The organism is Rothia nasimurium (assembly GCF_035916755.1).
GTDB lineage: Bacteria > Actinomycetota > Actinomycetes > Actinomycetales > Micrococcaceae > Rothia.
This window is the reverse complement of the sequence record NZ_JAYWIX010000001.1, coordinates 115,343-346,028: the sequence shown is the minus strand read 5'-3', so window position 1 is coordinate 346,028 and position 230,686 is coordinate 115,343. Positions and strand designations below refer to the sequence as shown.

Genomic DNA, 230,686 nt, shown 5'->3' with positions numbered 1-230,686 from the left:
CAGCGTACTGGGCTGAGGCGTGAATTGCGTCGTCCTCCCACTGCTGAACGGTGATGACGGTCAGAGAGGACGAGTCCCCCACCTTGAATTCAACGTTCTGGGAGAGCACGGCTGAGCCAGTGTGGCGCAGCACAACAACGGCCTTGGAGAAGGGCTTGGTCTCGATGAAGAGGTGCTGGGCTGCGGCGTCCTTATGGGTGCCGTTGATAGCAACCTCAATTTGGCCTTCCAGTTCAGCTTCGGCGGGAACGGTAATGGCGGTTGCCTCGGAGAAGGTGCTCCAGGCGTTGGCCGCTACGCGGTCCTCGGGAATACCGGCGGAGCCAATGCGGGCGTCGTCGCGGGCGATAGTCTCGACCTGGACGCCAGCAGGCGCGTTGACCTCTACGGCGGGGGCAGCACCGGTGAGTTCATCGGTGTGCAGACCGCCCAGACGCTTGAGCGGGGTGAAACGCCAGTCTTCTTCACGGCCGGTGAGAGCTGCGAAGTCTTCAACCTTGTAGGAGGTCTTACGCTCGGCGCGGGAGACGTCAATCTCGACCTTGTCGGTGTTGTGCTTTGAGACGCGGATGGTGTCGTCGGTGGCCAGCTCGGTTGCAAGCTTCTCACCTTCCTGGTCCATACCGGGAATCGCGGGGTTGTTGTGACCCTGGTTTTCTGCGTTAGCCATAATTTAGCCTACGGATCCTTCCATCTGGAGTTCGATCAGGCGGTTAAGTTCAAGCGCGTATTCCATGGGCAGCTCGCGGGCGATGGGCTCCACGAAGCCGCGCACAATCATGGCCATAGCTTCGTCTTCGGGCAGGCCGCGCTGCTGCAGGTAGAAGAGCTGTTCTTCTGAGACGCGGGAGACGGTTGCCTCGTGGCCCATGGTGACGTCGTCCTCGCGGATATCTACGTAGGGGTAGGTATCTGAGCGGGAGATGGTGTCGACCAGCAGGGCGTCACAGACCACCGAGCTCTTAGCGTGGGAAGCACCTTCGCGCACCTGGACCAGGCCACGGTAGGCGGCACGGCCACCGTTACGAGCCACAGACTTGGACACGATGGTGGATGAGGTGTTGGGGGCGATGTGGACCATCTTGGAACCGGTGTCCTGGTGCTGGCCCTCGCCTGCGAAAGCGATGGAGAGGGTTTCACCCTTGGCGTGCTCACCGACCATGTAAACAGCGGGGTACTTCTGGGTGACCTTGGAGCCGATGTTGCCGTCGATCCATTCCATGGTGGCACCCTCGTGGGCGATGGCGCGCTTGGTCACCAGGTTGTAGACGTTGTTCGACCAGTTCTGAATGGTGGTGTAGCGAACGCGGGCGTTCTTCTTGACCACGATTTCAACGACTGCTGAGTGCAATGAGTCGGTCTTGTAGATGGGGGCGGTGCAGCCTTCGATGTAGTGAACGTAGGATCCCTCGTCAGCGATGATGAGGGTACGCTCGAACTGGCCCATGTTCTCGGTGTTAATACGGAAGTAGGCCTGCAGGGGGATCTCTACGTGAACACCCGGGGGCACGTAGACGAAGGAGCCACCTGACCATACGGCGGTGTTCAGGGCTGCGAACTTGTTGTCACCGGCGGGGATGACGGAGCCGAAGTATTCCTCGAAGAATTCGGGGTGTTCCTTGAGGGCGGTGTCGGTGTCCAGGAAGATAACGCCCTGGGCTTCGAGGTCCTCGCGGATCTGGTGGTAGACGACCTCTGACTCGTACTGGGCGGCAACGCCGGCGACCAGGCGGTTACGTTCAGCTTCGGGAATGCCCAGCTTCTCGTAGGTGTTGCGGATGTCTTCGGGCAGTTCTTCCCAGGTTTCTGCCTGGCGCTCGGTGGAGCGGACGAAGTACTTGATGTTGTCGAAGTCGATGTCCGAGAGGTCTGCACCCCAGGCGGGCATGGGCTTGCGGTCGAAGAACTTGAGGGCCTTCAGACGAAGGTCCAGCATCCATTCGGGTTCGTTCTTCTTGGCTGAAATGTCGCGTACGACATCTTCGTCAAGACCACGCTTTGCAGCCTGGCCTGCTTCATCGGAGTCAGCCCAGCCGTACTCGTAGGTACCGATACCTTCGAGTTCGGGGTTTGCCTCCAGAATTTCTGAAATGACGGTGTTGTTGGCAGTGCGCTCAACCTGTTCAGTCATTACGGCCTTTCTTGGTGGGTTGGTTTTCACCGAGGTAAGTCGGTGAATTCTTCTTCTCAGTGGCAGGATCTGCTGGGCATGCCCTGCCGGTGGAAAGTTTTAGGGGGCTGTGTCGCCTGCGGTTTCTTCGGAGTTTAGCGGGGCGGACGCCGGTGGGCGGCCCAACGGGATGTGGGTGGTGCAGACGTGGGCGCCACCTGCCATGGTGGAGAGTCTGCGCACATCGACCCCGAGAAGTTCGGAGATGATTTCGGTTTCCTGGTCGCAAAAGACGGAGAAGTCTTCGGCGAGGTCTCGCACGGGGCAGTGGCCCTGGCAGAGCTGAATAGAGGCAAGCAGGTTATCTGGCAGCTTAGACCTCATACCAACAGCCGGGGCCATCTCGTTGGCGGTGGCGACGAAGCCGTCGCGAGTCATTGCTTCTGCCAGCGCTTCGGCGCGGGCTGAGACGTCATCGCCCGCTGCTTCGACGATGGGGCGGTAGCGCTCTGCCATATCGTGGGCGCGGGCTGAGGCGAACTGGCGCAGGGCGTCTTCACCGACGGCGTCCTTCAGCATGGTGAGGGCGTCGCGGGCGATGTCGAGGTAGTCGTTGCCCAGTTCGCTGTGGCCCTGCGGGGCGATGACATAGCGGCGGGCGGGACGGCCGGCTCCGGCACCGTGCTGGCGGTGGGAGGCAACCTCGATGAGGTTGTTCTTTTCAAGCGCGTCGAGGTGGCGGCGGACGGCTGCCGGGGTGAGGCTGAGCAGTTCACCCAGTTTGGCCGCAGAAACAGGGCCGTGAGTGAGAACTCCCTGGAGCACGCGGTCGCGCGTGCGTTCCTCTGTTTCTGCAGGGCGGGCAGTTTTAGTGGACACAGTTCTGCCTTTCTCTGCGGAATACACAAATAAAGTATGTCGTAATTGTGGAACCTTAAGCTAGTAAGGCCAACCTATTTAAGGCAGTACAGCGGTAGGTGTCCGCCCAGAGCCGAAACGAAAGGGCTAGAATAGACGGGTGACGACACACCATCTGCCCCCCAGCCTTAGCCCACGTGAGAGCGCATCTGACGCACCCGCGTCCGCCGCTCTCATCATTAACAACCTGGTCAAGGACTTTACCCCCTCCAAGGACTTCGCACGCAAGCACCCCGAAGCCCTCACCAGCGAGGGGCTCAAACGAGCGGTAGACCACCTCTCCCTCACCATTGAAGCGGGGCAGGTAACGGTTCTGCTAGGAGCTAACGGGGCCGGAAAAACCACCACCCTAGCCTGCGCTCAGGGGCTACTCAAGCCCACCGGCGGTAGCGTCTCCCTACTCGGTCATACTCCCTGGGGAGCCTCCCCTGAGCTGCGTGCCCGCGTGGGCATTATGCTGCAGGACGGCGGCCTCCCCCCGTCCGTCCGTCCGCTTCCTCTGCTGCGGCACATCGCCCGCATGTACACCACCCCCCTCGACGTTGATGCCCTAGCAGCCCGGCTCGGCATTGATTCCTTTAACGGGACCACCATCCGCAGGCTCTCAGGCGGGCAAAAGCAGCGCGTTGCGCTGGCTGCGGCTATCATTGGGCGGCCCGAGATTCTCTTTCTTGACGAGCCCACCGCCGGGCTCGACCCGCAATCCCGCAGCGTCGTTTTCGACATTATCCGCGAACAGCGCGACGCCGGCGTAGCCGTTGTACTCACCACCCACCTGCTCGATGACGCCCAGCGCATCGCCGACTACGTCTACATGATTGAGCACGGCAGGGTCGTACTGGCCGGAACCATGGCTCAGGTGCTAGCCAGCGGGCAGGACGACACCCGCTGCCTCACCTTTACCGCACCGACCGGCATTACTCGTGAAGCAATCTGGCCGCAGGCAGATTCCCCTCTCCAACTGGTTGAAAGCTCCGAAGGGCACTACCGGTTGAGCGGTCCTCTCGCCCCCCAGCATCTGGCAAATCTCACCGCCTACTGGGCCGCCCAGGGCATCATGCCCGGCGAGTTCTCCCTGACCAACCGCACCCTAGAAGACGTCTTCCTCGAACTATCAGGCAGTGATATCCGATGAGCACCACCTCAACAGCAGCACCGGCCCTCACCCGCGTGCTAGCCCAGGGCAAGTTCGAAACCATCGCCATGCTCAAAAACGGCGAGCAGCTTATGCTGAACATCGCCTTCCCCATCATGGGCCTGCTGGCACTTGCCTACACCGGTTTTCTCGACCCCTGGGCTACCCGTTACGGGGTGAGCCGGGTCGATATAGCTGTACCCGGCGTACTGGCCCTCTGCGTACTCTCCACCGCGCTCTCGGGCCAGGGCATTGCCACCGGTTTCGACCGCCGCTACGGGGTGCTACGCTTCATATCTACTACCCCACTGGGCAAGGGCGGCCTGATTGCGGGCAAAGTGCTGGCGGTACTCTCGGTGCTCCTGATTCAGTACCTGCTGGTGGGGGCACTCGGTCAGCTGCTGGGCTGGACGGCCACCGTGCCCGGCGTCCTCATGTCCCTGCCGACCCTCTTACTGGGGGCAGCCTGCTTTACCTCCCTGGGGCTACTCATTGCCGGGACCGTGCGTGCCGAAGCGACCCTGGCTATCGTCAATATGGCGTGGGTAGTTCTAGCAGCAGCCGGTGGCATATTAATTCCCACCGACCGCTACCCCACCTGGCTATCCCCCATCATTGACCTGCTCCCCTCAGCTGCCCTGGGTAACGCCCTGCGCGGGGACTACATCTACCAGAGCTTCCTGCTTCTACCCCACCTCATCCTGCTGGTGGCAACCGTTCTCTTTGCTGCCCTGGCCACCCGATTCTTTAAATGGTCAGCCTAGCCTGACCCAGACCATCCGCAACCTTTGTGAAGGAACGCTCCATGCCGACCCCACACACACCCACCGCTGGAACCTACCAGCCAACTACCCTGGGTGAACACCTTATCCCCCGCCACTACACCCGCTGGATTAAAAAGACCGCCTGGGCTGTAGCCCTCGCCAACATTGTGCTGATTATCTCCGGAGGCGTCGTCCGCCTAACCGGCTCCGGCCTGGGCTGCGACGCCTGGCCCCGCTGTACCTCAGACGGCTCCTGGACTACCACCCCAGAAATGGGCATCCACGGCATGGTCGAATTCGGCAACCGCCTGCTGACCTTCGTGCTGGTCGCCGTAACCATCATCGCCTTCCTAGCAGTGCTGCGAGTGGTGTTCCCGGAGCCTGTGACTCTGGGTAGCTTCATGTGGGGTCTGCTCGTAGGCAGCCGCTTTGAGAACTTCCGTGCTCAAGGTATCGGTGCTCGGTTGGAGTCCCGTGGCTTAGTCGCCCCTCGCTCCCGCTACTCTGACCTCTTCAACCTGACTCTGCTGCTGCTTTGGGGTATTCCGGTGCAGGCTGTGGTCGGTGGTATTTCGGTGTGGCTGCGCCTCAACCCCTGGATGATTACCGCCCACTACATGCTCTCAGCACTCATGATTATGATCGCCGGTATCTACCTCAACCGCGTCTACCGCTACTTCGAGGGCACCGCTGCCCGCGAGGGGCTCGTCCCCTCCGCTGCCCCAGCTCATGCCCCGGCTCGGGGCGCGGACGCCGGCGCCCCCGCGTCCGCCCACCTCATGCGGATGCTCGGTTGGGTCGGCGTGGTGCTGGTTGTTGCACTGATGTTCATGGGCACCGTTACGACGGGTACCGGCCCGCACGCCGGTGACGCCGAGACCCACCGCCACGCTTTTAACCCGGTATGGGTGACCCGCCTGCACGGTTCTCTTGTGTGGATTTACTGCGCATCGGTGCTGGGCTTTTTTGTGCTGTGGAAGCAGAAGGGCTGGGCCCCTATCTTTGGCAAATCTTTGGTCTTTGTGCTGGTGGTGCTGGGCTACCAGGCCATCGTGGGTTACACCCAGTACTTCAACGGCCTGCCGATTTGGCTGGTGGAGATGCACCTGATCGGGTCGGGTGTGTTCGCTCTGGCCGCGTCATCGCTGTTTGAGCGGCAGCTGGTGCTGTCGTCTCCCGCTGCGCGCGAGAAGGCGGCGGGGCGCGTCCTAACACCATAGCCTCCTCGATAGGTACCATCTAAATCAGAAAAACCCACGAACTAGGTGGGTTTTTCTGATTTAAATGGTCTTTTCCACAGGGCCCCGGGATCTCTTCACAATGCCGTCATAGCTGCACCAATTTTAGGTAAGTCGGAGTACCTCCCTCCCGAATTCTCACTATTGGCAGTGCCCAAACCTTATCCACAATCACCTCCAACGCTAGCCAAAAGATTTGGCCTTGGTTATGCCTATTGTCATGAAGATGAATAAATACACCACCACGATACGTACGACCCAGCAACTCCTAGACCAGGGCTATACCCATGACAGCATCAGACGAGGGCTGGCAGACCAACAACTTACCCGCATCAGAAAGGGCATCTACTGCCCAACTGCCTGGTGGAGCTCCTTGAAACCCCATGAAATCTACCGGGTACATATTGCCGCTGTGCACATATCTGACCCTACTACCACGTTCTCGCACGCAGCAGCAGCCTGCCTACACGGATTAGCTCTAGCGAAGACCCCACCGGCAGTGGATATCGTTGGACCACCGGATTCTCGCGGCAGGGCAGCCGGAACACGCAAACATTACACCTATAAGCCGATAGAAGAGCACAGGACGCTGGTGGGCGGTTTTAGAGTGACAGGTTTAGTTCAGACGGTTGTAGATTGTTCCCGATTCCTGCCATTTGAAGAGGCAACTGTGATTGCAGATAGCGCTCTTCATCAAGGGTTAGCCAGCGTTGAGGGTCTTGCCCATGAGCTCTCTCAGGTTACTGGGTGGGGATCATCAAAGTGCCGCAGAGTTATGAATGCTATGAGTCCTTTTGCCGAGAGCCCGGGGGAAACCCTTCTTCGTCTTATTCTCATTGAGGCTGGCCTACCAGCACCCGCTGAGCAAGTTGAGGTAACGCTGAGAGGGCTTCGATACAGGGTTGATTTAGCCTACACCGATTACAGGATAGCCCTGGAATTTGATGGCGAGATGAAGTACGAGAACTTCGGGCCGCGACATAAGGCTGAATGGGCTGAACGACGGAGGGAATCTCTTCTCCAAAATTCGGGGTGGACTGTTCGCCGGTATCGATGGGTGGATCTGATGACGCGTCGAGCAGAAATCGCAGCTGAGATCCGTTACCTCCTCGACCGCTAGACTCCGAGAGAAAAGACCATCTAAATAAGAAATACCCACCTAGTTCGTGGGTATTTCTTATTTAGATGGTACCTACCTGGGTAGGGGGCTTAGAGAGGGAGCACCGGGCCACCCACGAAGGGGTCGACCGCCAGGGCAATAAACAGCACGGTCAGGTAGGTGATTGAGCCGTGGAAAACCACCATAGCGGTTCGGCTGGTTGCCTGCTCCGCCAGGGCCAGGCGGTGCAGCTTGTGGCAGTGGTAGAGGAACCAGGCCCCAATCAGCACAGCGGTTGCGGTGTACACCCAACCAGCGCCGCCCAACGGTACGAGCAGCAGGGAGCACATGACCATGGCCCAGCCGTACAACACCACCTGAACCGAGACGCTCTTGGCCGAGTCGGTCGCGCCCAGCATGGGAATGCCGGCGGCCCGGTAGTCTTCGGCGTATTTCATCGACAGGGGCCAGTAGTGCGGGGGCGTCCAGAGAAAAATCACCATAAAGAGCACCACAGCGGCCCAAGAAATGGTGTTCTCTACAGCCGCCCAGGCGATAAAGACCGGCATGCAGCCCGCCAGGCCACCCCAGACGATGTTCTGCTTGGTGCGCTTCTTCAGCCACAGGGAGTAGAAGACAACGTAGAGGAAAATCGCGACGACACCGAGACCGGCAGCCAGCGGGTTGACCAGGAAGTAGAGGTAAATAATCGAGATGACCGACAGTACCCAGGCGAAGACCAGGGCTTCCCGGTCGGTAAGATCACCGGTGACCAGCGGACGCTTCTCGGTGCGCTTCATCAGTCGATCAGCTTCGCGGTCGATATAGCAGTTGAAGGCACAGGACGCCCCGGCGGCAAGTGACCCGCCAATCATCGTATGGAGCACCAGCCAGAGGTTGGGGAAGCCACCGGCGGCAAAAATCATGGTGGGCGCGGTGGTCACCAGCAGCAGCTCGATAATTTGAGGCTTCGTGAGGTGAATGTAGGCCCTAATTTTGCGGCCCAGGGAGACGCGGCCGGGTGCAGGCGCAGCTGGGGTTTGCTGGCCTTCTTCGGTACGGTCGATCACGGTGTTGATGCCATGGCCCTTCACGTATGCTGACTTCCCTTGACTGTTGTGTGTGCAGCTCTTCGGTTCCCCGCCGGGTGATTCACTATGTGAAACAGGTGACGGTTTTCGGCGTGTTGGGGGCGGACGCCGTCTGCGCGTCCGGGCGCCCCTCGCACCGATTTTTTGGTGGTGCCCATCACTTTTAGCCGACCTTGGCCGGTTTGTGAGCACGGCAAAAGAGCTTTTGGTCAAATTACATCGTATAACGCCTACCTATCCCCTGGCTAATAGATTAAGCGCACCCCTGACTGGGGGGTGTCCGCTGAGAGGCAAACCAAGCCCACATATGCGCAGGTGAACTATCCTGGAAGTAGCGTCTTTTGCCGGTTTTACCGTGTGCTTGTGTGGGCTTGCCCCGCTGGGCGACGGTGGGCGGGTAAAAGAATAAGTTTGATGAATATTTCTGGGTAGCCAGATTGAGAGAGGACGGCTGATGCCTAACCTGAATCAGAAGCTTGAATGGACCGAGAAAGACCAGCGCGCGGTTGATACCGCTCGTGTGCTTGCTGCGGACGCCGTTGAGAAGGTTGGCTCGGGCCACCCCGGTACCGCAATGAGCCTGGCTCCTGTGGCCTACCTGCTCTTCCAGAAGGTCATGCGTCAGGATCCCCGCGATGACCGCTGGGAGGGCCGTGACCGCTTCATTCTCTCCCCCGGCCACACCTCACTGACCCTGTACAACCAGCTCTTCCTGGGTGGTTTTGGTCTGGAGCTTGACGACATTAAGGCCCTGCGCACCGCGGGCGCCCTGACTCCCGGCCACCCCGAATTTGGCCATACCAAGGGTGTCGAAATCACTACCGGCCCCCTGGGCCAGGGTCTGGCGTCCGCTGTGGGCTTTGCCTACGCCCAGCGCCGCATGCGCGGCCTCTTCGACCCCGAAGCTGCCCCCGGCACCTCCCCCTTTGACCACACCGTCTTCACCATTGCTTCTGAGGGCGATGTGCAGGAGGGCGTGACCGCCGAGGCGTCCGCTCTGGCCGGCCACCAGCAGCTGGGCAACCTGGTCGTGATCTACGACCGCAACCACATCTCGATTGAAGATGACACCGATGTAGCCTTCACCGAGGACGTCGCAGCCCGCTACGAGGCCTACGGCTGGGACGTTGCCCAGGTCGATTGGACCGCTGGCGGCGACTACAAGGAAGACGTCGAGGCCCTCTACGACGCTATCGTCGCAGCAACCAAGGTCACCGATAAGCCCTCCTTCATCGAGCTGCGCACCATCATCGGCTACCCCGCCCCCACCAAGCAGAACACCGGTGGCATCCACGGCTCCAAGCTGGGTGCCGACGAAGTTGCAGCCACCAAGAAGGCACTGGGCTTCGACCCCGAACAGCACTTCGTGGTAGAGCCCGAGATTCTTGAGCACACCCGCGCCCTGGTTGAGCGCAGCGCAGCTGAGCGCGACGAGTGGCAGAAATCCTTCGACGCCTGGGCTGCCGCCAACCCCGAGCAGGCCAAGCTCTACGAGCGCCTGCTTGCGGGTGAGCTGCCTGCCGAGCTTGATGAGGCCCTGCCCACCTTTGAGGCTGGCACCTCCATCGCAACCCGTGCAGCATCAGGCAAGGTCATCAACGCAATCGCTCCGGTTCTGCCCGAGCTCTGGGGCGGTTCGGCTGACCTGGCCGGGTCCAATAACACCACCATCGATACCGAGAAGTCCTTTAACCCCGAGTCCCGTTCCACCAAGAGCTGGACCGGCCACCCCTACGGCCGTGTGCTGCACTTCGGTATTCGCGAGCATGCCGCCGCAGCTATCACCAACGGTATCGTGCTGTCTTCACCAACCCGTCCTTTCTCTGGCACCTTCTTCGTCTTCACCGACTACCAGCGCCCAGCCGTCCGCCTGGCAGCGCTGATGGGTGTGCCCAACATCTTCGTCTGGACCCACGACTCCATCGGTCTGGGTGAGGACGGCCCCACCCACCAACCCGTTGAACACCTGACCGCTATGCGCGCGATCCCCAACCTCGATGTCGTCCGCCCCGCCGACGGCAACGAAACCGCCGTCGCCTGGCGCAAGATCCTGGACATCAAGGATCACCCCGCCGGGCTGGTGCTCTCCCGCCAGAACCTGACCAACGTGGTTCGTGAAGACCTGCACGCGGACGCCGAGGGCGAGAAGTTTGCTTCTGCTAACGGCGCTGCCCGCGGCGGCTACGTACTAGCTGATACCGAAGGCACCCCCGACGTCATCCTGATTGCCACCGGTTCTGAGGTCGAGGTTGCCCTAGCTGCCCGCACCCAGCTGGCAGAAGAGGGCATCGCTGCCCGCGTTGTCTCCATGCCCTGCCGCGAGTGGTTCGCAGCCGAGTCTGCCGAGTACCGCGAATCAGTCATCCCCTCCGCCGTCAAGGCCCGCGTGACCGTTGAAGCCGGTCTGGCCATGCCCTGGATGGACATTCTGGGCGAAGCAGGCCGCGCCGTTTCCCTGGAACACTACGGTGCCTCAGCCTCAGCCGAAGAACTCTTCGCCGACTACGGCTTCACCGCCGAGAACGTTGCTGCCAAGGCGCGCGAGTCCATCGCTGCTGCCCGCTAACCGAACTAAAATTCAAGGAAAACATTATGACTACCCCCACCCAGAAGCTTTCTGACGCAGGCGTCTCCATCTGGCTCGACGACCTCTCCCGCGATCGTCTCACCAGCGGTAACCTGCAGGAACTGATCGACACCAAGAACGTTGTCGGTGTCACCACTAATCCCTCCATTTTCGCTGCCGCCCTGTCGAACGGCGCAGCCTACGCCGAGCAGATGAAGAAGCTGGCAGCAGAGGGCGCCGAAGCAGAAGCAGCTGGCTTTGCTGCCATGATTGACGATGTGCGCGACGCCTGCGATGTCTTTGCCCCCATCTACGAGGCAACCCAGGGCTTTGACGGCCGCGTCTCCATCGAGGTCTCTCCCCTGCTGGCCCGCGAATCAGCTGCGACCCTAGCTCAGGCCAAGGAACTCTACTCAGCAGTTGGCCGCGAGAACGTCATAATCAAGATTCCCGCCACCGAAGAGGGCCTGGAGCCCATCGCTGAGGCCCTGGGCGAAGGTATCTCGGTCAACGTCACCCTGATTTTCTCCCTGGAGCGTTACCGCGCCGTCATCAACGCCTACCTGCTGGGCCTCGAAAAGGCACTGGAAAACGGCAAGGACCTCTCAAAGATTCACTCCGTAGCCTCCTTCTTCGTCTCCCGCGTCGATACCGAAATTGACGCCCGCCTTGAGGCCATCGGCACCGACGAAGCCCTCGCCCTGCGCGGCAAGGCCGGTGTAGCTAACGCCCGCCTGGCCTTCGAGGTCTACGAGCAGGCCTTCTCCTCCGAGCGCTGGGCCCGCCTGGAAGCCGCAGGTGCCAACCGCCAGCGTCCGCTCTGGGCATCCACCGGCGTGAAGAACCCTGCCTACCCCGACACCCTCTACGTCACCGAAATTGCAGCCCCCGGCACCGTCAACACCATGCCCGAGGCAACCCTCAACGCAACCTTCGACCACGCAGAGGTTGCTGGTAACGCTATCGAGGGCACCTACGAGGAATCCACCGAGATCCTCAACCAGCTCGAAGCTGTAGGTATCTCCTACAACGACGTGGTTGAGAAGCTGGAAACCGAAGGCGTTGAGAAGTTCGAGGTCTCCTGGAAGGAACTGCTCGATACCGTCACCACCGCACTGGCTGACAGCAAGTAGTACCGTTTCATGCTGAGGGTGGGGGGCCTATCCCCCCCACCCTCACTGCACCCGCTCACCTCGCCCCAGCCCGGCGGCAAGCACCTGCCGGCCCGGTGGGCACTAGTACACTAGAACAAGAGAACCGCGGCAGCCCCCACGCCTTTCGCAGCTGCCGCCCCAACCAACCTGTGAAGGATTCACGGCGGTGGCCAACACTCACGATTCAAACCCCCTGCGCGACCCGCGCGACCGCAGACTAACCCGCGTGGCAGGCCCGTCCTCCCTGGTCTTCTTCGGCGTCACCGGCGACCTTGCGCGCAAGAAACTACTCCCCGCGGTCTACGACCTGGTTAACCGCGGCCTGCTCCCGCCCAGCTTTGGCCTGGTGGGTTTCGGACGCCGCGAGTGGAGCCACGAGGACTTCCAGCAGGAGGTGCGCGGGCACGTTGAAGCCCACGCCCGTACCCCCTTCCGAGAGGACGTCTGGAACCAGTTCGCTGCCGGCATTCGCTTTGTCACCGGCACCTTCGACTCCGATGAGTCCTTTGAAAAGCTCAAGGCAACCCTGGCAGAGCTCGACGAAACCCGAGGCACCCGCGGCAACCACGCCTTCTACCTGTCGATTCCGCCCAAAGACTTCGACCAGGTACTGCAGAAGCTAGCCGATCACAACCTGGCCAACCACAACCAGCACGAGGGTTGGCGCCGTGTGGTTATCGAAAAGCCTTTCGGCCACAATCTCGAAACCGCCCGCGAGCTCAACGCCATTGTTGAGCGGGTCTTCCCCGCCGATTCGGTCTTCCGTATCGACCACTACCTGGGCAAAGAAACCGTGCAGAATATTCTGGCCATGCGCTTTGCCAACCAGATGTTCGAGCCCCTGTGGAACGCCACCAACGTCGACCACGTGCAGATCACCATGGCCGAAGACATCGGCATCGGTACCCGCGCTGGCTACTACGACGGCGTGGGCGCTGCCCGCGACGTCATTCAGAACCACCTGCTGCAGCTGCTGGCACTCACTGCCATGGAAGAGCCCGTCAGCTTCAACGCCGAGCACCTGCGCGCCGAGAAGGCCAAGGTGCTTGAGGCAGTCCAGATTCCCGATGATATTGCCTCAGCCTTTGCCATCGGCCAGTACGCTGCCGGCAACCAGGGCGGTGAAGAGGTCAATGGCTTCTTTGACGAGAACGACATTCCCGCCGACTCCCGCACCGAAACTTTCGCCGCCCTCAAGCTGAACATCAACACCCGCCGCTGGGCGGGCGTGCCCTTCTACCTGCGCGCGGGTAAGCGTCTGGGCCGCCGCGTCACCGAGATTGCTGTGGTCTTCAAGAAGGCTCCCAACCTGCTCTTTGGCGGCAGTGCCGATAGCTCCGGCCAGAACGCGATTGTGATTCGCGTGCAGCCCGATGAGGGCATGACCCTGCGCTTTGCCTCGAAGGTGCCCGGCACCCAGATGGAAATCCGCGACGTCAACATGGACTTTGGCTACTCCCACTCCTTCACCGAAGAGTCCCCCGAGGCCTACGAGCGTCTGATTCTCGATGTGCTGCTCGGTGAGCCCCCGCTCTTCCCCCGCCACGAAGAGGTTGAGCTCTCCTGGAAGATTCTTGACCCCTTCGAAGAATACTGGGAAGAAAACAAAATCAAACCCGAAGCCTACGCCCCCGGTTCGTGGGGCCCGGCTTCTGCCCACGAAATGCTGGAACGCGACGGCCGTGCTTGGAGGCGCCCATGATGAAGAAACTCAAAGACACCACTGTGGGCGAGGTTGCCAAGGAGCTTTCCCGCCTGCGCAGTGAGGAGGGGGCGACCACGTCCTCTCGTGTGCTCACCCTGGTCATTCTGGCCGAGAAGGGCCACTCAAAGACAGCGGTTGAGGCGGCCCTGAAGGCCTCCTACGAGCACCCTTCCCGCATTATCGTCCACATTGATTACGGTCAGGACGCCGACGATCGGCTTGATGCCCGCATTTACGTGGGCGGCGACGCGGGTGCTTCAGAGCTCATCATTCTGCGCGGGTACGGCTCGGCAGCGGTTGCTACCGAGTCCCTGATTTCGGGGCTGCTACTGCCTGACTCCCCCATCGTTGCCTGGTGGCCCCACTCGGTTCCTGAGAACCCCGCAGAGCACTCTATCGGCAAGATTGCCCAGCGCCGTATCACCGATTCAGCCCGCGCCTATGCCCCCCTGGGTGTGCTAGAGAAGCTGGCTGCCAGCTACAAGGACGGCGACACCGACCTGGCATGGATTCGCCTGACCCTCTGGCGTATTCAGATTGCTGCTGTCTTCGACCAGATCGAGCCCTCCCCCGTCAAGCGCGTGGTGGTCTCCGGTTCGTCCATGAGCCCCTCGGTTGTTCTGCTCGGTGCCTGGCTGGGTGACCGCCTGGGCGCTGAGGTGCACCTGCGCACCACCGATGTGCAGCGCGGCCTCTACAAGGTAGAACTTGAACGCGAAGACGGCTCCATCATCATCCACCGCCCCGGTCGCAACATTGCCACCATTTCTTCCCCCGGTGTGCCCGACCAGCAGATTTCCCTGCCGGCCCGCTCCCTGGCCGACTGCCTGGCAGAAGAGCTGCGTCGCCTTGACCCCGATGAGGTCTACGGCGAGGTGCTCAAGTCTGTTGTCGCCAGTGGCAACATCGTGGTCGATGTGAACGTAGACGATGTGCACGATGAGGGCGCCGACTATACGGAGGTCTACGATGCCTAATCCTATCGTCGTTCCCCACCTCGATAAGGCCCAGCTGCAGCTGGCAGGTGCCACCCGCATCATCAATGTAGCTGCAACCGCTGTGGCTGCCCGCGGTATTGCCCACCTCTCGCTGACCGGTGGCACTATGGGCATTGCGGTGCTTGCGGGTATTGCAGAAAGCCCGCTGAGCGCTACCGTGGACTGGTCTAAGGTTCATTTCTGGTGGTCAGACGAGCGTTTTGTACCTCGCGGCCACGCTGATCGCAACGAACAGCAGGCCAAGGACGCCTGGCTCACCTCCCTGGGACTACCGGAGGAGAACCTGCACGTCATGGGTGCCTCAGATGTTTTTGACACCCCGGAGGCAGCGGCCGAAGCCTACACCGCTGAGCTAGCCCGCTACGCCCCCGAGGGTGAGGCCTCCCCCCTCTTTGACCTGACCCTACTGGGTATGGGGCCCGATGGCCATATCGCCTCCCTCTTCCCCGACCGGGCCGAGATTCTAGAGGCTGAGGCCACCACCCTTGCGGTGCACAACTCCCCCAAGCCCCCGCCCACCCGCGTAAGCCTGACCCTGCCGGTGATCAACTACTCAGAGCGCATCTGGTTCCTGGTTGCCGGGAGCGACAAGGCCGAGGCAACTGCCCGTCTGCGGGCGGCGTCCGCTCTGCCTGAAACCCAGCTAACCGCCGAGATCCTCACCCAGACCCCGGCAGCTGGAGCCCGCGGCCTGCTCGAAACCCTGATTCTGGCAACCGAGGACGCCCTCGGCTCAGCTTCCTAGAGTTCAGGGATTCAGAGACAAAAAAATTCCCGCCTACCGGTGAACCGGTAGGCGGGAATTTTTGATGTAAGCCTAGATAACAGCAACCTCAGAGAAACGCATCACCAGGGCGTAACCGATAATTGCAAAGACCCACAGCAGAATCACTGTAACGGTCAGGCGAATCAGGTTTTTAGATGCCATGCCCGAAGAGTTCAGTGAGGTGGTCATGCCACCACCGAACATATCTGAGAGGCCGCCGCCCTTACCGCGGTTCAGTAGAACCAGCAGGATGGTAAGAATGCTCGCGATAGCGATCAGGACCATCAGGATAATCTTGAGGGTTTCCACGCAGAACCTTTCAGTCGGGTTGAAGGGCGTTTCGAAGCGCCACCAATCTACTATACCCCTAGTTAGGGTATTTTTTAGGCCTTGTATCGTGCGATGTTAGCGAATTCGGTGGCGTCGAGGGATGCACCGCCCACCAGTACGCCGTCGACGTCTGCCTCTGCCATGATCTCGGGGGCTGATGCTGCCTTGACGGAACCGCCGTAGAGTACGCGAACCTTATCGGCGACCTCTGCGGAGTAGAGCTTGGTCAGTTCCTCGCGGATAGCCTTGCTCATTTCCTGGGCGTCAGCTGCGGTTGCAACCTTGCCGGTACCGATAGCCCAGACGGGTTCGTAGGCTACGACCAGGGTCTCAGCCTGTTCTGCGGTCAGGCCCTCGATGGAGCCGCGCAGCTGGTCCAGGGTGAAGTCGACGTGCTCGCCGGCTTCGCGCTTGTCGAGGCCTTCACCGACGCAGAGTACGGGGGTGAGCTCGTTGCGGTAGGCAGCCTGTACCTTAGCGGCGCAGACGGCGTCGGTTTCGCCGTGGATGGTGCGACGCTCTGAGTGACCGACCAGCACGTAGGTTGCACCGAGCTTCTTGAGGAAGACGCCGGAGATATCGCCGGTGTAGGCGCCGGAGTCCTGGTCTGAGAGGTCCTGGCCACCGTAGACGATGTTGAGCTTGTCGCCGTCAACGAGGGTCTGTACGGAGCGGATGTCGGTGAAGGGAGGGAAAACGGCAACTTCGGCAGTGTCGTAGTCGAAGTTGGTGTCGTCCAGGGTCCAGGCCAGTTTCTGGAGCAGGGTCACACCTTCGGTGTGGTCCATGTTCATCTTCCAGTTGCCTGCGATGAGGGGCTTGCGAGTCATGGGCTCGTTCCTTTCGCGAAATCTTGAGGTGGGTGGGCAGGACGCGGTGGGTGTGCCCGTCCTGCCCGCTGGCGGGTTAACCGCCGGGTGGCTTACTGCCACGTGGTGTTGTTTTAGGCGCCGAGTGCTTCGAGGCCGGGCAGGGTCTTACCTTCGATGTATTCGAGGGAAGCGCCGCCGCCGGTGGAGATGTGGCCGAACTGGTCGTCTGAGAAGCCCAGGTTGCGCACTGCTGATGCTGAGTCGCCGCCACCGATGATGGAGAATGCCTCTGACTCGACGAGGGCGTCGGCTACTGCCTTGGTGCCGCCTGCGAAGGCTTCAATTTCGAAGACGCCTACGGGGCCGTTCCAGAAGACCAGCTTGGCTTCCTTGATCTTCTGGGCGAAGAGTTCGCGGGTTGTGGGGCCGATGTCGAGACCCTCTGCCTTGGCGCCTAGCTTGCCGCCGGTAAGGTCTTCGATGGGGCGGATTTCGGTGTTAGCGTCGTTGGAGAAGTCATCTGACCAGACGATGTCTGAGGCGATGATGAGTTCGGTACCCTTCTTGGGGGCTTCTTCCATGTAGCGCTTGCAGTTTTCGATCTGGTCTTCTTCCAGCAGGGACTGGCCGATCTCGTAGCCCATGGCCTTGGCGAAGGTGTAGCCCATGCCGCCGCCGATCAGCAGGGTGTCTGCCTTGCCGATGAGGTTGTCGATAACTGCCAGCTTGTCTGAGACCTTAGCGCCACCCATGACAACAACGAAGGGGCGGTCGGGGTTCTTGATGACCTTCTGCAGGACGTCAACTTCGGTCTTGACCAGGTCGCCCAGGTAGGCGGGCAGTTCCTTGGCGATGTCGTACACCGAGGCGTGCTTACGGTGCACAGCACCGAAGGCGTCATTCACGTAGGCGCCGTTCTCGCCGGTCAGGGCTGCCAGCTCTGCTGCGAATTCGGCGCGCTCGGCGTCGTCCTTGGAGGTTTCGCGGGCGTCGTAGCGTACGTTTTCAACGACGAGCAGTTCGCCGTCCTTCAGAGCCTCGGCCTTAGCCTTGGCGTCCTCGCCCACCAGGTCGGTTGCGATGATGACGGGGAAGTCTGCCAGTTCTGCCAGGCGCTCTGCTGCGGGCTTGATGGAGTACTGAGGGTCTACCTGACCCTTGGGGCGACCCAGGTGGGCGGTGACGATGACACGGGCACCGGCATCGGTGAGCTTCTTGAGTACGGGCAGGGAGGCACGGACGCGGCCGTCATCGGTGACGACGCCGTCCTTGAGGGGTACGTTCAGGTCGGAGCGGACGAGAACGCGGCGGCCTGCTACGCCACCGTCAATGAGCTCTGCGAGAGTCTTAGCCATGGGAGTTTTCATCTCCATTGTTTGTGAGGGTAAATGGGGTGGGCACCAGGGTGGTGCCGGGTATAGGTAAGGGTTAGCGAACCGCGCGTGTGCGCGTCGATTCGCTAACCCTATCCTATTGCTGTCTCATGAAAGACCGGTGGATGACAGCTTAGAGAGCTGCAACTACCTTGTTGGTGAACATGACCAGGCGTGAAACGTAGCCGTATTCGTTGTCGTACCAGGCGATAACCTTGACCTGGTTGCCGATGACCTTGGTCAGGGGTGCGTCGAAGACGGTTGAAACGGGCTCACCTTCGATGTCCTTGGAGACGATGGGCTCCTCGGAGTAGGTGATGATGCCCTTCATGGCACCCTCTGCTGCTTCCTTGACGGCTGCGTTGACCTCTTCAACGGTAACTTCGCGTGAAGCGGTGAAGGTCAGGTCGGTGATGGAGCCGGTGGGGGTGGGAACGCGAACTGCGAAGCCGTCCAGCTTGCCCTTGAGTTCGGGCAGAACCAGGCCAACAGCTGCTGCTGCACCGGTTGAGGTGGGAACCATGTTCAGGGCTGCGGCGCGGGCGCGGCGCAGGTCTGAGTGGGGGGCGTCCTGCAGGCGCTGGTCAGCGGTGTAGGCGTGGATGGTGGTCATCAGACCGCGCTCGATACCGAACTTGTCGTTCAGTACCTTAGCCATGGGTGCCAGGCAGTTGGTGGTGCAGGATGCGTTTGAAACGATGTTCATGGTGGCTGAATCGTACTGGTCGTCGTTGACGCCCATGACGAAGGTGCCGTCGATGTTCTTACCGGGTGCAGAGAGGATAACCTTCTTGGCGCCAGCTTCGAGGTGAGCCTTTGCCTTCTCACCGTCGGTGAAGAAGCCGGTGGATTCGAGAACAACGTCTACGCCGAGGTCTGCCCAGGGCAGGTCTGCGGGGTTGCGCTCAGCCAGAACCTTGATTTCCTTGCCGTTGACGGTCAGGCCGTTCTCAGAAACAGCAACTTCGCCGTCGAAGCGACCCATGATGGAGTCGTACTTGAGCAGGTGTGCGAGGGTCTTGACGTCGGTCAGGTCGTTGATTGCAACGATTTCGAAGCCTTCGCCGTGCTGCTGTGCTGCGCGGAAGAAGGTACGACCGATGCGGCCAAAGCCGTTAATAGCTACGCGTACAGTCACTGAAATCAAACTCCTAGATACAGTTAGTGACGTTGGTGGACGAGACGCCGGTTCTGGCGTTTCATCGCCGAACTTGGGAAAACGTGGTTCCTTCAGCTCAAGCGGGTGAGCTCTCGTCCGGTTCGTTAACCATCATACCCTGTTTATGTGAGTTTTGGTGTGTTTCTGTCGTTTTTTTAAGTGGACTTGCGTGCGTTTGAGGACGCTTACCCCCCGTTTTGACCTGGAAATATGGGTTTTGCCGGGTAAGAGCATGAGCAAGACCACCCAGTAAAGGGCAAACCAACAAAAACCCACACAGCTTAGTTGAGGTGACTGACGCCGTTCACACCGGCTTCAGTGCCGGGAATGCCGCGTTCAGCTGCCCGCTTATCAGCCATAGCAATCAGGCGGCGGATACGGCCGGCGATAGCGTCTTTAGTCATGGGAGGTTCAGCCAGGCGGCCCAGTTCGTCGAGGGAGGCCTGCTTGTGGGCAACACGCAGTTCACCGGCGTAGCGCAGGTGCTCGGGCACCTTATCACCCAGAATCTCTAGGGCTCGCTCAACACGGGCACCGGCGGCCACAGCGGCCTGGGCTGACCGGCGCAGGTTGGCATCGTCGAAGTTGGCGAGGCGGTTAGCGGTCGCGCGCACCTCTTTACGGGCGCGGCGTTCCCGCCAGTTATCGAGGGCATCTACAGCCCCCATGCGCTCTAACAGTAGGGAGATGGTTTCACCGTCGCGCACGACCACCCGGTCCACACCGCGTACTTCGCGGGCCTTTGCAATAACGTCCAGGCGACGGGCGGCACCGATCAGGGCCAGGGCAGCCTCGGGGCCGGGGCAGGTAAATTCCAGGGCGGACGAACGACCGGGCTCGGTCAGTGACCCGTGAGCCAGGAAAGCCCCACGCATGACAGCTTCAGCATCGGCCAGGGAGCCGTTAACCACGGCAGGGGGTAGACCACGGACGGGGCGGCCACGTCCGTCCAGCAAACCGGTCTGCCGGGCCAGGGCCTCACCACCCTGATCAACGCGCACAAGGTAGCGCCCGCCCCGGCGCAGCCCGCCGCCGGAGATAGAGGTAATGGAAGCGTCGTGGCCGTACATTTCGGCAATGTTATAGCGCAGGCGTTCTGCGGTAGTTTCGAGGTCAACTTCAGCTTCGACCACGATTTTGCCTTGCACGAGGTGAAGACCGTTCGTGAAGCGCAAGATTGTGGCTACCTCAGCTTTACGCACGGATGAGCGCGTGGCTTCGTAGTGTGCCAGCTCTTCTTTGACCGATGCCGTCAGGGCCATGCGGGTCTTCCTCCAAAGTTGTGTCTGCTCTCGTAAGCGCGGGGTGCCGGTGTGTGGTCGGCGTTAGTGTTTGAAGACGTGCTTGTAGGCAGCTGCTAGTTTAAGGGGGTCGTGCACGCCAGGTTGGTCAGCTTCTGCCACATCAGCCCAAAGCACCTTCGCCCCTAGCTGGGCTGCTACATCTTCAAATGTCGTGCCTTCTCCTGCGGCGGCGGGATCAGCGATGACTGTATTAACCCTAATTTCTGGAACGTATTCACGCAAAACGAGCAGGTGGTCTGCGGCACTCATGCCGCGGGTTTCTTTGCCGTCAAGTTCGAGGTTCATCACCAGGCAAATCTTGGCGCTGGTGTTGAGTATGGCGGCGCGCAGGCCGGGCAGGAGCAGGTGCGGGAGCAGGGAGGTATAGAAGGAACCTGGCCCCAAGACCACCCAGTCGGCTTCGTGCACCGCGCGGACGGCGTCCGGGCAGGCTTCGGTGTTCTCGGGTAGCAGGCGGACCTTGTCTACACGCCCTGCCTTGGCCAGGGTTGCCTGGCCCTGGACGGTATCGCGGAAGGTCACCCCGTGGTCGTTGGTGGTAACGATATCGCCCTCAATCACCAGGGGCCTAGTAGCCATGGGGAGCACGCGTCCGCGGGCGTTAAGCAAGGCCCCGGCCCAGTCCAGCCCGGCGATAGTGTCGCCCAACAGCTCCCAGAGGGTGACAATCAGCAGGTTGCCCAGGGCATGGTTTTCAAGAGCGGTGGGGCGGTCTGCGCTTCGGGAGGTGAAGCGGTGCTGCATGACGTCGCGCCAGGTGCGTCCCCAGTCGGTATCATCGCACAGGGCCGAAAGGGCCATGCGCAGGTCGCCGGGTGGCAGCACGTCCAGCTCTTCGCGGAGCTTACCCGAGGAGCCACCGTCGTCCGCCACGGTTACCACGGCGGTCAGGGCGGTGGTGATAAGTTTGAGGGCAGAAAGTGAGCCGTAGAGGCCGTGCCCGCCACCCAGGGCAGTGACACGAACGGGTAGGTCGTGCCCCTGGGCGGTGACGGGCAGTAGGCCGGTTTCGGGAAACCGGCTCATACGGGTTGCCTCAGACATTATTCACGCCCCATGTCGCGGTGGTGCACGGAGATATTTACATCTTCCATCTCGCTCAGGCGGCGGGCGATTTCTTCGCTCACGGCCACCGAGCGGTGCTTACCGCCGGTGCAGCCGATAGCGAAGGTGGCGTAGAGCTTACCCTCACGGCGGTAGCCAGCGATAACGGGCTGCAGGGCAGCAATGTAGTTGCTGATGAACTCTTCGGTGCCGTCCTGGGCGAAGACAAAGTCGCGGACGCCGGCGTCCTGCCCGGTCTGGGCCCGTAGGCCGGGTACCCAGTGGGGGTTGGGGATAAAGCGCATATCGGCCATGTAGTGCACATCTGAGGGGGTGCCGTACTTAAAGCCGAAGCTCATGACGGTGATGTTGACCAGGCGTTCCTTACCCGGGGCGTAGGTTTCGCGCACCTTTTTTGCCAGCTGGTGGACGTTCATGCCGGTGGTATCGATGATGTAGTCGGCTTCTTCTTGCAGGCCAGCAAAAATACGGCGTTCTTCGGCGATGGCTTCGGCCACGAGCCCCCCCTGTTGCAGGGGGTGGGGGCGGCGCTGGGCCTCGTAGCGGGCGATGATGTCCTTATCGGCGGCGTCCATGAAGAGCATGGAAAAATCGACATCAGAGGCGCGGAGCTTGTTAATAGCCTCGGGCAAGTCTGCCAGCTGGCGGCGGGCACGAATATCGATACCCACAGCTACTTTGGGGAGTTTACCCGGTGAGTCTTTGACTAGCTGGGCCAGGGAGCCGAGCATCTGCGGGGGAATGTTATCGACAACGTACCAGCCCTCATCTTCGAGGGTGTTAGCTGCGGTGGATCGGCCGGCGCCAGAGATACCGGTGATCACGAGAATTTGCGGCTTGACGGTCTGCTCGCTGGAGTGGGGTGACATGGGTGGGGGTCTCTCGCTTCCACGCTTCAAACGGTTAGTACTTCTAGCTTAGTGCACTGCTTCACTTTCGGCTTCATTCACCTGCCCCAGGTGCAAAGCGTTCCCGTATTTTCTGTGCCATGGCCGGGCCGATACCCGGCACCTCTTGAAGTTCTTCGATGCTTGCTTCAGAAAGCTGTTTAAGGGAGCCGAAGTGCTTGATGAGGGCTTCGCGTTTGGCAGGGCCCAACCCGGGGACGGTGTCAAGGGCAGATTTAACCATTTCTTTACCGCGCTTGGAACGGTGGAAGGTAATAGCGAAGCGGTGGGCCTCATCGCGAATACGCTGAATTAGGTAGAGGGCATTAGAGGTTCTGGGCAGGATAACGGGGAAGTCATCGCCCGGCAGCCAGAGCTCTTCGAGTCGCTTGGCGATACCGACCACGTAGATATCGGTAATACCCAGGTCTTCGAGGGCCCGGGTGGCGGCGGCAACCTGGGGCTGACCACCGTCCACCACCACCAGGTTGGGCGGGTAGGCGAACTTGGCAGGCTCCTTGGTGTAGAGGTCCTCGTCGCTGATTTGGCCGGACGCCCGCACCCGGGCCCCAGGGGCCTCGTCGGTGAGGTAGCGGCGGAAACGCCGGTAGATGACGTCGTACATGCTGGCGGTGTCGTCCCGAGCGGCATCCCCGGTAATGGAGAACTTGCGGTAGTCGCTCTTCTTAGGCAGGCCGTCCTCAAAGACCACCATGGAGGCGACCACATTGGTACCCTGCACGTGGGAGATGTCGTAGCACTCAATGCGCATGAGAGCCTCGGGCAGTTCCAGGGTCTCCTGGAGCTCTACCAGGGAGGCCGAGCGAGTGGTGAGGTCACCTGCCCGGCGGGTCTTGTGCAGGGTCAGAGCCTGTTTGGCGTTCTCGGCAACGGTTGCCATCAGCTCAACGCGGTCACCGCGCTGGGGCACGCTGATGCTCACCTTGGCCCCGCGTACCCCGGTGAGCCACTCTTCGAGCTTCTCGTGGTTTTCGGGTAGCACCGGCACGTTAATCTGGCGGGGTATCTCGTTGAGGTTGTGGTTGATTTCTTCCTCGGTTGACCCAGCGGCCAGAGCGGCAGCGGCCTCGCCGTAGACCTGAACCAGTAGGTGGTCGACCAGGGCTTCGGGGGTGGAGTCTTCGACCTTCTCAACGATCCAACCCCGCTGACCGCGGATACGTCCGCCCCGCACATAGAAAACCTGCACCGCAGCTTCTAGGTCATCTTCAACAAAGTTGAACAGGTCGGCATTCACCGAATCGGGCAGTACCACGGCGTTGCGTTCAAAGGCCTTGGTCAGGGCTTCAATGTCATCGCGCAGGCGGGCCGCCTTTTCAAAATCAAAGTCGGCGGCGGCGTCCTTCATCTGCCGGGTCAGGTCGGCAATGAACTTCTCGGCACCGCCTGCCATAAAGGAACAGAGATCCTCAGCGATTTTCTGGTGGTCTTCGCGGCTCACCCTACCCACGCAGGGGGCAGCGCACTTGTCGATGTAGCCCAGCAGGCAGGGCCGGTCGGAGGCCTGGGCCCGGTTAAAAACGCCAGTTGAGCAGGTACGTACCGGAAAGACCCGTAAGAGGGCGTCAAGGGTTTCGCGGATAGCCCAAGCCTGAGAATAAGGACCGAAATAGCGCACCCCCTTCTTCTTTTCCCCGCGCATGACCTGGGCGCGCGGGAAGCGGTCTTTCAGGGTGACGGCCAGGTAGGGGTAGGACTTATCATCGCGGAATGCGATATTGAACCGGGGCTTGTATTCCTTGATCCAGGTGTACTCCAGCTGCAACGATTCGAGCTCGCTTCCAACCACCGTCCACTCCACCGAGGCAGCCGTGTGCACCATGGCGTAGGTTTTGGGGCTCAGGGAATCTACGCGGGCAAAATAGGAGTTCAGGCGGTTGCGCAGGTTCTTGGCCTTGCCCACGTAGATAATACGACCCACCTCGTCGCGGAAGCGGTAGACCCCGGGGTTGGTGGGGATTTCGCCGGACGCCGGGCGGTAGGAGGCAGGATCGGCCACGTGTATCAGGTCCTTTGAGCTAGGTCAGGAGCGGCAGGAGCCTCTAGCCCGCGCGGGTGCTGGGCTAGATTCCCCCGTCGCGTTCTGCTGACGGTGAGACGTTGTATTCGTTTTTGCGGGGCTGGCCAGAGAGCTGGGCGATAGCGTCCATAATCTGGTCGGTGGTCTGGCGGCGCTGCTTGCCGCTCATACGCTCCCCCAGTTTTTCGAAGGTCATGGGCTCCCCCACCCGCACCGTAAAACGGTGGGGGTAGACCATGTTGGAGCCCGGCTTTTGAATCTTATCGGTACCGATCAGGCCGATGGGCACTACGGTAGCCCCGGTCATGTGAGCCAGCCAGGCTACCCCGATTTTTCCCTTATAGAGGTAGCCGTCACGGGAGCGGGTGCCTTCGGGGTAGATGCCGAAGACCTTGCCCTCGTTGAGGCGGTCAAGGGCGGTTTCGAGGGCCTTCATGGACTCTTTTTTGTCGGTGCGGTTGACCGGAATAATGTCGATGACCTGGAAAAGGGTCTTCATGGCCTTGCCCTTGAGGCCCGGTGAGTTGACGTACTCAGACTTGGCGAGAAAGGCAACTCGACGGGGCATGAGGGCTGAGATAATCACCGAGTCAAGGAAGGCCAGGTGGTTGGAGGCCACGATGACGGGTCCCTCAGCGGGGAAGTTCTCAAGGCCGGTCACGCGGGCGCGGAAGACGGTACGGAGCAGGGCTTCGATGGTCTTTTGAGTTACCTTGTATTTGAGGGACATGAGAACTCCTTGAGCGCATAGGGGATGGAATGGATGCTGGCCACCCCGCCCGAGGTATGCTTTTGAAATTTTTAGGCTGTTTTGACCTATTTAGCATACCCCGGTGAGGTGCTGCTACCCTAGAGCATCTCAGCGAGGAAGCGGCCGGTGTGGGATTCGGGCACAGTGGCCAGATGCTCGGGGGTACCGGTTGCCAGCACGGTGCCACCACCATCGCCGCCTTCGGGGCCCATATCGATGAGCCAGTCAGCGCTCTTGATGACGTCCAGGTTGTGCTCGATGGTAATAACGGTGTTGCCCTTATCGACCAGGCCCTGCACCACACCCAGCAGTTTGCGGATATCTTCAAAGTGCAGGCCAGTGGTGGGCTCATCGAGCACATAGATGGAACGGCCGTTGGAGCGCTTTTGCAGTTCGGTAGCCAGCTTGACGCGCTGGGCTTCACCACCGGAGAGGGTGGTCGCGGACTGGCCCAGACGCACGTAGCCGAGGCCCACATCCACCAGGGTGTCGAGATAGCGCGAAATCTTGGTGAAGGCGGCGAAGAATTCGGCGGCTTCAGAGACCGGCATTTCAAGCACGTCGGCAATAGTCTTGCCCTTGTAGTGCACTTCGAGGGTCTCGCGGTTGTAGCGCTTGCCCTTGCAGACCTCACAGGGCACGTAGACGTCGGGCAGGAAGTTCATCTCAATCTTGAGGGTGCCATCACCTGAGCAGGCTTCGCAGCGTCCGCCCTTGACGTTGAAGGAGAAACGACCGGGCTGATAGCCGCGCATCTTGGCTTCGGTAGTTTCTGCAAAGAGCTTGCGGATGTGGTCGAAGACGCCGGTGTAGGTCGCCGGGTTTGAACGCGGGGTGCGGCCGATGGGCGACTGGTCCACGTGGATAATCTTGTCGAGGTGGTCCAGGCCGGTGATGGTCTTGTGACGGCCCGGTACCTGCTTGGCCCCGTTGAGCTTATTTGCCAGGGAGGTGTAGAGAATATCGTTGACCAGGGTGGACTTGCCCGAACCGGAGACACCGGTGACGGCGGTGAGCACACCCAGGGGGAACTCGACATCCACGTTCTTGAGATTGTTTTCGCGGGCCCCAATGACCTTGATGGTGCGCTTGGGGTCAACCGGACGGCGGGTGGCAGGAACCGTGATGGCGCGACGTCCGGCCATATAATCACCTGTCACGGAGTTTTTATTCTCAAGGAGCTCGGCAAAGGTACCCGAGTGCACGATCTGCCCGCCGTGCTCACCAGCGCCGGGGCCAACATCCACGATCCAGTCAGCTTCCTTCATGGTGTCTTCGTCGTGTTCCACCACGATGAGGGTGTTCCCCATGTCGCGCAACTTAGTAAGGGTTTCGATCAGGCGGCGGTTATCGCGCTGGTGCAGGCCGATAGAGGGCTCGTCCAGCACGTAGAGCACGCCCACCAGGCCGGATCCAATCTGGGTTGCCAGACGGATACGCTGGGCCTCTCCACCCGAGAGGGTACCCGCCGAGCGAGCCAGGTTCAGGTAGTCCAGGCCCACATCGAGCAGGAACTGCAGGCGGGCATCAATTTCTTTAAGCACCAGCTCAGCAATCTTAGCCTCGCGCTCACTCAGGGTCAGCGAGCGCATGAAGGTGAGGGCTTCACGCATAGACATGTCGGTGACGTCGGCAATGGATTTGCCGCCGACGGTGACGGCCAGGATGGTGGGGTTGAGGCGGGCACCCTTACAGGAGGTGCAGGCGACCTTACGCATGTACTGTTCGTAGCGGTCTTTTGACCAGTCTGATTCGGTTTCTTCGTACTTGCGTTTGATGTAGGCGCTGGCGCCCTCGAAACCGGAGGTGTATCGGCGTTCGCGGCCGAAGCGGTTTTTGTAGGCGACGGTGACCTTGTAGTCCTTGCCGTTCAGAATAGCTTTTTTGACCTTGGCGGGAAGGTCTTTGAAGGGGGTGGCAAGGTCGAAGTCGAGTTCGTCAGCAAGACCGGCGAGCAGGCGCAGCCAGTATTCGCTGGTTGCCTTGCCGGTGGCCCAGGGGGCGACGGCCCCCTCGGCCAGGGAGAGGTCGGGGTTGGGAACGATCAGATCGGTGTCCACTTCAAGGGTGGAGCCGATGCCGTCGCAGGCAGCGCAGGCACCGAAGGGCGAGTTGAAGGAGAAGGCGCGGGGTTCTACCTCGGTGACGGCCAGGGGGTGGCCGTTGGGGCAGGCCAGATTTTCGCTGAAGGAGCGGGTGCGGCCCGGGGCGTCGGCGTCCTCGTCCACGAAGTCGATGAGTACCTTGCCGTCGGCGAGCCCCAGCGCGGTTTCGACGGAGTCGGTCAGGCGCTGGTGGACGTTCTCCTTGATGGCGATACGGTCAACCACAACCTCGATGGTGTGCTTGTACTGCTTTTCGAGTTTGGGCGGGTCGGTGAGCTGGATGACCTCGCCGTCCACGCGGGCGCGGGCGTAGCCGGCGGTGGAGAGTTCTTTGAAGAGGTCAACAAACTCGCCCTTGCGGGCCGAAACGACGGGAGCTAGCACCTGCAGGCGGGTTTTCTCGGGGTAGTCCATGAGGGTATCAACAATTTGTTGGGGGGACTGCTTGGAGATTTCCTCGCCGCATTCGGGGCAGTGGGGGTGGCCCACGCGCGCCCAGAGCAGGCGCATGTAGTCGTAGATTTCGGTGATGGTGCCGACGGTTGAGCGCGGGTTCTTGGAGGTTGACTTTTGGTCGATGGAGACGGCCGGTGAGAGGCCCTCGATGAAATCGACGTCGGGTTTGTCGACCTGGCCCAGGAACATACGGGCGTAGGAGGAGAGGGATTCGACGTAGCGACGCTGGCCCTCGGCAAAGATGGTGTCGAAGGCGAGGGAAGATTTGCCCGAGCCGGAGAGGCCGGTGAAGACGACCATGGCGTCGCGGGGGATGTCGAGGTCAACGTTTTTGAGGTTGTTTTCGCGGGCGCCCTGCACACGGATATGGGTGAGGTCGTTGCCGGTGGGTTGTGTGGCTGAGCCTGCCATGAGTCACCTATCTAAGAGAATGTTTCGAAGATATATTCTATAGGCTTTGAGTGGCCGATGAAAGTGCCAGCTCCTCCCGGTTTGTACCGCGCCCGGCTCATTCTAGGGTCTTTAAACGGGCAGGGCGTGGTACAAATGCGGGGTGAGAGCATAGAATGGGGCCATGAGTGACCTAGCCAATACCCTGATTTTTGAGTCCGATGCCCTGACCGTGCGGTCCATTGCAGTATCGGAGATGGAAAACAACGTCTACCTGCTGACCCACCGGGCAAGCGGTGGGCAGGTGCTGATTGACGCCGCGGACGATTTTCCCGCCATCAGCACTTTCGTCCAGCAGGCTGCCGCCGCCGACTCCTCCGCTGCCCACGACCATGCGGGGGCTGGCGTCCGCGCCCTGGTGACCACCCATTCCCACTGGGATCACATCCGAGCCCTGCCCGAGGCTGTTGAGGCCTGGGACCCGGTAACCTACTGCGGCGCCCCCGATGCTGAAGCTATCGCTGAGCAGGAAGGCGTAGAGATTGAAGAACGTCTGGTGGGCGGCGAGCGCCTGACCTTAGCCGGCATTGAGCTTGAGGTGATTGCCCTGCGCGGACATACCCCGGGTTCAATTGCCCTGACCCTGCGGGTATCTGAGGGCGCGGACGCCGGTGAGCGGGTTCTGCTGTTCACCGGGGATTCGCTCTTCCCGGGCGGGGTGGGCAAGACCAACTCTCCCCAGGACTTTGAGCAGCTCTTTACCGATGTTTCAGAGCGTATCTTCGGCCGCTTTGACGATAACACCCTGGTGCTGCCGGGCCACGGCGACTCCACCATCCTAGGCAAGGAACGCCCCCAGCTGCCTAAGTGGAAGGAGCGGGGCTGGTAAGAGCCCTCCTGGCAAGCCCGGTGGGGCCGTAATACAGAAGTTATACCTTGTCACCCACCGACCTGCTTGTTAGCATGAACCTTACAACTGGTTTGGGGTGCCCTTACTGCCGATTCTTTTCGGGCGGACGGGGCTGAGAACACACCCACTGAACCTGCTCTAGTTAGAACTAGCGAAGGGAAACCCATGCAGGAGCATGCCTCTATTTCTGCGCGCCTCGATGCGTCCTCTGACTCAAGCACCGCCGTCCTTGCAGCAATCACTGCGGTGCGAACTACCACGCCTTTAGTGCAGTGCCTGACCAACGCTGTGGTCAGTAACATCACGGCCAACGCCCTGCTGGCGGCAGGTGCTGCCCCGGCTATGTGCGATACGCCGGCTGAGTCCTACGATTTTGCCCGGATTGCTACCGGCGTGCTGGTCAACGGTGGCACCCCCAGCGCCGAACAGTACGAGGGAATGCGCCAGGCCATTGCCGGAGCCAAGGACGCGGGAACCCCCTGGGTGCTTGACCCCGTTGCCGCTGGCGCCCTCACCGCCCGTACCGCTTTCTACCGGGAGGTCGTGCAGCTCTCCCCCGCCGCGATTCGAGGTAACGCCTCAGAGATTGGAGTGCTGGCTGGCAGCAGCCAGGGCGGACGCGGGGTAGATGCAACCGATAAGGCTAAGGACGTACTCGCCGCAGCCCGCGCGCTCAGTCAGCAGACCGGCGCCACGGTTGCTATGAGCGGGGCGGTTGATTACATTATCACCGGCGACCGGGTAACAGCGGTAGAAGGTGGGCACCCCACCATGGCCCAGGTGATTGGAACCGGCTGTTTCTTAGGAGCCCTGGTCGCTGCCTATGCCGGGGCAGCTCTGGCAGCGGGTCTAGACCGCCACGATGCTGTGGTTGCTGCCCATGCCCATACGGCAGCTGCAGGTTCAGTTGCCGGAAGTCTTTATGCTGCCAAGCCCGGTTCCTTCGCGGTCGCCTGGCTCGATGCCCTGGCTGAGCTGAGTGCTGAGCAGATCCTTGGGCAGGTCAGCCTGCGGGAGCTGAAGGCAGGTGGGCAGGCATGACTGTATCCCCTACCGAGCGCGAATCCGTTGACTGGTCGCTCTACCTGGTCACGGACCCGTCCTTTCAGCCTGCAGAAGACCTGACCAACCACGTTCTGCGGGCCATCGAGGGCGGGGTCAGCGTGGTGCAGCTTCGCGATAAGCAGGCGAGTGACGAGAAGCTTGAAGTTCAGGCCCGGGCTCTGGCCCGCGCCGTGGGCGGACGGGTGCCAATTTTCGTCAACGACAGGGTGCAGCTTGCTCTCTCGTTGGGCCTGCACCTGCATATTGGGCAGTCCGATATGCCCTATATTCAGGCCCGCCAGCTCCTGCCGGAGCATTTGATGATTGGCCTGTCGATTGAGAACCGCGACCAGCTAGAGAGCTGTATCGCAGAGTGCACAGCGGCCGGGGTTCGGCTCCCCGATGTGGTGGGCCTGGGCCCACTGGTTGAAACTCCCACCAAGCCTGATGCGGCACCGGCGCTGGGGATTGCGGGTATCACCGAACTGGCCCAACGGGCGGCCGAAGCGGGCATCGCGAGTGTAGCCATCGGCGGCATTCAGCTTGATAACGCAGCCGAACTCGCTGCCACCGGGGTCAACGGAATCTGCGTGGTCTCTGCCCTCATGGGGGCATCTGAGCCGGGGCTAACCGCTGCTCGGTTACGCGGGCTTTTTACGGCAAAGAGCTCCCAGCACTCTCGCCCCGTCCCCAATATTCTGTCTATCGCAGGCACCGACCCCAGCGGCGGGGCAGGTGCTTCAGCTGACCTCAAATCCATTGCGGCAGCAGGCGGATACGGCATGAGCGCTATCACCGCCCTGGTCGCCCAAAATACCCTGGGGGTCCGGGCCATTGAGGTTCCACCCACCGACTTTTTACGGGCCCAACTTGATGCGGTGAGCGACGATGTGCGTATTGACGCCGTCAAAATTGGCATGCTGGGGTCGGTGGACATTATCGATACGGTGGCCGCCTGGCTCGACGATAACCCCCAGCAAGTTGTGGTCCTTGACCCGGTGATGATTGCTACCAGCGGCGACCGGCTTTTAGAACCTGCCGCAGAAGAGGCCCTGCGTGACTTTTCCCGCCGGGCTACTGTGCTTACCCCCAATATCCCGGAACTTGCGATTCTGGCCCAGGAGCAGCCACCGACTACCTGGGACGAGGCCTGCCAGATGGCCCAGCGGGTTGCTACCCGGTACGGTGCTGCCGTTATCGTCAAGAGTGGGCACCTGACCGGCTCCGAGGCAGGGAATGCGGTGGTCACAGTTGACGGGGTCCAGGCGGTCTTTAGTAGGCAGCGCCTTACGACCGCTAACACGCACGGCACGGGCTGTTCCCTATCGTCCGCGCTGGCCGCCCGTCTAGGGGCGGGTGACAGTCTTGAAGAGGCCCTCTCCTGGGTCACTGCCTGGCTGTACGGGGCTATCGCCACCAGCGACCGCTTGCAGGTGGGAGCCGGTCACGGCCCGGTTAACCACTTCTGGAACCTCTGGGCTGGCTCGGCGGCTGCCGATACCACCCCGATTCCCCTGGGTGCTTTTGCGGACGCAGCCGCCCCGGCTCCCCTGATTCCGGCAGCTGGCCCGCACACGGCTGCCCTTTGGGACATGACCGGCGGCCTCTGGGAGCGCATCACGACCCTGCCCTTCATCCGCCAGCTAGCCGATGGAACGCTGCCGGCCGAGGATTTCACTTTCTACCAGGGTCAAGATGCCCTCTACCTGCAGGAATATTCACGGGCCCTGGCCCTCTTGAGCGCCAAGGCTCCCACTTCCGAGCAGCAGGTTTTCTGGGCACGAGGGGCAGTAGAATGCATCACGGTAGAGTCCCTACTCCACGGGAGCTGGCTGGGCTCTGACTACGTTTCGGCAGGCCCGTCCCTGGTCACACGAGCCTACACCGACTTCCTGACAGCTTCAGCCGGAGTACAGGACTACGCTATCGCCGCAGCGGCCGTACTCCCCTGCTACTGGCTCTACGCAGAAATCGGTGAACTTCTCGCCGCCTCCAACACCCCCAATCACCCCTACACCGCCTGGTTAAGCATGTACGGGTCAGCAGATTTTAGAGCCTCGGTCGAGCAGGCCCTCAGCTACGTGGAGGAAGCTCTCGAAGATGCCCCACCGCGCGTCCGTTCCCTCGCGGCGCAGGCCTACCAGCAGGCGTCCGCCCATGAACTGCATTTCTTCGACCAGGCTCACCGCCGCACCCTTTCTGTTTGACAGCTCTAGGTCGGCGGCGGATGATGGCTATGGGCCTTACCACGGGGCGCGGCCCCTCCCGGTGCAACGGCACAGCCTGCGCACGGGAGTACCAACCGACAGAAAGAAGTGAGATGACCGCCCAAGCAAACCCTGGAGCCCATCAGCAGGCCCTCGATGCCTTTAAAGACATCGTTGGTGCTGAACATGTGCTCACCGCAGAGCACGCGACCATGCCCTTCAGCAAGGGCTATCGCTTCGGCGGCGGCCCCCTCTTTGCGGTTCTGCGCCCCACCACCCTGGTGCAGATGTGGAAGGCCCTCCAGGTCTGTGTCGACCACAACCTCATGGTGATCCCCCAGGCCTCTAACACCGGTCTGACCGGTGGTTCTGGCCCTGGCTTCCAGGACTACGACCGCCCCATCGTGCTCATCTCAACCCACCTCATCAACCAGGTGCACCTGATTAACGACGCCCACGAGGCCATCTCCCTGGCTGGCGCCACCCTCACCCACCTGACCGAAGAACTGGCACCGCACGGCCGCGAACCCCACTCGGTGATCGGATCAACCTCTATCGGCGCCTCGGTCATCGGCGGTATCGCCAATAACTCCGGCGGCAGCCAGATTCGCAAGGGCCCAGCCTTCACCCGCGAAGCCATCTACGCCCGCGTCACCGAAGAAGGCAAGGTCGAGCTGGTCAACCACCTGGGTATCTCCCTGGGCGACGATCCCGAGACCGCCCTCGATCGCCTGCAGCGCGGCGCCTGGTCGGCGGACGACGTCACCCCCGCCCCTGCCGACAGCAGCGAAACCGAATACGCAGCCCACCTGCGCAAGATGGAGCCGACCCCCGCCCGCTACAATTCCAACCCCGAGTACCTGTTTGAGGCATCCGGATCCGCTGGCAAAATCATGGTCTTTGCCGTGCGAACCCGCACCTTCCCGCTCGAGAAGAACCCCACCATGTTCTACATCGGCACCCATAACCCCCGCGAGCTCGAAGAAATCCGCCGCATCTTCCTCGAAGCCGATATGCCCCTGCCCATCTCGGGTGAGTACATGGGCCGCAGCGCCTTCGACCTGGCAGAAAAGTACGGCAAAGACACCTTCGTCTTCCTCAAATACATGAGCTCTGCCCTGCAAACCCGTATGTTTGCCTTCAAGACCTGGGCTAACGGAGTTTTCGGTAAAGTACCAGGCATCGGGCCCACTTTTGCCGACACCGTCTCCCAGCGCATCTTCGACCTGGTCCCCAGCCAGCTGCCCAAGCGTATGATGGACTACCGCGACCGCTTCGAACACCACCTGCTGCTCACCGTCAGTGAGGCCCAGAAGCAGGCGACTGAAACCATGCTTAGGGACTTCTTTGCAGCTCCCGAGCATGAGGGCGACTTCTTCATCTGCACGGCGGACGAGGCACAAAGCGCCAACCTCAACCGCTTTGGCGCTGCCAGCGCCGCCACCCGCTACGCCAGCATGAAGCGCAAGGAACTGGGCGAGCTCATCCCCATCGACGTTGCCTTGCGCCGCGATGACTGGGACTGGCTAGAAGTACTGCCCCCTGAAATTGCTAGCCAGCTGGATGTTACCGCCTACTACGGCCACTTCTTCTGCCACGTCATGCACCAGGACTACGTCGCTAAGAAGGGCGTTGACCCCCATAAGCTGCACGATGATATCCAGGAACTGCTCGAAGCCCGCGGCGCCAAGCTGCCGGCTGAGCACAACTATGGGCGTCTCTACCACATGCCCGAGGCTATGGTAGAGCATTTTAAGCAGCTTGACCCCACCAACACCTTCAACGCCGGCATCGGCGGCACCTCCCCCAAGAAGGACTGGGCCTAGTTGCCGTTTATCCGCCTGTAGGCGGGGAGCAGGTTCATCCTGACGGCTGATTTCTTAAGACAGGTGTGAGACTACACTGGTTTTTACAAACACATGAAGACCATTCTCACCAGGTTCAACCTGCTGCCTGCGCAGCCCGCACGCCGCGCAGGCAACAGGCTCAACCGTCGAAAGAAGACAGCCGTGACCACACTCCAGCACCAACCAGCCCGACGCCGCGCCGCCTACCTCACCATAGCCGTCCTAACTGCCAGCACTCTGGCCCTGGCAGGCTGTAGCCTCAGCGTCCCCTCAGCCCAGCAGCCCTCTGACCAGGCCCTCACTCCCGCGGCCGACCGCGCTCACGGGGCCAGCTGGCAGCGGGAAAACTTTGAAAACTTCTACGAGCAGACCATCGCCTGGGGTGAGTGCACCGCCGAACACAGCGGCTTCTCCCCCGAGGACGAAGAGCTTCTAAAAGAAACCGGCTTCGACTACGCCAACTACGAGTGCGGCACCGTCACTGCCCCGCTGAACTGGGGAGATCCGGACGATAACCGCACCGTGGAGCTGGCGGTCAGCCGCACCGTCTCTACCGGCAGCGACCAGCAGATGCCCCTCTTCACCAACCCCGGAGGGCCGGGTGCCGGCGGCATTCAGCACGCCATGTCGCTGGCGACCGACCCCTCTTTTGCACCCGTACTGGAAAGCCACCAGCTCTGGGGCTTTGACCCGCGCGGTATTGGGGCGTCCTCCCCCGTGGTATGCGAGTCAGACTCTGAAGTTGCCGCCGTGCAGCTTGCCGAATGCGCCGCCGGCTCAGAGGTTGCCAACTACATGGGCACCTCCCAGGTGGCCCGCGATATGGAGCTGCTCCGCTCCCTGGCCGGGGGTGAGCGCCTTGACTACCTAGGCTACTCCTACGGCACCATGCTGGGGGCCACCTACGCTACTCTCTTCCCCGAGAAGGCAGGACGCATGGTGCTCGACTCGGCTGAAAATGCCCAGTGGGGTGCCCTGACCCATAATTATGACCAGATGGTGGCGGTATCGAAAGCTGTGGGTGCCCTGGCAGAACGTTGCTCCGGCCTCACCACCTTAGAAGGTGAAGCTGTGACCTGCCCCTTCACCAGCGAGCGCGAGATGCTCGACTACCAGAAGTCCCTGACCGACAAGCCCCTGGTGGCCAGTGATGGTACCGAGATTACCGGTTTGGAACTGCGTGATTACCTGACCAGCCAGCTCTACGAGCCGGACGTCATACAGGGGGACGGCTTGGATCTACTGGGTAAGGCCAAGGCTGGGGATAAGGACGCTGTCGATACTCTGGCTGAAATGATTGCGCATACCAGCGCTGAGATTGATACTGCCGGGCAGCTGGTGGTGTGCCCGTCTCAGCCTAAGACTCCCGATGTTGAAGCCCTGCTGGCGCATATGAAGGAGGTGGGTGTTCCCGAGTTCATTGGCGGCCCCGAGATCACTGATGAGGTGCTGGCGGAGTTTACCGCATTCGACTGTGCGGTTTTGCCCGCTACCGGCACCGATATCACGACGTCTTTTGACGCTTCGAAGGTTTCAACCGACCTGCTGGTCATTGGCATCACCGGTGACCACGCAACCCCCTACCAGCACGGTAAGGAGCTTGCCCGTCAGCTGGGGAAGGCCTCCTTTGTGACCTTGGAGGGGACCGGCCACGGGGCGTCCTTCGCCGGCCGCTCTACCTGCGTCGATGAGCTCACCACAGCCTACCTGGTCGACGGCACCGTTCCCAAGGACGGCACAGTGTGCCAGCCGGACGTCCCGGGCGAGGACACCCCCGAACAGCAGTAACCTTCCCCTTAAGGGACTAGGTACCATCTACATCAGAAAAACCCACCAGTCACGTGGGTTTTTCTGATGTAGATGGTACCTACCTGTTTAAAGGCGGTTTAGAAGAGGCCGACCATGGTGCCATTCTCATCAAAGCCAATTCGCTCAGCAGCCGGGGACTTAGCCAGACCCGGCATGGTACGCATGGTGCCGCAGATGGCGTACACATAACCGGCGCCTGCTGCCAGGCGCACCTCGCGCACGGGCAAGGTCCAGCCGGTGGGCGCACCCTTGAGTGAAGCATCCGAAGAAATTGACAGGTGGGTCTTAGCAATCACCACAGGCAGGTGCCCAAAGCCCAGCTCCTCAAACTTCGCCAGCTGCTTCTTCGCCGCCGGGGCGACCTCGATGCCGTCCGCCCCGTAGACCTTGGTGGCAACCTTCTCAATCTTGGTGGTCAGGCTGTCTTCGTCCTCGTAGGTGTAGGTCAGCTCGCTGGTATCGTCACAGGCGGCAACAACAGCCTCCGCCAGCTCCGTCACACCAGCACCGCCCTCAGCAACACCGCGGTGAATCGCCACGCGGGCTCCAGCCTCCTCGGCAATGCGGCGAATCGTCTCGTGTTCTGACTCGAAATCGGTGGGGAAGGCGTTGATAGCAACCACTGGCTGCACGCCGAAGGAGCGCACAATCTCGATGTGCTTGAGCAGGTTAGCGGCACCTGCCTCGACGTCTTCGGTATTCTCGGCCAGCAGGCCCTCGGGCAGGGGCTTTCCGGGCACAATCTTGTAGCGGCCCGAGTGGGACTTGAGGGAGCGGACGGTGACCACCAGGACGGCGGCGTCCGGCTTGAGACCGGAGACGCGGCACTTGACGTTAAAGAAGCGCTCCGCACCCATGTCTGCGCCGAAGCCGGCCTCGGTAATTACGTAGTCGGCGTGCTCAAGACCAACGTAGTCAGCGACGACTGAGGAGTTGCCGGTGGCGATGTTGCCGAAGGGGCCGGCGTGAATCAGGGCGGGGGTCTTCTCAAGGGTCTGGAGCAGGTTGGGGTTGATGGCATCCGCCAGAATGACGGCCATAGCACCGTCAGCCTTGAGGTCGGCTGCGGTGACGGGGTCGCCGTCCACGTTGAGGCCAATCACGATCTTGGCCAGGCGCTCCTGCAGGTCGGCGAAGCTGGTGGAGAGCGACAGAATCACCATGATTTCGCTGGCTGAGGTAATATCGAAGCCGGTTTCGCGGGGTACGCCGTCCATGCGCTCACCCAGGCCGATAACGATGTTGCGCAGGGCGCGGTCGTTCATGTCGATGACGCGGCGCCAGGTGATGGCACGGGTGTCGATGCGCAGTTCGTTACCGTGGTGCAGGTGGTTGTCGATCATGGCAGCGAGTAGGTTGTGGGCTGCGGTGACGGCGTGGAAGTCGCCGGTCAGGTGCAGGTTGAGCTTCTCCATGGGGACGATCTGGGAGTAGCCGCCGCCTGCTGCGCCACCCTTGATGCCGAAGGTAGGGCCCATGGAGGGCTGACGCAGGGTCAGCATGGCCTTGCGGCCAGTTGCTGCCATGCCCTGAGCCAGGGAGACCGAGGTTGCGGTCTTACCCTCACCGAGAGGGGTGGGGGTAACGGCGGTGACCACGATGTACTTGGAGCCGCGAGCCAGGGCCTTTTCTGCGGTGGTGTCGTCGGTCAGCTGCACCTTGGCAACATACTTGCCGTAGGGCTCTAGGCGATCTTCATTGATGCCTGATGCCTCGGCAATCTCGGTAATCGGCTGCAGGGTCGCTGCCTGAGCGATTTCAAGATCAGAGGGGAAGGGCTTGCTCATAATGTGAACTTCCTTGTTAACTAGCTTATCTGCCACCACCCAGTTTAGTGCCCTGAGTCATGTTTTGCAGACCCAGCACACTCAACACATCTCAAGGAATACTCAAAATTTTAGAAGAGCTACCAGGCCCGCCACCCCTAGGACAGGTAGCATACGCCAGCCGTCGGCATGAGGTAATGTTGAGCGCATCACTACACATTGAATTTCGCCAGCAGACACACATCTCAGAGGAAAGCTTCATGTCAGTTCTTGATAGGTCAGCTATCATCGCGCCCGTCACTTTCAACCGCTGGTTCATGGCCCCAGCGGCACTTGCCATTCATCTCTGCATCGGGCAGGTCTACGCTTGGTCAGTCTTCAAGACCCAGCTGGTCACCCACTTTGGCTCAACCGAAACCGCGGTGGGCTGGGTCTTCTCTCTCGCCATCGCCATGCTGGGCATCTCAGCGGCCATCGGCGGCACCTGGGTGGAGCGAGTTGGCCCTCGCAAGTCGATGCTGACGGCAGGAACCTGCTGGGTTCTAGGCTTTCTTATCGCGTCTCTGGGCGTGACCACCAACCAGCTGTGGTTAGTTTTCCTAGGTTACGGTGCATTCGGTGGCGTTGGGCTTGGCCTGGGCTACATTTCCCCGGTATCTACCCTCATGAAGTGGTTCCCTGACCGCCCGGGTATGGCCACCGGGCTTGCCATCATGGGTTTTGGTGGCGGTGCGCTCATCGCTTCTCCCGTATCAGCCCAGCTCATGGAACTCTTTTCAGGCTCAGCCGAAAAGACAGAACAGGCATCAGCGCTCGTCCCCTCATTCTTGGTTCTCGCTGCCTCCTACGCTCTTATTATTCTGCTCGGCGCCTTCGTCATCAGGGTCCCCCACCCCGACTGGAAGCCCAGCGGCTTCGACCCAGCCCAGCAGAAGCCCAACACCATGCGCACCAATAAGAACGTCACCGCAGCCCAGGCTATCCGCACGCCCCAGTTCTGGCTGCTCTGGACGGTACTATTCACCAACGTCACCGCCGGTATCGGTCTGCTGGAATCAGCCTCCCCCATGATTCAGTCCTACTTCCCCATCTCCGCCGCGGCAGCAGCCGGCTTCGTCGGTCTGCTGTCCCTGGGCAACATGGGTGGCCGCTTCATCTGGTCATCAACCTCAGATATCATCGGCCGTAAGAATATCTACGTCATGTACCTGGGTGTGGGGCTGGCCCTCTACATCATCTGGGCACTCTTCGGCAACGTCAGTCTGGTACTCTTCATCGCTACCGCTTTCATCATCATTTCCTTCTACGGCGGTGGCTTTGCCACCATCCCGGCCTACCTGCGCGATATGTTTGGCACCCTACAGGTAGGGGCCATCCACGGCCGTCTGCTAACCGCCTGGTCAGCTGCGGGCATTGCTGGGCCGCTCATCGTCAACCTGGTTCAGGACACCGTACGCGGCGGCAACCCCGATGCCTCGGGTGCCGAGCTCTACCAACCCTCCCTCTTCATCATGGTGGGCGTGCTGGCTATCGGGTTCATCGCCAACCTGCTGGTCAAGCCGGTGAACGAGAAGCACCATGCCTCAGAAAAGGACATGGCCAAGCTGGCGGGCCACGGGAAGCTGGGTACCTCCGACCAGCAGATTAGGGTCAACGCCGATGGCCCGCTGCATACCCTGGCAGCCTGGGCCCTGACCCTACTCGTCACAAGCGGCTTGGTCTATGGCCTGGCCCAGACCGTGATTCGCTCACTGGCGCTTTTTAGCTAAAGACCAGATGCCCTGCCCTGACAGCTCCCCGCGAGTTCAGAGCAGGGCCTTAGTCGTCATCGAGGTCGCCAGCTAAGGCCTTGGCGGCCAACGATTCCTCATGGGCGGTTTCCCATACTTCCTTGGCAGCCCCCAGGTTCAGCACCAGAATGAGGGCACCAAGTACCAGATCAGGCCAGCCGCTACCTACCCAGGCGGTGAGACCGGCTACAACGATGATAGCGAGGTTGATGAGCACATCGTTGCGAGCTGCCAAAAAGGCGGCTGCTGTGAGCGACCCGGCACCGGCACGGAAACGGGCCAGAATCAGGGTACAGATGAGGTTAACCACCACGGCCCCGCCCGCTGTAACGAAGAGAGCGAGCGCATCGGGGGCGCCAGGGTCAGGGAATTTAGCCACGATCTGCCAGACGGCGGCCAGGGCCGGGAGCAGGATAATGAGGGCGGACGCTTTCCCCGCCCTCGCCTGCCAGGTCAGTGACCAGCCCAGAGCGATTGCAATGAGAGTATTGACCGCAAAATCCTCGAAGAAATCTACGCTGTCGGCCAGCAGGCTGACCGAGCCAATGGCCAGGGCGATAGCTCCCTCGATGAAGAAGTAGGCCAGGTTGAGACCGGCAACGAGCAGGACGGCGCGGCGCAGGCGGACGGGGTCGGTTAGGGGCTTAGATGAACTCACGGGTCTAGATTAGCACCGCCCCGCCCGGGGTCTCGGGCGGGGCGGCAGCTTAGCCAGGGTGAATGAAGCCCAGACGTCTTAGACCTGTGAGGTTTCTTAGGCGCGGGCAAAGATTTCTGCCGGGGCACCCTCTGCAACCAGCTCACCGTCTTCAAGGAGCACGGCCCGGTCAGCCAGTGAGGCGATGCGGGCATCGTGGGAGATGATGATGACGGCCCGGCCCTGCATTACCGCGGCCAGGGACTGGCGGGCGTCCGCCAGTTCCAGCTGGGTGGTTGATTCATCCAGAATCACCGCGTGGGGGTTGGCAGCCACAATGCGGGCTAGACCCAGCTGCTGAATCTGGTCGCGGGTGAGCTCTGTGCTACCGCCGCCGACCCGGCTCTCCAGCCCCTCGGGCAGGTCATCGACCCAGGTCGCGCCGACCGCCCGTAAGGCGGTGAGCATCTGCTCGGTGCTAGCGTCGGGGGCTGCCACGGTCATGTTCTCGGCCAGGGAGCCGACAAAGACGTGGGCCTCCTGGGTGCAGATGAGCAGGGCGGGGCGTCCGCTGGCATCGGGCTGGGTGGGGTACAAACCGTTGCCCACTAGCTGACTGCCGACCTGCACGGTGCCGCTATCTGCGGTGAGCGACCCGGCAATCAGGCGGGCAAGGGTGGTCTTACCCGAGCCGGAGCGCCCTACCAGGGCAAGGCTCTCCCCCGCCGCCAGCTGCAGGTCAACCCCCTTAATCACGGGGGCGTCCGGGTCGTACCCGTAGGTCACGCCCTGCAGACTAATGACCGGGGCGGACGCGCCCTGCCCGGGCAGGTGCGCCGGGGCAGATACCTGCCCGGCGGCACGGCGGGCCTGCTGCTGGTTCGACAGGTCAATAACACCAAAGACACGCCCCATGGTGACGGTCATTTCGCGCAGGCGGTCGAGCCAGAAGTTGAAGATATCCGAGTTCTCGCGCATAGTGAAGAGCATGATAGAGGCGGTTGCAACGTCGCCCCAGGTAGCCCACCCCTGCTCCACGCAGTAGGCGCCCCAGACCATGGAGAGCACCAGGGGTAGGAAGGAGTTGAAGGCGTCCACGGCCCAGAAGATGGAGCGCACCACAACCATGCGATCGCTGACCTCAAAGGTTTTCCAGATGCGCTCATCCTGCACCCGGGCACGGGCCTCACTGATCCCCAGCTCTTCAACGGTCCCAGCACCGCGAATGTTTTCGGTTGCTACCACGGTCAGGTCGCTGACCGCCTCGGTCTTTTCCCGGGTGAGCTTGGCAATCCGGGGTAGGAAAATCGAAAGCACGATGGTCATCACGATAAACATGGGCACGGTCACCAGGCCGATGGCCGGGTTGACGGTGAAGATGGTAGCTGCGGTAATCAGCATGTAGATGCTGATATGGGCGAATTCCGGCAGGCCGGTGGCCAGTACCTGGCGCACGCTGTCGACGTCGTCGGTCAGGCGGGCTACCAGGTCACCGGAGCCGGCATCCTCAACGGTCTGGGCGTCCAACTGCAGGGAGGCCCCGACCAGGTCAATGCCCAGGTCGCGGTTGAGACGCACACCCATTTTCTGGCCCTGGAAGGTCCAGGCGCGGGCCAGCAGGGCCCCGGCCAGCACAGCAGCACCGATAACCGCCAGCTCTGCCCAGGGGTAGCCGGTCAGCTGCCCGGTGGTAGCCCGGTCAATGAGCTGCCCCACCATGATGGGGGTAATCAGGGTTGCCACGGAACTAGCTACAAACAGCAACACCAGCAGAGCAAGCTGCCAGGGGGTCTTGAGAATGGACCGAGCCAGCAGCCGCCAGGTGGTCTTACCGTCGGTTATGGGAAGGAGGTTAGCCACGGGCCTCACCTGCTTTCAGTCGTCGCTCAACCTCCATGGTGGTTGAGACCAGGTAAATCTGGCGGATGTGTTCGAGAGGGCCGGGCTGGCCCGTATGGGTTTCGAGCTGGTTCAAGATGAACTTCTGGCTGGGTTCGTCCACCGAGTTCAGCGGTTCGGTGAGCACCAGCACAGACGCCGGCTGGGCCAGTGCCCGGGCTAGGGCAAGGCGCTGCCGCTGGCCACCAGAGAGGTTGGTGCCTTCTGAGGCCAGGGTACTGGCCAGGTATTTTTCGGGGTCGCGGCCACCGAGTCGGAAAGCGATTTCTTCGGAGTCGGTGAGCTTCAGCAGCTCAATCATGCGTTCCCGGCTCAGCCCCTCGGTGCCCATCTGCAGGTGGTCAGCCAGGGAGCCGGCAAAAATCATGGGGTTGGGTTCCGAAAGAAGCACACGCTCACCCCCGGCGAGGACGCCCGCCGCCTGCTCCCTGCCCGGGGCAGGTTGAGTTTGGCGTAGGGCTTCGGTCAGAGCTTCGGCGTAGTCCTGGGCTGGCAACCCGGCTTCGCGCGGGTTGATGTAGTGAACCGGGGTGCTGGCCCGGGGAATCTCAACCAGAACCTGCCCTGCTGCGGCGCTGGTCGCCGGGGCGGGGGCGTCCTTACTCTCTACCTGAGAGTTAGCCTCAACCTCAGCTGCAAGTCTATCTACGCGCTTGAGGGCAACACGGGCATTGCGCCAGTCAAAGAGCAGCATCTCTACCGACCAGATGGGCCCGGTCAGGGTGTTAATCAGACCAACCACCGTGACCAGCTGGCCAGCCGGAACCTCAGTGATCCAGGTGCCCTCAGGGGCAGCCCCCCGCAGGGCCAGGGCGATAACTACCCAGGTCACGGTTCCCACCAGCAGATTGCGCACAGCGTAGGACCAGGTCTGCACGCTCTCCAGGCGGATTTGGGAGGTGTAGACGTCCTGGGCTGTTGCCCCGTAGCGGTCCATCATGCGGCGCTGGGCGCCCAAGCCCAAAATAGTGCGAATCGAAGAGGCAATATCTGAAGCCCGGGAGGTAGACACCCCCACCTTGTCACGGAAAATATCCGCGTGCTTTTCCAAGAGTTTGGAAATCCAGGTGAGGGTCAGCATGGTGAGAATCAGCCCGCCCAGAGCCACCACCGCAATCGCCGGGCTAATGCGCCAGAGCTGCCAGGTGCCCAGGGCGGTCACGCCCACCGCAGAAAAAGCCATAATCATGGGCTCCCACATCTCGGCCATTGCCCGGGCGTCCTTATTCAAAATCGCAATGAGGGCACCGGTATCGCGGTTGGGGCTGCGGGAGATTAGGTGGGCGATGTAGAGCCGCCAGTCCCTCTCGATGCGGGCTACTACCCTAAAGGTGATGCCCCAGCCCACAAATTCAACGATCGACAGGTAGACCACCACGCCCACCAGCAACCAGACCAGTCGCCAGGCGCCTGCCTCATCGCCTGAGGTGTGCAGGTCGATAATCGTGCCTACCAGAACTGGCAGAAAGACCAGGGCGAGGGAGGTCAGAATATCGAGGGGGAAGGGCAGAAAGAAGAGGGGCCGCCAGCGGAAGCCCGGCGGGGCGATACGGAACTTAACTTTTTCTTTGGGCGTCTTTATCTCGTCAGTCATCTCAGTCATCTCAGTCATCAGGCTACTCTTTCAACGTGTGCGTGCGGGTGTGCAGGTCGTGTGTGAGGGAAAAACCCGCAGGGCATAAAAATACCTACCGGGTTCGCTTGCCCCGATAGGTGTGTCTACGTCAGGTTATCGTACTCGTCTAACCGGCAGTCGGGCTAGAAGCGAGCGCACCATCGATGTGTCTACCCACGGGGAGGCTGTTGAAGGGAATAGGTCGATTATTCATTTCGCGGGCCTCCTTTCGTGAGCTAGATATGCGGTTAAGTTCTGCCCTTTACCTTAGAACACTCTAGGCAGGTTTGACAAGCGTCATACCCGCCTTTATCTTGACCGGTCTATTAAACTAGAAGAACCATGAAGATTCTTCCCTTTCTCTCCCCCTCTTTAGCCGATAACAGCAAGCCCTATTTCCGTGGCGATTTTGCCTCTAACCCGCTTACGGGCGATGAAGCCTACGAGGCCTTTCTGGCTTGGATTGAGGCTCGCGGTATGCAGCTGTACCCGGCCCAGGACGAAGCTGTGCTTGATTTGGCGGCGGGCAACAACGTCATTTTGGCGACCCCCACCGGGTCGGGCAAGTCTACCGTGGCGGTAGCTGCCCACTTTATGGGTCTGGCAAGCGGGCAGCGCTCCTACTACACTGCCCCCATCAAGGCCCTGGTGTCTGAGAAGTTCTTTGATCTCTGTGAGATTTTTGGGGCAGAGAACGTGGGAATGGTGACCGGCGATTCTTCGATTAACGCCGACGCCCCCATTGTCTGCTGCACCGCCGAAATCCTGGCTAATGTGGTCTTGCGGGAGGGTGAAGGGGCAGACCTGACCCAGGTGGTCATGGATGAGTTCCATTTCTACTCTGACCCCCAGCGCGGCTGGGCTTGGCAGGCTCCCCTGCTTGACCTACCCCAGGCCCAGTTCCTGCTCATGAGCGCAACCCTGGGCGATACCAGCCGTTTTGAGCGTGAGCTGACGGAGCTCACCGGGCGGCAGACCTCCCTGGTCACCAGTGAGACCCGCCCCATTCCGCTCAACTACACCTACTCCCGGGAGCCCCTGGTTGAGAAGGTAGACGAGCTAGTGAGCACCCACCAGGCCCCGGTCTACATTGTGCATTTCTCCCAGCTCCAGGCCATCGATACAGCCGCTTCACTCATGAGCCTGGCTATTGCGTCTAAGGAAGACAAGGAGCGTATCAACGAGCTGACCGCCGGATTCCGCTACTCGGCGGGCTTCGGTAAGCAGCTGCAGAAGTACATCAAGAACGGTATCGGCATTCACCATGCCGGCATGCTACCCAAGTACCGCCGCCTGGTGGAGCAGCTAGCCCAGGCGGGTCTGCTCAAGGTCATTTGCGGTACCGATACGCTGGGTGTGGGTATTAACGTCCCCATCCGCACGGTGCTCGTGACTGCCCTTTCGAAGTTTGACGGGCAGCGCACCCGCCGCCTGAAGTCCCGTGAGTTCCACCAGATTGCAGGACGTGCGGGCCGAGCTGGCTTTGATACGGCCGGTTACGTGGTGGTTCAGGCCCCCGAACACGAGATTGAGAACGACCGGCTTGAGGCCAAGGCCCGGGAGAAGTTCAACGGGGATGAGAAGAAGATGGCTCAGTCGTTGCGGGGTAAAAAGAAGAAGCCCCCGCAGGGCTTTGTGGCGTGGAGCGATAAGACTTTCGAGCAGATTATTGCCGCAGAACCCGAGCCGCTGACCTCGTCCTTCCAGATGACCCACTCCATGATGCTCAATATGCTGCAGCGTGAGGCTGACCCCTTTGAGACCGTCATGCTCTTCCTCACCGCCAACCACGAGCCGCCGATTAAGCAGCGTGCCCTCAAGCGCAAGGCGATTGGCATCTACCGGGAGCTGCTCAACGGGGGCGTGGTGGAGCGCCTGCCGGAGCCCGACGAGTTTGGCCGCACCGTGCGCCTGACCGTCTCACTGCAGGAGAACTTCGCCCTGAACCAGCCGCTCTCCCCCTTCGCGCTGGCTTCGCTGTCTCTGCTTGATAAGGAGTCGGAGTCCTACGCTCTCGATGCGGTCTCGGTGATTGAGTCCACCCTGGAAAAGCCCCGCCAGGTGCTGATTGGCCAGGAGAAGAAGGCTAAGAGTGAGGCCCTGGCCGAGATGAAGGCTGAGGGGCTCGACTACAACGAGCGTATGGCTGAGCTCGACAAAATCACCTACCCGCAGCCCCTGGCTGACCTGCTAGAACAGGCCTTTGAGACCTACTCGGCGGGCGCTCCCTTTATGAAGGAGTTTGAGGTTGAGCCCAAGAGCGTGGTGCGCGATATGTACGAGCGAGCCATGGGCTTTGGCGATTACATCCAGTTCTACGGGCTGGAGCGCTCCGAGGGTATTCTGCTGCGCTACCTGTCGGACGCTTACAAGGCCCTGCGCCAGACCGTGCCCCTATCTGCCCTAACCGACGAGCTGACCGATGTGATCGAGTGGCTGGGCGAGGTTATCCGCCAGACCGACTCATCCCTGGTGGACGAGTGGGAGCGCCTGGCCGCCGGTGAAGAAGGTATCCCCGTACAGGACTCTCTCGAAGAGCTCGTTGCCGAGTCTGCACCCAAGGTGACGAGCAACGTCCGCGCCTTTAAGGTGATGGTGCGCAACGCAATGTTCCGCCGGGTGGAGCTCTTTGCGGACGAGCGCGACCGCCTGCTGGGTGAGCTGGACGGCGAGCGTTCGGGCTGGGACGCCGACCGCTGGGCTGAAGCCATGGATGACTACTTTGAGGAGTACGAGGATATCTATACGGACGCCGAGGCCCGCTCCCCGCGCCTGATTGAGATTGATGACGACACGGCTGAGCACCCCGGGGTGTGGAAGGTACGCCAGGTCTTTGCCGACCCCGATGACAACCACGATTTCGGGATTGTCGCCAGGGTCGACCTGGACGCCTCAGACGAGGAAGGCGCGCCCGTGGTGCTGATTGAGAGCGTGGGGGCTTTCTAGTTTCCCGATAAGGGACCAGATTCCTACCGAAGTCCTGATGGGCATGACGTACTATCGGTAGTTATCTGGTCCCTACTAGGTGGGGGTAGCGATTCTCACTTCTAAAGCGGTCACATTAGAACTTCTTACTCACCACCTCAGAGCCGGTGCAGGGAAGCTAGGGTAGCCTATCGGTAGAAGAAAGACCTTACTTGCGTGCAAAGGAGCCCCATGCCTACCCACCCCCGCCTGCCCCAGCCGACCCACCGCGTCGGCACCACCCACACCATTGACTCCCTCAAACTGGTAGACCACTGGTTCACCGTACCCCTAACCCACGGGCTCATCTACGGCAAGGGTGAAGCGGCAGCCCTAGAATCCCGCTTTGCTGACCAGACCATCACCGTCTTCGCTCGCGAAGTCATCGACACCTCTGATGCCCTCACCACCCCCGTCGATGAGCGCCCCTACATGGTCTATCTGCAGGGCGGCCCCGGCGGCAAGAGCCCCCGCCCTATCTCTGAAGGCGGCTGGGTCCAGGAACTCGCCAAGACCCACCGCCTGATTCTGCTGGACCAGCGCGGCACCGGCAATTCCACCCCGCTTTCTGCCCGCGTCATCACTGCCCAGGGCACCCCCGAGGTGCAGGCTGAGTTCTGCGAGCTCTTCCGCGCCGATTCCATCATTGCCGATGCCGAGGTCGTCCGTGAATTCCTGCTGGCAGACCGCACAGACAAGCGCTGGTCGACCATGGGCCAGAGCTTCGGCGGCTTCTTGACCCTCTCCTACCTTTCCTTTGCGCCCGAGTCCGTCAAGGATTCCCGTATGACCGCGGGGCTTGCCCCCATCCGCTCCCACGTGGATGACGTCTACCGCTCCACCCTTGACCGTATGAAGGAGCGCACCGAGGAATACTACGGCTGGTACCCCGAAGATAAGGACCTGGCCGTCCGCATCTGCGAGCACCTGGCCAAAAACAAGGAATACCTGCCCACCGGCGAGCGCCTGACCCCGCACCGCTTCCAGATGCTGGGCAATATTCTGGGGGGTAACGGCCGGGCTAGAGGCCTGCACTATGTACTGGAGTCGGCGTTTGCTGAGTCTGATAAGTGGCTCTCTGACCAGTTCCTGACGGAGGTTAGCGCCCAGGTCAGCTTCCAGGCGGGCCCCCTCTACGGCCTGCTACATGAGACGATTTATGCGGACGGCCCCGCACAGGAGCTGGGGGGAACCTCGCCGTCCGCTTCACCGACGAACTGGTCTGCTGCCCGCATGTACGCGGAGCGCCCGGACTTTGCCGAGGACGCCTCTCCCCTGCTGCTGACCGGTGAGCATATCTTCCCCTGGTATTACGAGGAGGACCCGGCTCTGCGTCCGCTGGCTGAGGTTGCCCAGCTGCTGGCTGAGAAGAAGGACTGGGGCCGCCTCTATGACCACGACCAGCTGGCCCGCAACGAGGTGCCCCTGGTTGCAGCGGCCTACGTGCCCGATGTGTACGTGGATTACGCCCACTCGATGAAGACCGCCGAGTTTGTGGGTAATACCCGCGTGTGGACCTCCAAGACCCACCACCATGACGGTCTAGGCGCGGACGGCCCCCTGATTCTGGGCCATCTGAAGAATCTGCTGGCTGATATGCACTAGATACCCGAAAAACTCCAGGGTAGCCTGGGGCCCTTCTCAACGAGCTTCAGGCTACCATTAACACCCCACAAAAAAGCGAGGCGCCATCCGCCTCGCTCTCTAACCTCTATTTCTGGTCATCAGAGTGTTCCCGCTTCCAGGTGTCATGGGCCTCGTTCGCAGCAGTAGTTGCTGTGGTTGTGGAGACCAGCAAAAGACCCAAGACACTCATCATCATCACAACCAACCCAGTAATCACCGCAACATCTGCATCCTGCGTAGTAAAAGCAAGCACTACCACCAGCACAGCACCGAAAAGCTGCACTAGGGCCCCAATGCGGATACCGGGAGCCGCCGCCTTGTGCCCAGCCTTCCAAGCGACGTCCGACTGCATCGTGGCGCTCGTACGAATCCCAAAGAAACCGTTCCGTTTCAAAGTTCCGGCAGCTCCCATACGTGCAAGCACCCAAAAGACGGCAGCCAGCACCAAAAGGCTGATTGGCATGGGGAGAACTTCAAGGGGAAACATACCGACTCCATAAATCGCTGACAAACATATTCACCCCACCATAACCTCTTATTACCTGCACCACAAGAGCAAAAAGCCGCCGGCTCTCCCTGCAACGGGGAAAGCCGGCGGCTTTTACTCATCAGCACCCTGATAGGGGCTAATCCCCTACCGGCGCGAGCTATCAGCGACTAGGCGCTACGCTCAGCGTGGGCGCTGCGAGCGCGGTTGACTAGATCCTGGTACTCGTGTTCGGATTCGATCAGTTCCTCACGGTACTTCTCGGGGATCTCCTGAGATTTAGCGACCTCAGCGTCGAGCTTGCGCTGGAGTTCAGCGCGCTCAGCGGCAGTGGCGGTCTCGGGCAGGTTCAGGTATTCCTCGGAGTACTTCTGGACACGCTGGATGGTTGCCAGGGCCTTGCCCTTGGGTGAGAGCAGGGATGCCAGGACGGTTACAATCAGCACGCCGACGATAACGGTCAGGGAGAAACCGATGGTCACTTCAACAACGTGTACCGGTTCGCCGCCGTTGATGAAGGGCAGGGTGTTCTCGTGCATCGCGTGCAGTAGCAGCTTGACACCGATGAAGGCCAGGATGATGGACAGACCCCAGGAGAGGTAGATGAGGCGGTCCAGCAGGCCGTCAATCAGGAAGTAGAGCTGACGCAGACCCATGAGGGAGAAAGCGGTGGCGGTGAAAACAATGTAGGCTTCCTGGGTCAGACCGAAGATTGCGGGGATAGAGTCCAGGGCGAAGAGAATATCGGTACCACCGATAGCGACCATGACCAGCAGCATGGGGGTCATGACCTTCTTGCCGTTTTCTACGGTGAAGAGCTTGTCACCGTCGTAGTAGTCAACGGTGTGGAACATCTTCTTAGCCAGGCGCACCACAATGTTGTTGGCTTCGTCTTCTTCTTCCTTATCGGTGATCTCACCCTTGATGAGGTTACCGGCTGTGTAGATCAGAATGAGGCCGAAGAGGTAGAAGACCCAGCTCCAGCGCTCAATAGCGGCGGCGCCGAGGAAGATGAAGACGGTACGGGCAATGATCGCGAAGATAATACCGAAGAGTAGAACCTTCTGCTGGTCCGCACGCGGCACACGGAAGGAGGCCATGATAATCAGGAAGACAAAGAGGTTATCAACACTCAAGGCCTTCTCGGTGATGTAGCCGCCGTAGTATTCAGCGGCGTACTGGGTGCCGTCCCAGAAGAGGATGAGCAGGCCGAAGAGCAGGGCGATACCCACGTAGACAGCCGACCAGATTGCTGCTTCTTTGATGGTAGGTTCGTGCGCTTTACGCACGTGGAAGAAGAAGTCGTAAGCAAGCAGTGCCAGGATGAACGCAATCGTTACACCCCACTGCAACCCAGTGATATGCATTGGGAGCCTTTCTTGTGGTTGGGGTTTGCCAAAATCCACAAGTCTCTCCCACCACCGCTGAGGGTGGTTTCCTGCCCCGGTTGGGCGCCTTCGGTCAACGTGCTGACGATGCAGGAATTAGTGGGATACTCCCTTGCTCGGTCTACAACTATAACCCATCTTCTTACTTTTGAACAGACGCGCGGGCGTCCTTCAGGCCGAGCATAATGACACAGACCAGGAGAAGGACGGCCGCGCCCGCCCAGGCTGCGGCAAAGCTGGTCGCCTGCGCGGCGGCACCGATGACGAGAGAGCCCAGGCCGGTGCCGATGTCGAAGTGGGAGTTCCAGGCGACGGACGCCCGCTGGGTGGCGTCCGCCCCACCGGCATCCGAGAGAGCGCGCACCATGGTGACCGACTGTAGGAAGCCGTAGCCGAACCCGATCAGGGTTGCGCCAGCCAGGAGGAAGATGATGGAAGGCAGGCTCGCCCCATTGACCCAGCCGACAAAGGCGACGCCCAGGGCCGTGAGAGCCAGCACCGGGGTCATGAGAAGGCGGGTACCAAACCGGTCGGTGAGGGAACCTCCGTAGAGACGGGTGGGGGTTGCCAGGGCGCAGAGCAGGAGCAGGGCCCCGGTCGCCAGGGTAGCAGTGGGGACGATTTCGGTGGAGAAGGTCATGAAGGCACCGCCGACACTGGTGACGAGAGTGAGGGTCAGCAGCGCGGGCCATATGCGGGCAATAATGGTTGCGGTGGACGTTGCAGGGGTGGCGTCTCTCCCCTGTTCGCCGGCCCTTTGTTCCTCCATGAAGTGATCAACCAGTCGGCCTAGCTGCAGGGCGAAAGGGGCTGCAATCGCAGCGATTGCCCCGACTGAGATCACCGAGCGGTACCCGAAGGTATCGAGAGCCCAAGGGGCGACGGGGGTGAAGAACATCTGGGCACCTGCAGCTGCCAGCCCGTAGAGCCCGACGGCCCGCCCGCGGTATTCAACGGGAATAAGGTAGGACATAGCCGATGAACAACAGACGGTGACAATTCCGAAGCCGATACCGCGCAGACCCGAGGTGACAAGGACGTTGAGCAAATCGGGGCTCAGCGCCTGAATGATGGAGGGCAGCCCCATAAAGAGGGTGCCCACCGGCAGTACAAGAGCCCAGGAGAAGCGGCGGGTGAGGGCGGGGACGCTGAACTGGGTGGCTACGGTGACAGCCATGAGCACCGCGTTGGTGGAACCAGCCCCCAGGGAACCTGCCCCACCTGCGAGCGCCCAAGCGGGGGATGCTGGAAGCAGGATAGATAGACTGCAAATGGTCAGCCCGAAGGTAAGCAGAATCTGGGGCATACCCGGCATACGGGCAACGCTGGGACGCGCGGTTTTCTGGCTCATGGGACCTCCCGGGGTGGTGCTGACACAAACTGCACCAGTCTACACCAAGACCACAGGTCGGTGAAGTGCCTCGGGATTTCTCCTGCCCTTCTAGGCGTGCCCGGCTTCCTGCATAGCGCGTAGCTCCTTCTTCAGGTCGGCAATTTCATCGCGCAGGCGACCCGCAAGCTCGAACTTGAGTTCTTCGGCGGCCTGCATCATCTGGGCGTGCATCTCTTCGATCAGACCCAGCAGGTCTTCGGCGGGAGCTGCCGCAAGGCCGTCCTGACGCACCCGGGCCTCTGCCTTCTTGAAGAGCTCTTCGGCTTCGGAGCTGGTCGCCGCATACTTGGTGCCCTTCTTGACCGGAGCCAGCTTGCCCGATGCCCCCTTGCGGGCGGCAAGGAGCTCTGCGGTGTCTTCTGATTCCCGAGCCAGGGCGTCGGTGATATCGGCAATTTTCTTGCGCAGGGGCTGGGGGTCGATGCTGTGCTCGCGGTTGTAGGCCTGCTGGATCTCGCGGCGACGGTTGGTTTCGTCGATAGCGGTGCGCATGGAGTCGGTGATTTTATCGGCGTACATGTGCACCTGACCGCCCACGTTACGGGCGGCTCGGCCGATGGTCTGAATCAGTGAGGTAGTGGAGCGCAAGAAGCCCTGCTTGTCAGCGTCCAAAATAGCGACCAGGGAAACCTCGGGCAGGTCTAGGCCCTCACGCAGCAGGTTAATACCGACCAGTACGTCGAAGACGCCCTGGCGCAACTCGCTGAGAAGCTCCACGCGGCGTAGGGTATCAATATCAGAGTGCAGGTACTGCACCTTAACCCCGTGTTCCAGCAGGTAGTCGGTGAGGTCCTCAGCCATACGTTTGGTCAGGGTCGTGACCAGCACGCGCTCGTCGCGCTCTACCCGCAAACGGATCTCTTCAAGCAGGTCGTCAATCTGCCCCTCGGTCGGCTTAACCACGATTTCGGGGTCGACCAGGCCGGTGGGACGAATAATCTGCTCCACTACCCCGTCGGCCTGAGCTAGCTCGTACTTACCGGGGGTAGCTGAGAGGTAGACGGTCTGGCCGATGCGATCGAGGAATTCCTCCCATTTGAGGGGGCGGTTGTCCATAGCTGAGGGCAGGCGGAAGCCGTGCTCGACCAGGGTTCGCTTGCGACTCATATCGCCCTCAAACATGGCACCAATCTGGGGAATGGTCACGTGGGATTCGTCGACAATCAGCAGGAAGTCATCGGGGAAGTAGTCCAGCAGGCAGTGCGGGGCTGTGCCGCGAGCGCGCCCGTCGATGTGGCTGGAGTAGTTTTCGATACCGTTGCAGAAGCCCATCTGCTCCATCATCTCAAGGTCGTACTGGGTGCGCATGCGCAGGCGCTGGGCTTCAACCAGTTTGTTCTGGGACTCCAGCTCCTGTAGGCGGTCTCGCAGCTCGTCCTCGATGGACGCAATGGCTCGGGCCATGCGTTCGGCGCCGGCGACGTAGTGGGAGGCCGGGAAGACATACATTTCGGTTTCTTCGCGGATGACCTCGCCGGTAAGCGGGTGCAGGGTGTAGATAGCTTCGATTTCGTCGCCGAAGAACTCGATACGGATCGCGTTTTCTTCGTACATGGGGATGATTTCGACGGTATCGCCGCGCACACGGAAGGTGCCGCGGTGGAAGTCTAGGTCGTTGCGGGCATACTGCATGGAGACGAAACGACGCAGCAGCTCGTCCCGGTCGATTTCTTCGCCCTGGCGCAGGGTCACCATCTGGGCAACGTATTCTTCGGGGGTACCTAGGCCGTAGATGCAGGAGACGGTAGCAACCACCACGACATCGCGGCGGGTCAGCAGGGAGTTGGTGGCGGAGTGGCGCAGGCGTTCGACTTCTTCGTTGATGGAGGAGTCTTTTTCGATGAAAGTATCGGTCTGCGGCACGTAGGCTTCGGGCTGGTAGTAGTCGTAGTAGGAGACGAAGTACTCAACAGCGTTGTTGGGCAGCAGCTCGCGCAGTTCGTTAGCTAGCTGGGCAGCCAGGGTCTTGTTTTGCACCATGACCAGGGTGGGGCGTTGGACGGCCTCAATGAGCCAGGCAGACGTTGCAGATTTACCGGTACCGGTGGCACCCATGAGCACGATGTCTTTTTCACCGTTCTGGACGCGTTCGGTCAGCTCCGCGATTGCCTTGGGCTGGTCGCCAGCCGGCTGATACTCAGAGACGACTTCAAAAGGTGCAACGACGCGGTTAATTTCTTGGGCAAGGCTCATGCCCTCTACCCTACCGAAAAACCCCCGACAAAACTAGAACATATGTACTAGTTTCATCGGGGGCTAACAAGCGGTCGCTTAGACCTTACTTCTTCGGGTCGATGTCGGTAGCGGGCAGGTCACCGGTGACTACAGCGGTATGGGTGCCCTGCTCTTCAGCCGGCTTTGAGGCTGCTTTCTTCGCGGCGGCGTCCTCGGCAATATCTTCAGCCGTTACCACAGGAATCTGACCGGTGTTGGGAACCAGACCCTCAAACTCTGGTTCGGTGCCCAGCTCGTACTCGGGGCGGATAGTGACTTCTTCAATCGATGAGAAGTCTTCCTGGGCACGGCGGTGGTATTCCTCGATGGGGATAACCTGCTTCCACTGGCGGGTACGCATGGGAGGAAGCTCACCGGCATCCTCGCGCAGGGCGCGCACCAGCATCCACATCTGCATGAAGCCAATAAGCCAGACCGGGAAGCCAATCACAATAATGACGTTCTGCAGGGCGGTCAGGCCATTATCGCCTGCCGCTACCAGAATGGAAGCCGATACAACGCCGATTGAAGCGGCCCAAAAGATACGCTGCTTAACAGGAGCCGGGTCCTCATGGCCATTGGCAATCGCGTCCATCACCAGAGCAGCTGAGTCGATGGAGGTAATAAAGAAGATGGTGATGACCACCAGGGTCACCGCAGCGACCACCTGGTAGAGCGGGAAATGGCCCAGGAATTCAAAGAGAGCAGCAGGAATATCCCCCTGCTCTACGACGGTCTGCACCAGGGTTCCGTTTTCGTTGCGCTCAATATTGAAGGCGCTCAGCCCAAAGACACCCACCCAAATCAGGGTAAAGGTGGTGGGGGCAGCCAGCACGCCGACCACAAACTGGCGGATGGTGCGACCCTGAGAAATCTTGGCAATAAAGAGGCCTACGAAGGGTGCCCAGGTAACGGTCCACGCCCAGTAGAAAACGGTCCAGGATCCAACCCAACCGGTATCGGCAAAGGCATCATTGAAGAGCATCATCACGGGTAGCTTCTGCAGGAAGTAGCCAGCTGACTCAATAGTACCCAGAGTGACGAAGCGGGTCGCTCCGGTCATCAGGATAAAGAGCATCAGGGCAATGGCCAGCAGAATGTTGATGTAGGACAGGCGCTTAACGCCCTTATCGAGCCCCATCATGACGGAAGTGATACCGGCTGCGGTAATCACGGCGACGATCGCTGCCTGGATCCAGCCGCCCAGGGGCACACCGTACATGATGCCCATACCCGAGTTAATCTGCAGGGCACCCAGACCCACCGAAACCGCAATACCGAAGACGGTAGAAACAATGGCAACCGAGTCGATGGTCTTGCCGATGGGTCCGTGGATCCGCTCGCCCAGCAGGGGCTGGAAAATGGAGGAAACGCGCGGGGGCAGCTTGCGCTTGTAGGTGAAGTAACCGAAGGCTAGGGCTGGGATGGTGAGAATAATCCAGACGCCCAGGCCAATGTGCCAGTTAGCAATAGCAAGAGCTTCGAGCGCTGCATGATCCGACTGGGGTTCTACCCCGTCGTAGGGCGGGTTAGCGTAGTGGGTGATAGGCTCTGCAGCACCCCAGAAGAGTAGGACGGCGCCCACACCGGCAGCAAAGAGCATACCGAACCAGGCCAGGCCGGAGTACTCGGGTTCAGCATCATCTTCGCCGATCTTGATGCGGCCAAAGCGGCTCATGGCCATGTAAATCAAGAAGAAAAAGAAGATGGCAATACCCAGGGTGTAGACCCAGCCCAGGTAGGTGATGATGAAATCTGAAATCACGCCAATACCGTTGGACATGGCCGTTGGGAAGACCATCATGAGGAGAGTGAAGACGATGATAAAGAGTGCAGATGAGAAGAAAATGACAGGGCTAGTTCGCAGCCCTAGTCTGTCGTGTAGCTTGTTCAGCACAGGATTATCCCGGTGGAAGTAAGAGTGTAACCATGCGGGCCCCTTGCATCCACCGCCCGCACGGCGGCTACCCGGTCTCTGGGCAACATATCAATAATAAGCGGGCTTGGGGTCAATTTCCAGGTGATAGCTAACCGGTTGATTTTACTAACGGACGCTGTTCTCAACTGTTTCCAGTCGTCACGCAGCACTTCTTTAGACTTATAGTTCAATTTCCTGCTGCATAAATTTTATTCATCACCAGAACCCGCTGTGATTTTGGCAAAGACCTCACCCACCTGCGCAGCAGTGCACTCCAGGCTTCCCGAATTATCAATGACCCAGGTAGAAATGGCCCGGCGCTGCTCGTCGCTGGCCTGCGCAGCAATGCGGGCGCGGGCGTCCGCCTCATTCATACCGCGCACCTCAACTAGGCGGCGCAGCCGCTCCCCGTGCTGCGTCTCAACCACAATCACCGCATCAAAGTCTGCTGCCTGGCCTGTCTCGGCCAGCAGGGGGATATCCTCAACAATGACAGCCCCCTCCCCCAGTTTCTGCACCGCCGCCTCACGCTGCCGCGCAGCTTCAGCCCGCACCGCCGGGTGCACGATGGCGTTCAGACGGGCGCGGGCAGACTCGTCCGCAAAGACCAGGGCCGCCAGGGCAGCCCGGTCAAGCTCACCGTTAGGGGTCAAAATACCCTCACCAAAAGCGCGGACGGTCTCAGCCAACACCTGCTGGCCCGGCTCCATCAGCTGACGGGAAATAGCATCGGCGTCAATCAGCACAGCCCCACACTCCACCAGCATCTTCGCCACCGTCGACTTACCCGACCCGATACCGCCGGTCAGACCAATTCTCGCAACCACAGGCGTCCTTTCGTCTCTAACACCGGGTACGGTACCCGCTCCCACCAGCCTACGCGCCGCGACCACCGCACACTAGAATAGACACCATGACTGATGAAACCCGTGCCAACCGCTACACCGTGCTCGCCACCCACAAGGAGACCCGGCACCTGCTAGAAATCAAGCGCAGTGAGTTCATCGGCTATGTTCAGCGCGTGGAAACTGAAGAAGAGGCCCGTGCTTTTATTGAGTCCAAGCGCAAGGCCTACCACGACGCCCGCCATGTCTGTTCTGCTTTTATCATCGGGGCAGACCGGCAGACCCAGCGCTCCAACGACGACGGCGAGCCCGCAGGCACCGCGGGAATTCCCATGCTCCAGGCCCTGCTGGCCCGTCGCACCGAAGGGCGCAACGGCGAAACCACCGACCTCTCCGATATCTGCGCTGTGGTGGTGCGCTATTTCGGTGGCATCAAGCTGGGTGCCGGCGGACTGGTGCGCGCCTATACGGACGCGGTGGTCGCCACCCTAGACGCCGCTGCCCTGGTACCGCGCGAACGCCTGCGGCTGGGAACCGTCACCGCCTCCCACGCCGAGGCAGGACGCTTCGAGAACGACCTGCGTGCCCTGGGCTACACGGTGCTGGGTACAGATTACACAGCCAGCGGCGCCCACATCACCCTGGGCGTTTTTGACGATAAGGCAACCCTTGAAGACACAGAAAAGGCCCTGGCCGAGCTGACAGCCGGCGCAGGGCACATTTCGTGGGGTCAAACCCAGTGGGTTGATCTAGCCTAGAAGATTACTGAAATAGCCAGCACACCTACCGCGCCAATAGCGGCTGAGATGGGCAGGGTGATGATCCAGGCAAGGGCAATGGGTCGCATGAGCTTCCAGTTAGCTGAACGGTTGACGATACCGACGCCCAGCACCGCACCAATCAGGATGTGGGTGGACGAAACAGGAAGACCCAGAACCGATGCAGTCATGACAACGCCGGCGGCAGCAAGTTCTGCTGCGAAGCCCGAGGACGGGTGCATCTTGGTCAGACCGTGACCGACAGTAGCAATCACGTTACGGCCAACGAACCACAGGCCCACGATCAGGGCGATGCCGAAGGTCACCAGGGCAGGCACGGGTACAACTGCTTCTTCACCGATAGCACCGGTCTTGAGCACATCGAGGATGGCGACGAAGGGACCGATCGCGTTGGCGATGTCGTTGGCACCATGGCTAAAGGCGAAGGCAGCTGCGGTGAAGACCTGCAACCAGGCAAAGATGGTGAAGGTTGCGCGGGAGAGCTCCTGCTTCTGCAGGCTACGGGCAAAGACAGAGACGCTCACCCAGGCGATAGCAGCAACCATCACCATAATCATGACGTTACCCATGGTCGAGATACCCAGTTCCAGGTTATCCAGACCCTTGAAAAGCAGCATGGCGGCAATCAGGGCGGCACCAAAGGCAGCCAGGATGGGTACGTACACCTCAAGTGCCCGGTGGGAGTCAGAGCGCTTAGCCTTCACATCAAGCTTGTGCACCTGACGGTAGTACTCGCTCTCGGGGGCCTCGGGGTCAAGCTTCTTGAGCTTGAACTTCTTCTTGCGCAGCATAGCGTTGGCGTAGGCGTCCGCCTGCAGGTCAGTGATTCGCTGGAAACCATCGTGGGGGGTGTGGGCCGCGCGCTCTTCTTCCTGGTGCTTCTTGATTTCGAGCATGGCCGCATCGACCTTCTCGTTGTAGCCCAGAATGTACTTCTTGATGAAGCCAAAGAGCAGCCAGGCGAATAGGCCGCCCAAGACCGGTGAAAGAACCCAGGAGATAGCGATCTGGCCGATCTTGTTCCACTGCACCATATCCAGGCCGCCTGCGCCAGTGGTGAACCCGGTGGTCAAGGCAGCGCCGACGATACCGCCGATGATGGAGTGGGTGGTGGAGACGGGCCAGCCCATCTTGGTTGCAACCAGCAACCAGATAGCGGCACCCAGCAGGGCGGCCATCATGATATAGACAAACTGCATGGGGTCCAGGTCGATGGCCCCAAGGTCAACGATGCCTGAACGCACGGTGTCGGTGACCGAACCGCCAGCGACCACAGCGCCTGATACCTCGAAGACAGCCGCAATGAGCAGGGCCTGCTTGATGGTCAGGGTACCCGCGCCTACGGAGGTTCCGAAGGAGTTCGCTACGTCGTTACCGCCGATGTTGAAGGCCATGAAGAGGCCCAGAAGCACAGCGGCAATGAGGACGAAAGTGCGTGATTCCTGGGCGACGTAGTTGAGTGACCAGAAGGTGAAGATTGTGAGTGCGACAGCCATGAGGCTGCCGAAGGCGAGGTGCCACCATTTATCGGTGGTATCACGCTGCAACGCGGGAGTTGCAAGTTGTGAACCCGAATTCGCGCTGGAATTCACGAGTCCCCCTTTGAGGTTGTTTTCATACGGTCTTAAGGCAAATTTTGAGCCCTGTTAATAGTCTGGGCAAAAGGTTAACACAAGGTTAACTAGCTCTAGCCTGTGCATGAACTATAGGTATGAGCCTGCCCCTACTCTCGGCGTCCTCATAAAAGCGGGAAAAACAAAAGAGCCCCGCCCACCCGAAGGTGGAAAGGGCCCTTTATGCTTGGCCTAATTCAAAGAATTAGTTGCCAGTCAGCTTCTTGCGGGGATGGAAGCGAAGATTCCGAGCGCGCGAGGAAATAAATCTTCGCTGGAATCGGAACTCCGCTTCCTTCACCTACTAGTTGCCAGTCAGCTTCTTGCGGAGTTCCGCAAGTGCCTCATCGGAAGCCAGGGTGCCGGTTTCGGCAGGCTTCTCGGATGAGTATGAGGTGGGTGCAGCTTCGGCGGGAGCGGACGCGGGGGCAGCAGCTGCTGCTTCTGCGTCGGCTTCGAGGGCCTTAGCAACCTGTACCTTGTGAGCTTCCCAGCGAGCCTGGGCGTCAGCGTACTGCTGCTCCCATGCTGCACGCTGGGTTTCGAAGCCTTCGAGCCATTCGTTGGTCTCGGGGTCGAAGCCCTCGGGGTACTTGTAGTTGCCTTCTTCGTCGTATTCTGCAGCCATGCCGTAGAGAGCGGGGTCAAACTCGGTGGACTCGGGGTCTACACCTTCGTTGGCCTGCTTCAGTGACAGGGAGATACGGCGACGGTCGAGGTCGATGTCGATAACCTTGACGAACAGTTCGTCACCGACAGAGACAACCTGCTCTGCCAGGTCCACGTGGCGAACGGCGAGTTCGGAGATGTGGACGAGGCCTTCGATGCCGTCTTCAACACGAACGAATGCGCCGAAGGGTACGAGCTTGGTGACCTTACCGGGTACAACCTGACCCAGTGCGTGGGTGCGAGCGAATGCCTGCCAGGGATCTTCCTGGGTAGCCTTCAGTGACAGTGAGACGCGCTCACGGTCGTGCTCAACGAGGAGAACCTCAACGGTGACTTCGTCGCCAACTTCGACAACCTCTGAGGGGTGGTCGATGTGCTTCCAGGAGAGCTCGGATACGTGGACGAGACCGTCAACGCCGCCGAGGTCAACGAAGGCACCGAAGTTAACGATGGAGGAGACAACGCCGGTACGAACCTGGCCCTTTTCGAGCTGGTTGAGGAAGGTTGAGCGGACCTCTGACTGGGTCTGCTCGAGCCATGCACGGCGTGACAGAACAACGTTGTTGCGGTTCTTGTCGAGCTCGATGATCTTGGCTTCGATTTCCTGGCCGATGTAGGGTGCAAGGTCACGGACGCGACGCATTTCGACGAGTGAAGCGGGGAGGAAGCCACGCAGGCCGATGTCGAGGATAAGACCACCCTTGACGACCTCGATGACGGTACCGGTAACGACGCCGTCTTCTTCCTTGACCTTCTCGATGTCGCCCCAGGCGCGCTCGTACTGTGCGCGCTTCTTGGAGAGAATCAGACGGCCTTCCTTGTCTTCCTTGGTGAGGACAAGAGCTTCAACGGTGTCACCAACAGAAACAACTTCGTCGGGATCTACGTCGTGCTTGATGGAAAGTTCACGTGAGGGGATGACGCCTTCGGTCTTGTAACCGATGTCGAGCAGAACCTCGTCGTGGTCAACCTTGACAACTTCGCCTGAAACGAGATCGCCGTCGTTGAAGTACTTGATGGTTGCGTCGACTGCTGCGAGGAATTCTTCTTCGTTGCCGATGTCGTTGATTGCAACCTGGGGAACGTTGGTGCTCATAGAGAGTAGGGCTCCAATATGGATAGTTTTCTAGGTCAATACAGGCAAGGCCTTACTGGGTCCCGCAGTACAGCTTGTGGCTGTGGGCAGGGTAAGGTCCGCATGGTTCTCTGTATTGAGCGTTGATACGGACAATATAGTGTGCGGGTGCCGTGCGCACGCCGAAGCGGGCACTGTACACGCACAGATTCAAGTCTAGGGCGCGTGCGGGTGCCGGTCAATGGTTTGGTGGGCGTTTTCACCGCGTGTTCACGGGAAAGTGGGGTGATGTTGGTCTTAACCCGCGCCCGGGTGTGTTGCACCGGCGTCCGCGCACCTTTTACCTGCCCTACTAGTGCCCTGCCTCGTGCCAGGAGCGGCCCCAGCCAACCTGTACATCCAGGGGGACGCGCAGGGAGGCCGCCCCACTCATTTCTTCAACCAGAATGGCCTCGGCAAGCTTTTCTTCACCCGCAGCAACTTCGAGGATCAGTTCGTCGTGTACCTGCAGGAGTATGCGGGTGGCCAGGTTTTCGCGGCGCAGGCGTTCGTCGATGTTAATCATGGCGATTTTGATGATGTCGGCGGCAGTTCCCTGAATGGGTGAGTTGAGCGCTGCGCGTTCAGCGGCTTCGCGGCGCTGACGGTTGGAGGAGGCCAAATCGGGCAGGGCGCGGCGGCGGCCAAACATGGTCTCGGTGTAGCCGGTCTTGTGAGCCTCGCGCACGATGGAGCGAAGGAACCTACCGACCTTACCGAATCGCTGGAAGTAGTTGGTGCGCAAGCTGGTCGCTTCGTCCACGCTAATGCCCAGCTGCTTTGACAGGCCAAAGGGTGAGAGGCCGTAGGCAAGGCCGTAGCTCATAGCCTTGACCTTAGAGCGCATCTCGGGGGTCACGTCTTCTGGCGCTACTCCAAAGACCTCTGAACCGACGAAGCGGTGCAGGTCCTCCCCCGCCTGATAAGCGGCGATGAGGTCTTCGTCGTCCGACAGGTGCACCATAATACGCATTTCGATCTGGGAGTAGTCGGCGGTCAGCAGGGTGGTGTAGTCGGTGCCGTCGACCGGTTCGGGGGCGACGACAAAGGCGTCACGGATCTTGCGGCCCTCTTCGGTGCGAATCGGGATGTTCTGCAGGTTGGGATCGGTTGATGAAAGGCGACCAGTAGCTGCAATATTCTGCTGGTAGGTGGTGTGGATGCGGCCATCCGCGGCAGTTGCCTTACCCAGCCCCTCAACGGTCTGCTTGAGCTTGGTGTAGTCACGGTAGGTTTGCAGCTCGCCCAGGAAGGAGGCCCCCCGACTCTCGGGGTCTACCTGCCCAAGGATTCCCGCGAGCGAGTCGGCATCGGTGGAGTAGCCGCTCTTGAGCTTGCGGGTGGTCGGTAGGCCCAGCTCGTCGAAGAGGACACCCTGCAGCTGCTTGGGGGACGAAAGGTTGACCTCGTGGCCCAGAATCTCGTAGGCCGCGTCGGTGGCGCGGGTGACGTGTTCGCCGTAGTAGCCCTTAAGTTCCGAGATGGCGCTGGCGTCGATGGCTACACCGGCGATTTCCATACGGGCCAGGGCTGACGCAGCCGGCAGCTCAATTTCTTCATAGAGGCCGAGCTGGTTTTTAGCAACCAGGTCAAGGTGCAGGGCGTAGGCCAGTTCTTGCACATGGCGGGCGGCAAGGGCCTGGTAGTCGGTATCGACAGCAGGTTCGAGCGAGAAGAGCTCCCCCTGGTCTTCCTGCTCGGGGGCGGCAGGGTAAGTCTGCCCCAGGTAGTCGCGGGTAAGGTCTTCGAGCATCTCGCGGTGACCGCGCCGGCGGGCAGTGGGGATAAAGCCACAGACGTAGGAAGAGAGCACCGGGTCTTCAATGACGCCCGCCAGGGGCAGGTCGTAGGCGGCTAGCGACTTAAAGTTCTGCTTAACATCGAAGGTGATTTTGGGGGCGGACGCATCCCCCAGCCAGTCGCGCAGAGCCGCGCAGACGCCGTCCGCCTGCTTCTCAACATCAAGGTAGGCTGCGCGGGCACCGGCAACCAGCATGAGACCGTGCAGGGCCTGGCCGTGGGCCAGCCCCTTTTCACCGACTTGCTCATCGATAACAGGCCAGAGGGTGATGGCCTGCGCCAGGCGTTCAGGTACATCGACCGACCGTTCAACCGCCGCGAGTGCTTCGGGGGCAGCTGCCAGGAAGGCGGTGAGGGCGTCCGCGCTGGTGACGGACTCAACCGTTTCAATATCAATCTCAACCGCAGGTGTAGTTTGCCCCATGCCTTCGAAGAGCTCAGCAACGCGTTTGCGAATGGAATTGAACTCTAGGTAATCAAAGAGCTCTTCTAGCTCCTCAGCGTTAGGGCCGTAGCCCTCGGCATCATCGAGGGTAACCGGCAGGTCAAGGTCGTCCACCAGGCGGTTGAGGCGGCGGTTGCGCAGCACGTCGTCGATATGCTCGCGCAGTGCCTCACCCTTCTTACCCTTAATCTTCTCAGCGTTGTCCAGCACGCCCTTGAGGTCACCGTATTCGTTGATCCACTTGGCGGCAAAGCCAGGGCCCACGCCAGGCACGCCCGGCAGGTTGTCTGCCTGCTCGCCGGTGAGGGCAGCAAGGTCAGGGTAAAGGTGAGGTGCAACCTTATACTTTTCCTCGATGGCAGCGGGGGTCATGTAGCGGATACCCTTGGTAGGGCCGGTCGTGACCGGGTAGAGCACCGTAACGGTATCGGTCACCAGCTGGAAGGCATCGCGGTCACCCGACACAATCTGAACCTCAAAGCCAGCCTCCCGCCCCTGACGGGTGTAGGTAGCGACAATATCGTCAGCCTCATAGCGCGGCAGGGTCACCGAAGGAATGTTCAGGGCCGCCAGGGCCTTCTGAATCAGCTCAATCTGACCAAAGAACTCCTGCGGGGTCTCATTTCGCCCGCCCTTATACTCACCGTATTCCTCGGTGCGGAAGGTTCCACCGGAGAGGTCAAAGGCCACAATAATGTGGCTGGGCTGCTCATTTTTAATCAGAGAAATCAGGGTTGAGAGGAAGCCGTGAACCGCGTTGGTGTGTTGGCCCTCGGTATTCACAAAGACATCCACCGGGGTGCCGTAGAAAGAACGGAAAGCCAGTGAATGCCCGTCAATGAGCATGAGCTTACCGGGTGCAGGTGCAGAAGTTTCAGGTCTAGTCATCACGCCTACCATCCTACCGTCTGCCCCTGCCCTACGATTGAAGGCAGACAATCTCCCCCCCCTATTTTCTAAGGAGCACCCATGACCGAGCCCCAGGAGCAGGACGCCCGCTACCAGCAGATACTTGAACGGCTAGGGGCAGGGGCCCTGGCGCAGAAGCTGGACATCACTATTCTCGAAGCCTCCCCCGAACTGACCGTCGCCACCATGCCGGTGGAGGGCAACACCCAGCCGGTGGGCCTGCTTCACGGGGGCGCCTCTGCCGCCCTGGCAGAAACCCTGGGGTCTATCTCTGCTTTTCTTTCGGTGGCAGAGCAGAAGAAGGCTGCTGTGGGCGTTGATTTGAACATCACCCACCTGCGCCCGGTTCGTTCCGGTACCGTCACCGCGACTTGCCGGGCGGTCAACCTGGGCCGCACCGTCTGCGTCCACGCCATTGATATCACCAACGAGGCGGGCAAGCTCATTGCTACCGCCCGCATTACCAATAACATCATCGACCTGCCCTAGCAATCTGCCCCAGCCCCGGCGTCTGCCCCTTAGCTCCGGGCACCTCTGGCAGCGTCCTGATAAACTGACAGTCCGTGCAAACGCACATAAGACCACACAACACCAAGGAACCCCATGAAGAAGATTCCTCTGCTCGTGTGGATTATCGTCGCTATCATCGGCGGTATCCTCATCGGTGCCTTCACCCCCGGCCTCACCTCCGGCATCAACGACGCCCTGGGAACAGCCATTCCCACCGACTTCGTCGTCCAGCTCTTTGTCTCCTTCTCCACTGTTTTTAGCGCCTTCCTGAGCTTCGCGATTCCGCTGATTATCATCGGCTTCATCGTGCCCGGTATCGGCTCACTGGCTAAGGGCGCAGGCAAACTGCTCGGCACCACCGTGGGCCTGGCCTACACCTCCTCCATCACAGCGGGCTTCCTTGCCGTGACCGTGGCTCACTTTATCTACCCCATCATCCTCAAGGGCCAGCAGCTCACCGCCTTCGAAAACCCCGAAGAAGCTCTCTCAGCCGGCTATCTGGAATTCACTCTCGACCCCATCATGTCGGTCATGAGCGCCCTGATTCTGGCCTTCATCATGGGCCTGGGCATCACCGCCCTGAACAGCAAGAACATGCTGAACCTCTTCCAGGACTTCCAGACCATCATCGAAAAGCTCCTGGGCTACGTCATCATCCCCCTGCTGCCCGTCCACATCGTCGGCGTCTTCGCCAACATGACCATGGCAGGCCAGGTCGGCCAGATTCTTGCGGTCTTCGGCAAGGTCTTCATCATGGTCATCATCCTGCACTGGATCATGCTGGCGCTCCAGTACACCGTCGCCGGCGCCGCCTCCAAGCGCAACCCCATCGCCATGCTGCGCGGCATGCTGCCCGCCTACTTCACCGCGATTGGCACCCAGTCATCAGCTGCCACTATCCCCGTGACCGTGGCGTCCGCTAAGAACGTGGGTATCAAGGGCAAGATTGTAGACTTCGCGATCCCCCTCTGCGCCACCATCCACCTCTCAGGCTCCATGATCACCATTACCTCCTGCGCGGTTGCAGTGGTGTACATGACCAGCGGCTCCCTCAGCTTCACCGCCATGATCCCCGTGGTTCTGGTTCTGGGTCTCATGATGGTTGCAGCTCCCGGCGTTCCCGGCGGCGCTGTGATGACCGCTATCGGCCTGCTCCAGTCCATGCTGGGCTTTGATGAATCCATGGTCGCCCTCATGATCGCCCTCTACCTGGCCCAGGACTCCTTCGGCACCGCCACCAACGTCACCGGCGACGCCGCTATCGCCTCACTCACCGAGCGCGTGGCTAAAGCCTTCGGCGCGGACGAGGACGACCTGCCCGAGACCGACGAGCGCAACGGTAGCCTGGCAGCAGCCCACTAACCTCCAGTTCACGAAAGGCCCACCATGACCGCAGAACGCCGCAAACTCATCGGCAATATCTTCTTGGTGCTGACCCTCATCTTCACGGTGACAGCCCTGAGCCAGGGCGGCCTCTGGTGGGCCGCTGTGACCGTCAGCGCCGCCATCACCCTCTGGGGAATCGGAACTAAGAGCGACCACAAGGACGCCCTCTAGCACCACACAGGAGGGGGCGGACGCCTCCCCACCGGCAGGCGTCCGCCCCCTTCTTTTGAATACAGCAAAGCCCGCTCCAGTAATACGCTGGGGCGGGCTTAGTTACAGGCTAGGGGTGCTGCCCTACTGAACCTGCTTGACGATGGTTTCGGCGACCTCGCGCATGGAGAGGCGGCGGTCCATGGAGGTCTTCTGAATCCAGCGGAAGGCCTCGGGCTCACTGAGCCCCATCTTGGTCATCAGCAGGGACTTAGCACGGTCAACCAGTTTACGGGTCTCGAACTGTTCCTTGATGCTGGTGACTTCGTCCTGAAGGGCACGAATCTGCTCGTAGCGGCTAATTGCCACCTCGATGGCGGGAATCAGGTCGTTGGGGGTGAAGGGCTTAACCACGTAGGCCATGGCGCCTGCTTCGGTGGCACGGTCTACCAGTTCTTTCTGGCTGAAGGCGGTGAGCAGGACGACCGGCGCCAGCTGCTGCTCGCTGATTTGGCCGGCTGCTTCGATGCCGTCCATGATGGGCATGTTGACGTCCATGAGTACCAGATCGGGGCGGTGCTCTTCAGCCAGTTCTACAGCTTTTTTGCCGTTATCGGTTTCGGCGATGACGTTGAAGCCCTGGTCTTTGAGGATTTCGACGATGTCGAGGCGAATCAGCGCCTCGTCTTCAGCGACGACGACGGTGCGTGCAGGCTGCTGATCGTGGTTCTCGGGCTCCTGGGTGGTCTGCTCTGACATACCCTGCTCCTTAGGTCGTTTCAGCGTTTAGTTGAGGTTCGCTATCTATTTTCGCACGCGCACAACCTTGTGGGCGTACATATTCGTGGTGATAGTGCGTACCCTCTTCGGTTCCTATCATAGTAGGGCTTGGGGCTTTTCTTCTAGGGCGAGGGCCGATTGGCTTTTAGCAGGCAAAAACGTGTATTGTAGAAGAGCTTTCGCACTTGCCCAAGTGGCGGAATTGGCAGACGCGCCGCACTCAAAATGCGGTTCCTCGGAGTGTGGGTTCGAGTCCCACCTTGGGCACAAAACAAGCCCCCGACCTGGTGAAACATTGAACTAGCCCCCGAAAGTTGGACTGGTTTAATCCTAGACCGTTAGGGCTGCCAAGGCCTGGCTCCGATACCCCATCGGAGTCAGGCCCTTTAATCGCTTCTGAAGCCTACCGTTGTTATACCAATAGATATAGTCATCAACCGCCTGACAGAAATCCTCAACACTGGCAAAGCTCTCACCGTGATACACCTCAGACTTCAGGTGCCCAAAGAAGTTCTCCATCACCGCGTTATCGTAGCAGTTACCCTTACGCGACATCGATTGCACCCCACCAGCTCCTTCAATCAGCTTCTTCCAACTGGAATGCTGATACTGGAACCCCTGGTCAGTATGAACAATCAGACCTTCAGCTGGCCCATGCCAGGACATCGCATCTCGTAAAGACTTCGCAGTAAACGTAGTGTTCGGCGATAACGATAATTCGTAGGACAAGATTGTGCGGTCGTATAAGTCCATGATCGGCGAGAGATACACCTTAGTACCGCAAACCCGAAACTCGGTAACATCACTAACCCACGCGATATTGGGCTTATTGGGGGTGAAGTTACGGTTCAAGAGATTCTCAGCGATATAACTGATCTGCCCCTGGTAGGAGCTGTATTTTTTACGTGGCCTGACTTTGGATTTCAGGTTCATCTGATCCATGAGTTTGTAGACGAGCTTGTGGTTAACCTTCCAACCTTGGCTACGTAGCTGCAGAAGAATTCTGCGATAGCCATACCGCCGCTTCGAACCAATAAAAATCTGGTGTATCGCTTGCTTTAGGGCACCATGTTTATCCTGCTGAGTAAGCCGACTTTGATGATAAAAATAGGTTGAACGAGCTAAGGAAGCTGCTTCTAGGAGGTCTTCAAGTTTATGTTCAGACTTGAGGATGACGACGGTTTGAGCTTTTACCAGCGCCCCTGGTTCCTCAAGTCTCGCAATTTTTTTAGGTAGGCGTTTTCAGCCCGCAGCTTTTCAACTTCACGGCGAAGCTTATCTTCCTCTGTGAGTGTCTTTGGTTTGGTGGAGCCTTTGGGACGTCCTTTAGGTTTTGGCATCAGTGCTTCGTCCCCGCCATCACGCCATGCGCGTACCCAGTTTTTGACGAGGTTATCTGATGAAAGGCCGAATTCTTGGGCTAGGTGCATTCTAGATTCGCCCTTGAGGTTTCGGGTAACGACTTCTTTTTTGATGTCGTAGGGGTAGTGCTGTTTGGTTGGTTTTTCCATAAGGCATAGTGTGCCATGGAGTTTGTAGCGGCGTTCGAGTGCTTCTGCGGCGTAGCGGGAGATGTGGAGTTCTCTGGCTGCTGCTTTGCTTCCTGTGCCTTGTTGGAAGAGGTGGATGAGTTGTTCTCGTTGGTGTTGGGTGAGTGAGCTTCGTGCTCGCATAGGAGATGCTCCCCATTGGTTGGTGACTGTTTTTTTAGTAGTCCAACTTATGGGGAGCAGTTCACATTCCAGGTCGGGGGCTTTTCTTTGCCCTCTCAAAAACAGTGTGAACCCCTTTTTGAACCCCATTCCATTTTTACGCCAGCTCGTGCCACTCAGGTTTATAGGACATAACGGGTGCCCCACCCCGGGAAGTTTTGAGATGAATCTGAGCACTGATATCCGTGCAGGCTTGGCCAGGTAGCGCCGGGTTTTTCTCACAGTGCAGCCCCTGTGCTGTCTGTGTTCATAAGTGAGCGTGCGTGATATCGCTGAGCGTGCATTTGCCCGCTGCACGTTCGGCGATTTGGTGCACGCTCACAGGCACTGGCGCGGGTGGTTCCGGCTCTGGTTTTTCCGTCTCGTTTGGTTCGGTGGTTGCATATCAGGCAGGGAGCTAACGTGTGGGGCTGGTTATCTTGTGTTTATGCGAGCGGAGGCACACTTTCTGTCATATAACCCAAAAAACCCACCCACCCCGAAGGGGCAGGCGGGCTGGTGAGGAGACAAGACCGAAGCCAGGCTTTGATCTTGTGGTTCCTACGGCGGTTCGATTCAAAACCAAATCTCCGGTCCTGAATCACCACTAGCCAGTCTACACCTGTCAGTCAGGTTAAAGTTTATTCTTCAACCAAAATAGGTAACTATGACCCCTATATGACAAAGAACTTTCCCGCAGGCAACCGGGGGCGGCGGGCGTCCTAACGCTCTGCTGCCACCTTGAGACGGGCCAGGCCGCGCTCAAAGTCCGAACCGATACGCTTCTGCATATTAAAGACCTTGAACATCACCTTCATCATCAGGTTCTGCTCGCCGCTCATCGACCAGGCAACGGCGGTGCCGCCTTCAATGGGCTGTAACTTGAAGTGGCTGCGGTTCTTGGCCACCCAGGGCTTGATGAATTCAATATCGATTTCAACCAGGTTGTCCTGCACCGTCACCACGGTCATGCGGCCCTCACCGGCCTTCTTATTGCCGGCCCAGGCCATCTTTGCACCAACGCCGTGTTCGGCACCGGAGTAGGTCTGCTGCATAGTGGGGTCAAGCCCCTGCCAGGGTGACCAGCTTTCCCAGGCATGCAGGTCCTCAATCAGGGCGCGAACCTGCTCAACGGGGGCATCAATAACAGTGGAGCGAGTGAGTAAAGTATTTGCCATGTCAACCAGTCTACCTAGACGAAGGCCCCGCCAGTTCATCGTAATGAAGTGGCGGGGCCAACGTATTAGCTCCCAGGAGCGGGCTAACCCTTAGTCAGCGTAGGGGCCGACCTGCTCGCGGGCCTCGGGGAGCACAGCACCGGCGTCATCAAGGTCACCAACGCGGTGAACCTTGACGGTGTTGGTGGAGCCTGCAACGCCGGGAGGTGAACCAGCAGCCATGACGATCATGTCGTTAGCCTGAGCCAGACCGTTAGCCAGCATGTAGCGGTCGACCACGGCGGTCATCTCGTCGGTGTCCTTGGCGGTGGGTGAAACCGCTGCCTCAACACCCCACAGCAGGGAGAGGAAGGCACGCACGGAGGGCTCGGGGGTCAGGGCAAGCACAGGCTTGGCCGGACGCAGGCGGGCCAGACGGCGGGCGGTGTCACCAGACTGGGTGAAGGTGGCGATGTACTTAACATCCAGCTGGTCAGCGATGTTGACCGCTGCGCGGGTGATAGCGCCACCGCGGGTCTTGGGTGAGGTGCCCAGCTCGGGAACACGGAAGAGGCCGCGCTCTTCGGTGGACTTGATGATGCGAGCCATAGTCTGGATGGTGATGATGGGGTACTTACCCACTGAGGTTTCACCGGAGAGCATGACAGCGTCGGCACCGTCGAGGATAGCGTTAGCGCAGTCAGAGGCTTCTGCACGGGTGGGAGTGGGGTTCTGGATCATGGTTTCCAGCACCTGGGTTGCCACGATAACGGGCTTTGCCCAGCGGCGGGCCAGTTCGATGGCGCGCTTCTGTACCAGGGGAACCTCTTCGAGGGGGAACTCCACACCCAGGTCGCCACGGGCGACCATGATGCCGTCGAACTTGTCGACGATATCCTGCAGGTTTTCAACTGCCTGGGGCTTTTCAATCTTGGCGATGACGGCGATCTTACGGCCTTCTTCTTCCATGATTTCGTGGACGCGCTGGATGTCGTCGCCGGAGCGAACAAAGGAGAGAGCGATGATGTCCACGCCCATGTTCAGGGCGAAGCGCAGGTCGCGCTCGTCCTTCTCGGTCAGGGCGGGGATGGAAACAGCAACGCCAGGCAGGTTGATACCCTTGTTGTTGGAGATGGGGCCGCCGACGATGACGCGGGTGGTCACGGTGGTTTCGTCAACCTCGATAGCTTCGAGGCGGATTTTACCGTCGTCAATCAGCAGGGTGTCGCCGGGCTTGACGTCACCGGGCAGACCCTTGAAGGTGGTGCCGCAGATTTCCTTGGTGCCTTCAACATCTTCGATGGTGATCTTGAAGGTGTCGCCGGGCTCAAGAACCTCAGCGCCGTTCTTGAAGGTTTCGAGGCGAATCTTGGGGCCCTGAAGGTCGGCGAGAATCGCGACGTTGTGGCCAAGCTTTTCGGCCTGCTCGCGGATGGTTGCGTATGAGTTGGTGTGAACCTCGTGGTCACCGTGGCTCATGTTCAGGCGGGCGACGTTCATGCCCGCTTCGATAGCCGCAGCAATTTTCTCGGGTGCAGAAATTGCGGGGCCAATAGTACAAACAATCTTTGCGCGTCTCATCAATCAACCTTAGGTTTGTAGGGGTCTGAGAACCTTTGGTGTGGTTTCTGTCGGTAGCGGATTGACCACCGCCAACAACCAACATATTCACAGATAGTCAGCATGAAACCAACATGTCCACACCTCATTATACGTTGTTTCGTGAGGTTTTGGTGGAGGCATCGGGCACTTTCTGTGTAAATATTCGACACAAACCCCACCAAAACACACATAAACAGTCACAAACAAACAAAATCCGTTATCTAGCTTGTCAGCTTTGAGAGCACACGCCCCGGGCGCGTATCCTGAATGCAGAACACAACGCTAGCTACCCACCCGCAAACCGACGAAAGAGTGCCCATGCCTACCCCGAACGTCCTTATCCTCTTCGGCTCCACCTATGGCCATACCGAACGCTACGCCCACTGGATCGCAGAAGACCTGCGCGCCCATGCGTCCGCGCCCCAGGTGACCCTCTCCCCCGTCGCCGAAGCCACCGACGAAATCATCGAAGCAGCCGACGTACTCATCGTCGGCGCCAGCTACCTGGGCGGTTTCCTCACCGGCGCACCTACCCTGCGCAAGCGCCGCGAAGCCATACTTACTGTGCCCAACCGTGTCTTCTACACGGTCTCCTTCAACGGCACCGAAGTATACCCCCGCTCCTACCTCGACGAGCGCGTCATGAAGAGCTACAAGGCAGACGTCGCTGGCGACCGCCCCGCCTTCCACTTCCGCGGGGGCCTCAAGATGGATGAAATGTCCAAGCTGCACAAGACCGCCCTCACCGGTGTGAAGACCGCTTACAAGCTCAAGCCCAAGCAGAACGAGTACGACAAGCAGCTCATCGAAGCCTTCGAAAACGGCGGGGCCGACCACACCAACCGCGAATGGACCAAGCCCCTGGTCGCCGAGGTCGAAACCTACCTGACCGACATCGCCGCCTCCTAGCGATGAAAACACTACTGATTGCCTACGGTAGCCAGTACGGCTACACCGAGCAGTACGCCCGCTGGATCAGCCAGCAGTTAGAGGGGCGCTTTGCCACCCAGCTACTCCCCCTGGAAAAGCTGACCGAGCGTGCTGTAGCAGATGCGGACGTCCTGGTGGCGGGCCTGAGCGACTACGGCGGGCTCCTCACCGGCGCCCAGGAGCTCAAAAAGTACGAGCAGGAACTGAGGGTCAAGCCCTTTGCCCTCTTCACCGTCTCGTTTAGCGGTCTGGCAGGGGCAAGCCAGCAGAAGCTCGATGCCCTTCTGGCCAAGAACCTGGGCAAGACCCTGGTTCAGGACGCCCTCGGCACCTTTCACCTGCGCGGCGGCCTCGACCACACCCGGCTTTCTTTTAAGCACAAAACCGTGATGGTGGGCATCCGCTCGGCTATCGCCGCCCTGCCCAAAAAGTCTGAAGCTAACCAGCAGATGCTCGATAGCTTCACCCGCAAAACCGTTGACTACTCCAGTCAAGAGCAGGTTGAACCGCTGGTCGAGGCAGTAGCTGCCCTAGCCTAAGAGCAGGCTGGGTCTCAACAGAAAACCGGCCCCGCCCCAGAGATTCTGGGACGGGGCCGGTGTTTTGGTGGTGCTTCGTTACTAAGGTTAGATAGGCAGACTCACAGCGAAGCTGCTGGCTCGGGTGAAGTGAGCGGATGAGCACCAGTTTCCGCCCACAGGCGACAAAGAAACTGGTGCGAATCTGGCGAGCTTGCGAGCCAGCTAGCGAACCAGGTGAGAGGGTCGGCAGCGAGCGTGAGTCTGTCTGCCGTCCGCTATTAGAGCGCCAAATCAATCGCCCGGTCGCTGGGTGCGACGGGGGCCGGCAGCAGGGTGGAGCCGGTCAGGTGCTTTTCGACGGCTGCGGCGCAGGCGCGTCCTTCGGCGATAGCCCACACGACCAGGGACTGCCCGCGGCCGGCGTCACCGCAGGAGAAGACGCCGGGGACGTTGGTCATATAGTTCTCGTCGCGGGCCACGTTGGTGCGGCGGTCGAGTTCTGCGCCGACCTGGGTGGTGATGGCGTCGTTTTCCTGGCCCGTGAAGCCCAGGGCCAGGAAGACCAGGTCAGCGGGGATGACGTGTTCGGTGCCTGCCTTGGGCACGCGGCGGCCGTCGGGTAGGTATTCGGTTTCAGCAACCTTGAGGCCGGTGAGTTTACCGTTTTCACCCACGAATTCGACGGTTGAGGCCAGGTACTTGCGTTCGCCGCCTTCTTCGTGGGATGAGGAGACCTCGAAGACTTTGGGGAACATGGGCCAGGGCTCGTGGTCGGCGCGGTCTGCTGGGGGCTGGGCGCCGATGGCCAGGGTGGTGATGGAGGCAGCTCCCTGGCGGACGGCGGTGCCGATGCAGTCTGAACCGGTGTCGCCGCCACCGAGTACGATTACGTGCTTACCCGCTGCGTCGATGGTGGGGGCGGCGAGGTCGCCGGCTACCACGCGGTTGGCTTCGGTCAGGTAGGGCATGGCGAAGTGGACACCGTCCAGGTCGGCCCCGGGGATGGGCAGGGCACGCGGAGCGGTAGCGCCGGTAGCCACGATGACGGCGTCGTAGCGGCGCTTGAGGTCATCCCAGGTGATGTCCTTACCGATTTCAATGCCGGTGCGGAAGCGGGTGCCTTCGGCTTTCATGACCTCAATACGGCGGTCAACGATATCTTTTTCCAGCTTGAAGTCGGGGATGCCGTAGCGCAGCAGGCCGCCCACTTTGTCGTCGCGTTCGAAGACAGCAACAGTGAAACCTGCCTGGGTGAGCTGCTGGGCTGCGGCCAGACCGGCGGGGCCAGAGCCAACCACAGCCACGGTCTTATCGAGCATACGGTCGGGCATGATCGGCTCGATGTAGTCGCCCTCGAAAGCCTGCTCGGCAATCGAGTACTCGATCTGCTTGATGGTTACCGCGGGCTGGTTGATGCCCAGCACGCAGGAGGTTTCGCAAGGAGCCGGGCACACGCGTCCGGTGAACTCGGGGAAGTTATTGGTGGCGTGCAGTCGTTCTACTGCCTTTTCGGTCTGCTCCCGCCAGGTCAGGTCGTTCCATTCTGGAATCAGGTTGCCCAGGGGGCAACCGACGTGGCAGAAGGGAACGCCGCAGTCCATGCAGCGGGATGCCTGGGTCTTGAGCACGGCCGAGTTCTGGGCGACCTGCACCTCGTTCCAGTCAAGGATGCGCACGGGCACGGGGCGTTTGGGTCGGTCTTGACGGGTGGTTACTTTCAGAAAACCGCGGGGATCAGCCACGAGCGGTCACCTCCAAAATCTTGTTCCAAACCTGCATGGATTCGGTGTCTTCGCCGGCGGCTTCAGCCTCGGCACGGATAGCTTGTACGGCGGCGAAGTCGCGCGGGAGTACCTTGGTGATGCGGGCGTAGGTGCCCTCCAGGTCTTCTAGTAGGGCGGACGCCAGGGTTGAGCCGGTCTCGGTACGGTGGCGGGTGAGCAGCTGGGCGACCTCGGCGCGGTCGTCCTCGGTCAGTTCCAGGAAGCCGAGTTCGCCGGATTCACGGGACTGCTTGTTGACCTTGGCCATATCGAGGTCGAGCACGTAGGCGGTACCGCCGCTCATTCCCGCACCGAAGTTACGGCCGGTTGCACCTAGAATCAGGGCCTTACCACCGGTCATGTATTCGCAGCCGTGATCGCCGATGCCTTCAACAACGGCAGTGGCACCGGAGTTACGAACGAGGAAACGCTCACCGACGATACCGCGGATGAACATTTCGCCGCTGGTGGCGCCGTAGCCGATGACGTTACCGGCTACCACGTTCTCTTCGGCAACCAGGGGGGCTGCGGCATCCGGAGCCACGATAATGCGGCCGCCGGAGAGACCCTTACCTACATAGTCGTTGGAGTCGCCGGTCAGGCGGATGGTGATGCCCTGCGGCAGAAAGGCGCCCAGGGACTGGCCCGCGTGGCCGGTGAGGTTGAGGGTGATGGAGTCGTGGTCCAGCACCTCAATACCGAAGGTTTTGGTGACGGTGTGGCCCAGCATGGTGCCCACGGAGCGGTCGGTGTTGACCACCGGTGAGTTGATAGCAACCGGGGTGCGGTCGCTCAGGGTTCCCTGGGCGGCTGCGATGAAGGTGTTGTCGATGTGCGCCTCGAGCTCGTGGTCCTGGTCCTTGAGGTGGCGGATGCCCTGGCCCTCGTATTCGACGGCGGTGGAAGTGAGCACCTTGGTCAGGTCAAGGCCGTCGGCCTTCCAGTGGTCGATAGCCTGGGACATGTCGAGCACCTCAGCGTGGCCGATGGCTTCATCCAGGGTGCGGAAGCCCAGCTGGGCCAGGTATTCGCGCACCTCTTCGGCGATGAACTCGAAGAAGTTGACCACGTGGTCTGCCTGGCCGGTGAAGCGGGCGCGCAGGTCGGGGTTCTGGGTAGCGACGCCCACGGGGCAGGTGTCCAGGTGGCACTTGCGCATCATGATGCAGCCTTCGACGACCAGGGGTGCGGTGGCAAAGCCGTATTCTTCGGCACCCAGCAGGGCAGCGATGATGACGTCTCGGCCGGTCTTGAGCTGGCCGTCCGCCTGGACAACCACGCGGTCGCGCAGGCCGTTAATCATGAGGGTCTGCTGGGCTTCAGCTAGGCCGAGCTCCCAGGGGGCACCTGCGTGCTTGAGGGAGTTGAGCGGGGCTGCGCCGGTACCGCCGTCGTGACCCGAGATGAGCACGACGTCCGCCTTAGCCTTGGCGATGCCTGCTGCCACGGTGCCGATACCGATTTCGGACACCAGCTTGACGTGGACGCGGGCGGACGGGTTGGCCCGCTTGCAGTCGTAGATGAGCTGGGCGAGGTCCTCGATGGAATAAATATCGTGGTGGGGCGGGGGCGAAATCAGGGAAACGCCGGGGGTGGAGTGGCGGGTCTTAGCTACCCAGGGGTAGACCTTCTCGGCCATGAGCTGGCCGCCCTCACCGGGCTTAGCCCCCTGGGCCATCTTGATCTGGATATCGTCGGCGTTGGTCAGGTAGAGGGAGGTGACGCCGAAGCGACCGGAGGCTACCTGCTTGATGGCAGAGCGACGTTCGGGGTCGAGCAGACGATCGATGTCCTCGCCACCCTCGCCGGTGTTGGACTTTGCCCCCAGGCGGTTCATGGCGATCGCCAGGGTCTCGTGGGCTTCCTTGGAGATAGAGCCGTAGCTCATAGCACCGGTGGAGAAACGCTTGACGATCTCACTGACGGGCTCGACCTCGTCGATGGAGATGGGGGTGCGGTCTTCGGTGAAGGTGAAGAGGCCGCGCAGGGTCATCAGGTCCTTGGCCTGGTCGTCAACCAGCTTGGTGTAGGACTTGAAGATGTCGTAGCGGCGGGTCTTGGTCGAGTGCTGCAGACGGAAGATGGTCTGGGGGTTGAAGAGGTGGGGCGGGCCCTCGCGGCGCCAGTCGTACTCACCGCCGGTTTCCAGGGCACGGTGGGGTACGGCAACACCGTCATCAGGGTAGGCGTCGTGGTGGCGCTTGCGGGTTTCAGCTTCGATGACGTCCAGGCCCACACCGTCCATCTGGGAATGGGTGCCGGTGAAGAACTGGTCAACGACCTGCTGGGAGAGGCCCAGAGCCTCGAAGGTCTGCGCACCACAGTAGGAGGAGACGGTGGAGATGCCCATCTTGGACATAATCTTCTGCAAGCCCTTACCCAGAGCCTTAATCAGGTTGTAGACCGCTTCGGACTCAGTCACACCGGTGATTTCGCCCTGGGCAACCAGCTCTTCTACTGATTCCATGGCCAGGTAGGGGTTGACCGCCGAGGCACCGTAGCCGATCAGGGTGGCAACGTGGTGGACCTCGCGCACATCGCCGGCTTCAACAATCAGAGCAACCTTGGTGCGGGTGGCTGAGCGCAGCAGGTGGTGGTGGACGGCGCTGGTTAGCAGCAGGGACGGGATGGGCGCCCAGGCGCCGTTAGAGTTACGGTCTGAAAGAATCAGGAACTGCACGCCGCGTTCTACAGCGGCAGAAACCTTTTCGCAGATTTCAGAGATACGGGCGCGCAGGGCTTCTTCTCCCCCGTGGGCCGGGTAGAGGCCGCTGACCTTGAGAGCGGCGGGCATGCCGTCCTCGTCCTCAATGTGGGCAATCTTGTCGAGTTCGTCGTTATTGATGACGGGGAAGTTGAGCCCCACGTGCTGGACCTTGACGCGGCCGTTGCGCAACAGGTTGCCGTCGGCACCGATAGAGGTCTTGAGGCTGGTCACCAGCTCTTCACGGATGGAGTCCAGCGGCGGGTTGGTCACCTGTGCAAAGGACTGCACGAAGTAGTCAAAGAGCAGACGGTGACGGGTAGAGAGCACCGCGATGGGAGTGTCGGTACCCATGGCGTAGATGGGTTCAGCGCCGGTCTTGGCCATCGGGGCGAGAATCTTCCGCAGCTCTTCTTCGGTGTAGCCGAAGGTCTGCTGACGCTTGAGAATCGACTTGCGAGAGGCGCGGATGTGCTCGCGCTCGGGCAGGTCAGCCAGGTCAACGATGTTCTCATCGGCCCACTGCTTCCAGGGCTGCTCGGCAGCTACCTGAGCCTTGACCTCTTCGTCGGGCACCAGGCGTCCTGCCTTGGTATCTACGAAGAACATCTTGCCGGGCGAAACGCGGCCCTTCTCAACGATCTTCTCTTCGGGCATGTCGACCACGCCGACCTCAGAGGCCAAAATGACCAGGCCCTCGTCGGTGACCCAGTAGCGGCCGGGGCGCAGGCCGTTGCGGTCCAGGACGGAGCCGACGTTGTCGCCGTCCGTAAAAGCAATGGCGGCGGGGCCGTCCCAGGGCTCCATGAGGGAGGAGTGGTAGCGGTAGAAGGCACGGCGGTCCTCGTCCATGGTTTCGTGGTTTTCCCATGCCTCGGGAACCATCATCATGAGCACCTGGGCAGCCGAACGGCCCGAGAGCATCAGCAGTTCTGCAACTTCATCGAAGCTCTGGGAGTCAGAGGCACCCACCGAGCAAATCGGGAAGAGCTCTTCGGGGTTGCGGCCCAGTACCGGGGACTTGAGCTGGGACTGGCGGGCGCGCATCCAGTTGCGGTTGCCCTTGACCGTGTTGATTTCGCCGTTGTGGGCGATGGTGCGGAAGGGCTGTGCCAGGGGCCATGAGGGGAAGGTATTAGTCGAGAAACGCGAGTGGACGATTGCCAGCTTGGTGGAAAAACGCGGGTCGGAGAGATCCGGGTAGAAGGGTTCAAGCTGCGCGGTGGTCAGCATGCCCTTGTAGACAATAGTGCGCGATGAGAAGGACGGGAAGTAGACACCGAGCTTGTGCTGGGCGCGCTTGCGCACGCGGAATGCCTTCTGGTCGAGCTGGCGGCGTTCTGAGTCTTCGTCCAGGTTGACCACGGGGATGTGACCGGTGAAGGGGGCGTTGACGGCGTCCACATCTTCGCCAGATGCCTCTGCGATGAACATCTGCACGAAGTAGGGCATGACCTCGCGGGCAGCCTTACCGACGATATCTGCCTTGACCGGCACCTCGCGCCAGCCGAGCACGCGCAGGCCCTCGCGCTGGGCAATCTGGGTCAGCCCCTCTTTGAGTTCATCTGCGTTTTCGCCGTCCGTAGGCAGATATGCGGTACCCACGGCGTACTTGCCGAGTTCGGGCAGGTCAAAGTCCACGACCTCGCGCAGGAAGGCGTCCGGAATCTGCAGCAGAATACCGGCGCCGTCGCCGGTACCCTCGTCCGCGCCCACAGCACCGCGGTGCTCCAGACGGCGCAGGGCTGTCAGTGCGTGATCGACGATGTCGTGGCCGGGGGTGCCGCGCAGGGTGGCAATCATGGCCAGGCCGCAAGCATCCTTTTCATTCTCCGGGCTGTAGAGACCGGTAGCCTCGGGGATGGAGGCAAAGGTGGTGAAGGGTGAAGGGGCGTGCCCGAGGGTATGGGGGTCCTGGGTGAAGGTCTTATCGGCGTGGACTGCACTGCCGAGCATGGTGTGACTCATGTGGGCCGTTCCTACTTACGTTGGGCTCTGGTGCCGGTGGAGTAGGCTAAACGGCTGGCGCGCGGGAGCTGATGGCATAGGACGCCTGCGGTTTAGCCGCTCCCTTGCAGCACAAGATGTCGGTGGTCGCCTCGCTGTGACGATGGAGCGTGCGGTGACTCAAGGACGCCCGGGTGGGGGCCTGAGTCTGCGGTTCGCCTCGCACTCGGGTAGGTGCGAAGGTAATCGCCCATCAGTCTCTAGAGACTTCGTTACGTATGTGTAAATTTATACGACCCTGCGTGTAAAGATTCAATAGGCAGCTGGGTATTACACAGGCAGACTCGGGATCGCTCCCCTACTAGATACGCCCTTTGCCTAGAAATTGAGCCCGTGTGACCTAGGCAAAGCCAGATTAGGTCATGAATATTTTGCGTAACTATTCAAAGGCTGGCTTTACTCTGGGGCTGCAAAATGAAACAAACTTGAAACTTTGAATCTTGATATGTGAGATGAATATTTCATATAGAGAGTAGAAAAGTGGGGCCCTGGAAAGTTCCAGAGCCCCACCCAGCGGTAGGCGATTTAGCGGGTTGCCCCCGTAAAGTCGAGCACCATGCGTCCGTTAATTAAGCCGGCGTGCATTTCGTCAAAAATTGCCTGGGCATCTTCGACCGGGCGCAGCTGAACCACGGGCTTCACGCGCCCCTGGGCGCCAAACTCGAAGGCTTCAGCGAGATCCTGGCGGGTACCCACCAGGGAGCCCTGCACCTTTATACCGTCGAGCACCAGGCGGGGGATATTGAGGTCCATGGACTCGGTGGGCAGACCCACGGCAACCACGGTACCACCGGCGCGCACAGAATCAACAGCCTGGTTGAAGGCTGCCTTAGCCACGGCGGTGACAACAGCAACGTGGGCACCAGCACCACCGGTGGTGTTCTTGATTTCTTCTACAACGTCTTCAACGTTCTTGGCGTTGATGACCACATCTGCACCGCTGTCCTTAGCCAGCAGGAGCTTATCTTCATTAAGATCAACGGCAATGACCTGGGCACCAAAGACGTTCTTGGCGTACTGCACAGAGAGATTACCTAGGCCACCAGCACCAAAGCAGACAATCCACTGGCCGGGGCGCACGCCACTTTCCTTCACAGCCTTGTAGGTGGTTACACCCGCACAGGTAATAGAGGTTGCCTCAACCGGGTCGAGAGCGTCAGGAACCTTGACGGTGTAGTCAGCATAGAGCAGGGTGTATTCGCTCATGCCACCATCGGCGGTGTAGCCAGCGTTGATGACGGAGCGGCAGAAGGTTTCGCGGCCGTCAGTGCAGTATTCACAGTGGCCGCAGCCCTTGAAGAACCAGGGAACACAGACACGGTCGCCCACTTCAAGGTGGTCTACACCGGGGCCAACTTCGGTAATCACACCGACACCCTCGTGCCCCAGGATGCGACCGGGCTTTTCGCCAAAATCGCTGGCTGCTACGTGCAGATCGGTATGGCAGATGCCCGAGTACTCAATCTTGGCAAGCACCTGCCCGTGCCCCACTTCGGGTACGGGCACGTCCTTAATGTCAACGGTTCCATCGAGGCGGTCAGAAACAACAACGGCTTTCATCGTGGCCATATGATAGCTCCTTACAAAGCAAACCAATTAGGGTGTTGTGGCTCACTTAAAGACTAGGTGTTTAGTGTGGCTACGCGCCAGGGCTCTAGGGTTTTTTCTGTTCTGTTACGGTTCAAACTGCACTAAGAGCGTCGAAGGGGATGTGCCGCCATGGGCAGCACCTGGTAGCTACACTAGAGCCATGAGCGACCAGACCGCATCCGCATTATCTACCAGCCAACGTGCCACTTGGGCAGACCTCCCGCGTTCCGTACAGGCGTGGGTTGAGAAAGAGCTAGAAAGCCCCGTAATAGGCGCTGAGTCGCAAAGCGGCGGGTACAGCCTGGGCACCGCCGACCGCCTAGTGACTGCAAGCGGGCGCAGGGCTTTCCTCAAGGCTGTTGACGCCAACCTCCACCCTCGCACTGCTGACCTGCACCGGCAGGAGGGCCGTATCACCGCGTCCTTCTCCAGTAGCACCCCGACCCCGGCCGTCCTTGCTACCCGCGATTTCTCCGGGGCGGACGGCGCAGGTTGGGTTGCCCTGCTCCTAGAAGATATCGAGGGGCGGCACCCGGAAAACCCCTGGCAAAAAGAAGAACTGGCCGCCGTTTTCCGGGCCTTAGAGAGCATGAGCCGAGTTCCGGTTGACCCAAGCCTAAACCTGCCGACCACCGAAGCTGACCTGACCGAGGAACTCATTTTCTGGCACAAACTCACTCGGGGTGTAACCCTAGAGCACCTGGTCTACGTTCAGGCCACTGATTCCTACCAGCAGCTAGTGCAGCTTCTGCCCTTTATCAACCAGAAGGCCGCCGAGTTTGCCGCCTTTGTAGACAAGCACCTGGTTGCCCATCTGGCAGGGAACTCCTATGTGCATACCGATTTGCGCGGCGACAACATTCTGATTCGCCCCACCGGCGAGGCTATTCTGATTGACTGGCCTTGGGCGACGGTGGGCAACACCCAAATTGACTGGGCCTCGGTGGCAACTGACGCTCTGATTGCTAACCCCGAGCTGACTCTTGCTGGGGTATACGAGCTAATGCCGGCATCCGGGCGTCCTGCACTCGAGTTCTTGCAGGCTACTGTTGTCGCTTTTGCGGGCTACTATTTCTACGCTTCAATGCAGAAGCCCAGTGACTCTACGAACTCGTCGCTGGTGGGCATGCGGGCCCACCGCGCGTCCGCCCTGCTCACCAGACTAGCCCAGGGTGAAAAGTAATCCGCACTTATTCCGATGTACCCGCAACTAGTTGCGGACTTTTCAGAATAAGTGCGGATTAGGCGCCCGGGTTAGGCGTTACCACCGCGAGCCAGGTTTCGGTTAAAACCAGCAGCGGCAACCGGAAGCGCTGCCACTAGCCCCATGAGCGCCGTGACCCAGGTGAAAGCTGCGCCAGTTACTAACCCAATTACATACACAGCACCATTGACAGCACAACCATATACAAGAAGTGCCAGCACAGCTTCAACAGGGCTACCCGGCAGCCAGGAGTCAAACATTCCACGGCGCTTTGCACCGCCTGCTTGTTCACGCTCAGCTTTTACCCGGTGGTGTAGAGCCAAGAACACCAGTACGCCACCACACCAGGCTCCAAATAAAACCGTTAACCCAGGCTGGAAAAATCGCGAAGAAAATACTGTTCCTAGCGAGACAAGCAGCCCGTAACTTGCTAGCGAATACAGGGCAAAAGACAGTAGATAGGCCGGAATCGTTGTGAGATTTGGGAAAGATGAATACTTCATATTTACCTCATCTGTGAAGCTGACTACCTCTACCCTACCTTTCAACAAGCAGACTTATCAACTTTTTACTGTTTCAGAGTGAAAAGTAATCCGCACTTATTCTGATGTACCCGCAACTAGTTGCGGACTTTTCAGAATAAATGCGGATCAGGTTCTAATGTGCAGGTACTACTCACCCTCGCCCAGAATACTCGCATACGAGTTATGTGTAGGTAGGTCTTTTCCGTCTAGTGCAGAAACTGCCATAGTTACTCGCTCATCTCTAGTCACATCTAAAAATTCATTAATGTGCTGTGGGCACTGAAGCTGATAACTAGCTATAGACGTACCGTCTTCGTATGAAACATCGACAGTAAATCCGGCACCCTCTTCACCGCCACATTGAGCATCAATAACATACGCTTTGCCTTGTACAAGGGAGAGGGTTATTTCTGAACGGTCAAATCCTTCAGTAATTGGAGTCCAAGCATAAGCATCCGCAGGTGACTCCAGACTTACCGCATCAACACCGGATTCAGACGCGGAACAACCGACTAGGAGGACCATTCCCGTTAACACAAGCGTTTGTAAACACTGTTGCTTCATAATTACACACCACCTCTTGTCGCACTTGCTAGTACTCTAAAAGACCCTATCACTTCTCCCTTCACCCCGAGATAATCTGTAGGGTCAAGAGAAAAAGAGTAGGGTCTAAGCCAGCCGTTGCAGGTGTAGGCCCGAGAACCGCTTCAGGCTGGCCCAGGGTGAAAAGTAATCCGCACTTATTCTGATGTACCCGCAACTAGTTGCGGACTTTTCAGAATAAGTGCGGACTACTTTTTGTGGGGCGTTAGGCTCGGGTGTCTACGCTAGTCGCCGGAGCGGACGGACGCCGGGGCGGGCTCGTCCGCGCTGGGCACGACAGCGCCCTGCCTATAGGCCCCCGGGAGCTCCCCTCGCCTACGCGCTCGTAGACCCATCAGGGCAAACATGACTATGCCCAGCAAGAAGATAGAACCAGAAGTCCACACGTGAATACGAACCCCCAGCAGCATCTCAGCGGTATCGATGCGCAGGAAGCTCTCAATCATCAGACGGCCGAAACCGTACCAGACAACATAGGCCCAGAAGGTTTGGCCCAACTGAAAGATGCCGCGGCGGCCCAGGGCAATCAGCAGGGCCGCACCCAGTAGGTTCCACAGGGACTCATAGAGGAAGGTCGGGTGGAAGAGCGTGCCCGCCGGGTACTGATCAGGGAAGTTGGGCGAGGTGGCCGAAATTTGCAGCCCCCAAGGCAGGGTGGTGGGCTTGCCGAAAAGTTCCTGGTTGAACCAGTTGCCCCAGCGGCCCATAGCCTGGGCGATCATGATTCCGGGGGCGGCGGCGTCCGCGAACTTAGCCAGCGAAATCCCGTAGCGGCGGCAGGCGTACCAGGCACCCAGGCCACCGACCGAAATCGCGCCCATGATGCCGATGCCACCCTCCCAAATCTTGAAGACATCAAGCGGGTCAGCGCCCTCACCGAAGTAGGAGCCGGGGTCGGTAATCAGCACGTGGTAGAGGCGGGCGCCGATAATGCCTGAGGGGATCGCCCACATGGCAACGTCCCAGACACGTTCGGAGTCCTCGCCCCAGGCGGCCCAACGGCGGCTAGTGAGCCACATGCACACCATAATGCCCGCCAAAATACAGAGGGCATAGAAGTGGATAGTCAGGGGGCCCAGCTCAATAGTCGAGATGGACGGCGAGGGGATAGAAGCAAGCACAGTGGTAGTCATTCGGCCCCTACCCTACTCGCGGCCAGCCAGCTGGCGGGTCAGGGCGCCCACGGCGGACGGGCCCCCCTCAGCCAGAGCCTTCACCAGGGCGGTACCCACAATCACGCCGTCGGCGTAGGCACCGATTTCTTCAACGTGCTCACGCTTAGACACGCCCAGCCCCACGCAGGCCGCAGGGGCACCAGCGGCACGCAGGTCAGACACCAGGGTCTCTGCGGCGGTGTTTACCGACGAGCGGGCACCGGTCACGCCCATCACCGAGACAGCGTAGACAAAGCCGCTCGAAGCCTTCGAAATCAGGGCTAGACGCTCAGGGCTAGATGAAATAGCTGCCAGGAAGATGCGATCCAGGCCGTGCTCTTCTGACGCTTCAAACCAGTCAGCGGCCTCATCGGGCACCAGGTCGGGGGTAATCAGACCAGCGCCACCGGCTGCGGCAAGTTCCTCTGCGAATCGGTCGACGCCGCGGCGCAGCACGGGGTTCCAGTAGGTCATCACCAGCACCACGGCATCGGTGGCGGCGGTAATCTCACGGACCGCACGGAAGAGGTCGTCGGTGCGGAAGCCCTTCTCAATCGCCTCAACGGTGGCCCGCTGAATCACGGGGCCGTCCATAACAGGGTCTGAGTAGGGCAGGCCCAGCTCGATAATGTCGACCCCGTTCCGGCCCATCTCAATCGCAGCCTCGATAGACTCATCAACGCTGGGGTAGCCCACCGGCAGGTAGCCAATCAGTGCAGCTCGCCCCTCAGCCTTGCACTCGGCAAGGCGAGCGGCCAGCTTGGAGTCGGGGTTGGGGGGAGGAAAGGTGCCCTTACGCACGGAGTAGCGGGTTTCGTCCTGAAAATCGATGTGGCTCATTAGGCACCCTTGCTTTCGTTCTGTGCAGCATTGTCGTTCTGTATGGTGGTCTCTGCCGCCGCTTCCTTGTTCCCCACGTTCAGGCTGGTCGAGGGAATAGCCTTGCCCAGGCCGAACCACTTGAGCGCGGTTTCCATGTCCTTATCGCCGCGACCGGAGAGGCAGACAATCATGGACTTTTCGTGCGCGGTGGCGGGGTCTGCGTCCGCCCATTCCTTAGCTATGCGCAGGGCACCTGCGAGCGCGTGGGCCGATTCGAGGGCGGGAATAATGCCTTCGGTGCGGCAGAGCAGGCGCAGGGCGTCCATGGCTTCGGTGTCGGTGACGGCCTGGTAGTCTACGCGGCCGATGTCTGAGAGGTAGGCGTGTTCGGGGCCGACGCCGGGGTAGTCGAGGCCCGCTGAGATGGAGTGGGACTCGATGGTTTGGCCGTCCTCGTCCTGCATGAGGTAGGTGATGGCGCCGTGGAGCATGCCGGGGCGGCCCAGGTTGATGGTGGCTGCGTGGCGGTCGGTGTCGATTCCGTCGCCGCCGGCTTCGAAGCCGTAGATTTTGACGTCGGCGTCGTCGAGGAAGGCGTGGAAGAGGCCGATGGCGTTGGAGCCGCCGCCGACGCAGGCTGCAATGCCGGTGGGCAGGGTGCCGGTGGCCTCGAGGAACTGTTCGCGAGCTTCGGTGCCGATGGCGTCGTGGAAGTAACGCACCATGGCGGGGAAGGGGTGGGCGCCTGCTGCGGTGCCAAGCAGGTAGTGGGTGGTGTCGACGTTGGATACCCAGTCACGCAGAGCTTCGTTGATGGCGTCTTTGAGGGTGCGGGAGCCGGTCTGCACGGCGATGACGGTTGCGCCCAGCAGCTGCATGCGGGCGACGTTGAGAGCCTGACGTTCGGTGTCTTCTTCGCCCATGTAAACCACGCATTCCATGCCGAAGAGGGCGGCGGCGGTAGCGGTGGCGACCCCGTGCTGGCCTGCACCGGTTTCGGCGATCAGGCGGGTCTTGCCCATGCGCTTGGCGAGCAGGGCCTGGCCGATCACGTTATTGATTTTGTGGGAGCCGGTGTGGTTAAGGTCTTCGCGCTTAAGGAAGAAGCGCACTCCCCCAGCTTCGGCGGAGAGGCGGGGAACTTCGGTCAGCAGGGAGGGGCGGTTGGAGTATTCGGCCGAGAAGCGGCGGAACTCGTCGATAAAGTCGGGGTCGAGCTTTGCCTTTTCAAAGGTTTCTTCGAGCTCATCCATGGCGGCAATCAGGGATTCTGCCATGTAGCGTCCGCCGTACTGCCCGAAGTAGGGGCCGGGCGCGTTTTTGAGGCTCTGGCCCGAGGCCAGGAATTGATCTGCGAGGGTTTCAGTCATGGGGTTTCCCTTCGGTGGGCTGAACGTTGAGTGTCTGATGGGGGGCGGACGCCTGGGCCCGGCTCTCTCTTCGGGGAGCGGCAGGCGCGGTGCTTGGGTAAGTGGGGTGTGGGGTTAGGCAGGCTGGGCACCCAGCCAGGCTTGGCGAGCCTGGGCACCGGCGGCGCGGAAGTCGCGCAGGGTCTCGGTGGGGGTGCCAGATTTTACGAGGGCCTCACCCACCAGCACAGCCTTGGCGCCGTGCGAAGCGTAGTCGGCGACGTCCTCGGGGCTGGCAACGCCGGATTCTGCCACGATGATGGCGTCCGTGGGTAGCAGGGGGGCTAGCTTGCTGAAGTTGGCGTTATCGACTTCAAGAGTCTTGAGGTTGCGCACGTTCACGCCCACAATACGGGCACCCACCACAACAGCCCGCTCGATTTCTTCGGGGGTGTGGGTTTCGACCAGGGCGTTCATGCCGAGCTCGTGGGTGAGGTCGAGGAAGCGGCACAGGGTGTCGTCGTCGAGGGCGGCAACGATGAGCAGGACCAGGTCGGCACCGTGGGCGCGGGCCTCCCAAATCTGGTATTCATCGACGGTGAAGTCCTTGCGCAAAACCGGGATGTTGACGGCGGCGCGGACGGCGTCGAGGTCAGCCAGGGTGCCCTTGAAGCGGCGCTCTTCGGTGAGCACAGAGATGGCGGCCGCTCCTCCAGCCTGGTAGGCGGCAGCCAGTTCGGCGGGGTCGGGGATGTCGGAGAGGGCGCCCTTAGACGGTGAGGACCGTTTGACCTCTGAAATAATTTCAACGCTCCCAGCTTCAGCACCACGTAGGGCTGCCAGGGCATCGAGCGCGGGAGCCTGGGCGGCTGCCTGCTTTTTGAGCTCGTCCAGTGGCAGGGCGGCGCGGCGGGTTTCGAGGTCTTCGCGGACGCCTACGATGATGTCGTCAAGTACGGTCATGGTGCCCCTTGGTGCTGGTGCGCGGACGGCGCAGGTTGGGTAGGTGGTGCCCCTCTAGTATCGCTCAGGTGGCTGAACGTTTGCCAGACGGGTTCACCGGGTGAGAACAAGTGTGAAGAAAAGGTAAGGGGCACCTCGCGCCTGTGCGGGGTGCCCCTTTCCTAACCTCACCCGGGTGGGTTTGAGTTTAGTGGTGGTACTTGGTGTGCTTGCCACCCTGGCCGTAGCCTGCTGAGCGCAGCACGATACCGGCAACAACGCCGATGGCGATGATGGCAACGCCGACAACGAAGATGGGGGTGTTTGAGATGCAGAAGCCGACTGCGCCGATGATTGAGCCGACAATCATGATGATGACCATGGCCCATGAGGCGGTGGTGTTGCCGTGGTTGTTGTAGGGCAGGTCGGGGACCATCTCAACGGTCTGCTGTGCCATGTGAGTCTCCTTGTAGTGTGTGGGCGTGCGCTTGCCGGTGTATGGGGTGCCGAGCACACGGGTGCTTATCTCTATCTTAGAAGATAGCGGGCTCTTTGGCCCAGTTTAGGCACCCGTGTGCCTTTTTATTTCCGTAAGACGGAGAACTAGGCGAGACTGCCAGTGACGCTCTCAGCCGCAGCCAGCAGTTCGCCGTTGGCGACCAGTTCGACGGTCTGCTCGATTTCGGGTGAGAGGAAGCGGTCGGGGCCGGGGCCAGCGACGTCCTTGCGCAGGCGCTCAATCACAGCGGCGGTTGCCGGTGAGGGGGTCTGCGGGGCGCGCAGGTCGATACCGCGGGCGGCTGTCAGGATTTCGATAGCCAGGACGCGGGTGAGCCCGTCCACCGCCTTGCGCAGCTTGCGGGCAGCCGACCAGCCCATCGAGACGTGGTCCTCCTGCATTGCCGAGGAAGGAATGGAGTCGGCCGAGGCGGGTACGGCCAGGCGCTTGAGCTCAGAGACAATCGCAGCCTGGGTGTACTGGGCGATCATGTGGCCCGAGTCCACGCCGGGGTCATCGGCTAGGAAGGGCGGCAGGCCGCGGTTGCGGGCAACATCGAGGAAGCGATCGGTGCGGCGCTCCGAGATGGAAGCAGCATCGGCCACGGCGATTGCCAGGAAGTCCAGCACGTAGGCGACCGGGGCACCGTGGAAGTTACCGTTTGATTCCACACGGCCGTCCAGGGTCACCACGGGGTTATCAACCGCCGAGGCCAGCTCACGCAGGGCAACAGTGCGAGCGTGCTCGATGGTATCGCGCACGGCCCCGGCGACCTGGGGTGCGCAGCGCAGGGAGTAGGCGTCCTGCACGTAGGTGGTCACGTTCTCGGCGTGGTGCTGGATAATACCGGAGCCCTCCAGCACCTTCTTCATATTGGCAGCCGCTGCCCCCTGGCCGGGGTGGGGGCGCAGCTCGTGCAGTTCGGGGGCAAAGACGCGGTCGGTACCGGCAAGACCCTCCACGCTCATGGCCGCAGCGATGTCGGCAAGCTTGACCAGAGCGTCCAGGTCGGTCAGGGCCATCACCAGCATGCCCAGCATACCGTCGGTGCCGTTGATGAGGGCCAGACCCTCCTTCTCAGCCAGTTCAACCGGGGTCAGCCCGAACTTCTCGAAAGCCTCGGCGGTCTCGTAGAGCTTGCCGTCGGCGTCCCGCGCCTGCCCCTCACCAATGATGGCCAGGGCGCAGTGGGACAGGGGCGCCAGGTCACCGGAGCAGCCCAGTGAACCGTATTCGCGCACCACCGGGGTGAGCCCGGCAGAGAGCATGTCGGCGTAGGCCTGGGCGACGACGGGGCGGACGCCGGTGCGGCCGGTTGCCAGGGTTGAAAGGCGCAGGAGCATGAGAGCGCGAATCACTTCGGTTTCGACCTCGGGGCCGGAGCCTGCCGCGTGGGAGCGGATCAGGCCGCGCTGCAGGGCCTTGCGCATCTCAAGGGGGATGTGCTTGTTGGCCAGGGCGCCGAAGCCGGTGGAGACGCCGTAGACGGGGGTGTCGGAGTTGGCGAGGTCGCGGATGCGCTGGCTGGATTTTTCGATTTCAGCCAGGGCTTCGTCGCTGATGGTGACGGCTGCGCCGTGGCGGGCAACTGCGATCAGGTCGGCGAAGCTCACGGGCCCAATGCCGACGGTGACGGTGGTGGTCATGGTTTTCTCCTTTGAAAGTGTCTGAGGTGAAGCAGGCGCTCGGCGAGCGTGAGCCTGCAGAACCTATAGAGTTTTACTCCGGCAGAGGTGCGTGCCGGGTCAGGACGGTGTGAATTAGGCGGGCTGCGGTTTTGGCGGTGCGTCCGTCGATGTCGAGGGAGGGGTTGAGTTCGGCCACGTCGAAGGCGGCGAGCTTACCCGAGGCAGCAACCCTGCCCATGATGCGGTTGATGATGACTGGGTCGACACCGAGCGCGGCGGGAGCGCTGACGCCGGGGGCAACGGCTGCCGGGAGCACATCAAGATCGAGGGTCAGGTAAATCAGGTCAACGTTTGCGGTAAAGACCTCAATGAACTTGTCGATGGCTTGCAGGTTGCCCCAGTGGGTTTCTTCATCGAGCAGGTAGTGAACTCCTGACCGTGCCGCTGCGTCGAAGAGCACCTGGGTGTTGGCTGCCTCAGAGATGCCCACCACCGCGTAGGTGAGTTCAGTGCCCGCCCATTCTTCCTCGGCGAGCGCCTGGCTGAAAGGGGTTCCGCTGGTGGGTTCGTCCGCTTCGCGCAGGTCGAAGTGGGCGTCGAGGTTAAGGATGCCGATGCGGGCGGCCCTAGCCCGGCCCCGGTAGTTTTGCCTACGGGAGGACGTGGCCAGCCCCAGGTAGGTGCCGTAGGCGACTTCGTGCCCGCCACCGAGAACCACCGGCAGGGACCCTTCGTCGATGGTGGCGGTGACGGCTTCTGATAGTCTGCGGTGGCCTCCTACCAGGTCGCGGTAGGTGACAACGACGTCACCGGCGTCCCCCAGGACCAGGTCGGTGCGGCGGTTGCCGGACGTCCCTTGGGCCAGCGCCAGGGTCCCCAGGGCCGAGCGTAAGGCGGTGGGACCTTCGGCAGCTCCGGTGCGCCCCTGGTTGCGGCGCACACCCTCATCGGAAGCAAATCCGATGAAGAGGGCATCCGGCTTCTGGGTGAGCTGGGCAAGCGGTTGCACCACCTGGAAGAGCCTGCGGTGTTCAGCTCCGGGCCCGTCGTCGCGCCCGCTCCATGCCGGGGCTGGCCGGTCGGTTATTGCCTGGATCATTAGATGTCCTCCTCGTGCAGGGGTACGACGGTTTGCCCGTCCTTCCAGACGCCTGCGACCAGGGGCACGCCGGGGCGGTAGGCCAGGTGCAGGTGGTTGGGGGCGTCCAGGGCGAGGACGTCGGCGCGGGCTCCCACGGTGATGGCACCGATGTCGGTGCGCCCCAGGGCTGCCGCTCCCCCGGCTGTTGCTGCCCAAACGGCTTCGTCAGGGCTCATGTGCACATCGCGCACGGCCAGGGCGATGCAGAAGGGAATGGAGGTGGTGAAGGAGGTACCTGGGTTGCAGTCGGCCCCCAGCGCTACCGTTGCCCCGGCGTCCAGCAGGCGGCGGGCGTCGGGGTAGGCACCCCGGGTTGAAAAATCTGCCCCGGGGAGCACGGTAGCCACCGTCGAGCTGTTAGCCAGGGCGTCGACGTCCGCGTCCGTCAGGTAGACCACGTGGTCCACGCTGGCAGCTCCCAGCTCAACGGCCAGCTGTACACCGGCCCCGTAGGTCAGTTGGTTCCCGTGCACGCGCGCCTTCAAACCGGCAGCCATACCGGCCTTGAGAACTGCTCGGGACTCGTCCTCGCTAAAGGCACCGCGCTCGCAGAACACGTCAATCCATGAGGCGTAGGGGGCGCACTCCGGAATCATGGTGTCAACCACCATCTGCACGTACTCGTCGTGCTTATCCCGGTACTCCGGCGGAGCCACATGGGCAGCCAGCAAGGTGACCTCGTCGGTGCAGGCCGCAGCGACCTGCACCGATTTCAGTTCAGATTCAGCCGACTGGCCGTAGCCGGTCTTCACCTCAATCGTGGTTGCCCCTGCCCGGGCGTACTCCTGCATGAGAGAGCGGGTGTTGCGTTCCAGCTCAGCTGCGCTCGCAGCCCGGGTAGCCTCGATGGTGGTGCGAATGCCACCGGCTTCGTACGGTTTGCCTTCCATGCGGGCGGCAAACTCATGCGAGCGGTCCCCGGCAAAGACCAGGTGGGAGTGGGATTCCACGAAGCCCGGCAGCACGGCGCGCCCGCCCACATCAACACAGCGGTCGGACGCCGGTGCCTGGCTGGCTGCGCCAACCCAGGTGATGCGTCCCTGCTCCACTACGAAGGCGGCATTTTCGAGCACGCCAAGGGGCCCGCGGTCCAGGGTGGGGTCGTTGGTGACCAGCGACCCGATGTTGGTAAAGAGACGGCTGGTCATGGCTAGCGGTTTTCCTGCATGGGAATACGGACCCCGCGCTCAGCAGCAACCTGCTGGGCGTACTCGTAGCCGGCGTCCGCGTGGCGAATCACGCCCATGCCGGGATCGTTGGTCAGCACTCGCTCCAGCTTGGCAGCGGCCAGCTCAGAACCGTCGGCAATGCAGACCTGACCCGCGTGGATAGAGCGGCCCATACCCACACCGCCGCCGTGGTGGATAGATACCCAGGACGCACCCGATGAGGTGTTCACCAGGGCGTTGAGCAGGGGCCAGTCTGCAACCGCATCGGTGCCGTCCTTCATACCCTCAGTCTCACGGTAGGGGGATGCCACAGAGCCGGAATCCAGGTGGTCGCGGCCAATGGCGATGGGGGCAGAGAGCTCGCCGCTAGCTACCATCTCGTTGAACTTGAGACCTGCCTTGTGGCGCTCGCCGTAGCCCAGCCAGCAGATGCGGGCGGGCAGCCCCTCGTAGGCGACCTTCTCGCCAGCCATAGTAATCCAGCGCTTGAGGTGCTCGTTCTCGGGGAAGAGTTCGAGAATCGCCTGGTCGGTCTTCTTGATGTCTTCGGGGTCGCCGGAGAGAGCACACCAGCGGAAGGGGCCCAGGCCCTCTTCGAAGAGGGGGCGGATGTAGGCGGGCACGAAGCCGGGGAAGTCAAAGGCACGCTGGTAGCCTGCTTTGCGGGCCTCGTCGCGAATGGAGTTGCCGTAGTCGAAGACCTCGGCACCGGCGTCCATAAAGCCAACCATTGCCTCAACGTGGGCTGCCATGGCCTCGCGGGAGCGCTTGGTGAAGAGTTCGGGGTCGCGGGCGGCTTCTGCCTTCCAGTCCTCGAAGGTGACCTCGGTAGGCAGGTAGCTGAGCGGGTCGTGGGCGCTGGTCTGGTCGGTGACAATGTCGATGGGGGCCTTGCGGCGCAGCAGCTCGGGGAAGATCTCGGCGGCATTGCCAACCACACCGATAGAGAGGGGCTTCTTGGCGTCGCGGGCCTCGACTGCCAGTTCGAGGGCGTGGTCGAGATCGCGAGCCTTAACGTCAAGGTACTTGTGGTCAATGCGGCGGTCAACGCGGGACTCATCAACGTCCACGCAAATAGCCACGCCCTCGTTCATGGTCACAGCCAGAGGCTGGGCACCGCCCATACCGCCAAGGCCAGCAGTCAGGGTGATAGTTCCGGCCAGGGTACCGCCAAAGCGCTTGCGGGCTACCGCACCGAAGGTCTCGTAGGTACCCTGCAGAATGCCCTGGGTGCCGATGTAGATCCAGGAGCCTGCGGTCATCTGGCCGTACATCATCAGGCCTTCAGCTTCGAGCTTGCGGAAGTGCTCCCAGTTAGCCCAGTCGCCAACCAGGTTAGAGTTGGCCAGCAGCACGCGCGGGGCCCACTCGTTGGTGCGGAAGACACCCACGGGCTTGCCGGACTGCACCAGCATGGTCTCGTCACTCTTGAGGGTCTTGAGGGTAGCGACAATGGCATCGAAGGCTTCCCAGGAGCGGGCTGCGCGGCCGGTGCCGCCGTAGACCACCAGGTTATCGGGGTGCTCGGCTACCTCGGGGTCGAGGTTGTTCATGAGCATGCGCAGGGCGCCTTCCTGCTGCCAGCCAAGGGTGTTGAGTTCGGAGCCGCGAGGGGCGCGGACGGGGCGGGGGCCGCTGGTGGTCATGTCTACTCCTTTGTACATGATGGTCTGCTTTGCCCAGCTTCTAGTTCTTTACTTTTGCCTGACCGCACCGGGGCGGTACAGTTGAAAGATGAAGAGGGTCACACACCTATCTTCTTGTATATACAACTGGTTGTCAATGGAGTAGGCGTGGAAAAAATTACCGACTTGTCCCAGCAGTTCGCTGACCACAAGGCCGCAAAAACCCCCGCCTACCAACTGCTTAAAACCATCATCACCGAGCAAATCAACAGCGGCCACTGGGCAGCAGGCGAAACCATCCCTTCAGAAAACGAAATAGCTAACGCCTTGGGGCTCTCCCGCATGACGGTCAACCGCGCAATCCGCGAGATGACGCTTGAGGGACTGCTGGTGCGCACCCGCGGGGTTGGCACCTTTGTGGCCGAGCACAAGAACCCCTCTGCCCTGCTTGAGGTGCGCAACATTGCCGATGAAATCACCGAACGCGGCCACACCCACAGCAGCAAGGTGCTTACTCTTGAGGAAATTCCGGCAGCCCAGGCCCAGCGCCGCCTAGCCCCCGGACTGGGTGAGACGGTCTTCCACAGCGTGCTGGTGCACTACGACGACGGGCTGCCTATCCAGCGCGAAGAGCGCTACGTCAACGCCGCAGCCATACCCGATTATCTAGAGCAGGACTTCACCAGCATCACCCCCAACTTTTACCTGGGGCAGTGCTCCCCCATCACCCGGGGCACGCACACCGTCGAAGCGGTACTACCCACCAGCTCACAGGCGTCCGACCTGCAGATTAACCCCACCGAGCCCTGCCTGCGCCTGTTGCGCAGCACCTGGTCAGGCGATGAACTCATCAGCCAGGTGGTACTGCTGCACCCAGGCTCCCGCAGCAGGCTCGAAGGGTCTTTTGGCCCTGAGACACAGTAAAAAAGCACCCCACGTTTCGACGCAGAGGACAGTTTATTTAATGAAGAAAATACTCTCAATCTTGCTAAAACTCACGACAGGTCTGGGGCATCTCATAACGCTAATTGCTCTTCTAGGCTTCATCGGAGTACTAGGTGCCAGGGGGAATACACTGGCTCAACTTGGCTCAGCTTTATTTCCAGCGGCAGGCATAATCTTGACCACCCTGGCAACAATCCTTCTGCTTTCAGCCGCAAACCTTCTCTGGCGTAGCAAGCGCAAAGAACCACTCAAGAAATCTTTGGTTATCCTTTCAATTTTGTCGTTTGTAGCTTTAGGTTTTGGTGGCAGTGAATGGCTGAAAGAAAAGCAAGTCGTTGAAGCCCATGGCGGTGAAATGTCCCTACTGAGCGGAGTCAGCACCCTCAGGCCTTCACCAGATGAAGTCATTACCTACGCAACAAAAGATAACCAAGACCTCACGCTATCCGTCTATCAAAATCCTGAGAAATTCCGAGGTCAACAACAGCCTGTCTACGTTTATATCCACGGCGGAGGATGGTCAAGTGGAAATTCGGAGTCACTAGCTGGTCTCCACCGCAAGGTAGCGGACCAGGGCTACGTGGTCTTTTCGCTCAACTATCGATTAGCAACCGAACAGACCCCTAGCTGGGACACCGCGACTGAAGATATCGCTGATGCCATGAACTGGATTAGGGATAACGCTGCACAGTACGGTGGTGACGCAGATAAGCTGATTCTTTCTGGAGAATCCGCAGGTGCCCACCTTGATCTGCTGTACACCGGGCTGGTTTCAAACGGTCAGCTAGATGCTCCATTGCCTGCTGCTGTCATTACCATGTACCCACCTGTTGACCTCGCATGGATTGATGAGAATGCTCGTTTCTTATCGCCATTCCCTCAGCCCGGAATCGTTTCAAAGTATGTAGGTGGTAACTCTGAAACTTACCCTGACCGCTGGGAAGCTGTTGATGTTTTGAATAAAATCAATGACAACTACCCACCTGTCTATATCATGCACGGTGAAAAAGACACCATGGTCAATATTGAAGGCTCAGAGACCTTTGTGGAAGAACTCAACAAGGCTGGTGGGAAGGCTCTCCTTGTGAGCTTCCCCTACTCTAATCACGCTATAAATCAACAGGCTGTTGTCAGCCTGCTCAATCATTTTTCCGAGCAGGAAGGCTTAGGCGTAGTAAATCCCTAATATCTCTTAAAGCAAGAAACAGCCCCTTTGCCACTGCTGATAATGCAGCGTGGGAAAGGGGCTGTTTTATGTTGTATCTGACCTTATCCCTTGCGTTTTAGCGCTCCAGAGTAGGGTCCTTACCCTCACTCAGGGAGTCCCAGACATCGATCTCGTCTGTCTCTTCAGCAGAGGCCACACGGGCGGCCCGGGCAGCCGACCGGTCGTACTTGCGCCCGGTCTTCCAGTGGGAGGTAGCAACAAAGGCCCATACACCGGCTAAGGCAACCAGCACACCACACACGGTCGCCAGCAGGGGCATGACGGTCACAGCGTAAGAGTCAGCGGGGGCATTAGTACCGGTCATCGCACTGACCTGGGCCATAGAGGCAGCCTGCGGGTCGGCGTTCACGCCAAAGGCAGCTACCGCCAGGCCCAGCCCCACGCCCACCAGCAGGAGGGCCAGTACCTTGCGCAACTTGGGCCCGGCAATCCGCAGGGCTACCGAAGCCACCAGGGCAACCAGAGCCAGGGCAGAGACAGTGGGGCCGGCGTCGGCCCCCGAAATGTCCAGGGTGGAGGTCGATATAACCGTGCTGACCTCGGCGCGAACCCAGGTCGGCAAAGTGGTGAGGAAAGCGGCAGCAGAAACCGCCATGGCCCCCAGCATGACGCGGGCAGGCTTAGCCCAGCCCGGCACCGGGTGCGCGGTAGCAACCTCAGCAGGCTGGGCCTGTAACTCGCTCATTTAGTCGATCACCTCGGTCGACAGGGGCGCAAGACCCGAGGCGGTGAGTACGGCGCGCAGCGGGGCGGCTGCCTTATTCACGGTTTCCTGGGCTTCAGAAGCGGGCACCGAGTCCATGACGATACCGGCACCAGCCTGCACGTAGGCTCGTCCGCTCTTAAGCACCGCGGTGCGAATGGCAATTGCCATATCCATGTTGCCCGCAAAGTCGAAGTAGCCGCATACACCGCCGTAGACGCCGCGAGCGCTGACCTCATACTCGTCGAGAAGCTGCATGGCGCGAGGCTTGGGCGCGCCCGAGAGGGTGCCTGCGGGGAAGGCTACGCGCAGCACGTCGTAGGCGTTCATGCCCTCGGCCAGCTGGGCCTGTACTTCGGAGGAGATGTGCATGATGTGGCTGAAGCGCTCGATTTCCATGAACTGGGTGACGTTGACGCTGCCGGGTACCGCGATGCGGGAGAGGTCGTTGCGGGCCAGGTCGATGAGCATGAGGTGCTCGGAGCGCTCTTTTTCGTCGGCCAGCAGCTCTTCGGCTAGCGCCAGATCTTCGTCGCGGGTGGCGCCGCGCGGACGGGACCCCGCGATGGGGTGGGTGGTGGCGGTGCCGTTTTTGAGGGTGACCAGGGCTTCGGGGGAAGAGCCGACAATCTGGAAGGGTTCGCCGTCTTCGGTGGATTCGAAGTTGAAGAGGTACATGTAGGGCGAGGGGTTGGACTGGCGTAGCACCCGGTAGACATCCAGGGCGCTGGCGCGATTTTCTGCCTCGAAGCGGCGGGAGATTACGATCTGGAAGACGTCGCCGTCGATGATGTTTTTCTTGGACTTCTCAATGGTGTCCAAGAAGCCCTGCTCTGCCCAGGTGTGCTTGACCTGGGCAACCTTTGCTTCGGCGTCCGCTGTGCCGGTGAGGGTTGAGACCGACTCGGGGGCGGGCTGGGCAAGCTTGTCCATCATGGCGTAGACGCGGGAGAGCGCATCAGCGTAGGCGGCGTCGATGTTGTCGTCGGTGCCGTTGAAATTGATGGCGTTGGCGATGAGGGTGACGGTGCCGTCAGAGTTATCGTGTACTGCCATGTCTGAGACGATGTTCAGGGCGAACTCGGGCAGGTTGACGTCGTCCGCCGGGCTGCCGGGCAGTTTCTCCCAGTGGCGCACGACGTCCCAGCCCATGTAGCCAACCAGGCCGCTGGTAAGCGGGGGCAGGTTATCGAGAGGCTCGGTATGCAGCATTTCCAGGGTCTCGCGGATAGCCTCAACGGGGTCACCCTCGGTGGGGGCACCGGCGGGGGTGAGGCCCTGCCAGACAATCTGCCCGTTCTTGGTGGTGAGGGTTGAGCGGCTGGAGGCACCGATGAAGGAGTAGCGTGACCACTGCTTCTGCTCGTTCGCTGATTCCAGCAGGAAGGTACCGGGGGCGGGTGCGCCGTCGGCGGCGACCAGGGCCCGGTAGATGCCGATGGGGGTCATGGCGTCTGCGAGAACTTTGACGCGCACGGGAATGACGCGGCGGCTTGTAGCTAGTTCACGGAACTCTTCTAGGGTCGGTTCGACGATTCCCAAGTCGTGCATAGTTTCCTCTGGTTGTGGTGTGTCTGGGGAGCTATTCGGGGCGGATGCCGGTAGCAGCTGGCAGGGCGCCGCCGGCTTGGAAGCAGGTGATGGTGCCGGTGTGGCAGGCTGCGCCTACCTGGTCGGCCTCGATGAGCAGGGCGTCGCCGTCGCAGTCGATGCTGACGCTTTTGACGTACTGGTAGTGGCCGCTGGTGTCGCCCTTGCGCCAGTATTCCTGGCGGGAGCGGGACCAGAAGGTGACCCGCCCTTCGGTGAGGGTACGGCGCAGGGCTTCGTCGTTCATCCAGCCAAGCATGAGAACGTCGCGGGTATCGTACTGCTGGATGATGGCAGCGAAGAGACCGTGCTCGTCGCGCTTGAGGCGGGCGACAATATCGGCAGGCAGTGAAGCGCCGTCGGTGGCGCTGGGTGCTGGTGTACTCACCTTTCCATCCTAGCTGATGGCGCTAGCGGCTCTGGGGCTGCTCTCACCATCTGGCTACGGGCTGGGGCTGGCGCCTGCGCTAGGCGGGGCAGCCTGCCCGTAGGTTTCTGCGTGGTTTGCTACCTGGTTGGCGTAGGCCACCGACCGGTTGTAGGCAAGCACTCCGCGCTGCCAGCCCTCGTCGGTGCTGGTGTCACGCTGCCCCTGGCAGAGGTAGACGGCAGTGGTCAGAGCCGCGTCGTCGATCTGGTGGGGGTCGCGCTTGCCGTCGGCGTTGCCGTCCTGACCTATATAGTCCCAGGTGGAGGGGATGAACTGGAGCGGCCCCACGGCGCGGTCCCACTCGGTGTCGTCATCAAGTTCACCCCGGTCGGAGTCTTCAACTGCCATGACTCCGGGGCTGCCGTCGAGGGCAGGCCCGAAAATCTTAGGGGTCACCTGCCCGTCCCCATCGGTGCTGGCACCCCTGTAGGTGCCGTGTAGGGTCTCTACCGCGCCGATGCCTGCGATAGTGTTCCAACCCAGCTGGCACTCCGGGTAGGTCTGCGCCACGCGCAAGGACGCCCCCGCATAGGCCGCCAGCACCCGCCAGGGAATATCGGTCGCCTCGGCTGTAGCATCGAGCCAGGAGCTATCGGCCAGCTCGGCGATAGGGGTCTGCTCTGTTACGCTTTGCTGCGCGGACGCCGGCAGCACCTGCTCGGGCGCGGCAGGGAGCGTGGTGGGAAGTTCCTCCCGTGAAGAACCCTGGAAGGAGGCCGAGCAACCGCTCACGGCTAGAGCAGCCAGGGCAAGCAAAGGGGTCATGCGAGCTTTGGTAGAAACTGTCATACGATCTTTCAGGGGTTGGGTTCTGGTAAAAGCCTAGCGACTGCTGGTCAAGGCGGGGTGGGCGGACGCTGAATGTTTCCTGCAAGCCGTAACCTGTCTCGACAGTTGCCCTGGCTCGCTCTCTGGCCCAGCTTCGGGTTTAGACTGGGCGTATGACTTCTTCTACCCTTGTTACCTCAGAACGCACCGCCCTACTTGACGCTCTCGCTGTGGCGGGGCCGTCCGCCCCTACCCTCTGCGAGGGCTGGGAAACCCGCCATATGGCGGCCCATCTGTTGCTGCGGGAGTCCAAGCCGACGCTGGCAGCCGGCGTGGTGGGTGGGCCCTTGGAAGCCCGCACCGAGCGCCACACTAACCAGCTCGCCGATGAGCTGACCGGCCAGCGCCGCTACGAGAAGGCCCTGCGCGATTTTGAGGCGCTGCCGGGTTATCTGCACATGCGTACGCGCTTCCCGAGTCTGGACGAGGCAATGAACCTGGTCGAGTACTTTGTGCATACCGAGGACGTCCGCCGCGCCGCCCCCGTTGACGGCGAACAGCCTGCCCCTCGCGCGCTGGCTGAGGGTGTGCAGGAGAAGATGTGGAAGGTGCTGCGGGCGCGTGCTCGTCTGATGGCCGGGAAGAAGTACCCTCAGGGGCTGGTGTTGGAAGCTCCGGGCTACTCCCCCGCTGTTCATACTGTGATTGCTCCGCCTGCTGGCCAGGTTGCGACTGTGCTGACTGGCGAGCCGGGCGAACTGGTGCTCTACCTGTTCGGGCGCGAGGCCGCGGCCCGGGTTGAGGTGGGCTAAGGGCCGGTTGCGGCGCACGTCCGCTCCGACCTGCCCCGCCCCAAGTAGGGACCAGAAAACTCCCAATAGTATGTGTTCGCCACAAGGATTTCGGGAGGAATCTGGTCCCTAGTTGCTACATAGCCTCTGCGGCCAGGTAACCCGGCAGCCACATCGCTTCCCAGGCCGGAGCCTCGGCAGCCAGCACGGTACCTTCCCGGTCAGGAGCCCGGGTTGCCAGGCAATACGCGGAGGCGTCAGTGGTTCGCACCAGGTAGCCGTACTCGACCATTTCCCGGCGCATAAAGGCATAATCCTGCCAGAGGGCGGCCAGGATCTCATTGACCTGTTTCTCGGTGTAGGTGCGCCCGGGCTCAAAATAGGTCACTAGGTGCAGCAGCAGGTGGGCGCGGGTGCGGCGTTTGGAGGGCCAGGCTGTGAGGCGGTCGCCCTGTAGGAAGCGGTCTACGACTGCGCGGTGTTCTGCGTAGGCTTGTTCGCGGGGATCGGCCAGGACGTCGGTCGTCGGCTTGGTCTTGAGCAGGGCGGCTCGGGCGGTGGTGTAGTTTTCACCGGTTTCTTCCATGCGGGCGCGCACGAGCTTTTTGAAGTTTGATTGGGCAGTCACGGGTATCGACTTTCTTCGCACTCTAGCTGCGATATCAATCGACGGTTCGGTGGTGCCTGCCCCGGCTTTGGGTTAGCCGGTGCAACCCGAGAATTCTCTTCCCTTCGCGCTGGTGGCCTGCTTGCTAGAGTCACAGGGGCAAAGCGCTGGGCGGTGGGTGACGCCACACACCTTTATATCACAGTTTCTCCCGTATGTAACCAAAAGGCCTAGAGGCTAACCTCTCCCCTGATGAGGGTGTGGGTTGTCACGCCAACCCAGATGTCGGGGGTGCCGGTGGGGTCGGCGTCCTGCCCTACCGTGATGGTGAGTCTGCCGTCGCGGTGCAGGCAGGTGCCCTGGCGTACGGTGTAGGTTCCGGCGACCCGGTTTTCGCGGGCGAGCCACTGGGCGACGGAGGCGTTGAGGGAGCCGGTGACCGGGTCCTCAGAAACGCCGATGCCTGGTACGAAGGCGCGGATGTCGTAGGCGATGTCTGAGCCTTCCGGGTGCATGGCGAAGACGCCGAGTTTGAGGTCTGTGCCGCGGGCGAAGTCCGGGGTGAGGGCGAGCAGACGGTCGGGGTCTGCAATTTCGACGGCGGACCAGCCGGGCCCGTTGTCAACCCACTGGTGGGAGAGAATCTGGCTGCGCTCTAGCCCTAGTGCGGTGGCGATTTCTGCAAGGGTTGCCTCGTCGAGGGCACCGGTGCGGACGGTTGCGGGTGCGGCGAAGGCAAGCTCTTGGCCGCTGCGGGTGATGTCGATGAGCCCGGCTGCGCATTCTTGCACGATGACGTCGGGGCGCTGCGGCTGATCACCGGCTTCTAGCCAGGCGTGGGCGCTGCCCAAGGTGGGGTGCCCGGCGAAGGGCAGTTCGCCGTCGGGGGGTGAAGATGCGGACGGCATAGTCGGCTCGAGCGTCAGTCGGTTGGGTGATGAAGGTGGTTTCTGAGAGGTTGGTCCAGCGGGCGAAGTCCTGCATCTGCTCGTCGGTGAGGCCGCTGCCGTCGAGCACCACAGCTAACGGGTTGCCTTTGAGCGGAACCGAGCCGAACACATCGACCTGGGTGAAGGGGCGGGTTTTCACTTTGCGATTTCCTCCTTCTAGTGGGGTTTTATTTTTCAGCATTAACGAGGCTTATTCGTAAGGGTAGGTGGAGCAGGCTCACAGCGAAGCTGCTGGCTCGGGACTGGCGTGAATCGCCCTTGTGAGCGAAGCGAACCAGGCGAGAGGGTCGGCAGCGAGCGTGAGCCTGCGGAACCCCTTATAAATAAACCTCAACATATAATCCAAACAGCAAGTCAGAAACACCACACATCCCTTGCGCGCTAATCCAACCTTGAAATTAATTGAATGATATTAGACATTACAAAGATTTTAATTTTTCATATTTCCAAATTGTCCGAGCCGAATCTATAATCAAAGTGAACTGGGGCGTTATTTTCCCGAGCATCAGCATTAATATTAAATATAATATCCACATCTTTTTGGGCGTTGATAATAAATGTTTTAACAACTCCGGTATCCCATCCTCGGAAACTAGATCCCTGACTCTGAATAACCTGACCCACCTCGCCCGTGAGTACATATATCTCTATCGGATCCCTGAAGCCTACGCCAAATGAATAAGTTGCATAAAAATTAACATAACCTAACGGGGGCCCTAGAAGGGTTAATTTTATCCTTCGCTGATTACCATCAATTTTTTCTTCTTCAACAGAAAACCATTGTTGAAGTACTGTAGTTGAAGATAGATTCAAAGCTGATTCTAGTGCTTGAGCAGCTCCTTGATGAAACACCTTTAGACGAAGTGAATACACTTCCATCAAATAATTCCTTGCAGATTGTTCTTTACCCCAAGCGTTTTCATACTTCGGAAAGCCTGGGTCGATTACTGCAATAGAACGGGATTCTTTGCCCTCCAGCCAGGCAAAAATAAGATTATTGATATGTTCATCTGCAAACGAGTAACCTGCAACGACAAGATGGTCTGCACGTTCCAATGCTTCTTCACCAGCTCGTAGCAGGTCTAACGTTGGGCCCTTCGTTGATAGCTTTTCTTTGTCACCTAGAACAATCCAAGGCTTACTAGAGACTGGAACTAAATCAGCTTCTGCTGTAACATGCGGAAGGAAAGAACGCTGATTTGTTTCGTGCCAGTTTAAAGAGCCGTGCATTTTTATGAGGTTAATATTTCCTGGCGTGTGATTCCAGTTAAGCTGAGTTCCAGGGCGCCATTGATCAAAACCATAATTTACATTGACCTCAAGTTGCTCTGCCATTGATTCAACAGCTAAATCATAGTTAAGGGTCAGGACATCCAGCCCTTCTTCTTGAATTTCAGCAAGTTCAGCAAGAGGATTTAAATATTGCGTTTCGTTGAGCTCACTCAAGATTTGTTTTACTATTTCAAATACTTTGTTTTCTGCTTCTTCAAATGATTTTCTGGAGTCAAGCTTGAATCCGATGAGGTTACGAATTTCTTGATACAGATCGCGAGTTCGATTTCTATAGTTATTGATGGAACCTGTAACTGCCCCATGAAAAGCTCTTTCAAACGAGTGTGAGGACGTGCTATGCCTAGTAGACGATGAAAAACCAGCTGAACCCGGCTTCCAATTCATAACAAAGGGAGCCGATTCGTGGTTATCAGGATCTTGCAAAAGGCGAATTGCAGAAACCAGTCTTTCAAAATCAACCGCCTTTAATGGATTTCCCCCTTCTCTTGATTCGAAATCAACCATAGAGCCGTAAATAAAATTCAGAGACTGAACCCAGTCCTCAGGCACACCTCGAGAAAAAGGATGAGGCTGATTCGCAATTTCTAGCACATTTCTGGCTAGTCCCTGTGTTTGCGGAAGACCAGCGTCGACAGATGCACCAGCTCCAAATAAAACAGCTGTACGCCTTTTTGAAGTTGCCATAGTTTAAACCCTTCTCCACTTTCAAACCAAAATATAGCTAGCCAATGTAGCCTTATGATTATAGAAAAATAGCAAGTCTATTTTAGTATCTCCCAAAAGTTATGGTGGCTAAGGAAACCCTTAGCCACCACCTCTTGTTCTTATTCGGTTACCTCAAACTTCGGCAGAGAATTGACCAGCTTCTGAGTCTCTAGTGAGACCGTCACGATACGTTGTAGCAGGTCTGCGATATAGCGGGGATTGCCTACCTCACGAGAGTAATCGTTCGGGTCATTCGTAATCTGAGAGTCCTTATGTGTCTTCACCTGGTAGCTCTCCATAATCCACGCAATAGCAGAACGACCATTCACCTGATACTCATAGACTTCCTCAGGAATACCCTCAAAAGTGATGTTCTCGTTATAGATAATCTTACTCTGATCCTTACCCTTGCCGAAGCTTATCTTCTTAACCCTGAAGAAGTCATACTGCGCATCTTTGGAATTAGGAACATCCTTCTTATATACAACCTTCAGAGGGTAAAGCGCAGCAGACTCATAGTTCAGATGCAAGTCAGCCAGTTCTCTGCCGGCCTTCACAAACTCTGAGAAGCCCTGAGCCAGAGGAATACGTGGCAGCATCTTCTTTAAGTCAGCTGCATATTTTTCACGATATTCGGAATGGTGCAAAAGAGCGTAGATGTAGTAGAAAATATCTTCCTTAGTGATAGAAGAATCTTCATAGTATTCCCGATACTTCTTCAGAGTTGTATCAGTGATGTTATCCTTACGAACGTAACCGCCAACGACTTCACCATCCATAATCTCAAAGTTGAAACCACCATCAGTATCGACAATGGGTTCATACGTATAAAGAGAAAATACCTGGTTAGCCGTAAGAATATTCAAATCGGGAAGAACATTTGTCACTAACAAAGAAAACGGCTTTGGAACCGCGACGCCTGTCGTGAAGAATGCGATATTTGAATGTTGTGGTGATGGAAACAACTTCGGCAACTGATAAATCATATCGTTAAGTTCACGATTGAAATACGCGGTTTGCTTACAGAACGGACGATAATACGACGCCCTGACAGAATCCTGTTCGAAAGAAAGCTCTTTCCCTTGCTCACGATATTTAAGCAGTGATCTGTTCCAGCTAATCTGTGTTGAATCTAGTACAGGTTCGGCTAGTTCAATCTGGCTTGTATAGAAGTCAATCATGCTTCGCATATTTGATTCGAGGTTGTTCTTTGAAAAGTTATATGCCCAAGCATCACGGTTAGTTTTAAGACCGCTAGAGTACAGTTGGAAAACGGCTGGGGTATCTTTCTTACCCTTGGTTTCTTTATCACCAATTGGCTGATACGAGTCATACTTTTCATCGCGCTGGTTTATCCAGTCACCCGCTTCATTCGGGGTAATCAGCTCCCACTCAGTACCCAGAATAGACTCCTCTTTGCTGAGGATATCCAGCTTCTCCTCACGAGACAGATAATCACCAATATCCCGATAGAGTAGCTCAGCAGAACCAGTGAAGCCTGCTTTCTTCACTAAGAGACAGATAGCAACCTGCGTACGGGAACCCGAGCCAAAAATCTTGCCGCCCTCACGGCGAGACTGCTCACCCGATGTCCTCTGATTACCGCGCAAATTGTAAACATATATCTTCGAAAACTCTTTCACAAAAGTCTTACGAATACCATCTGCACTATTGCCGTCAATAAAGGAACCGTTCGAAACAAAAGCAATTACGCCGTCTCCCGTCACACGGTTAGAGGCCCAACGAATACCGCGAATGTAGGAGTCGTAGAGGCTGTTCTTATTGGTACCCGTTGAGAGTTTGGCATAGGTGTTTGCAATCGAAGCATCCAAAGCCGGGTACTTCTCATTCTGGTTATTATCATTGGCACTCGTCTGACCAGCAGAATAGGGCGGGTTCATCACCACCACCTGAATATCCTGCTCCAATTCACGAGCCGCACGCTCACTATTTGCCTTAAAACCAGGCACATCCAAATGACGTGCAGACTCCGACAACTGGAAAGTATCAGTCAGCACCATGCCCTCAAAAGGTAGGTACTCGCCGCCAACACCAGCTGCATCAGCCGCCTCAGCATAAGCAGTCTCAATATTAATTGCCGCAATATAGTAAGACAGCAACACCAGCTCATTGGCGTAGAGCTCACGAGTGTACTTACGCCGCATATCTTGCGGACGAATCAAACCCAGCTGGAAGAGACGAGTTACAAAAGTCCCCGTACCCACAAAAGGCTCAATAATCGAAACACCCTCATCAGATAAGGACTTACCAAAAGCATCCTGCAAAACAGCATCAGCAGAACGAAGAATATAGTCCACCACAGGAACCGGAGTAAAGACAATACCCAAGCGATCCGCAACTCGCGGGAAGGCATTCTGGAAGAAACGGTCGTAGAGGTATTTAATTGTCTCCTGCTTACCAGCAGCACTATCAAGGCCAGCCACACGCTTCTGTACCGACTCGTAGAAAGGTTCCAGGGACTGACGCTCACGCTCAAACGCCGCATTAGAACCCAGATAGTCCACCACGTTCTGCATAGACATAGAGACCGGGTTCATCTCGGTGAACTTATGGCCAGCGAACATCGCGTCAAAGACAGGCTTAGTAATCAGGTGCTGAGCCAGCATCTCAACCGCCTGAGCACGGTCAATCGCAGGGTTTAGGATAGTCTGCAAGCCCTCAACGAACTCAGAGAAAACCCTCTCAAGTTCATCATCAGCATTTTCTAGCAGGCTGTTAATCAGGGAGATGTGCTTACCAGCGATAGAGGCAATATCGTTCGACCAGTCGTCCCAGTATTCACGGGTGCCGACCTTATCAACGATCTTGGCGTAAACGCCGTCCTTCCACTCTTCAGCCGGGAAATTCAACAAGCCCTGAATACCCTGCGGGCTACTACTGGCCGGAAAATCAGACTCGCCAGCATCTGAAGCATCAGCAGAGCCAATGCCCTCAGAAGAACCGGTGTTCTTACGTAGGTCAATCATCTCAACCACAATAGACTCAGGGTTCTTATCATTGAGCTGAATCTGGTTAATAGCTGCATCCATACGCTCATCGTGAGCACGCAAAGCTTGAAGAACCTGCCAGACCACCTTGTAACGCTTGTTATCAGAAAGAGCCTCAGCCGTGGACACGCCTTCAGGGATAGCAATGGGCAGAATAATGTAACCGTACTTTTTGCCCTCAGCCTTACGCATCACGCGACCAACAGCCTGAATCACATCAACCATAGAGTTACGCGGGTTGAGGAAGAGAACCGCGTCAAGGTTGGGAACATCCACGCCCTCGGTCAAACAGCGAGCGTTCGTGAGAATACGGCAGACCGGATTCTCAGACTCGATATCTTCTTTCAGCCAATTCAAACGCTCAGCACGAGCCTGAGCGTTAAAGCCACCGTCAATATGCTGAACCTGGACGCTAAGATCATCGGTCGGGTCTTCGTTATCGAGGTTACGCAGGTGCACGCGGACGAGTTCTTCAAACTCGTTGGCGATGTTCTGTGAAGCCTTGATGGACTTGTTGAAGGCAACCGCACGCTTCATGGGTGCGAGGTCGTCACCGAAACTGGTTTCAAAAGAACCGCCTCGACGCTTTGAAAGTCCATTCCAGCAACCGATAAGTTTAGCCACGTCATCAATGTTCAGCTCATTGTATTCGTCGGCAAGAACGCCCTGGAATGATGACGTAACTTGGTTTTCATCAACGCCGAGCACCATCACCTTGTAATCAGTCAAAAGCTTCTGCTCTACAGCTTCACCAAAACCTATACGGTGGAAAACCGGGCCGAACTTCGCTTCATCATCCATTGAAGTCAGAACAGCGTCGGCTTCTTTTGCCTTGTTCTTCACGTTGTCGTTGAAGAGGCGAGGGGTTGCTGTCATGTAGAGGCGCTTATCGCCGCGTACCAAGTCGTTATCATGAATCTTAACGAAGTGAGACTGATCTTCACCAGGTAGAGTAACACCGGTGGTGCGGTGTGCTTCATCGCAGATGATAAGGTCGAACTCAGGAACACCAGCGTTTTGAGCAGCGGTCACCGCATCAACAGATTGGTAGGTAGAGAAAACAACGGTGAGCCCTTCATCGAGTTCGTTGTTTTCCAAAGCTGCTGCAAGGGTCAGACCGTCTGTGGTTGCTGGAATCTGGAGGTCTTCAATTTTGGTGTCGCCGGTGTCGTTGGCGGTGGCACGGCGCCCTTGCCCTACCTTAGTATCGGAGCAGACCGCGTAAGCGTGCAGGGGTAACTCGGTATCGTCTGAAAATGCCTTAATAGATTGAGACATGAGAGCTAGAGACGGAACCATGAAGAGCACTCGGGCACGGCCGTCGTTCTTCTCTGCAAACTTTTCAGCGATCTTGAGTGCGGTAAATGTCTTACCGGTACCACATGCCATGATGAGCTTGCCGCGGTCTGCTTCTTCAAAGCCTTCGATAGTTTCTTTGACTGCTTTGTGCTGATGCGGCAGCAGGGACTTCTTCTGAACGGTTTGAACGTTTTGTTCAGGGCGGTCGAAGTTGAAAGTAGACCAGTCGATGTTGGATTCTTCCATCTGGCTTAGACCGATACGCTGTACAGGCATCAGCTGGGAATCCAGCATTTCCTCTGCGTTCTTAGACCATTTCGATGTGGTAGAGACAAGAACGCGGTGGGTGAAGGGGCGGCGCGATGATGCAGAGAGGAAGGAGTCGATGTCGCCCTTCACAATGGTGTGGTCTTCTTTGTAGAACTTACACTGGATTGCGGTGAGTCCGCCGTCCAGTCGTTGTGCTACCAGGTCGATACCGATGTCGCCGAAGTTTTTGCGTTCAGGCCATTCGTTCCAGAGCCAAACTTTAGAGTACTGTTGGGATTGAACACCATCATTGACTAGGTACTGACGAAATAATAGTTCCAAGCAGTCACCGAGGTCGCGAGGGCTAGTCGAGCTGTTACGGTAATGGTCCAGTAAATTTTCGAGCGTGGTAGACATAATATTCCCCTCTTGTGTGCGGAATGAGCAACTACCGTAATCCTACCCTTAGAGAGCCACCGCCCTTTAATTTTGAGGTGTTAATTAGGGGCTCACCATCTGAAGGAAAATTATTACTAGTAGCCCCAAAAGGGCTATAGAAGGTTGAACTAACAACCAGTAGTCATCATCAAGATACTTTCCTACCGAACTTCGCACCCCGCCGCTTGGACTGCACCCTTGACTTCCCCAATGCTGACTTCGCCGAAGTGGAAAATTATAGCTGCAAACTAGGCTTCCGCGCCGATCTCAGTGGCGGGCGGGAAGTACCAGGCCAAAGCAGTTCTCGATATGGTTAAGGACTACCAGCCCTCTTCCCAGAAATAGAGTAAGAACGATAGGCTCTACGTTAGAGAACAAATACGTCATACCTAGGATAGGAGGGTAGGAAATGACTATTAGCGCTGTGAATTCTGCAATGTGCAGAGCAGTCAGAAAAGCTAAAAAGGTACTAAAGACCAGTAGCGAAACTACAACTCGTCGCTCACACACCGAACATACGCGTGGCACAGATGGGCTAATAGACGCAAAACGGAGTCTCTATGCTCTACAGGCAAAGTCTCTGCACAACAGCCTGCCCATCAAAGACCTCGAAAAAGCATTTAGCCGTCTAGCTACAGAGAAACGCTAAAGCCCTTTAGGTTTCATTTTCGGAATTCCGCTCGGAGTGGTAAGGCCAGCCAGGCTCACAGCGAAGCTGTTGGCTCGGATGAAGTGAGCGAGTGCGAGCGCGCGAGCACACAAGAGCTAACGTAATCGGCCGTAAGGCGGGGCGTGAGGGTCAGGCTTGCGCCTATTCCGCCCGCAGATTTATTTCCTCGCGCGCTCGGAATCTGCTGGGCTCCATCCAGCGTGAGCCTGGTGAGCCTTACTTGTCTTGTCCTCTCCTACCGTACTTCGTACCCCGCCGCTCGGATTGCGTCCTTCACTTCCCCAATGCTGACCTCGCCGAAGTGGAAAATTGAAGCTGCCAGGACGGCGTCCGCCCCTGCTTCGATGGCGGGTGGGAAATGCTCGGCGGCGCCCGCGCCGCCCGAAGCAATCAGTGGTACGGTGACAACAGAGCGCACCGCACGAATCATGGGTAGGTCAAAGCCGGCCTTGGTGCCGTCGGCATCAATGGAGTTCAGCAGGATCTCGCCCGCGCCGCGCTCCTGGGCCTCAGCAACCCATTCAAGCAGATCAAGCCCGGTGGATGTGCGGCCGCCATGGGTGGTCACCTCATACCCCGAGGGGGTAGCGTCCGACTTCTTAGCGTCCGCAGAGAGCACCAGCACCTGGGAACCAAACCGCTCGGTAATCTTGTTGATTACCTCGGGCCGGGCAATAGCCGCAGTATTGATAGAGGCTTTATCGGCGCCGGTGCGTAGCAGGCGGTCGACGTCCTCAGCAGTGCGCACTCCTCCGCCCACGGTCAGCGGGATAAAGACCTGCTCGGCGGTCGACGACACCACATCGAAGGTGGTCTGGCGGTCAGAAGAAGAGGCGGTGACGTCCAGGAAGGTCAGCTCATCGGCACCCTCAGCGTTGTAGCGTTTGGCGAGTTCTACCGGGTCGCCAGCATCGCGCAGACCCTCAAACTTAACGCCCTTGACCACGCGACCGGCGTCCACATCAAGACACGGAATAACACGAATGGCAACACCCACGGGCGCGCCCCCTTTCCTTGAAAGCAAAACTGAAGCGGCGGCGTCCGCCCATATCAGGGGCAAGGATGCCGCCGGGTAAGGTTACAGGCGCGCAGCCTGAATGGCGGTGACCAGGATGCCGCGGCCACCGATCTCGTAGAGGGAATCCATGACCTTATTCGCTGCCTTGCGCGGCACCATGGAGCGCACGGCAACCCAACCCTCGCGCGAGAGCGGCGAGATGGTCGGGGCTTCCAGGCCGGGGGTCAGTTCCTTAGCCGCACCCAGGTTAGCCTCCTCGATGTTGTAGTCAATCATGACGTACTGGCGGGCAATCAGCACACCCTGCAGGCGGCGCTGGAGGCGCTCAAGACCGGCGTGGTCCTCAACCCCGGGGCGCTTAATCAGCAGGGCCTCGGAGCGCATAATCGGGTCGCCAAATGGTTCAAGACCAGCGGCGCGCATGGTGTTGCCGGTTTCCACGACGTCGGCGATGGCGTCAGCAACGCCCAGGCGAATTGAGGACTCAATAGCACCGTCCAGGCGTACGACTGAGGCATTGATACCGGAGCGTTCCAGGTAGTCGGTCAGCAGGCGCTTGTAGCTGGTGGCAATGCGCTTACCGTCAAGTTCGGACGGGTCGGTGTAGGTACCGGTGGGCCCGGCCAGACGGAAGGTGGAGCGGGCAAAATCGAGTTTGAGTGCTTCCTCAGCGTGGGTGCCGGAGTCGAGCAGCAGGTCACGCCCGGTGATACCGACGTCCAGGGTGCCCTCGCCCACGTACACGGCGATGTCGCGGGGGCGCAGGTAGAAGAATTCAACCTCGTTGTCCTGGTCAACGAGCACCAGCTCGCGGGAGTCGCGGCGCTGGAGGTAGCCCGCTTCGGTGAGCATGGTGATGGCAGCCTGAGAGAGCATGCCCTTGTTAGGAACTGCAACGCGCAGCATAGGTTTTTCCTTTGCAGTGGTGGTTTAGAGGTACTTGTAGATATCTTCGGGAGTCAGTCCCTTGGCGATCATCATGCACTGCAAATGGTAAATCAGCTGTGAAGCTTCTTCGGCGAACTCTGCGTCAGACTGGAATTCAGCGGCCATCCAGACCTCGGCTGCTTCTTCTACGATTTTCTTGCCAATAAAGTGCACGCCTTTGTCGAGTTCCGCAACGGTGCCGGATCCCTCGGGGCGGGTTTGGGCCTTTTCGGCTAGCTCTGCGAATAGGGTTTCAAAGTTCTTCACGGTCACTAGCCTACTCCTCTTTAGGCAGCTGGGCTTACCGGGTAGGAGCAGATTTCATCTTTCGGGCACGCGTGCAGGGTGAGATGCGCGGACGGACGCCTGCCCCGCGCCCAAGGCAGGGGCGAGGGCCGGTGCAGGCGGCTGAATGTAACTGAAAATGCCATCTGCGCGTCAAAAGAACAAGCAGATGGCACTTTCCGTTACAGTCAAGGCTTGAGCCTAGGTGGGGTGGGCCGCTTTAAAGCCCACCTATCTTTAGAGCCCCCGCAGGGCCACCACGGTTTCCAGCGCCGCCGCCATTGCCTCGTAGCCCTTGTCTTCGGTGGAGCCGGGCAGGCCGGCACGGTCGATGCCCTGCTCTTCGGTGTCGCAGGTCAGCACGCCAAACCCGACGGGGGTTTTGGTTTCTACAGAGACCTTGGTCAGGCCACTGGTAGCTGCGTCGCAGACGTAGTCAAAGTGGGGGGTGCCGCCGCGGATGACCACGCCCAGGGCGACGAGCGCATCGTACTTCTCAGCCAGGGTTGCGGCGGCTACCGGCAGTTCAAAGGTGCCGGGCACGCGCACGATGGTCGGTTCGATACCGGCATCCGCTGCCGCGCGCTGGGCGCCGTCGAGCAGGCCGTCCATAATCTGGGTGTGCCAGGACGCCGCAATCACGGCGACCTTCAGACCTGCGGTGTCTGCGGGGTTGAGTTTGGGGGCGGGTGCTCCTGCTCCGCTCATGGTGTTCTCCTTAGGGTTGGGGTGGGGGTAGGTACCAACTAATTCAGAAATGACCACAAACTAGATGGGTTTTTCTGACTCAGATGGTACCTAGTTGAGGATGTGGCGCATACGGTCGCGTTTGGTGGCGAGGTAGCGCTCGTTTTCGGGCCGGGGTGCAATCACGTCGGGCACCAGCCCTGTGACCTGTACTCCCAGCTCGGCCAGGGCTTCGGCCTTGGCCGGGTTGTTGGTGAGTAGGCGGACGCGGGTCAGCCCGGCTGCTTTCAAGATGGCGGACGCCTGGGTGTAGTCCCGCGCGTCAGCTGGGAAGCCCAGGTGTAGGTTGGCGTCGAGGGTGTCGTCCCCGGCATCTTGCAGGGCATAGGCGCGGAGCTTATTCACCAGGCCAATCCCCCTGCCCTCGTGCCCACGCAGGTACAGCACAGAACCGCCCATCTCTTGCACGGTGGCGAGGGCTTTTTCTAGCTGGGGCCCGCAGTCGCAGCGGTAGGAGCCTAGCAGGTCACCGGTAGCGCACTCGGAGTGGAGCCGAACCAGGTGGTCTTGCCCTTCCTCCCCAGAGGCGAGGGGGCGTCTGTCCGCACCGACCGCTGTGGCGAGCATGTGCTCGGTGCCGTCGGCAAACTCGTAGGCAGACACGGCGAAGGTACCGTGAGGGGTGGGCACCAGCACCGGCTCGCTGCTGGCTACCAGGGTGTTTTTATCGGTCACTGTCGCGCTCCTGCAGGTAGGTGACCAGGTCAGCGATGGAAATCATGGGCATGTTGTGTTGGGTGGCGAAGGCGCGTAGGGCGTCGAAGCGCATCATGGTGCCGTCGTCGTTCACGATTTCAGAGATCACGCCGACCCCCGAGAGGCCCGCGAGCTGGGAGAGCTCTACCGCTGCTTCGGTGTGGCCGGGGCGCTGGCGCACTCCCCCGTCGACCGCGCGCAGGGGCAGCACGTGGCCGGGACGGGTCAAATCTCCCGCAGAGGACGCCGGGTCGGCGAGTACCTGAACGGTGCACGCCCGGTCAGCGGCTGAGATGCCGGTGGTGACGCCGTCGCGGGCGTCGCAGGTGACGGTGTAGGCGGTGCCCTTGGTGTCCTCGTTGACCTCAACCATGGGCGGCAGGCCCAGGGCATCTGCCCGTGCGGCGCTCATAGGGGCGCAGATGACACCGGAGGTGTAGCGGATGGTGAAGCCCATGAGTTCAGGGGTGGCGTGTTCAGCGGCGAAGATGATGTCGCCTTCGTTTTCGCGGTCTTCGTCATCGACCACGACGACGGCCCCGCCGCGGGCAATTTCGGCAATCGCCCGGTCGATGGTGTCGAGGGCGGCGGCGCGGTGCTGGGTGCCACCGCCAGCGCTACCGGTGGGGGTAAGGCCTAGACCAGCTACCGACCCCGATACCGCCAGAATACGCTGCACGTACTTGGCGAGGGCGTCGGTTTCGAGGTTGACGGTATCACCCACGGTCAGCTCACCTAAGGTGGTGGCTTCAAGAGTGGCAGGGATCAGACCTACTTCGAACCAGTGGGTGTCGGCCTGCGGGTGGGATACGGCGGTGACGGTCAGCGACGCACCCGAGACAGTAATGGAGCCCTTCTCGGTCAGGTGGGCTGCCATATCTCGCGGCACGCGTATGCGCACGGTACGCCAGGATTCGTGGTCTTCGACCTTGACCACGGTGCCGAGCCCGTCCACGTGGCCCTGCACGACGTGCCCGTCAAAGCGGCCGTCGGCTGGCATGCAGCGCTCAAGGTTGACGCGCGCGCCAGGGGCCAGCTGCCCCAGGTTGGTGCGGCGCAGGGTTTCACCCATCATGTCGGCAGCGAAGTAGCCGTCGGCAAGCTCACGGGTGCGAGTAGCGGTCAGGCAGACGCCATTGACGGCCAGGGAGCCGCCGTGTTCCAGGTCGTCGATAATCGGGCCAGCATTGATCGTCACAACGGCTGATTCAACCCGGCCCGAGCTATCGAGTACGGGTTCAAGAGATTCTACGGTGCCGACAGCGGCAATGATTCCGGTAAACATGAGGTCCTTAGGTGGGAGGGTGGGGCCGATAGAGGCAGCGCCGCGTGTTGGCGTGGGGCTGGCATGAATCATGTCGAGCGCCCCAGCGCGAGACATGAGAGGGTCACACGCGGCGCTGCGTCTATCGGGCGCACCTTATCGGGTTTCTATTCCGTTTGCTGGCACAAGCCGGGTGCGGACGTCCGCTCCCAAGGTTTGCGCTGCTGGGTGGTGGGTGAGATGGTCGAGCTGCCAGCGCCCCGCCTGGTTCAGGCTGCTGATGCCGAGGTCGCCCAGGGCTGGTTTTCCGGCGCCGAGCAGCAGGGGCGCTCGGTACCAGTAGAGTTCGTCGACCAGGTTGGCGCGCATGAAGGCGGTGATGAGGGTGGGGCCGCCTTCCAGGAGCAGGTGCTTCACGCCCCGTGCGTAGAGCTCGGTAAGAGCCTGCTGGGGGTCTCGGATTGGCAGGTGAATTGCTGTGCCCTCTGCTACGGCCTCGGCCAGGTGCCCGTCTACAAGCTGGCTGGTACCCATGACCACGCGCAGCGGTTGCTGCTCGGCAAGCTGCCCAGTGCCCGTCCTTGCTGTGAGCTGCGGGTTATCGGCTTGCACGGTGCCGGTGCCGACCATGATGGCGTCGGCGCGGGCGCGCAGGGCGTGGCCGTCGGTGCGGGCTTCTTCCCCGGTGATCCACTGGCTTGTTCCGTCGGCGGCTGCGATGTAGCCGTCGAGTGAGCTGGCAATTTTGGCGGTGACGAAAGGACGCTTCCCGGCAGCCGCTGCGAACCAGCGGGCGTTGAGGGCGTAGGCTTCGTTCTCGAGTACCCCGCCGCGCACGGTGATGCCTTGGGAGCGCAGGTAGGTGGCTCCCCCGGCGGCGTGCTCGGTGGTATCAGAATAGGCGTAGATGACCTCGGCGATTCCTGCCTTAGCGATGGCGACCGAGCAGGGGCCGGTGCGGCCGGTGTGGTTGCAGGGTTCTAAGGTGACGTACATGCGGGTACCACGCACGTCGATGCCGGCTTCGCGCGCGTTTGCTAGGGCGTGGGCTTCGGCGTGGGGGGTGCCGGCGCCGCGGTGCCAGCCGGTGGCAAGGAGCTGCCCGGTGGCGTCCACAATGACGGCGCCCACCAGGGGGTTAGCCCCGCGCACGCCCTTGCGGGCTTTATCGAGGGCAAGGCCCATGGCCTGGGTGTCGGTAAAGAGTGCCATGGTTAGCGTACATCCACGGTGGGGTCGGGGAAGGCTGTTTCGACCTCAACCTTGCCCATTTCGCGGTTGCGGGTGCGCCACCAGACGAAGAAGCCGGTGAGGGTGAAGGCCCCGTAGAAGAGGTACATGAAAGCGCTGGCGTAGTAACCTGCTGACCAGAGCAGGGGCACACCGACCACGTCCACGGCGGCCCAGACCAGCCAGAACTCCACCCAGCCCTTAGCCATGCCGTAGGTGGCGAGCAGGGAGCCGGTGAAGATCCAGGCGTCTGACCAGACCGGTTCGTAGGAGCCCAGGGCGCGGAAGATGGGGGTCAGAACGCCGGTGCCGACCAGCATGAAGGCCACGATGAAGGCTCGTTCGCGCCAGCTGGCCCACTGGGGAATCACTGCTGCCTGGCCTGCGTCGCCGGTCTTGCGGGTTTGGTTCCAGCGGTACCAACCCCAGATGGAAACAGCGATGAACATGATCTGGCGGCCTGCCTGCCCCAGCAGGTTAGCGGTGCCGTAGGTTGACCCGAAGAGGGTGCCTAAGAAGACGGTGAGCAGAAGCAGGTTGCCGAGAATACCGACGGGCCAGGCCCAGACTTTGCGGCGCATGCCGCCGAGGGCTGATAGTAGGCCAAAGATGTTGCCAAGGACTTCGCGCACCAAGAGGGACTGGTTATCGCCAATCGCAATTTGAGCGTCGAAGAGCCACCGCAAGAAATCCATAAAAAACTCCCAAAGCGAGTGGCTCCGGGAGAACAAATCGAGTGTACCCGGCGTTGGCTAGCTTCGGTGGGCGTTAGTCAGGACGTCGGCGGGCCGGGCAGTCGGGTACGGCAGATGCCGCGGGGGGCACCTTACGGTTTGCTCGTGCTACCTTCCATCCAGACTGTACTGTCTGCCAAGGAATTCCACCTTGCAGGTATCGGGCACGTGGATGTGCCGTCAATTAGCGGGCTATCACCGCAGGTTCGGATTTTCACCGGGTCCCGGAGCACGATATTTTTTCTTTTACTCTTCAAGTTATAGCACGGCAGGCGGCTGTAACCGTCATATTGTGACTTAATTCCCGCTAAGCTGCATACTCTCCTTTTTCAACCTGGGTGCCTGGGGTGCCCTCTACGCCATCGGCCCAGAACTCTACCCCGGCCACCTGCGCGGTTCCGGTACGGGTGCGGCTGCCGGCTTCGGCCGTCTAGCCTCTATCACCGCCCCCCTACTCGTGCCCGCCCTGCTGCCGCTGGTAGGTGTTTTGGGGCTCTTCGTTTTGTTTGCTCTAGCCTTCTGCACTGCAGCTGGCGCGACCTTCCTGCTGCCTGAAACCCGTGGCAGGCAGCTCGCCTAACCCCGAGACGGTCATCAGTCGCTACACTTGAGGTGCATAAAGTTTTCTACCCCCGACCTTAGGTGAGCTGTGTCTGACGCGAAACCCGCCAATATTCAAAAACGTGATACCACCTTCAAGCAGGAGCACGGTGCCGTGGCGCACCTGGTCAAGCGCAAGCCCGATCAGGCTGTCGCCCGTGCTGTGAAGGGCGCCCAGAAACTGCTGGACGAGGGCCAGGGCAAGCAGGCCCTGAACGTTCTCACCCTGGCTAAGCCTGTACTGGTTGCCGGGTCAGAGGACGCCGCAGCCTACTACAGCATGCTGGCCACCATCCACCGCTCTATGGGCAACGAGCAGGCTGCCGAGCGGGCCGAGAAGAACCTGGCCTAAGGCAAACTAGCTGCCGGGGAGCCGGTTCAGCAGCTCCTTCACAAAGGTCTCATTATCGGCATCCCCAGCGGCGGCGTAGTGCTGCGCCGCCTGCATCAGGTAGCCCTGGGCGGCGTCCGTGTCCCCGCTTTGAGCTGTGACCAGGGCAAGTAGCTGGTAGGTTTCCCCTAAGAAGGCGTGGTCTTCTAGTGCACGGGCAAGGTCAAGAGCTTCAGCGAGCAAGGGGCGGGCAGCGTCCGCATCCCCTGTTGCCAACAACCCTTGAGCCTGGGCATTGCGCACGTGCATGAGCTGAACCCTGTGATTGCCCGCGGCATACAGCTCGTACGCCTGGGCCAGATAGCTCTGGGCACCAGCTTCATCCTGGGCCTGTCGGGCAAGTCCCGCCAACGCCACCAGGTTGTGGGCCTGCCCCTCAGCATTCCCTTGGGCTTCATATCCGCGCAGCCCCTGGGTGTACCAGGTCTTGGAACGCTCGAAGTCTCCCAATTCAGCGTGCAGGGACCCCACCTCGGTGGCGAAGTCGGGCAGCTGCTCGGCATCGGGTTTAGCTTCAGCCAGTAAGGCGTGGGCACGGGTCACCTGAGTAAGAGCAGGGGTGGGATTGCCCAGGTCTCGGTTGACCTCGCTCAAAATTTTCAAGGCAAGAATCTGCCCGAAGACTTCGCCAGCGCTCTCAAAACCACCGGCGGCGGCCTGCAGAGCGGGTAGGGCATCGGCCAGCTGCCCGGTAGCGATGAGTTCCTGGGCGCGGGCTAGCTCGCGGTCGGCTTCTTCAAGGGGAGTTAGGTTCTGAGTCATGGCGTCCTAGTGGGTGTGGGCGGACGCGGCAGCCCGGCGCAGGCCCGCGATAGCGGCTTCAAGGTCGTCCGCACCGTAGATAGAGGAACCGGCAACAAAGCAGGTGGCACCTGCCTCGGCCGCGCGCACAATGGTTTCTTCGGTGATACCACCGTCAACCTGCAGAATCACCTCAGCCTCTGAGCCCTCAATGGCGGCAGCCGCCCGCTTAATCTTTGGCAGGGTGACGTCAAGGAAGGCCTGGCCGCCAAAGCCCGGTTCAACAGTCATAATTAGGAGCATGTCGAGTTCGCTGAGCATATCCATGTAGGGTTCAACGCCAGTGGCAGGGCGCAGGGCCATGCCCGCCTTAGCACCGCTTTCACGCAGGGTGCGGGCCAGTTTGATGGGAGCGATAGCGGCCTCAGCGTGGAAGGTCACCGACTCGCAACCAACCTCAGCGTAGGCGGGGGCCCAACGGTCGGCGTCCTCAATCATCAGGTGCACATCAAAAGGAATGGGCGAGACCTCTTTGAGACGCTTCACAACGGGCAGCCCCCAGGTCAGGTTGGGAACAAAGTGGCCGTCCATCACATCGATATGGGCGGCGTCAGCGGTCGAGATAGCGGTGAGCTCCTCCCCCAGCCGGGAGAAGTCAGCGCTCAAAATGGAGGGGTTAATAAGGCAGGTCATACAGGCTCCGTTCAAAAAATATCTTTCTCCATAGCGTTACACCTGGTATCCAAGGAAAAAATCACCAATTTATCATAGGATATGACTACACTCACCCAGGAGAATGTATGCAAACACTAGGAAATCTCTCAGAAATTATTTCTGCTCTCACTGCAGCTGCCGCACTTATAGCAGCCATATTCGCAGCCCGCTACGCTAAAGGACAAATGGAAGCTGGCAAAGAGCAACTTGTGGCTGTCAACAAACAAATTGATCAGATGCAGCATCAGCTTACCATCGAACAGCAGCGAGACTTTGCGGCCCAGGAACAACTCGAAAGAACTCAAGCATCTGCAATTGCAAGCTGGGTAGAGACCTGTGACAGATTTAGCAACCGAGTGATTATTGAGAACACCTCTGTAACCCCGGTCAAAGACGTTCAAGTTACTGTCAACACCCGCCTTTCATACTGGCATCCAGCTGAAAAAACCTATAAGCCGACCTTTAATGAAAAGGTCAAACTTGATGTTCCTGTCGTCCCGCCGGGTAAATATTCATTTGAATACCGGCCAAACCCAGGTAAAGAGAAATCTCTCAAAGCTATTGACTGGCATTGGGCTTACGGGCAACCTTACAGTAACACAGCCACTCCAAGCCATCCTGTCCTCAACAGCCCCAAATGGATGGTAACAGAACTAATCTTCACGGATGCCACTGGTATGACATGGGTTCAGGATCACGAGGGACTACACCGGCCATCCCCCACACATCAACGTTAACGATATGAACCTGCAATACTTTTTGAATAAACCACAATCATAAAGTAAAAAATTTAATTAACAGCACCCTCCTGTATAAGCCATGTCGAATCCTCGTTGCTATCAGGAAGGTGTCGTCCATGCGCCCCAAGTCGCTAGTACCACGCTAAACATAAGAACTATCACAGACAGAAGGCCCCTTTCACAGCCCATCAGGTTGAAAGGTAAAAGCTAAAATTTACTCATATTTATTCAACGGTTAGGAAAACTATGAACTCGGTTCTGCTTGCGGTCCTGGTCATGCTCGTCCTCTCCGCAGCACGCGTACACGTCGTCCTGGCGCTCTTCATCGGAGCTCTCGTGGGCGGCCTTCTCGGCGGGCTCGGACTGGACGGCACCATGGTCGCCTACCAGGAGGGCCTCTCGGGTGGTGCCATGCTGGCACTCTCCTACGCCCTGCTCGGTGCTTTCGCCATGGCGGTTTCCAGCTCGAGTCTGCCCCAGCTCATCGCCAACGGCATTATTGCCAAGGTCGGCTCAGAAAGCTCAGAGACCAACCATCGCATCGAATACACCGTCAAGTGGCTGCTGCTGGCCGGTATTCTGGCCATGTCGATTATGTCGCAGAACCTGATTCCCGTTCATATCGCCTTCATTCCGCTCATTATTCCGCCCCTGCTGGCTGTCTTTAACCGCTTGAAGCTCGACCGCAGACTCATTGCCTGTGTGCTCACCTTCGGCCTGGTAACCACCTACATGTACATGCCCGTAGGCTTCGGCGCGATCTTCCTCAACGATATTCTTTTGGGCAACATCAGGCTCGCTGGTATGGATACCAGCGGCATCAACGTCATGACCGCCATGGCTATCCCCGCCCTGGGCATGGTCGTTGGCCTGCTCATTGCCATCTTCTTTAGCTACCGCAAGCCCCGCGCCTACCAGACCGTAGAGCTAGCCCCCACCGAGAGCACAACCACCGAGGTCAAGAAGTTCAACGTGGTCGTTGCAATCATCGCTATTATCGCCACCTTCGTGGTTCAGGTGGTCATGCAGTCCATGGGCACCGAGGCCAACTCCCTGCTGGTCGGTGCCCTGGTGGGCCTGACCATCTTCATGGTGACCGGTGCGGTCAAGTGGAAGGAGGCCGACGACGTCTTCACCGCGGGTATGCGCATGATGGCCCTGATCGGCTTCATCATGATCTCGGCCCAGGGTTTCGCCGCGGTTATGGATGCCACTGGCGACGTGGATCCCCTGGTGACCACCGTGGCTGACCTCTTCGCGGGCAACAAGGCAGCAGCTGCCATGGCCATGCTGGTAGTGGGTTTGATCGTCACCATGGGCATCGGCTCGTCCTTCTCTACCCTGCCCATTATCACCACCATCTATGTGCCCCTCTGCCTGGCCCTGGGCTTCTCGCCCCTGGCTACGGTTTCTATTATCGGTACCGCAGGTGCCCTGGGCGACGCGGGCTCCCCCGCCTCCGACTCCACCCTGGGTCCCACCGCCGGTCTGAACGCGGACGGCCAACACGACCACATCCGTGACTCGGTGATTCCCACCTTCATCCACTACAACATCCCCCTGCTGATTGCAGGTTGGGTAGCTGCTATGGTGCTCTAACCCCGGCAAGGGGATCTGAAAACTAAAAAGGACCGCATAATATGCGGTCCTTTTTAGTTTTCAGGTCCCCTCGTGTTCAGTGGGGTGGCCATGAATTTGCGGTGAGGACTGAGTGCCTAGTTCTTGCGGAAGAGGGCGAAGAACATAGCGTCGGTGCCGTGGATGTGCGGCCAGAGCTGGGCGGTCGTAGCCCCCTCCGCTAGGGTCGCTCCCTTGGGCGCTTCGGGGGTGAAGGCGGGGTCCAGTTCCCCGGCAAGGACGGACGCCCCCGTTTCGTCCCTGCGGGCAACGGCCCGCAGGGCAGCACCGGAGTCCAACAGGGTTACATCGACCTTGCGCAGAATATCGTGCACGATGCTCTGGGTTTCTGCGGTGTGAGGTGAGCAAGTTACATAGGCGATCAGGCCGCCGGGGCGGGTAACTGATGCTGCTGCCTTAAACAGGTCGAGTTGCAGGGGCAGCAGTTCAGCGATGTCGCGGGGGCTCTTGCGCCAGCGGGCTTCGGGGCGGCGGCGCAGGGCACCCAGGCCGGAGCAGGGCACATCGACCATGACGCGGTCAAAGCGCACATCGCGGGGCATACCCTCGGGCAGGTTGGCACCAGCAGCGACGGTGCGCTCAATCTGGCGGCCGTCACCGGCCACTACCGAGTAGGAGGCGGACGGCAGCGGGGCCAGGGAGCGGCGCACCAGCTCGGCCCGGTGTTCAGCAGCTTCGTTGGCCAGCAGTCGGGCCCCGCGCTGGGCGCCCAGGGCACCGAGCAGGGCTGCCTTGCCACCGGGGCCGGCGCAGAGGTCAAGCCAGTTGCTGTCGTTGCCCTCAAGGGGAGCATCAGCCAGGGCGCGGGCAACCAGCTGGGAACCGGCGTCCTGGGCACGCACAACCCCCTCCCGCACCGATTCAAGGCGGGCAAGGTCGCCTGCCGAGTAGAGGGCGGAGCCCTCGACTAGAGGGCCGTCCTCGGCACCGGCGGCGCGGGCTTCGTCCAGGGTTCCCAGGCCCGGCAGGGCAACCAGGTTGACCACGGGTGAGGCGTTATCGGCATCCAGCAGGGCCTCAACCTCGCCGGGGGTCCGGCCGTGGGCAGCCAGAGCCTGTCGGAAGGAGCGCACCACCCAGGCCGGGTGAGACTTCTCAAGGGCCAAGCGGGTGAGCTCGTCGGGGGCTTCCTCGGCGATAAGGGCGTACCAGTCTTCGGGGGTTCGCTCAGAAACCCTGCGCAGTACCGCGTTCACAAAGTTAGCCGGGCCGGTGCCGATCTCGGCGCGGGCCAGGGCAACCGTCTGGTTAAGGGCGGCGTGGTCGGGCACGCGCATAGCCACCAGCTGGTGGACGCCCAGGCGCAGCACCAGCAGAATCTTGGTACCGATTTTCTCCACCGGGCGGTCAACGCAGTGAGCCAAAATCGCGTCGTAGGTGCCCTGGTTGCGCAGGGTGCCGTAGGTCAGCTCGGTGGCAAAACCAGCATCGCGGGCATCAAGCCGGGCAGAGCGAATCGCCTTGGGCAGCACCAGGTTCGCGTAGGAGTCGTCCAGGGCAACAGCGCTCAGCACCTCAAAGGCCACGGCGCGGGCCCTATCTGCTGTGCGGGCGCGCTGGGAGGGAGCGGACGCCGAAAACGCCCGGTCCTTGACCGCCTTGCGGTTGCGCTCGTGCCCCTTAGCATTGCGGCGGGTCTCTCCCCCACCGCCGCGCTTGGCCTGGTGCTCGCCACCGGGGTTGCGGTTACCGCGCGAGCCACGGGGGTTCGGGGTACCCCCGGCCTGCCCCTGCTGGGTGCGGTCGTCGCGCTTGCGAGCCCCGCTGCGGCCCTGGCCAGCTCGGTTAGCACCGGAGCGGTTAGCCCCCGCCCGGCCCTTACCGCCGTTTGAGCGTCCGCCTGCTCCGCGTCCACCTGCGTTCATGCTCATACCAGCACCACTTTCCCTTCTGCCAGGGCCGAGCCCTGACCGCGCGCCCAGTCGGCGGCGTTCATCATTTTCTTGCCTGCAGGTTGCACCTGGGTCAGTTCTAGAGCACCGTCGGCGCAGGTGACAGCCACCTTTTTACCGGCCCAGAAGAGGGTTCCGGGCTCCCCCACGGGCTGCGCCTGGCTGGTCTTGGCCATACCGAGTTTGAAGCGGGCTCCGTCGAGTTCAGCCCAGGCCCCGGGTTCGGGGGTCACACCGCGCAGCTGGGCAATAATATCAGCGCAGGAACGGGCAAAATCCACCCTGCCATCGTCGATAGTGAGCTTGGCTGCGTGGGTGGCTTCGCCGGACTGCGGAGTGCCGGTAGCACCTGCGGCAATATCGTCAAAGGTAGCAGCCAGCAGGGCGCCGCCGGTTGAAGCCAGGCGGTTGAGCATATCCCCGGCGGTATCAAGTTCCCTTACCTGCGCCGATTCGGACCGGAAAACCGGGCCGGTATCGAGACCGGCATCAATACGGAAGGTGTTGGAGAAAATCTCGGTCTCCCCCGCCATTAGGGCCCGCTGCACAGGAGCTGCCCCGCGCCAGGCAGGTAGCAGCGAGAAGTGCAGGTTAATCCAGCCCTGGGGCAGCAGGTCGAGGGCGCTCTGCGGCAGCAGGACGCCAAAGGCCACCACCGCCGCAATATCGGCACCCAGCTGCGCAACGGCGTCCGCAACCTCATCGGACCAGCGGTTAGCCTTGATGATAGGCAGGCCCAGCTCCTGGGCGCGGGCTGCCACCGGGGACGGGGTCAACACCCGTTTGCGCCCCACGGGGGCGTCCTCGCGGGTGAGCACCCCCACCACCTCATAGCCCGCCTCAAGCAGGCCGTTCAGAGGCGCGACGGCGACCTCCGGGGTACCGGCGTAGAGAACCTTCATGCTTACCTTTCCACTTAAACTTTCGAACCAGCAGGTTTAGATACCAAAAGCGCCGGGCTTTTTAGCAGCGCCGAAGGAACCACCCAGGGCACCAAAGCCCGATGAGGTTTTCGCTGCGCGTTCACCCTGCACAGCAGCGGCAACCTGGTTGTAATCTGCCTGGCGAATCTTGCGCCAGATATTCTTCTTGTCCTCTCCCTCAACCCGGTCAATGAACATGGTGCCGTAGAGGTGGTCGGTTTCGTGCTGGAGCATACGGGCAAAGAGCCCCTCGCCCTCGTAGACCACCGGCTCACCCTTGCAGTTCACGCCGGTAACCCGTGCCCAGTTCTTACGCGGGGTGGCGGCAGACAGGCCGGGGACCGACAGGCAGCCCTCGCCACCCTCCTGGGGTTCGTCGCCTACCTCAAGCACAGGGTTGATGATGTGCCCCTCGCGGCCGTCAATGTTGCCGAAGGTAAAGATGCGCTTAGAGATACCCACCTGGGGCCCAGCTAAACCTACACCCTCTACGTCGTACATGGTTTCAAGCATGTCGGCCACCAGTTTTTCAAGGTCGGCGTCGAACACGGTGATGTCGTCGCACTCGGTGCGCAGAACGGGGTCGCCTACAGTGCGAATGGGCAGAATAGTCATGCTTCTCTTTCTCGTCGGTGAGGTTAGGACGCCGCTGCGTCGGGTAGGTCTGTTCCGGTAGCTGCCGGGGGCGGAACTACCGGCATGAGGGAGTCTTCGGGGGTTTCGGAGAGGTCGCGGTTGAGGTCCCAGACCCGTTTGAGGGCGCAGAACTTGTACCAGTTACGTTCTAGTACCCGGGGGTTGGCCTGCTGGGGTACCACCTGGGTTTCGCCCAGGGCAACACCCATGAGGATGCTCGCTCCCCCGTGTTGCCAGGGCTCCCAGCTGCCGTGTTCAGCGTCAACCAGTGCTTCTTCTGCTTTGACACCGGCGACCAGCTGCATGACCACCTTATCGTCCAGGGGCTTGACCCGCCCCTTGCGGTCGGTGCCCTTGGTTTTGTAGTCGATGATGCAGGTGTGACCAGCAATTTCGGCGACCAGATCGAGGGTACCGGCATAGCCCACGGTTTCGTTCCAGATGGTCACTTCGGTGGCCAGGGGCTTGGGGCGGTAGAGGTCCCACCACTCGTCAAAGCGGTCGGCGTAGGCCTGTTCCCCGTGGGCGATGAGGTTCTCGCGATAGCCCTCTACCTCGTGGGGCAGGCCCATGGCGCGCAAGGCTACCTGTTCCGCGTAATTGTGCACGCGATCGCCCCTGGCCGCTGCGGCGTCCCGGTAACGTTCTGAGGCTGCCGCCGCGTCCCGAATCACTGCGAACTTGAGCCCGGCTGAACTGGTGGCCCGGTAGGACCGCTGGTCTTCGAGGGCGGCCTTGGCCGCCATATAGCCGTGCCAGCCCGAGAGGTCGTTAGCCTGCTGCCCAATCACCGTGGTAATCGAGGGAACCAGTAGCTCCCCGCCGACCGTGCGCGCGTACATGCGACCGTGGTCGGTTGCTGACGCTAGCATGGGTGTGGTCACGCGGCCGTCCTGACGTCGGGAGAAAAATCGAAAAGCGCCCAGCCTTCACAGCGTATCTGGCGCTCTATCGATTATACGCACCTCTCTTCCCGGGCACGAGAGGGCGAGCGGGTTAGACCGCTTACCCTAGCTCCACTGGCGGGCACCGGCCTCAGCTGCCCCCATAGACTCAACAATCTGCTGGATACGGGCATTGGACTGCTGAGCGTAGTCTTCATCAACACAGTGGGAGGCAGGACGGCTGGGTGAGGTAATGCAGTAACGGTAGGCAGGGTTATCGACCATGGTGCTAGAAACCCAGCGGAAATCGCGCACCTGCCAGGTGCCGTCCTCCCCTCGCTCAAAAATAGGGTTGACCATAATTCCCTCGTTGTTGGCAACGTAGGAGGGTGAAAGCTCGGTGAGGTTGTTCCCCATGCCGTAGACAATCCAGGTTCCCTTGTAGTATTCGATGGGCTGTACGGCGTGGGCGTGCTGGCCCACGATCAGGTCGAACTCCCCTGAATCAACGAGAGCGTGTGCCACCTCGACCTGCTGGGCAGAGGGCTCGTGCACGTACTCATCGCCAGCGTGCATGTTGGCAATGACCAGGTCAGCGCCCTCTTCGCGGGCACGGGCAGCCTTAGCAATCATGGCTGCTGAGTCGAGCATATCGACCTGCCAGGGGTGTTCAGGAACGTAACCGTTGAGCCCGTAGGTTCCGGTGATAATTGCTACCCGGGCGCCGTTGGCGGTGGTGAAAATATCGGGCTGGGCTGCCTCTTCTTCGGTGAGAGAAGTGCCGGTAACACCCATTCCCGCTGCTTCAACCGCGCGGTAGGTTCGCTCCAGCCCCTCGGTGCCCTGGTCGTAGGAGTGGTTGGATGCCGTCATGCAGACGTCCCACCCGGTTTCAGCGGCCGCCGTCAGAATCTGGGGCGGCACGTTGAAGTTGGGGTAGCCAGAAAAGGGGCCATCCGCATCGGCGACCACTGTTTCCATCTGGCAGACCGCCAGGTCAGCACGGTCTAGGTAGGGGCGCTGTTCGCTGATGAGGGGTGTAAAGTCCAGGCCTGTGTTCCCAGCTGCCGCCGCGTCAGCCTCTGCCTGGTCCCAGAGCATATTGTGCATCAGAAAATCACCGGTAAAGAGCAGGGAGACGCAGTCCGCCTCGCCGCAGGCCCCGCCGGCGGCTGAAGCGGTCAGGGTACCCGATTCGCTGGCCTGCCCTGCATCTGCGCGTGCCACCTGCCCCTGCCCGTCCTGCTGAGCGGCGGCGTCCGCCCCGCTACTTTCCGTCGCCTGCGGGTTGGTCTCCTGCGAGCTACAACCTGCCAGGGCCAGGGTGCTCAGGCAGAGGAAGGCAAAGAGACGACGGTGCACGGTGGGGTCCTTTCAGCAGGGGTGTTACCACCACAACCCTACCTAAAGGTGCCGCAGGGCACACATTGTTACCAGATGTCTACGCCTGCCAGGGCGTAGATTGAAGCCCCGCCCTGCAACTCGATGGACGTTACCGTCGCTCCCTTCAGCTCCTTGGGCAGAGCCAGGCGGACGGTCGAGGGCATGTAGTAGCCGTCGCTATAGTCCGTTACCCGACCGGCAATGGCCGGGGTGCTGGCGGGCAGGGTCGCGGTGTGGCGCCCGCGGTCGGTGGTGATGGTGACCTGCAAGCCCTGCTGGTCGGCGGGCGCCCCGAAGGGCATGAGGTGCAGGGCCAGGGCATCGGCTGCGGGCCAGGAGCCCGTCAGGGTGGTGTGGGTAAAGGTCAGCAGCGGCACGGTGGATTCAGCCACACCAGCCTGGGGCTCGTGGCAGGCGGACGCCCCCGCGGCAGCTACCACGTTCTCGGGCAGGGTGCAGAGGGTTGAGTCCCCACTGTGGGTAAGGTCAAGAGCCGTTAGCCTGGTGGCCTCGGGGCGGTGGGTGGCCGCCAGCCAGCGGGTGGGCAGGCCAACGAGGTCTTGGGGGAAGGACGTGGGCAGGGCGGCGGACGAGGCCGGAACAACCGGCGCCAGGTCGATATCGCTCTCTGCATCCATCTGGTAGCCCTCGATAGGCATAGTAGCTGCGAACCAGCTGGTTGCTGATTCGGTGAGAACCTTCTCGTGGGTGGCGGTGTCGGGGCAGTCCATCAGGTCGCAGCCGACGCGGTCATCGACTCCCGCCGCAGATAGAGCCCGGTTCACGGACAGGTGCCCCAGCCCCTCAACACCCACCTCGTAGGCAGGGGCGATGCGCGGGGTAGCCAGGTAGCGGGTGAGCAGGCGGTTACCAGCGGTTTTGACGTCCTGGTCAAGCTCCCCGGTCAGCGACAGGTAGGGCACATCGGGCAGAGCCGGTGCAAAGGTCTCGGGGGTTTCGGTCGCGTAGTAGGGCCCGTAGGCCATGACGCTCTTGAGCGCGTCGCCGAAGACTTCTTGGGCAGCTTCAATCATGCTGGCGGAGCGCGAATGAACCAGCAGGCCGACCTGCCCCTGAGTGATATCGCCCGCGTCATCCAAGGTGATACCGGTAGCGTCGTTGGGGCTCTGGGCAGCTGATATAAGTTCGGTAACCACGGCCTTCCAGAGTTCTCGCTGGTCGTAGGCACCTTCCACATCCGACCCGATAAAGACCGGCCCTAAGTCGGGAATCAGCACGTCGTAGCCCTGGGCTGCCAGCTCATGGGCCAGGTAGTTCATGCCCCGGTCATAGCGGATCTCTTCGGTCCCGCTGGGGCAGGGGTAGGCGTAGTTTTCCCCGGTGCAGTTAGGGCCGCGCAGGTGGCTAATGACGATCAGCGGCTTGGGGCCAGCAGTGCTCCTGGATTCGGCGAAGGTGCCGCGGGCCGGGGCGGTGAAGTCCCCCACCGTCACGTTCCCTACATCTACCTGGTGGAGTTTCACGCTGTCGTCCTCAGCCCACACGCGCTCCTCAACCTGGCGGTCGGCAGGGGCGTGGGGGCCGTCCGCCCATTCCAGCTCGGTGGCGGGTGTGCCGGTGGGTGCCTGCACGGTGAGCAGCTGGTCCATGGGCACTTGGTTGGTTGCGGTCGTGGCAGGTGTACTACAGGCGGTCAGGAGCAGGACGCAGGCAGCTAGCAAGCTTGCAGCAGCGGGAATATGGCGGTGGACGGTCACGGGGGAGCATCTTCTTCGTTGAGGGTCTTTACCCTTTATTATCCCCCTTTACAGGGCCGAGCGGCAGACCCGGCGCGGCAGCTGCGAGGCTCGCGTATATACCCGCCGTTGGCTCACCGCGCAGGTTGCGGGGCCGGTAGCAGGCCAGAAGTTTGAGCAGCCGGGCTGTACGCTGACCGGTGTCTGGCTGGACGTCGATGACGGCGCACCTGCCGATACCTTCACCGGCAACTAGCTGCAGGCCGTGCAGCTCAGCCGGCACGCCGCATCCTGCCTGGAGGGTAAGCGTTTTCCCCTGCCAGCTATCTTCAATGTAGGGGGTTGAGGTTTCTACCACCAGATTGCAGCGCAGCCTGGCCGCTATCTCATCCGGGCTCGGCGGCTGTTCGGGGGTAAGCTGGCGGGCAATCTCGGCCAGGGTGGCGGTGCCGATGAGCGAGAAGGCCCCGGCGTATACCAGGTTCTGTCGGGGTGCGAAGGCCAGGGCAACAGGCTTCTCTAGGTAGGCACTGAGGGCTTCGTTGACCGGGTGGTCGTAGACCGCAAGCTGTTTCTCAGCGCCCCAGGAGGTGAAGGTGCTGGTGGCAGCCCTAGTGAGGGCGGGGACTGTGTAGCTACCTGCCCCGGGTATGTGCAGGGTGAGCTCTGCCTTTCCGTCGCGGGCGGTGAGGTCGGTGGTGATACCCATCAGGGCCGGGTGGGCGACGGTGCGAAGCACGGTGCGGTCGGCAGGTGAGACGAGGGCCCAGCGGCGGTTGTAGAGGGGGCCGGACGCGGTGATCTCGGCTGTGGTGCGCGCTTGGTGGCGGGCACCTTTGAGGGGGCTATAACCGAAGTGCGTGACGGTGAGATGCATGGTTCTAGTCTTGCACAGTGTGTTCTAATGATGCGGGGTAAGCAAAAGGCCCCCTAGCTTTAGCTAGGGAGCCTTTCTTTGTGCGCGTTAATGGATGGAGCGGCCGGGTGCGAGCGCGCGAGCACTCAAGAGGCCGCGGAATAAGCGAGCTCTGCGAGCTTGGAGAACCAGTGGCTGCTATACGCTAAAGGCTCCCTGGCCGAAGCCGGGGAGCCTTTCTTTGTGCGCGATACTGGGATCGAACCAGTGACCCCTTCCATGTCAAGGAAGTGCGCTACCGCTGCGCCAATCGCGCGTGGAGGTGAGGACGGGATTCGAACCCGCGTACACGGTTTTGCAGACCGTTGCCTAACCACTCGACCACCCCACCACACGCTCAGACCGTGGTCTGAGTTGCGAAAACGAGTTGTTTTCGAGAGAGCGGTTGACGAGACTTGAACTCGCGACATCCACCTTGGCAAGGTGGTGCTCTACCAACTGAGCTACAACCGCAACTCGAATAACTATACACAAGGGTAGGTGGTCTTTCAACCTGGCGAGACTATTGCAGGCGTACTTCTTGCCAGTCACTTATCTTGGAAAGAAGGTACCGGTCATGAGTTGCGACAACGACACTCGACTGGGTCCCCCTGAGATGGGGTATAAGTTGGTCGAGCAGGGTCATTGATAGGTGGTTGGTTGGCTCATCAAGCAGCAGGGCGTGAGGACGTTGGGCTATTATGACTGCCAAGTGGAGTCTCCTTTGCTGGCCAGCGGAAAGCTGCTCAACACGGGTGGTACGCGCTTCGCTGGTCAGTAGTCCCAGGCTTTCTAGAGTCGGCGTGTCCGGATACTCTGCGTAGGTACCTGCTTGAATGAGGCTTTGCCGATACACATCTTCTGGAGTTAGCTCCGGGTTCCATTGGGGTATCTCTTGCGACAACAGGGCCATCTTCACATCGGGCGCTACGGCCAATTTGCCATTTGTGGGGGCAAGCTCCCCTGCCAGCATAGAAATCAAGGTTGATTTACCGGTCCCGTTTCCACCGGTCACCACGATCTTTTGCCCGGTCCTTAGCGATAAGCTAACGCCCTGAGCACTGCGCCCCAGATATGCGATATCGCTAGCTTCAAGAACTAGCTTATCTTTCTGGATCCGTACCTCTGGGTACTGCAGAATACTCGGAGGCTCAGGGACTTCAATGTGATAGCTTTCCAGCTCGTTAAGACGTTGCTTAAAGGCTTTGACATGATGCGCAGCTCGTGTTGCCCGCTGATGTTTACCTGTCCCTTTGGGCGGCCGCCACCCTGTCTGCAACCTAGCTCCTGCTTCTTCCACCGCCTGTTTCAGTTCTTCTTTGCGGTTGATGTGGTCTTGATAGGCTTTCTCCCACGCAATACGATCTTTTCGTTTTCCCTTCTGCCACCCTTTGTAACCACCAGAGTAGACCTGGGGCACCCCGTGTAGTGACGGGTCAAGATCACAGAAAGTCTGCGCAACGTCAACAAGGAGTTGCCGGTCATGGCTAACTACCGCAAATCCGTTCTTTAGCTCCTGCAAAGACTGAGTCAGGAATTCAATTGATTCTCTGTCTAGGTGATTAGTCGGCTCATCAAGCAGAAGAACATCTGCCCCGGCGCCAAGAAGCACAGCAAGCCTTACTCTGTACCTTTGACCTACCGACAGGGTGCTAAGGTTTCGGGATCGGTCTGTACACGCTTTTAGTCCATGGAGCGCTTGGTCGATTTTTCTGTCAATATCCCACGCTTCCAGTGCACTGGCTTTTTCTAGCGCTTGAGCGTAGGCAGCTTCTGCGCCTTCCTGACCAAGCGCGAGCAATTCTGACGCTCTGTCGAGGTCTGCAAGTGCTGTATGTGCATGCTGAGTGGATAGTTTGATAAGGTCGCCTACAGTTTGATGGTCAACCAATGGCATATCCTGCCCAACAAAAGCGATTGTCCCCTGAGATGCCACTTCACCCAGGTCAGGGTTTTCTAGGCCTGACAGTATTTTGAGCAGGGTGCTTTTCCCTGCACCGTTCTCTCCAACGATGGCCATCTTGGTATTTGCCGATATTGTCAGGTTTAAATCTGAGAACAGTATTTTTCCGCCTCTAGTGGCAGAGATGTTTTCTGCTTTGATGTGTGCGGTGGTGGATGTTCCGCTCTGGTGAGTAACGAAGCCTAATGTTTGAGGTTCTTCGGGGTGATGTTTGTTGTTTCGCATATTCTCTACTAGTCCGTTGAGGGTACGACTATGTACCCGTTCATCTGGGGTGATGGAACGGCGGCTAAAGAGATTGAACCCTAGGTGTAAGCCGCCTTTAGCGGCGGGTCCAGGGCTTAGCGATAGCTGCTGCGAAATACATAGTGGACACTCTATCAAGTGGTGGATAGCGATGCAAAAAAGCCCCGACTCATTGAGTCGGGGCTTACGTGGAGCGGTTGACGAGACTTGAACTCGCGACATCCACCTTGGCAAGGTGGTGCTCTACCAACTGAGCTACAACCGCATATGCAATTATTTGCAATGGATTTTCATCCAGTGCGCGATACTGGGATCGAACCAGTGACCCCTTCCATGTCAAGGAAGTGCGCTACCGCTGCGCCAATCGCGCATAACACTCGCAAGGAGTGTTGCGAGCGGTTGACGAGACTTGAACTCGCGACATCCACCTTGGCAAGGTGGTGCTCTACCAACTGAGCTACAACCGCATTGTGTTTCAGTTCCGTGGGGAACCGAACCAACGAGTAAATACTTTACACTCTTTTCTAGCTCCTGCCAAATCGGAACACACCTTCACGTAAACCCTTTTTTACCGCGTGTTTTCGCGGTTTTTACCGCCACAGCCCCACCCAGCTCAAAATTTTTCTTCTATGCCCTGCACCACATCTTTGGGTACGTACACTGTAAAAAACACTTCTATTCGTCGTGGAGTTTTCATGCACCCCCAGCTTCTCACCGAACGTTTCACTTTGCGCCCCTTGCGCGAGACCGATGCAGCAACGATGGCTCAGGCCTGCCAAGACCCGGATATTATTCGCTTTTGCCTATCCGTACCCCTGAACTATACGGAAGAGACTGCCCGTGATTTCGTTGCCTACACCCATCAGGCGAGCGAGAGCGGGCATGAGCTGGTGTGGGGTATTGACGCGAGCGGGGTTTTTGCCGGTGTGGTGAGCCTGTTTAACGTCACGGGTTCTTCGGCTGAGGTCGGCTACTGGTTAGCACCGGGTAGTCGCGGTCAGGGGTTTCTGACCGAGGCCCTGGGTATGGTGGTGGGCTTTGCCCTGGACCCCCAGGGACTGGGCCTCGACCGGCTGAGTTGGAAGGCGCTTGCTGATAACGAGGCGTCCGAGCGGGTGGCTCACAGGGTTGGGTTTACGGATTTCCGTACTTTGGTGAAAAGCGAGCCGGGCCGCCCGCTTGAGGACGGCTCCACTCCCCTGCTTGATATGCGCGCCGCTGAGCTGACGCGTGACCGCTGGGCTGAGCTGGGTTTCCCCGGCTAGGCCTTATCGTCCAACATCCCCTCACGCGCCAGGGCTGTGAGGCGTGAAACCGCACGGAAGTACTTTTTCTGGTATCCGCCGGTCATCATTTCTTCTGTGAAGACCCGGTCGAAGGGTACGCCGGAGGCGATGATGGGGAGGTCTTTGTCGTAGAGGCGGTCGGCGAGGACGACGAAGCGCAGGGCGACTGCTTGTTGGGTGATGGTGGTGACGTTGCGCCAGGCGATGGCGTCGAGGCCGTCGATGAATTGGCGGTAGCGGGAGGGGTGCACGCGGGAGAGGTGGTCGATGAGGGCTTCGAAGTCGTCGATAGCGACGGTGCCAAGCCCGTCGAAACGACTATCGACCAGGGAATCGAAATCAGCATCTGCGACGGGTGCGGGGGCGGCGGGTAGGCCGCGGTGGCGGAAGTCTTCACCGTCGACGCGCAGCACGTCGAACTGGTCGGCGAGTACCTGGATTTCGCGTTTGAAGTCGGCTGCGGCGAAGCGACCTTCGCCGAGGGCGCCGGGCAGGGTGTTGGAGGTGGCGACGAGTTTGACGCCTGCTTCGGCGAGTTCGCGCATGAGACGGGACATGAGCACGGTGTCGCCGGGGTCATCGAGTTCGAATTCGTCGATGCAGACCAGCTTGTAGTTAGAGAGAGCTTCGACGGTTTTGCGGAAGGTCAGGGCGCCGACCAGGTTGGTGTATTCGACGAAGGTACCGAAGGCTTTGGGCCCTTCTACCATGTGCCAGAGGGAGGCGAGCAGGTGGGTTTTACCCACGCCGAAGCCGCCGTCGAGGTAGAGACCGGCCTTGGTGTCGTCCTTCTTCTTGCCGCCGCCGAAGAGTTTGCCAAAGAAGCCGCCCCCGCTGGTTGATCCGCCGCGGTTGATGGTTTCGCCGAAGGCGCGCAGGGCATCGACTGCTGCCTGCTGGGAGGGCTGGGCGGGGTCGGGACGGTAGGTATTGAAAGACACTTCACCGAAGCGTTCTGAGGGCCTGAACCCTGAGAGGAGTTCGTCGGCTGATACGTGGGGGGTGCGGTCGGTGAGGTGGGTGTAGGTTGCCACGTGTGGTCTTTCCCTTGGGCGCGACGGTGCGCTGGTGATTCGTACACCCACAGTCTAGTAGCTGGTGGGCAGGTTGCCCAATGTTGCGGTGGGGTTAGTGCGGGGTTGACTCTAAGCCGGTTGGCTTGTTCACAGATTTGCTGGTCAGGCTCTGGGCGGACGCCGGTGGGCGGCTTCTCGTTTTAGGCTGGTAGGTGCATACCTATTGACGTGAGTGAAAGGGATAGAGAAACGGTGGCGAAGGCGAAGAAGAAGGGGGCGGCTACGGCTGCTCTGGCTCTGTTGCAGCAGACCGGTACCGCTTTTGAGGTGCGTGAGTATGAGCATGTGGACGGTGAAACCAACTTTGGCCTGGAGGCTGCTGAAAAGCTGGGCCGCTCCCCCGAGCAGGTTTTTAAGACCCTGATGATTACCCACGAGAAGGATTTTGCGGTCTGCGTGGTGCCGGTGGGTGGCAAGCTGAACGTGAAGGCCGCTGCGGCTGCGCTGGGTTGGAAGTCTGCGAAGATGGCTGCCCCCGATGTGGCGGAGAAGCGCACCGGGTATGTGGTGGGCGGTATTTCTCCCCTGGGGCAGAAGACGGCTCACCCTACCCTGGTGGACGAAACCGCCCAGCTTTTTGACACGATTTTGGTGTCGGGAGGGCGCCGCGGCCTGGATGTGGAGCTAGCTGCCGATGACCTGGTTGCGCTGACACAGGGGGCCTACGCCGATATTGCGGCTGCTTAGCCAGCCGGTGACGGTGTCGAACCAGAGCTGCGGGTCTACGTTCCATTCCCTGGTGTGAGGGGCCTTTTCGAAGGGTACAAAGTCCACTAGGGGCGATAGCTCTGCCAGAGCCTGTGAGGGCTGGTAGGGCACATAAGTGTCATCGACCGAGTGCATGATCAGGGTGGGCACGGTAATGTCGCTTGTCCGGTGGGGCCAGGAAATCTGTTGCAGGCTGATGGGTTCTTTCAGCCCGGTGAGGGTGCTGAGGGCGGGGTGGGTGATCATCTGTACACCCAGCTGACCGATGCGCAGCGGGATCTTGTTCAGGTGCGTGTGGTACTGGATGAGCTCAAGCCAGTCCAGGGCAGGGCCGTCCAGCACCAGGGCTTGAATAGCCCGGCGGTTACGGGCCAGGTCGGCGGTCTGCATGCAGATTGACCCGCCCATAGACCACCCAAAGAGCACTACGCTGCGAGCGCCGTGGGCCAGGGCATAGTCGATGGCAACTTCGACGTCCCGCCATTCGGTGAAGCCCAGACCGTAGCGGCCGTCTTCGCTGGCGGGTGCTTCGCGGTCGTTGCGGTAGCTCATGTGCAGGCTGGTGAGGCCCAGGGCCTGGGTGGCGTCGAGGGCGCGCAGGGTTTCGGCGCGGGTTGCGCCCATGCCGTGCACCATGATGGCCCAGGTGTCGCTCGGTTCAGGGGTACCGGATTCGCCAGTTGCTTGGCCTTCCGTTATTTGCTCGCCCAGTGCCGCCCCGGGGTGTACGACCCATGCAGGGGCGGGGCCTACCGGCAGGGACAGTTCAATATCTTCAGCCCGATAGCCGGCCATAGCGGGGTCGGTGGCAACGACCCCGGTCAGGCGTCCGCGCTTTATATCTGCCATTGTGCCCCGGTAAATTTTTTCGATGCTCCGCACCACGGTCCTATCCCCCGGCAGGTAGGAGGTCAGCTCCCCCAGCAGGGCAAAGCCCGCCCCGCCCGAGAAGTAGAAGCCGTAGTGCCCCGGTGCCAGGGTACGTTCGGTGGCATCTATACGGATGCTGGTAGGCTGCTGCCCCTCGGCGATATCGGCGCTGCTGTAGCCCAGGGAGTGCACGCGGACGTCCTCAACCGGCGCTTTAGGAGGAACCACGATTTTGCGGGCGAAATGGGTGGCGATTCCTGCGGTGCCCAGGGCAGCGGCGCAGGCCAGGGTCGCTCCGGCGGCCCCGGCAACCCCCGCTACGGTAGCTAGGGTGAGGGTGCGGGCGGGTGTTGGGTGTGCGTGCTCAGTAGCCATAATGTCCAGTTTACGGGAATAAGAGCCCGCTGCGCCCGCTTATACTGGTGCACAGATACCGCCGTGATGAAAGCGAGCAAGCCATGAGTGATTCTCTGCCCGGCCTTGGTGCCATTGCCAAGAACTGGAAGGAAGTTCTGAACCCCGATGAGTACGCGGTGCTGCGCCAAGGCGGTACGGAGCGAGCTTTTACCGGTAAGTATTGGGACACCACCACCGAGGGCGTCTACGCCTGTAGGGCCTGCGGTACCGAGCTGTTCCGGTCGACCGAGAAGTTTGAGAGCCACTGCGGCTGGCCCTCTTTCTTTGAGCCGCTCGCTGCTGACCGGGTGCGCTACATCGAGGACCGCTCTTTAGGCATGGTGCGCGTTGAGGTGCGCTGTGCCGCCTGCGACTCCCACCTGGGCCACGTATTTGAGGGTGAGGGCTACGATACCCCCACCGACCTGCGCTACTGCATCAACTCAATTAGCCTGACGCTGCACGAGAAGCCGGTCGAAGGTTAGGGTTCACTGGCCCCAGCCAGCGGGGTAAAGCTGGCATAATAGGGAGGTAGTTTTCCACCGGGAGGGAGTTTTATGGTGGCGCAACCTGTAGGGGGAACAGGTTCTCAGTTTGATTTACCTGAGGGGATTAGTATCCCCGAGGTGGTGTATCTCGACGAGCCTGAGGGAGGCACGCCGAGCGTCATTAACACCGAACGCGGCCTGCACCGCGTTGCCGATATTTTGGCGGCCGAGAGCGGCCCGGTTGCTGTTGATACCGAGCGAGCTTCTGGAATTCGCTATGGTCAGCGAGCTTTTTTGGTGCAGCTCAAGCGCGGTAATTCCGGGGTGATTCTGATTGACCCCGAGAGTTTTGACGACCTCACCCTGATTAATGACGCCCTGGCCGGGGCTGAGTGGGTCTTGCATGCCGCGACCCAGGATTTGCCCTGTTTGGCGGAGATTGGCATGTACCCCGATGCCCTCTTTGATACCGAGCTGGGCGGACGCCTGGCCGGGTTTGAGCGCGTCGGGCTGGGGTACATGGTAGAGAACCTGTTGGGCTACAAGCTGGCCAAGGAGCACTCTGCCGTGGACTGGTCCCACCGCCCGCTCCCCGCCGCCTGGCTGAACTATGCCGCTTTGGACGTTGATATTCTGCTTGATCTGCGCGATGCGGTGGAAGATGAGCTGCGGGCCCAAGGCAAGCTGGCCTACGCGCTTGAGGAGTTCCGCTACGTGTGCGAGCACCCTGAGCGTGAAGAGAAGCCCGACCCCTGGCGCAAGACCAAGGGCATTCGCGATTTGAAGACCCGCCGCCAGCTCACCGCCCTGCGGAACCTCTGGTACGAGCGTGAACACCTGGCACAGAAGAAGGATGTTGCCCCCAAGCGCCTGCTACCCGACGCGTCCTTGATTACTGCCGCCCGGCTGATGCCGCGCACCGTCCCGGCTATTTTGCAGATTCCCGGCTTTCAAACCCGTGCTCTCAAGCGGGAGGCGCCGCGCTGGCTGAAGGCCCTAGCGGACGCGAAGAAGGAGGCGGAGCCCGTCCCCTTCACGACCCCGGCGTCCGGTCCCCCACCGCTGAAAGCCTGGGAGGTCAAGCGTCCTGAATCTGCCCAGCTCATTGCTGAGGCAAAGCCTGCGGTGCTCGCTGCAGGCGAGCGCATGAACATGCCGCAGGAGAACGTCCTTGCCCCCGATGTGCTGCGCCGCCTGTGCTGGGACCCGCCTGCCGGGTCGTCCGCTGAGGAACTTAGGGTAGCCCTGCTTGAACTTGGGGCACGCCAGTGGCAGATTGAACTTATAGCCCCTGACCTGGCTGATATTTTTGCCCGGGTTAGACATTCATCTACAAAGTAAGGTTCAACTATGTGCACGACCTGTGGTTGTCAGAAGGAAAACAAGGATGCCCCCACCCCCGCTGAGCAGGCCGAGGTCGGTGGGCGCGGGCTCACCCGCCGCCAGGCGGTAGCGGGAACTGCGGGTCTGGCCGCCGGTGCCGCGCTGCTGACTGCCTGCGGTTCTTCTGACGAGTCTGAGAGCCTGACCGCCAGCGACGGCCGCCCGGCGCAGGCCACCGACATGGCCGCGGTTGAGGACGTTCCCGTAGGTGGCGTCATCCAGGCCAACAACGACGGGGTAACCGTCATGATTACCCAGCCGACCGAAGGCACCTTCCACGCTTTCTCCTCGGTGTGCACCCACCAGGGCTGCCAGCTGAACGCACAGAAGGAAAAGACCATGACCTGCCCCTGCCACGCCTCAGTATTCTCGCTGGAGGACGGGTCGGTTCAAGGAGGCCCAGCAGAAACCGCCCTGCCCGAGTTCACGGTGGAGGTCAAGGACGGCAGGATCTGGGTTTCCTAAGCTAAGAGTTTTTTTGGGGGGGGGGTGAAGTAGACTCGCGTTCGCTGCCTACCCTCTTGCTGGTTCGCTAACTGGCTCGCAAGCTCGCCAGATTCGCACCGAGATTTATTTTCCTCGCGCGCTCGGAATCTCGGTGCTCATCACCAGCGATTCACGCCCCGCCTTGCGGCGGATTCCGTTCGCTCTTGTGTGCTGCATCTTCGCTTCGCTCAGATGATTCGCACCAGTTTCTTTGTCGCCTGTGGGCGGAAGCTGGTGCTCATCCGCCCACTCCATCGAGCCAGCAGCTTCGCTGCGAGTCTACTTCATCCCCTTTTAAAGAAGTCCCCCCACCCTTAACCATCACTTAGCTAGTGTGCTTCGGCTTCTCCCCTTCGGTGCGGGCGAAGGGCACCATGTTACCGGCGAGATGTGCGAGAATATCGGCGCTAATTTTCTGGGGGGTAAGCCCGACTTCTTCGAGGATTTCACCGCGTTCGGCGTGCTTGATGAATTCGGCGGGCAAGCCCAGTTCGTTGAGGGCGGTATCGATTCCGGCTGCTCGCATTTCTTGACGGATGCGGGATCCTACGCCGCCTGCCCGCACGCCGTCCTCCATGGAAACGACGATGCGGTGTTCACCGGCGAGGGTTACTACGCTGGCGGGTACGGGCATGACCCAGCGGGGGTCGATGACGGTTACGCTCACGCCCTGCTCGGCGAGTAGGTCTGCAGTATCGAGAGCGAGACGGGCAAAGGCACCGACTCCGATGATGAGCACGTCGCGCTGGCCGCTTTCGGGGTTGGGTTCGCCGTGGAGGGCAAGGACGTCCGTGCCGTCTGCCAGGCGCTCAAGGGCGGGGATGTCGGCGCCCACTGAGCCCTTGGGGTAGCGCACCACTGTGGGGGCGTCCTCGATGGCGACAGCTTCGCGGAGTTCTTCGCGCAGGGTCACAGCGTCGCGGGGTGCTGCTAGGTGCAGGCCGGGGATGAACTGCAGCAGGGCCAAATCCCACATGCCGTGGTGGGAGGCTCCGTCGGGGCCGGTGACGCCGGATCGGTCCAGCACGATGGTTACGCCGGCCTTGTGCAGGGCGACGTCCATGAGCAGCTGGTCGAAGCCGCGGTTGAGGAAGGTCGCGTAGAGGGCGATCACGGGGTGCTGGCCGCCGTAGGCCAGGCCCGCACTCATAGCGATAGCGTGCTGTTCGGCGATACCCACATCGATGACGCGGTCGGGGTGGGCAGCAGCCATAGGCTTGAGGCCGACGGGAATGAGCATAGCGCCGGTGACACCGACGATGTCGTCGCGTTCATCGGCGATGTCTTTGATTTCTTGGGCAAAGACGCTGGTCCAGGATTTTCCGAACGACTTCGCCAGGGCCTCGCCGGTGTCGGGGTCGATGACGCCGACGGCGTGGAACATGTCGTCCTTATCGCTGACGGCCGGCGCGTAGCCGTGCCCCTTTTCGGTGATGGCGTGCACGATGACGGGCCCGCCAAAGTTTTTAGCGGATTCCAGGGCCGTTTCTACGGCTTCGAGGTCGTGCCCGTCGATAGGGCCCACGTACTTCATGCCGAGATCTTCGAAGATACCGCCGGGCACCATGACGTCCTTGATGCCGGCCTTCATGCCGTGCAGGCCGCGGTAAATCATCTGGCCTACCGAGCCGCCCTTTTGAAGCTTTGTGCGGGCAGCTGCCAAGGTGCGCTCGTAACGGGAATCTAGACGCACCTTATCGAGACGGTTCTGCAGTTCGTGCTGCAGGGCAGCCAGCTGGTTGGCAAAGCCGCCAACGGTGGGGGCGTAGGAGCGGCCGTTGTCGTTGACGACGATGACGACCTTGCGGTTTTTATCCGCTGCGATGTTGTTGACCGCTTCCCAGGCCATACCGCCGGTGAGTGCACCGTCGCCAATGACGGCTACGGTGTAGCGGTTGTCCTGACCGGTGAGCTGGTAGGCGCGGGATATACCGTCTGCCCATGAAAGAGATGAGGACGCGTGCGAGGACTCAACGATATCGTGGTCAGATTCTGCGCGCTCAGGGTAACCTGCAATACCGCCCTTTTGGCGCAGGGTTTCAAAATTCTGGCGGCCAGTCACCAGCTTATGAACGTAGGACTGGTGGCCGGTATCAAAGACAATGGAATCTTGGGGGGAATTGAAGACCCGGTGGATACCTAAGGTCAGTTCGACAACACCCAGGTTGGGTCCCAGGTGCCCGCCGGTTCGCGAGACATTGTTAACGAGGAACTCACGAATCTCTTGGGCAAGCTCGGTGAGCTGCTCAGAGCTCAGAGCGTTCAGGTCGCTCGGCTCACCAATAGTTTCTAGTAGTCCCACGATTACTCCCCCGTTCACCGGCTAGCTGCGCTCCAACGTCCTTGTAGCTGTGGGCGGCAGTCACCGGTCAAAAGTCTAGTGTGTTGCAATTAAGTAACTTTACCCGCTCAGTGCTGGTTTAGCGATTCACAGTGTGGGAAGTAGCGTAGCGCTTGTGTTTCAGTTAGGTTTCATCACGCGTGGCGCTTTTCAAATGTATATACGAGCCGCTAGTATCAGTGTTCAACAGCTCATACTGTGTACTGGCACACAAATTTAGGTCACAGTGAGACTGAATCATTACCAGGCTAGTTCCCTCACTAGCCCCGCACGAATGGATTTCTTCTATGACCGCAGCAATCAACTGGGCGAACAGTATTATCTGGTCACCCGTGCTGGTATATCTCTGCCTGGCTGTTGGCGTGTACTTCACCATCCGCACCCGCCTACTCCAGATCCGCCAGATTCCCACCATGATTCGCGCGACCTTCAAGGGCGAGTCGTCTAAGGACGGCGTCTCGTCCTTCCAGGCCCTTGCCATGTCACTCGCTGGCCGCGTAGGCACCGGTAACATCGCCGGCGTTGCCACCGCCATCGCCTTCGGCGGTCCCGGCGCCGTCTTCTGGATGTGGACTGTAGCCTTCCTGGGCTCATCCACCTCCTTCATCGAGTCCACACTGGGCCAGATTTATAAGGAACGCGATAAGGTCACCGGCGAGTACCGTGGCGGCCCCGCCTACTACTTTGAAAAGGCCTACCGCCACACCAAGTACTCCGGGCTCTTCAAGGTCTACGCCTCCATCTTTGCTTTTGCTACCGTCCTTGCATGCGGCTTCTTCCTGCCGGGCGTTCAGGCTAACGGTATTGCAACCTCCATGCAGGGAGCCTTCCCCGAGGTTCACCCCTGGATGACCGCCACCGGTATCACCATCCTGCTGGCCTTCATCGTCGTTGGTGGCGTCAAGCGTATTGCAACCTTCGCCTCTGTTGTGGTTCCCTTCATGGCTATCATCTACATCGTGCTGGCCATGATCGTAGCCTTCGTCAACATCAACATGCTGGGCGACGTTATCAACCTGATCTTCTCGTCAGCGTTTGGTCTGCACGCAACCTTCGGTGCCATCATCGGTACCGCCGTTGAGTGGGGCGTCAAACGCGGCATCTACTCCAACGAAGCTGGCCAGGGCACCGGCCCCCACGCCGCTGCAGCTGCTGAGGTAAAGCACCCCGCCACCCAGGGCTTCGTACAGGCGATGGCCGTTTACATCGACACCCTCTTCGTCTGCTCCGCTACCGCCTTCCTGATTCTTTCAACCGGTATGTACCGCGTCTACGAGGGCGGCTCAGCCGACACCCCCGTGCTAGCAGAGGGCCCGGGCAACCTGGCCGAGGGCGTCACCGTTGGCCCGGCTTTCACCCAGGCTGCGTTTGACACCTTCATCCCCGGTGCTGGCCCCATCTTTATCGCGGTTTCGCTGGGCTTCTTCGCCTTCACAACCATCGTGGCCTACTACTACATGGCAGAAACCAACCTTCGCTACCTGACCCGCAACCTGCAGAACAAGACCCTGGGCAACGCCCTGCTGCGTCTGCTCCAGCTGCTGATTCTGACCGCAACCGTTATTGGCTGCGTCAGCACCGCAGGTGCCGCCTGGTCCCTGGGTGACATCGGTGTGGGTCTGATGGCCTGGCTGAACATCGTCGGTATTCTGGTTATCCAGAAACCCGCCCTGCAGGTACTCAAGGACTACGAGCAGCAGAAGAAGCAGGGTCTTGACCCCATGTTCGACCCCCGCCCCCTCGGTATTAAGAATGCTGATTTCTGGGAGACCTACTACGATGTGAAGACCGGCGCTATCCCGGTTCAGGACGCCAAGTAACCGTCTCTACGCTCTAGCATCACGTGCCCCGCACCGCCCTAGGCTGTGTGGGGCACTTCTGCGTGTAGGGTGGGGTCATGAGCACTCTTCATCCCTCCCCGCTGGACGACCAGCGTCCCACTCGGGAGCAGCTTCAAGACTTCGTTAACGGCACCCTTGACGACCGGCTGCCTGCGGCTGGCACTGCCCTCCGTCTGCTGATCGTGGGTATCAACCCCGGGCTGTGGACGTCCGCCGTCAACGCCCCCTTCGCTTTTCCCGGTAACCGCTTCTGGCCATCGCTTGATAGGGCAGGCATCGTTACCCCCAGGGTTGACGCTTCACGCGGCTTGAGCGACGAGGTTGAGGAACAGCTAGCCAGCCTGGGTATCGGCATAACCAACCTGGTTGACCGGGCAACGGCACGGGCTGACGAGCTCACAGCCCAGGAGCTGAAGGACGCCCTCCCCCGGCTAGTTGCCCTCACTCAGGTCTATAGACCGCAGGCTGTAGCGATTGCGGGCATCACAGCCTATCGAACAGCCTTCGGCGACAGAAAGGCTCAGCTGGGGCGACAAGACACCTCCCAGATTGAGGGGTGGAACCCGGCGAGCCAGCTCTGGGTCGTGCCTCAGCCAAGCGGTTTGAATGCCCACGAAAATATTGATTCCCTAGCTGATAAGTGGCGGCAGGTCTGGGACTCCACACAGCCACTCACCTAGCCACCCCGTCCTTGCCGCCACACACAAGGGACCAGATTCCTCCCCAAATCCTCATTGCCCACAGATACTTTGAACACTCATCTGGTCCCAACTCTATAGAAAACAAACAAAAAGGTCTGTGGCCCACACTGAAAAGTGGGAGCCACAGACCGTGAACCCGTTATCGCTCTAGAACTTAGGAGCCGCGGACCAGGTTACGCAGGACGTACTGCAGGATACCGCCATTGCGGTAGTAGTCGGCTTCACCGGGGGTGTCGATGCGAACTACAGCGTCGAACTCGGTGACCTTGCCGTCTTCAGCGGTGGCGGTGACCTTGAGGGTCTTGGGGGTGGTGCCCTCGTTCAGTTCGGTCAGGCCGGTGATATCGAAAGTTTCGGTACCGGTCAGGCCGAGTGATTCGTGAGATTCACCGGCGGGGAACTGCAGGGGTACAACGCCCATACCGATCAGGTTTGAACGGTGGATACGCTCGAAGGATTCAGCGATAACTGCCTTGACGCCCAGCAGGGTGGTGCCCTTAGCAGCCCAGTCACGGGATGAACCGGTGCCGTATTCCTTACCGCCCAGAACTACCAGCGGGATGCCGGCAGCCTGGTAGTTCATGGATGCATCGTAGACGGTGGACTGTTCACCGCCCTGGGTGAAGTCGCGGGTGAAGCCGCCTTCAACGCCGTCCAGAAGCTGGTTCTTGATGCGGATGTTGGCGAAGGTACCGCGAATCATGACTTCGTGGTTGCCGCGGCGGGAGCCATAGGAGTTGAAGTCCTTGCGCTCAACACCGTTTTCAATCAGGTACTTACCTGCGGGGGTGTCTGACTTGAAGGAACCGGCCGGTGAGATGTGGTCGGTGGTAACCGAGTCGCCCAGTTTAAGCAGCACGCGGGCGCCCTTGATGTCCTCAACGGGGGTGGTTTCCATGGTCATGCCCTCGAAGTAAGGGGGCTTGCGCACGTAGGTGGACTTGTCGTCCCACTCGAAGGTGGAGCCGGTGGGGGTCTCCAGGGCCTGCCAGCGCTCGTCCCCGTCGAAGATGGTGCCGTATTCCTTGGTGTACATGTCGGTATCGACTGATTCGTCGATAATCTTCTGTACTTCTGCGGGGTCGGGCCAGATGTCCTTGAGGTAGACGTCCTTGCCGTCGGCGTCGGTGCCCAGGGCGTCCTTCTCGAAGTCGAAGTCCATGGTACCGGCCAGGGCGTAGGCGATGACCAGCGGCGGTGAAGCCAGGTAGTTCATCTTGACGTCCGGTGAGATACGGCCTTCGAAGTTACGGTTACCCGAGAGAACCGCAGTAACGGAGAGGTCTTCGCTCTGGATAGCCTCTGAGATTTCGGGCTCCAGGGGGCCGGAGTTACCGATACAGGTGGCGCAACCGTAGCCGACGACGTAGAAGCCGAGCTTCTCGAGGTCAGGCAGCAGACCTGCCTTCTCGTAGTAGTCGGTGACGACCTTTGAGCCGGGGGCGATGGAGGTCTTAACCCAGGGCTTAGCGGTCAGGCCCTTGGCTGCGGCGTTGCGGGCGAGCACGCCTGCTGCCATCATGACCGAGGGGTTTGAGGTGTTGGTGCAGGAGGTAATCGAGGCGATTGACACTGCACCGTTCTTGAGCTCGAACTCGCGACCGTCTGCCATGGAGACCTGGGCTGATTTGTCGGTTTCGCCGTCCTTGGCGTAGTTCTTGATGTCTGATTCGAACTGGCTCTTGGACTCTGAGAGCAGGATGCGGTCCTGGGGACGCTTGGGGCCTGCGATGGAGGGGACCACGGTGGAGAGATCCAGTTCCAGGTACTCGGAGTATTCGACATCGACAGAGGGGTCGTGCCAGAGGCCCTGTTCCTTGGTGTAGGCCTCGACCAGGGCGACCTGCTCTTCGCTGCGGCCGGTCAGACGCAGGTACTCGAGGGTCTTCTCGTCGATGGGGAACATAGCGGCGGTGGAGCCGAATTCGGGGCTCATGTTACCGATGGTTGCACGGTTTGCCAGGGGCACCTGGCCTACGCCTTCACCGTAGAATTCAACGAACTTACCGACAACGCCGTGTTCGCGCAGCATCTCGGTGATGGTAAGGACGACGTCGGTTGCGGTGGCGCCGGAGGGGATGGAGCCCGTGAGCTTGAAGCCGACGACGCGGGGAATCAGCATTGAGACGGGCTGGCCCAGCATTGCTGCTTCAGCTTCGATGCCGCCAACGCCCCAGCCGAGTACGCCCAGGCCGTTGACCATGGTGGTGTGGGAGTCGGTACCTACGACGGTATCGGGGTAGGCGCGCAGTACGCCGCCGACTTCGCGGGCCATGATGGTGCGGGCCAGGTATTCGATGTTGACCTGGTGCACGATACCCATACCCGGGGGAACGACCTTGAAGTCGTCGAAGGCGGTCTGACCCCAGCGCAGGAACTTGTAGCGTTCGCCGTTGCGCTGGTATTCGATGTCCATGTTGCGCGTGATCGCGTCGGCGGTGCCGAAGGTATCAATCTGCACGGAGTGGTCGATGACCAGTTCGGCAGGCGCCAGGGGGTTGATCTTGGAGGGGTCGCCGCCCAATTCCTTTACAGCCTCGCGCATGGTGGCAAGGTCAACAACACAGGGTACGCCGGTGAAGTCCTGCATGATGACGCGGGCGGGGGTGAACTGGATTTCGGTGTCGGGTTCCGCTGAGGGATCCCAGTTGGCGAGTGCCTTGATGTGGCCTTCGGTGATGTTGGCACCGTCTTCGGTGCGCAGAAGGTTTTCGAGTAGAACCTTCAGGGAGTAAGGCAGCTTCTGTGAGCCTTCTACTGCCTTTAGACGGAAAATTTCATAGTCGGTTCCGTTGACGGAAAGTACGCCCTTTGAACCGAAGCTATCCACAGTGCTCATATGTGGGACTCCTCTCGACACTGTCTTGCGATTGGCTCGTGCGCCGGTGGGCACCATCGCGTCTGCGCGACGGGTGTGTGATGCTCGCTGTTGAGCCGGTGGGCACGAGGCCACTGCTTTTTAGTGTACCGCGTATCACGTTGTTCACATATTTTGAAGACGGTTCGTAAGCAAATGTTTCATCCTCCCTAGGGCAAGGACGGACGGGCACCCCAACTGGGGCGCGAATTTTCGGCTTTCGCAAGAAAAATATGCTCTTATTATGTTGCGCTCTCGTGCCAGAATAGGGGCATGATGTTTTCTTCTACGCCCTCGCGCCAAGCAGGGCCTAGGTCGATGGCGACCTCGCTCAACCTAGCCTTCCGCTGGCTTCTTATCGGTAGCGCTCTCACCTTTGCAACGATTATGTCACTGTCCTTCATATCTCCTCTGGGAGAGTGGACTCAGTTTGAATCCCTAGCAAAGGGGCTAACAGTTCTCATAGTGGTTGCTTTCTTCACCGGCCTAGCCGCCCTACTAGGTGTGGGTCTGACCGAAATACTGCGCGATTGGCCCGCTGCTCACACAGCAACTAGCAGGTTGCAGGTAAAGCCCACCCCAGGCGTCCGTCTACCTCTTACCTTTTGCGCCTTGGGGCTGCTTCTAGCAATTTACTACGGGCTACATGTCTTTTGGTGGAACCCTTTAACAGCTGCTCCTGGCTACCAGCTCAGCGAAATTTATAGCATCTTAGGGCAGGCTGGAGAGTTCAGCCTCACGGTAATACTGGTGTGGGGTCTTATCGTCGCACTGCTACTAGTGGCCCTACCCAATGTGCATGAGTGGCTGCGGGGCATGGCCTCCTATAGCACCTTGCGGGCTGTGGGATTTTGCTCTTTTGCCCTATCTGCAATCTGTTTTCTGCTGTCCTTGGGTTGGGGCTGGCACATGGGCATGGGCCTGGCTGATACCTTCATGATCGCAGGCTACGACAGCTCCCCTACCTTCATTCCATTCGGTATAGCCCTCCTAGCACTGGGGGCACTGGGAATCTACGGGCTTTTTGCCCCTGCCCGCACCCGCTAGGCTGACCAGCCTGCTTACTGGCTTTCCCAGTCCACGCGGGCAGCACTCTTGAGATAAACCGTAGGTAGGATTCACGTTCTTGCTCATCCCCGTCTACGCGGGGAGCACAGGGTTTTTCTGTTCTGATTCACGGGGGTTTCCGGCTCATCCCCGTCTACGCGGGGAGCACACGGCCACGGTCAGCTGTCCACCGGCTGAGGTCGGCTCATCCCCGTCTACGCGGGGAGCACTCGCACGCCTGATGCATGTATGAGGATAGAGCCGGCTCATCCCCGCCCTCTGGGGAGATCGCGAAGAAACGATAGAAAGCAGGAGAAATTATGGGGAGGAAGCATGATTGTTGTTATCCTCTCAAACTGTCCGCCTGCTCTACGCGGTGATTTGACCCGCTGGCTTTTAGAAATCAGTTCGGGGGTCTATGTTGGCAAGGTCAGTGCCCGAGTACGCGAGCACTTGTGGGAGCGTATTGTTTCTTCGGTACAGTCTGGTCGGGCACTTATGGTCTTCTCTACCAACACAGAGCAGGGCCTAGATTTCAAAGTACACCGGCATCAGTGGGATCCCGTTGATTTTGAGGGCGTAACCCTAATGCGTAGGCCTACGGCACCCAGCAAGCAGGTAGGGTCTAAACGTGGCTGGTCCAAGGCTAGTCGATACCGGTTGGGCCGAAAAAGGTCGTAGAACAGAATTCGGCTCATCCTGTCTCTGTGTGAGAGGCTGGTAGGTTCGGCTTTTCTGGGGCACTTGCGGGGAACACGGTAAACTGGTGGGGCAATACCTTCACCGTCTATTTGCTTTGAGGTTCCCATGGCTCGCCGCACCACCGCACACGATGACTACCCCACCGACGTCGTCGAAAATATCGTCGATATCGATGTGACCAGCGAGATGGAAACCAGCTTCCTGGAATACTCCTACTCGGTCATCTACTCCCGCGCCCTGCCCGACGCCCGCGACGGCCTCAAGCCCGTGCAGCGCCGCATCCTCTACATGATGCAGCAGATGGGCCTGCGCCCCGACAGGGGCCACGTCAAGAGCGCCCGCGTTATCGGCGAAGTCATGGGTAAGCTGCACCCCCACGGCGACGGCGCCATCTACGACGCCATGGTGCGCCTGGCTCAGCCCTTCTCTATGCGCCTGCCCGTGGTTGACGGCCACGGTAACTTCGGCTCACTGGACGACGGCCCGGCAGCCTCCCGCTACACCGAGGTCCGCATGGCACCGGCGGCCCTCGCCATGACCGCTAACCTCGACGAAGACGTCGTGGACTTCGTCCCCAACTACGACAACCAATTCATGCAGCCGGCCGTCCTACCCGCCGCCTACCCCAACCTGCTGGTCAACGGCTCAGCCGGCATCGCCGTCGGCATGGCCACCAACATGGCCCCCCACAACCTGCGCGAGGTCATCGCGGCAGCCCGCCATCTGCTCGATCACCCCGAGGCCACTCTCAAAGACATCATGAAATTCGTGCCCGGCCCCGACTTACCCTCCGGCGGCACCATCGTGGGCGCCTCCGGCATTAAGGACGCCTACGAAAAGGGGCGCGGCATCTTCAAGACCCGCGCCAAGGTCTCCATCGAACAGGTCACCGCCCGCAAACAGGGCATTGTGGTCACCGAACTGCCCTACCTGGTTGGCCCCGAAAAGGTCATCGAAAAAATCAAGGACGGCGTCAACTCCAAGAAGCTACAGGGCATCTCAGACGTCGTTGACCTGACCGACCGCAAAAACGGTCTGCGCATGGTCATAGAAATCAAAAACGGCTTCAACCCCAAGGCCGTACTCGCCGCCCTCTACAAGCACACCCCGCTAGAAGACTCCTTCGGCATTAACAACGTGGCCCTAGTGGACGGCCAGCCCCAGACCCTTGGCCTACTCGACCTGCTGCACGTCTATGTCAACCACCGCCTGGACGTCGTGCGCCGCCGCACCAACCATCGCCTAGGCAAGCGCCGCGACCGCCTGCACCTGGTCGAGGGCCTGCTGATAGCCATCGTCGATATCGACGAGGTCATTCAGATTATCCGTTCCTCCAACGAAACCGCCCAGGCTCGCGAACGCCTCATGCAGATATACGATTTGAGCGAGGTACAGGCCAACCACATTCTCGAACTGCGCCTACGCCAGCTCACCAAGTACTCCCGCATCGAGCTTGAAGCAGAACGCGATGACCTGCTGGCTGAAATCGCCTCCCTCGAAGAAATCCTCGGCTCCGACGTAAAACTCCGCGCCCTCGTCTCCGAAGAACTACAGCAGGTCGCCGACGAATACGGCACCGACCGCCGCACCAAAATCGTCACCAAGGACGAGCTGGCAGACGCGGTTGCTGCCCTCTCGGCGTCTGCTTCTAAGGCCAAGAAAGAAGCCGGCCTCTCCCTCGAAATCGCGGACGACCCCTGCTGGGTACTGCTCTCCACATCGGGCCAGCTGGGGCGCACCAGCGGCGTCAAGGGCCAACGCCCCTCCCTGCCCGACCCCGGCAAACGCATCAAACACGACGCCTACCTCTCCATCGTGCCCACCAGCGCCCGCGGCGAAATCGGCGCGGTTACCTCAGCCGGCCGTCTCATCCGCGTGCCCGTCATTGACCTACCCGTGCTCGAAGAGACAGGGGGCGCCCCCCAGCTCACCAGCGGCGTCAAAGCAGCGGACGCCATCACCCTAGCCCGCGGCGAAAAGCTCGTCGGCCTAGCCCCGCTCAACGCCGTTCTGGCCCTGGCCACCGAACGCGGCGTCGTCAAACGGGTCAACCCCGACTACCCGCTCAACGCCACCGAGTTCGACATCATGAAGCTCAAGCCCAAGGACGCCGTCATCGGCGTAGCCGTCTGCGACTCCAACGACGCCCTGCTCACCTTCATCACCGAACAGGCAAAGCTCCTCACCTTCGACGCAGCCAAAGTCCGCCCCCAAGGACGCACCGGCGGCGGCATGGTCGGCATGAAGGTAGCCGACGAGGACAAACTCATCGCCTTCGGCGTCACCGCCCCCGGCATGGACGCCCAGGTCGTCACCATCACCGATGGCGGCGAGGACGGAGCCACCGCCAAAGTCACCGCACTCACCGAATTCCCGCAAAAGGGTCGCGCAACCGGCGGCATGCGAGCCCACCGCTTCCTCAAGGGAGAAACCGCCCTCGCCCTCGCCTGGGTGGGCATCGGCCCTGCCAAGGCAGTCTCATCCGCCGGTGTTGCCCGCACCCTACCCACCGAATTCGGCCCGCGCGACGGATCCGGCGTGCTCCTGGCCCAGGGCATCGACGCAATTGGCCCCAACTACCAGGCGCTGACCTCCCCCGCACCTGTATCAGCGGTATCAGAAGAACCCGCCGCCCAGCCTGAAGCTCAAGTAGAAGCTGATGCGCCGGTGGAGGTAGAAGAAGATGCTCTCTTCTAAAGGAAGAACGTAGCGAGCGAACCTTTACTTAAATAGCAACAGCGGAACGCCAGGGGAAAGGGAGTGTTGGTGTGCCTGCCGCCCCTCTTGGGCTCGCGCTGGGGCGCTCGCCCAATTCACGCCAGCCCCGAGCCAGCAGGCACACCAACACTCCCTCCCCTGCAATCAGTTACGGGCGCGCCCGCTACTTTCCTCCACTACGTTGCATTCCGCTACACTGCTGAACGCAGCCGGGAGTTCACCTCAGCAACAACCTGCTCGGGGTTGGTAGCGGATGCCGTCACCCGGCTACCGTTGGTCAGGGTAAAGGTTACAGAGGGGCCTCCGGTCAGGTAGCCGGTGTTGCCTCCGCCCATGATTCTGAGACCGGCGCCCTGCACCAGACCGGTTTCTGGCCCCACTTCTGCCTTCTCAATCTCACTGTAGGGTAGCTCTTTCGAGAAGAACTTCATGGTGGTGATTTTGAGGGAAGTATCGAGCAGGTCAATGCGGGTGCTGCTGAAGATCATCGGAATAATAACCAGCGCTACGGCAGCTCCTACAAGCGCTGAAATGAGGAGCCCCTGGTGGGTTCCCTCCTTATCGACGGGGCCAAAGATCATAATGGGCAGTGCAACACTCAGCAGCACAAAAACTATGACCCCGCAAAGAAACACCTTGAACTTCTTAGTCAGGGGCGCAACGTAGCTGTGCTCTTGAAGAGTAGGCATGGGATTCACTCACTATCTGTCGCTCAGGCTCTAGAAATTTATTATCTAGAACACACTTTACCCCCGTGGTAAAATTTCAGACAAGATAAGGAGGTCTCCCATGCCGCAGCAAGATTCTTCGTTCACTGTAGAGAAAGCCACCCAAAAAGCAGAGCGCCGCAAGGCTTGGGCTCGCACCGAACGCAAACTGACACCTGCTAACAAGACAGAGTTTGTCATCTACTCGCTATTTACAGCTCTTGCCCTCTTGGGGTTTTCTGCTCTGCTTTCTTTCTTATTCAAATGGGCAACTCTAGAACCCTGGCATCTAGGGGCAGCCCTGGTAGGTGGCGTCTGCATCACCCTGGGCTCAGTCCATGGTCAAAAACTCCGCGATGACCTTGATCAGCAAGAAATTGACCGCCACGGTTTTACCCTTGACGACGACCGAAAAGCTACTCATGGAGCAAAGCCACTGACCTAGACGCGTTCGCGCTTTAACAATGTGCACGATACAAAGATCCGCCCCAGCACCTTCCTTTCAGAAGCGCGCTGGGGCGGGTCTTTTTGTGAAGTCTATCGAAGCTTCACCACGGTATCGCAGGCCGCGATATCTTCTGCTCGGTGGGAGACCAGGACGACCGCAGGCAACTTGGTCTTACCCTTGAGCTTCTGACCGGGGGCGCGCTTAGTACCTCGGGCGACCTCATTAATCAGAGCCACCGCAGCGGGGGCATCGAGGTGGGCGGTCGGCTCATCCATCAGCAGCAGGGGCGAATCCACCAGCAGGGTACGGGCAATCGCAATACGCTGGCGCTGGCCGCCCGACACATAAGAACCACCGGCCCCCACCAGGGTCTGCAGGCCAGCAGGCAGGGACCGCACAAACTTGCCCAGCCCTACCCGATCCAGCACCTCGTACATCTCCTTATCGGTCGGCCGCTCATCGGCGGGCCGGGCAATCGCCAGGTTATTAGCGATAGTGGACTCAAAGATATAGGCAGACTGGGGGCACCAAGCCGCGTACCCACGCAAAGACTGGGCATCAAAGGCACGACCGTTCACCCGAATCTGTCCCTGCTCAACAGGCAAGAAGCCCAGCAAAGTTGCAAGGGCAGTTGTCTTGCCCGAGCCCGAAGGGCCGGTGATCCCCAGCCACTGCCCCGACGATACAGACGCTGACAGGCCGGTAAAGATAGGCTGCTCCATATCGGGCCAGCGGGTAGCCAGCGAATCCAGCTCCAGGGTGATGGACTTATGGGCGGCACGGTTCTTAGCCCCAATACCGGGGTCCCCAAGAATATCTCGGATCTCGCCCTTACCGGCGTCCTCTCCCTCAGCCGCAGCGGCAGCGTCCACGGTCTCAAAGTTAGCGCGGGTGCGCGCAACCAGGGCAGCGAAGGCGGGCCAGCCGCGAACGGCGTCCAGGTGGGCTGCGGTGGTCTCAAACAGGCCGGTCATCATCAAAATGACGATAGCTGCGGTCGGCGCGGTAACCGCACCGGCTTCAACGGCAGGCCAAACGCTGGCAATCACAGCCAGAGCCGCGCCCCACCAGGTAACAACCATCAGGCCCTGACCCACACCGATAGCGCGGGAGCTCTTGAGGCGGGAGGCCTGGGCGTAGCCGTCCTGGCGGGAGACAGCCAGGGCAACGGTCTGGTCAAGACCGTTATTGTGCAGGTCGGTAGCGGCGTCCAGAGCTGAGACGCCCAGGCGGAGCATGGCCGAGGTTTCCCGGCGGGCAACGGCGTCCGCGCGCTCGTCCGCACGCAGCACCACTGCCGGAATCACAAAGGTAGAGATAAGAACCGCGATGACGACCGGCAGCAGGGCCTGCGGGGTAGCCCAGGCGGTCACACCCAGCACCAGTAGCATCACGATCAGGTGGGCGGCAACCGGCAGGATGACGCGCGGGATAGCGTCGCGCAGCTCGTCGATGTCGCCGACCAGGCGATCAAGGATCTTGTCGCCTCGCAGCAGGGAGCGCACCGATAGGACGGTACGGCCGGCAGCATCCCAGGCACGCACGCGCAGGGTGTTAGTCGCCCCCAGCACCAGGTTGTGGGTGCGCAGGCGCTCGGCGTAGCGGGAGGTCGCCCGGCCCAGGCCAAAAAAGCGGACGCCGGTAACAGCGACCAGCAGGTACATCATGGCCGGCTGCTCAGCGGCGCGCACGATGAGCCAGCCAGAAAGCGCAGTGAGGCTGACGGCAAAGACCACGGTGAGTACCGACAGCAGGATAGGCAGGGCCATATCGCGTTTGCGGATCCCGGTGAGCTCCCCCAGGTAGCGCAGGGTTTTCAGGACGCCCGCCGCGGCTGGCTCTACTGCCTGCTCGGTTGAGCTTGCAGCAGCCTGCACGGGGGCCGAGTCTTCAAGCTCGCCGGTGGCGACGGCGTCCGCCAGGGTCGCAAGAGCGTAGCCGCCCAGCCCATCGGCGTTCTGGGTGGTGAGCTCCCAGGTAACGCCGTGGGGCTTTGATGTTGCCTGGAGCAGGTTGTTGGTGGCGGCAGCCAGGGCGGTGTCGTGGGTGACGACAACCAGGGTTGCGCCGGTTTCCTGCAGGGCAGCTAGGGCGACGTTCACCTTGGCCGCTGAAACCGGGTCAAGGTGGGCAGTAGGTTCGTCAATCAGGACGGTGACGCGTTCTTCCTGGGCCTGTAGGGTGGCGACGCGGGCCAGGGCGCGGGCAATAGCAAGACGGCGCATCTGGCCAGCTGACAGGGCCTCCGGGGGCAAATCTGCTAGGTCAGCGAGCCCTACCGAGTGTAGGAAGGAGGTGAAGTAGTCGCGGTCCTCAGCGGTGAAAGCGACGGAATCATCGAGCAGGGTTGAGGCGTAGTTGATGCCTTCTAGGGCACCTTCGCCGCGGGTCACAGTGGCGTAGAGAGCCACTTCAGCCAGGGAGGTGGGGGCGATGAAGGTGGGTGACTGGCTAATCCAGACGGTGGAGCCGGTGCCAGATACTAGGCCGGAGACGTGAACCGGTTCGGTGGTGCCGGTGGGTACCAGGTCGTTGCGCAGGGCTCCGCCCAGTACCGAAAGCAGGGTGGTTTTGCCGCAGCCAGAAGGCCCGGTGATAGCGGTGGTGGTGCCGTGACGTAGGGTGAAGCTCACGCCGGTGAGGGTGCGGTCGCGGCCCGGGTATGCGACAGAGAGCTGGCGCACCGAGATGCGGTCGCCGCCGGGGGCAACGGTGGCGTGGGGAATGGGCTGGTCAATGATGGCCTCGGCGCGGCGCAGGGCTGCCACGCCGTCCTCAGACTGGTGGTAGGCGGTGCCCACATCGCGCAGGGGCTGGTAGCACTCGGGGGCCAGCAGCAGGGCGAAGAGGGCGACGTCGAGCCCCAGGTTACCCTCCACCAGACGCAAACCAATCAGCACCGCTACCAGGGCTACCGAGATGGTGGTAATCAGTTCCAGAGCCAGCGATGAGAGGAAGGCCGACCGCAGGGTATACATGGTGGCCTTGCGGTAGCGCTCCCCCAAATCGCCCAGCGCCTTGGACTGGGCCCGCGAGCGCCCCAGACCCACCAGAACGGGCAGACCCTTGACCAGTTCGACGATGTGGTCTGAGAGGCGCAGTAGGTCGCGCTGGGCGCGGGCGGTGTCTTCTGCTGTGGTTCGGCCGATGAGCACCATGAAGAGGGGTATCAGCGGCAGGGTGCAGATGATGACCAGGGCTGAGACCCAGTCGTAGAAGGCGATGAAGATAAGCAGCAGGGTGGGCACTACGGCCGTGGAGACAAAGGCGGTAAGAGTCTTGGTGTAGTAGTCATCCAGGGCGTTAAGGCCGCGGGAGAGCAGGACGGCGGTGGCACCGGTGCCGTCCGGGGTGTCGATGCCGCCGGTTGCAAGGACGCGGCGGATGAGTTTGCGGCGGATGGTGGTTTTGGCACCCACCGCTGCCTGCTGGGCGTAGAAACCCAGGGACCAGTCGGCGGCTGCACGCACCAGGAGCGCAATGACGCCGGTGACCGCCAAGGACAGCAGGCCCGGCTGCATGAAGGGGGCGGCAAAGAAGATACCGGTGAGTTGGGCCTGGCCGTTACCGGCGAAGACGGCAAGCTGCTCGGCGTGGGCAGACTCGTAGGTTTTACCCTCGTAGAGCACCGCATAGGTCATGCGGGCTAGCAGGGTGATGGCGGTGCCCAGCACCGCGGCAAAGACAATGAGCGCCAGGGTTTTGAGTGCGGTGAGCACGGCAAAAACGGTGAGGTTTCTCTTGGCGTGGGGCCCCAGCGGGGGCCGCTTGCTCGTTGTGGGAGCGGTCATTCTCGATAGTGTCCTTGGTGCCGCGAACAGTTTGTTCACTATTCTAGTGGGAACTTTCCAGCCGGGCAGACGCGAGGTCTGTGACTGGGCCGTGGGTATGAGCACACCTACCCGCCCGGGTAGGCGAAAGGACGCCGGGGGCTGCTCCCAGCGTCCTTTCGTCTCTACGCCGTGAGCTAGCTGCTAGGCGTTATGAGCGCTTGCACGAGTGGCGCGGGTGGCCAGCTCGGTGGCGTCGTGGGCATCGGGGATGCTCTCAACGCGCAGGCGCTTGCGGAAGACCCAGTAGGTCCAGCTCTGGTAGACGAGCAGAATCGGGATGCCGAAGAGACCGACCCAGCTCATCACGCGCAGGGTGTACTCGGAGCTTGACGCGTTGGCGATGGTGAGGTTGTAGGCCTCATCGAGGGTTGAGGGCAGGACGTTGGGGTACAGAGCTAGGAAGATAGCCAGCACGCCGAAGGCAACGAAGACCGCAAATCCCGAGAAGGCCTTGCCTTCGCTCTTGCGGCTGGCGAAGAACCAGGCAGCAGCCAGAGCCAGCACAGCCAGGACGGTCAAAGCGTAGGAGATACCGTTGCCGGTGGTGACCTGCATGTAGACTACCCAGGCCACAACGGGGAGTACCAGCAGGGGCGAGAACTTGACCAGGGCGGACCCGGCACGGTGGCGTACCTCGCCGTCGGTTTTCAGCGCGATGAAGGCAAGACCCATAACCAGGGAAACACCGACCACGGACAGGCCGCCCATAAAGACAGCGGGAGTTAGCCAGGCGAAGGCACCGCCCACGCGGTCACCGTTTGCGTTGATGGGCAGGCCGGTGGAGGTCAAAGCCAGCAGGGCACCGACCAGGAAGGCGATGAAGAAGGAGCCCAGGGAGATAGCCAAGGTCCAGCCGGCAATCCAGCGCTCTGAATCCTTCTTACCGCGGTACTCGATAGCAACAGCGCGGAAAATCAGGGCCAGCAGGGCCAGGGTCAGCGGGATGTAGAGGGCTGAGAAGAGGGAGGCGTACCAGAGCGGGAAGGCCGCGAAAGTGGCGGCGCCACCGGTGACAACCCATACCTCGTTACCGTCCCAGACAGGGCCGATGGTGTTCAGCAGCAGGCGGCGTTCTTTCTCGTTCTTGGCGAAGATTCGGCTCATGAGCATACCTACGCCCAGGTCGAAACCGTCCAGAATGATGTACCCCACCCAGAAGAAGCCGATGACGGCGAACCAGAGAGTCGGTAGAAGAGGCTGGTCAGCAAAAAGCTCAAACATGTGTGTAAGCCCCTTTCTTAGTAGGCGAACGCGAGCACGTCGCGGTCGTTCTTCTCGTCGGTATCGTGCGGGTCTTCAACCAGCTCGGGCATAGCCGCTGCCACACCGGCCTTGACGTACTTGGCCAGCAGGTAGACCTCAACGACCATGAGCACACCGTAGACCAGACCCAGTGAAATCAGTGAGAAGAGGATCTCGTAGCCGGAGACACCGGGCGAGACAGCGGCAGCGGTGAACATCATGATGGCGGGGTTGCCATCAGGGTTGGGGGCTACGACGAAGGGCTGGCGGCCCATTTCGGTAAAGATCCAGCCAGTGGCATTAGCGCCGAAGGGGGCAAGGATACCTGCAATAGCCAGGTTGGAGATCCACTTGGCTTCGGGGACTGTGCCTTCACCCTTCTTGCGGGTCACCCACAAAACGTAGAGGAAGGAGAGGGCGCTGATGCCGCCAAAGGTGATCATGCCGCGGAAGCCGTAGTAGGTCACTTCCATGAGGGGCAGGTATTCAATCTCGGTTCCAGCCCGCTCCCCGTAGAGTTCGGGGTTATCGGGGATGGTGGTGCCGTAGGTTTCCTCGTACTGGGGCAGCAGGGTGGTGATGCCGGGGACGTCGGTGGTGAAGTTGTTGTAGGCCAGGAAGGAGAGCAGGCCGGGAATTTCAATCACTGCCTGAACCTCGTCACAGTTCTGGGCACCAGGTGATGAGAGAGAAAGGACAGAGAAGCCGGTGCCGTCGTGGCAGGCTGCCTCGGCAGCTGCCATCTTCATGGGCTGCTGCTCAATCATGAGCTGGGCCTGGTGGTGACCGGTAAAGGCAGTGCCGATGAAGGCTGCAAAGCCAACGATAGCGCCGATACGCAGGGACTTGAACCAGACGTTGAAGTCGGTCTTGTCGCGGGCACCTTCGGTAGTTTCGCCAACGATAACCTTGCCGTCTTCCCCGATGGTGTCGATGCCGTCACGGCGGCGCTTCCAGAGCTTGTACCAGGCGATACCGACCAGGAAGCCACCGGCGACCTGCAGGGCACCGAAGATAGCGTGGGGGTAGGCCACCAGGGCGGTGTTGTTGGTCAGCACAGCTAAGACGTCGGTCATGACGGGGCGGCCGTCAATCATTTCAACGCCAACAGGGTGCTGCATCCAGGAGTTAGCCACGATGATGAAGTAGGCAGAGAGCCATGAGGCTGCAACAGCGATGACCAGGCAGGCTGCGTGCACCTTGGGGGCCAGTTTGTCCCAGCCGAAGATGAAGAGGCCCAAGAAGGTGGACTCGACGAAGAAGGCCAGCAGGCCTTCCATCGCCAGAGGGGCGCCGAAGACGTCGCCCACGAAGCGGGAGTATTCGCTCCAGGCCATACCGAACTGGAATTCCTGCACAAGGCCGGTTGCAACGCCCATGATGAAGTTGATGAGGTAGAGCTTGCCCCAGAACTTGGTCATGCGCTTGTATTCGTGCTTCTTGGTTCGCACGTAGGCGATGTAGAAGCCAGCTACAACGGCACCCAGGCCCAGGGTCAGCGGAACCATCATGAAGTGGTAGACGGTGGTGATACCGAATTGCCACCGCGCTAGTTCGAGGGGATCCATTGACATCCTTGAGAGTTAAAGTGATGCACCGTCTGCGGGCTGGCATGCTGCCGTGGGCCCGGCGCAACGGTGCGGGTGTGTTTTGCTCTAGGATAGCGGGCTTGCATGAGCGTACCCTTAGGGTAGTTTTGACCTCTTCACCAGGTGATTTGACGCTTCACTAAAGGTCACTTAAACGCTAAGACTCCCGCTGACCTAGAGGATTCAGTGGGAGTCTCGATAGGTTTTTTACACCGGGCACCCAGTTAGTGACACTTTGTCTAGTCACGCCGGGGCGGGCGTCTTAGCGGGGGCCGAGCAGACCGAGCTGGGCGACGGCGTCCTTCTCTTCAACCAGCTCAGCCACAGAGGCCGCGATGCGCTGGCTGGCAAAATCTGAGTGCTGCAAACCGTGAACAATCTCATATCCACCTGATGAACACTTGACGGGGAAAGAGCTAATGAGCCCCTCGGGCACCCCGTAGGAGCCGTCGGAGGGTACCGCCATGGAGGTGCTCCGCTCCCCCGTTCCCAGCACCCAGTCACGCACGTGGGCCAGGGCGGCGTGGGCCGCGGAGGCGACGGACGAGCCACCGCGCACCGCGATAATTTCGGCTCCACGCTGGGCAACGGTGGGAATAAAGGTTTCTTCGATCCAGGTCTGGCCAAGGTTCTTGTCGGCAAGTGCGTCGATAGCGGGGCGGCCGCCGACGGTGGCGTGGAAGAGGTCGGGGTACTGACTGGCAGAGTGGTTACCCCAGATGGTGATGCCGTCGATTTCGGGCACGGTAGCACCGGTGGCGGCAGCCAGCTGGGCAACCGCCCGGTGGTGGTCAAGGCGGGTGAGGGCGGTGAAGCGTTCCAGGGGGACGTCCGGTGCGTGAGAGGCGGCAATGAGGGCGTTGGTGTTAGCCGGGTTGCCCACCACAGCTACTTTCACATCGTCAGCGGCCCGGTCGTTGATGGCCCTCCCCTGCACCGAGAAAATACCGCCGTTGGCTTCGAGCAGGTCAGCACGCTCCATGCCCTTTGTGCGGGGGCGGGAGCCAATGAGCAGGGCGATATTGGTGCCGTCGAAGCCAACGGAGGGGTCGTCGGTGATGTCGACAGATTCAAGCAGGGGGAAGGCGCAGTCGGCAAGCTCCATCGCGGTGCCCTCAGCGGCCTTGAGACCGGCCGGGATTTCGAGCAGGCGCAGGCGCATGGGAGTATCGGGGCCCAGCATTTCACCTGCCGCGATGCGGAAGAGGCTGGCATACCCGATCTGGCCAGCGGCGCCGGTAACGGTGACAGTAACAGGGTGCTTCATTGCATGTGTCATGCACAACATTTTACCCTGCCCCTGCCCTCAACACGCTTAGGCGTCGATAGCTGTGTGGTCGAGCTTGGTCGCACCGCGGATAATGAAGTCCTTACGCGGTGCCACTTCTGACCCCATCAAGAGGGTAAAGGCCCGTTCGGCAGCCTCGGCGTCCTCAACCCGCACACGACGGAGCATGCGGTGGCGGGGGTCCATGGTGGTTTCCGCCAGCTGGTCGGCGTCCATCTCGCCCAGACCCTTATAGCGCTGGATTGGTTCCTTATAGCTCTTGCCCTCAGCTTCCAACCTATCCAAGAGCTCGTGGAGCTCCTTCTCAGAATAGGTGTACACCATCTCATTAGCCTTGCCACGATTAACCACCTCAACCCGATGCAGGGGCGGCACAGCGGCGTAGACGTGGCCTGCCTCAACCAGCGGCCGCATGTAACGGTAGAAGAGGGTCAGCAGCAGGGTGCGGATGTGGGCGCCGTCCACGTCCGCGTCCGTCATCATGATGATCTTGTTGTAGCGCTTCTGCTCTAGGTCGAAGGTGCGGCCAGAACCGGCGCCAATGACCTGAATAATGGCGGCGCACTCGGCGTTCGCCAGCATGTCGGTCAGCGAGGCCTTCTGTACGTTCAGGATCTTGCCGCGAATGGGCAGAAGGGCCTGATAGGTCGATGAACGTGCCAGGCGGGCGGTACCCAGCGCTGAGTCACCCTCCACGATGAAGAGTTCGGACTTCTCCACGTCGGTGGAGCGGCAGTCCACCAGCTTGGTCGGCATCGACGAGGTTTCCAGGGCGTTCTTGCGGCGCTGGGTTTCCTTGTGAACTCGCGCCGAAATACGCGACTTCATCTCGGCAACCACCTTTTCAGAAACAGCCGCCGCCTGGGTCTTCTCGCCCCGCGCGGTGGAGTTCAGCTTGGCCGCCAGCTGCTTGGCAACCACCTTGGAGACAATCTGACGCACCGCCGGGGTACCCAGAATCTCCTTGGTCTGGCCCTCAAACTGGGGCTCGGCCAGACGCACGGTGAGTACGGCGGTCAGCCCCGCCAGCACGTCGTCCTTTTCGATCTTGTCGGTGCCAGCCTTGAACTTACGCGCATTATCGGCAATGTGCTTGCGGAAGGTCTTGAGCAGGCCCTGCTCAAAGCCGGTCTGGTGGGTGCCGCCCTTGGGGGTGGCGATGATGTTGACGAAGGTGCGCAGCTTGGTTTCGTAGCCGGTACCCCAGCGCAGGGCAACATCAACCTCACACTCGCGTTCCACTTCGGTCAACTGGGAGTGCCCCTCAGCATCGAGCACGGGGACGGTCTCGGTGAAGGTATCGGTGCCGGTGAAGCGCCAGATGTCGGTCACGGCCTGGTCATGGGCAAGGTAGTCCACGAACTCAGAAATACCGCCATCGTGCTGGAAGACCTCTTCGTGGGTCTCGAACTCGCCGGGTGTGCCGGGCAGACGGCGCTCATCGCGCACGGCAATGCGCAGGCCGGGAATGAGGAAGGCGGTCTGGCGCGCACGAGCCGCCAGGTTCTCGTAGCTGAACCGAGCGTCCGGAGTGAAAATCATGGGGTCGGCCCAGTAGCGCACGCGGGTGCCGGTAACCCCGCGCTTGGCCTTGCCCACCACCTGCAGGGCGTCGGATGAGGCTGTGAAGGGGGCATCGGGCTTGGGAGTGCGGGAGTCCTCGAAGATGCCGGGCACTCCGTGGCGGAAGCTCATCTGGTAGGTCTTACCGCCGCGGTCCACCTGTACGTCCAGGCGGGAAGAGAGCGCGTTGACGACCGAGGCACCCACACCGTGCAGACCGCCCGAGGCGTTGTAGGAGCCGCCGCCGAACTTACCGCCGGCGTGCAGCTTGGTGTAGACCACCTCAACGCCGGAGAGGCCGGTGCGGGGTTCAATGTCGGTGGGCACGCCGCGGCCGTCGTCCTGCACCTCAACTGAGCCGTCCTTGTAGAGAATGACCTGGATGGACTGGCCGAACCCTGCCAGGGCTTCGTCGACCGAGTTGTCGATGATTTCCCAGAGGCAGTGCATGAGGCCGCGCGAGTCGGTGGAGCCAATATACATGCCGGGGCGTTTGCGCACGGCTTCGAGGCCTTCGAGCACCGATAGGTTGCGGGCGGTGTAGTTGTTTGCTGCCACGAAACTCTCCTGCAGGTATGGACGGGGTGCCTATCTAGTGTAGTACACGTGTTCGGTTTGGCGGGTCTTTGGCGGCGCGGACGCCCGCGGCCGATAGGCGGGAAGGGCGGGTTTAGCGCTGTGGGCGAAAGGACGTGCGGGGCGGCCCGGTCGGTGGTTGTATGGAGGGTGAGGAAGAAAGCTTTTGAAAGGAGCCTATCGTGAGTGCAACTCTTGAGACCCGCCGCGAGCTGACCACCGCCGACCGCTGTGATGCCTGTGGCGCCCAGGCCTATGTACGTGTGGTCATGGGCTCGGGCCTTGACCTGCTCTTCTGCGGCCACCACGCCCGCGCCAAGGAAGAGGCTCTGCGTTCTGTGGTAGCTGAGTGGGACGATCAGACCGACCGCCTGAGCTAACGTCTACTCCCCGCCCCGCCGGGTAGGTACCATCTAAATCAGAAAAACCCACCAACTAGGTGGGTTTTTCTGATTTAGGTGGTCTTTTCTGATGCGTGAAAGATTCAAAGAGGTTTTGCATATCGATTTTCAACATGAAACGATGAAGGTATATTGATAATCAATATGCCTCGCTAGCAGTAAAGGACCGCATGCCATCAGAAGAAGAACACAGCATCACCTGTCACTTAGATAACCTCCTTGAAGAGCGCAACATGAGCCTGGTGGAGCTCTCGAATCAAGTGGGGGTCTCTGTTGCAAATCTTTCCATACTGAAAAATAACCGCGCCCGCGCCGTCCGATTTACCACCCTCACTGCCCTCTGCCGGGTGCTCGACTGCACCCCTGGTGACATCTTTACCTGCAAGGACGAAGGAAAAGACTCATGAAAGCTCTATCAAATTATTTTGGTCTTACAGGCGACCGCACCAGGCCCCAGCCCGCTGAATACCAGTTCTCAGTTGCGACAGTTTATACAGCTTTTGCTGTAGTATTTATTCTTTACCTTGCCTTTGTGCAGTGGCCAGAGCAGGGAATTCCCAGCTCTCTTCACCGCTACAATCCTGAGCTAGAGGGCGGTACCTACTGGGTCAGCTCCGAGGGGCTGAGTACGGGAACCCAGGTTCTGGCTTGGCTAGCTTTTGGGTGGAAGCTTCTCGTGTACCTTTGTGTAGCTGTACTTCTTCATCAAGTCGCTAAGTCTTTTTACCGTAAGGCAGATTTCACACTGAAGGCCCTGAACCGCCTTCGGGTTATCCCCGTTGTACTACTTATCGGAATGATTGGGTATTCCCTACTCACCGATTTAACTGCCCGCGGAATAGAAAAATCCGCAGGGCTCAGCAAGGTCGAGTTAGAACCGACTTTTATGTCAGATCAGGGGCTCGTAACTTTTCTCTTTATCGCCACACTGTTCTTTATTGAGGGAGCCCTACGACGGGGACTAACTCTACAAGAAGACTCAGACGGAACCATATAAGCTCAGCCGTTCCCTAGCAATTACACCTTACTGAGCACCCCAAGTACCTATCCCTAGAAGTTTCTTAGCACAAGGATGCCCCCATGCTTGAACAAACATTTCATGTCGCCGTCCCCACCGCCTTTGCTTCCGATGAAACCTTAGACACAGGAGCAACCCTAAGACATATAGAGTGGCTCATTGAACAGGGCATCGATTCCGTCATGGTCTCCGGAAGTACCGGAGAGCAGCACAGTCTTTCGATAGCTGAAAAGCTGGAGCTCCTAGCCGGATTGGGTAATCTAGCGACACCTCAAGGATTCGAACTTCTCTTTGGGGTAGCTAGCATCCGACTCAAAGAAGCTATGCAGCTGGTCAGCGAACTCCACGAAGCACCTCATATTACCGGCATGGTATTGGGCTTCCCTCCCTATATCCGCCCTACCCAGTCAGAGGCTATCTACTATGTTCGTGAGCTCGTAGGCCGAACTAGCAAACCAGTGGTGCTCTACAACAACCCAGCCCGCACCGGCTTCAATCTCTCGCTTGAAACGCTTGAAAAGCTCGCAGATATCCCGAACCTAGCAGGTATCAAAGAGGCCGCAGGGCCAGCACAGGTCAAGGCAATCAAGAAGAATCTGCCTCACCTTCCTATATATGCAGGGGGCGAAGTCAGCCTCGCTGAGAACATACAGGCAGGGTGTTCCCGAATCTCATCTATTGGCGGCAACCTCTACCCCCAAGAAGTCAGATCATGGTTCACAACTCTTCTTGAGCACCCAGATATCCCCTGTCCAGAGCCTTTACACGCCTATCTAGCAGAACTCTATAGTCACCAGGCTTTGCCTTCCCTCAAAGCTTCACTAGCTGTAACAAACCATAGTGTGGGCATCTGCCGTTCTCCCCTAGGGACAGCAAACTAACATCAGTACAGTTTCTACGATAAAAATCTCTGCTTATCAGCCCTCATCGATGCATTCAATGAGCAACTCAACTAAAACTAACAATCAAGGGTTTTGACTATAAGAAAAAACAAGATGGAATGATCATTGAAGTGGTCTTTTCCGGGAACCGCTAGACCCCGTACCGGCTAAACACCGCCACCGCTTCCACGTGGTGGGTGTTGGGGTACATATCAAAGGCTTCGACGCGTACAAGTCGCCAGCCCTCTGCGCGCAGGTAGCCGGTGTCACGCCCCAGGGCCGCCGGGTCGCAGGCAACATAGACCAGGGTGGAGGGGTTCAGATCAGACACCTGCTCCATCACGGTGCGGCCAGCGCCCTCACGAGACGGGTCGCAAATCACCACGTCAGGGGCGGCGTAGTGCCCCTTAGCCACCTCACCGCTGATCTTCTCAAGCACCCGGGCGACGTCCCCGCGTTCCACGCGCACGCGCGTCCGCTCAGACCTGTGGGTGCGTGACGGGCCTTCGTCGCCAAAGTTTTCGGACGCGTTGCTGCTGGTCACCGGGGATCCCTCAACTGACAGCACTGTGCCCCTGTCCCCCACCGCGTCAGCAGCCAGGGCGGTGAAGAAGCCTGCACCTGCGTAGAGGTCGTAGACCGTCATCCCCTTTTTCAGGCGGGCAGCTTCAAGCACCGCGTTGCCGAGCACCTCGGGGGCGGCCCGGTGGATCTGCCAGAAGCCGGTCGCGGCTACGTTCCAGTAGAAGTCCTGGGCGTAGACGGTGGCGGTTTCCAGCAGGGTGGGGTTGGCGGCACCGGCGATGACGTCAGCGGGTTTGGTGCCACGGCGGCGTCCGCTCTTTTTCTCGGGGGTGAAGACCAGGGTAATCATGCGCTCTTCCAGCGCCCCCCACAGGGCCCGGGCCTGGGCCTCAATTTCCTGAGCGACCTCTACGGGCGTAGTCCGCGATGACACGGTAAAAACCACCGCCAGCATATCGGTGGCAGCTACAGCCACATCCACCCGAGTGATACCGGCCAGCTTGAGGCGGTGCAGCTCTAGGGCCTCAATGCGCTCATCGGCCAGGGGAAAACCGGTGACGGGCACGGGGGTTGAGCTAGAGTGCGGGAACATGGCAATCTGCTGGCTTTCGCGTTCCACCGCAAAATGCACGCGGGTGCGCCAGTGCAGCCCCCGGTCGTTGCCGGGCAGGGAGTGAACGGGCAGTGAAGCCAGTAGCGGGTGATTTTCAGGTACCCCACCCAGACGCACCAACTGTTCCTTCACGATCTGCTGCTTGTAGGCCCGCTGGGTTGTTAGGTCCAGGTGCCCGTATTCCATGCCGCCGAGGGGGTGAGCGGACGCGAGCGCGTCCGCCGGTGCCCAGGGGTGGGGGCGGCGCTCCGGTGCGGGGGCCTCTACGGAGACGACATCCGCGAAGAAGAAGCGGCCCTTGGGCCCACGGCCGGTGATGCGGGCGGTAGCTCGCTCCCCCACAACTCCGTGACGGACGAAGATGACGCGATCGTTCGCCCTAGCGACGAGGGCACCGCCGTGGGCCGGACGCTCGGGGGTGAGTTCTAGGAGGTCGCCGATAGCGGGTTCGGGTGAGGTGGGGCTAGTGGTCATGGTTTCTCGCTTAGGTAGGGCATGGGGAGGCGTTAGCGGTCGATTTGCCAGGGCACGGAGGCTACAACGACGCCCGGTTCGTGGCGCAGGCGGGCTTTGAGTTTATGCACGGTGCGGCGGTGGAAGATGCCCTGCCACCAGTGGGAGACCACGTATTCGGGCAGGTAGACCACGAGCACGTCGCGGGGGGATTTTTGTCGCATCTGCTGCACGTATTCGAGCACGCTGGCGGCGGGGTTGCGGTAGGGCGAGTCTAGCACGGTCAGGTCGACGGGCAGTTCAAGGGCTTCCCAGGTATCGATGTTTTCGCGGGTGCGGGCTTCGTCCACGTTCACCACGAGAGCTTCGATGGACGAGGGGCGGGAGGCTCGTGCGTAGGCGAGGGCCCGGAGTACGGGTTTGCGTACCCGCTCAACGTAGATGAGGGCGTGGACGCGGGAGGGCAGCGCCCGGTCTGCGGCCAGTTGTTCGGGGTCGGCTGAGAGGGCTAGCTGCCGGTCTATATTGCTGTAGTGTTTGTTGGTTTTGATCATGAGCCAGGTCAGAAGAAGAATGAGCAGCACGGTGACCCAGGCACCGTGGGTGAACTTAGTAAGAATGATGACCACGAGTACGGTAACCGAGGCACCGGTGCCGATAGCGCTGATGCCGATGTCGCGCAAGAGGGTGCGGCGTTTTTTGGTATCGAGAGTGATGCGCTGGGCCCGCCAGCGGTTGCGGAGCACCGCGTACTGGGTGAGGGTCATAGCGGTAAAGACACCTACAATGTACATCTGCACCAGGGCGTGCACGTTGGGGCCGACGATAGCGACCAGCAGCATAGAGCTGGACCCCAGAGCCAGAACGCCGTTGGCGTAGAGCACGGTGGAGCTACGAGCGGAAAGATGCACCGGCAGATATTGTTTAGCGGCGATGGTGGTCGCTAGCATGGGGAAGCCGGTGAAGGCCGTCATAGCCGCCACGATGAGCACACCGATGGTGGCTGCGCCCAGCAGGACGCTGGCCAGGGGGATGCCGAAGATAGCGTCGGTGATTTGGAGCAGAGCGGGCACCTGGTGGAAGTCTTCGCCCGCGGGCTGCCCGTTAATCAGTAGCCCCTGAGCTGGGTCAAGGACGCTGACCACCCCGGTTTGCCGGGCCAGGTAGAGCACCCCCAGCAGGGACAGGGCAGACAGGCCGCCAATCACTATCAGGCTGGTGGCCGCGTTACGTTGACGCGGCGGGGCAAAGGCCTTCACGGCGTTACTAACGGTGTTCACCCCAGTCAGTGCCACAGATCCGGAGGCAAAAGCCCTCACCAACAGCAGGCCAACACCGAGATGGGTGGTCAGCACCTCTGCAGCACCATCGGCTACCACCACCGTGTAGTCAGCCGATACCGCGCGCCCGAGCTGCCCGGTGGCGTCCGCAATGAGACCGCAGGCCACGGTTACCGCCAGAAGCACTAAAAAGACGTAAGAGGGAAGGTGCGATACCCGCAGCATCACCTTGAGGCCGCGCAGGCAGATAAAGGTCACCAGAGCAATGAGGGAACAGGCAATCAGCCGCTGATGCCCCAGAAGCACCGGGGTAATCGATTCAAGGTACTGGGCAGCAGAAGACAGCGACACCGCAACCGTGAGCATAAAGTCAACCATCAGGGCCGCCCCCAGCACGATAGCGGCGGTTATCCCCAGGTTCTGGTGCACCAGGGCGAAGTCGCCGCGCTCGCCCACATGCTGGATGTTGTAGCGGTAGGCGCCCACCACAACCAGCAAAATCAGGGCAATACCCAGCCCCACCAGGGGCGAGTAGGCGAGGGCACCGTGGCCGGCCAGGAGCAGGGTCAGCAGAATTTCGTCGGGGGCATAGGCAACCGACGAGAACCCGTCCGCCCCGAAGAGGGGTAGGGCACGGCGTTTGGGCAAGTTGCCTTTCTTTGCGTGCCTGCTGGTGACGGGGGCACCAAAAATCAGGCGGGTGGCCGCGCTCCTAATATTTCTCACAGGCTCTAACCGTAGTCGGTAGAGCGGGGAAAACACAGCTATACACACCACATTTTGCTTGTGGGTAAGGACGCCCCCGCGCGGCTATGGCGCGCCGGTTGGGCGGTGGGGCCGCCGGGCGTAGACTAGAGGCAACCCTGCTGTGCGGGGTTTATGTTTGTTTCCGTCGTGGTTTCGTGAGGTGCTAAGTGCCCCATTTTGTGATTATGGGTGCTGGTCGTGTGGGCGTCATGCTGGCCCATACCCTAGAAGATGCGGGTCATTCGGTTGCTGTAATCGATCAGGATGACCGGTCTTTCCGCAGGTTGCGCAAGGATTTTGCGGGTAAGAAGGTGACCGGTGTGGGCTTTGACCGCGAGACCCTCAAGCGGGCCGGTATTGAGCACGCCTACGCTTTTGCCGCGGTGTCTTCTGGCGATAACTCCAACATTATTGCCTCCCGCGTGGCTCGTGAGACCTTTGGGGTGCAGCACGTGGTGGCCCGTATCTACGACCCCAACCGGGCTGAGTTCTACCAGCGTCTGGGTATTCCTACGGTGGCTGCGGTGCGCTGGTCGACAGACCAGGTGCTGCGCCGCATTTTGCCGGAGCAGGCTATGGCCGGTGATTTTCGTGAGGCTTCGGGCCGCCTGATGCTTGGTGAGCTGCAGTTGCACGCGGCCTGGGCTGGGCACGCCCTGACCGAGATTGAGCGAGCTGCCGGTGTGCGCGTGGCCTACCTGACCCGGTTTGGGGAGGGTATGCTCCCCACCAAGGAGACCTCCTACCAGCAGGGCGATACGGTGCACGCAATGATGCGCACCGAAGACATCAACGACATTGCCAGGGTGCTGGGTACTCCCCCGGCACGCAACGCTGAGGGGGATCTGGAATGGAAGTAATCGTTATCGGCGCTGGCTCGGTGGGCTCATCTAGCGCCCGCGAACTACTCTCCCACGGCCACACGGTCACCATTATCGACATCAAGCCCGAGGCGATTTCCCGCAGCGACATTCAGCACGCCCACTGGGTGATTGGGGACGCCTGCGAGCTGTCCGTCCTGCGCCAGGCCAAGCCCGAGAACGCAGACGTCATTGTGGCCGCCTCGGGCGACGACAAAACCAACCTGGTGGTATCGCTGCTGGCCCGCAGTGAGTTCGGGGTACCCCGCACCGTGGCCCGCGTAAATAACCCCAAGAACGAGTGGCTCTTCGACGACTCCTGGGGCGTGGACGTTGCGGTTTCTACCCCGCGCCTCATGACCGCCCTGGTGGAAGAAGCGGTAGAGGTGGGCGACGTTGTCCGTCTGCTCACCCTCAAGACCGGTAGCGCCACCCTGGTCGAATACACCGTGCCCACCGACCACCCGATTATTGGCCACACCGTCGATAACGTGCAGTGGCCCTACGAGACTACCCTTACCGCCATTCTGCGCGACGGGGTACCGATTACCCCCAGCGGCGACGACGTGATTGAGGGCGGCGACGAGCTCTTCTTCATCACCACCCCCACCGGTGAGGACGACATCCGCGCCCTCTTCAGCTAGCTCTCTTCGTGCTTATCAGCAAAAAGGACGCCGGCCCCGCCTTCTTCGCCGAAGGTGGGGCCGGCGGCGTCCTTGCGCCTGCGGCTAGAGGGCCGGAACAATCTCGTAGCGCGGGTTGTACATGAGGGGCTTCTCGCGGGTGCTCAGCATGCCCGAGACCCGAAGATAGCCGCCTGCCTCTATTCCCGGCACCTGGCGCTGACCCTGCCAAATCAGGGTCAGCACCGTACCGGGGCTCAGGGGCGGGAACTCCGGGTAGAGCACCCGGGGAGCCGCCCGGTTAACGCTAAACCGGGTGGTGAAGCCGGTCTCCTCATCCAGCACAGAAATCTGGCCGGTTGAGGTGTCTTCGGTGGTGCTCACATCGGTGGTGTCATCGAGATCTTCACCGGTCTCTGCAATGGGCATACCCGTCATGGGGTGGGTCTTAGCCGGAGGAAGGGGCTTAGACTTATCGACCAGCAGGGTCACCTCGAACCGGGGGTTAGCCCCCACATGCGACATGTGCACGCGGGTTACACGCCCGGCGGCCCTGGCGCGAAAACGCTCGGGGTACTCTTCCAGGCGGGTGACCGGCCCGGCAGCCCGCTGCTGGGTAAAGGGAGACTCAGTCTCAGGCATGGGCGCTAGCCGATTTCAGTGATTTCGGGGCCGCGGCGGGGCACCTCAACGGTGGGCTTCTTCTCAGCCTGGGCAGCCGCTGCGGCAGCGGCCTGGGCGGCAGCGGCGTCCTGAATGTTCTGGGGTACGCGCATGGGCAGCAGGTCGCGCGGGGGCATGGGGTCTGAACCGCGGTTGACCACGATGGTACGGAAGACCTCTTCAAGGGCGGTAGCACTCTCACCGGGCAGCACGGCCTTACCCGAGAAGACACCACGGACGAACCAGCGGGGCCCGTCCACGCCCACGAAACGAGCGATACGGAAGCCCTTGCGTCCGTCGGGAAGTTCAGCGGGTACGCGGGAAATCAGCTGACGCCCAAAGGGGCCATCGTTGATATCAACCTGGCCGCCCTGACGTCGTACGCTTTCAGACAGTTCCTTACGGATCTCATCCCAGATACCGCGGCTCTTAGGAGCCGCAAAAGCCTGCACCTGTAGGGTGCCTTCCCCCAGCTGCAGGGTCACCGCGATAACCTGCTGGGTCTTCTGGTCCGCCTCAAGGCGCAGGTTCAGCCCGGGGTTGCTCTTGACCAACAGGCCGCCCAGGTCAATGTAGCTAGAGCCGGTGCGCTGCTCGGTGATGTCAAAGGGGCCGTTATCACGGGTAAATTCCACAAAGGACGCAGCTGCTAACTCGTCCGCAGCGGGCTGGGGAGCCTCGCCCTGGGTAGCCTCAGCAGGTGCTTCTTCGGGAACGCTGTCGTTCCCGTTGTGCTCTACCGCATCACCAGCCGTGCCCTGTTCACGCTCAGCCGCGGCGTCCGCGCCATTCTTTTTCTTACCAAAACCAAACATAGTGCCTCCTTCGGCCCTCGCCTATCTACTGCTCTTACTGTACGCCCGTTGAACCGAACCCGGCAGTTCCGCGCTCAGTTTCGCTCAAACTCTGCACCACATTAAAAGTAGCCGGCTCAAACCGCTGAATAACCAGCTGGGCAATGCGGTCACCGCGCTGAATCTCAAAAGCCTGCTCCCGGTCGGTATTAAGCAGGCAGACCATGAGCTCACCCCGATACCCGGAATCAACGGTGCCCGGCGCGTTCACAATCGTAATGCCGTGCTTAGCAGCCAGACCCGAACGGGGGTGCACCAGACCCACATAGCCCTCGGGCAGGGCGATGGCCACACCGGTCGGCACTAGGGCCCGTTCACCCGGTTGCAGGGTGAGGTCCACGCGCGAGCGCAAATCAGCACCGGCGTCCCCGGGCTGGGCGTAGGCGGGGGGCTCAATTCCCTCATCGAGCATCTTGATATCAATCTTAAGCTGATTCATCACCCTCTTTACTGTACCGGCTTAAGTGCTCCGGTGCCGTCCACATCGGGCGCCAAAACCCCTTAGACTAGAACCTGTGCGCCGGGTTTGCCCCGGCTCATACTTCACAGTTTGTCCCTCGTCGAAGGAAGCTATGCCTGCTACCGTCCCCACCGTGCTCTACCGTGAACGTCTGGCCCCCGGAATCGGCCTGTGGATAGGTTGCCTGGGTGTTGGCCTAGCCTCCTTCCTGGTAGGCGCACCGATTAATATCACCGCTGGAATTATTGCCGGTATCGTGATGTTCCTGCTGGTCGGCGGAATACTCTACGGCAGCTCCCCCACCATCGAAATTACCGAGACAACCGTGCGCTTTGGCCGGGCCCGTATCGAGCGTGACTATGTTGGTCGGGCCTACGCCTTCCGAGGTGAAGATGCCCGCCTCGCTACCGGCCCAGCACTCGATGGCCGCGCCTACATGTGTTTCCGCGGGTGGATTACCTCAGTCATTCGTATTCAGATCACTGACCCGGCAGACCCTACCCCCTACTGGATTGCGTCCTCCCGCCACCCCGAAAAAATTGCCGCCATCCTGAATGAGGGTCTGCCCGAAGAAGACTAATAAGACGCCCAAAGACTGTTAGCACCTGGCAGACATACATCATTTCTGGCTGATACGAGGGCGGGCCCGCGTTATATAACGCGGGCCTGCCCTCGTACTTTTGAAGTTTCTTAGTCTTAGCTCTCGCACTCGATGCAGAACTTGAGGTCGCCCTCTTCGCGGGCGATCTGGGAGCGATGACGCACCAGGAAGCAGGAAGCACAGGTGAACTCATCGTCCTGTGCAGGGAGCACCACAACGTTCAGCTCTTCATTGGAGAGGTCAGCACCGGGCAGCTCAAAACTTTCGGCCGCTGCGTTTTCGTCCTCATCCACTGCACCTGACTGCATTTCTGAGGGGCGTGAACGCAGCTCCTCAAAGGACTGGTCCTTGCTCTCTTCATCCTGCTTGCGAGGTGCATCGTAATCGGTTGCCATGGTTTTCTCCGTATTAAGTGTGCGAAGGGTAGATACCCCCTCTGTCTGGTCTGGGGTACCTGCACCTCGGTCTTGGTGTCGACCAACTCTGCGCTCGTCAGGGTCTACGACTGTGTTGAGGTGACGGGTAGAATTGTTCACCATTGCCCCCGATAATGCAAGTGCAAACTTCATGTTCTCTCTCAGCGAGTCACAATGGCTCAGACAGGGCTGATACGGGAGCAGAAAAATATTTCAAGCTCTTGCTGAACTTGAGCGAAAAACCCTTGAAAAACCGGGTTTTTTCAAAACTTCTCTCCTGCCCCCAGCTACTTTAGCTTTCAAGCACAGCTTGAGCCGGTAGTCTTTCAAGTAAGTGTAAAGATTGAAGTGAGCACCCCTCTCTGCTGAGGCGGTGCCCGGCCCCATCTAAGGAGACCGAGCAGTGCGAGAACTGCGACTTGCTGGCATTCACGACGACGGTGAAAACCTCGTCCTCGAATCATCTGACGGCGCAACCTACCTCTTGCCCATCGACCAGAACCTACGGCAGAGCATTGCCCGCGCCCGCCGTATCAGCCCCCTGCGCGGCGGCAGCGCTAGCGGAGCCTTTGGCCCCCGCGATATCCAGACCCGCTTCCGCCAGGGTGCAACGGTTGAAGAGATTGCCGCAGAGTCAGGGTGGGAGCCGGAGCGCGTGCGCCGCTACGAGTGGCCCATCGTCGCTGAACGCGCCAACATCATCCAGACAGCCCGTACCGTGGTCATCTCCCCTGCCCCCGGCCAGGGTGGAACTGCTCAGAGCCTCAATCAGCACATCGAAGCTGTATCTGAACGCTTCGACTTCTCCCAAGCCCCGATGGAGTGGAGCACCTGGCAGCAGGAGTCAGGCCAGTGGACCGTGTCTGTCGATGTAGAGCTAGGCGAGGACGCCCAGGCTAACTTGCCCCGCGGCGTCATGTTCCCCGCTCGATGGAACTTCAACCCTGCCAACCAGAGTATCTACGCTTCAAACGAAGCCGCCTACTTCCTCATGGGCCGCGACCACTCCCACGATGCCCCCATTCCGGGCCCGGCCAAGCAGGCAGCGGCGCCCCAGGACGAGGCTGCAAGCGACGTTCCCGAGCAGGCTGCTCCCGCTACCGTTGGTGTTCAGGTTGCCGAGCCCCGCATCGCCCGCGTGAGCATCCCCGAGCAGAAGGAACAGAACGAGCTGCTCGACGAGCTGGCCGCCCGCCGCGGCGTCCGCTCCTTTGACCCTGCCAGCGAGCGCAAGCTAGCTGACCTGCTCGAACGTGCCCGCCGCAGCTCCCGCCCTGCCCCCGCGGCCGAGGTGCAGGCCGATCCTGCCCCTGAAACCGAAGAACCTGCTGCGCCGGTAGCCGAAGAAGCAGCCCAGCAGCAGACTGCCGCTAGCGAAAATACAGCCAGTGAAAATGCCACTAGCGAAAATACCGTAGAGCAGCAGGTACCTGAGGAGGCTACCGAGAATAGCACCGAAGCTCCGGTAGCTCTTGAGGAAGCTCCCCTGACCGCCGAGACTTCAAGTGCTCAGGGTTCCCTGCCTGATGAGCAGGGCCAGGGCACCGATGGCTCGCCCGTCGCTGTGGAGCCCCAGCGCGAAGCTGATTCCCGGCAGGCTCAGTCTCCCCTTACCGAGGGTGCAGAAGATGCCCCTGAGGCGCAGGCCGAGCAGGTAGAAGAAGAGCCTAAGGCCCAGCAGCCCAAGGCTAGCCGGGCCAAGCGCACCAGCGTACCGAGCTGGGACGACATTATCTTCGGCAACCAGCGCCGCTAAACCCGCCGCTGGCAGCGCCTGCCCAAGCCCCGCGTCCGCCCCTTTTGGGGAAGGGCGCGGGGCTTTGCTCTTACTGGTGTAAGGGCCAAGGGAGGTCGCCGATTTCACGGGTGTTTTCGTTAGAGGCACCACAGCACCAGCAAGCTTTCAGCGCGTACACTAGATACAGTAATCTCTCTTATTTTCACCGCACCAGCCCACGTCGCAACCGTTTCGCACACGGGTAAAGGGCTTAGAAACACTTGATAAGGAAAACGTGACCACGCCCCGTTCCCACCAGTCACCCAAGTCTGACGACCAGAAGCCCACCACCGACGACGCCACCGAGGCGCTACCCGCTCCTGCTCCCGAGGGCACTGCCGATGATGCGACCGAAACCCTCCCTCTGGCAAACGGCTACGAGTACGTGACTGCCGATAGCGGGAGCACCCGCACCGTGATCGACACGGACGACGATTCCCTAGCTTTTGGTCTCATGCGCAACGGGGACGTGGTTGAAAAGCTCACCCGCGAAGAACGACGGGCTGACCGGGCCGCTGAAAAAGCTGCGGCGAAAGAGGCCGAACGGGCAGAAGAAGCCCGCAGGCAGGCAGCCCTGGCCGCCGCCGCGGCCGCAGCAGCTGAACGTGACCGCCTAGCACCTCCAAGTGCAGCAGATGAGCAGGAAGACCGCAAGACCGGTTCAAAGGTCTTTTTTGTGGGATCTGCGGTTCTCACCGCCGCAGCTATCGCCCTGGTTGCTGCTTTCTTGCTCCCCCTGAACGATGATGCCTCTCGCCAAACCACGGTAGAGGTAACCCCCAGCCCCACGGTGGCAGAGGCCAGCTCGTCGGCAGCAGAGAGCTCAGCAGCGGCGCCGGTACCCAGCTTTAACACCAAGGCTCCCACCGTTACGGAGCAGGACGGCGGCACCGAAGAACCGGTAGCCCCCGGCAGCGTACTCTATGCCCCCACCCAAGAGGATCCCGTAGTCGAAGCAACCCTGGAGCCTACCCCGCTTGAATCAGCGCTAGAAACTGCCCCGCCTGAGCCCACTCTTGAAGAGACCCCGGCGGCGGAAGAAACCCTCACTCTTGAACCCACACCGGTAGCTACAACCCCGGCCGAGGTAGTAGCTCCCACCGATGCGACTCCTATCGACGAGCCCAGCCGCCCCGTTGAAACCGACTCTGCCGCCGAGACCGCCAGCGCAGCCAGCCTCTCCAACGCTCCAGCCGCTGACGGTAGCAGCCTAGCTCCCGCCCTAGCAACACCTACCAGCCCCTAGCCGCACGCGGCGGGGCGGGCGTCCGCACCGGTTCTAGCCGGTGGGTAGCATCAACAGGGGCACCTGAGTTTCCTCAAGTGTGAGAGACCCGTGCTGGCCCACCATCTGCAGGGCGTGGGGCTTGTAGTGCCGCATGTCGTAGAGGGCGATAGGTTCGCGGGCAGCCACGATAATATGGCCGATACGGCGGCGGGCCTCATCGGTTACCGGCTGGCCAAAATAGCCGGCCTCAAAGAGTTCTTCTGAGTCAAAGACCCAGGCCTGGTCGCCCCAGGCCTCAGCCCACCGGCCCAGGGCGTTCTGGCGGGCAGAAGTGCTGGTGTCTTTCAAGTAGAGCTGCACCATGCGGGGTTCGCCCGCCGTCAGCTCAATGTTATCCAGCAGAGCCGTATCGCCCGAGTAGTCGATGCGGTTCTCAGGGGCGATATCGACCATGCCGTGGTCTGCCGTCACCAACAACAGCACGTGCGGGGGCAGCCTGCGAGCCAGCGACTTCAGCGCGAGGTTAAGCTCTTCCAGCTGCTCTAGCCACTGGTCAGACCGGGTACCGAACTTGTGTCCGGCCTGGTCAATTTCCCCCCAGTAGAGGTAGACCAGGGACGGTTTACGGGAGTTCAACAGGCTAGCAGCCAGGGTGGTGCGGGCTGCGTACCCGGCTGCGTGCACGAAACGTCCGCCCCGCAGGCCAGCCTCGCTCAGACCGGTGCCCGCATATTTACTCAGCGATACTGTCGCTACATCCAGGTGGTTTTGGTAGCGTTCAAAGACCGTGGGGTGGGGCTGCCACTGATGGGGGTCGACAGCCTTGTCCCAGCCCGACAGCTGGTTCATCACGGCCCCGGTAGCCGGGTTTTTCACCTCGTACCCGGCCATGCCGTGGTAGCCCGGCGGGGTGGCTGTTCCCAGGCTGCTGAGTGAAGCCACCGTGGTCGAGGGAACGGCCGAGTGAATCGGGCCGAGTTGGGTGGCCTTTTTCAAGAAGGGGGCATAGGAGCCGTAGGAAGTCAGTAGGCTCTGCCCCAACCCGTCGACCATGACCAGGCAAACGCTGCGGTAGCGGGTAGGGTCAACCCCGGCGGCGCGCAGGCGGTCTGCCAGGCCGAGCAGGTCGTGACGTCCTGCCCCGTGCAGGGGGTGCGGGTCGGGGGTGATAGCCCCCTGGGCGACCAGGGTGCCGCAGGATTCGAAGAGATTGGCTAGGTTGTTGCCGCCGTAGCCGGGTTCGGTGGGTAGGGCGTTACCGCAGTAATCGGTCAGGACGCTCATCTTAGGCCCCTGCCTGGGCGGAGCCACCTGCCGGGGCGGCTACCTGGTTCATTGCTGCCATGTGGGCAGAGCGCAGTGCGCGGGCGAAGCTCCTAGCCTGATCGGTCGCAGCTTCCCCGTCGGCCGGGGCGCTCACACGCAGGAGCATGTCTTCTCGTGGGCCCATACCGGTGTAGCCGTGGTCGGCATCGCAGGCGGGGTCAGGGCAGTCTGCCGGTTGCACATCAAGGCGCTGGGAGCCCGTCCAGGCGATCAGCATCGATACTTCTGAGACGGGTCTACCGGCCCGGTAGTGCTGGGGCTGCGGGTAGGTGTAGCTGATGGTCAGGGTTCGAATACGGCTCACGTGCAGGGTCTCAACCGACACGTGGGCGAGCACCTGCTGGCCGCTTTCGTCGAGGTTCTGGTCATCCAGGTGGGCGACCAGGAGCATCTGACCGGCCAGCACCAGCACCGTAATGTGGCGGTGCACCTCGTTCTGGTCAAAGTGGGTCTCGACCTGAACCAGGTGCGAGGTAGGCACCAACCCCGCCAGGGCTTCATCGACCGTATCGAGGACGAGCTCGGGGTAAAATCCTGCCTGCTGAATATCCCTGGTGAGGGCTTCGGCTGCGCTGAGGTTCATCGTCTCGTCTCTTTCTAGGGTGAATCTGGCCAGTAGGTCTACCCTCCATCTTAGGTCATGACTAGGTTACACTTAGCTGCTCATGGTTCGGCGGGCAGAGTCGGTGCGCTGTTGGGGGTTACCCAGGCGTATCTTGGCACCCACCACCGTGAGGGTCTCTTGTGAGAGCAGGACGGGGTTGAGCTCAAGGTAGGCAATCTCGGGGTGGTTGTCTTTCATCAGAGCTACCCGAGCGCAAAGATCTTCGAGCAGGTCCACCCGCACCTGGGGCAGGTCGCCGTCAGCAAAGAGCTTGACTGCGGCCTTGGGCGAGCGCACCATCTTATAGACATCCCGTTCGGTCAACGGTGGGATGCGGTGGGCCCAGTCTTCCAGCAGGCTGGTAGCATCCCCGGCCATACCGAAAGAGACCACGGGGCCAATCAGGGGGTCTTCGATGCCGGTGAGTACAGCTGTTTGACCGGCAGGAGCCTGTTTCTGCACGGTGAGGTCGAACCTGCCATAGGGTTCGAGCACGCGGTGCATTTGGGCTATTTCGCTGATAAGTTCGGCGTCGCTTTCGATGCCCAGGCGCACGCCGCCCAAATCTATGCGGTGGCGCAGGAAGTCGTCAATTGTTTTCAACACGACCGGGTAGCCGCCTGCCCGGGCAGCGGCCTCAACCGCTTCTTCTGCGGTGTCAAAGCCGTATTCGGGCAGCAGGCTAATGCCGTAGTGGGCAAGGAGTTCTTCGGTGGCAGAGGCTGGTACATCGAGTAGGTTCTCACCGCTCACCTGGGTCAGGTGCTGGGCGATATCAGCAGCCGCAGCCTTGGGGCTGACGTTCTCGGGAGTAGCCAGAACCCCGGTTTCTTTCTCCCGCCACTCCACATAGTCCATGACGCTTGCCAAAGCCAGTATAGAAGCCCCCGGGGACTCAAAGCAGGGCAGCCCTTCTTGCAGGGTGGGGGCGCTCTCCCCCGCTGCGTCGTTCTCTGCTGGGGCGGGCGTCCGCTCATCCGGGTCTTCCCAGATTCCGCGAAGGGCTGCATCAAAGCTCAGCGTGCCGGGGAAGGCAGCAACCACGGGTTTTCCGGTGCGCTTGCCTGCGCGGTAAAGGACGCGGGCAACATCCTTGGGGTCGATAGAGTCGCCGGTGAGGAAGACACCAATGGCTGCATCAATATCTGATGCTTCGAGGGCGCTGGTTGCCACGTCCTCAAGCACCTCCAGCCCGTCGATCCCGTCATCGGTGAGCCTCAGCATGGACTCGGTCACCCGCACATCGATGTTCAGGGCCTCGGATTTGTCGGCGATAATCTGCCCCAGGGCTGAGGCGTTGGAGAGGATAGCCACGCGCCGCCCAGCGGGAAGGGGCTGGGAGACCAGCACCTGGGCCACGTCGAGCACCTGGTCGAAGGTTTCGGCGCTGATGACTCCAGCCTGCTTGAACATGGCGTCCAGGGCTTCGGTGGGGGCAATGGAGGTTCGCCCCGAATGCCCGGGAGGGAGCTGCTGGCCGGTCACAGCGTTCTTGGCCACGAGTACGGGCTTGACGCGGGAGAGCCTGCGGGCGATACGGGAGAACTTTCGGGGGTTGCCGATAGATTCAAGGTAGAGGGCGCAAACGCGGGTTGCTTCGTCGTCTTCCCAGTACTGCATGATGTCGTTACCCGACACGTCGGCGCGGTTACCCGCTGAGACCAGGGACGATACACCGATGTTGCGTTTGACGGCGGTGTTAGAGAACATGGCGCCGATAGCCGAGGACTGGCTAAAGAGACCCAGGGCGCCGGGTTTGGGATCTTGGGCGCTGATGGTGGCGTCAAGGCGGACGCCAGGGTTATTGTTCAGCAGGCCGAAGGAGGCAGGACCAATGACGCGCATACCGTGGCTACGTGCCGATTTCACCAGGGCTTTTTGACGGGCGCGGCCGCGGGCCCCGTCGTCCGCGTAGCCGGAGGTGTAGATGAGGACGCCGCGGACGCCCGCCTCGCCGCAGGCTTCTACGGCTGCGGCTACCTCGGCGATGGGGACGGCGATAATAGCTAAATCTACACGGGCCGGTACTTCACCGATACTGGGGTAAATGGGCACCTCACCGGCAGGTAGCTGGTCCTCGTTGACGCCGTAGAGGGTGCCAGTGAATCCGCCTGTCACCAGGGTTTTAATGACCTTGTGGCCGTTGGCTTCCCAGCGGGGCGCTGTACCGATCACGGCAACGGTATCTGGGGCAAGGAGCTCGGCGATAGATTTGGCTTCGGCGCGGTGCTCGCGGGCTTCCATCACGCCGCGGGAGCGGTCGGTGGGGTCGATGTTGAAGTAGACCATGACCAGGCCGTCTTCAAATTCGCGGGAAATCTCGTAGCCCGCATCGGTGAAGACATTGAGCATTTTGCGGTTCTGGGGCAGGACTTCGGCGCTGAACCTGTCAATGCCGCGTTCGTTAGCAGCTGCTGCGAGGTGTTCTAGCAGGATTGACCCGATGCCGCGCCCCTGGTGGGCATCGGAAATCATGAAGGCTACTTCGGCCTCCGTGGGGTTGTGGGTGCGGTCGTAGCGGCCGATGCCGATCATTTCATCGCCCAGCATAATGACGAAGGCAACCCGGTTATTGTGGTCCACCGTGGTGAACCGGGTCAGTTCTTTGTCGCTCAGGGTGGGTTTGTGGGTGAAGAAACGCAGGTAGATAGTGCGCTCTGACTGGCCCGAGTACATTTTTTCGAGGGCTGCCCGGTCGGTGGGGACAACGGGGCGCAGGTTGGCGGTGGCTCCATCGCGCAGGACGACGTCCGCCTCCCAGTGGGCCGGGTAGATAAAGGGGATTTCGTCGGTTGTGGGGTGGGCCGGGTCAGCCGGCGTGAAACGTGGGGCCTGGCCGTCCTGCTCGTAGCGGCCTGCGGGTGCTTCTGATTCAGTCACGGGGTGCTCCTGGGCGTGCTGGGGGCGCTTTCCCCCATCATAACGCGATTGAGGTGGAGCTCACAGCGTGTGGTATTCCAGTAAGGCTTTACTTCATAATGCGCACACGAATATTAGTGTGACCGTTATCTGCCTGCACCCGGCTAACTTCAAAGAGATCTACCGCTTTAATCAAGTCCCTCAGCTTGGCTTAGCCCCAGTTACGGGGGTCAAACTCCGGGGAACGATTACGCAAAGTCACCCCAATCAAAGAGAGCTGAGCCCAGCCGTCCTCGTCCTCGCTTGCCACTATAACACTTCGCAGCAGACCCACCAAGGCTGTATCTTGGCGAAGCTGATTCGTGCTTAAACGCTGGGGCGGGGAGTCTGCTTTCTCCACATTTTCCGGAGAGAGATCCATCGCGTCAATGACCAGGGCAATATCGCTAAAGTTCTTGCCCTTGGTGAAGGTAAATTGCTGCTGGGGCTTGAGAGAGTGTTGCTGGATCTTAGCCTTCCACCCTGCAAGCTACTGGGAGCTCCAGTCCCCATAGATTCGCCGCACCGAGGTTGTGCCGTACTTCGAGAGCTCCTGGAGCACCCCTTCAATATTGTGCGGACTGACATTCTCAGCATCAATCAGAACCGCAATATGGTTATCGGGGTTGGGGTATTGTATCTCCGCTCTCCTTGGACGTGGGGCTAGTAGCTGGTATTGCTCTCGATGCAGCGGGTAATGGCTTCCTCGTCCCCGGCGTGGGTGATTTCGCAGTTCGCGGTTTCGGCCCCGTTCAGGAACCAGCTCGCCATGAAGTAGAAAAAGACCGCCACCGGAATGCAGAGAATACCCAGGGCAATGCCGCCCCAGGCCATACCGGCTGTCTGCCCGTGAAAGCGGGTGCGCGGGTTACGCTTACGAGCGCGTAAGGCTTTGATACCCAGCACAATAGCCACCACCGCAGGAATGAGAGCCAGCAGGGCAAAAACGCCAGCCATGAGCACTACGAGCCAGCTCGCTACGCCCACAGATAGAGCCATGACTGCCTGATAGTAGCCCCGTCCGCGCTTATCACGCACCATTTCTCCATAAGGGCGGCGGTGGGCGTCTGGCACCCGGTACTGGGCAGGCTCCCCCGGGGTTTCGTGGTCCAAAACAGGAGGCAGAAGGACGCCCGGGCCCGCGGATACTTGCGGCTGGGGATAAGCGGGGGGCTGACTACTCACGGCGTCCTCTTTCTTCCTAAAACGGTCGGCCCGCTACTGGGCCTTATCTTATGGTCAGCTTACCAGCACCGTCACCCCGTAATCTAGGCAATAGCCCCGCTTCTACTCACCGTACAGAGGGGAAGAAACGGGGCTGGGGCTTGCTGCTGTTCAGAGGCCTAGGCCGTAACAGCTACCTTTTTCGGAGCAATTTTGAGCAGGGCGGCGCCAATAAAACCAAGCACAACTCCCAGCCCCATGACCAGGGCTGATACGCCAAAGGAAACAACCGAGGTAAAGCAAGAATCGATACAAGCCCGGCAAGGCGTGACATGCTAGCCCTTTCAAGAAGTGGTGGATGAGTAATGTCTATTGCTGAACCACCAGCAATATTTTATAACCATGTATTATTTTATCGCTCCACACTCTCTTATTCCGCTTCACATAAAACCTCTTAATATTCATTTAAAATAGTCCATATAACCTTATTGATAAGGTGTTTTAGGCTGAATCACCTATACCAAGAGTCCCCTTTAGGGCCATATCATGCCGCAGCCATATTAGTTCGATACAGGCATCAATATCATTCAACCTACGGCCGGTAATCTGCTCAAATTTTGCAACCTTATTACGCAAAGTATTCTCGTGGATATAAAGAGCCTGGACAGCATCTCGATAGCTACGGCCAAACTCCAAAAATGCCCACACATACATCAGCAGGGCTTCACCGCCGCCGCGATCCTCCCGCAGAGGCGCCAATAACCCCTGCCCTACAACATCCCCAGCCAGGGAGTGCATACAACCGCTAGGCACCAGCCCCGACTACGCACACCAAAGTACCCCGCACCGCCCGACTCCAATGAAGTCAAGACGATACGTGCTTCTTCCAGTGATAACGCTCAGCCATCTGCACAAATCTTCGCTGGGTAGCAGATAGAGCAAGGCGGTGCACCCTCAACACAGAGGCCAGAGAAACCCCCTGCACCTTTCGGCAAGGAGCCACCTCATAGACCCCTTCACATCCACCACCCAACACTTCATCTACAGGCGCAGAACTTTTCTAGGCACATTATCGCCGCATCAAAACCCCTGCTACACTATCAACCAGCTCTTCACGCGGCACTGCCTAGTACTCCGAGAGCTCATCAACAACACCCCTTACAGCACTCACCACCAGGGCATCCTTTTCCACAACCAGCGTTCACAGCAAAACATCCAAGCCATGTAAGACATCTCACGCATATCACCATTGTAGAAAATTACACACCAGAGCAACATGTAATGAAAAAACCTACATTGCTATGATGCAAATCACATCATTACTGTTGGTGCAACGCCTACCGCACCGGGGGCATCCGCACAAACAACACCAAGAGAACCAAAGATGACAGAAGCAATCTTCAAAGCAGGAAAAGACGATGCAGCCGGTACGTCCCACACAGCAAAAGTGCAAAGCCTTTATCGGGGCCGTCGCCGGGCACCTCATCGAATGGTACGGCTACGGTGTCTACGGCTTCGTCACCTCCTATGTCGCCGAATACGGTGGCCCCGAACGTCGTGGCCTAGCAACCTCTCTGCTCATGACCGTCGCCGTCTCCGGTCTAATTCTCGGTTCTATCGTTGCCAACCGGCCTATCCTCAATACTGGGCGATGCTGCCATGCAGGAATACGGCTGGCGCATCCCCTTCATCATCGAAGGTTGCTACTTCATCTATCCCCACGGTAGAACCTAAGAAGTAACGGCAAGTCGTAAAGACACAGAAAAGGCCCTCCGCCCGGATTATCCGGGCGGAGGGCCTCAATACTGTGGAGATGCGGGGAATCGAACCCCGGTCCGATGTGGCGTCAACGGGTCTTCTCCGTGCGCAGTTTGTGAAAGCGGTGTTTTCGGCTACCTTGCTTGCGCAAACACTTACAAGGCCTAACCTAGCCGTATAAAAGTCCCACCCGGCCCTACGACAAGGACGGGCAGCAGTGGCCTTTTAAACTGATGGTAGGAGCTGAGCCAAAGGCAAGCTCAGGCTACCAGACTGCATCGCTGGGATTATTAGGCAGCGAGTGCGAAGTCAGTGCGCTTAGATTCTGCACTTATTTTTTTGCAGAGGGCGTTAACGAGATAACCCTGCATCCTCGGCACGCTTCATCCATCTCAACTCACATCGTCGAAACCGATCATCCCCATATTCTTTTATCAAAGAACGCCAAGCTAAGCGTTTTCCAGTGCTCTTTCGAGCCGCAACTCATCAGTGAAAGACACCGGCCCAATTAGCTCGGATGCACCACTCTACCAGCTGGCCCTCCATGCTGTAAAGAGCCAGCTGGCAGGTTGATTAGACGTTGCTGCTTGAGTCTGTGACCTCAAGGCCCAGCTGCTGGTTCATGCACTGCTCCATGAGAACCTCGTTCTCAGCGTAGACCATGCACTCACCGAAGGCTGAGAAAATCCAACCGAAGAACACCAGCATTACCAGAGAAATAAGAATGCCCAGGGAGCTAAATACGATGCCGGTGATAGCCAGACCCTTACCGCCGCCACCGGTCTTGGTCTTGCGCAGGGCAACGATACCAAGTACCAGGCCGACAATGCCCAGAATGCCGCCCAGAACGACCCAGCCGCTCAGGAAGGACAGGATACCCAGAATCAGCGACGTAATAGCCAGGCCCTTAGGTGCTGAGGCTGCCTGCTGGCCGTAAGCGTCATACCCGTAGGAGGGGTAGCTGGCAGGTTGCTGGCTGTAATCCGCCTGGCCGTAGCTAGGCTGAGAATAGGTAGGCTGCGAGTAGCTGGGCTGTGAGGAAGCACTGTTACCCTGCTGGCTATAGTCCCCATTTCCCTGCTCTGTAGTACCTGAGCTGTACTGCCCGGGTACGTAGTCGCCGTAGGGGTTTTCGTTGTTGTTTCCGGTGGTCATTTCTCTCCTTCGAGTAGGTTGTTAGGCTAGCCCAGGTTCTTATAGCGCATAGCGCGCTGGGCTTCGAGATTGTCCTGACGCTCACGCAGGGCCTGGCGCTTGTCGTAGTCACGCTTACCGGTGGCCAAGGCAATTTCCACCTTGGCGCGGCCCTTGCTGAAATAGAGCTTGAGGGGCACGACGGTGTAGCCGCTTTCCTTGAGCTTCTGAGCGATTTTGTTGATTTCGCTGCGGTGCATGAGCAGTTTACGGCGGCGACGGGCTGCGTGGTTGGTCCAGGATCCACGCCCGTATTCGGCGATATGGATGCCCTCGAGCCACAGCTCGTTGCCGTACATCTGGCAGAAGCCATCGGTGATTGAGGCTCCCCCATCGCGTAGGGATTTAACCTCGGTTCCCATGAGCACCAGCCCGGCTTCCCAGGTCTCTACGATGTTGTAGTTATGGCGAGCACGGCGGTTGGACGCTATGGTGTGGTTATTCGGGTCTTCTTTCGTTACTTTTTTCTTAGCCACGATTATTCTTCGTTCTTTCTTTTCTGTCGTTCTGCCGCGCGCCACCGCACGCCGGCGTCGATGAAACCGTCGAGCGCACCGTCGAATACGGCGCTGGGGTTTCCCTCTTCATAGTTGGTTCGTAGGTCTTTGACCATTTGGTAGGGGTTGAGCACATAAGAACGCATTTGGTCCCCCCAGGAGGCTTTAACGTCACCGGCAAGTTCCTTCTTTTTGGCGTCCTCTTGCTCTTTGCGGAGCAGGAGGAGGCGGGATTGCAGGACGCGCAGCGCCGCAGCCCGGTTCTGCAACTGGGACTTTTCGTTCTGCATGGAGACCACGATGCCGGTGGGGATGTGGGTCATACGGACGGCGGAGTCTGTGGTGTTCACGGACTGGCCACCGGGCCCCGATGAGCGGAAGACATCGATCTTGAGTTCAGACTCGGGGATTTCGATGTGGTCGGTCTGCTCGATGAGGGGGATAACTTCCACCGCAGCGAATGACGTCATACGTTTGCCCTGGCTATTGAAGGGGGAAATACGCACCAGGCGGTGGGTTCCCGCTTCAATCGACAGGCGCCCGAAAGCATAGGGGGCTTTGACCTCAAATGTTGCTGATTTGAGGCCGGCTTCTTCGGCGTAGGAGGTATCCATCACCGTGGTATCGAAGCCGTTTTTCTCGGCCCAGCGCAGGTACATGCGCAGAAGCATCTCGGCAAAGTCGGCGGCATCCACGCCACCGGCTCCCGCCCGGATGGTGACGACAGCGTCGCGCTGATCGTACTCACCCGAGAGCAGGGTGATTACTTCGAGCTCTGCTAGGCGCTTTTCGATAGCGTGCAGTTCGCTTTCTGCTTCGGCAAGGGTGTCGGCGTCGCCTTCTTCGTCGGCGAGTTCTACCATGACCTCAAGGTCGTCGATGGCCTGGCTTAGTTTGACGAGCTTATCGAGTTCGGCCTGTGTGTGGGAGAGCTGGGAGGTGATCTTTTGGGCGGCGTCGGGGTCGTCCCAGAGGTCGGGGGCACCGGCTGCTTCAGAGAGTTCTGCGATGGTAGCGCGCAGCTGCTCAACGTCACTGACCTCTTCGATGGAGGCGTAGGTTGAGCGCAGGGTTTTGATTTGGGCAGAAAAATCTATAGTAGCCATGACTATTAACCCTAGCTGAAAACGATGGTAAGCGCCCGGTTTTGCCCCTGTTTTGCGCTGACGGGGCAGAGCGCTTCTGTTCTAGTCTTGGGTGGTGATGACGCGCGCCCGGCCGGTAACGGTGATATCGACGCCGTCAGGTAGCACAACGGAGAGTAAGGGCGGGTGGGCCTTGGCAGAAAGGACGATCACCGCAGTGTTGTTTCCCGACGCCCCGGTTGCGGGGTTTAAGGTCAGGTGGGAGAAGTCGGTGCCGGCGCCGCTTTCTTGCAGAAAGGTGTGAGCGGACGCCTGCACCCCGGCGCTGGTGAGAGTCACCTGGGCCTGGGCCTCCCCCACCGCCGTGATGCCCTCAATGCGCTGCGCGGCGGACGTTGCCGCTTGGTCGGCTAGAGCCTGGAGGCGCTGTCTTTCAAGATAGACGGAACTTACTCCAACAACGGTGGAGGCAACTAAGAGAAGTACTAGGCACAGCCCCACGATGAGTGGGAGGACGCTGCCTCGCTCGGCCTCGCTCTCAGCGGTTTCAGGGCAGGGCACCTGCTGAAGCTGGGTCTGTCTAATCTGTGTCATGAGTAGTTCCCTCCCCAGCTCACAGCCTGAGAGGTCATGGTGGCAAGAGTCGGTGCCCCTGGCCAGGGCACCAGAGGCAGCCCGACCTCGACGGTAACATCTACCGTCATTCGCTCGCCCTGGGCGCAGACGTCCTCGCAGCTCAGCGTGGCAGTAATGGTTTCAGCCCCTAGACCAAAATCGCTAGCTGTCAAAGCGGCAACCGCTTGTACAGCAGATTGGGTGCGCTGCTCCGGTGGCAAAAACTGAATCACCTGTAGCGCATGGGCACTAGCGTTAGAAGCTGCAAAAGCAGCCGACTGCATCGAAAAGACTGATAACAGAAAATAGACCGTGGGTACCATCAGTAAGGCACCCAGTCCAATAAACTCAACAAGAGCGCTGCCCTGCTCAGGGTCATCTGCCTCTCGCATGTCTACAGCTTTATCGCTGCGTTTACCTCTGAACCACAGCATGACCGCTCACCTCCCACTGGGTAGCTGTCCCAAAGGGCCCGAGGAGGGGCACCGGGGCAACCACGGTGACCTGCACGGCGTCCGCACCCTGCCACTGGGTAACAGAGCTGCTAATCGTTGCCGAGTAATGGGAAGGCAGCACCGAATACAGCAACTCGCGGGTGCGTTCTTCTCCGTCAGCCGGTATTTTATCGAGCATGGCCCCATAGCGGGCCCCCTGAGATGCAGCGTCCTGCAGTACGTTACGGGTGAACAGCGCGAAAGCAACCTGCAAAACACCTAGAAAAAGTAAAACAACTAGGGCAGATACCATCACGAACTCCGCCGTTGCATTACCTCTCTCCTTCTCAGGGGGCACAGCTCTCATCAGCTCTCCTAGCGGTTAATCATTGCCATTGCGTTATTGAACATGTTGACGAGGGCGTCTTGGGCAACCACCAAGATAGCGGCCACGAGTATAGCGGACATCATCGTGATCATCACCCAGCCAGGCACATCCCCGCGTTCAGGGTCATCTTGGCTTGTCATAGGCGCAAAGATATTGAGAAGGGCCTTGAGGTAGGTGTCGGTCATGAACTTCTTCATGGGATTCTCCTTTGAATATGAGTGTGATAGAAGGTGCCCAAGCGGGCGGGTTTAGAAGTTAAGATTCAGTAGGGAAAGGCCAGGAAACATCGCAAACAGTACGGTGAGGGGAAGTATCAGAAAAACGACGGGGGCCATCATCCCGATTTCTTTCTTCCCGGCAGTTTCCATGAGCTCTCGTTTAGCGTTATCACGCACGTCCTGGGCCTGAGCCCGCAAGACATCTGCCAGGGGCGTACCACGTTCAATGGCAACCACCAGGCCATCCACAAAACGGGATAGGGCTGCTACCGAGGTACGCTGCGAAAAACTTTGCAAAGCGACCACGAGGGACTCACCGGAACGAGTCATCGCGAGAATAGTTTGGAATTCGCGAGAAAGCTCTCCCTGCGAACTCCGCACTACCCGTTCAAGCGACCCGATGGCAGATTCCCCAGCGGTAACAGATAGGGCCATAAGCTCTGCCAAAGCAGGAAATTCAGCCAGCATGGCTTTCTCCCGTTTTGCGATCTGCTGAGACAGCCAATAGTCGCGTGCAAGGAAGCCGGCACAGGCACCCAGAACAATCAGGAGGACTCCCGGCACGAAACTTACCGTCCCTTGGGCGAGGCCCACAGACACCAGACAAATACAGAAAATAGCTGCCAAGAGGCTCCAGAGTACCTGCTGCACCCGGTACTCTGCGGTTGTCAGATGCCCACCTAGCTGGGCAAGTCGTTTTTCGAGGGCCACCGTATCAAAGCTCGACTTACCGAGACTCCGGTACATCTTTTCAACCCACGGTGCAAGGAGGGCAGCGCTCGCCCCGTAAATACCTTCAGGTAGCGTGCTATACGGAGTGTCCGGGCGGTTCTTTTTAAGCTCCGCCGCACGAAGCTGGGGCGCTATACGGTCTGCAAAGCTCTCACGACGCTGGGTCCAGATACTCGAAAGCACCAGCCAGATTCCTGCCGCTAGGAAAAGGCCAAGGAGAAGGGAAAAGTTCACGCCAGCACCCTCTTCTCTTCCGGTAGAGCACCGATACGCATCATCAACCGGTAAGCGATGACGGTCAGGGCTAAGCCGCTCGCTAACACTAGGAAACCCGCAAAGCTGTTATAAATCCTGATTGTGCTTGGCTGAGTAGCCATCAGGCCCAGTACGACCCATGGAGCAACACAGGCAAGGCGGGCAGCATTGACCGTCCACGACTGTCGAGCCTCAAGTTCAGAGCGTGTCCTGCTATTCTCGCGGAGGAAAGTACTCAAGGTCCCCAGAAGACGACCTAAATCAGTTCCACCCACCTCACGAGTAACTTTGAGGGCCTCAATGATATTGTCCGCGGTGGGGTCACTCAAGCGGTCTTTAAGACGATTGAGGGCTGGAAGGAACTCACCGCTAGCACGGTAGTCTGAAGCAAAACTAGTAAACGCCGGACGCAGGGGCTCCGGTCCCCGATACTGAAGCTGCATGAGAGCGTCCGGAAGCGACAAACCTGCACGGATTGCTGACCGCAGGTGATCCACCGCGTCCGGCCATAAATCCCGCAGCTGAGCCTGCCGCTGAGCAGCACGATGCTTAACCACTAACCGAGGGCTAAAGAACCCAACGCCCGCAGCCAGAACAGCCAGAGGAACCAGTGAGGTCAACGCGAAGGTCAGCACCATTGCAACAAGAGCAGCTACAGCAGAAACCATATAAAACATAGCTACCGTGAACTTTTCTAAATCTGCCTGGCGCAGCAGCTGTTGTATCGCCGGGGCTTTTCGTTCTTTTTTCTCCTTAGCGGGCAGCTCCCAAAAGGACATATAGATTAAGAGAGCGCCAATACCAAACATCAGCCCGAATAAAGCACTCATGCCAGTGCCCCCTCGCAGTTGAGAAGGGTCTCAGGGGCGTAGCCAGCACGAATAAATTTCTCAGGCGAAGGCACCTCAGAAGCAACGCATACCAGCTGATCGCCTTCTCGTCTAAACAGTGTGCTAGTTTCAATCACCCCGTTTTCGACCCGGTTACCAACTGCGAGAATCTCTCGCACCTGCCGTTTGCCCCGCAGATTACGGTCGCAGTGAACCACAAGATCAAAGCAAGAAGCCACGGTGGGAACGACAAACGAACTCGATATATTATCGCCAGCCAAGAGTGGAAGGGTGCACATCTTCGTGATTGCATCGCGAGCTGAGTTAGCGTGGATAGTACAAAGGCCTGGGAGCCCGGAGTTGAGCGCAATGAGCATATCAAGAGACTCAGCTTCGCGTACCTCACCAATGATGAGGCGGTCGGGTCTCATGCGCAAAGCCTCTTTCACTAGGCGCCGGAGAGGAATCTCGCCGTGGCCTTCCAGGTTGGGCTGACGACACTGCAAATTCACAACATCGCGGAGGGGAATCTTGAGCTCAAAAATCTCCTCGCAGGTAATAACGCGCTCCCGCATGCCGATAGATGCAGATAAACAATTCAGCATGGTGGTCTTTCCCGCCTGCGTAGCTCCAGACACTAGACAATTTAGCCCGCTCGCAACAGCTGCATCTAAAAATTTTGCCGCATCTAAGCTGAGAGACCCCAGCTTAACCAAATCACTCAAACGAGTTGCTCGCGCAATAAACTTACGGATATTGATGGCCCAATGGCGGCGGGTCACATCGGGAATAGCTACATGGAGCCTAGAACCGTCCGGCAAGGAGCTATCGACAAAAGGTGTGCTCAAATCAAGTCGTCGCCCCGAGGTCTTGAGCATACGCTCTACCAGCGCACGAATCTGCTCCTCGCTCAGGGTAAGCCCGGTAAGCTCAGACTCTCCAGCACGAGCCACAAAAATCTCGTCCGGAGCGTTAATCCAGATCTCTTCAACAGAGCTATCGTCAAGATACTGCTGAATCTCGCCAAAGCCGCATACTTTGTCGAAAAGAGAGCTGATCAGGGAGTCAGCGTTCTCAAGTCGCGGTACTATGCCCCGTAGCATCTGGCGCTCGTACTCAGCGATGGCCTGCTGGATGAGCTCCTTAGCTTCCGCCTGCTGTACGAGTGGGTCGATACTGCTTCGCCGAATCAAGTCACGCACGTCTGCTTCAACCAGCTCTTCTGCTTGCGCTATAGACATCTGTCCCCCTTACGCTCCATTGCGATCAGTCGATGAATTACCAAACAAGATACAGTTGATTAGGTAAAACAATCAAACACCTCAGGGCTACCCTGTGGATAACCATGCCCTGTGCCCCCTTGCCTAGCTAACAAGATTGCAATGAAGTTGCACCTGACAAGCCATAACGCACGAAGGCTTGAGTTTTTCCACAGCGCCTTAGACCTGATACGGATAATCGTAATGTTTTGACACACAACTAGTTACTGACTAGTAACAACGTACAAAAATGCCCACAAGCTATCTAGCTTGTGGGTATTTTTGGGGCAGGCTTCCTTAGTGGGATTTTGCCCTCATGAATTCAATCGCTTCGTCAATAGGGCCATCGAACTGCTTAGAGCCGTGGTCCAGGACTACTCCGCGTTCACAGATCTTTGCCACTAAATCAAGGTCATGGCTCACCACGACCAGGGTTTTCCCCTCAGCGCTCAGATCTCGAATCTTAGCGATACATTTCTTCTGGAAAGGTTCATCACCCACAGCCAGAATCTCATCCACTAAGAAAATCTCCGGATCAGTATGAACAGCTACAGCAAAAGCCAGTCGCAGGTACATACCCGACGAGTAGAACTTAACCTCGGTATCGATAAAGTTGCCGATTTCAGAAAATTCAACAATTTCATCAAACTTTGCTTCAATCTGTTCCTTGCTCATACCAAGGATGGCAGCGTTCAAGTATACGTTGTCACGTCCAGTCAAATCGGGGTGGAAACCTGCTCCAACCTCGATAAGCCCAGCGATGCGTCCGCCGGTCAATACCCTGCCCTCATCGGGGTGCATCACACCCGAAATCAGCTTGAGCAGGGTAGATTTACCCGAACCGTTATAACCCAGTAGGGCAACGCGCTCACCTTCTCGAATGTCCAGGGAAACCCCATTGAGGGCGTTGAACTTCTCGTTCAGATCGCCCTTGCGGCCTTTCATCAGCCAGACAAAGGCCTCCTTCATCGACCGAGTATGGCGTAGCACAAAGCGCTTCACCAGAGACTCGACCTTGATGACCACAGGAGCATTATCTGCCACAGGTGGTAAATCAAACTTCTTGATATCCACGTAAATCAGAGCTCCTGGGCGAAGTTGCCCTCTAGCTTACGGAAGAGTAAGTCACCGAGGAACAGGGTCACGAGAGAAACACCCAGGGCAACAGGTACCCACAGGGTAAGAAGGTGCGGAGGAATCTGTGAGGTAGGTAGAGCCAAGGCCTCTTCAGACAGGGTAGGCATCCAGAAAGCATAGTGGAAGAGCTCAACAGCAACAGTAAGAGGGTTCATCAGATAAACAGTGATAACCCACGAGTACAAGGTATCCCGGACCATAGTCCATGAGTACAGCACTGGAGAGAACCAGGTAGCGACCATCAAGAGCATATCTACGATGTTTTCCGAGTCCCGGAAAAACACATTAGCTACACCAAAGATAAGGCCAAGTCCTGCTGAGAAAATCATAATAATAATCATGGCCACGAGTGCAGCCCCCAACTGTTTGAGGTCCGGACTCCACCCTGCAAAGAAACAAGCTATCAGAAGCACCACGATTTGAGGCAAAAAGTGAATTAAAGCTACCCAGATTGTCGAGACTGAAAAGAGTTCTCTCGGAAGATAAATCTTCTTAATAAGAGCTCCATTCACAACCATTGCCTTAGCACCGTTACTGAACCCTTCAGAGAAGAAGTTAATAACGATCATTCCAGAGAACAGATAAATAGCGTAGTTTTGCATGCCTCTTTCAAGGCCTAGGAATAGTCCCATCGCAATATAGAAAACGCCAAATTGTACCCCTGGCTTGATGTACGACCAGAGGATACCCAAGACAGATCCGCGGTAGCGAACCTGAATTTCCTTATCGACAAGTAGCCTTAGAAGGTAACGATTTTGAAAGACGTCACGGAGCCCCCTACCGCGACCAGGAGGGGAAAGAGGGTGAGTTATTTGTTTATTCATCGGGTCAGCTCAGACTCCGTATGCTTCTGGAAGGTTTTAGCCCAGGCATCATAGGATGCTACTTCGGCAGCAGCAGAGCGGTACTGGTTTCGCAAATCAGCCCAGTTTTTAAAGAGCTGTGCATGCAGTTTCGAAGCACGAGCCAAATTTTCGCGTAGCTTCTTGGGATCACGCTGATACCAGAAGACACCGGTGCCTTCTGCGTTAGTGACAAGAAGCGAATCGAACTTGGAAACAGTCCACCAACGATTCTCTGAGTAATTCAGCTGAATCTGAGGATTTGTTTTTGCCAAATCATCAACAGGCTTAAAGAGATGACGTCCCACGGTAGAAATAGTCCAAGGAATCAGCTTCTGGTAACCAGGCGAACTAAAGTTACGGCGCCCCTTGAACGGAGGTTTAGTTGTCTTAGGCTGCGGGTAGTCATCGAGGTTCGACTTGAGTTGGGCGTCCTTGAAATCCTTTACTTTACCGCGGATTATGGGTAAACGCTCACTGAGCGAAGGATGCAGGTGTGCAGGGCCAGACAGCAAGTCCTCGATAGCCATGAGACGACCTTCTTCGGTGTAGTACTGCATGGACAGAGCATGCTTAACATCTAAGAAGAGCGACTCGCGTAAAACTGATCCGCCCTTTTCAAAGGGAGAATGAATTAAAGCTGTGATGAGTCGATTACGTTCGTGGAAGTAAGCTTGCCAGCCAACGGAGTCGTCCTTATCCTGCCACGATACGTGCCACAAAGCTGCGCCTGGGAACGATACAGTCGCGATTCCTGCTTCCTTAGCGCGAAGACCGTACTCAGCGTCATCCCACTTCAAAAACAGGGGAAGGGATAGCCCAATCTTATTGATAACTTCGGTCGGGATAAGGCACATCCACCAGCCGTTATAGTCAACGTCTACACGACGATGCATCCAGTGGGTACTGCGCAGATTATTTCTACCGAGGTCGTGGCCAAGCGACATGTCTGCGTGCGGCTTATCGTAGAAGGTACGCCAGGGGTTCACAACTTCACCGAATGCGTGTAGAACCGAACGGTCGTACATATCAAACATATGACCACCCACGATAGTGGGGTTCTTACAGTAATCAGCAAAAGTGATGAGACGCAGAATCGATTCGGGCTCAACGACGACGTCGTCATCTAGTAGCATGACATAATCTGAACCATTGTTTACTGACTCAAACATGCCGCGAGCGAAGCCACCAGAACCACCCAGATTTGCCTGGTTAATGATACGGAACTTACCCGCAAGAGGAGCAACTACTTCTTCAAAGTCCGGGTGGTCCTGCACCTTCTCGGTACCCTGGTCAACAATCAGAATCTCTTTAACAGTCTCGAGAGCATCAAGATTATTGCCCAGAGAACGAATATTGTCGATGCAGTACTGTACCTTATTCATAGTTGTAATCTGTACGGTAGCTTTACCGCCAGCTTCTCCCAGGCGTGGCTGAATATCACCAAGCCAGTCGGCTTCAACCAGGGTGAGGTCGCTCTTGGTAGCAGTAAGGTCAAACCAGTACCAGCCGCCATCTCCAAAAGGAGCTAGCGTCAGGTTGAAAGTTACTGTTTCTGCGCCTTCAAGTACTTTGGCATCAACACGTTGAATTACACCGCGGGCATTCGATTTATAAACCACGACCATGCCCGCACCTTCAGTGGTGATTCTCAGGGTCACTGATTTCAAACCAGTCCACCGTCTCCAGTACGAAGCGGGGAAAGCATTGAAGTAGGTTCCAAATGAAACAGTTTTACCTGCTGCTAGGTGGGTTGAACGACGACCTAGCACATCAGAAGTGGTAGCTACAGATCCTGCTGCGTTTTCGTTTTTTAGCTCTTGCTGGGCGGCCGCCTTCTCGATGGTTTTGGCCGCGTCTCCATCCAGACGAGTGGGAAGTTGCACACCGGTTGCGCTACCGCTATCGATGTACAGAGGTATGACGTCGGTTTGGACTGCTTCTGGGAGAATTACCCGCTGAAGTGTTTTCATATCAGTCATATTTTTCACGCTCATTCTTTAGGCCTCGATTCCGCCAGATACCAGCTTTTCGCCCTTTTCGAAGTGGGGGCGGAGCTTGTTGTCGAACATGGAGAGTGCAGCACCGATAGCCATGTGCATGTCAAGGTACTTGTAGGTGCCCAGGCGTCCGCCGAAGAGCACGTTCTGCTCTCCGCCAGCGAGTTCGCGGTACTTGAGGAGCATTTCGCGGTCAGCGCCGGTGTTGATGGGGTAGTAGGGTTCGTCGCCCTTTTCTGCGAAGCGTGAGTATTCGCGGTGAATGACGGTAGCGTCCTTAGTGTAGTCGCGCTCGGGGTGGAAGTGGCGGAACTCGTGGATACGAGTAAAGGGGTAGTTGGCGTCGGGGTAGTTCATGACGGAGCAGCCCTGGAAGTCTTCGATGTCAAGGACTTCTTCTTCGAGGTCGATGGTGCGCCATGAGAGGTCACCTTCGGCGTAGTCGAAGTAGCGGTCTACGGGGCCGGTGTAAACGACGGGCACCTGGCCCAGGACCTTGGAGCGGGAGTACTCGTGGCCCTCTTCGAAGAAGTCGGTGTTGAGGTGCACCTCGATGTTGGGGTGGGCTGCCATGCGCTCAAGCCAGGCGGTGTAGCCGTCGACGGGCAGGCCTTCGTACTTATCGTTGAAGTAGCGGTTGTCGTAGTTGTAGCGCACGGGCAGGCGGGAAATGATGGACGCGGGTAGGTCAGCGGGGTCGGTCTGCCACTGCTTTGCGGTGTAGTGCTTGATGAAGGCTTCGTAGAGCGGACGCCCGATGAGGGAGATACCCTTGTCGTTCAGGTTCTTGGGGTCGGTTCCTGCGAGTTCACCGGCCTGCTCCTGGATTAAGGCCTTGGCTTCTGCCGGTGAGTAGGCAGCGTTGAAGAACTGGTTGATAGTACCCAGGTTGATGGGCATGGGGTACACGATACCGTTGTGGTTGGTGTAAACGCGGTGGGTGTAGTTGGTAAAGCCGGTGAAACGATTGACGTATTCCCAGACGCGTTCGTTAGAGGTGTGGAAGAGGTGGGCACCGTAGCGGTGAACTTCGATTCCTGTCTTCTCTTCGTTTTCGCTGTATGCGTTACCGCCGATGTGATGACGGCGGTCGAGCAGGGCTACCTTGAGGCCAAGCTGGGTAGCAGCTTGCTCTGCAATGGTGAGGCCAAAAAGGCCAGAGCCTACGACTACGAGATCAGCGTTCACTTAACATACTCCTTGTTAGGGGTTGCACAGCTATCGTGGGGAGTCTGGCAACCGTGCTCTGCTACTACAGCGTAGAAGCTTAACTTCGGTGTGTTCCTTGCGCGCAAGGTAAACACAGTTAATAACAAAAGTACCGGATATAGTCGGCTACTACCCGCTAACAGGCTGTAAAGATCGTGTGATTATTCCCCGGTCCTCCCCTGCGCTAGTGCCGTGTGAAGAGAAACCTCAACTTTTTTCGCAGAAAGACAGAAAAACAACGGTGAGAGTTTGTTTTTCCGTTTTGCGCCCTTGCAATGGCAGGTCTCCAGGACTTAGGTGGCTTTATGAAACTTTTAGTGCGCGTCCAGCAGCCACCGGCGGGATCTTACCGAACAGTGGAGTTTGATTATTCGCCCGGCACAACTGGGGTAGATATCCACCGAGAACTCTCTAATGTCTGGGGTAGCGATAATTTCAGTTGGGGTATTCAGGGGCAAGATATCAGGGAGCTTACTCCCGGTCAGCGCCCCTGGACTAGTGGCGCCCCGCTCACAGTCTTGCCCCTTGCACCTCATACAACCCTTCACCCTTGCCCAGATGAGAAGGCCCTCTTTACCTTACGTGTGGTGCACGGGCCAGATTCTCATTCTCAGTTTCCTCTATCTCGAGGTAGTTGGGACATTGGTAGGCAGGCCTCCCTGCTCACAATTGACGACCCAGCACTTGCACCGATTGAGGGCTTCCTAGAGGTGACGGCTAGCGGTGTGTATTTCTCGAATGAGGGCTCCCACCGCAAACTTGAGGTAGGGAAAAAATTTATTCTGGGTGGGAGCGTCCTTGTGCTTGACCAGTATGAGTACTGCGCTCCCCTCTTTCACGACCCGGCAGTTCAAGACATTGATGTTCCCGCCCCTAAATCTAAGCTGCTACTGGTAGCAACGATGGTTCTGCCTCTCATTGTGGGCCTTCTGATTGCCTGGTTGACCCAGCTGTGGCTTGTTCTTCTCATGGCCTGTGGATCCTCACTCCTAATGGGGCTTCACGCTTTTTCTCAGGGGCGCGAAAGATCCTCTGTGCGCTGTCAGATAACGCAGCTTGCTCGGGAAGAAGAGGAAGCTATAGCCCGCTACCGCGGGGCTGACCAGATTCATGCTGATACAGGCCTTGTGATAGGACGCGGCACCCGGCCAGTACGAATTAGAGGCAAGCAACGTGAGCTAGGGAGCCTCCCAGAAGTCCAGGGAGCCCCTTATGTCATAAGCGTAGAAGAACTCGCGCCCCTAGTCTCTGGGCTTCCCCTTTCGACCCAGCGTTTAGCCCTCTGCCAGCTCTTAGCTCAGAATCAGCCGGTCTACCTTCTTGTTCAGGAGCAGGAGGCTACTTGGTTTTTGCGGCTCATTGACCCGCTTCTTGCAGCAGCAAATGCACGCACGGTGTCTCTTGCAGAACTCAGTAGTTTAGAAACAGGTTTTTTGGTGTGCTCCTATCTGCCGCCGTCCTTACCTCCACAGCTTCTCCCCTTTCCTGTAGCCAACAAAGGGCATCATAAAGAGTCCGCAGAGCTCTTTTCTCAGTCAACGAGCTGGTACGACATCGTTTTAGACGGAATCAACGAAGAGCGTTACTGTGCTCTCCTGGCAAATTTGGGAAGAGACGCTACATCCTCTCTTCTCCAGAAAGTTAGCGTTGCAGCAACGAATACTTCTCAACTACCTGCTTATGCTCTCTCTGAGCTGCCGGAGGGTAACCAGCCGAGGAATCTATGGGCAGAAGAGATCTTCCTGTATGCGGGGCTAGCCTGTGAAAGTAACGATGATCTAAAACTCGGCCTAATGCATCATGGCCCGCATTTTCTCTGTGCAGGGACTACAGGTTCAGGCAAGTCCCAGCTTCTTCGTTCCCTGCTATGGTCTGCTGCCCTCAGCTACCCGCCTCAGCGTCTGTCCTTCGTCCTCATAGATTTCAAAGGTGGTGCAGGTTTAGGCCCTCTAACACCTCTGCCCCATTGCGTTTCGCTCATCTCTGACCTTGACGCATCTCAGCTAATGCGCACTATGAAGTTCTTACGGGCAGACCTTACCCACCGCAAGCAGGTCTGGAAGCAGCTGGGTGTCAGTTCCTATGACGATTACATCGGCCTCTGCAAAAACGCCCACACAGCGCCTGATTTTCCGGAGCTAATTATCTGCATCGATGAGTTTCGTATGCTTGTCGATGATTACCCAGACATCATGAGCGAAATGATGAAGATAGCTACGATTGGCAGGTCACTGGGTTACCACCTCGTCCTAGCTACCCAGCGCCCGCAGGGAGCGATTTCCCCCGATATCAGGGCAAATATCTCAACGGTGATGTGCCTTAGAGTAAGTTCTGCCCAGGAATCTTTCAATGTTCTAGGCTCGGAAGAAGCTTCTCATATCTCTGCTCGCTTCCCGGGGCGGGGCATTCTACGGAGTGCAGATAATGAGATGGTTGAATTTCAAGCTCCTTTGATCACGGGGCTGTACAGGCAAGAGCACCAAGGACGATGCCGAGCACGTTTTGTGCTCGATTTGACTAGTTCTCAGGAGCCCACCAGTTGTCAGGCTCTAAGCGATGCAGAACTCGATGCCACCAATACGGCTATCTACCAGACCTACCAGAATGCACATCAGCTACCGGCCTATCAGCCAATTCCGGCATCACTCTCGGCTCCTTATCATACGGATGTGCCGGAGTCTGTTGGCCCCTTTGCCTTATTGGTCGGTCAGTACGAGATAGCAGAACTAGGGTTTCAAGCCCCCTTTATCTGGTCGGCGGAGGATGGCCCGATTTTAGTGCAGGGAGGCAGTAGTGAGTGGATACCTGCGCTCCGGGCAACCCTCCTTCACGCTCTCGCTCAAGGATACGCCGTATTATGTCTTACACCGTCAGAACAGCGCGCGAGAGAGATACGCAGCTGGGGCAAGGAATACGCAGAACAGTTTGACGTCTTTACCTACCAGGATTCCAACTACCTTCAGCACCTTCTAGCCTGCTGCGCAGAAGCCCCAGGGCCGGGACAGCTTCTCATCATAGATACGCTAGAAACACTGCTAGATACACTCCAACGATACCCGGCTGCAGAAGCTCATCTGCAGCAGATTCTCAACTTGGGTGATCACCCAACAGTTCAGGTTTTCTGCACTTCAGTAACAGGTGTACGAGGTAAGTACCAGCACATCTTTGAGCACACCTTTATGACTCGAGCAACTGTTGAGAATGACCCTCTCCGTACCCACACTAGGGATTACACCCTGCCGGGCAGCGGGCAGTTTGCGATAGAAGGAAAGGTTATCTACGACGTATCAGAAGGAAAAGTACAGGCAGGAACACTTGCTTGGACAGAGCTCAGCGCTCCGCTAGCTGGCCCAAAGACCGATTCTCTGCAAGGCCCTAACCACCTGTTAAGCGGCTCCCACCGATACTGGCTTTCCTGGCGTCCGCTCCCCTTGCGTTCCCCCGTCAGCTCCCTCCCGTCAGCAGCCAAGCCCCATGCCGGCGCACTCGCCTGCGGTGTACTCAGGGACGGCTCGGTAGCTTTTACCCCGCCTTTGCGAGGTGGATTTATCAGCGTCAGCGGCCCGAGGGGATCCGGAAAAACGAGCCTGCTTAAGACCCTCGTCCAAGCTAATCCTGAGCATTTCTTCATTGTTATTTCCTCAGATGCCGGCACCGTAGCAGAAGATATCAATCAAGCTCTTGCACGGAGCGAGATCCTGGGGCTCCGCCCCATTCTGCTCATCGATGATCTTGATAAGCTCAACCACGATATACAGCAGACGATACTGGCCCAGAAAGAAAAGTTTGGGTCTGTTATCGTGACCTATACTCCCTGGCCACGGTGGAGTAGCTCACCGATTCTTGCTGCCCTCAGCGGTACCTCTACGGGTATCGTGCTTACCCCGCAAAGCTCCGCAGACATGTCCTTCTACCCGGGCGCGCCTCTCCCCCTTGACCTTAAAACTTACGGTCAGCTCCCGGCAGGGCGGGGAGTCATGATTGATCATGCAACTGTTATGGCTTTTCAGGCAGCCTTACCTGATGAACAGGCTACCGGGGTGAGGGAGCCAGATGTTCAAGAGTAGAGCGGGTGAAAAGTAGCAGGATGACAGCTCCGCTTATACCTACCGTTGCTAGCCCTACCAGGTAATCTCCGCCCAGAGTAGTTTGAACGCCGATGATGACCGCAAAGAGTTGCCAGACAAGCACGAGAGGCTGTCCAAACCTCTGGGCCCGCCATACGGCAACAGCGCCCACAGCGAGAGCCAGGGCAATAATGAAATAAAAGGAGGCAATAACTGACGCTCCCCCAATATCGGCAGAAGCGAAAGTCCCGATTAGAGCAGTGATTACTAGATACAGGGCCTGAAGGAAACTCAGACCGACCAAGATCTTCACGGGAACTGGAAGGGCTGAAACGCTGGAAGAAGCCACGTCTATCTCATTTCTCTATGTACTAAGAAAGGGTCTCCTATCTAGAATAGGCACCCGGGAGTGTCACCTCTCACCCCGGTACCCCTTTATGCACCCGCCTGTGACATTTACCTCATGCCTGTGCATAGATTTTCGCTCACAACCCCCTTGTATGACGCCCCATATCGTGGGAAAGTTATTGAGGTTCAAGTTTGGCTCCTTCTAGGAAAGGGGCCAGATTTTTTTGTTAGTTGCTGAGCTACTTTGCCTCAGCTTTAATCCGGTAACCCCTATAGGAGAGCATGCTAATGGATTGGCGTAGCCGTGCTGCTTGTCTTGAGAAAGACCCTGAACTCTTTTTCCCCGTAGGAAACACCGGGCCCGCCCTTCTTCAGATTGAAGAAGCTAAGAATGTCTGCCGCAGCTGCACTGTGATGGATACCTGCCTGCAGTGGGCTATCGAAACAGGCCAGGATTCTGGCGTGTGGGGCGGTATGAGTGAAGATGAGCGTCGCGCTATGAAGCGACGTGCTGCCCGAGCCCGCAGGGCCTCATAGTAGCAACTTCATGCAAGTGTTCTTTAGGAGAGGCGAACCGGCTTACCGGTTCGCCCCTCCTTTTTTATGTGGCTTTCCTTTAGCTACGCTATGGCTGCTTCGATTGTCACCAGTGTTCCACCTTCAGGAGCAAGACTCCAATGAATAGTGCCGTTAAGCTCGCTGGCTACCAGGGTTTTAACAATTTGAGTCCCTAGACCGGTTCCGCTGCCAGTTCCCTCTAGCTCTCTAATTTTTTCGGCGCTGATTCCGGGGCCGCTATCTTGAACCGTCACGATAATGCTGTGCTCTTGTCCCTCTGAGTAGCGATGCTGGCAACCAAGGGTCACGGTACCGGTTTCTCCAGCTAAACCGTGTTCTACCGCGTTAGCCACAACCTCATTAATAACGAGGGCAAGGGGGGTAGCGATTTGGCTGGGTAGTTTCCCGAAAGACCCCTCAATCCGGGTGACAACGTGCTGCCCTGGTGAGGCAAGCTCGGCAGCAAGCCTAAACTGTCGGCTAATGAGGTCATCGAAGTCTACATCCTGAGTTAGCCCCTGGGAGAGGGCATCGTGTACCAGCGCGATAGTGGAAACACGGCGCATCGCCTGTTCCAGGCCTTCCCTCGCTTCGGGGGTGGTCATGCGTCTCGATTGCAGGCGAAGCAGGGCTGAAACAGTTTGAAGGTTGTTTTTGACCCGGTGGTGAATTTCGCGGATAGTAGCGTCTTTCGACATCATCTCCTGTTCTCGGCGACGCAGCTCGGTGACGTCGCGGCAGAGCAGCAGAGCCCCGTAGCGTTCTTCACCCAAACGTGAAAAATGGCGCAGGGGTATGGCCCGGAAGGTAACGTTTTTGCGGTTAGCTTTGATTTCTGCACGCCAGGGCATGCGCCCGGTAAGAACCAGGGGTAGGGTTTCATCCGCCTTCTCACCGGCAGGTAGCAGGGCCCGGGTGATATCGAGTAGGCTCGCACCGAGCATATCACCTGCGTAGTTGAGACGCTTGTAGATAGACAGAGCATTAGGTGAAGCGTAGGTAACCCGTCCGTCCGTATCAAGCATGACCAAACCGTCGCTCACACGGGGATTGCCGTGGGCCGTTCCAACAGGAGCTGAGAACTCGGGCCAGGCACCGCGCGAGACCATCTGCAGAAGATGGTGGGAGACGTCGCGGTAGACCCGTTCCGCTTTCTGGCGCTTTCGGGTACCCAGGCTCTCGCGGTGGACCGACAAGAGAGCTACGGGCCTGTCATTGCGTATCAGCGGAATGAACTCGGTATCTAGGACGATATCGGTGAGGTTGTGCTCGTCATTGAGGGTCTTGGGGGTTTGACTGTTCCAGCTCGCAACCGCCCGCTCGCAGAGGGCCGGGTCGAGCTCTTTGCCGACCCAGTCGGTGTGAAAAACCGTGTGGGTGGTGGAGGGGCGAATCTGGGCGAGGTTGATGAACTCAGCGGACGCCGGCAGCGGCTGGGAAAGGGAAAAGTAGCCCTCGATGGTGTCGGCTTGGGGCGCCCAGAGCATGAGGTCGCAGTAGCCGGTATCTGCAATAATTTGCCACTCGTTGGTGAGCAGGTGGAGCCACTCAATATCGCCCGGCCCGTAAGCGCCGGTGCGCATGAGGATTTCAGTGAGTGACAAATGGGGCCTCCTGGTGGTCTGGGCAGGGTGGGTTAGGAGCGGGAGCGGCGGGTAAAGCGCCCCCAGGGCTTCTTCTTTTCTACCATGCGCTGACCCGGACGGGGCGCTAGTGACGGGGCAGGTTTTCCAATCCCTAGAGTATTTCGGCTGGTGTCGGCGAACGCCTGTAGCTGGCGGGCCAGTTCTGTCTGTGGGGCTACTTCAAGAATTGTTGTTCCTGCTAGGCGGGCTTTATCAGCGGTTACACTGTCTTCTGGTAGCTGGGCTGCTATGGGCAGGCTGGGCCCGAATCGCTCCCAGGAGTGTTCGAGGGCGGCCTGGGCGGATGGGCCTAGGGCCTCGGTGCGGACGCGGTTGAAGACAATGCTGATTCTTTCATCAAGGGCTGGCCCAAGCACCTGGCTAAGGGTGTCGTAGGCTTTGATAAGACGCGGTACACCCACAAGGTCTGCTAGGCCAAGGGCTATCAGGTGGTCAGCTCGCGCCAGGCTGGCCAGGGTTGCGTCGTTTCGTTGGGGAGTCAAACCGTCAAAGCTCAAGGCGGGGTCTTCTTCAAGGCAGAAAGAAGTATCGATAACCACCAGGTCGTATGTTGAAACCAGTGTATCGATTACAAGGTCGAGAGCGTTTGAGCGTACCTCTACCCAGCGATCTGGTCGGTTGATGCCGGTGATGATATCGAAGTAGTGGGAGCGATGCGAGACAGTGTGGGTAAGTTCTTTGAGCTGTTGCTGGGTTATGCCTCCCCGGTCTGCGTGGTGGCAGAGTTGGGCGAGGCTTGAGTAGTCATCGGTAAGGCCTAGAGCAGCCCCCACGGACGCCCCGTAGGTATCTGCGTCCACCAAGCAAACCGAGTAGCCTGTTTCTGCGTAGGCTGCTGCCAGGTTGATGGCCAGGGTGGTTCGTCCTGGTGAACCGTAGGGGCCCCACACCGCTACCACCTTCCCTTCTGCAGGTGAGGGGGCAGGAGCGTCCTGCTTTTCGTCACCCCTTGTGGGGTGACTTTGAGCCGGGACAGAGAGGGCAGGCTCCTCATTCTGAGCCTGGTTGGCCTGCTCACCGGTCTGCTCTGAATTCAGCAGGGTATCGACGGCCTTTTCGATCTCGCTAACGATCTCGGCGGTATCGGCTAGAGAGTCAATCAGGTGGATGCCTTCTATAGGAGGCTGGGTGCCCTGGTCATGGACAAGACACACTGCCACCTCAAGGTGGTGCAGGGATTTGACCATGGAAAGAGTGAGCTCTTCTCCCCCAGTCACGATCAGCACAGCGCGGGCAAGGCCGCTTTGGGCAAGTCCCAGCATTTCACCGATATCGTGCACGTGCCTGACCACGCTCACCTGGCCACGCTGAGATTCAATGGCTGAAACGAAACGTCCGCCCTCATCGCCAACAACAACGATAGGAACCTGCATTAGTTTCCTCCCGGTGTGTAGGCCGACGGAACCAAGCTGATGACCGCTCCCTTGCTGGTGGCGCCGAGGACCGTGGGCAGGACGTCCTGGTTTACCCACAGCTCAACAGCCGAACGTCCGGTTCCTCCAATCACAGATTCTTGGGCCGTTACAGAATGTACCTCGGCTGACTCTGCGATGACCACGGGATCACCGTACGAGTTGGCACCCTCTGTTTTGTAGGCAACCCAAATATCTACCCGATTGCCAGGAACATACTCGGCTACCGCATACTGATCAAGCAGCAGGGTAACGAGCCTGCGTCCATCGCTTACCTCGGTGGACAGCGACCGGGGTGAAAGAAGCTCCCCCGCAGCTAGCGGACGGGTAGCTACCGATCCGTCAGCAATTACTTGCTCCGCCGAAAGGTAGAGACCTGCTGATTCACCTAGCTTGACATGGGTAGTTGTCACGTTATCAGTGGTAATTTTTTCACCAATACCGATATCTTTACTGGCAACATAGTAGGGCTGAGTCTGATTGGTAGCTCGGATAAGGCCGACGACGCCCAGAACCGAGAGAAGAATAATTAGGACGCCCGCCAGCAGCTTAGGGTCGCGGAACCCCGGCTTTCTGAAACGGGGAGCAAGATTTTCTTGAGCCATCATGACACCTCTTTGAGTCAGGAAGTTTTCCTCGTTGACAGCAGTTTCCCTAATCAGAGCATCAATTTCAAAGATTGCACGTATTTTTGACCAAGGTTACGCAAAATCAAGCAAGTTATCCACAGGTCTTGCTTCTTCTATCAAGGTAATTCAAAATGCACTAAACTAAAGCAAAGGATCCCCCCCCACCTACTCCCCCGTTTCAGAAGGAACCAGACATGGTTGAACAGCGCTTTCTCACACTGACCGACGTCGGTGAAATTCTCAATATATCCCCCAGCCAAACTCGCGCCCTTGTGCGCTCAGGGGAGCTGAAGGCCATCCAGATTGGCGGCAGAAACCAGTGGCGGGTTGAAAAGAGCATGCTCGAAGCATATATCAGCGAGCGCTATGCGATGACCGAAGAAGCCATTCGGGCCGAGCAGGCCGAACGAGCCGATATCTCCTAAAACAGACTGTTTATCCCGCTACCCTGATAGCGGCAATTGAGGTGAAGAGGACGCAGCGTGGAGTTCCCCGAGTTCCACGGGTGTCCTCTTTGTGCACCTGCAGCCCCACGATTTCACAGTAGTCAGCACCAACTGCCCACACTTTACCTGCACTGGTGAGGCCGTTTCCTCCTGCATGATAAATGTGGATATCACGCTGAGCTGCGCTGAGAGCCCGCAGGGCAGACCCCAGAGTGAGCTTGCGAGATACCTCATGGGCTTCACCCACGGCCTGGTGATTTCCACCTTCCCAGTAAAGAAGGTGCGCAAGCGGAAGAATGAGGCCGCCAGCGTCCGTTTCTAGCTGAAGCCAACCCAGCCCTAAAGTCTCCAACCTCCCCCGCCAAATATCTCCGGTAGACCCGTGAATAGTCAGCAGCTGCCCAAGCTGGGCTGCCAAACGGTCAGCCACGGCAACTCGAGAAAGCTCTATCTGGCGAAGCTCGCGAGCATCCGCCTCGTAATCTCGGTGTTTTTGTGCTTCCATCTGGATTTCGTAATCGCGGAAGAGCAAATCTAGGTGTGCCATGCACTGAGGATACCCCGACAACGAAAATTTGTTGAAAAATTTGCTATAAGCCTCTTGAATCCACCGCAAAGGGAAGTAATATGATGCATAAATCATCAAACTACATCAAATGACATGATTTGAGGTGAAAGAAGTGGCATCGCGATTTTTTGCCCTATGCACAGCCAATCTGATTCCCCTCCTAGCGCTGGGCGGGGCTGGTGCCTCAGGCATGCTACTTGACTCACTTCTGAGCGAAGGGAATCAAGATCTAGGGCTCATTTCTCGTAGCCCAGGCACCTGGATGAGCCTGCTAGTCTGCGCTATCGCTGGCATGCTTTGCCTCTGCATCGCCCTCTGGTGGCTAGCTGGTTTAGTCTTCTACTACGGCGCCCTAGCTCGCGCCCGACGCTCTACCCTGCACATACAACTTCCGGCCTGGGCCCCGGGACTCCTCAAAACACTTGCGGGAGCTTCTTTAGGCCTGGGGGCTTTGGCCCCAACCCAGGCCTATGCCCTACCCTCTGAGCAAGCTATCTCGGTAACAGCAAGAGTTCACAACAGCGAGACAAACTCACCCCTATTCCCTCAGGCTTCTCAAATTGCTCACGACGTCGAGACATTATCAGCTGACTCCACCCCAGGTTCTGCTACTTCCCCCCTCTTTTCCCCAGAACAGACTCAGGGACGAGCAACAGTCACGGTTCTTCCCGTTACGACAAAGAGCTACCAGCCCATTTCACCCCTCTTCGGGGGTGCTACCCGCGTGCAGCCGGATTTTTCAGAAGACGTAGCAGCTACTACCTATACCGTAGCCCCGGGTGACTCGCTCTGGAGTATTGCAGAAGACCAACTGACTCCCGATGCCTCAGGCGCTGAAGTGCTAGCGCTCGTGCACACTATCTGGCAGCTCAACCAAAAGACCATCCCCACCCTGGACACCCTAATTTTCCCAGGTCAAACGATTACCCTACCCCGCTAGGTTTTGCAAAGGAGCACACCATGAAAACCGCTTTCCCAGAACGCGATGACCGCAAATACATCATCGTCGAAGCTACCGAATACGCCGAAAAATATGCACCCTACTTTGAAAAGGGCCAGCCAGCAGAACCCGCCGTCAGCCTCTCCTTTATCGATCAAGAAGAGCAGGCCCTTGAACAACTGGGGGTTCGCATTGGTACCGCTGCCATCGAAGTTTTCATGGGGCGCAGGCCTCAACACCATCTAGCTCCCTGGATGACAGCCGGCTGCTACCGCACCCTAGAAAAGCAGCTTGAACAGGCAAAAGCCGCCATTCGCTACCGGCAGCGTCATTACCCCCAGGCCCCTTACCCCAGCAAGCCACCTGCTGCAATCCGCCCGCGACGCATCATCGTCCAGAAGGTTACTGAGACCGCCTATGAAATGAGTTTGCTGGTGACTGACGACGTCCGCACCCGGGCCGTAGCCCTACGGGCAGAACGCAAACGGGGCAACTGGAAAATCGCTACCCTCGCCATCGCATAACTCCCAGATAGCTAGCAACTCCCACCTTCTCTTATGCTGGCCCTATCAAAAAGGCGGGTGCCCTCGAGCTAAAAGGCTCAAGGGCACCCGCCTGTACCGCACCTACAGTAGTCGGTTTTTAGTCTAGGTAGTCACGCAGAACCTGAGAACGGCTGGGGTGACGGAGCTTAGACATAGTTTTTGATTCAATCTGGCGAATGCGTTCGCGGGTAACGCCATAGACCTTGCCGATTTCGTCAAGGGTCTTGGGCTGTCCGTCGGTCATACCAAAGCGCATAGCGACCACGCCTGCTTCACGCTCAGAGAGGGTATCAAGAACCGAGTGCAGCTGCTCCTGGAGAAGGGTGAATGAGACAGCATCGGCAGGTACTACCGCTTCGGAGTCCTCAATCAGGTCGCCAAACTCGGAGTCGCCGTCCTCACCCAGAGGAGTGTGCAGGGAAATCGGCTCGCGGCCGTACTTCTGAACCTCGATGACCTTTTCGGGGGTCATGTCGAGTTCCTTGGCGAGCTCTTCAGGGGTGGGTTCGCGGCCCAGATCCTGCAGCATCTGACGCTGGACACGGGCCAGCTTGTTGATCACTTCAACCATGTGCACGGGGATGCGGATGGTACGGGCCTGGTCAGCCATTGCACGGGTGATAGCCTGACGGATCCACCAGGTTGCGTAGGTTGAGAACTTGAAGCCCTTTGAGTAGTCGAACTTCTCAACAGCTCGAATCAGACCCAGGTTACCTTCCTGAATCAGGTCGAGGAAGAGCATACCGCGGCCGGTGTAGCGCTTGGCCAGGGAGACCACCAGACGCAGGTTGGCTTCCAGCAGGTGGTTCTTGGCGCGACGGCCATCGTGAATTACCCAGCGCAGTTCCTTCTTGAGCTGCGGGTCCATATCGGGGTTCTCTTTGAGCTTGTGCTCGGCATAGAGGCCGGCCTCAATACGCATAGCCAGGTCGACTTCCTGCTCAGCGTTCAGCAGGGCAACCTTACCGATCTGCTTGAGGTAGTCCTTGACCGGGTCTGCGGTAGCACCGGGGGTAACGACGCGGACGGCGGGGGCGTCGTCCTCGTCATTGTTGGTCAGGACGAAGCCAGAGCCCTTAGCTGCTACAGCTTCGGCTTCTTTCTTCTCTTCCTTGGTGACAGAGTCTGCCTCGTCTTCGTCATCGTCTTCATCGACATCTTCGATGTCGTCGGTATCGAGGTCCTCGTCGTCCAAATCGATATCGTCGTCGGCGAAATCGTCGTCCTCGTCTTTAGCCTTGCGGCTCTTCTTGGGGGCAGCCTTCTTAGCTGCGGTCTTCTTGGGAGCTCGCTGAGGTGCGGCGCTTTCTTCGTCGTCTGCTTCTACGGCGTCTGCTGCCTCATCAGCCTTTTTTGCTTTGGCGCGAGTTGAGGTTTTTTTAGCGGTGGCTTTGGTTGCAGCGGTTTCGCTGACTGCTTTCTTGCGTGCGGCTGGTGACACAGAAAACCTTTCTGAGCTAGTTGACCGTAGCGAGTGTGATGCGGTGTTCGCGGTCAAAACACCTAAGACCCTGTCAAGTGATCGATTCGCACAACACAGTTTCCAGGGTATCTTTCGGTGGGTATAACGCCTGGGTAGGGGCTTCTATTCCCGATAGGAAGCTGTATTTTTGAGAGACACTTTGAGCGGGGTCAATAGTCAAGTATGACATGTTTTAGGTTTTCTAGCGAAGAAGGCGCGGCCGCTTATCTACTGTTCTTGGTCACGTAGGTCTCTGGGGCTCCACCGGGCAGAGTGAGCCAGGTAGGGAAAGCGCTGACGCTCAAAAGGTAATGCAGGAGTAGAGAACCCCCATCCCGGTAGGTACTGTCGATAGCCTCCAGCAGGTGGAAAGCTTCTGTAGAGTTGCCCCGCATCCAGCTCACCCACGCCTGTGCAGCAAGAAGGGAGGCTTCGGCTTTTCCCCCAGCGGAGCTTTCCAGCACGGCTGCTAAATGCCACAAGGCTTCCAGGCGCTTCCAGTCTGGCGGGGTGGGGTCTACACCAAAGAGAGTTTCAGCCATTTCCTTCAGACTGTCTTCGGTGCTATCTATCTGCTCGTTCGCACCCTGTTCAGACTGACTGAGACGATCAAGCTGGTACCGCTGCAGGGTTGACGGCAGGGGCAGAACCCTATCCCCCGCAGTTTGCCTGTTCAGCCCCAGTTCTTGGCTGCCCTGTTCTAGAGCTCTCAGAGCTGCTAGTGAGTCTTTGAGGGTGCGGCAGGCCTGAAGAATCACGAGCTGGAGGGTTGCAAAGCTATCGAAAGAAGCGATCAGAAAACCAGCTGCATCGGGAATCACCTTGGCGCGTATAGCATCGGCTAAGGTCCCAGCGTAGAGCCCCCTGCTACCCTGCGGCCCATCAAGCAGGGACGCAACGGCACCTATAGCCTGTTCCCATAGCTCTAGTTCAGCAGCAATTTGGCAGGCTTCTTGGGGGTTTTGCTCTTGTTTCTCTTCCAGGTAGAAAGCGCTATAGGCTTCCGCATTAACCTGCCAGCGTTCTTGCCCCTCAGGATCCTCAGTTCCCAGTGCCGTGCGATTCTTAAGTTCCTGGGCTTCATGTGAATCGCTCGCGACAAGCGACCCGTGGGCTACCAGTTCGCTATACAGCGGGCTGGTCAAGACCTCGTCTAGAAAACCGGCAGGAGCCAGCTGCCCTTCAGCCGGATCCACAGCCCAAAAGGCCTGCTGCCCCACCGCAAGCACATCGATTACATTCAGACCGTGAAGGGTTGCGTGGGCTGGCGCGAGCTCCGCGTAGCATTGGGCTGCTTCTAGGAAGGTTTTTTCTACCGAAACGTCTACTTCTCCGGAGGCTGCACCGTCGGCGAAAAGCAGCAAGAATACGCTGGTAATGGGGTCCCCGGTAGGGCTATAGGTGGGGAAGGCCTCGAAAATATAGGTCAGAAAGTCATCCGGCGCTACCTCAGAAACATCGGGCATATCAACACGCAGCAGGGGCCCTGCTCCCCCATTGCTCAGGGCCAAGAGCATGATGGACTTTTCAGGCCAGTAGCCTAAAAGGTGCAGGGCAAGGGCAAGGACGTCACGCTCCGAACTGAGGTAGGTAACGATAGGTTCTTCTGGGGTGTGGTGCATCTCTGTCATACCTATCAGGCTGATAGAGAAGAGTATCTAAGACGAGCCCAAGCGGGCCTGTGGATATTCTCCGCCCGCCGGGCGTCCGGCGTCCGGCCCTGTCAAAACAAATAATCAAGCCATCACGGGGCGTACGCTTCCCATAAGTCGGTGCACCCGTGACGCATCTATGACGCCCTTGAAACGGGTTTCCACAGGAAGTTTCACCGCGGGGCCGGGCTCGGGCCAGTTTAGGAGCCGGAGGGGCCTAGGCCACGGGGCCGTCACCGTCCGCATCCCGAGTGTTGTTGTCAAGCTGGGCCAAGAAGGCCTCTACCTCATCACCGATTTCATCCCGGCTAGGCACCCGGCCGGCGGCACGCTCGGAGAGGGGTAGGCTACCGAAGCCCTGGGCGACGTTCGCGTCGTAGGACTCTTCGAGGCGCTGAATCATCATCTGAATTTCAGGGCTAGCACTAGCCTGCTCGTCAATCTGTAGTTGCACATTCTCAGACAGCTCACGCAAACGGTCTGAAGGCAGGCTCAGCTTAGCGGCCAGCGACAGGTGCTCCATAGCGACAAGAGCGGTCTGGGGTAGCTCCGACTCCGACAGGTACTGCGGCACGTTCACTGCGAAACCGGCCGTTCCGATACCGGCCTCGGTCAAGCGCACCTCCAGCAGACTCGATACCGACCCGGGCACCAGAGCCTCGGGCTGGAAAGAGGAAATGCCGACCGTCAGGTCCTTACGGGACCCATGCGCCGTTACGGGGATAGGGCGGGTATGCGGCACCGGCATGGGGAAACCGGTTACAGACAGAGCCACCGATACCTCAAGACGCTGGGCAATATCAACCACATCAGCTGTAAACCGCTGCCACAGCAGATCAGGTTCAGCTCCGGTCAACAACAAGAAAGGCTTACCCAGGCGGTCTTCTACCGCGTACAGCTTGAGCTCGGGAAGCACCGGGTTGGTGTAGTGGTCTTTTTTGAAAGTGATACGGGGTTTGCGTGACCGATAGTCGTGCAGGCGGTCAGCATCAAATTCTATGACCGGCACATTATCAAGTTCATGCAGAAGCACTTCACCCAGGTGCCCTGCGGTGCCACCGGCGTCCTGGGGGTGCGAGAGGGCAATGACGAGGGGCAGACCTCTCAATCGGTCGTTTTCAAACGCTGCGGCGTGAGCTATATACAGCCGATCTTCGTGCGTCATCTTCCTAGCCCCCTTCTTCCTTCCCGTCTTCTGTGAGTCTCTATAGTACTCCAGGGTGTAGCTACTGTGTAGCCTAATGTCGCAGGTATAACGCTGGGAATATGCAGAACTATTCCTTGCAAGGCCGTAATTCTCTCCCTGGCGCCTCTGCCTGTTCGCTCTGCGGTGATTTAGCTGTAAGGGGCGTTGCGCAGATTACATTCACGAGGCTTTTAGGCCTAGGCTTATAGACGATACTGCAGTTGCCCTAGAGCGCGGCTGCCCCTCTTATATCTACTGCGAAGGGAGATTTCTGTGAGCGATTCTCACGATCTGTCATTCTCTGTAACCACCCCCGACCTTGAAGCCCTTGAGGCCGATGTGCTGGTGCTCGGTGTGTATTCCGGCAAGGAAGGCCCCTCACTGGCCGCTAACCCCCTCGACGCAGAAACCGCCGAGGGCCTTGAGGCTATTTTGGAAGATTTGGGCGTCAGCGGCGGGCAGGACGAGCTCGTTCGGCTCCCCGGCTTCGATGAGGCGGGCGCCGACGTCGTTGCCCTCATCGGCCTAGGCTCTCAGAAGGAAGATGCCGCTGCCCACCGTGTTGCCCTGCGCTACGCAGCAGGCTCAGCCGTCCGCCAGCTTGCCGGTGTAGAAACCGTAGCCCTCGCCCTGGGCGCAGAGTCTGTTGAGGAAGTAGCAGCTATCGCAGAAGGCGCCGCCTACGGCGCTTTTGCCGATACCCAGCTGCGGGCTAAGACTGCCGAATCGGTCAAGGCTCCCGTCGCCGAGGTTCTCGTTGTTACCGATGTAGCCCCCGCTGCGGCAGAAGGCGCTCTGACTCGGGCCCTCATCCTGGGTGAGGCCGTTGACCACACCCGCCGCATGGTCAATACTCCGCCTTCCCATCTCTACCCCGAAACCTTCGCAGAGCGTGCTCTTACCCGCGTAGAGGGCCTTGAAAACGTTGAAACCAAGGTCTGGGACTACGAAGAACTCGTTGCCGAAGGCTTCGGCGGCATCGCGGGTGTAGGCCAGGGTTCAGAGCGCAAGCCCCGCCTGGTTGAGGTCAAGTACACCCCCGAGAAGGCTGAAAAGACCGTTGCCATTGTGGGCAAGGGCATCACCTTCGATACCGGTGGCATTTCACTCAAGCCCGCCGGCTCCATGACCACTATGAAGTCCGACATGGCAGGTGCGGCAACCGTCCTCAACGTCGTGGCAGCAGCCTCTGAACTCAACCTGCCGGTTGTCGTGCACGGCTACCTCTGCCTGGCTGAGAACATGCCCGGCGGCAACTCCATTCGCCCCGAAGACGTGCTGACCATGCGCAGCGGTCACACCGTTGAAGTCATGAATACAGACGCCGAAGGTCGCCTGGTCATGGCAGACGGCCTGGCCCTGGCCTCCGAGGGCGAGCCCGACGTCCTTCTCGACATCGCAACCCTCACCGGTGCCCAGCTCATCGCCCTGGGCGTGCGCACCGCAGCGGTCATGGGTGACGATACCGTCCGCCAGCAGGTTGTTGAAGCAGCCACCGAAGCCGGTGAAGACTACTGGCCCATGCCTATGCCCGAGCACCTGCGCAAGAGCCTCAAGTCCCCCGTCGCCGACCTGCAGAACATCGGCTCCCGCTACGGTGGCATGCTGGTAGCCGGCCAGTTCCTCGAAGAATTCGTGGGCGAAAAGGACGGCGTAAAGATTCCCTGGGCCCACCTGGACTTCGCAGGCCCCTCCTTCAATGAGGAAGGCCCCTACGGCTTCACCCCCAAGGAAGGTACCGGCCACTCCATCGCCACCCTGATTAAGTTTATCGAGGCCTACGCCTAAACCTTACTTTCCAGGGAACTTTTACATTTGCACCCCGTTACCCGTCTTCTAGCAGGTAACGGGGTGTAATCATGCCCACCCGAGCAATAAAACACCTGCCAATAGTGGCAGGCGGACGCGTTCAAGGGATAAGCTAGAAAACGACAGTACATAAGGGGGCTTAGACCTCCGTGACCCATGCAAGGGAGCGTCAACGTGGCCGATTCGGCAACAACAGAATTCGATATCCTCATCCTCGGTGGCGGTAGCGCCGGTTACTCCGCAGCTCTGCGCGCGGTACAGCTGGGCTTCACCGTAGGTCTCATCGAAAAGAGCAACCTGGGCGGCACCTGCCTGCACACCGGTTGCATCCCCACCAAGGCTTACCTGCACGCTGCAGAACTCGCTTCCGAGGCTCAGCACGCTTCAAAGTACGGTGTAAACACCACCCTCGAGTCCATCGACATGGCTAAGGTTCGTGACTACAAGGACGGCATCGTCGCCGGCAAGTTCAAAGGCCTGACCGGCCTTCTCAAGATGAAGAAGGTCACCGTCATTGAGGGTGAAGGCAAGCTCACCGGCAAGGACACCATCACCGTCGCTGGCACTGAATACAAGGGCAAGCACATCATCCTGGCATCCGGTTCTGTCTCCAAGACCTTCGGTATCGAGATTCGTGACCGTGTGCTCACCTCCACCGAAGCCCTGCAGATGGACTACCTGCCCAAGAGCGCTATCGTTCTGGGCGGCGGCGTCATCGGCTCCGAGTTCGCCTCCATGTGGAACTCCATGGGCGTAGAGGTCACCATCATCGAGGGCCTGCCCCACCTGGTCCCCAACGAAGACCCCTCCATCATCAAGGTCGTTGAGCGCGAATTCAAGAAGCGCGGCATCAAGTCCTCCCTGGGCAAGTTCTTCAAGACCGTTGAACAGGACGCCAACGGCGCCAAGGTCACCCTTGAAGATGGCACCGTCTTCGAGGCAGACATCGTTCTCGTTGCTGTCGGCCGTGGCCCCAACACCGAGGGCTTTGGCTACGACGAGCAGGGCCTGACCATGGACCGCGGCTTCGTTATCACCAACGAGCGCCTGCACACCGGCGTTGGCAACATCTACGCTATCGGCGACATCGTCCCCGGCGTCCAGCTGGCCCACCGCGGTTACCAGCAGGGCCGCTTCGTTGCCGAAGAAATCGCAGGTCTCAACCCCCAGGTTGTTGAAGACATCAACATCCCCAAGGTCACCTTCTGCGAGCCTGAGATCGCCTCCATCGGCTACTCCCAGCCCAAGGCTGAAGAGAAGTTCGGCAAGGAAAACGTTGAGGTTGCAGAGTACAACCTGGCTGGCAACGGCAAGTCCTCCATCCTGGGCACCGGCGGTCTGGTCAAGGTCGTCCGCGAGAAGAACGGCCCCATCATCGGCGTTCACGCTGTTGGTAAGCGCATGGGCGAGCAGATTGGTGAGGCCCAGATGTGGGTTGTCTGGGAAGCCTTCCCCGAGGACGTCGCCCAGTTCATCCACGCCCACCCCACCCAGAACGAATCCCTGGGCGAGGCTGCAATGGCTCTGGCAGGCGCACCCCTGCACGGCTAAGACAAGCCCCTGTGGTAGGCGCTGATCCTAACCCTGGTTATAGGGCCAGCGCCTACCCCCTACAGATTTTTATCACTCACAAGGAGAGCACGAAGGACTATGTCCACCACCGTAGAACTGCCCGCACTGGGCGAATCCGTAACCGAGGGTACCGTTACCCGCTGGCTCGTTGAGGTTGGCGAAACCGTTGAGGTTGACCAGCCCATCGTTGAGGTTTCCACCGACAAGGTCGACACCGAGGTCCCCTCACCCGTAGCCGGTGTTGTTGAGAAGATTCTCGTTGAAGAGGACGAGGACGTCGAGGTCGGCGCTCCCCTCATCGTTATTGGCGACGGCTCCGGCACAGGCTCATCTGACGATGCCCCTGCCGCAGAAGCCCCCAAGGCTGAAGAGAAGGAAGAAGCACCCGCAGCTGAGGAAAAGAAGGAAGAGGCGCCCGCTGCCGCACCCGCGTCCTCAGGCTCAGCTTCTGGCACCGAGGTTACCCTGCCCGCCCTGGGCGAGTCCGTCACCGAAGGCACCATCACCCGCTGGCTCAAGGAAGTTGGCGAAGAAGTTGCCGTTGACGAGCCTCTCGTAGAGGTTTCCACCGACAAGGTCGACACCGAGGTCCCCTCACCCGTAGCAGGTACCCTGCTCGAAATCCGCATCCAGGAAGATGAGGACGCCGAGGTCGGCCAGGTTCTGGCTATCATCGGTGACGCTTCAGCCGCTTCTGCTCCTGCGGAAGAGAAGAAGGAAGAAGCACCTGCCGCTGAGGAAAAGACGGAAGAAGCACCCGCTGTCTCCTCAACTGACGAGGCTGCCGAGGCTCCCGCTGTTGAGCTGCCCTCCGGCGAAAACGGCGAAGCCTACGTCACTCCCCTGGTCCGTAAGCTGGCCAAGCAGGAAGGCATCGACCTGTCCACCATCAAGGGCACCGGTGTTGGCGGCCGTATCCGCAAGCAGGACGTCCTGGCTGCTGCTGAAGCTAAGAAGGGCGCTGCTCCCGTAGCATCAGCACCCGCTACTGAAGCTCCCGCAACCGCAGCTCCTGCCAAGAAGGAAGCCCCCAAGGCTGCAGCCTCCTCAAAGCGCGGCACCACCGAAAAGGCTCCCCGCATCCGCCAGACCGTTGCTAAGCGCATGGTTGAGTCACTGGCTGTTTCAGCTCAGCTGACCACCGTCCAGGAAATCGACCTGACCCGTCTGGTTGCCCTGCGCAACAAGGCTAAGGCCGGCTTCGAGGCTCGCGAGGGCACCAAGCTCACCTTCCTGCCTTTCTTCACCAAGGCAGTCACCGAGGCTCTGCAGCAGTTCCCCCAGTTCAACTCATCCATGAGCGATGACTTCAAGGAAATCACCTACCACGGTTCCGAGAACATCGGCCTGGCAGTTGACACCCCCAAGGGTCTGCTCGTTCCCGTTGTCAAGGACGCCGGCGACCTCAACATCGCAGGTATCGCAAAGAAGATCAACGACGTTGCCAAGCGCGCCCGCGACGGCCAGGTCGGCCCCGAGGAGCTGTCAGGTTCAACCTTCACCATCTCCTCCACCGGCCAGACCGGCGGTGTCTTCTTCACCCCGATCATCAACCAGCCCAACGTAGCGATCCTGGGCATCGGCTCCACCAACAAGCGTCCTGCTGTTATCCAGGATGCCGAAGGTAACGATGTTATCGCTATCCGCTCACTGGCATACTTCTCACTGACCTACGACCACCGCGTTGTAGACGGTGCAGACGCTGGCCGCTTCCTGGCCTTCCTCAAGCAGCGCCTTGAAGAAGCAGCTTTCGAAGCTGAGGTTGGTCTCTAAACCACAGGTCTTAGTTCTCTGAACTAGGCTTTCGGGTGCCCCGCTGGCAGCAGCCAGCGGGGCACTTTTCTGTCTATTAGGGAGGCTCGCGTGGTCACCCCCACACCGGTTTTAGTGGCGAACTGTCGCTAAACAAACAGGTATTACGTAGACTTGTCATCATGGCTATCGCATTTTCAATTCTTCTTTTCTTGCACATCGTTGGTGCCGCAATGGTTTTCGGCCTGTGGCTAGGCACCTTTAAGCAGGGCATCGTTCTGCCCGGTCAGTTCCACGCGGCCCTGCTGCAGGTCGTAACCGGTTTTGCTCTCTACTTCATCCAGATGTCACAGAACATGGCTCTGAACCACATGATGATTGGCATCAAGATGGTGATTGCCCTGGTTATCGCTGTAGCTGCCTTTATGGGTCAGAAGAAGTACAAGGCTGCCCGTGCCCTGGGTACCCCTGAAAACGGTAAGAACGTAGCCCTGGCCCATACTGTTGGTGGCCTGGCTCTGATCAATATCGCTATCGCTGTTTTCATGCAGTACCCCCAGATCTAATAAGGCAAGAACACCTAGGTTCTTACTCCCAGGGGCGGTGTACCGGTTTGGTGCACCGCCCCTGGTCTATATAGAGGCAGGGCTATAGATACTAGAGGGTGGACGGGTCTAGGGGAAGGGGCCGTGCCTCGGTCAGCAGGTAGGTTTCGCTTTCAAGCTGAAGGGTCAGCTCCACGCTTTGCAGCACTTTGCCATCCTGACGGTTTATACCCTGCACAGCCAGTTCCTGGTCACTACCTGTGGGACTGTAGCCGGTCGCTTGCACCGTAGCCAGGAGTCTGTAGCCGTTCTCAGTTGCCGTGATTTCGCTAATATCAACCAGCTCTGTGCTCATATCGGCTAGAGCGGCTGCACCTTCACTTGCCAGTAGCTGGCTATCGGCTTCAGCCAGGGGTGAGCCTAAAACCGCGTAAGCACCTATTTCCGCAGTTTCCCTAGAGGCAAGTACCCGGCTCCGAGTGGCTACGAGCTCTGCTGCGAGAAGAGCTACATCGCCATCGCTGGGTTCTAGGTCTATTGCCTGGTCTTGCTCGACCTCTACCTGCGGCTTCTCGCTAGCACGCTGCTGATCTATCTCTGACGGCGTAAGTGCAAGAAGAGAGCCCGCTGCCTCAGCCGCTTCCGGGGCAGCTGAATCGTGCTGGGGCTCTGATGTAAGCAGCTGGTACCCGGCTCCGGCTATAGCGAGAAAGCCTATCAGAGTAGCACCGCTCAGGGCCCAGCGTTCCCGCAGATACTGCCCTACCGGTAGTCGTCCGGGGCCTTTATCTTTCCTCCTAATACGGGCCAGCCCGCCTTGAGGCGCCTTACTCCCCCGCGATACATCGGGCAGTTTCCCGTAAATCTGACGGCGTTGTTTCACCGCCCGGCGGGGTTCTACTGGCGCAGGCTGCCTGTAGGCAGGAAGACGGGAACGCACGCTCTGGTGGACGCTGAGGTGAAGTTCGAGGGGCTCGGGGTCTGCCGCCAGTTCAATAAGTGCTAGTAGGTCAGCAAGCTGGGGCTGCTGGGCACGAGAGTCGATAGCGTCCTCAAGGGTCTGGGCCAGGGCGTCGCTGGCCTGGGGTACAGCCAGGTTCAGGGGAGCCCTCAGACGCATGGCCTTAGGCTCTTCCCCGGTGAGACAGAGCCACAGCAGGGCAGCGCAGGCTGCGATGTCGTCTGCCTGCCGACTCTTCTGTACCGCGGATGCCAGTGGGCGGGTATCGATATCGGGGGCAAAGAGCTTCAGCTCACCCCTTACGGTAATGACGCAGTGGCGGGCCGCTAGCGCAGAATAGGCGAAGCCCTGTTCGTGCAGATACCTCAGTGCCTGGGTGAGAGCCCGGGCAACTGTGGTTACCTGCCCCAGGGGCAGTTTTCCCTTGGCTCGGCAATAGTCGGCGAGAGTGCCAGCCTCGGCCGGTTCATACCAGATATGGTAGGAGTCCTGCGATGAGGTCACAGCATCGACCCTCAGCACTGCGGGGTGAGGGGTGAGGGAACACAGCCTTTCTGCGGATTTCGCACTAGCTTCTGCGTCGCCGGTAATCTGAGTCAGGGTATAGGGGCCCGCCTGCAGCTCGAGGTGGGCGGCACTTTGGTAGCCGCAATCCACGATCCAGGTACTGTGGTGGGCTCCGCTTTCAAGGCGGTAGCGCGGGGTTACATCGGGTAGGCTACCGGGTATCGGCAGGGCCTGGTCGTTTTCTGGTTCAGGCGGTGCGGACGCCCGGGTCGGCTGGGGTAGGTCTGTGGGGGTACTCATGCTTTAGCTATACACCACCTGGCAGCGCCACCGCCGGGAGTATCCACAGGGCCAGCATTTACGCTAGTCAACCGTATGAAGGTACCCTGTGGATAAAAACGTCATCTAGCGTCACAGCACCACACAGCGGGTTCAGACAACCAGAGTCTCCCTGAGTATTTTCGCCCCACCGCCAAAAGGGCTACCCTAGAAGGTATGGCACTTTTGTTTGAACGGCTCGGGCTTGCCCCCGACTATGTGGAATACACCTCCGCGCTGGACTACCAGCGCACCGTCCACGAAGAAGTCGCCACCGGCGTCCGGCAAAATACAGTCCTACTGCTAGAGCACGAAGAAGTCATTACCGCCGGTAAGCGCACCGAAGACCACGAATACCCGGCCGATAACCGCGTGCCCGTCATCAAAATTGACCGCGGTGGTAAGCTCACCTGGCACGGCCCCGGCCAGCTGGTTGGCTACCCTATCGTACAACTACCCGAGCCCATCGACGTCGTCCGCTACGTGCGGGTACTCGAAGAGGTGCTCATCAACGTCCTGACCGACCTGGGCATCACCTGCCAGCGGGTCGAGGGGCGTTCAGGCGTCTGGGTGCTAGGCGATGGCGCCCTGGTGCAAGACAAAAAAATTGCAGCTATCGGCATCCGCGTTGCAAAGAACACCACCATGCACGGCTTCTCTATCAACTGCAACAACCCCACTGATCCCTTCGGTGCCTTTATCCCCTGCGGCATCACCGATGCGGGCGTCACCACCATCAGCGAACAACTCGGCCGGAATATAAACCCCGCCGATATTGTTGACCGTGTAGAAGAAGAGCTGGCCCGTTACGCCGACCAGCTCGCCGCCGACTTCACACCGGCCCCCAGCGCATAAACCGCTCCCCGGCAGAAGCCGCCAGCACACCCACCACAGGTTTACCACCCAAAGGAGAACCCCACCTCATGAGCGCCCAGCCAGAAGGCCGCAAGCTACTTCGCGTTGAAGCCCGTAACGCAGAGGTTCCCATCGAGAAGAAGCCCTCATGGATCAAGACCAAGGCAAAGGTTGGCCCCGAATATAAAGAAATGGTTGACCTCGCCCGAGGCTCAGGTTTGCACACCGTGTGTGAAGAAGCAGGTTGCCCTAACATCTACGAGTGCTGGGAAGACCGCGAAGCAACCTACCTCATCGGCGGTTCAGAATGCACCCGCCGCTGCGACTTCTGCATGATCGACACCGGCAAGCCCGTTGCTATTGACCGCACCGAGCCCATCAAGGTAGCCCTCAACGTTAAGAAGATGGGGCTGCGTTATGCCACCGTCACCGGTGTAGCCCGTGACGATCTTGAGGACGGCGGCGCCTGGCTTTACGCCGAAACCATCCGTCAGATTCACCGCGTTTCTCCCAATACCGGTGTTGAAATTCTGATTCCCGATTTCAAGGGCAAGGAAGAGGACGTTCAGCAGGTCATCGACGCAGCCCCCGAGGTCTTCGCCCACAACCTTGAAACCGTCCCGCGTATCTTCCGTCAGATTCGCCCCGCCTTCCGCTACGAGCGCTCCCTGGACGTCATTACCCAGGGCAAGGAGGCCGGTCTGATTACCAAGTCCAACCTGATTCTGGGCATGGGTGAAACCAATGACGAGGTGTACGAGGCCCTCTGCGACCTGCACGATGCCGGTTGCGACCTGATTACCCTCACCCAGTACCTGCGCCCCGGCCCCCTCTTCCACCCCATTGAGCGCTGGGTTAAGCCTGCCGAGTTCGTTGAGCTCTCAAAGATGGCCGAAGAAATTGGCTTTGCCGGCGTGATGGCAGGCCCCATGGTGCGCTCGTCCTACCGGGCGGGTAAGCTCTGGGCCCGTGCCATGAAGAAGCAGGGACGCGAAATCCCTGAACACCTATCGCATATCGACGACTCAGGCTTTGCTATGCAGGAGGCCAGCTCCCTGGTAGCAGCAGGGGCCTAAAGGACGCTAGCCCCTAGGGTTTCAAGCGCCCACCGGTTTCACCGGTGGGCGCTTGCCGTATAGAATGGCTAAGTTAGGGCGCGTATCGCACCCGCCCGCCCAGAATCGACTCACGAAGGAAACACAGTGGCTGAATCCCGTGGCAGCACCCGCGCACAGACCCGCGAAGAAAAGAAGAAGGCTCGCGAAGAGCGCCGCGCCCAGCGCGGCCCCGGAATGTTTGCTCAGATGAAGCAGGTCTATGCCATGACCCGCGAGCAGGACCCCAACATCCCCTGGATTCTTGCTCTGGTCTTCTTTGGCACCGTCCTGGTCTTCCTGCTCATTGGCCTGCTGCTCAACAACTGGATTACCTTCCTTCTCATCGGTATCCCCCTGGGCATTCTTTTCGCCGTCATGGTGCTCTCTCGCCGGGCAGAAAAGGCAGCTTTTGCCCAGCTTGAAGGCCAGCCCGGTCGTTCCGGTGCAGCGCTCTCAACCCTGCGCCGTGGTTGGATTTTCGAGCAGCAGCCCGTAGCCGCTAACAAGTCCCAGGACGTCGTCTTCCGCGCTATTGGCCGCCCCGGCATCGTCCTGGTGACCGAAGGCCCTACCGGCCGCGTCAACGGCCTAGTCCAGAAAGAAAAGCTCAAATACGCCAAGATTGTACCGACCGTTCCCGTAACCGTCATCAACACCGGCCACGCTGACGGCCAGGTTGAACTCAAGCAGCTCACCAAGACTATGAACAAGCTGCCCAAGAAGCTCACCCAGCAGGAAATGCACCAGGTAGCTAACCGCATTGATTCGCTCTCGAAGCACAACAATATGCTGAACTCTATCCCTAAGGGCATCGACCCCATGCGTATGCGCCCCGACCGTCGGGGCATGCGCTAAGCCGCAGGTTTCTCGCAAAGAAGGGGCCCGCTCAACATCTGTTGAGCGGGCCCCTTCTTCATGCGTGCAAGCTTTTACTGCACGGGCTTCTTCTTTGAACCGCGCCACCAGTTCATGATGAAAACGTAGGCGATCAGTGCCAGGGTTATCTGCATCATGTAGCGGTCGATGGTTTCAAGAGTGGGCTGGATGCCCTCGCCGAAACGCAGTCCCAGGTAGAGGTAAAACAGCTTATTCCCCAGAGCCAGCAGGTAGATGTAGAGGCCTATAACCCAGACCTTGAGTTTACGGATACCGGCGATAGCCACCAGAATCGTCGCCGGAATCGGTGAGAAAGGGATAAAGCCCAGCAGCAGACTCAGAAAGAGGTGCTTCTCAACAAAACCCTCAAGTTTGCGCCACCACAGGGGGGTGTGGTTAGCGAACAGCCAGGTGATGAAGTCCTGCCCCCAGTGCTTCCCCATAAAGAAGTAGACCGCCATAAACTTGATGTGGCTGGTAGCAGCAGCTGCGGTGAGGGCTGCCAGCATGAGGGCAGCTCCCTGGTTCTGAGCAGCGGTAATCAGAAGCCCCAGCCCCGAACCGGTCAGCAAAGAAACCAGCCAGGGCGCGTTGACCAGCAGATTAGGTCGCAGGGGAATCATGACCATTGAGTAAATAGTCATGAAGGCGAGCAGGCTCAGCAAGACCTTGTCGATTGGCCTGGGCTGGGTCAGAAAGGACGGCAGCGCCGGGTCGTTCTCTTTCGGCGGCTCTTCGCCGGTAGGGTTCGTCATATCGTCTTTCATTTATCGAATCATCACCAAAATAGTGTGGCGGGCCCGGTCGTGCAGGCCGCGCTGGTCGGCATCCATAATGACCACGGGCAGCACCAGCATGACCATAGACTGACGGATTAGAGCGGTCAGCCAGCCAGCGGGCTTACCATCCAGTCGCTGTACCTGCATACCGAGGGCAAAATGCCCCACCGTGTGCCCCATAAAACCGACAGCAGCCACCATATAGAGCCAGAAAATAGCCAGCTGGGCAACATCAAGTACAGCGGTATTCATGCCCGGAAAAACCGTCTGCCCCAGCACAAAAAACATGCCCTCAATGAGCAGCCAGTCAATCCAGAAGGCCAGCAAACGGCGCACCGGGCGAGCGATAGCACCCCGCCCCGACCGCGGCCTGCCCATATTCTGCCCGGGGTACTCCTGGTCGGTAGGAGCCCCCTCTATCCAAGAACCTAAATCTCTTCTCGTAACCACCCAACTAACCTTACCGGCTCTCGCCCCCTTTCCGCCTAAGAAAACCGGGTGCAGGCGTCCTGCCCTCTGAGAAACCTGACCCCAAACCACCTACACTAGAAAAGGGGAACCTAGCCACCCAAACCCACGTAACACCAATGCAACTCAAACGCCGGTACGTTACACACGCGAAACAAAAGCGATACTTTAGGGCAAAAAATACGCTCTAGGCTAGAAACAACAGCGAGGGAGCCCACGCAGACGGGCACCCATGGGTCGAAAACAACTCAAGGAGAACAAACGACCATGTTCACTACCGCACAGGAAGTCCTCGACTTCATCAAGAACGAAGACATCAAGTTCGTTGACATCCGCTTCTGCGACCTGCCCGGCGTGCAGCAGCACTTCAACCTGCCCGCTAAGGCTATCGACGAAGACTTCTTCACCGTAGGCCAGATGTTCGACGGCTCCTCAATCCGCGGCTTCCAGGGCATCGCCGAATCAGACATGCAGCTGATCCCCGACGTCACCAGCTGCTATGTTGACCCCTTCCGTCTTGAGAAGACCCTGGTTGTTACCGGCTCCATCGTCAACCCCCGCACCGGCGATTCCTACCACCGCGACCCCCGCGGCGTGGCCGAACGCGCCGAGGAATACCTCAAGTCCACCGGTATCGCAGACACTGCCTTCTTTGCCTCCGAGGCAGAGTTCTTTGTCTTTGAGGACGTCCGCCACGAGGTCACCCCCCAGTCCACTTTCTTCAAGATTGACTCCGACGAGGCCTACTGGAACTCCGGACGCAAGGAAGAGGGCGGCAACCTGGGCAACAAGACCCCCCTCAAGGGTGGCTACTTCCCCGTCTCCCCCGTCGACAAGCAGGCAGACCTGCGCGACGCCATGTGCATCGCCATGGACGAGGTCGGCCTCGAGGTCGAGCGTTCCCACCACGAGGTGGGCGCTATGGGGCAGGCAGAAATCAACTACAAGTTCTCCACCCTGACCCGCGCTGCAGACGACTTGCTCAAGTTCAAGTACGTCATCAAGAACACCGCTGACCAGTGGGGCAAGACCGTCACCTTCATGCCCAAGCCCGTCTTCGGCGACAACGGCTCAGGCATGCACTGCCACCAATCCCTGTGGGCTGACGGCGAGCCTCTCTTCTACGACGAGCGCGGCTACGCAGGCCTCTCCGATGTTGCCCGCTGGTACATCGGTGGTCTGATTGAGCACTCCTCCGCTGTGCTTGCTTTCACCAACCCCACCATCAACTCCTACAAGCGTCTAGTACCCGGCTACGAAGCCCCCATCAACATGGTCTACTCCCAGGGCAACCGCTCCGCTGGTATCCGTATCCCTATCACCGGCACTAACCCCAAGGCCAAGCGCCTGGAATTCCGTGCACCGGACCCCTCCGCCAACCCCTACCTGGCTTTCGCAGCCCAGCTCATGGCTGGCCTGGACGGCATCCGCAACCGCATCGAACCCCCGGCACCCATCGACAAGGACCTCTACGAGCTGCCCGCCGAAGAAGCAGCAGACATCAAGAAGGCACCCGCCAACCTGGAAGAAGCCCTGGCTGCTCTGGAAGCAGACCACGATTTCCTGCTAGCAGGCGACGTCTTCACCGAGGACCTGATTCGTGAGTGGATCCGCTACAAGCGCGAAGCAGAAATCGCCCCCATGCTGCTGGTTCCCCACCCCCTCGAATACGAGCTCTACTACGGCGTCTAAGCCCTAGCTAGCCTAAAAGAAACTGCCCCCCGGCATCCAGAGCGGATGCCGGGGCAACTTTTAAACAGTAACTTACATATACTCTGCTTATTGTAGTGATCGACCGAAATCATTACTGTAATTTAAGCGTGATTTTCCCTACAAAGCGCTATACATATGAGCACTACCTGCCCCGGTCTAATAAATCTGTATATCATGTATATCACCAACAACTCGCTCCACACTTATCAAACCCCAAAAGGTTCATAAAATTGAGAACAAATCAATCCCCCTTATCAAATAGCCAAAGACAGCTATGGATGGATTTATTACGCGGCCTAGCAATACTCCTTATATTCCTTCAACACAGTCAAACATTCATCCCGATCGACTATCGACTAAATGTTGATGAAACGATTCTCTCGAGTATAAACTTCGCACTAAGCCCCTACCGCGTACCTCTTCTACTCATTCTCTCCGGAATCCTCCTCGAGCGCTCGCTGAAAAAGGATAAAAAAACTTACATTGAAGGTAAAATAAGACTTATACTCTATCCATTCATCATATGGACTTTTGTAGCCTACGTTGTTCGCATACCTTATGCAGGAAATTTTTTCACTATTCAAAATTTTTTTAATGGAAATCCAACCTGGTATCTCATTACTATTTTTCTGTGCTACCTTATTGCTCTCGTTCCATTCTTGAAAAACTGGCTAATAATGCCACTCATTATGCTTTCCACACTTTTTCTGCTGAAGCCAGATGAATACTCTATAGCAGCCAACCTTTGGTTCTGCTCCTTCTTCTTCATAGGATCCGCCCTATCCAGCCGGATCTCCTATATCCAGAAGAATATTCCCCTACTCGCAATCATTGCCCTTGGAGCAGTTTTCGCAGGGAGCGTCACTTATCACCTAATTCATGGATATATTGAACAAAATATCCCAACATTCATAACGACAGTTCTTGGTGCGATCTTCATCATATGGCTCGCCCCTTATCTCACTCGTTACAAAATCGCACAACCGCTTATCTGGATTGGGCAACGATCAATTATATTCTATGTAACCCATGCGCCAATCATTTTTGTCCTTGGAAGATTGATTTATCAGACAAATATTGACAACTACTACATTATATTTATCATTTTCTTCATATTTTCAATCACAACATGTTGGATTATCGCAAATAATAAAGATAAATTTATTTGGCTTTACGAAATGCCCAAGTTGAAAAAATAAATTAAATTCTCCTTAGGTGTTTGACCCGCTATCAATGATGGATATTGAGGCAAATCTCTAGACACAATTCCTAGAGTATAGGCTCAACCTAGAAATAACTCGGCCGGGTAGAAGAGCCGCTCGAAGACGTTACGGCACTGGCGGGTTGCACGTAGGTAATCGTCTTCCAGTTCACGGGCAGATCCCGGCTCATACCCGCACCAGCGGGCGATAGCCTCAAGGTCTGAGCGGGTGGTTGTCAGGGTGTCCGATGCCCGGCCGGTACGCAACACATTGAGGCCGCGAATCTTTGACGCCAGCTTCCAGGCGTTGGTGAGCAGGGTTGCATCACGTTCGTCGACCAGCCCAGCCTGCACAGCGGCGTCCAGAGCCTTGAGGGTGGAGGTGGTGCGCATGCCCTCAATCTTGTGGGCGTGCTGGAGCTGGAGCAGCTGGACCAGCCACTCCACGTCCGTCAGCCCGCCTCGCCCTAGCTTCAGCTGGCGGGTCTTATCGGCCCCGCGGGGCATGCGTTCGGTCTCAACGCGGGCTTTCATGCGGCGAATCTGAGTGACTTTTTCGGTGGGGAAGGTAGCCGGGTAGCGGTAGGGGTCAATCAGTTCAACGAAGGCAGACCCCACATACTCTGATCCAGCGAAGGGGCGGGCACGCAGTAGGGCCTGGAACTCCCAGGTATCTGCCCAGCGCTCGTAGTATTCCCTAAAGGATTCGAGCGAGCGCACCATAGCCCCGGATTTTCCTTCGGGCCTTAGGTCAGCGTCGATTTCGAGCACTTTTTCGGCGCGAATCGGCGGGGTGGTGGGTTGTTTGAGCAGGGCGACCATGCGGTTGATGAGGTCGGTGGCTTCAGTTTGAGCGGCTTTTTCGTCGGCTCCGTCGCGCGGGATGTGCACGTACATGAGGTCGGAGTCTGAGCCGTAGCCGATTTCGGCACCTCCCTGACGGCCCATGGCGATGACGGCTACGTCGGTGAGCGGGGTGCGGCCATCGATGTAGGTTTCGCGTTCGGCGATGGCAAGAGCCGACTGGACGGTGCCCCGGTCGATGTCTGATAGGCCGTGGGCTACCTCGGCATTGCTGTTGAGTCCAAGAGCTTCGCCCATGGCGAGGCGGAGGATTTCACGACGGCGCAGCATGCGGACGGCGCGGATCGCTTCGGCGGAGTCGGTGTGGCGGGTGAGCTGGGAGCGCAGTTCGCTGATGATAGCGTCTGCTTCGCGGGGTTTGAGGTCTTCTTCCTTATCGAGCCAGGCAATGGGTTCGGGGATATCTTCAAGCAGGTCGGTAATGAAACGGGAGGAAGAGAGCAGGGCGCAGAGACGTTCAGCTGCGGCCGGGGAATCTCGTAGCATACGCAGGTACCAGGGGGTACCGCCCAGGGACTCGCTGACCCGGCGGAAGCCCAGCAGGCCAGCGTCCGGGTCCACACCCTTGGCGAACCAACCCAGCAGAACTGGCATAAGGGTGCGCTGGATTTCGGCTGAGCGGCGTAGGCCCTTGGTGAGGGCTTCGATGTGGCCTATGGCGCGGCGGGGGTCCTTGTAGCCCAGGGCTGCCAGGCGGTCTTGTGCTGCCTGCGGGGTGAGGGCCACTTCGTCCTTGGAGAGGTGGGCGACGGCGGCCAGCAGGGGCCGGAAGAAGAGGCGCTCGTGCAGGGATTTGACGGCCCGCTTAATGCTGGCCCACTGTTTGAGCATCTCTTGTTCAGTGAGCTGGGTGGGTGCCAGGGGTGAGTTCATGGCCCGGGCCAGGGTGCGCCTGTCCTTTTCCTTCTCTGGCATCAGGTGGGTGCGGCGCATGTAGAGCAGCTGAATCCGGTGCTCCATCACCCGCAAGGTGGCGTAGTTATCGGCAAAGTCGTGGGCGTCCTGGCGGCCGATATAGCTGGCCTTGGCCAGGGCGGTGATGGAGTCGGTGGTGCTTTGGGTGCGGACGCTCTCATCGGTGCGACCGTGCACGAGCTGCAGAAGCTGAACGGTGAATTCTACGTCGCGTAGGCCCCCGGGGCCGAGCTTGATTTGGCGGTCGACGTCGGCGGCGGGGATGTTGTCGGTAACCCGTTGGCGCATGGCCTGTACTGACTCTACAAAGGAATCGCGGGCGGCAGATTCCCAGATGAAGGGGCGCATGGCCCTGGCCCAGCGGACGCCCAGTTCGGGGGTCCCTGCGATGGGGCGGGCTTTGAGCAGGGCTTGGAATTCCCAGTTTTCGGCCCACCGCTTGTAGTAGGTGGTGTAGGACTCCACGGTGCGCACCAGGGCGCCGTCCTTCCCTTCGGGGCGCAGGTTGGCGTCGACCTCCCAGAGGGCAGGTTCGGGGGCCGGGGCCATGATGGCCTTGGAGAGGGCCATGACCAGCTCGGTACCGATCTGGGTCAGGGTATTTTCGTCAAGGGGGGCGAAGTCTTCGGGTAGGTCAGCTAGGGGCTTGTGGGCGACAGCGTAGACCACATCGACGTCTGAAATGTAGTTGAGTTCGCGGGCACCGCATTTGCCCATGCCGATGATGGCAAGTTCTACAGCGGCTACGGTCTCTTCGCTGCGGTTCTGGGCTACTTCGGCGCGGGCAATTGCCAGGGCCCCTTCGAGGGCGGCTGCGGCCAAGTCTGCCAGAAGACGGCCAACGGTGGGCATGAACTGTACCGGTGCGAAGCTGGTGAGGTCGTAGATCGCTAGTTCAGTCAGGTGACGGCGGTAGGCAACGCGCAGGGCGGTGTAGGCTTCTTTGCCGGTGAGCTGGGCGACCGGGGCGGACGCAGCCGAATCGGCTCCCACAGCCTCAAGCAGGTCACGGCGGTAGACGGTATCGAGCGGAGCGATAGGGGTGAGGTATTCTTCGTCGGTCTCGGGCAGCAGCGAGACGGGAAAGTCTTGGCCGTCAAAAGCCGTAGGATCAATCTCTAGCAGGTCTGCGTGCTCGGGGTGGCGAACCAAGAACTCCCCCAGCGCCTCGGAGCCGCCCAGTAAGCGGTAGAGGGCTTCGGCCTCCGCCCCCCGCGCAGCTAGCTGCGCCACCTTGGGGGCGCGTTCAATGAGTCTGACCAGGGCAGGAAGCGCAATATCGGGAGAAGGGGCTAGGCGCAGACCCTCGAACAGTTTGGCGCGGTCTAGGCCTTCGAGCTCCCGGGAGTTGAGCCAGCGGGCGCTTTTAGCCGCATCGTAGAACCCCAGGGATGCCATCTCGCTCATCAGACGCACCTGGGCCTTGCGTTCTTCTTCGGCGCGGCGGGCGGCTTCTTCGGGGGTTTCGTTCTGCGGGGTCTGGGGCACCGCTGTCTCCTTAGGTATTAATTACAGCAGGCGCAACACCGCCTGTGGTGTTGCGCCTGCATACGGGCACTAGAGGATGCCGAGGTTGTTCTTGAGTTCGTAGGGGGTTACTTCGGCTCGGAAGGCGTTCCAGTCGCGGCGCTTGTTGCGCAGGAACTGGTCAAAGACCTGCTCGCCGAGGGTTTCGGCCATGAACTCTGACTCTTCGGTGCGGTGGATGGCGTCGTGGAGAGAGGACGGCAGGGCGTGGTAGCCCATGGCGCGGCGTTCTGCGCTAGTCATCGCCGAGATGTCTTCGGTGACGGCGGCACTCGGCAGCTCGTACTCGTTTTCGATACCCTTCAGACCGGCTGCCAGGATGACGGCGTAGGCCAGGTAGGGGTTGGCAGCTGAGTCGATACCGCGGTACTCCATCCGGGCTGACTGCATCTTGTTGGGCTTGTAGAGGGGAACCCGCACCAGGGCGGAGCGGTTATTGTGGCCCCAGGAGACGTAGGAGGGAGCCTCGCCGCCGCCCCATAGGCGCTTGTAGGAGTTGACGAACTGGTTGGTGACCGAGGTGAACTCGGGGGCGTGGCGCAGGACACCGGCGATAAAGTGCTTGGCGGTGCGGGAGAGCTGGTACTCGACCCCTGCCTCAAAGAAGGCGTTGGTGTCGCCCTCGAAGAGGGAGAAGTGGGTGTGCATGCCGGAGCCTGCGTGCTCGGTGAAGGGCTTGGGCATGAAGGTGGCGTAGATGCCCTGGGAGAGGGCAACTTCCTTGATGACGGTGCGGAAGCTCATGATGTTATCGGCGGTCTGCAGGGCATCGGCGTGGCGCAGGTCGATTTCGTTCTGGCCGGGGCCTGTCTCGTGGTGGGAGAACTCCACCGAGATGCCAATTTCTTCTAGGGTGGTCACTGCCTTGCGGCGGAAGTCCTGGACCACGCCGCCGGGGGTGTGGTCGAAGTAGCTTTCGGAGTCGACCGGTTCGGGGAAGCCGCTGGGGCCCAGTTCCTTTGACTTGAGCAGGTAAAACTCAATCTCGGGTGAGGTGTAGCAGGTAAAGCCCATACCCGCTGCCTTAGACAGCACGTTCTTGAGCACGCCGCGGGTATCTGAGGCGCTGGGTTCCCCGTCGGGGGTGAGAATATCGCAGAACATGCGGGAGGTCGGCTCTTCATCCCCGCGCCAGGGCAGCACCTGGAAGGTGGAGGGGTCAGGTTGTAGCAGCATATCTGACTCGTACACGCGGGACAGGCCCTCAATCGATGAACCGTCAAAACCGATACCCTCGTCAAAAGCGCTCTCAACCTCAGCCGGTGCAATAGCAACAGACTTAAGCTGGCCCACCACATCGGTAAACCAGAGGCGGACGAAACGCACGTTGCGCTCTTCGATGGTGCGCAAAACGAATTCTTGCTGACGATCCATGTAACCTATCCGTTCATGTCTAAAGGTGGCGCCCGCACCCCGGTGGGCGGGCAAACGAATCCTTAGCATCAACTCTAGAACGTAACCGCCTTACGTGCCCACCTGGCACGCTCTCAGCCCGGTAACAGTAACGTGTTTTAAACATTTCTTTCACCGACTGAGATAAAGCGGGCCTGCTCCGGTTGCGGTGCGCCTACAGGCTACTAGAGTTAAAGCATGCTCAACGAAGAAACAGCACCCTACGGGTCCTCAACCCCTGCCCCCGCCAACGCTCCTCAGGAAGGTGAGGCAAGCGTCCTCGCCGTCAAGAAAGTGCGTACCGTGCACCTGCAGCAGGCCAAGGACGCCGGTGAAAAGTTCGCCATGCTCACCAGCTACGATGCCCTGACCGCCACTATCTTCGACCGGGCCGGCATCGAACTGCTGCTCATTGGCGACTCTGCGGGCAACAATGTGCTGGGGCACGAATCAACCCTCACCATTACCGTTGACGAGATGATTCCCCTGGTCAAAGCTGTTTCTACCGCTTCCAAGCGGGCTATGGTTGTCGCTGATCTTCCCTTTGGCTCCTATGAGCAGTCCCCCGCCCAGGCGGTAGCTACCGCTGTTCGCTTCATGAAAGAGGGTGGAGCGCACGCGGTCAAGATGGAAGCCACCGCCCACCACGTAGACCACCTGCGCGCCATGGTTGCAGCGGGCATACCCGTCATGGCCCATATCGGCTTTACCCCCCAGTCTGAGCACGCCCTCGGCGGCTACCGGGTGCAGGGCCGCGACGGCGGTCAGGCCCTCAAAGACACCGCCCTGGCCCTTGAAGAAGCCGGTGCCT

At 59.4% G+C, this 230,686-nt stretch carries 185 protein-coding genes, 7 tRNA genes, 1 other RNA gene, 2 pseudogenes and 1 riboswitch (2 of these 196 cut by a window edge); of the genes and pseudogenes, 67 read left to right on the top strand and 128 right to left on the bottom strand.

From position 1 onward, the window contains the following. From sufD to VSX42_RS01470, 3 genes are all read right to left on the bottom strand, one after another. A protein-coding gene (gene sufD / locus VSX42_RS01480; RefSeq protein ID WP_326502643.1) for a Fe-S cluster assembly protein SufD crosses the window boundary here: on the bottom strand, positions 1-670 show its 5' portion. Its footprint begins 578 nt before the window's first position; 670 of the gene's 1,248 nt are visible here — the first part of the coding sequence; its start codon is at positions 668-670; its stop codon lies beyond the left edge, outside the window. 3 nt (positions 671-673) lie between these two features. Beyond that, positions 674-2,131, bottom strand: a complete 1,458-nt coding sequence (gene sufB, locus VSX42_RS01475) for a Fe-S cluster assembly protein SufB (RefSeq protein ID WP_326502642.1) — start codon at positions 2,129-2,131, stop codon at positions 674-676. A 99-nt stretch (positions 2,132-2,230) separates the two neighbouring features. Then, positions 2,231-2,989 (bottom strand): helix-turn-helix transcriptional regulator, encoded by a 759-nt coding sequence (locus VSX42_RS01470; RefSeq protein WP_326502641.1) that lies wholly within the window; start codon positions 2,987-2,989, stop codon positions 2,231-2,233. 139 nt (positions 2,990-3,128) lie between these two features. Between VSX42_RS01470 and VSX42_RS01465 the strand changes: the two genes are divergently transcribed. The 4 genes from VSX42_RS01465 (at position 3,129) to VSX42_RS01450 (ending at position 7,285) form a co-directional block, all read left to right on the top strand. Continuing rightward, on the top strand, positions 3,129-4,163 hold the full coding sequence (locus VSX42_RS01465) for an ABC transporter ATP-binding protein (RefSeq protein ID WP_326502640.1): 1,035 nt from the start codon (positions 3,129-3,131) through the stop codon (positions 4,161-4,163). Beyond that, on the top strand, positions 4,160-4,927 hold the full coding sequence (locus VSX42_RS01460) for an ABC transporter permease (RefSeq protein ID WP_326502639.1): 768 nt from the start codon (positions 4,160-4,162) through the stop codon (positions 4,925-4,927). The genes VSX42_RS01465 and VSX42_RS01460 overlap by 4 nt, the downstream gene beginning before the upstream one ends. Before the next feature lie 41 nt (positions 4,928-4,968). Next, on the top strand, positions 4,969-6,147 hold the full coding sequence (locus VSX42_RS01455; protein WP_326502638.1) for a cytochrome oxidase assembly protein: 1,179 nt from the start codon (positions 4,969-4,971) through the stop codon (positions 6,145-6,147). A gap of 226 nt (positions 6,148-6,373) precedes the next feature. Next, positions 6,374-7,285, top strand: a complete 912-nt coding sequence (locus VSX42_RS01450; RefSeq protein WP_326502637.1) for a hypothetical protein — start codon at positions 6,374-6,376, stop codon at positions 7,283-7,285. A gap of 89 nt (positions 7,286-7,374) precedes the next feature. Here the strand turns inward: VSX42_RS01450 and VSX42_RS01445 are convergent, their stop codons facing one another. Continuing rightward, a complete protein-coding gene (locus tag VSX42_RS01445) occupies positions 7,375-8,334 on the bottom strand; it encodes a heme o synthase (RefSeq protein WP_418950753.1) in 960 nt (319 codons plus the stop codon). Positions 8,335-8,809: 475 nt separating this feature from the next. On the opposite strand from VSX42_RS01445, the gene tkt reads away from it, so the two are divergent. The 5 genes from tkt (at position 8,810) to pgl (ending at position 15,523) form a co-directional block, all read left to right on the top strand. Next, entirely contained in the window at positions 8,810-10,921 is a 2,112-nt protein-coding gene (gene tkt, locus VSX42_RS01440; RefSeq protein WP_326502636.1) for a transketolase, read from the top strand. Positions 10,922-10,947: 26 nt separating this feature from the next. Further along, positions 10,948-12,054 carry a transaldolase gene (gene tal, locus VSX42_RS01435; protein ID WP_326502635.1) on the top strand — a complete coding sequence of 369 codons (1,107 nt, stop codon included), beginning with the start codon at positions 10,948-10,950 and terminating at the stop codon, positions 12,052-12,054. 187 nt (positions 12,055-12,241) lie between these two features. After that, positions 12,242-13,777: a glucose-6-phosphate dehydrogenase gene (zwf, locus tag VSX42_RS01430; RefSeq protein WP_326502634.1), complete on the top strand. Its 1,536-nt coding sequence runs from the start codon at positions 12,242-12,244 to the stop codon at positions 13,775-13,777. Then, complete coding sequence (locus VSX42_RS01425) at positions 13,774-14,757, top strand: glucose-6-phosphate dehydrogenase assembly protein OpcA (RefSeq protein ID WP_185172974.1); 984 nt, start codon at positions 13,774-13,776, stop codon at positions 14,755-14,757. The genes zwf and VSX42_RS01425 overlap by 4 nt, the downstream gene beginning before the upstream one ends. Then, positions 14,750-15,523, top strand: coding sequence for a 6-phosphogluconolactonase (pgl, locus tag VSX42_RS01420; protein ID WP_326502633.1), 774 nt, complete (start codon positions 14,750-14,752; stop codon positions 15,521-15,523). The genes VSX42_RS01425 and pgl overlap by 8 nt, the downstream gene beginning before the upstream one ends. Before the next feature lie 72 nt (positions 15,524-15,595). On the opposite strand, the gene secG is transcribed toward pgl, so the two are convergent. From secG to uvrA, 10 genes are all read right to left on the bottom strand, one after another. Next, a complete protein-coding gene (gene secG / locus VSX42_RS01415; RefSeq protein ID WP_237209349.1) occupies positions 15,596-15,853 on the bottom strand; it encodes a preprotein translocase subunit SecG in 258 nt (85 codons plus the stop codon). Positions 15,854-15,927: 74 nt separating this feature from the next. Beyond that, positions 15,928-16,704 (bottom strand): triose-phosphate isomerase, encoded by a 777-nt coding sequence (gene tpiA, locus VSX42_RS01410; protein WP_185172977.1) that lies wholly within the window; start codon positions 16,702-16,704, stop codon positions 15,928-15,930. A 113-nt stretch (positions 16,705-16,817) separates the two neighbouring features. Beyond that, on the bottom strand, positions 16,818-18,041 hold the full coding sequence (locus VSX42_RS01405; RefSeq protein WP_326502632.1) for a phosphoglycerate kinase: 1,224 nt from the start codon (positions 18,039-18,041) through the stop codon (positions 16,818-16,820). 151 nt (positions 18,042-18,192) lie between these two features. Then, positions 18,193-19,197 carry a type I glyceraldehyde-3-phosphate dehydrogenase gene (gene gap / locus VSX42_RS01400; protein WP_237185603.1) on the bottom strand — a complete coding sequence of 335 codons (1,005 nt, stop codon included), beginning with the start codon at positions 19,195-19,197 and terminating at the stop codon, positions 18,193-18,195. Positions 19,198-19,499: 302 nt separating this feature from the next. Beyond that, positions 19,500-20,480, bottom strand: a complete 981-nt coding sequence (gene whiA / locus VSX42_RS01395) for a DNA-binding protein WhiA (protein ID WP_326502631.1) — start codon at positions 20,478-20,480, stop codon at positions 19,500-19,502. A gap of 63 nt (positions 20,481-20,543) precedes the next feature. Then, on the bottom strand, positions 20,544-21,566 hold the full coding sequence (locus VSX42_RS01390) for a gluconeogenesis factor YvcK family protein (protein ID WP_418950751.1): 1,023 nt from the start codon (positions 21,564-21,566) through the stop codon (positions 20,544-20,546). Then, positions 21,566-22,456 carry an RNase adapter RapZ gene (gene rapZ, locus VSX42_RS01385; protein ID WP_326502630.1) on the bottom strand — a complete coding sequence of 297 codons (891 nt, stop codon included), beginning with the start codon at positions 22,454-22,456 and terminating at the stop codon, positions 21,566-21,568. Before rapZ ends, VSX42_RS01390 begins: the two co-directional genes overlap by 1 nt. A 73-nt stretch (positions 22,457-22,529) precedes the next feature. Further along, a complete protein-coding gene (uvrC, locus tag VSX42_RS01380; protein WP_326502629.1) occupies positions 22,530-24,494 on the bottom strand; it encodes an excinuclease ABC subunit UvrC in 1,965 nt (654 codons plus the stop codon). 64 nt (positions 24,495-24,558) lie between these two features. Continuing rightward, on the bottom strand, positions 24,559-25,245 hold the full coding sequence (locus tag VSX42_RS01375) for a lysophospholipid acyltransferase family protein (RefSeq protein WP_326502628.1): 687 nt from the start codon (positions 25,243-25,245) through the stop codon (positions 24,559-24,561). 119 nt (positions 25,246-25,364) lie between these two features. Beyond that, the gene (gene uvrA / locus VSX42_RS01370) at positions 25,365-28,238 is read right to left on the bottom strand and encodes an excinuclease ABC subunit UvrA (RefSeq protein ID WP_326502627.1); all 2,874 of its coding nucleotides are present in this window, start codon (positions 28,236-28,238) and stop codon (positions 25,365-25,367) included. A 163-nt stretch (positions 28,239-28,401) separates the two neighbouring features. Here uvrA and VSX42_RS01365 point away from each other — a divergent pair, with 163 nt between their 5' ends. The 5 genes from VSX42_RS01365 (at position 28,402) to VSX42_RS01345 (ending at position 36,013) form a co-directional block, all read left to right on the top strand. Beyond that, complete coding sequence (locus VSX42_RS01365; RefSeq protein WP_326502626.1) at positions 28,402-29,106, top strand: MBL fold metallo-hydrolase; 705 nt, start codon at positions 28,402-28,404, stop codon at positions 29,104-29,106. Between the two features lie 83 nt (positions 29,107-29,189). Then, a riboswitch (TPP riboswitch) is annotated at positions 29,190-29,304 on the top strand. After that, positions 29,293-30,168: a hydroxyethylthiazole kinase gene (gene thiM, locus VSX42_RS01360; RefSeq protein WP_326502625.1), complete on the top strand. Its 876-nt coding sequence runs from the start codon at positions 29,293-29,295 to the stop codon at positions 30,166-30,168. Its footprint overlaps the riboswitch before it by 12 nt. Continuing rightward, complete coding sequence (locus tag VSX42_RS01355; protein WP_326502624.1) at positions 30,165-32,378, top strand: bifunctional hydroxymethylpyrimidine kinase/phosphomethylpyrimidine kinase; 2,214 nt, start codon at positions 30,165-30,167, stop codon at positions 32,376-32,378. Before thiM ends, VSX42_RS01355 begins: the two co-directional genes overlap by 4 nt. 113 nt (positions 32,379-32,491) lie before the next feature. Further along, positions 32,492-34,204, top strand: a complete 1,713-nt coding sequence (gene dld, locus VSX42_RS01350) for a D-lactate dehydrogenase (RefSeq protein WP_326502623.1) — start codon at positions 32,492-32,494, stop codon at positions 34,202-34,204. Between the two features lie 183 nt (positions 34,205-34,387). Then, complete coding sequence (locus tag VSX42_RS01345) at positions 34,388-36,013, top strand: alpha/beta hydrolase (protein ID WP_326502622.1); 1,626 nt, start codon at positions 34,388-34,390, stop codon at positions 36,011-36,013. Positions 36,014-36,111: 98 nt separating this feature from the next. On the opposite strand, the gene VSX42_RS01340 is transcribed toward VSX42_RS01345, so the two are convergent. Further along, the gene (locus VSX42_RS01340) at positions 36,112-37,821 is read right to left on the bottom strand and encodes a formate--tetrahydrofolate ligase (RefSeq protein WP_326502621.1); all 1,710 of its coding nucleotides are present in this window, start codon (positions 37,819-37,821) and stop codon (positions 36,112-36,114) included. Positions 37,822-38,060: 239 nt separating this feature from the next. On the opposite strand from VSX42_RS01340, the gene VSX42_RS01335 reads away from it, so the two are divergent. Continuing rightward, positions 38,061-39,569, top strand: coding sequence for an OFA family MFS transporter (locus VSX42_RS01335; protein WP_326502620.1), 1,509 nt, complete (start codon positions 38,061-38,063; stop codon positions 39,567-39,569). Between the two features lie 49 nt (positions 39,570-39,618). Here VSX42_RS01335 and VSX42_RS01330 read toward each other — a convergent pair whose 3' ends face one another. From VSX42_RS01330 to VSX42_RS01320, 3 genes are all read right to left on the bottom strand, one after another. Next, positions 39,619-40,248, bottom strand: a complete 630-nt coding sequence (locus tag VSX42_RS01330; RefSeq protein WP_326502619.1) for a cation transporter — start codon at positions 40,246-40,248, stop codon at positions 39,619-39,621. Positions 40,249-40,344: 96 nt separating this feature from the next. Further along, on the bottom strand, positions 40,345-42,087 hold the full coding sequence (locus VSX42_RS01325) for an ABC transporter ATP-binding protein (RefSeq protein WP_326502618.1): 1,743 nt from the start codon (positions 42,085-42,087) through the stop codon (positions 40,345-40,347). Continuing rightward, on the bottom strand, positions 42,080-43,738 hold the full coding sequence (locus VSX42_RS01320; protein WP_326502617.1) for an ABC transporter ATP-binding protein: 1,659 nt from the start codon (positions 43,736-43,738) through the stop codon (positions 42,080-42,082). The genes VSX42_RS01325 and VSX42_RS01320 overlap by 8 nt, the downstream gene beginning before the upstream one ends. Positions 43,739-44,083: 345 nt before the next feature. Here VSX42_RS01320 and VSX42_RS01315 point away from each other — a divergent pair, with 345 nt between their 5' ends. Then, positions 44,084-46,687, top strand: coding sequence for a DEAD/DEAH box helicase (locus tag VSX42_RS01315; protein ID WP_326502616.1), 2,604 nt, complete (start codon positions 44,084-44,086; stop codon positions 46,685-46,687). 210 nt (positions 46,688-46,897) lie between these two features. Further along, positions 46,898-48,310 (top strand): alpha/beta fold hydrolase, encoded by a 1,413-nt coding sequence (locus VSX42_RS01310; RefSeq protein WP_326502615.1) that lies wholly within the window; start codon positions 46,898-46,900, stop codon positions 48,308-48,310. A 106-nt stretch (positions 48,311-48,416) separates the two neighbouring features. Here the strand turns inward: VSX42_RS01310 and VSX42_RS01305 are convergent, their stop codons facing one another. The 6 genes from VSX42_RS01305 to coaE form a co-directional block, all read right to left on the bottom strand. Continuing rightward, on the bottom strand, positions 48,417-48,818 hold the full coding sequence (locus VSX42_RS01305; protein ID WP_326502614.1) for an SdpI family protein: 402 nt from the start codon (positions 48,816-48,818) through the stop codon (positions 48,417-48,419). Positions 48,819-48,988: 170 nt separating this feature from the next. Continuing rightward, a complete protein-coding gene (locus VSX42_RS01300) occupies positions 48,989-50,185 on the bottom strand; it encodes a TerC family protein (protein WP_326502613.1) in 1,197 nt (398 codons plus the stop codon). A gap of 163 nt (positions 50,186-50,348) precedes the next feature. Continuing rightward, positions 50,349-51,557, bottom strand: coding sequence for an MFS transporter (locus VSX42_RS01295; protein WP_326502612.1), 1,209 nt, complete (start codon positions 51,555-51,557; stop codon positions 50,349-50,351). A 90-nt stretch (positions 51,558-51,647) separates the two neighbouring features. After that, positions 51,648-53,792: an excinuclease ABC subunit UvrB gene (gene uvrB, locus VSX42_RS01290; RefSeq protein WP_326502611.1), complete on the bottom strand. Its 2,145-nt coding sequence runs from the start codon at positions 53,790-53,792 to the stop codon at positions 51,648-51,650. 85 nt (positions 53,793-53,877) lie between these two features. Then, complete coding sequence (locus VSX42_RS01285) at positions 53,878-55,710, bottom strand: BCCT family transporter (protein ID WP_326502610.1); 1,833 nt, start codon at positions 55,708-55,710, stop codon at positions 53,878-53,880. Between the two features lie 230 nt (positions 55,711-55,940). After that, the gene (coaE, locus tag VSX42_RS01280; protein ID WP_326502609.1) at positions 55,941-56,558 is read right to left on the bottom strand and encodes a dephospho-CoA kinase; all 618 of its coding nucleotides are present in this window, start codon (positions 56,556-56,558) and stop codon (positions 55,941-55,943) included. A gap of 86 nt (positions 56,559-56,644) precedes the next feature. Here coaE and VSX42_RS01275 point away from each other — a divergent pair, with 86 nt between their 5' ends. Continuing rightward, on the top strand, positions 56,645-57,334 hold the full coding sequence (locus tag VSX42_RS01275; RefSeq protein ID WP_326502608.1) for a YigZ family protein: 690 nt from the start codon (positions 56,645-56,647) through the stop codon (positions 57,332-57,334). Here VSX42_RS01275 and VSX42_RS01270 read toward each other — a convergent pair. The 3 genes from VSX42_RS01270 to polA all read right to left on the bottom strand — a co-directional run bounded on the left by VSX42_RS01270 (position 57,331) and on the right by polA (position 63,884). Continuing rightward, positions 57,331-58,851, bottom strand: coding sequence for an inorganic phosphate transporter (locus VSX42_RS01270; protein WP_326502607.1), 1,521 nt, complete (start codon positions 58,849-58,851; stop codon positions 57,331-57,333). The genes VSX42_RS01275 and VSX42_RS01270 overlap by 4 nt on opposite strands. A 421-nt stretch (positions 58,852-59,272) precedes the next feature. After that, positions 59,273-60,733, bottom strand: coding sequence for a 30S ribosomal protein S1 (gene rpsA, locus VSX42_RS01265; RefSeq protein ID WP_185173001.1), 1,461 nt, complete (start codon positions 60,731-60,733; stop codon positions 59,273-59,275). A gap of 331 nt (positions 60,734-61,064) precedes the next feature. Beyond that, on the bottom strand, positions 61,065-63,884 hold the full coding sequence (gene polA, locus VSX42_RS01260) for a DNA polymerase I (RefSeq protein ID WP_326502606.1): 2,820 nt from the start codon (positions 63,882-63,884) through the stop codon (positions 61,065-61,067). An 81-nt stretch (positions 63,885-63,965) separates the two neighbouring features. Between polA and VSX42_RS01255 the strand changes: the two genes are divergently transcribed. The 3 genes from VSX42_RS01255 (at position 63,966) to VSX42_RS01245 (ending at position 65,972) form a co-directional block, all read left to right on the top strand. Beyond that, positions 63,966-64,394, top strand: coding sequence for a hotdog fold thioesterase (locus VSX42_RS01255; RefSeq protein WP_326502605.1), 429 nt, complete (start codon positions 63,966-63,968; stop codon positions 64,392-64,394). Between the two features lie 114 nt (positions 64,395-64,508). Next, positions 64,509-65,777 carry a dicarboxylate/amino acid:cation symporter gene (locus VSX42_RS01250; protein ID WP_326502604.1) on the top strand — a complete coding sequence of 423 codons (1,269 nt, stop codon included), beginning with the start codon at positions 64,509-64,511 and terminating at the stop codon, positions 65,775-65,777. Between the two features lie 24 nt (positions 65,778-65,801). Further along, positions 65,802-65,972 carry a hypothetical protein gene (locus tag VSX42_RS01245; protein WP_326502603.1) on the top strand — a complete coding sequence of 57 codons (171 nt, stop codon included), beginning with the start codon at positions 65,802-65,804 and terminating at the stop codon, positions 65,970-65,972. Positions 65,973-66,095: 123 nt separating this feature from the next. On the opposite strand, the gene VSX42_RS01240 is transcribed toward VSX42_RS01245, so the two are convergent. Continuing rightward, positions 66,096-66,710 carry an ANTAR domain-containing response regulator gene (locus VSX42_RS01240; protein ID WP_135012073.1) on the bottom strand — a complete coding sequence of 205 codons (615 nt, stop codon included), beginning with the start codon at positions 66,708-66,710 and terminating at the stop codon, positions 66,096-66,098. 208 nt (positions 66,711-66,918) lie between these two features. Here VSX42_RS01240 and VSX42_RS01235 point away from each other — a divergent pair. Continuing rightward, positions 66,919-66,998: transfer RNA gene (locus VSX42_RS01235), tRNA-Leu, on the top strand. A gap of 63 nt (positions 66,999-67,061) precedes the next feature. Here the strand turns inward: VSX42_RS01235 and VSX42_RS01230 are convergent. From VSX42_RS01230 to pyk, 3 genes and pseudogenes are all read right to left on the bottom strand, one after another. Beyond that, positions 67,062-68,251: pseudogene (locus VSX42_RS01230) on the bottom strand (IS3 family transposase); the annotation flags it as partial. Positions 68,252-69,144: 893 nt separating this feature from the next. Further along, complete coding sequence (locus VSX42_RS01225) at positions 69,145-69,600, bottom strand: SRPBCC family protein (protein ID WP_326502602.1); 456 nt, start codon at positions 69,598-69,600, stop codon at positions 69,145-69,147. A 90-nt stretch (positions 69,601-69,690) separates the two neighbouring features. Further along, positions 69,691-71,160, bottom strand: a complete 1,470-nt coding sequence (gene pyk, locus VSX42_RS01220; RefSeq protein WP_326502601.1) for a pyruvate kinase — start codon at positions 71,158-71,160, stop codon at positions 69,691-69,693. A gap of 339 nt (positions 71,161-71,499) precedes the next feature. Between pyk and VSX42_RS01215 the strand changes: the two genes are divergently transcribed. Then, positions 71,500-72,090 (top strand): flavodoxin domain-containing protein, encoded by a 591-nt coding sequence (locus VSX42_RS01215; RefSeq protein WP_326502600.1) that lies wholly within the window; start codon positions 71,500-71,502, stop codon positions 72,088-72,090. Positions 72,091-72,092: 2 nt separating this feature from the next. After that, complete coding sequence (locus tag VSX42_RS01210) at positions 72,093-72,650, top strand: flavodoxin domain-containing protein (protein WP_326502599.1); 558 nt, start codon at positions 72,093-72,095, stop codon at positions 72,648-72,650. A 260-nt stretch (positions 72,651-72,910) separates the two neighbouring features. On the opposite strand, the gene VSX42_RS01205 is transcribed toward VSX42_RS01210, so the two are convergent. The 3 genes from VSX42_RS01205 to adhP all read right to left on the bottom strand — a co-directional run bounded on the left by VSX42_RS01205 (position 72,911) and on the right by adhP (position 80,675). Then, complete coding sequence (locus VSX42_RS01205) at positions 72,911-74,374, bottom strand: glutamate synthase subunit beta (protein ID WP_326502598.1); 1,464 nt, start codon at positions 74,372-74,374, stop codon at positions 72,911-72,913. After that, entirely contained in the window at positions 74,367-79,067 is a 4,701-nt protein-coding gene (gene gltB / locus VSX42_RS01200) for a glutamate synthase large subunit (RefSeq protein WP_326502597.1), read from the bottom strand. The genes VSX42_RS01205 and gltB overlap by 8 nt, the downstream gene beginning before the upstream one ends. A 564-nt stretch (positions 79,068-79,631) precedes the next feature. After that, entirely contained in the window at positions 79,632-80,675 is a 1,044-nt protein-coding gene (adhP, locus tag VSX42_RS01195; RefSeq protein WP_244955914.1) for an alcohol dehydrogenase AdhP, read from the bottom strand. A gap of 181 nt (positions 80,676-80,856) precedes the next feature. Here adhP and VSX42_RS01190 point away from each other — a divergent pair, with 181 nt between their 5' ends. Beyond that, positions 80,857-81,879, top strand: a complete 1,023-nt coding sequence (locus tag VSX42_RS01190) for an aminoglycoside phosphotransferase family protein (RefSeq protein WP_326502596.1) — start codon at positions 80,857-80,859, stop codon at positions 81,877-81,879. Positions 81,880-81,950: 71 nt separating this feature from the next. On the opposite strand, the gene VSX42_RS01185 is transcribed toward VSX42_RS01190, so the two are convergent. From VSX42_RS01185 to hutU, 11 genes are all read right to left on the bottom strand, one after another. Further along, entirely contained in the window at positions 81,951-82,403 is a 453-nt protein-coding gene (locus tag VSX42_RS01185; protein ID WP_326502595.1) for a hypothetical protein, read from the bottom strand. Between the two features lie 168 nt (positions 82,404-82,571). Further along, complete coding sequence (locus VSX42_RS01180; protein ID WP_326502594.1) at positions 82,572-82,988, bottom strand: hypothetical protein; 417 nt, start codon at positions 82,986-82,988, stop codon at positions 82,572-82,574. Between the two features lie 263 nt (positions 82,989-83,251). Beyond that, positions 83,252-84,160: a prolipoprotein diacylglyceryl transferase gene (lgt, locus tag VSX42_RS01175; RefSeq protein WP_326502593.1), complete on the bottom strand. Its 909-nt coding sequence runs from the start codon at positions 84,158-84,160 to the stop codon at positions 83,252-83,254. Between the two features lie 12 nt (positions 84,161-84,172). Further along, positions 84,173-85,021 (bottom strand): tryptophan synthase subunit alpha, encoded by an 849-nt coding sequence (gene trpA, locus VSX42_RS01170; protein ID WP_326502592.1) that lies wholly within the window; start codon positions 85,019-85,021, stop codon positions 84,173-84,175. Next, positions 85,021-86,373, bottom strand: a complete 1,353-nt coding sequence (gene trpB, locus VSX42_RS01165) for a tryptophan synthase subunit beta (RefSeq protein ID WP_326502591.1) — start codon at positions 86,371-86,373, stop codon at positions 85,021-85,023. The genes trpA and trpB overlap by 1 nt, the downstream gene beginning before the upstream one ends. Before the next feature lie 114 nt (positions 86,374-86,487). Then, positions 86,488-87,315 carry an indole-3-glycerol phosphate synthase TrpC gene (gene trpC, locus VSX42_RS01160; protein WP_326502590.1) on the bottom strand — a complete coding sequence of 276 codons (828 nt, stop codon included), beginning with the start codon at positions 87,313-87,315 and terminating at the stop codon, positions 86,488-86,490. A gap of 187 nt (positions 87,316-87,502) precedes the next feature. Continuing rightward, complete coding sequence (locus tag VSX42_RS01155; protein WP_237206886.1) at positions 87,503-87,751, bottom strand: HGxxPAAW family protein; 249 nt, start codon at positions 87,749-87,751, stop codon at positions 87,503-87,505. 146 nt (positions 87,752-87,897) lie between these two features. After that, entirely contained in the window at positions 87,898-89,439 is a 1,542-nt protein-coding gene (hutH, locus tag VSX42_RS01150) for a histidine ammonia-lyase (protein ID WP_326502589.1), read from the bottom strand. Positions 89,440-89,512: 73 nt separating this feature from the next. Beyond that, complete coding sequence (gene hutG / locus VSX42_RS01145; RefSeq protein WP_326502588.1) at positions 89,513-90,520, bottom strand: formimidoylglutamase; 1,008 nt, start codon at positions 90,518-90,520, stop codon at positions 89,513-89,515. Further along, the gene (hutI, locus tag VSX42_RS01140; RefSeq protein WP_326502587.1) at positions 90,520-91,710 is read right to left on the bottom strand and encodes an imidazolonepropionase; all 1,191 of its coding nucleotides are present in this window, start codon (positions 91,708-91,710) and stop codon (positions 90,520-90,522) included. The genes hutG and hutI overlap by 1 nt, the downstream gene beginning before the upstream one ends. A gap of 2 nt (positions 91,711-91,712) precedes the next feature. After that, positions 91,713-93,377 (bottom strand): urocanate hydratase, encoded by a 1,665-nt coding sequence (hutU, locus tag VSX42_RS01135; protein ID WP_326502586.1) that lies wholly within the window; start codon positions 93,375-93,377, stop codon positions 91,713-91,715. Between the two features lie 147 nt (positions 93,378-93,524). Here hutU and hutC point away from each other — a divergent pair, with 147 nt between their 5' ends. Together hutC and VSX42_RS01125 are read left to right on the top strand one after the other, a co-directional pair. Continuing rightward, positions 93,525-94,280, top strand: coding sequence for a histidine utilization repressor (hutC, locus tag VSX42_RS01130; protein ID WP_326502585.1), 756 nt, complete (start codon positions 93,525-93,527; stop codon positions 94,278-94,280). 40 nt (positions 94,281-94,320) lie between these two features. After that, positions 94,321-95,487 (top strand): alpha/beta hydrolase, encoded by a 1,167-nt coding sequence (locus VSX42_RS01125; protein WP_326502584.1) that lies wholly within the window; start codon positions 94,321-94,323, stop codon positions 95,485-95,487. A gap of 97 nt (positions 95,488-95,584) precedes the next feature. On the opposite strand, the gene VSX42_RS01120 is transcribed toward VSX42_RS01125, so the two are convergent. The 4 genes from VSX42_RS01120 to VSX42_RS01105 are packed head-to-tail and all read right to left on the bottom strand — an operon-like array spanning position 95,585 to position 99,041. Then, positions 95,585-96,214, bottom strand: coding sequence for a Trp biosynthesis-associated membrane protein (locus VSX42_RS01120; protein ID WP_326502583.1), 630 nt, complete (start codon positions 96,212-96,214; stop codon positions 95,585-95,587). Next, a complete protein-coding gene (locus tag VSX42_RS01115) occupies positions 96,215-97,783 on the bottom strand; it encodes an anthranilate synthase component I (RefSeq protein ID WP_326502582.1) in 1,569 nt (522 codons plus the stop codon). It abuts the gene before it with no gap. Positions 97,784-97,814: 31 nt separating this feature from the next. Beyond that, positions 97,815-98,210, bottom strand: a complete 396-nt coding sequence (gene hisI, locus VSX42_RS01110; protein ID WP_326502581.1) for a phosphoribosyl-AMP cyclohydrolase — start codon at positions 98,208-98,210, stop codon at positions 97,815-97,817. A 54-nt stretch (positions 98,211-98,264) separates the two neighbouring features. After that, positions 98,265-99,041, bottom strand: a complete 777-nt coding sequence (locus VSX42_RS01105; protein ID WP_326502580.1) for a lytic transglycosylase domain-containing protein — start codon at positions 99,039-99,041, stop codon at positions 98,265-98,267. A 152-nt stretch (positions 99,042-99,193) separates the two neighbouring features. On the opposite strand from VSX42_RS01105, the gene VSX42_RS01100 reads away from it, so the two are divergent. Further along, the gene (locus VSX42_RS01100) at positions 99,194-99,832 is read left to right on the top strand and encodes a TIGR03085 family metal-binding protein (RefSeq protein WP_326502579.1); all 639 of its coding nucleotides are present in this window, start codon (positions 99,194-99,196) and stop codon (positions 99,830-99,832) included. A 115-nt stretch (positions 99,833-99,947) separates the two neighbouring features. Here the strand turns inward: VSX42_RS01100 and VSX42_RS01095 are convergent, their stop codons facing one another. From VSX42_RS01095 to pnuC, 13 genes are all read right to left on the bottom strand, one after another. Continuing rightward, on the bottom strand, positions 99,948-100,439 hold the full coding sequence (locus VSX42_RS01095) for a DUF2087 domain-containing protein (RefSeq protein WP_326502578.1): 492 nt from the start codon (positions 100,437-100,439) through the stop codon (positions 99,948-99,950). Positions 100,440-100,648: 209 nt separating this feature from the next. Beyond that, complete coding sequence (locus VSX42_RS01090; RefSeq protein WP_326502577.1) at positions 100,649-101,326, bottom strand: PhzF family phenazine biosynthesis protein; 678 nt, start codon at positions 101,324-101,326, stop codon at positions 100,649-100,651. Continuing rightward, complete coding sequence (locus VSX42_RS01085; RefSeq protein ID WP_326502576.1) at positions 101,235-101,507, bottom strand: PhzF family phenazine biosynthesis isomerase; 273 nt, start codon at positions 101,505-101,507, stop codon at positions 101,235-101,237. The genes VSX42_RS01090 and VSX42_RS01085 overlap by 92 nt, the downstream gene beginning before the upstream one ends. A 299-nt stretch (positions 101,508-101,806) precedes the next feature. Next, positions 101,807-103,345, bottom strand: a complete 1,539-nt coding sequence (locus tag VSX42_RS01080; RefSeq protein WP_326502575.1) for an SIR2 family protein — start codon at positions 103,343-103,345, stop codon at positions 101,807-101,809. Positions 103,346-103,485: 140 nt separating this feature from the next. Then, positions 103,486-108,339 (bottom strand): DEAD/DEAH box helicase, encoded by a 4,854-nt coding sequence (locus tag VSX42_RS01075; protein WP_326502574.1) that lies wholly within the window; start codon positions 108,337-108,339, stop codon positions 103,486-103,488. A 926-nt stretch (positions 108,340-109,265) separates the two neighbouring features. After that, complete coding sequence (hisF, locus tag VSX42_RS01070; protein ID WP_326502573.1) at positions 109,266-110,027, bottom strand: imidazole glycerol phosphate synthase subunit HisF; 762 nt, start codon at positions 110,025-110,027, stop codon at positions 109,266-109,268. 81 nt (positions 110,028-110,108) lie between these two features. Beyond that, positions 110,109-110,954 (bottom strand): ATP phosphoribosyltransferase, encoded by an 846-nt coding sequence (gene hisG / locus VSX42_RS01065; RefSeq protein ID WP_326502572.1) that lies wholly within the window; start codon positions 110,952-110,954, stop codon positions 110,109-110,111. A 24-nt stretch (positions 110,955-110,978) separates the two neighbouring features. Then, positions 110,979-111,242 carry a phosphoribosyl-ATP diphosphatase gene (locus VSX42_RS01060; RefSeq protein ID WP_083093058.1) on the bottom strand — a complete coding sequence of 88 codons (264 nt, stop codon included), beginning with the start codon at positions 111,240-111,242 and terminating at the stop codon, positions 110,979-110,981. Positions 111,243-111,497: 255 nt separating this feature from the next. After that, entirely contained in the window at positions 111,498-111,968 is a 471-nt protein-coding gene (gene ribH / locus VSX42_RS01055) for a 6,7-dimethyl-8-ribityllumazine synthase (protein ID WP_326502571.1), read from the bottom strand. Positions 111,969-112,058: 90 nt separating this feature from the next. Then, on the bottom strand, positions 112,059-112,682 hold the full coding sequence (locus VSX42_RS01050) for a GTP cyclohydrolase II (RefSeq protein ID WP_326502570.1): 624 nt from the start codon (positions 112,680-112,682) through the stop codon (positions 112,059-112,061). Next, positions 112,672-114,084 (bottom strand): 3,4-dihydroxy-2-butanone-4-phosphate synthase, encoded by a 1,413-nt coding sequence (ribB, locus tag VSX42_RS01045; RefSeq protein WP_418950750.1) that lies wholly within the window; start codon positions 114,082-114,084, stop codon positions 112,672-112,674. The genes VSX42_RS01050 and ribB overlap by 11 nt, the downstream gene beginning before the upstream one ends. Positions 114,085-114,123: 39 nt before the next feature. After that, entirely contained in the window at positions 114,124-115,179 is a 1,056-nt protein-coding gene (gene ribD / locus VSX42_RS01040) for a bifunctional diaminohydroxyphosphoribosylaminopyrimidine deaminase/5-amino-6-(5-phosphoribosylamino)uracil reductase RibD (protein WP_326502569.1), read from the bottom strand. A gap of 2 nt (positions 115,180-115,181) precedes the next feature. After that, positions 115,182-115,892: a nicotinamide riboside transporter PnuC gene (gene pnuC / locus VSX42_RS01035; RefSeq protein ID WP_326502568.1), complete on the bottom strand. Its 711-nt coding sequence runs from the start codon at positions 115,890-115,892 to the stop codon at positions 115,182-115,184. A gap of 352 nt (positions 115,893-116,244) precedes the next feature. Between pnuC and VSX42_RS01030 the strand changes: the two are divergent. Beyond that, a pseudogene (locus VSX42_RS01030) lies at positions 116,245-116,511 on the top strand (MFS transporter); the annotation flags it as partial. Positions 116,512-116,580: 69 nt separating this feature from the next. Beyond that, positions 116,581-116,883, top strand: coding sequence for a hypothetical protein (locus VSX42_RS01025; RefSeq protein WP_326502567.1), 303 nt, complete (start codon positions 116,581-116,583; stop codon positions 116,881-116,883). A gap of 6 nt (positions 116,884-116,889) precedes the next feature. Here the strand turns inward: VSX42_RS01025 and VSX42_RS01020 are convergent, their stop codons facing one another. Both VSX42_RS01020 and rpe read right to left on the bottom strand, forming a co-directional pair. Beyond that, positions 116,890-117,684: a tetratricopeptide repeat protein gene (locus VSX42_RS01020; RefSeq protein WP_326502566.1), complete on the bottom strand. Its 795-nt coding sequence runs from the start codon at positions 117,682-117,684 to the stop codon at positions 116,890-116,892. Between the two features lie 6 nt (positions 117,685-117,690). Beyond that, a complete protein-coding gene (rpe, locus tag VSX42_RS01015; RefSeq protein WP_326502565.1) occupies positions 117,691-118,356 on the bottom strand; it encodes a ribulose-phosphate 3-epimerase in 666 nt (221 codons plus the stop codon). A 107-nt stretch (positions 118,357-118,463) separates the two neighbouring features. Here rpe and VSX42_RS01010 point away from each other — a divergent pair, with 107 nt between their 5' ends. Both VSX42_RS01010 and VSX42_RS01005 read left to right on the top strand, forming a co-directional pair. Continuing rightward, a complete protein-coding gene (locus VSX42_RS01010) occupies positions 118,464-119,114 on the top strand; it encodes a hypothetical protein (RefSeq protein WP_326502564.1) in 651 nt (216 codons plus the stop codon). 249 nt (positions 119,115-119,363) lie between these two features. Continuing rightward, positions 119,364-120,716: a Na+/H+ antiporter family protein gene (locus VSX42_RS01005; RefSeq protein WP_326502563.1), complete on the top strand. Its 1,353-nt coding sequence runs from the start codon at positions 119,364-119,366 to the stop codon at positions 120,714-120,716. 116 nt (positions 120,717-120,832) lie between these two features. Here VSX42_RS01005 and VSX42_RS01000 read toward each other — a convergent pair whose 3' ends face one another. From VSX42_RS01000 to VSX42_RS00935, 14 genes are all read right to left on the bottom strand, one after another. Further along, positions 120,833-122,620, bottom strand: a complete 1,788-nt coding sequence (locus VSX42_RS01000; RefSeq protein ID WP_418950752.1) for an RsmB/NOP family class I SAM-dependent RNA methyltransferase — start codon at positions 122,618-122,620, stop codon at positions 120,833-120,835. Positions 122,621-122,622: 2 nt separating this feature from the next. After that, positions 122,623-123,549 carry a methionyl-tRNA formyltransferase gene (gene fmt, locus VSX42_RS00995; protein WP_326502561.1) on the bottom strand — a complete coding sequence of 309 codons (927 nt, stop codon included), beginning with the start codon at positions 123,547-123,549 and terminating at the stop codon, positions 122,623-122,625. A 36-nt stretch (positions 123,550-123,585) separates the two neighbouring features. Beyond that, positions 123,586-124,185 carry a peptide deformylase gene (gene def / locus VSX42_RS00990; protein ID WP_237185335.1) on the bottom strand — a complete coding sequence of 200 codons (600 nt, stop codon included), beginning with the start codon at positions 124,183-124,185 and terminating at the stop codon, positions 123,586-123,588. Positions 124,186-124,208: 23 nt separating this feature from the next. Then, positions 124,209-125,090, bottom strand: a complete 882-nt coding sequence (locus VSX42_RS00985) for a cytochrome (RefSeq protein ID WP_283489288.1) — start codon at positions 125,088-125,090, stop codon at positions 124,209-124,211. 126 nt (positions 125,091-125,216) lie between these two features. Then, a complete protein-coding gene (locus VSX42_RS00980) occupies positions 125,217-126,452 on the bottom strand; it encodes a CapA family protein (RefSeq protein WP_326502560.1) in 1,236 nt (411 codons plus the stop codon). A 68-nt stretch (positions 126,453-126,520) separates the two neighbouring features. Continuing rightward, entirely contained in the window at positions 126,521-128,191 is a 1,671-nt protein-coding gene (locus VSX42_RS00975) for a hypothetical protein (protein ID WP_326502559.1), read from the bottom strand. Positions 128,192-128,219: 28 nt separating this feature from the next. Next, positions 128,220-129,047: an MOSC N-terminal beta barrel domain-containing protein gene (locus VSX42_RS00970; RefSeq protein ID WP_326502558.1), complete on the bottom strand. Its 828-nt coding sequence runs from the start codon at positions 129,045-129,047 to the stop codon at positions 128,220-128,222. Between the two features lie 223 nt (positions 129,048-129,270). Continuing rightward, positions 129,271-129,342: transfer RNA gene (locus VSX42_RS00965), tRNA-Val, on the bottom strand. A 1-nt stretch (position 129,343) separates the two neighbouring features. Next, positions 129,344-129,417, bottom strand: a tRNA-Cys gene (locus VSX42_RS00960). A 49-nt stretch (positions 129,418-129,466) separates the two neighbouring features. Further along, a tRNA-Gly gene (locus VSX42_RS00955) sits at positions 129,467-129,539 on the bottom strand. A gap of 49 nt (positions 129,540-129,588) precedes the next feature. Continuing rightward, entirely contained in the window at positions 129,589-131,253 is a 1,665-nt protein-coding gene (locus VSX42_RS00950) for an ABC-F family ATP-binding cassette domain-containing protein (protein WP_326502557.1), read from the bottom strand. A gap of 210 nt (positions 131,254-131,463) precedes the next feature. After that, positions 131,464-131,539: transfer RNA gene (locus tag VSX42_RS00945), tRNA-Gly, on the bottom strand. A 33-nt stretch (positions 131,540-131,572) separates the two neighbouring features. Then, positions 131,573-131,644 (bottom strand) — tRNA-Val (locus VSX42_RS00940). A 24-nt stretch (positions 131,645-131,668) separates the two neighbouring features. Continuing rightward, positions 131,669-131,741: transfer RNA gene (locus tag VSX42_RS00935), tRNA-Gly, on the bottom strand. A gap of 228 nt (positions 131,742-131,969) precedes the next feature. On the opposite strand from VSX42_RS00935, the gene VSX42_RS00930 reads away from it, so the two are divergent. Beyond that, positions 131,970-132,539 carry a GNAT family N-acetyltransferase gene (locus VSX42_RS00930; RefSeq protein WP_326502556.1) on the top strand — a complete coding sequence of 190 codons (570 nt, stop codon included), beginning with the start codon at positions 131,970-131,972 and terminating at the stop codon, positions 132,537-132,539. On the opposite strand, the gene zapE is transcribed toward VSX42_RS00930, so the two are convergent. After that, positions 132,536-133,594, bottom strand: coding sequence for a cell division protein ZapE (gene zapE, locus VSX42_RS00925; protein ID WP_326502555.1), 1,059 nt, complete (start codon positions 133,592-133,594; stop codon positions 132,536-132,538). The two genes, VSX42_RS00930 and zapE, sit on opposite strands and share 4 nt — an antisense overlap. 234 nt (positions 133,595-133,828) lie before the next feature. Between zapE and ybaK the strand changes: the two genes are divergently transcribed. Next, a complete protein-coding gene (ybaK, locus tag VSX42_RS00920) occupies positions 133,829-134,323 on the top strand; it encodes a Cys-tRNA(Pro) deacylase (RefSeq protein WP_185173059.1) in 495 nt (164 codons plus the stop codon). Here the strand turns inward: ybaK and VSX42_RS00915 are convergent. Then, positions 134,261-135,589: a lipase gene (locus VSX42_RS00915; protein ID WP_326502554.1), complete on the bottom strand. Its 1,329-nt coding sequence runs from the start codon at positions 135,587-135,589 to the stop codon at positions 134,261-134,263. The genes ybaK and VSX42_RS00915 overlap by 63 nt on opposite strands. Before the next feature lie 83 nt (positions 135,590-135,672). On the opposite strand from VSX42_RS00915, the gene msrB reads away from it, so the two are divergent. From msrB to VSX42_RS00900, 3 genes are all read left to right on the top strand, one after another. Further along, positions 135,673-136,095: a peptide-methionine (R)-S-oxide reductase MsrB gene (msrB, locus tag VSX42_RS00910; protein WP_326502553.1), complete on the top strand. Its 423-nt coding sequence runs from the start codon at positions 135,673-135,675 to the stop codon at positions 136,093-136,095. Positions 136,096-136,167: 72 nt separating this feature from the next. Next, positions 136,168-137,439 carry an HRDC domain-containing protein gene (locus tag VSX42_RS00905; RefSeq protein WP_326502552.1) on the top strand — a complete coding sequence of 424 codons (1,272 nt, stop codon included), beginning with the start codon at positions 136,168-136,170 and terminating at the stop codon, positions 137,437-137,439. Positions 137,440-137,448: 9 nt separating this feature from the next. Next, the gene (locus VSX42_RS00900; protein WP_326502551.1) at positions 137,449-137,946 is read left to right on the top strand and encodes a Rieske (2Fe-2S) protein; all 498 of its coding nucleotides are present in this window, start codon (positions 137,449-137,451) and stop codon (positions 137,944-137,946) included. 346 nt (positions 137,947-138,292) lie between these two features. On the opposite strand, the gene dxs is transcribed toward VSX42_RS00900, so the two are convergent. After that, positions 138,293-140,269 (bottom strand): 1-deoxy-D-xylulose-5-phosphate synthase, encoded by a 1,977-nt coding sequence (gene dxs, locus VSX42_RS00895; RefSeq protein ID WP_326502550.1) that lies wholly within the window; start codon positions 140,267-140,269, stop codon positions 138,293-138,295. A 326-nt stretch (positions 140,270-140,595) separates the two neighbouring features. Between dxs and VSX42_RS00890 the strand changes: the two genes are divergently transcribed. Together VSX42_RS00890 and VSX42_RS00885 are read left to right on the top strand one after the other, a co-directional pair. Next, on the top strand, positions 140,596-142,128 hold the full coding sequence (locus tag VSX42_RS00890; RefSeq protein ID WP_326502549.1) for an alanine/glycine:cation symporter family protein: 1,533 nt from the start codon (positions 140,596-140,598) through the stop codon (positions 142,126-142,128). A gap of 77 nt (positions 142,129-142,205) precedes the next feature. Then, positions 142,206-142,829 (top strand): mismatch-specific DNA-glycosylase, encoded by a 624-nt coding sequence (locus tag VSX42_RS00885; protein WP_326502548.1) that lies wholly within the window; start codon positions 142,206-142,208, stop codon positions 142,827-142,829. Positions 142,830-143,004: 175 nt separating this feature from the next. Here the strand turns inward: VSX42_RS00885 and acnA are convergent, their stop codons facing one another. Then, the gene (acnA, locus tag VSX42_RS00880; protein WP_326502547.1) at positions 143,005-145,689 is read right to left on the bottom strand and encodes an aconitate hydratase AcnA; all 2,685 of its coding nucleotides are present in this window, start codon (positions 145,687-145,689) and stop codon (positions 143,005-143,007) included. Between the two features lie 336 nt (positions 145,690-146,025). Between acnA and VSX42_RS00875 the strand changes: the two genes are divergently transcribed. From VSX42_RS00875 to VSX42_RS00865, 3 genes are all read left to right on the top strand, one after another. Further along, positions 146,026-146,754 (top strand): hypothetical protein, encoded by a 729-nt coding sequence (locus VSX42_RS00875; protein WP_326502546.1) that lies wholly within the window; start codon positions 146,026-146,028, stop codon positions 146,752-146,754. A gap of 249 nt (positions 146,755-147,003) precedes the next feature. Then, positions 147,004-147,435, top strand: coding sequence for a type I-E CRISPR-associated endoribonuclease Cas2e (gene cas2e, locus VSX42_RS00870; RefSeq protein WP_326502545.1), 432 nt, complete (start codon positions 147,004-147,006; stop codon positions 147,433-147,435). Positions 147,436-147,561: 126 nt separating this feature from the next. Continuing rightward, positions 147,562-150,153 carry a DNA topoisomerase IV subunit A gene (locus VSX42_RS00865; RefSeq protein ID WP_326502544.1) on the top strand — a complete coding sequence of 864 codons (2,592 nt, stop codon included), beginning with the start codon at positions 147,562-147,564 and terminating at the stop codon, positions 150,151-150,153. A gap of 212 nt (positions 150,154-150,365) precedes the next feature. On the opposite strand, the gene VSX42_RS00860 is transcribed toward VSX42_RS00865, so the two are convergent. Further along, positions 150,366-150,863 carry a hypothetical protein gene (locus VSX42_RS00860; protein ID WP_326502543.1) on the bottom strand — a complete coding sequence of 166 codons (498 nt, stop codon included), beginning with the start codon at positions 150,861-150,863 and terminating at the stop codon, positions 150,366-150,368. 100 nt (positions 150,864-150,963) lie between these two features. On the opposite strand from VSX42_RS00860, the gene VSX42_RS00855 reads away from it, so the two are divergent. Then, positions 150,964-151,326, top strand: coding sequence for a hypothetical protein (locus VSX42_RS00855; protein WP_326502542.1), 363 nt, complete (start codon positions 150,964-150,966; stop codon positions 151,324-151,326). A gap of 92 nt (positions 151,327-151,418) precedes the next feature. On the opposite strand, the gene cydC is transcribed toward VSX42_RS00855, so the two are convergent. From cydC to VSX42_RS00830, 5 genes are all read right to left on the bottom strand, one after another. Beyond that, positions 151,419-155,120 (bottom strand): thiol reductant ABC exporter subunit CydC, encoded by a 3,702-nt coding sequence (cydC, locus tag VSX42_RS00850; RefSeq protein WP_326502541.1) that lies wholly within the window; start codon positions 155,118-155,120, stop codon positions 151,419-151,421. Positions 155,121-155,303: 183 nt separating this feature from the next. Beyond that, positions 155,304-156,383, bottom strand: a complete 1,080-nt coding sequence (gene cydB, locus VSX42_RS00845; RefSeq protein WP_326502540.1) for a cytochrome d ubiquinol oxidase subunit II — start codon at positions 156,381-156,383, stop codon at positions 155,304-155,306. Between the two features lie 17 nt (positions 156,384-156,400). Continuing rightward, positions 156,401-157,972 carry a cytochrome ubiquinol oxidase subunit I gene (locus tag VSX42_RS00840; RefSeq protein ID WP_326502539.1) on the bottom strand — a complete coding sequence of 524 codons (1,572 nt, stop codon included), beginning with the start codon at positions 157,970-157,972 and terminating at the stop codon, positions 156,401-156,403. Between the two features lie 283 nt (positions 157,973-158,255). Beyond that, positions 158,256-159,272 (bottom strand): malate dehydrogenase, encoded by a 1,017-nt coding sequence (locus tag VSX42_RS00835; protein WP_326502538.1) that lies wholly within the window; start codon positions 159,270-159,272, stop codon positions 158,256-158,258. Positions 159,273-159,308: 36 nt separating this feature from the next. Continuing rightward, positions 159,309-161,402 carry a DNA topoisomerase IV subunit B gene (locus VSX42_RS00830; protein WP_326502537.1) on the bottom strand — a complete coding sequence of 698 codons (2,094 nt, stop codon included), beginning with the start codon at positions 161,400-161,402 and terminating at the stop codon, positions 159,309-159,311. A 200-nt stretch (positions 161,403-161,602) separates the two neighbouring features. Between VSX42_RS00830 and VSX42_RS00825 the strand changes: the two genes are divergently transcribed. From VSX42_RS00825 to VSX42_RS00810, 4 genes are all read left to right on the top strand, one after another. Then, complete coding sequence (locus VSX42_RS00825) at positions 161,603-161,800, top strand: DUF7455 domain-containing protein (protein ID WP_326502536.1); 198 nt, start codon at positions 161,603-161,605, stop codon at positions 161,798-161,800. 191 nt (positions 161,801-161,991) lie between these two features. After that, the gene (locus VSX42_RS00820) at positions 161,992-162,228 is read left to right on the top strand and encodes a helix-turn-helix transcriptional regulator (RefSeq protein ID WP_326502535.1); all 237 of its coding nucleotides are present in this window, start codon (positions 161,992-161,994) and stop codon (positions 162,226-162,228) included. After that, complete coding sequence (locus tag VSX42_RS00815) at positions 162,225-162,818, top strand: hypothetical protein (RefSeq protein WP_326502534.1); 594 nt, start codon at positions 162,225-162,227, stop codon at positions 162,816-162,818. Before VSX42_RS00820 ends, VSX42_RS00815 begins: the two co-directional genes overlap by 4 nt. A gap of 83 nt (positions 162,819-162,901) precedes the next feature. Further along, positions 162,902-163,720 (top strand): dihydrodipicolinate synthase family protein, encoded by an 819-nt coding sequence (locus tag VSX42_RS00810; RefSeq protein ID WP_326502533.1) that lies wholly within the window; start codon positions 162,902-162,904, stop codon positions 163,718-163,720. A gap of 151 nt (positions 163,721-163,871) precedes the next feature. Here VSX42_RS00810 and VSX42_RS00805 read toward each other — a convergent pair whose 3' ends face one another. Then, a complete protein-coding gene (locus VSX42_RS00805; RefSeq protein ID WP_326502532.1) occupies positions 163,872-165,332 on the bottom strand; it encodes a class I SAM-dependent RNA methyltransferase in 1,461 nt (486 codons plus the stop codon). A 32-nt stretch (positions 165,333-165,364) separates the two neighbouring features. Continuing rightward, positions 165,365-167,239: an APC family permease gene (locus VSX42_RS00800; RefSeq protein ID WP_326502531.1), complete on the bottom strand. Its 1,875-nt coding sequence runs from the start codon at positions 167,237-167,239 to the stop codon at positions 165,365-165,367. Between the two features lie 266 nt (positions 167,240-167,505). Between VSX42_RS00800 and VSX42_RS00795 the strand changes: the two genes are divergently transcribed. Continuing rightward, positions 167,506-168,198 (top strand): TrkA family potassium uptake protein, encoded by a 693-nt coding sequence (locus VSX42_RS00795; protein WP_326502530.1) that lies wholly within the window; start codon positions 167,506-167,508, stop codon positions 168,196-168,198. After that, complete coding sequence (locus VSX42_RS00790) at positions 168,189-168,842, top strand: potassium channel family protein (protein ID WP_135011890.1); 654 nt, start codon at positions 168,189-168,191, stop codon at positions 168,840-168,842. The genes VSX42_RS00795 and VSX42_RS00790 overlap by 10 nt, the downstream gene beginning before the upstream one ends. An 84-nt stretch (positions 168,843-168,926) precedes the next feature. On the opposite strand, the gene VSX42_RS00785 is transcribed toward VSX42_RS00790, so the two are convergent. Genes VSX42_RS00785 through dut form a run of 3 tightly spaced genes read right to left on the bottom strand, consistent with a single transcriptional unit; the run spans position 168,927 to position 170,777 of the window. Continuing rightward, a complete protein-coding gene (locus VSX42_RS00785; protein ID WP_237211986.1) occupies positions 168,927-169,463 on the bottom strand; it encodes an asparaginase in 537 nt (178 codons plus the stop codon). A 5-nt stretch (positions 169,464-169,468) separates the two neighbouring features. Continuing rightward, positions 169,469-170,299, bottom strand: coding sequence for a DUF3710 domain-containing protein (locus tag VSX42_RS00780; protein ID WP_326502529.1), 831 nt, complete (start codon positions 170,297-170,299; stop codon positions 169,469-169,471). Between the two features lie 34 nt (positions 170,300-170,333). After that, the gene (dut, locus tag VSX42_RS00775) at positions 170,334-170,777 is read right to left on the bottom strand and encodes a dUTP diphosphatase (RefSeq protein ID WP_326502528.1); all 444 of its coding nucleotides are present in this window, start codon (positions 170,775-170,777) and stop codon (positions 170,334-170,336) included. Positions 170,778-170,910: 133 nt separating this feature from the next. On the opposite strand from dut, the gene VSX42_RS00770 reads away from it, so the two are divergent. Beyond that, a complete protein-coding gene (locus tag VSX42_RS00770) occupies positions 170,911-171,378 on the top strand; it encodes a DUF3093 domain-containing protein (RefSeq protein WP_326502527.1) in 468 nt (155 codons plus the stop codon). A gap of 116 nt (positions 171,379-171,494) precedes the next feature. Here the strand turns inward: VSX42_RS00770 and VSX42_RS00765 are convergent, their stop codons facing one another. Then, positions 171,495-171,794, bottom strand: a complete 300-nt coding sequence (locus VSX42_RS00765) for a DUF4193 domain-containing protein (protein WP_083091691.1) — start codon at positions 171,792-171,794, stop codon at positions 171,495-171,497. A gap of 424 nt (positions 171,795-172,218) precedes the next feature. On the opposite strand from VSX42_RS00765, the gene sepH reads away from it, so the two are divergent. Together sepH and VSX42_RS00755 are read left to right on the top strand one after the other, a co-directional pair. Continuing rightward, positions 172,219-173,571, top strand: coding sequence for a septation protein SepH (sepH, locus tag VSX42_RS00760; protein ID WP_326502526.1), 1,353 nt, complete (start codon positions 172,219-172,221; stop codon positions 173,569-173,571). Between the two features lie 256 nt (positions 173,572-173,827). After that, positions 173,828-174,838 carry a hypothetical protein gene (locus VSX42_RS00755; RefSeq protein WP_326502525.1) on the top strand — a complete coding sequence of 337 codons (1,011 nt, stop codon included), beginning with the start codon at positions 173,828-173,830 and terminating at the stop codon, positions 174,836-174,838. Between the two features lie 33 nt (positions 174,839-174,871). Here the strand turns inward: VSX42_RS00755 and VSX42_RS00750 are convergent, their stop codons facing one another. The 21 genes from VSX42_RS00750 to glf form a co-directional block, all read right to left on the bottom strand. Next, the gene (locus tag VSX42_RS00750; protein ID WP_326502524.1) at positions 174,872-176,104 is read right to left on the bottom strand and encodes an alkaline phosphatase family protein; all 1,233 of its coding nucleotides are present in this window, start codon (positions 176,102-176,104) and stop codon (positions 174,872-174,874) included. 1 nt (position 176,105) lies between these two features. Further along, the gene (locus VSX42_RS00745; RefSeq protein ID WP_326502523.1) at positions 176,106-176,729 is read right to left on the bottom strand and encodes a DUF5998 family protein; all 624 of its coding nucleotides are present in this window, start codon (positions 176,727-176,729) and stop codon (positions 176,106-176,108) included. A 72-nt stretch (positions 176,730-176,801) separates the two neighbouring features. Then, the gene (locus tag VSX42_RS00740) at positions 176,802-179,630 is read right to left on the bottom strand and encodes a GNAT family N-acetyltransferase (RefSeq protein ID WP_326502522.1); all 2,829 of its coding nucleotides are present in this window, start codon (positions 179,628-179,630) and stop codon (positions 176,802-176,804) included. Positions 179,631-179,820: 190 nt separating this feature from the next. Then, on the bottom strand, positions 179,821-180,030 hold the full coding sequence (locus tag VSX42_RS10900; RefSeq protein ID WP_418950749.1) for an OST-HTH/LOTUS domain-containing protein: 210 nt from the start codon (positions 180,028-180,030) through the stop codon (positions 179,821-179,823). Positions 180,031-180,311: 281 nt separating this feature from the next. Next, positions 180,312-180,833: a DUF4190 domain-containing protein gene (locus VSX42_RS00735; protein WP_326502521.1), complete on the bottom strand. Its 522-nt coding sequence runs from the start codon at positions 180,831-180,833 to the stop codon at positions 180,312-180,314. 480 nt (positions 180,834-181,313) lie between these two features. After that, the gene (locus VSX42_RS00730; protein WP_326502520.1) at positions 181,314-181,610 is read right to left on the bottom strand and encodes a helix-turn-helix domain-containing protein; all 297 of its coding nucleotides are present in this window, start codon (positions 181,608-181,610) and stop codon (positions 181,314-181,316) included. 1,007 nt (positions 181,611-182,617) lie between these two features. Further along, positions 182,618-182,993, bottom strand: a transfer-messenger RNA (tmRNA) gene (gene ssrA, locus VSX42_RS00725). A 150-nt stretch (positions 182,994-183,143) separates the two neighbouring features. Beyond that, positions 183,144-183,725 carry a DUF4190 domain-containing protein gene (locus VSX42_RS00720; RefSeq protein ID WP_326502519.1) on the bottom strand — a complete coding sequence of 194 codons (582 nt, stop codon included), beginning with the start codon at positions 183,723-183,725 and terminating at the stop codon, positions 183,144-183,146. A 26-nt stretch (positions 183,726-183,751) separates the two neighbouring features. Further along, positions 183,752-184,246, bottom strand: coding sequence for an SsrA-binding protein SmpB (gene smpB, locus VSX42_RS00715; RefSeq protein ID WP_135012007.1), 495 nt, complete (start codon positions 184,244-184,246; stop codon positions 183,752-183,754). Next, positions 184,243-185,367: a peptide chain release factor 2 gene (gene prfB, locus VSX42_RS00710; protein ID WP_326502518.1), complete on the bottom strand. Its 1,125-nt coding sequence runs from the start codon at positions 185,365-185,367 to the stop codon at positions 184,243-184,245. Before prfB ends, smpB begins: the two co-directional genes overlap by 4 nt. 81 nt (positions 185,368-185,448) lie before the next feature. Beyond that, complete coding sequence (locus VSX42_RS00705; protein WP_326502517.1) at positions 185,449-185,940, bottom strand: pilus assembly protein TadG-related protein; 492 nt, start codon at positions 185,938-185,940, stop codon at positions 185,449-185,451. Continuing rightward, positions 185,937-186,353, bottom strand: a complete 417-nt coding sequence (locus tag VSX42_RS00700) for a pilus assembly protein TadE (RefSeq protein ID WP_326502516.1) — start codon at positions 186,351-186,353, stop codon at positions 185,937-185,939. Before VSX42_RS00700 ends, VSX42_RS00705 begins: the two co-directional genes overlap by 4 nt. A gap of 22 nt (positions 186,354-186,375) precedes the next feature. Then, positions 186,376-186,762 carry a TadE/TadG family type IV pilus assembly protein gene (locus tag VSX42_RS00695; protein WP_326502515.1) on the bottom strand — a complete coding sequence of 129 codons (387 nt, stop codon included), beginning with the start codon at positions 186,760-186,762 and terminating at the stop codon, positions 186,376-186,378. Between the two features lie 8 nt (positions 186,763-186,770). Then, complete coding sequence (locus VSX42_RS00690) at positions 186,771-186,968, bottom strand: hypothetical protein (protein ID WP_326502694.1); 198 nt, start codon at positions 186,966-186,968, stop codon at positions 186,771-186,773. A gap of 63 nt (positions 186,969-187,031) precedes the next feature. Beyond that, positions 187,032-187,967, bottom strand: a complete 936-nt coding sequence (locus tag VSX42_RS00685) for a type II secretion system F family protein (protein WP_326502514.1) — start codon at positions 187,965-187,967, stop codon at positions 187,032-187,034. Next, positions 187,964-188,818, bottom strand: coding sequence for a type II secretion system F family protein (locus VSX42_RS00680; RefSeq protein ID WP_326502513.1), 855 nt, complete (start codon positions 188,816-188,818; stop codon positions 187,964-187,966). Before VSX42_RS00680 ends, VSX42_RS00685 begins: the two co-directional genes overlap by 4 nt. Next, positions 188,815-190,059, bottom strand: coding sequence for a CpaF family protein (locus tag VSX42_RS00675; protein ID WP_326502512.1), 1,245 nt, complete (start codon positions 190,057-190,059; stop codon positions 188,815-188,817). The genes VSX42_RS00680 and VSX42_RS00675 overlap by 4 nt, the downstream gene beginning before the upstream one ends. A gap of 315 nt (positions 190,060-190,374) precedes the next feature. Beyond that, positions 190,375-191,151, bottom strand: coding sequence for an ABC transporter ATP-binding protein (locus VSX42_RS00670; protein WP_237185394.1), 777 nt, complete (start codon positions 191,149-191,151; stop codon positions 190,375-190,377). Positions 191,152-191,156: 5 nt separating this feature from the next. Continuing rightward, positions 191,157-192,038, bottom strand: a complete 882-nt coding sequence (locus tag VSX42_RS00665) for an ABC transporter permease (protein WP_326502511.1) — start codon at positions 192,036-192,038, stop codon at positions 191,157-191,159. Beyond that, the gene (locus VSX42_RS00660; protein ID WP_326502510.1) at positions 192,035-194,038 is read right to left on the bottom strand and encodes a glycosyltransferase; all 2,004 of its coding nucleotides are present in this window, start codon (positions 194,036-194,038) and stop codon (positions 192,035-192,037) included. Before VSX42_RS00660 ends, VSX42_RS00665 begins: the two co-directional genes overlap by 4 nt. Before the next feature lie 18 nt (positions 194,039-194,056). Continuing rightward, the gene (glf, locus tag VSX42_RS00655) at positions 194,057-195,244 is read right to left on the bottom strand and encodes a UDP-galactopyranose mutase (protein ID WP_326502509.1); all 1,188 of its coding nucleotides are present in this window, start codon (positions 195,242-195,244) and stop codon (positions 194,057-194,059) included. A gap of 1,370 nt (positions 195,245-196,614) precedes the next feature. Here glf and VSX42_RS00650 point away from each other — a divergent pair. Further along, positions 196,615-199,332, top strand: coding sequence for an ATP-binding protein (locus VSX42_RS00650; RefSeq protein WP_326502508.1), 2,718 nt, complete (start codon positions 196,615-196,617; stop codon positions 199,330-199,332). Here VSX42_RS00650 and VSX42_RS00645 read toward each other — a convergent pair. Then, complete coding sequence (locus VSX42_RS00645) at positions 199,298-199,681, bottom strand: hypothetical protein (protein ID WP_326502507.1); 384 nt, start codon at positions 199,679-199,681, stop codon at positions 199,298-199,300. The genes VSX42_RS00650 and VSX42_RS00645 overlap by 35 nt on opposite strands. A 287-nt stretch (positions 199,682-199,968) precedes the next feature. On the opposite strand from VSX42_RS00645, the gene VSX42_RS00640 reads away from it, so the two are divergent. Then, the gene (locus VSX42_RS00640) at positions 199,969-200,217 is read left to right on the top strand and encodes a WhiB family transcriptional regulator (RefSeq protein WP_135013289.1); all 249 of its coding nucleotides are present in this window, start codon (positions 199,969-199,971) and stop codon (positions 200,215-200,217) included. An 83-nt stretch (positions 200,218-200,300) separates the two neighbouring features. Here VSX42_RS00640 and VSX42_RS00635 read toward each other — a convergent pair whose 3' ends face one another. Genes VSX42_RS00635 through VSX42_RS00625 form a run of 3 tightly spaced genes read right to left on the bottom strand, consistent with a single transcriptional unit; the run spans position 200,301 to position 203,904 of the window. Then, a complete protein-coding gene (locus VSX42_RS00635; protein ID WP_326502506.1) occupies positions 200,301-201,842 on the bottom strand; it encodes a sensor histidine kinase in 1,542 nt (513 codons plus the stop codon). 32 nt (positions 201,843-201,874) lie between these two features. After that, positions 201,875-203,257, bottom strand: a complete 1,383-nt coding sequence (locus tag VSX42_RS00630) for an AAA family ATPase (protein WP_326502505.1) — start codon at positions 203,255-203,257, stop codon at positions 201,875-201,877. Continuing rightward, positions 203,257-203,904, bottom strand: coding sequence for an SAF domain-containing protein (locus VSX42_RS00625; RefSeq protein WP_326502504.1), 648 nt, complete (start codon positions 203,902-203,904; stop codon positions 203,257-203,259). Before VSX42_RS00625 ends, VSX42_RS00630 begins: the two co-directional genes overlap by 1 nt. A gap of 215 nt (positions 203,905-204,119) precedes the next feature. Here VSX42_RS00625 and VSX42_RS00620 point away from each other — a divergent pair, with 215 nt between their 5' ends. Beyond that, positions 204,120-204,350 (top strand): helix-turn-helix domain-containing protein, encoded by a 231-nt coding sequence (locus tag VSX42_RS00620; RefSeq protein ID WP_135011335.1) that lies wholly within the window; start codon positions 204,120-204,122, stop codon positions 204,348-204,350. Positions 204,351-204,360: 10 nt separating this feature from the next. Here VSX42_RS00620 and VSX42_RS00615 read toward each other — a convergent pair whose 3' ends face one another. After that, on the bottom strand, positions 204,361-204,918 hold the full coding sequence (locus tag VSX42_RS00615) for a hypothetical protein (RefSeq protein WP_326502503.1): 558 nt from the start codon (positions 204,916-204,918) through the stop codon (positions 204,361-204,363). A gap of 745 nt (positions 204,919-205,663) precedes the next feature. On the opposite strand from VSX42_RS00615, the gene VSX42_RS00610 reads away from it, so the two are divergent. Further along, the gene (locus VSX42_RS00610; RefSeq protein ID WP_326502502.1) at positions 205,664-205,879 is read left to right on the top strand and encodes a LysM peptidoglycan-binding domain-containing protein; all 216 of its coding nucleotides are present in this window, start codon (positions 205,664-205,666) and stop codon (positions 205,877-205,879) included. Positions 205,880-205,899: 20 nt separating this feature from the next. Then, the gene (locus VSX42_RS00605) at positions 205,900-206,403 is read left to right on the top strand and encodes an Rv3235 family protein (protein WP_326502501.1); all 504 of its coding nucleotides are present in this window, start codon (positions 205,900-205,902) and stop codon (positions 206,401-206,403) included. Positions 206,404-206,521: 118 nt separating this feature from the next. Here the strand turns inward: VSX42_RS00605 and VSX42_RS00600 are convergent, their stop codons facing one another. From VSX42_RS00600 to VSX42_RS00590, 3 genes are all read right to left on the bottom strand, one after another. Continuing rightward, the gene (locus tag VSX42_RS00600) at positions 206,522-207,922 is read right to left on the bottom strand and encodes an RNA polymerase sigma factor (protein WP_326502500.1); all 1,401 of its coding nucleotides are present in this window, start codon (positions 207,920-207,922) and stop codon (positions 206,522-206,524) included. A 188-nt stretch (positions 207,923-208,110) separates the two neighbouring features. Next, positions 208,111-209,517, bottom strand: a complete 1,407-nt coding sequence (locus VSX42_RS00595; RefSeq protein WP_326502499.1) for a DUF4192 family protein — start codon at positions 209,515-209,517, stop codon at positions 208,111-208,113. A 238-nt stretch (positions 209,518-209,755) separates the two neighbouring features. Next, complete coding sequence (locus tag VSX42_RS00590; RefSeq protein ID WP_326502498.1) at positions 209,756-210,703, bottom strand: PAC2 family protein; 948 nt, start codon at positions 210,701-210,703, stop codon at positions 209,756-209,758. Positions 210,704-210,997: 294 nt separating this feature from the next. On the opposite strand from VSX42_RS00590, the gene VSX42_RS00585 reads away from it, so the two are divergent. The 4 genes from VSX42_RS00585 (at position 210,998) to VSX42_RS00570 (ending at position 216,423) form a co-directional block, all read left to right on the top strand. After that, positions 210,998-212,512 carry a leucyl aminopeptidase gene (locus VSX42_RS00585; protein WP_326502497.1) on the top strand — a complete coding sequence of 505 codons (1,515 nt, stop codon included), beginning with the start codon at positions 210,998-211,000 and terminating at the stop codon, positions 212,510-212,512. Between the two features lie 177 nt (positions 212,513-212,689). Then, the gene (gene lpdA, locus VSX42_RS00580; RefSeq protein WP_237185408.1) at positions 212,690-214,084 is read left to right on the top strand and encodes a dihydrolipoyl dehydrogenase; all 1,395 of its coding nucleotides are present in this window, start codon (positions 212,690-212,692) and stop codon (positions 214,082-214,084) included. 99 nt (positions 214,085-214,183) lie between these two features. After that, a complete protein-coding gene (gene sucB, locus VSX42_RS00575) occupies positions 214,184-215,878 on the top strand; it encodes a 2-oxoglutarate dehydrogenase, E2 component, dihydrolipoamide succinyltransferase (protein ID WP_326502496.1) in 1,695 nt (564 codons plus the stop codon). Between the two features lie 161 nt (positions 215,879-216,039). After that, positions 216,040-216,423, top strand: a complete 384-nt coding sequence (locus VSX42_RS00570; protein WP_185173124.1) for a hypothetical protein — start codon at positions 216,040-216,042, stop codon at positions 216,421-216,423. A 91-nt stretch (positions 216,424-216,514) separates the two neighbouring features. On the opposite strand, the gene VSX42_RS00565 is transcribed toward VSX42_RS00570, so the two are convergent. Then, complete coding sequence (locus VSX42_RS00565; RefSeq protein WP_326502495.1) at positions 216,515-218,170, bottom strand: protein kinase; 1,656 nt, start codon at positions 218,168-218,170, stop codon at positions 216,515-216,517. A 195-nt stretch (positions 218,171-218,365) separates the two neighbouring features. On the opposite strand from VSX42_RS00565, the gene lipB reads away from it, so the two are divergent. From lipB to VSX42_RS00550, 3 genes are all read left to right on the top strand, one after another. Further along, positions 218,366-219,043, top strand: a complete 678-nt coding sequence (gene lipB, locus VSX42_RS00560) for a lipoyl(octanoyl) transferase LipB (protein ID WP_326502494.1) — start codon at positions 218,366-218,368, stop codon at positions 219,041-219,043. Between the two features lie 68 nt (positions 219,044-219,111). Further along, positions 219,112-220,119, top strand: coding sequence for a lipoyl synthase (gene lipA / locus VSX42_RS00555; protein ID WP_326502493.1), 1,008 nt, complete (start codon positions 219,112-219,114; stop codon positions 220,117-220,119). A 126-nt stretch (positions 220,120-220,245) separates the two neighbouring features. Next, entirely contained in the window at positions 220,246-220,995 is a 750-nt protein-coding gene (locus VSX42_RS00550) for a DUF4191 domain-containing protein (RefSeq protein WP_326502492.1), read from the top strand. Positions 220,996-221,069: 74 nt separating this feature from the next. Here the strand turns inward: VSX42_RS00550 and VSX42_RS00545 are convergent, their stop codons facing one another. Next, positions 221,070-221,771 (bottom strand): hypothetical protein, encoded by a 702-nt coding sequence (locus tag VSX42_RS00545; protein WP_326502491.1) that lies wholly within the window; start codon positions 221,769-221,771, stop codon positions 221,070-221,072. 12 nt (positions 221,772-221,783) lie between these two features. Further along, positions 221,784-222,245 carry an RDD family protein gene (locus tag VSX42_RS00540; protein ID WP_326502490.1) on the bottom strand — a complete coding sequence of 154 codons (462 nt, stop codon included), beginning with the start codon at positions 222,243-222,245 and terminating at the stop codon, positions 221,784-221,786. 285 nt (positions 222,246-222,530) lie between these two features. Between VSX42_RS00540 and glnA (VSX42_RS00535) the strand changes: the two genes are divergently transcribed. Together glnA (VSX42_RS00535) and VSX42_RS00530 are read left to right on the top strand one after the other, a co-directional pair. Further along, positions 222,531-223,955: a type I glutamate--ammonia ligase gene (gene glnA, locus VSX42_RS00535; protein WP_326502489.1), complete on the top strand. Its 1,425-nt coding sequence runs from the start codon at positions 222,531-222,533 to the stop codon at positions 223,953-223,955. A gap of 299 nt (positions 223,956-224,254) precedes the next feature. Continuing rightward, on the top strand, positions 224,255-225,175 hold the full coding sequence (locus VSX42_RS00530) for an acyltransferase family protein (protein ID WP_326502488.1): 921 nt from the start codon (positions 224,255-224,257) through the stop codon (positions 225,173-225,175). A gap of 83 nt (positions 225,176-225,258) precedes the next feature. Here the strand turns inward: VSX42_RS00530 and VSX42_RS00525 are convergent, their stop codons facing one another. Both VSX42_RS00525 and glnA (VSX42_RS00520) read right to left on the bottom strand, forming a co-directional pair. Further along, positions 225,259-228,444: a bifunctional [glutamine synthetase] adenylyltransferase/[glutamine synthetase]-adenylyl-L-tyrosine phosphorylase gene (locus VSX42_RS00525; protein ID WP_326502487.1), complete on the bottom strand. Its 3,186-nt coding sequence runs from the start codon at positions 228,442-228,444 to the stop codon at positions 225,259-225,261. A gap of 69 nt (positions 228,445-228,513) precedes the next feature. Further along, positions 228,514-229,857 (bottom strand): type I glutamate--ammonia ligase, encoded by a 1,344-nt coding sequence (gene glnA, locus VSX42_RS00520; protein WP_326502486.1) that lies wholly within the window; start codon positions 229,855-229,857, stop codon positions 228,514-228,516. Positions 229,858-230,073: 216 nt separating this feature from the next. On the opposite strand from glnA (VSX42_RS00520), the gene panB reads away from it, so the two are divergent. After that, positions 230,074-230,686: the 5' portion of a 3-methyl-2-oxobutanoate hydroxymethyltransferase gene (gene panB / locus VSX42_RS00515; protein WP_326502485.1), read on the top strand. 272 nt of this gene lie beyond the right edge of the window; 613 of the gene's 885 nt are visible here — the first part of the coding sequence; the start codon lies at positions 230,074-230,076; the stop codon falls past the right edge of the window.

What these genes read in the sequence shown, in the direction of transcription:
- VSX42_RS01180 (WP_326502594.1), bottom strand. Translation starts at nt 82,988, where the DNA reads ATGAAGCAACAGTGTTTACAAACGCTTGTGTTAACGGGAATGGTCCTC.
- cydC (WP_326502541.1), bottom strand. Translation starts at nt 155,120, where the DNA reads ATGACCGCTCCCACAACGAGCAAGCGGCCCCCGCTGGGGCCCCACGCC.
- VSX42_RS00835 (WP_326502538.1), bottom strand. Translation starts at nt 159,272, where the DNA reads ATGACACATGCAATGAAGCACCCTGTTACTGTCACCGTTACCGGCGCC.
- VSX42_RS01190 (WP_326502596.1), top strand. Translation starts at nt 80,857, where the DNA reads ATGAGCGACCAGACCGCATCCGCATTATCTACCAGCCAACGTGCCACT.
- VSX42_RS01120 (WP_326502583.1), bottom strand. Translation starts at nt 96,214, where the DNA reads ATGAGCGAGTTACAGGCCCAGCCTGCTGAGGTTGCTACCGCGCACCCG.
- VSX42_RS00750 (WP_326502524.1), bottom strand. Translation starts at nt 176,104, where the DNA reads ATGAGCGTCCTGACCGATTACTGCGGTAACGCCCTACCCACCGAACCC.
- VSX42_RS00905 (WP_326502552.1), top strand. Translation starts at nt 136,168, where the DNA reads ATGGTGGCGCAACCTGTAGGGGGAACAGGTTCTCAGTTTGATTTACCT.
- VSX42_RS00620 (WP_135011335.1), top strand. Translation starts at nt 204,120, where the DNA reads ATGGTTGAACAGCGCTTTCTCACACTGACCGACGTCGGTGAAATTCTC.
- VSX42_RS01215 (WP_326502600.1), top strand. Translation starts at nt 71,500, where the DNA reads ATGCCTACCCCGAACGTCCTTATCCTCTTCGGCTCCACCTATGGCCAT.
- VSX42_RS00950 (WP_326502557.1), bottom strand. Translation starts at nt 131,253, where the DNA reads ATGCGAAACAACAAACATCACCCCGAAGAACCTCAAACATTAGGCTTC.
- VSX42_RS00745 (WP_326502523.1), bottom strand. Translation starts at nt 176,729, where the DNA reads ATGAACCTCAGCGCAGCCGAAGCCCTCACCAGGGATATTCAGCAGGCA.
- VSX42_RS01320 (WP_326502617.1), bottom strand. Translation starts at nt 43,738, where the DNA reads ATGACTGAGATGACTGAGATGACTGACGAGATAAAGACGCCCAAAGAA.
- VSX42_RS01105 (WP_326502580.1), bottom strand. Translation starts at nt 99,041, where the DNA reads ATGACAGTTTCTACCAAAGCTCGCATGACCCCTTTGCTTGCCCTGGCT.
- VSX42_RS00875 (WP_326502546.1), top strand. Translation starts at nt 146,026, where the DNA reads ATGGCGACCTCGCTCAACCTAGCCTTCCGCTGGCTTCTTATCGGTAGC.
- VSX42_RS00890 (WP_326502549.1), top strand. Translation starts at nt 140,596, where the DNA reads ATGACCGCAGCAATCAACTGGGCGAACAGTATTATCTGGTCACCCGTG.
- rpsA (WP_185173001.1), bottom strand. Translation starts at nt 60,733, where the DNA reads ATGAGCACCAACGTTCCCCAGGTTGCAATCAACGACATCGGCAACGAA.
- VSX42_RS00595 (WP_326502499.1), bottom strand. Translation starts at nt 209,517, where the DNA reads ATGACAGAGATGCACCACACCCCAGAAGAACCTATCGTTACCTACCTC.
- rapZ (WP_326502630.1), bottom strand. Translation starts at nt 22,456, where the DNA reads ATGTCACCCCACTCCAGCGAGCAGACCGTCAAGCCGCAAATTCTCGTG.
- VSX42_RS00570 (WP_185173124.1), top strand. Translation starts at nt 216,040, where the DNA reads ATGGCTATCGCATTTTCAATTCTTCTTTTCTTGCACATCGTTGGTGCC.
- VSX42_RS01270 (WP_326502607.1), bottom strand. Translation starts at nt 58,851, where the DNA reads ATGGCTGTCGCACTCACAATCTTCACCTTCTGGTCACTCAACTACGTC.
- ribD (WP_326502569.1), bottom strand. Translation starts at nt 115,179, where the DNA reads ATGGCACTCTTTACCGACACCCAGGCCATGGGCCTTGCCCTCGATAAA.
- msrB (WP_326502553.1), top strand. Translation starts at nt 135,673, where the DNA reads ATGAGTGATTCTCTGCCCGGCCTTGGTGCCATTGCCAAGAACTGGAAG.
- VSX42_RS01240 (WP_135012073.1), bottom strand. Translation starts at nt 66,710, where the DNA reads ATGTCAGAGCAGACCACCCAGGAGCCCGAGAACCACGATCAGCAGCCT.
- lpdA (WP_237185408.1), top strand. Translation starts at nt 212,690, where the DNA reads ATGCAAGGGAGCGTCAACGTGGCCGATTCGGCAACAACAGAATTCGAT.
- VSX42_RS10900 (WP_418950749.1), bottom strand. Translation starts at nt 180,030, where the DNA reads ATGGATCTCTCTCCGGAAAATGTGGAGAAAGCAGACTCCCCGCCCCAG.
- VSX42_RS01020 (WP_326502566.1), bottom strand. Translation starts at nt 117,684, where the DNA reads ATGACTCAGAACCTAACTCCCCTTGAAGAAGCCGACCGCGAGCTAGCC.
- VSX42_RS00915 (WP_326502554.1), bottom strand. Translation starts at nt 135,589, where the DNA reads ATGGCTACTGAGCACGCACACCCAACACCCGCCCGCACCCTCACCCTA.
- VSX42_RS01455 (WP_326502638.1), top strand. Translation starts at nt 4,969, where the DNA reads ATGCCGACCCCACACACACCCACCGCTGGAACCTACCAGCCAACTACC.
- hisG (WP_326502572.1), bottom strand. Translation starts at nt 110,954, where the DNA reads ATGCTGCGCGTTGCAGTTCCTAACAAGGGCATGCTCTCTCAGGCTGCC.
- VSX42_RS00690 (WP_326502694.1), bottom strand. Translation starts at nt 186,968, where the DNA reads ATGACCGACACCTACCTCAAGGCCCTTCTCAATATCTTTGCGCCTATG.
- VSX42_RS00700 (WP_326502516.1), bottom strand. Translation starts at nt 186,353, where the DNA reads ATGCGAGAGGCAGATGACCCTGAGCAGGGCAGCGCTCTTGTTGAGTTT.
- glnA (WP_326502489.1), top strand. Translation starts at nt 222,531, where the DNA reads ATGTTCACTACCGCACAGGAAGTCCTCGACTTCATCAAGAACGAAGAC.
- VSX42_RS00865 (WP_326502544.1), top strand. Translation starts at nt 147,562, where the DNA reads ATGGCTCGCCGCACCACCGCACACGATGACTACCCCACCGACGTCGTC.
- VSX42_RS01115 (WP_326502582.1), bottom strand. Translation starts at nt 97,783, where the DNA reads ATGCACGACTTGGGAATCGTCGAACCGACCCTAGAAGAGTTCCGTGAA.
- VSX42_RS00730 (WP_326502520.1), bottom strand. Translation starts at nt 181,610, where the DNA reads ATGCACTCCCTGGCTGGGGATGTTGTAGGGCAGGGGTTATTGGCGCCT.
- glnA (WP_326502486.1), bottom strand. Translation starts at nt 229,857, where the DNA reads ATGGATCGTCAGCAAGAATTCGTTTTGCGCACCATCGAAGAGCGCAAC.
- lgt (WP_326502593.1), bottom strand. Translation starts at nt 84,160, where the DNA reads ATGACTACCACTGTGCTTGCTTCTATCCCCTCGCCGTCCATCTCGACT.
- sucB (WP_326502496.1), top strand. Translation starts at nt 214,184, where the DNA reads ATGTCCACCACCGTAGAACTGCCCGCACTGGGCGAATCCGTAACCGAG.
- hutU (WP_326502586.1), bottom strand. Translation starts at nt 93,377, where the DNA reads ATGACCACCAGCGGCCCCCGCCCCGTCCGCGCCCCTCGCGGCTCCGAA.
- VSX42_RS01245 (WP_326502603.1), top strand. Translation starts at nt 65,802, where the DNA reads ATGACCGCAGAACGCCGCAAACTCATCGGCAATATCTTCTTGGTGCTG.
- lipB (WP_326502494.1), top strand. Translation starts at nt 218,366, where the DNA reads ATGGCACTTTTGTTTGAACGGCTCGGGCTTGCCCCCGACTATGTGGAA.
- tpiA (WP_185172977.1), bottom strand. Translation starts at nt 16,704, where the DNA reads ATGACTCGCAAGCCCCTCATCGCAGGCAACTGGAAGATGAACATGGAC.
- tkt (WP_326502636.1), top strand. Translation starts at nt 8,810, where the DNA reads ATGCCTAACCTGAATCAGAAGCTTGAATGGACCGAGAAAGACCAGCGC.
- VSX42_RS01100 (WP_326502579.1), top strand. Translation starts at nt 99,194, where the DNA reads ATGACTTCTTCTACCCTTGTTACCTCAGAACGCACCGCCCTACTTGAC.
- VSX42_RS00680 (WP_326502513.1), bottom strand. Translation starts at nt 188,818, where the DNA reads ATGAGTGCTTTATTCGGGCTGATGTTTGGTATTGGCGCTCTCTTAATC.
- ribB (WP_418950750.1), bottom strand. Translation starts at nt 114,084, where the DNA reads ATGTCTCGCGCTGGGGCGCTCGACATGATTCATGCCAGCCCCACGCCA.
- VSX42_RS00805 (WP_326502532.1), bottom strand. Translation starts at nt 165,332, where the DNA reads ATGACCACTAGCCCCACCTCACCCGAACCCGCTATCGGCGACCTCCTA.
- VSX42_RS01340 (WP_326502621.1), bottom strand. Translation starts at nt 37,821, where the DNA reads ATGAGCAAGCCCTTCCCCTCTGATCTTGAAATCGCTCAGGCAGCGACC.
- VSX42_RS00675 (WP_326502512.1), bottom strand. Translation starts at nt 190,059, where the DNA reads ATGTCTATAGCGCAAGCAGAAGAGCTGGTTGAAGCAGACGTGCGTGAC.
- VSX42_RS00545 (WP_326502491.1), bottom strand. Translation starts at nt 221,771, where the DNA reads ATGACGAACCCTACCGGCGAAGAGCCGCCGAAAGAGAACGACCCGGCG.
- pyk (WP_326502601.1), bottom strand. Translation starts at nt 71,160, where the DNA reads ATGAGACGCGCAAAGATTGTTTGTACTATTGGCCCCGCAATTTCTGCA.
- thiM (WP_326502625.1), top strand. Translation starts at nt 29,293, where the DNA reads ATGCAGGAGCATGCCTCTATTTCTGCGCGCCTCGATGCGTCCTCTGAC.
- VSX42_RS00970 (WP_326502558.1), bottom strand. Translation starts at nt 129,047, where the DNA reads ATGCATCTCACCGTCACGCACTTCGGTTATAGCCCCCTCAAAGGTGCC.
- VSX42_RS00665 (WP_326502511.1), bottom strand. Translation starts at nt 192,038, where the DNA reads ATGAATAAACAAATAACTCACCCTCTTTCCCCTCCTGGTCGCGGTAGG.
- VSX42_RS01315 (WP_326502616.1), top strand. Translation starts at nt 44,084, where the DNA reads ATGAAGATTCTTCCCTTTCTCTCCCCCTCTTTAGCCGATAACAGCAAG.
- fmt (WP_326502561.1), bottom strand. Translation starts at nt 123,549, where the DNA reads ATGAAGGTTCTCTACGCCGGTACCCCGGAGGTCGCCGTCGCGCCTCTG.
- VSX42_RS01075 (WP_326502574.1), bottom strand. Translation starts at nt 108,339, where the DNA reads ATGTCTACCACGCTCGAAAATTTACTGGACCATTACCGTAACAGCTCG.
- whiA (WP_326502631.1), bottom strand. Translation starts at nt 20,480, where the DNA reads ATGGCCCTGACGGCATCGGTCAAAGAAGAGCTGGCACACTACGAAGCC.
- VSX42_RS00640 (WP_135013289.1), top strand. Translation starts at nt 199,969, where the DNA reads ATGGATTGGCGTAGCCGTGCTGCTTGTCTTGAGAAAGACCCTGAACTC.
- VSX42_RS01275 (WP_326502608.1), top strand. Translation starts at nt 56,645, where the DNA reads ATGACTGATGAAACCCGTGCCAACCGCTACACCGTGCTCGCCACCCAC.
- VSX42_RS00820 (WP_326502535.1), top strand. Translation starts at nt 161,992, where the DNA reads ATGCCATCAGAAGAAGAACACAGCATCACCTGTCACTTAGATAACCTC.
- VSX42_RS01300 (WP_326502613.1), bottom strand. Translation starts at nt 50,185, where the DNA reads ATGCATATCACTGGGTTGCAGTGGGGTGTAACGATTGCGTTCATCCTG.
- hutI (WP_326502587.1), bottom strand. Translation starts at nt 91,710, where the DNA reads ATGACCAGCCGTCTCTTTACCAACATCGGGTCGCTGGTCACCAACGAC.
- VSX42_RS00605 (WP_326502501.1), top strand. Translation starts at nt 205,900, where the DNA reads ATGAAAACCGCTTTCCCAGAACGCGATGACCGCAAATACATCATCGTC.
- polA (WP_326502606.1), bottom strand. Translation starts at nt 63,884, where the DNA reads ATGACTAGACCTGAAACTTCTGCACCTGCACCCGGTAAGCTCATGCTC.
- tal (WP_326502635.1), top strand. Translation starts at nt 10,948, where the DNA reads ATGACTACCCCCACCCAGAAGCTTTCTGACGCAGGCGTCTCCATCTGG.
- gltB (WP_326502597.1), bottom strand. Translation starts at nt 79,067, where the DNA reads ATGAGTCACACCATGCTCGGCAGTGCAGTCCACGCCGATAAGACCTTC.
- VSX42_RS01305 (WP_326502614.1), bottom strand. Translation starts at nt 48,818, where the DNA reads ATGTTTCCCCTTGAAGTTCTCCCCATGCCAATCAGCCTTTTGGTGCTG.
- VSX42_RS01450 (WP_326502637.1), top strand. Translation starts at nt 6,374, where the DNA reads ATGCCTATTGTCATGAAGATGAATAAATACACCACCACGATACGTACG.
- VSX42_RS00855 (WP_326502542.1), top strand. Translation starts at nt 150,964, where the DNA reads ATGCCGCAGCAAGATTCTTCGTTCACTGTAGAGAAAGCCACCCAAAAA.
- VSX42_RS00530 (WP_326502488.1), top strand. Translation starts at nt 224,255, where the DNA reads ATGGATTTATTACGCGGCCTAGCAATACTCCTTATATTCCTTCAACAC.
- VSX42_RS00660 (WP_326502510.1), bottom strand. Translation starts at nt 194,038, where the DNA reads ATGACTGATATGAAAACACTTCAGCGGGTAATTCTCCCAGAAGCAGTC.
- VSX42_RS01185 (WP_326502595.1), bottom strand. Translation starts at nt 82,403, where the DNA reads ATGAAGTATTCATCTTTCCCAAATCTCACAACGATTCCGGCCTATCTA.
- VSX42_RS01010 (WP_326502564.1), top strand. Translation starts at nt 118,464, where the DNA reads ATGCAAACACTAGGAAATCTCTCAGAAATTATTTCTGCTCTCACTGCA.
- def (WP_237185335.1), bottom strand. Translation starts at nt 124,185, where the DNA reads ATGACTATTCTGCCCATTCGCACTGTAGGCGACCCCGTTCTGCGCACC.
- trpB (WP_326502591.1), bottom strand. Translation starts at nt 86,373, where the DNA reads ATGACTGAAACCCTCGCAGATCAATTCCTGGCCTCGGGCCAGAGCCTC.
- VSX42_RS01405 (WP_326502632.1), bottom strand. Translation starts at nt 18,041, where the DNA reads ATGGCTAAGACTCTCGCAGAGCTCATTGACGGTGGCGTAGCAGGCCGC.
- VSX42_RS01460 (WP_326502639.1), top strand. Translation starts at nt 4,160, where the DNA reads ATGAGCACCACCTCAACAGCAGCACCGGCCCTCACCCGCGTGCTAGCC.
- VSX42_RS01000 (WP_418950752.1), bottom strand. Translation starts at nt 122,620, where the DNA reads ATGAACGCAGGTGGACGCGGAGCAGGCGGACGCTCAAACGGCGGTAAG.
- VSX42_RS00630 (WP_326502505.1), bottom strand. Translation starts at nt 203,257, where the DNA reads ATGCAGGTTCCTATCGTTGTTGTTGGCGATGAGGGCGGACGTTTCGTT.
- adhP (WP_244955914.1), bottom strand. Translation starts at nt 80,675, where the DNA reads ATGGCCACGATGAAAGCCGTTGTTGTTTCTGACCGCCTCGATGGAACC.
- ribH (WP_326502571.1), bottom strand. Translation starts at nt 111,968, where the DNA reads ATGAGCGGAGCAGGAGCACCCGCCCCCAAACTCAACCCCGCAGACACC.
- VSX42_RS01125 (WP_326502584.1), top strand. Translation starts at nt 94,321, where the DNA reads ATGAAGAAAATACTCTCAATCTTGCTAAAACTCACGACAGGTCTGGGG.
- VSX42_RS01250 (WP_326502604.1), top strand. Translation starts at nt 64,509, where the DNA reads ATGAAGAAGATTCCTCTGCTCGTGTGGATTATCGTCGCTATCATCGGC.
- VSX42_RS01080 (WP_326502575.1), bottom strand. Translation starts at nt 103,345, where the DNA reads ATGGCAACTTCAAAAAGGCGTACAGCTGTTTTATTTGGAGCTGGTGCA.
- dld (WP_326502623.1), top strand. Translation starts at nt 32,492, where the DNA reads ATGACCGCCCAAGCAAACCCTGGAGCCCATCAGCAGGCCCTCGATGCC.
- prfB (WP_326502518.1), bottom strand. Translation starts at nt 185,367, where the DNA reads ATGGCTACTATAGATTTTTCTGCCCAAATCAAAACCCTGCGCTCAACC.
- cas2e (WP_326502545.1), top strand. Translation starts at nt 147,004, where the DNA reads ATGAGGATAGAGCCGGCTCATCCCCGCCCTCTGGGGAGATCGCGAAGA.
- VSX42_RS01355 (WP_326502624.1), top strand. Translation starts at nt 30,165, where the DNA reads ATGACTGTATCCCCTACCGAGCGCGAATCCGTTGACTGGTCGCTCTAC.
- pgl (WP_326502633.1), top strand. Translation starts at nt 14,750, where the DNA reads ATGCCTAATCCTATCGTCGTTCCCCACCTCGATAAGGCCCAGCTGCAG.
- VSX42_RS01005 (WP_326502563.1), top strand. Translation starts at nt 119,364, where the DNA reads ATGAACTCGGTTCTGCTTGCGGTCCTGGTCATGCTCGTCCTCTCCGCA.
- VSX42_RS00770 (WP_326502527.1), top strand. Translation starts at nt 170,911, where the DNA reads ATGCCTGCTACCGTCCCCACCGTGCTCTACCGTGAACGTCTGGCCCCC.
- VSX42_RS00590 (WP_326502498.1), bottom strand. Translation starts at nt 210,703, where the DNA reads ATGACGCACGAAGATCGGCTGTATATAGCTCACGCCGCAGCGTTTGAA.
- VSX42_RS00765 (WP_083091691.1), bottom strand. Translation starts at nt 171,794, where the DNA reads ATGGCAACCGATTACGATGCACCTCGCAAGCAGGATGAAGAGAGCAAG.
- VSX42_RS00780 (WP_326502529.1), bottom strand. Translation starts at nt 170,299, where the DNA reads ATGTTTGGTTTTGGTAAGAAAAAGAATGGCGCGGACGCCGCGGCTGAG.
- trpC (WP_326502590.1), bottom strand. Translation starts at nt 87,315, where the DNA reads ATGACCGTACTTGACGACATCATCGTAGGCGTCCGCGAAGACCTCGAA.
- VSX42_RS00790 (WP_135011890.1), top strand. Translation starts at nt 168,189, where the DNA reads ATGGAAGTAATCGTTATCGGCGCTGGCTCGGTGGGCTCATCTAGCGCC.
- VSX42_RS01310 (WP_326502615.1), top strand. Translation starts at nt 46,898, where the DNA reads ATGCCTACCCACCCCCGCCTGCCCCAGCCGACCCACCGCGTCGGCACC.
- VSX42_RS00930 (WP_326502556.1), top strand. Translation starts at nt 131,970, where the DNA reads ATGCACCCCCAGCTTCTCACCGAACGTTTCACTTTGCGCCCCTTGCGC.
- VSX42_RS01335 (WP_326502620.1), top strand. Translation starts at nt 38,061, where the DNA reads ATGTCAGTTCTTGATAGGTCAGCTATCATCGCGCCCGTCACTTTCAAC.
- VSX42_RS01375 (WP_326502628.1), bottom strand. Translation starts at nt 25,245, where the DNA reads ATGTCCCTCAAATACAAGGTAACTCAAAAGACCATCGAAGCCCTGCTC.
- VSX42_RS01225 (WP_326502602.1), bottom strand. Translation starts at nt 69,600, where the DNA reads ATGGCAAATACTTTACTCACTCGCTCCACTGTTATTGATGCCCCCGTT.
- hutG (WP_326502588.1), bottom strand. Translation starts at nt 90,520, where the DNA reads ATGATCCAGGCAATAACCGACCGGCCAGCCCCGGCATGGAGCGGGCGC.
- VSX42_RS01090 (WP_326502577.1), bottom strand. Translation starts at nt 101,326, where the DNA reads ATGCCGTCCGCATCTTCACCCCCCGACGGCGAACTGCCCTTCGCCGGG.
- VSX42_RS01295 (WP_326502612.1), bottom strand. Translation starts at nt 51,557, where the DNA reads ATGAGCCAGAAAACCGCGCGTCCCAGCGTTGCCCGTATGCCGGGTATG.
- hutH (WP_326502589.1), bottom strand. Translation starts at nt 89,439, where the DNA reads ATGACCACCACCGTCACCGTCGGCATTGGGCCCGTGAGCTTCGCCGAC.
- VSX42_RS01365 (WP_326502626.1), top strand. Translation starts at nt 28,402, where the DNA reads ATGAGTGACCTAGCCAATACCCTGATTTTTGAGTCCGATGCCCTGACC.
- acnA (WP_326502547.1), bottom strand. Translation starts at nt 145,689, where the DNA reads ATGAGCACTGTGGATAGCTTCGGTTCAAAGGGCGTACTTTCCGTCAAC.
- VSX42_RS00810 (WP_326502533.1), top strand. Translation starts at nt 162,902, where the DNA reads ATGCTTGAACAAACATTTCATGTCGCCGTCCCCACCGCCTTTGCTTCC.
- lipA (WP_326502493.1), top strand. Translation starts at nt 219,112, where the DNA reads ATGAGCGCCCAGCCAGAAGGCCGCAAGCTACTTCGCGTTGAAGCCCGT.
- VSX42_RS00695 (WP_326502515.1), bottom strand. Translation starts at nt 186,762, where the DNA reads ATGAGAGCTGTGCCCCCTGAGAAGGAGAGAGGTAATGCAACGGCGGAG.
- dut (WP_326502528.1), bottom strand. Translation starts at nt 170,777, where the DNA reads ATGAATCAGCTTAAGATTGATATCAAGATGCTCGATGAGGGAATTGAG.
- sufB (WP_326502642.1), bottom strand. Translation starts at nt 2,131, where the DNA reads ATGACTGAACAGGTTGAGCGCACTGCCAACAACACCGTCATTTCAGAA.
- VSX42_RS00860 (WP_326502543.1), bottom strand. Translation starts at nt 150,863, where the DNA reads ATGCCTACTCTTCAAGAGCACAGCTACGTTGCGCCCCTGACTAAGAAG.
- VSX42_RS00815 (WP_326502534.1), top strand. Translation starts at nt 162,225, where the DNA reads ATGAAAGCTCTATCAAATTATTTTGGTCTTACAGGCGACCGCACCAGG.
- VSX42_RS00900 (WP_326502551.1), top strand. Translation starts at nt 137,449, where the DNA reads ATGTGCACGACCTGTGGTTGTCAGAAGGAAAACAAGGATGCCCCCACC.
- VSX42_RS00615 (WP_326502503.1), bottom strand. Translation starts at nt 204,918, where the DNA reads ATGGCACACCTAGATTTGCTCTTCCGCGATTACGAAATCCAGATGGAA.
- VSX42_RS01155 (WP_237206886.1), bottom strand. Translation starts at nt 87,751, where the DNA reads ATGGCACAGCAGACCGTTGAGATGGTCCCCGACCTGCCCTACAACAAC.
- VSX42_RS00720 (WP_326502519.1), bottom strand. Translation starts at nt 183,725, where the DNA reads ATGACCACCGGAAACAACAACGAAAACCCCTACGGCGACTACGTACCC.
- VSX42_RS00705 (WP_326502517.1), bottom strand. Translation starts at nt 185,940, where the DNA reads ATGACACAGATTAGACAGACCCAGCTTCAGCAGGTGCCCTGCCCTGAA.
- VSX42_RS00885 (WP_326502548.1), top strand. Translation starts at nt 142,206, where the DNA reads ATGAGCACTCTTCATCCCTCCCCGCTGGACGACCAGCGTCCCACTCGG.
- VSX42_RS00625 (WP_326502504.1), bottom strand. Translation starts at nt 203,904, where the DNA reads ATGATGGCTCAAGAAAATCTTGCTCCCCGTTTCAGAAAGCCGGGGTTC.
- rpe (WP_326502565.1), bottom strand. Translation starts at nt 118,356, where the DNA reads ATGACCTGCCTTATTAACCCCTCCATTTTGAGCGCTGACTTCTCCCGG.
- VSX42_RS00785 (WP_237211986.1), bottom strand. Translation starts at nt 169,463, where the DNA reads ATGCCTGAGACTGAGTCTCCCTTTACCCAGCAGCGGGCTGCCGGGCCG.
- trpA (WP_326502592.1), bottom strand. Translation starts at nt 85,021, where the DNA reads ATGAGCCACATCGATTTTCAGGACGAAACCCGCTACTCCGTGCGTAAG.
- VSX42_RS01390 (WP_418950751.1), bottom strand. Translation starts at nt 21,566, where the DNA reads ATGTCTGAGGCAACCCGTATGAGCCGGTTTCCCGAAACCGGCCTACTG.
- uvrB (WP_326502611.1), bottom strand. Translation starts at nt 53,792, where the DNA reads ATGAGCCTTGCCCAAGAAATTAACCGCGTCGTTGCACCTTTTGAAGTC.
- VSX42_RS01425 (WP_185172974.1), top strand. Translation starts at nt 13,774, where the DNA reads ATGATGAAGAAACTCAAAGACACCACTGTGGGCGAGGTTGCCAAGGAG.
- cydB (WP_326502540.1), bottom strand. Translation starts at nt 156,383, where the DNA reads ATGTTTGAGCTTTTTGCTGACCAGCCTCTTCTACCGACTCTCTGGTTC.
- uvrA (WP_326502627.1), bottom strand. Translation starts at nt 28,238, where the DNA reads ATGGCAGGCTCAGCCACACAACCCACCGGCAACGACCTCACCCATATC.
- VSX42_RS01255 (WP_326502605.1), top strand. Translation starts at nt 63,966, where the DNA reads ATGACCGAGCCCCAGGAGCAGGACGCCCGCTACCAGCAGATACTTGAA.
- VSX42_RS00840 (WP_326502539.1), bottom strand. Translation starts at nt 157,972, where the DNA reads ATGGATCCCCTCGAACTAGCGCGGTGGCAATTCGGTATCACCACCGTC.
- VSX42_RS00565 (WP_326502495.1), bottom strand. Translation starts at nt 218,170, where the DNA reads ATGAGTACCCCCACAGACCTACCCCAGCCGACCCGGGCGTCCGCACCG.
- pnuC (WP_326502568.1), bottom strand. Translation starts at nt 115,892, where the DNA reads ATGGATTTCTTGCGGTGGCTCTTCGACGCTCAAATTGCGATTGGCGAT.
- VSX42_RS01210 (WP_326502599.1), top strand. Translation starts at nt 72,093, where the DNA reads ATGAAAACACTACTGATTGCCTACGGTAGCCAGTACGGCTACACCGAG.